The organism is Actinoplanes missouriensis 431, from assembly GCF_000284295.1.
In the GTDB taxonomy this organism is placed as follows: domain Bacteria; phylum Actinomycetota; class Actinomycetes; order Mycobacteriales; family Micromonosporaceae; genus Actinoplanes; species Actinoplanes missouriensis.
Window position 1 is genome coordinate 5,329,749 of sequence record NC_017093.1, and the last position, 228,828, is coordinate 5,558,576.

Sequence of the window (228,828 nt, forward strand, 5' to 3'; positions counted from 1 at the left end):
TCGGCCGGCCGCAGCACGAGCGGCTGGCCGGCACCCTGGCCACGGTGGTGTTCTGCATCCTGCACGGCGCCCGGATCATGCGGGTGCACGACGTGCGGGCGGCGGTCGACGCGGTGCGGATGACCGAGGCGATGCTGGGCTGGCGGGAACCGGCCTACCTGCGCCACAACATGGACTGAGGCCCACCCGCCCAGCGATCCGGCGTCACTGCTCGCCGGCGTGCGGCATGCTGGCCAGCAGATCCGTCATCCAGGGCTGCGGCGGGACGGCCTCCGGGCCGAGGACCCGCATCGCGCCGAGCACGGTGATCAGCATGCCCATCGCGAAGAAGTCACGCATCTCGTCGGGTGACGCGCCGGTCAGCTCACGCACCACCGTGTAGAGGTTGCCGTAGCAGGCCCGGACGGCGTCGCCGATCGCCGGCTCGGCCGCCGCGCCGTACCCGTGCAGGAGCACGACCAGCAGCTCCCGTTCGTCGAGCAGCTGCTTGTAGGCGTGACCCAGCCCGTGCAGCGTCGGATCCTCCTCGGCAGCCGCGCGCCACGTCGCCTCGATCCGGTCCCCGGCGTACCGCAGGGTGGCGAGGAAGAGCTCCTGCTTCGAGCCGAAGAGCCGGATCACGTACGGCTGGGACACGCCCGCGATGCGCGCCACCTGATCAGTCGTGGTGCCCGCGTAGCCGCCCTGCGCGAAGGCCTGCAGGGCCGCCGCGACGAGTTGGGCGTGACGGTCCTGAGCGGTGAGACGGGTCCGAGCCATGTTGACATGTTATCAGTCAATGCATACGGTCCTTAGTTATCAGTGAATAACAACAACAGGGGGACGTAGAAGTGACCACGCTCGCACCCGAACGGCCGGCCGGCCGCTCCCGGACCCGGCCGCTCGGCCTCGTGCTGGCCGCCGTCGGCATCCCGACGTTCATGGGCTCGCTCGACAACCTGGTCGTCAGCACCGCGCTCCCAGTCATCCGCACCGAACTCGGGGCGTCGATCACGGACCTGCAGTGGTTCGTCAACGCCTACACGCTGCCGTTCGCGGCGTTCCTGCTCACCGCGGCCGCGCTCGGCGACCGGCTCGGCCGCCGGCGGATGTTCCTGGCCGGCATCGCGCTCTTCACCCTCGCCTCGGCGGGCGCCGCCCTGGCCTCCGAGCCGTGGCAGCTCACCGCCGCGCGCGCCCTGCAGGGCATCGGCGGCGCGGCCGTCACACCGCTGTCACTGACGTTGCTCGCCCAGGCCGTACCCGATCATCGGCGGAACGCCGCGGTCGGCATCTGGGGTGGCATCACCGGCCTGGGCGTCGCGCTGGGACCCGTCATCGGCGGCGCGGTGGTCGACGGCCTGACCTGGAACTGGATCTTCTGGGTCAACGTCCCGATCGGCGTCGTGGCCCTCGTCCTCGCGGCCACGGTCCTCGACGAGTCGCGCGGTGGCGCCCGCCGGCTCGACCCGCTGGGGCTGGTGCTGTCCGCGAGCGGCATGCTGCTGCTGATCTGGGGCATCGTCGACGGCCCGGAACACGGATGGACCACCGGCCGGGTGCCACTCATGCTGGGTGCCGGCGTCGCGCTGATCGCCGGGTTCCTCTTCTGGCAGGCCCGCAACCGTACGCCGATGCTCCCGCTCTCCCTGTTCCGGTCCCGCGGCTTCAGCGTCGTCAACGTCGTCACCCTGACGTTCTCCGCCGGAGCGTTCGGGGCGGTCTTCCTGCTCGCCCAGTTCTTCCAGGTGGTGCAGGGGCTCAGCCCGCTCGAGTCCGGCCTGCGCACCCTGCCGTGGACCGCGGCGCCGATGGTGGTCGCACCGCTGGCCGGCATCTTCGGCGCCCGCCTCGGCCTGCGCAACCTGATCGTCGCCGGCCAGGTCTTCCTGGCCGCCGGCATCCTCTGGATCGGGCTCGCCACGACGACCGACGTCACGTACGGGCGACTGGTCGTGGCGTTCGCCCTGGCCGGCATCGGGATGGGCCTGACGTTCGCGCCGGTCAGCACGATGACCCTGGCCAGCGTCGGCGAGCAGCAGCGCGGCGCGGCGTCCGGCACGAACAACACGATCCGCGAGTTCGGCGTCGCCACCGGCGTGGCGGTGCTGTCGTCGATCTTCAGCACGTATGGCGGTTTCACCAGTCACCAGGACTTCGTCGACGGCGCGGTCCCGGCCGTCCTGACCGGCGCGGCCGTCATCGCGGTCGGCGCCGTGGCAGCGGCTTTCCTGCCGCGCCGTCTCTGAGGCGCGTCTCGTCACGCCTGTCCGGCCGACCGGCGACGCGCGAAACATCGATGAACGGAACGCACCCGGACTGTTGCACTTCCGCAACATGACTGCAACGATGACCTTCAATTCCGGGCCGTCGGGCCACCGCGAGAACCGGCCACGTCCTCACCGGTCGATCCCGTCTCGTGGTGCCTCCGTTCCCCAGCGGCCCCGGAATCAGGCCACCGGTCCACCGCCGGTGGTGCACGGAGCCGTGTGTGCCGGACCTCCGACCGGCACACACATCTCGCCCCGGCGGTCTGCCGCCGTCCGCACTGGCTGCCGGGGCTTCACCATCAACCGGGTCAACCCAGCTGACCGGTCACCTCAGTCAACCGGTCACCTCAGCGAACTGGTCACCTCAGCGAACTGGTCACCTCAGCCAACCGTTCACCTCAACGGTCAGCCAGGTTCCACTCCGCCGGCAGCGGGCTCTCGCACACCGCGCAGGTGAAGTCATTCTCCTTGACGACACTGAGGGAACCGCACTCCCCACATCGCCGGAACTCGAACGCGGCCGTGAACCCACCGGGATGCCGGACACCGAGCCGCTCGACCGCCGCCGCCACGACCGGCCAGCACGACGGCTCCGGGCAGTACCCGGTCGACTGGTTGCTGACCTCTTCGACCCGCCAGTCACCGTCCCCGCCGGGATCGTCGGCAGCGAACGTGATCTCTCCCGCGGCCAGCACCTCCCGCCCGGAAGCGCAGGCCACGTGTTCGGTGTGCCGCGGCGCGACCAGCAGCACGCCATCCGCGGCCACCACATAGGTGCACGGTTCAGCGGCGTTATCGGTGGCCCACTCCCGGAACTGCGCCGGTGACCGCAGAGCGCGTCCCGGCCCGGTGCCGGCAGCCGCCGCGATCGACGCGTCGCCGACATAGCGATATCCCATCCCGGGCCTCCGTCCCTCCACGCCCGCGGCACACCGGAACTGCCGCGGCACATCGGAACTGCCGCGGCACACCGGAACTGCCGCCTCGCAACGACGACGCCCCGACATGCGGCGCACGCCCGAAGCCGTGCGCCGCATGCTGACGAAGACCGAACGGTGGCAGCTCAGCCGATCTGCACCCACACGTCGTCGAGGGTCCCGTGGAACTGGTCGTTGTTCGGCCCCACGCCCTTGCCCCCGATCGTGAACGGGTGCTCGGACTCCACCGCCAGCTCGACCGGTACCGCCACGCTGGCCTCCAAGCGGTCGTCCACCAGGATCGCCAGCGTCGGGCCGGTGCGCCGGCACTCCAGGGAGTGCCAATCGCCGTCCGCCACCGAGGTACGGCTACGCGCCACGTACATCGTCGTGCCCACCTTGTCGCTGATCCCGCAGCTCGGCTTCCCGGACAGGCCGTCGACCTGCAGTTTGTACTGCCCTCCGCCGGTCGAGTAGCCCTTCTGCAGGATGTTCTCGCCGCTGCCGGTCTCGGCCGGGGAGAGCAGCACGCCGGCGCCGTACCGCAACGGCCGGGTGCCGGGATTCAGGTCGCCGGTGTCGCCGGACTGCAGGATGAGCCGCGGGCACGTGCTGCCGCCGCATGTGGCCGGGAAGGTCAGCGCCTGCCCGCTGCCGTGCGGCACCAGCTTCACCGCAGCGCCGTTGCGGAGGACGGCACGCAGCAGATTCCCGTGGCCCGACCCGTCGTCGAACGTCCCGTCCGCGATGGTGGTGTCGAAGTTGTACGACGCGACGTGTCCCGCCGGGACGGAAGCCGCCACCGACGAAGCGGACGACGAGGCCGGGGAGCCCGCCGCGGATGCGGATGCCGGCGAGGACGGCGCCGGCGTGGTCTCGACGAACGCCGACGGAGCGGTGCCGGCGAACTCGGCGTACCGCTTCCGGGTCGCCCCTCCGATCACCGTGAAGTCCCCGACCGCGCTGATCGCCCCGAGCGGCTCGCTCGCCACCAGCTGCCGCGTCCCGGCGACGCCGTTCGCCTGGGGCGACCATTCCAGCAGGTTGCCCTCCTGGTCGGCGGCGGCCAGTTTGCCCCGCACCACCGAACCGTCGGTGCAGATCCCCCTGGCCCCGTTGTTGGTCGTGGTGCAGGCCTTGTCGAAGTGCCCGCCGACGTAGACCACGTCGTTGAGCAGGGCGATCGCCTGCGCGTCGCCGTCGAACACCCGGGTCCAGCGGGTTTCCCCGGTCCGGGTGTACGAGACGGCCCGTCCCCCCTGCCCGCCGAGCGCCGCGAACACGCCGTCCGGATGCGCGGCCAGCGCGAACACCTGGGACACCGGCTTGGCCCGGAACGTCCGGTCGAGCACGCCGGTGACCGGGTCGACCGCGGTGAGCCGCAGCGTGGTGCTCACGTTGTTGGTCCGGTGGAAACGCCCGCCGATGTAGACCCGGTCGTCCGTGACGGCGAGCGCGTTGACCATGTCGTCGGTGGTCGGCGCCCACGGATCGACGGCCCCGGTGGCGAGGGTGAACGCGGCCAGGTTGCCGCGCGGCATGCCGTCGACCGCGGTGATCCGGCCGCCGACATAGAGTCGCCCGTTCCCCGCGGCCAGCGCGTTCGGCTGCCCCACGACGGTGTGCTGCAGCGGGGTCAGCGCGCCGGTGGTCGCTCCGATGCCCGCGACGGCGTCCCGCGACTCGCCGTTGACGGTGTCGAAGTCACCCGCGGCGTAGACGGTGTCCCCCTCGACGGCGAGGGCCCGCACGTTGGCGTCCGCGACGGGTTTCCAGTCGAGCAGGGCCCCGGTCCGGGCGTGGAACGCGGCGAGCCGGGTCCGCGGGATGCCCCGTCCGTTGACGATGGCGCTGGTGAAGTTGCCCCCGACGTAGACGGTGTCGCCCCGGTAGGCGACCGCGTAGACGGAGCCGTTGAAGGACGGTGTGGTCACCGGATCGGGAGAGACGATCTCGGCGAAGGCCGTGCCACCGGCGGCGACGAGGACCGTCGCCAGCCCCACCGTCAGCATCCGCCGAACCGGCACAGGCCACCGGCCCACCCCGACCCGCCGGACCTTGACCCCACCGAGCATGGCCCGCCCGACAACCGATTTACCTTTTTTCAGCTTATTGGCCACGTTGTTGGCTAACTTCCCACCCCGGCAAAGGTGGCGGACCTCCCGTCCGCCACGCGAGTGCCAACGTCTGACAGCGGCTATGCTCCGCCCGTACCCTCAATCGATGAAGGGGAATATCGTGCCGCATCGCCGCCGCACCGCCGCGCCCACCGCGTTGATCGCGGCCCTGGCCATCGGCGCCGCCGTGACCGCCTCCCTCAGCGGGTGCGACGTCGAGATTGCGCCCGAGGCGATCCCGGCGCCGTTCAGCGTGGCGCCGGCGCCGTCGGCCTCGATGGGGCAGCCGGCCTACGTCTGCACGGCCGTCTACCAGATCCTCACCGACGGCGCGGTGCGATTGGCCGGCAACGCACCCGGCGGCGAGCAGGGCTTGCGGGACACGTTCGCCGCGATGTCCGCCGAGCTGCGGACGGCCGGCGCGGCGAGCGCCGACGCGGCACAGCGCGAGCAGGTCGCCGCGATCGCCACCGCGCTGGAACAGGCGGCGAAGGCAGAGGATCCGCAGGCCTTCCTGGACGGCGAGTTCACGACGATCGGGCAGAAACTGGACGGTACCTGCCCGTAATCTTGACCCCATGATCAATAGGCCGGTTCGGATCGGGCTGCAGTTGCAGCCGCAGCACATGGATTACGCCACCATCCGCCGCACCGCGTCCCAGGCCGAGGAGCTGGGCGCCGACATATTGTTCAACTGGGACCACTTCTATCCGCTGAGCGGCGAACCGGACGGCCTGCACTTCGAGTGCTGGACCATGCTGGCGGCCTGGGCCGAGTCCACCAGCCGCGTCGAGATCGGCGCGCTGGTGTCCTGCAACAGCTACCGCAACCCCGAATTGCTCGCCGACATGGCCCGCACGGTCGACCACATCTCCGGCGGCCGCCTGATCCTCGGCATCGGCTCGGGCTGGTTCGAACGCGACTACACCGAGTACGGGTATGAGTTCGGCACCGCCGGCAGCCGCCTCGACGACCTCGCCGCCGCGCTCCCCCGCATCGAGTCCCGCTGGGACAAACTGAACCCGAAGCCGACCCGCGACATCCCCGTGCTGATCGGCGGCGGCGGCGAGAAGAAGACGCTGCGCCTGGTCGCCAAGCACGCCGACATCTGGCACAGCTTCTCCGACTCCGAGACCCTCGAACGCAAACTCGGCATCCTCGGACAGCACTGCGCCGACATCGGCCGCGACCCCTCCGAGATCGAGATCTCCGTGAAGGGCAAGACCACAGACCGCGACAAGATGTACGAACTCGGCGCCCGCCTCTTCACCATCGACACCGGAGGCCCCGACCCCGACCTCACCGAGCTGCGAGAGTTCATCGCCTGGCGCGACAAACTGAACGCATAGCGCCCAGCCCTCTGCCGAGCCGCTGGGAAGCGCTCGTTGTCGGCGGCATCGCCGCCGACAGCGCGACGAGCCGCCGCCCCCGATCGGGTGGCGGCTCGCGGTCATGGCACCTGAGAGACTCACTCGCTGGGTGGGGCGCCCGCGGACGGCCAGTGGCGCTCGAACGATCCGGTGGCGGTCGCCGCGCACGCCGGAACCGGGCTCGTCATCCGGCTACGACGGCGACGCCTGACCCTCCCCGTCCGAGATGGGTGGGAACCAGCTCAGTCCGCGGGATTGCCCAACCGGACCAGCGCCGCGCTCATGTCCGCCTGCGCCGCCAGGTTGAGCCGCACCAGCCATTCGGTACGAATCGAGCCGCTCAGCAGTTCGGCGACGGCGCTGTAGGACCGCCGGCCGGTCTCCACGGTGACCTGCGGATCAATGATCAGGTCCAGGTACCACAGGGGGTATCCCCGGCCGGGGCGCTCGCGGGCCGCGACGATCAGGCCGTTGCCGTCGGGATAGGAGACCACCGGCACCGATCGGGGCCGTCGTGAGCCGGCCGAACGGGTAGTGAGGATGACGAGATCGTCGGAGTCGAACGGACGCCCGACACGGCCCTTGTTGGCGCGGAACTCGTAGACGATCCAGGAGTTGAAGCCGTCGAAGAACTCGGGATCCACAGCAGGTCCTCGGTCGGCGGACTTCCATGCCAGCGACGTCCACCTGCCGTGTACACGCAATCCGCTGAAGTATTAGATCATGCGCCACAGGTCTCGGCAATCATGCGTCATCGATGTTCACCGGAGTAGGTGACGGCCGGCCCGGCGGGCGGCGGCGGGACCCGGTCGAACCAGTAGGAACGACGCTGGAACGGCGTCCCCGGCAGGTGGACGCGCGCCGGCCGGCTGTCGTCCGGCCACGCCGCCGCCCAGTCCGGCTCTCCCCCACGCAAGAACGCGGCCACCGAGCCCGCGGCAGGGCCGACCACCGAGCCCGCCGCTGAGCCCGCCGCGGGGCCGGCCTCGGACAAGGCGATCTCCGGGTCTGACTCGCCGCCGATGATGCGCCGCAGACCGGCGCGCAGCTCCCCGAGATCGCGCGCGAGAACCACCCGCCGCGACCGCTGAGCGCGCCGAGCGGTCTGCAGGGTGTGCGCCACGGACGCCACCGTCAGGCCGGGCTGGTGCTCGATCCCGGCGAGCAGCTGTGCCGCGAGCCGGGCCACGGCCGCGGGATCGGCTCCGGACAGCGGGACGACGAAAGGGCCGGCCTCGGACGACGGGACAGCGAAGGCGCCGGCGGCCGGCGGCAGCGGCGCCTCCCCCACGATGACGTGTGCCATGGCGCCGCCCAGGCCGAAAGAGTTGACCCCGGCCAGCCGGGGCCGGCTGCCGCGCCGCCACGGCTGGTGCCGCACGGCCACGCGTACCGGGCTGCCGCCGACCGGTAGGGCGGGGTCCGGAAGGGTGAGCCCGGCGATCGGCACGATCGTCTCCCGCTGCAGCATCAGGGCGGTCTTCACCAGTCCGACCAGTCCTGCCGCCGCTTCCAGGTGACCGATGTTGGCCTTCACCGAGCCGACCCAGAGTGCGCCGTCCGGCCCGGCGGGGGCGGTGACCGTGCCGGCCAGCGCGGCGATCTCCACCGCGTCACCGGCCGGCGTGCCGGAGCCGTGCGCCTCCAGATAGCCGAGGTCGTCGGCGCTCAGGCCGGCCCGGGTCGCGGTGTCGCGCATGAGAAGTTGCTGGCCGGCGACGTCGGTCCCGGTCAGCCCGCCGCCGCGGGCGTTGTGCGACACGCCTGCCGCGTGGATGACCGCGTGCACCGGGTCGCCGTCGGCCAGCGCTCGCGGCAGCGGTTTGAGCAGGACGCAGGCGCCGCCCTCGCCACGGACGTAGCCGTCGCGTCCGGCGCTGAACGGCACCGACCGCCCGGTCGCCGACAGGGCTCCGCCGCGGAACGCCACGCTGGCGTAGTAACCGTGGCTGATGATGCTCGGCGCGCCGACCAAAGCCATCGGGAACTCGCCGGCCCACAGTCCCTGCACGGCCAGCGCGAGTGCGGAGAGACTGGAGGAACACGCCGAGTCGATCACCATGCTGGGACCGGTCCAGCCGAATCCGTACGAGATCCGGTTGGCGGCGAACGCGGTCATGGTGCCGGGGAACGCCGCGCCGTCGTAATGACCGGTGGCGCTCATCCGTTCCCGGTAGTCGGACATGAAGGAGCCGATGAACGTGGCCACCGGCGCGCCGTCCAGGGCATCCGGGTCGATGCCGGCGTTCTCCACGGCGTGCCAGGCCAGTTCCAGCATCATCCGCTGCTGGGGATCCATCCAGGCGGCCATCCGCGGCGAGATCCGGAAGAACGGCGCGTCGAACTCGTCGATGCGCTCCAGCAGGGAGGCCTGCGGCGTGGCAGCCGGGTCCAGCCCGTGCCAGCGGCCGGCCGGCACGACGGTGAAGCGCTGATCGGCCTTGTCGATCATGTCCCAGTAATCGGTGAGGGTCTCGACGCCCGCCGCGCGGCAGGCCATGCCGATGACCGCGATGGGCGGCCGGTCGTCCATGTCATCTCTCCTGTTCGTCCAGGGCCGCGGCCAGCCGCTGGCCGTGCAGTGCCCGGATGCGCCGCCGGGCCTCCGGCCCGGTGATCGTCTCCTCGTGGTCCGCCGCCTCAGCGGCGGCGGCGGCCTCGGCCGCCCGGTGGCGTCCGCTCAACAACTTCTTGGTACGGGTGAGCACGTCCCGAGGGGCCTGAGCGATCCGCCCGGCGATCCGTACGGCATCGGCGAGGACCCGCTCATGACCGGTCACCACCACGCCCGCACCCCTCTCGGCGAGTTCCCGTCCCCGGTAGCTGCGGCCGGTCCACAGCATCTCGGCGCCGAGACTCGTACCGAAGGCGGCCGGCACCAGGTGAGTGGCGCCGAGCACCGGGGTGAAGCCGAACTGGTGGAAGTTGGCGGCGTAGCGGGACACGTCGCTGAGGACGGTGACGTCGCAGGTCAGCGCGAGCAGGAGCCCGCCGCCGAGGGCGTGGCCCTGCGCCGCCGCGACGACCGGGACCGGGCAGTCGGAGAAGAGTCGCAGCAACGCGCTCACCGCCTCGGTCCGCTGGGCGCGCGGGCCGAGCATCCGGTCCATCGCGGCGCCGGCGCAGAACACGTCGGGCAGGCCCGCGAGCACGACCGCCCGTACCGTGGTGTTCTCGGCGGCCGAGGCCAGGCCGGCGGCGATGCCGGCCTGCATCGGCGCGGTGATCCGGTTGCGGCCGGCCCGGTCGGCCATCGTGAGCACGAGGACCGCGCCGCGGCGTTCTGCCGTCACCGGATTCGGGGCCGTCACGGGATCAGCCCGTGACGCCGCAGGCCGGCCAGGCGCTGCCGGGTGGACGGATCGGCGAACCGGCGCGCCAGCACACCGGCGGCCGGTTCCCAGTTCCCGGCCGAGGCGTCCAGATGCCCGGTGTAGTAGCGCTTGAGCGCCCGGATCGCGGCGTGGTCGGCACGCCGCAACCCGGTCAGCACCCGGCGCAGCTCGCCGTCCGGATCAGTGGTGCAGTGGTCGGCGAGCCCGAGCCGGCCGGCTTCGGCGCCGTCGAACTCGCGCGCGGTCAGGGCCAGCGAGTACGCCCGGTGCGCGCCCATCCGGCGGGCCAGCACCGGCAGGATCACCGCGGGCACGAGTCCGAGCAGCACCTCGGTGAGCCGGAACCGGGCCCGCTCCCCGGCGATCACGTGATCGCAGGCCGCCGCGAGGCCGACACCGCCACCGGTGGCCGGTCCGTCCACCACCGCGACGGTCACCAGCGGTGACGTCGTCAGCCGGCGCAGCAGGGTCTCGATCGCCGCGATGCGGGGCCGCCAGTCCACGGTGTCCACGTCGAGCGCCATCCCGGGACAGAAGGTGCCGCCTGCCGCGCCGAGAACCAGCACACGTACGCCGGACGTGTTCTCGGCCCGGCCGACCTCGGTCAGCAGCGCGCCGAGCAGATCGTCGTCGAGCCGGCCGGCGGCGCCGGGCAGGGACAGCCGGACCACCCCCGGGGTTCGGTCGTCGGCGGTCAGACGCGGGGCGGTCACGTCCATTCGTACCGCCGGTGATGGTTCTCCACGCCGGTGAAGATCAGGCGGGAGCCGGGGAAATCGCCGAGCCGGGAGAGGTCGGTCTTGCGGTCGGCCACCGGCACGAGACACGCCCGGGCGGCCGGCAGCAGTTCCTCGTACTCGGCGAACGTCACGTCGCGGCGGGCCCGGATCGAGTCACCGATGCCCATCCCGGCGAGCGCCGCGGCGGCGCCGGCCGGCACCGTGCCGGCGAAGAACTCCGAGGCGCAGCCGGATCCGTAGGAGTAGAGGCCGATCCGGCGGCCCTCCGCTCCGGCCGCCGGCACATGGCTGATCAGGCTGGCCAGGGCGAGGTAGAGCGAGCCGGCGCACAGGTTGCCGACGGTCTGCGCGTACCTCAGCGACGGCAACACCCGGCGGCGGAAGTCGTCCTCGACCACGGCCGGGCGGCCGGTGCCCGCGTCCCGCATGAGCCGGCGGTGGGCGGCGCGGACCATGCCCGGGAACGGCGTATGCATGATCAGATAGTCGAAGTCGCCGCGGAAGTCGGTGCCGGGCACCTGGCGGGCGTAGTCCCGCAGGCTGCCGGAGAGGCATTCCAGGTAGGTCAGCAGCGACAGGTCGGGGTCGACGACGTCCAGGTCCGGCGCCGGGCGGGCGGTGTCCAGCGTCTCGAAGCCGTGCAGCCCGCTCGCCCCGCGCTCCAGGGTCAGGATCCGGGGCCGGTCGCTGAGCAGCATGGCCACCGCGCCGTTGCCCATGGTGGGCTCGGCGTACCCGGCGGCGGCGTCCATCGGGCTGATGTCCGTGCCGATGACCAGCGCCTTGGCGCCGGATCCGGGCCGCGCGGCCAGGTGGGCGGCCGCCAGCTGCAGCGCCGCGGTGAGCCCGTAACAGGCCTGCTTGACCTCCAGGATCCGGCAGCGCCGTGACAAGCCGAGGTACCGGTGCACGTAGCCGGCCAGGGACTTGCTCAGGTCCACGCCGGACTCGGTGGCCGTGATGACCAGTTCGATCCGCGCCACGTCGTCCGCGTCGAGCCGGCCCACGACCGGCCCGGCGGCGTGCACCGCGTTGGTGACCGGATCCTCCCAGGGCAGCAGGACCGACCGGGAGTCCATCAGCAGATTGGGGATGCGCGCCGGGTCCAGCCCGCGGCCGGAGAAGAGAGCGGTCAGCGGCAGCCGGGCGAGGCCGCAATAGGCGTTGAGAGCCTCGATACCGATCTCGGTCACTGGAGCTCCTCCTGGCTCAGATGGTCGATGAGCGCGCCGAGGTCCGGGATCGCGGCGAATCCGGACAGCGGGTCGGTGCGGCCCAGCCGATGGGTGAGCAGCGTGATGATCTCCACCCGCTCCACCGAGTCCGCGCCGAGATCACGCAGGCTGCGGTCCTCCCGGACGGCGCCGGCCGGCACGTCGGGCAGGATCTCGGTGATGGTCCGCACCACCACCTCGGCCACGCCGGCCCGGTTCATTCCGGCTCCCGCAGGTCGACGGCAGTGACGGCCAGCAACCGGCCGGTGCCCGCCTCGCGGATCGCGATGTCGGCGATCTCGTCGCCGGCCTCCTTCTCATGGCGCAGCAGGCGCACGGTGATCGTCAGCCGGGCGTCGGTGTCGGCGTTGCCGAAATAGGCGATCCGCTGGCCGAGCACCCGGCGGTGCAGGAACTGCCGATTGGTACGGCCGAGCGAACGCCACAACGCGGCCAGGGCGGTGTCCGCGATGGCGAAGTAGGCCGCGAAGTAGACCAGTCCGACACCGTTGAAGTCGCGTACCGGGTCCAGGTCGTACCCGAACTCGAAGGGCGGCGCGGCCGGCACGTAGCCCGGCACCGGATCCGGCACGAAGCCGCCCTGGTTGCGCGCCTGCCGGGCGGCCGCCCGCACCGGCCAGGAGGCGGGCGGCCGGGGCAGGTGCTGATGGGCGAACCCGACCGGCGACGACACCAGCAGGTTCTCGTTGCTGTCCGGGCGGTCCCGGGTGATCCAGCGGTTCAGGTTGAGCACGTACAGGCAGCCGGGGCGCGGATCCTCCAGGTACTCGCGGGCGGTGAGCGGGCCACCCGGGTCGGTGCCGGCGCGGGCCACCCGGTGCAGGGTCAGGACCGACTCGCTGCCCAGGTCGAAGCACTGTGAGGTCAGGTCGACCACATCACCGAAGGTGAGCCCGCGCGGGGTGATCGTCTCGTCCCCCCGCACCTCGTAGTGGTAGAAGGAGAGATAGGCCGGCGCGCCGCCGGGGGTCCGGGCGGAGTACACGTCGACGCCGCACAGCTCGCTGACCGCCGCCCACGTCCAGTCACCGAACTGGGCGTAGATCGCGGCGCTGCCACCGCACATGCTGGTGGTGATGCGCACCCGGCGCCGGACGTCGCGCCGGGCGCCCACCGGGACCGGCCGGTTCCCCATGCGGGTCATGAGGGTACGGCCCCGCGCTCGGCGACCCGGGCGCAGACGTACTCGGCGAGGTTCGCGAGGGTGCCCTGCCGGTACGCCTCCTCGACCAGCTCCGCCAGGCCATACCGGCTGTTGATCAGCGCGATGAGCTCGACGCCGAGCACCGAGTCGAGGCCCAGGTCGGCGAACCCGGCGTCGTCGGCGATATCGTCCGGCTCCAGGTACAGCACCTCGGCGAGGTGGGCGCGCAGTTCCTCGCGGACGGCCGCGGGATCGGGGGAAACGGTCATCGTGGTTGTCTCCATGCTCGAAGGTGTCCGCTCGAAGGTGTCCGCTCGAAGGTGTCCGCTCGAAGCGGTCCGGGATCGAAGTCGTTCAGCGTGCCGCCGCGCGCACCACCAGCGCGGAGTTGTAGCCGCCGATGCCGCGCGCCAGGATCACGGCGGTACGCACGGCGGCCGGCCGGGACACCGTGGCCAGGTCGATCCGGAAGTCGTCCGGCAGCCGGATGTCGCGCCCCGCTCCCGGCACGACGCCGTCCCGGATGGCGAGCAGCGCGCAGACGACGTCGAGCGGCCCGGCGCCGGCGTACAGCCGGCCCACCATGGTCTTCGGCGCCGCGACCGGCACGCCGTGGTCACCGAAAACGGCGGTGATCGCCGCCGCCTCCCGGCGGTCGAGTTCGGGTACGCCGCTCGCGTCGGCGAAGACCACGTCGACGCCGGTCGCGGGGACGCCGGCGCGTCGCAGCGCCAGCCGGATCGCCGTCTCCAGGGTCGCGGGCCGGCCGGAGGCGGCCGGTGGGTCGAAGGTGGAGGCGTGCCCGGCCAGTTCCCCGTACCTCAGCGCACCGCGCCCGCGGGCCGCCGCGTCGTCCTCCAGCACCAGGTACGCGCCGCCCTCGCCGGGCACGTAACCGCTGGCCGCGCAGTCGAAGGGCAGGTAGGCCCGCCGCGGGTCGGCGACCGTGCTGACCCGCCCGGACGCCAGGTGCGACACCCAGCCCCACGGGTCGTACGAGGACTCGACCCCGCCGGTGACCACCAGCGGCGTGCCGGCGGCCACCACCCGGGCGGCGTGCCCGATCGCGTCCAGCCCACCGGCCTGCTCGGCGACCAGCACGCTGCCCGGTCCACGCATGCCGTGGCGGATCGAGATCTGGCCGGTGTTGGCCGCGTTGAACCAGGCGAACGACTCGTACACGCTGACGTGGCCGGGCCCCTTGGTCCACAGTTTGCGGATCTCCCGGTGGGTGAACTCGAAGCCGCCGGTGGCGTTCGAGCTGATCACGCCCATCTCCAGGTCGCACAATTGGGAGGGGTCCACCCGGGCATCGGCGATCGCCTGATCGGCGGCGACGATCGCGAGGCGGGTCACCCGGTCGGTCTGCGGCAGCAGGCGGCCGGAGAGGTGGTCCTCCGCGCGGAAGTCCCGGATCTGCCCGGCGAGCCGGGACGGGTACCGGCCGGCGTCGAAGCGCTCCAGCTCGGTGATGCCGGAGCGGCCGGCCAGCGTCGCCGCCCAATACTCCTCGACCGTCAGGCCGGTCGGCGCGACCACGCCCAGGCCGGTGAAGACCGCGGTCATCGGCGCGCTCCCCGGGGGGCGCGCAGCACCATCGCGCTCTGGTAGCCGCCGAAACCGCTGCCGACGGTGAGCGCGGTGCCGACCGGCTGCTCGCGGGCGACGAGCGGCACGTAGTCCAGGTCGCACTCCGGGTCGCGGTGGTGCAGGTTCGCGGTCGGCGGCACCACCGCGTGCTCGATGGCGAGAGCACAGGCGGCGATCTCGATCGAGCCGATGGCGCCGAGCGAGTGGCCGATCATGGATTTGATCGATGACACCGGCACCCGGTACGCGTGGGCGCCGAGGGCCCGTTTGAACGCCGCGGTCTCGTGCCGGTCGTTCTGGATCGTGCCGGACCCGTGGGCGTTGACGTAGCCGACGGCGTCGGCCGGCAACCGGCTCTGACCCAGCGCCGCGGTGATCGCCTCGGCCATCTCCCGCCCGTCGGCCTGCAGGCCGGTCATGTGGTACGCGTTGCAGCGGGTGGCGTACCCGCCGATCTCGGCGTAGACGTGCGCGCCGCGCCGCCGGGCCCGCTCCGCGTCCTCCACCACCATGATTGCGGCCCCCTCGGCCAGCACGAATCCGTTGCGGGTGGCGTCGAACGGCCGCGCCGCGTGCGCCGGGTCGTCGTTGCGGGGCGTGGTGGCCTTGATCGCGTCGAAGCAGGCCGCCGCCAGCGGGGACACCGCAGCCTCGGAGGCTCCGGTGATCACCACGTCGGCCGCGCCCTCGGCGATCAGCTGGTGGGCGTGGCCGACCGAGTCGATGCCGGAGGTGCAGCCGGTGGAGAGCACGCCCACCGGCCCCTCGGCGCCGACCGCGAGGGCCACCTCGGTGCCCAGTGTGGTCGGGGTGAGGTGGTCGAACAGGTGCGGTCCCGCGTACCGGGCGTCCACCAGCCATTCCCGGCCGGAATCCGACAGCACCAGGTATTCCTGTTCGAGGCTGGTCGCGGCGCCTACCGCGGTGCCTACGCTGACCCCGATCCGGCCGGGGTCCACGCTGCTCAGGTCGAGTCCGCTGTCCTCGATCGCCTGGTGGGTGCAGGCGATCGCGAACTGCGAGACCCGGTCCATCCGGCGGATCTCGCGCGGGCTGAACCCCTGCGCGGCGGCGTCGAAGTCGACCTCACCGGCCACCTGCGACCGGAAGGCGGACGCGTCGAACGCGGTGATCCGGCGCGTGGCCGTCCGACCCGCGGTGATGAGATCCCAGAACTGCTTGGTGTCGCCACCGCCCGGCGCGACCACGCCGATCCCGGTGATCACCGATTGCCGGGTCACGGTCAGGCCGCCAGGTGAACGGTCTCGAGCATCATGCGCGGAGTCAGGATGGTGGCGACCTGCTCGTCCGGAATCTCGATGCCGAAGTCCTGCTTGATCCGCGCCGCGGTCTCGATCAGGGCCAGCGAGTCGTAGCCCAGGTCGGTGAACGGGGTGTCCAGGATGTCGCCGGACAGGTTCACGGACTCGTCCTCACCGGCGCACTCGGTCAGGATGCGGCGAAGGTCGTCGATGGTCATGGGAAACTCCTCGATGTCGTAACCGGTGGGGAAACTGTGGCGGCCCCGGCCGGGGTCGCGGTGGAGCGGCGGCGGAGAAGCGGTGGCTCCGGACGGCGCCGGTCCGCGGCGGGTTCACCAGCGCGGTGGATCGCCGATGTCCAGGACGGCTGCCGACCAGGTGAAGCCGCCGCCGACCCCCAGCATCAGGACGCGGTCGCCGGGCCGCAGCCGGCGCTGCTCGGCGAGCCACGCCAGGCCGGCGATCTGGTCGCCGGCGCCGAGGTGGCCCACTCCCCGGCTCCACTGCCAGGTGGTGCGGTCCGGATCGATGCCGAAGCGGCGGAAGTAGTTCATGTCGAGCCGGCGGCGGCCGAAGTGCGGCAGCAGCACCCAGTCGATGTCGCCGAGGGTGGCCTTCGCCTCCTCGAGCGCGCGGTCCACCGACTCCCGCTGCCGTTCGGCCATCCGTACCACGGCACGCTGACCCTCCTGGCTGCCCAGGTAGGCCCGGGTGGTGACGCCCACGTCGATCGGCCGGCGGGCGGCGAACGGCACGGCGCCGAACGGGTCGTCGCCCCGGTGCATCTCCTCCAGCTCCGGCTCGCCGACGGAGACCAGCGCGGTGAGGCGCGCGAATCCGGGTTCGCGGGTGACCACCGCGGCGGTGGCGCCGTCGGCCAGCACGGTGCCCGGGTCGGAGCGCCACCGGTCGATGCCCGGCAGGCAGAACCGGTCGGCCGTGGTGATCAGGACGGCGCCCCCGGCGGCCGGAGAAACAGTGTCCGGGTGGTCAGCGTCCGGGTGGTCAGCGTCCGGGTGGGCAGTGTCCGGGTGGTCAGCGTCCGGGGGAACAGCGGTCAGCGTGGCGGCGGCCAGTTGCAGGCAGGCCAGGCCGCCGTTGGAGGTCTGCCGGATCTCCAGCGCCGGGCAGCGGCTGCCGGGCGCCGCCCGGCGCTGCACGTACGAGGCGGGCGCCCACAGATCGTGGCCCTGGTGGTAGGAGGAGGCGTGCAGGATCGTCGTGAGGCCGCCGGGCGCGCGCCCGGCCCGGGCCAGCGCGGCGCGGGCGGCCGCCACCGCCATGTCCGGCGGCGACTGCTCGCCGACTGTCACACCGGTAACCTGGGCCCGCCGCACCGTGACGGCGTCGACCAGGCCCCGGCCGACCGCTTCGTCCGCCGGCATCACCGGCGGCAACCAGGTGGCGCAACTCTGCAGGTAGATCTCGTCCCAGCGCACCCTCTGTCCCCCTGTCATCCGCCCGTCCACCCTGGAGGGCCGGGCTGGAGAACCGGGCGGGCCGGGCTGGAGAACCGGGCGGGCCGGGCTGGAGAACCGGGCGGGCCGGGCTGGAGAACCGGGCGACCCCGGCGCCGGCACCCGGTTCCAGGCTCGCTCGACCCGCTGTCGAGCCGCTGGGCGGACCGTCGCACGCAGCCCGATCGGCGGGCGTGCGCGACGAGTGACGGAGGTCGGCGATGCCGGACGACAAGGTGGCCCTCGTAACCGGATCCTCTTCCGGCATCGGTGCCGGGATCGCCCGGCGCCTGGCCGGGGACGGCTGGCGGGTGGTGGTCAACTCGCGGGCGTCGTCCGCCGGGGCCGGTGCGGCGCTCGCCGCCGAACTGCCGGGCGCCGGCTATGTCCCAGCCGATGTGGCGGACGAGCAGGAGTCGGCCCGGCTGGTGGAGACCGTGCTCGAACGGTTCGGTCGGCTCGACGTGCTGGTCAACAACGCCGGCCGGACCGTACCGATCCCGCATCCCGACCTGACCGCCGCGACCCCCGCGATCTGGCGGGAGATCTTCGACCTCAACGTGATCGGCACCTGGCAGACCACCGTTGCGGCCATGCCGGCGTTGCGGAAGTCCGGTGCGGGCTGCGTCGTCAACATCTCGTCGATCGCCGGTAGCCGCCCGGCCGGAAGTTCCATCCCGTACGCCGTGAGCAAGGCCGCCGTCGAGCACATGACCCGGCTCCTCGCCCGGGTCGCGGGTCCCGAGGTCCGGGTCAACGCGGTCGCGCCCGGACTGGTCGAGACGCCCTGGGTGACCGGCAGCGACTTCTTCACCCCGATCGCCGAACAGGTCAGCGCGATCGCCCCGCTGCGCCGGGTCGGGCAGCCCGCCGACGTGGCGGACGCGGTCGCCGCGCTGATCGGCGCGTCCTACACGACCGGGCAGGTGCTGCTCGTCGACGGCGGCGTGCACCTCGCCTGACTGCTCGTCGACGGCGTGCACCTCGCCTGAGGTACCTGACCGGCCCGCCCGGGTCGCCGGAGAACCGCCCTGGTCCCCACCGCCTCGAAAGGATGTTCGTCATGCGCCTGGCCGCGAACCTCGTGTATCACAGTGCGGGCCCGCTGGCCCGCGAGGCCGAGAGCCTCGGCTACGACCTGGTGCTCGCACCGGAGGGTTACCGCAACGACGCGGCGACCGTGCTCGGCCTGGTGGCCGGGCAGACCACGCGGATCGGGCTGGCCTCCGGCGTGATGCAGATCCCGGCCCGCCCGCCCGGCGCCACCGCGCTCACCGCCGCCACTCTCGATGCCCTCAGCAACGGCCGGTTCCGGCTCGGCCTGGGCGTGTCCAACCCGCACGTCTCGGACGGCTGGTACGGCGTCCGGTTCGACAAGCCGTTGTCGCGCACCCGCGAGTACGTCGAGGTGGTGCGGGCCGCGCTGAGCGGCGGACCGGTGCGCTACCAGGGCGCTCACGTCTCCCTGCCGGCGTGGGGCAACGACGATGCGCCGCTGCAGTTGTTCACCGAGCGGCCCGGCGGCGACCTGCCGATCTACCTGGGCGCCGTCGGCCCCGGGAGCCTGCGGCTGGCCGGCGAGATCGCGGACGGCTGGGTGAGCGGGTTCACGACCGTCGAGGCGGTCGGTGACGCGCTGACCGAGATCCAGGCCGGCCGGGAACGCGCCGGCAAGCCGCTGGCCGGCTTCGAAGTGATCCCGTTCGTCGGTGTCGCGGTCGGCGAACCGGGCCAGGATCTCGCCGAGGTGGCCGACGAGTTGCGCGCCCACTACGCGTTCCTGCTCGGCATCGGCGCCGCCGAGGACAACTTCTACTGCCGGTTCGCCGCCCGGCTGGGATACGCGGAGCAGATCGCCACGTTCCGTGAGCGGCTGGCGGCCGGCGACCGCCGGGGCGCGGTGGCCGCCATTCCCACCGAGTTCATCGACCGGACCGCGCTACTCGGTCCGGTCGAGCGGGTCGCGGAGGGGATGACGGCGTTCGCCAAGGCGGGCGTGACGACGCTGAGCGTGCTGGTGTCGGCGAACGACACCTCGCTGGAGGGCCGGGTACGGGTCCTGCGGCACGCCGCGCGAGCCGCGGAGCTGGCCGGAATCTGAGCCGCGAGCGGCCGCACGGGATAATGGCCGTCCGTCCATCCCGGACGGACGGCCGTTTCCCGTAGTCGTCTGCACGCGTCACCGTCACGTCGTCATCATCACGTCGTCATTGGAGGATCATGAGTTCGGAGTACGAGGCACACAGCAGGCTGGCGGCGTTCGGCAATCAGCTGATCGAGGTGCACGTCTGGTTGCGCGAGTTCATGGAGGATCTGCGCGACGGTGTCGACGACTACTTCGACGGCCGCGGGCTGCCCCCGATCGACCTGCGGGCACACTGCCTGGCGTTCTGTTCCGCCCTGACCCGGCACCACACCGGCGAGGACCGTGTGGCGTTCCCGGCCATCGCGGAGGAGTTCCCCGAGCTGCGCAAGGTGCTGTCGGAGCTGCGGACCGACCACAACCAGATCGAGTGGATCCTGGGGAACCTGCGCAAGCTGCTCGGCAGCCTGCCGGAGAAACCGGACCCGGCGGCCGCGGCGCCGGTGCGCGCCGAGCTGGAGGCCCTGTCGGCCATCCTCCAGACCCACTTCATCTACGAGGAGAAGAAGCTCATCTCGGTGCTCAACGGGATGGACGTGCCCGAATGGCGGGCCGATCCGCCCGCCTTCCTGCGCCACGACGCCGAGTCCTGACACAACGACCGGGCCTGACACAACGACCGGGCCCGACACAACGACCGGGCCCGACGCTCACCCGTCCAGGTCGAGAGCCCGGCCGGCGTACGCCGCCGCGCTGGGCCCGAACTGCAGGACGACGTGCCCGGCGGCCGAGTGCACGTCGCGCCAGAGCCGTTGCAGCGGGTGGTCCGTGCTGTGCCCCGCGGTGCCGGACGCCCGGAACAACCGATCCACCGCGGTGACGAGCAGATCCGTGGCGAGGGCACAGTCGCGCTGGTTGCGGGTGGCCTCGGCCGGAGTGACCAGCGGGCCCCGGTCGGCCACCCCTGCGGCGCGTTCCAGCAGCAGCCGCGCGGCGTCGATCTCGCCCGAGCTGCGCGCCAGGACCTCCTCGTAGTAGCCGCGGCCGGGTCCCGGTCCGGGACGCTCCGCAGCCCGGATCCGCTCGGCCGCATGGCCGGACCAGTGCGCGAGGGCGCCCTCGGCGGCGCCGAGGATCGGCGCGCTGAAGGACAGCCCGCTCGTGGCCGTGAGCGGCACCCGGTGGCACGGTGATTCGAGTCCCGGTGCCTGGCCGCCGAAGAGGTCGGCGGCGTTGAACGTCAGCAGGCCGGGCACGTGCACGTCCTCGACCACCAGGGTGTTGCTGCCGCTCGCCCGCATGCCGACGTCCGACCAGGTGCGCTCGACCCGGTACCGGTCGCGGGGCACCGCGAACATCAGCGTGCACGGATCCTCCCCGTCGCCCTTGCCGGTGCCGAGCACCAGCGCCCAGTCGGAGAGGTCGACCGCGCTGACGTACGGCCAGGCACCCGACAACCGCCACCCGGAGCCGTCCCGCCGCGCCCGTCCCTTCGGCGACACCGCGCCGACCACGACCGTGTCCGGTCCGTCGCGCCAGATCTCCTTGCGTCCTTCGCCGGGCAGGTAGGCGGCCATCCGGGCCAGGTTGGCGACCACGGAGGCGCACCAGGCGGTGGCCGGGCAGGCGGCGCCGAGCACTGTCACCGCCTCGGTCAGCTCGGCGAACGTGCCGGCGGCGCCACCGAGACCGGCCGGGACGAAGTGCCGGGCGAAGCCGGCCGCCACGAGCGCCCGCATCACCGGTACGGCGAGGCGACGGTCCCGTTCTCCCTGATCGGCGTGGCCGGCGGCGAGGGCGGCGACATCCCGGGCGGCGCGGGCAAGGCCAGTGGCCGGTGCTGGCTGGATTGACAAGACGAACCTCCTCGATTCCTCACTGCCAATTCTCAGCTCCCCGGTACAGCCGGAATACATTGCCACTGGAGGATGGCTTGTTTACGCCTTCACGCATCGTGAAGTTCACATTGGTCACGATCAGAGCAGACACACAGTGCGATCTTGTGTAGACTCCGAGTCACCGCCAAATGGTGCTGCCTGATGTGAGCATCCGGCCGGCGGAACGGACGGAAATGCTGTCATCCAGCAGTTTTGTGACATTGATCGGGAGCACAAGTGGGAGACTGGGCGACATCGCAGACTCGGGTGAGCGACACACCGAGCGTCCGCACGGAGTCGCGTTCTCGCAGGTAGGAGCGGCTTAGCCACCCCAGCCACGGCCCACCGACCCTCATCGGGACTCGCCGCCGGCGCCGCATGGAACTGCGGCCCGACACTCGGCGGGCGCATTTTCGTACCCGAAAAACGGGGCTTCCGAATGGTAATGGAAGCGATTTCTTCTCGGGCCGACTCATCGCGAATATCTGAAGAACCGTCGACAATCACCTCAAGTAAGGGTTGAGCAGCCGCATGCGTTCCACGGATTCCAACACCCATGAAGAAATGACTAACATCGGCGTATTGGGCCCGTTGCGGGTCACCGTCGGAGGCACGTCCCTGGTGCCCACCGCGGGCAAGCCCCGGCAGTTGCTCGCGCTGCTGACCTTGCGCCACGGGCAGATTCTGCCCGTCTCGACACTGATGGAGGAGATCTGGGGAGACGCCATCCCGCGCAGCGGCCTCACCACGCTGCAGACGTACATCATGCAATTACGCCGGTTGATCGGGACGAGCCTGAATTCCTCCGGAACGACCGCCAAGGACGTCCTCGCCACCAGTTTCAACGGCTATCAGCTCAACCTGCGCGCCGGCACCTTCGACCTGCGCGAGTTCGAGCGGCTCGCCGCGGCCGGCGACCGCGAGCTGGAACGTGGCCGGGCCGCCGAGGCCTCGGGGCACCTGCGCGACGCGCTGGCCCTGTGGCGTGGCCCGGCGCTGATCGACGTGCCGGTCGGCCGGGTCCTCTCGCTGGAGATCATCGGCATGGACGAGGCCCGGATGCGCGTCGAGGAGCAGCGGATCGTCAGCGAGCTGGTGATGGGCCGGCACGCGCAGCTCATCCCGGACCTGCGGATGCTGGTGGCGCAGCACCCGATGAACGAGAACCTCAGCGCGCTGCTCATGATCGCCTTTCAGCGGATGGGCGCCGAGTGGCGAGCCCTCGAGGTGTTCCGCAACCTGCGTCAGGCACTGAGCTCCGAGCTCGGTGTCGAGCCGTCGCACCATCTCCAGAAGCTGCACCAGGCGCTGCTGACGCAGGCTCCCGAGCTGCCGGCGATCGCCGGCCTGCGCTTCACGCGCTCGCACCCGCCCCTGATCTGACCATCCCCCGATCTGACCATCCCTCGAGAGGCGCAGAGATGAACGGTACGGAGAGTTTGACCGAGGTGGGCGACGGAGTGCTCGCCTACGTCCAGCGCGACGGCGGCTGGTGCGTCAACAACGCCGGCGTGCTGGTCTCCGGCGGCTCGGTCGCCCTGATCGACACCGTGGCGACCGAGGCGCGGGCACGCCGGCTACGCGAACGCGTGCTGGCCGCCACCCACGCCACGCCGTTCGCCGTGATCAACACGCATTCGCACGGGGACCACACCTTCGGCAACTTCGTCTTCCCCGAGGCCACCATGTACGCCCATCACCAGACTCGGGCCGAGATGCGGGCGGCCGGCCTGCACCTCACCGAGCTGTGGCCGGACGTGGAGTGGGGTGACATCACTCTCGTGCCGCCCGCGGTGACGTACGCCGGAGGCCTCACCCTGCACGTCGGCGACCTGCGCGCCGAGCTGATCCACATGGGGGTCGCGCACTCCACGAACGACACCGTGGTGTGGCTGCCCGAGCAGCGGGTGCTCTTCACCGGCGACATCGTCATGGCCGGCGTCACCCCGTTCTGCCCGCTCGGCTCGGTGGCCGGCTCGATCGCCGCGATCCAGCGGCTGCGGGACCTGGCTCCGCTGACCGTGGTCGCTGGGCACGGGCTGGTCGGCGGGCCGGAGGTGCTCGACGGCACCGAGCGCTACCTGCGCTGGGTGCAGGACCTGGCCCGCGCCGGTTCGGCCGCCGGCAGCACGCCCGCCGCGGTGGCGCGCGACGCGGACCTGGGCGAGTTCGCGGAGCTGCGCGACCCCGAGCGGCTGGTGCCGAACCTGCACCGGGCGTTCGCCGAGGAGCGCGACGCCGCACACGGCGGGGCGCTGGACATGACTGCCGCGATGGCCGAGATGAGCGTCGTGTTCCGCGAGATGGTCGAGTACCGCGGCGGCCCGGTCGTCTGCCACGCCTGAGTCCTCTCCCCCTCTCCCCTCGTCACCGTGTCCACCCCGTCACCCACGACCACCAAGGAGATCCGATGCTCGGCGCCATCACCTTCACCGAACTGTATGCCGCGGTGTCGCAGTTCTACGGCCGCCAGGTCAAGCTGCTCGACACCGGACGATTCGAGGAGTACGCCGACACGTACACCGCGGACGGTGAGTTCCAGCACACGCCCGGCGTGCCCCCCGCCCGTACCCGTGCCGGGATCGTCGCCGAGCTGAAGCGGTTCAACTCCCGCTTCGACGGCGACCCGGTGCAGCGCAGGCACCTGTTCACCATGCTCGACGTCGAGGAGCTGCCGGACGGCACCGTCGCGGCGAACTACTACGCCCTGGTGCTGACCACCCGCCCCGGGGTCAAGGAGCCGGTGGTCGGCCCGCACTGCGTGGTGAACGACATCCTGGTGTGGCAGGACGGCCGGCTGTTCAACAGGTCCCGCCGGGTCGATCACGATCAGCTCTTCGGCGCGGCGGCGCCCGCCTGATCAGATTGCCCCCGGCCACGGTTCGCGGCTAAAGTGGCTTCGTGCCCCGTATGGGCCTACCCCGGAGGTAATGGCTTCGCCGTTGAGAGATCGGCACAGTTCCGTCTCTTACCCTCGCCCCAATGCTTGATCCTTTCACCGCTGCCCGGCGGTGCATTGTGGTGCGTCTCCGTCGAGGTGTGGTTCGACATACGGTTCAGTGCTGTCCTCCGCGGTGCGGTCGCTCCTCCGGTCCATGACCGGACGGAAAGGAACGCATGAGCGACACAGGTTGGGACTTCAACGCCTTCCAGCGACAGGTGATCGAGGAATTCCGCGCCAACGAGGGACGCGTGGGCGGTCCCTTCGAAGGTTCCACCCTCGCCCTGATCACCACCATCGGGGCCCGCAGCGGCAAGCGGCGCACCAGCCCGCTGGGTTACCTGACCATCGACGGGACGCCCGTGGTGGTGGCCTCTGCGATGGGCGCCGACAAGCACCCGGACTGGTACCACAACATTCGCCGCAACCCGGTGGTGACCGTCGAGGTCGGCACCGAGACCTACGAGGCGGTCGCCCAGGCGCCGGGCGGCGCGGAGCGTGACGCGCTCTTCGCCAAGGTGGTCGAGCAGGACCCGGGCTTCGGCGACTACCAGAAGAAGACCGAGCGCCGGATCCCGGTTGTCACGCTCACCCGGATCGACACCAGCCGGGCGGACTGGACCCGCGGTCTCGGTGACTTCCTGGTGGAGAGCCACGACTGGCTTCGGGACGAGCTCAACGGCCTGCGCCGGCAGGTCGACGAGCTGATCGCCGGCGGGGACGAGCCGTTGCAGGCCGGCCGGCCCGGGCTCGGCCACGAGATGCGCCGGCACTGCCTGGAGTTCTGCGCCGCGCTCAAGCAGCACCACACCGGGGAGGACCAGGGCGCGTTCCCGATGCTGGCGCAGCGCTTCCCCGGGCTCGCGCCGGTGCTCGAACGCCTCGGCGAGGAGCACGTGGTGGTCGCCCGGCTGCATGAGGAGCTGCGGGCCCTGGTCGACGCCTACGAGCCGGGCCGCACCGACCTCGCCAAGCTGCGCGCCGAGCTGGAGAGCCTGGCGACCCGGTTGGAGAGCCACTACCGGTACGAGGAGCAGACCGTGGTGAGCGCGCTCAACTCGGTGGGACCGGCGCCGGACATCGACTGAACCGGCACCTCCCCGCCCCGCAGGGCCGGTCCGGCACCCGGACCGGCCCTGTGCCGTCCCCGTCCCGCGCCGCCCCCGTCCTGTGCTGCCTCCGTCCCGCGCCGGATCCGTACCGCGCCGTACCGGCACCCTCCCGATGTTCCAGCGCCGCCCTAGCGGCCGTTCCTAGCGTTCGGGCACAAGTCTTCCGACAGAGCCTGGAGCATCCATGACCTCCGCTGCGCCTCCGGTACGTCAGCTGCCCTCGCTGACCGGGTACCGCTCTCTGCTGTTCGTCGCCGTCTTCCTCACCCACGCGCTCGGCGCCGGGATGTTCTTCGCGAACGAGGCGGTCAACTGGGCCGGCACGATCCTGCCGTACGGCACGGCCGCCCTCGCCACCTTCTTCGTCCTCAGCGGTTTCGTCCTGACCTGGGGTGAGCCGTGGCGGACCCCGGTGCGCCGGTTCTGGCGCCGCCGGGCCGTCAAGATCTGGCCCGGGCACATCGTGGCGTGGGCGTTCACTTTGTTCCTGCTCTTCGCCCTCGGGCCGACCACGATGCTCGGCTCCCTGGACGCCAACGGGCCGGGTCAGATCCTCGCCAACCTCTTCCTGGTGCAGGCCTGGATCCCGGAGGAGAGTTACCTGTTCAGCGTGTACGGCGTGAACTGGTCGGTCTCCAACGAGGTGCTCTTCTATCTGCTGCTGCCGCTGCTCATCAAGCCGATCCTGAAGATCCGGGACAACCGGCTGTGGTACTGGTTCGCAGCGGTCGTCGCCGCCATCGTCGCGGTCCCGGTCATCACCCACTTCTTCGTCGGCGGGGAGCCGTGGGGCGGCGGCGACATGTCGTTCGCCCAGGTCTACTACACCAACTTCTTCCCGCTGGCCCGGCTGCCCGAGTTCCTGCTCGGAGTCTTCCTGGCCCGGATCGTGCAGACCGGACGGTGGCCGTCGATCAACGGCTGGTGGTACGCCCTGCTCTCGCTGATCCTGTGTGCGCTGATGGTCGTCCTGCCCGGCACCTTCCGGATCAGCGGCCTGCTCACCATCGGCATCTGCTTCTTCGTCCCGGTGCTTGCCGCCCGTGACCTGTCCGGCCGGTCCAGCTGGATGAACAACAAGGTGATGGTCTTCTTCGGCAACACCTCGTACGCCGCCTACCTGGTGCACTTCCCGCTGCTCGGCCTGACCCGGTGGATGGTCGGCGAGAACAACACGTTCGGGTTCTTCACCGGCACGCTGATCGTGGTGGTGCTGTTCATCGTCACGCAGGCCGCCGGCGCCGCGCTCTTCCTCGGCGTGGAGCAGCCGCTGATGAGGCGCTTCGCCAACCCGCGCCGCTCCCGGCCGGGGACCGGAGCACGCGTACCGGGACCGCAGGCCGACCCGGACACCGAGCGGCCGTCCCCGGCCGGTCTCCAGGAGTCCCGATGAGCACGCCGGACGAGGTGCCGGCCTTCCCCTTCCCCGACGACGGACGGCTGGCGATCCCGGAGCAGTTCGCCGATCTTCGGGCCCGCTGCCCGGTGCAGCGCGTCGAGCTGCCGTTCGGCGGGCAGGGCTGGCTGGTGTCCCGGCACGCCGACGTCAAGGCGGTGCTCGGCGACCCGCGCTTCTCCCGGGCCGCGACCGTCGACGCCGACGTGCCGCGCACCACCCCGTGGCGCACTCAGGCCGGCAATCTGATGGCGATGGACCCGCCGGAGCACACCCGGACCCGCCGTCTCGTGGCGCCGGTGTTCTCCCGGCGTGGCGCGGAGCGGCTCCGGCCGCGTACCGAGGAGATCGTGGGCGAACTGATCGCCGGCCTGCGCCGCGCCGGCGGGCCGGTGGACTTCGTCGAGGCGTTCGCCATGCCGCTGCCGGTCACCGTGATCTGTGAGCTCCTCGGGGTGCCGGCGGACCGGTGGCACCTGTTCCGGGACTTCTCGGAGAAGGTGTTCGGCGACGCCAGCGGATCCGCGGAGGAGGCGGAACGGGCCGCCGCGGAGCTGGACACCTTCCTCGCCGGCCTGGTGGCGCAGCGGCGCGCCGAACCCCGCGACGACCTGCTGTCCGAGATGGTCGCGGCCCGGGACGCCGACGGCGCCCGGCTCTCCGAGGAGGAGCTGGTGACGCTCGGCGTGACGATCCTGGTCTCCGGGCACGAGACGACCGCCGCCGCGGTCGGCAACTACGTGTACACGTTGCTCACCCAGGGGCTGTGGCGCGATCTGGCGGCCCGGCCCGAGCAGCTGGACACCGCTCTTGAGGAACTGCTGCGGGCGGTGCCGATCGGCGGCGCGGAGACCATGCCGCGGATGGCGACCGAGGACGTGACGGTCGCCGGCACCGTGGTGCGCGAGGGCGAAGCGGTCTTCCCGGTGATGCTGTCGGCCAACTTCGACGAGTCGGTGTTCGCCGAGCCGGACAAGCTGGACCTGCACCGCTCGCCGAATCCGCACTTGGCGTTCGGCTTCGGCCCGCACGTCTGCCTCGGCGCCCAGCTGGCGCTGATGGAGCTGCGGGTGGCGCTGGGGCGGCTGCTCGCGGAGTTCCCCACGCTGCGGCTCGCCGTCGACGAGGCCGACGTGCCGTGGCGGACCGGCAGCATGGTCCGCGGGCCGCGGAGGCTGATGGTCACCTGGTGATCGCCCACGCGCTAAAGGGGTGCCGTGCCGGTCCGGCACGGCACCCCTTTCCGCCCGCGTACGGCCGGACGTGGTCAGCGGCCGTGCAGGATCCGCCGCAGCACCTCGGCGGGCGCCGGCTGCCCGGCGATCTCGGCTTGGACGGCCGACGCCGCGGAGCGGAACGCCTCGTCCCGCAGGATCTGCTCGGCCGTCGCCCGTACCGTGCCGGCGTCGGCGTCCGCCGGGGCCAGGGCCAGCCCCACCTTGCTCTCGGCCACCTTGCGGGCGCACAGCTCGTTGTCCGCGCCGCCCGGGACGACCAGTTGCGGAACACCGTGGTGCAGGGCGGTGGCCGTGGTGCCGGAGCCACCGTGGTGCACCACCAGCGCGCAGTCGCGCAGGATGCCGTTGAGCGGGACGAACCCGGCCGGCAGCACGTTGCCCGGCAGCCGGTGCGCCGACAGGTCGGACTCGTCGTCGGCGAGGATCACCTCGGCGTCCAGCCCGCCCAGCGCGTCCAGCAGCACGCCGAGGCCGCCACCGCCGGGCAGCAGCGGCGCGACGGTGCCGAGGGTGAGGCAGATCCGCGGCCGGCGCGGCGGCCGCATCGCCCACGGCGGCAGCACCCCTCCGCCGTTGTACGGCACGTAGCGCATCGGCAGCCACGGCACGCCGTCGCGCGCGTCGGGCTCCTCGCCGGTCAGGCCGCCGAAGCTCGGGGCACGCGGATCGATGCGCGCCACCACGTCCGGTCCCCGGTCGCCGAGCCCGAGCCGGGCGCGCAGGTCACGCACCACCGGCGCATGCTCGGAGACCACGCCCATCCGGGCGTTGTGCTCGCGGCCGTCGCGGAACTCGGGGTCGCGCATCGACCAGGACACCCGGTTGCCGACCTCGACGGCCGGCACGCCCAGTGCCGTGCTCGCCAGCTTGCCGGCCATGTGGTCCGAGCAGTAGATCACCAGGTCCGCGCGGAAGTCCCGGCCGGCCGCGATCGTGCCCTCGGTCATCGCCAGGGTGAACAGCTCGAACGGGCGCATCTCGCGGACCAGCTCCGGATAACCGCCCGGCAGGTCACCCTCGGCGCTGCCGGCGACCAGGTCCTCGCCGACGTCGCGGGACGGGAAGACGTCGGTGACCAGCAGGCCCGAGTCGGCCGCCACCCTCGTCATGTGCGCGGTCGTGGCAACCAGCACCTCGTGTCCGGCGGCGCGGGCCGCGTGCACGAGCGGCACCAGGGGCAGCATCAGGCCGTAGCCGGGCGCCGCCGGGAACAGGATTCGCATGATCGTTCCTTTCGGTCGGGAGCCGCGTCAGCGCACGCAGCGGTAGACGGCCTCGACGAGCCGGCGGTTGCGCGGATCCATGCTGCCCATCGCCTCCGACCCGGCGTTCGGTATGTAGGCGAAGGCCAGCTCGTGCTCCGGGTCGGCGAACGTGAACACGCCGTTGGCGCCGCTGAGCCCGAAGGCGCCGCTCAGCCCGGCGTCCACCGGGAACACCGGGCTGTCCGGGACCTGCACGCCCAGCCCCCAGGAGCACGGCGACATCATCACCTGGCACATGCCGCTCGAGCGGACCTTGCGCATTTCGTCGACGGTGGCGGCGCTGAGCAGCCGGAACCCGTCGACCTCGCCGATCAGCGAGGCGAAGTACCGGGCCAGCGACCGCGCGCTGGCGAGCCCGCCGTACGACGGGTCCTCGACGGTGGGGTCGGCCGGCTCCTGCGACATGCTCGCCAGGGTGGCCCGGTAGGTGAGGGTGCCCGGATCGCGCAGCTCCTCGATCTCCCCGGGGTCCTCGCCGCGCATCAGCTCCTCGGCCTTCGACTCGATCATGTGGGCCAGGTGCGCCGACGCCGGGTCGGTGAGTCCGATGTGGCAGTTCAGGTCGAGCGGCGCGGCGATCTCCCGGGCGAAGAACCGGCCCACGGTCAGCCCGGTACGGCGCCGGACCAGCTCGCTGATCAGGTGCCCGAAGGTGGTGGCGTGGTAGCCGAAATCGGTGTCCGGCTCCCACTCCGCCCGGGCGGTGACCAGCGCGTCGACGATCGGCGTGTGGGTGCGCAGGCCGTACGCGGTGATCGGGTCGTGGTCCAGGCAGACCACGCCGGAGCGGTGGCTGAGCACCATCCGCAGCGTGACGTTCTCCTTGCCGCGGGAGCCGAACTCCGGCCAGACCTCGGACATCGGCGTGTCCAGGCCGAGCAGGCCGCGCTCGACCAGCAGGAGCGCCGCGCCGGTCACCAGCGCCTTGGTGGGTGAGGCCAGCACGCCGAGGGTGTCCGGGCGCCACGGGTCGGTCCCGGCCTCGTCCGCCCAGCCGCCCCACAGGTCGACGACCGGCACGCCCCGGTGATAGACGCAGACCGCGGCGCCGTGTTCGGCACCGGCGGCGAAATTGCTCTCGAATGCGCGCGCCACCGGAGCGAAGGGAAATTCGACGGTACCGCCGTGCGGTATCGGATTCATCATGCCAACCTTTCCGCCCGGACGGGCGCACAGTTTCTCCATTGCCTCCCGAACATCGCCGCCCGCAGCCGGGTCGGACTGGAGAACCGGTCGCGGCGCGCTCGTGGACAGCCAGGAGCGGGGTGCAGCGCGCTTACCGGAAATGGATTCCTCTGGCACGATCGCCGGCATACGGCCACATCGCCGTCTCCCCATTCTTTTCCCCGCGAGGATGAATTCGTCAGGAAAGGCCGGCACATGGTTTTCTCCGATCTCGTGGAGTTCGGCGACTGGTTCGCCGAACGGCGCCGGGCGCAGAAATTCGACGTCACCCGGATCCCGCTCGACGATCTCGACGGCTGGCACGCCGATCCGGAGACCGGGGACCTCGGCCATCACACCGGGCGCTTCTTCACCGTGGAAGGGCTCGACGTCACCTCCTCCGGCCGGGAGGTGGACGCGTGGCAGCAGCCGATCATCAACCAGGCCGAGCAGGGTGTGCTGGGCATCCTGGTCCGCGAGTTCGACGGCGTACCGCACTGCCTGCTGCAGGCCAAGATGGAGCCGGGCAACGTCAACGGCCTGCAGTTGTCGCCGACCGTGCAGGCCACGCGGAGCAACTTCACCGGCGCGCACGGCGGCCGGCCGGTCGACTACCTGGAGCATTTCCTGGCGCCGCGCACCGGCCGGCTGATCTACGACGCGCTCCAGTCCGAGCAGGCGTCCTGGTTCCTGTCCAAACGCAACCGCAACATGATCGTGCAGGTCGGCGCCGAGCCGCCACTGCTGGACGACTTCTGCTGGCTGAGCTTCGACCAGATCAGCGCGCTGATGCGCGAGCCCAATCTGATCAACATGGACACCCGCAGCGTGCTGGCCGGCGCGGTGGGCCCCAGCCTGCGGGGTGCGGACCCGGACCCGGCGACGTTCCGTGGCGCCGTGGCTCGCTCCCAATCGGCGGAGACCGGCGCCCGGCACACCACCGAGGAGGTGCTGAGCTGGTTCACCGAGGCGAAGAACCGGTGCACCCTGCGCCGCCGCCGGATCCCGCTGTCCCAGGTGTCCGGGTGGTCACGCCGCGACGGCATCCTCACCCACGAGCACGGCCAGCACTTCGACGTGATCGGCGTCGCGGTGCAGGCGAGCAGCCGCGAGGTGACCAGCTGGCACCAGCCGATGTTCGAGCCGCGCAGCCGGGGCGTCATCGCGTTCCTCGTCCGCCGGATCGGCGGCCTGCTGCACGTGCTCGTGCAGGCCCGGGTGGAGACCGGCGCGCTGGACGGCGTGGAGATCGCCCCGACGGTGCAGTGTCAGCCCGACAGCTACCGGCTGATGCCCGGGCGGGCCCCGATGTTCCTGGACGCCGTGCTCGGCGCCCCACCCGAGCGGGTCCGCTTCGACGGGCTGCTGTCGGAGGAGGGCGGGCGGTTCCATCAGGCACAGAACCGGTACCTCGTGGTCGAGGCCGGCGACGACGTGCCGCTGGACCCGCCGCCCACCTTCGCCTGGATCACGCTGCGGCAGCTCACCGAGTTCGTCCGCTACGGCAACCTGCTCAACGTCGAGGCCAGGTGCCTTCTCACCATCTTCGGCTTCTACCAGGAGGACGCCCCGTGACCACCTACGTATGGAACTACCTCGCGGAGTACGAGTCGGAACGGGAGGACATCCTGGAGGCGGTCGACCAGGTCTTCCGCTCCGGGCGGCTGGTGCTCGGTGACAGCGTGCAGGGGTTCGAGCGCGAGTTCGCCGCCTATCTCGGCGCCGGGCACTGCGTGGGAGTGGACAACGGCACCAACGCGGTGAAGCTCGCCCTGGAAGCCGTCGGCGTCACCCGCGGCGACGAGGTCATCACCGTGTCCAACACCGCGGCCCCGACCGTCGTGGCCATCGACGAGATCGGCGCCGTCCCGGTCTTCGTCGACGTGCGCGCCGACGACTATCTCATGGACGTCGGTCAGGTCGAGGCCGCGATCACGCCGCGCACCCGGGCCATCGTGCCGGTGCATCTGTACGGGCAGTGCGTGGACATGGCGCCCCTGCTCCGCATCGCCGCGAAACACGACCTGCGGATCGTCGAGGACTGCGCGCAGGCACACGGGGCACGTGCCGGTGGGCGGACGGCCGGCACGTTCGGCGACGCCGCGGCGTTCTCCTTCTACCCCACCAAGGTGCTCGGTGCGTACGGCGACGGCGGCGCCGTGGTCACCGCGGACGCCGGTGTGGAGGCCGCGCTGCGGCGGCTGCGCTACTACGGCATGGAGAAGACCTACTACGTGGTGCGGACGCCCGGGCACAACAGCCGCCTCGACGAGGTGCAGGCCGAGATCCTGCGCCGCAAACTGACCCGGCTCGACGGTTACGTCAAGCAGCGCCGGGAGGTGGCCCGGCGGTACGCCGAGGGTCTGGCCGGCCTGTGCGGCGACGGCGGGCTGGAGCTTCCGGTCGTCGCCCCGGGCAACGAGCACGTCTACTACGTCTACGTCGTGCGTCACTCGCAGCGTGACCGGATCATCGAGGCCCTCGCCGAGCGGCACGACATCTCGCTCAACATCAGCTACCCGTGGCCGGTGCACACCATGAGCGGGTTCGCCCACCTGGGCGTGCCGCGCGGCGCGCTGCCGGTCACCGAGCGGCTCGCCGGGCAGATCTTCTCGCTGCCGATGTACCCGTCGCTGGAGCCCGCGCTGCAGGACCGGGTTATCGACGCCCTCCACGACGTGATCCGCACGCTGTGACAACCATCGGCGTACCCACCACCGCGACGAAGGGAGCCGCCATGCCGGCCACCACCGACCAGACCAGCACCGACACTCACACCGACACCGACACCGGGATCTACCAGCGCGCCGACGTCTACCACGACTTCTACCACGCCCGGGGCAAGGACTACCGCGCCGAGGCCGACGCGGTCCGCGCCCTGATCGCCGGCCACGCGCCGGGCGCCACCTCCCTGCTCGACGTGGCCTGCGGCACCGGCTCGCACCTGCGGGAGCTGGCGGCGTCCTTCGGCGAGGTCGTCGGCGTCGACCTGTCGGCCGAGATGCTGGCGGTCGCGGCGCGGCACGCGCCCGGCGTCGAGCTGCACCGCGGCGACATGCGCGACTTCCGGCTGGACCGCACGTTCGACGCGGTGATCTGCATGTTCAGCTCCATCGGGTACGTGTGCGGCCGCACCGAACTGGACCGAGCCGTCACGAACCTGGCCGCCCACGTGGCGCCGGACGGTGTGCTGATCATCGAGCCGTGGTGGTTCCCGGACACCTTCCGGGACGGCTGGGTCGGCGCGGACGTCGTCACCGCCGGCGAGCGCCGGATCTCCCGGGTCTCGCACACGGTGCGCCGGGGCGGCACCAGCCGGATGGACGTCCACTACGTCGTCGCCGCTTCCGGCGCCGGTATCGAGCACTTCACCGACACCCATGTGATGTCGCTCTTCGACCGGGCCGACTACGAACGGGCGTTCCACGCCGCCGGGTTCCGGGCCGACTACCTGCGGCCGGACGCCGCCGGACCGGGCCTGTTCGCCGGGGTCCGGCGATGAAGGCGCGCGAGCTCGCCGTCGCGGGCGCCTTCGCGTTCACGCCGGAGGTGTTCGCCGACGACCGCGGCACGTTCTGCTCGCCGCTGCAGGAGGACTCCGTGGCCGAGGTGCTGGGCCGCCCGCTCTTCGGAGTCCGGCAGTCCAGCGTCAGCCGGTCCCGTCGCGGTGTCGTACGCGGCGTGCACTTCACCGCCCTGCCGGTGTCGATGGCGAAGTACGTGTTCTGCACGCGCGGCATGGCCCTGGATTACGTCATCGACCTGCGGCGCGGCTCCCCGACGTTCGGCCGGACGGACGTCATCCCGCTGGACCCGGAGAACGGGACCGCCGTGTACCTGCCGTCCGGGGTGGGCCACCTGTTCGTGTCGCTGCGCGACGACACCACGATGACCTACCTGCTGTCGGCGGCGTACACCGCCGACAAGGAGCGGGCGGTGCACCCCCTCGACCCGGAGCTGGGCCTGGAGCTGCCGCCCGGCCTGGTCCCGGTGCTGTCGGAACGGGACCGGACCGCGCCGACGCTGGCGCAGGCTCGCGAGCGTGACCTGCTGCCGGCGTACCGGGACTGCCTGCTGGCGGACGCGGCGTGACCGCCGCCGACCGTCCGCTGATCGTGGTGCTGGGCGCGACCGGCTTCCTCGGCTCCGCGGTGACCGCCGCCCTGGCCCGGCAGCCCGTCCGGCTGCGGGTGGTGGCCCGCCGGCCGGTCGCCGTGCCGGCCGGCGGGTCCGCGATCGTCGAGACCCGGCGCGCGGACCTCCTCGCGCCGGGCGTCCTGGCCGGCGCGGTGGCCGGCGCGGACGTGGTGCTGCCCTTCGCGGCCCGGATCCGTGGCGCGTCGGGGTGGCGGATCACCGAGGACGACGAGCCCGCCCGGCGCACCAACGTGGATCTGATCGACGAGCTGGCCGGCGCGCTCGGCCCGGTCCGGGGCCGGCCGCCGGTCGTGGTGTTCCCGGGCAGCAACACGCAGGTCGGCAAGATCGGTGACCGCCCGCTCGACGGCACCGAGCCGGACCACCCGCAAGGCGTCTACGACCGGCAGAAGCACGCCGCCGAGCTGATCCTCAAGCAGGCCACCGCGGCCGGCCGGCTGCGGGCGGTCAGCGTGCGGCTGCCACCGGTGTTCGGGCCGGCCGCAGCGTCCACCGCCGACGACCGGGGGATCGTGAGCACGATGGCGCGGCGGGCGCTGGCCGGGGAGCCGCTGACCATGTGGCACGACGGCACCGTGCGGCGGGACCTGCTCTTCGTCGACGACGCCGTCCGGGCCTTCCGCGCCGCGATCGGCCACGCCGACGCGCTGGCCGGGCGGCACTATCTGATCGGCACCGGACAGGCCCGGCCGCTCGGCGAGGTGTTCCGGTCGATCGCCGCGTCCGTCGCCCGGCGCACCGGGCGGCCGCCGGTACCGGTGCGGTCGGTGCCACCGCCGGCGCATGCGGAGGAGTCGGACTTCCGCAGCGTCGACATCGATCCGGCCGCGTTCATGAAAGCCACCGGATGGCGGTGCACCGTTCCGATCGAGGACGCTCTCGACCGTACCGTCGAAGCCCTTGCCGGCCGAGACCGAGACCGAGACTGAGACAGAGGCCGAGACAGAGACCGAGACAGAGGCCGGGCGCCCACCCTGAACCGCTGGGTGGGCGCCCGGCCGGGCCGGACCGGCTCATCGCACCAGACGCTCCAGGACTCCGACCACCTCGGCCGCCGCCGGCTGCGCCGCCATCTCGGCCCGCACGTCCCGCGCCCGCCGCGTGTAGGAGTCCGCGCTCACCAGGTCCGCCACGGCCGCCGTGATCCGCCCGGCGCTCTGCTCCTCCCCCACCAGCACGACCGCCGAGCCGTGCCGCGCGATTCGCTCGCACGGCTCGACCATCTTCGGGATGTCCGGGAGCAGCAGTTGCGCGACGCCGGCCCGCAGCGCGTTCAGCGCGCTCTGCCCGCCGCCGTGGTGCACCAGCACCCGGCAGGTCGGCAGGATGACGTCCAGCGGCAGCCATCCGGCGTGCGCCGCCGGGACGCCCCCCTCGCGCAGGGCGGCGGCGACCGGCTCCGGCGCCGCCACGACGATCTCCACGTCCAGGCTGCCGACCATGGTGATCAGCTCGGTCAGGTGCGCGATCTCGTCCGCCCCCGTGACCCGGCTGCCCAGGGTGACGCACACCCGGCGCCGGGCGGCCCGGTACATCCACGGTTCGAGCGGACGCTGCAGGTTGACCGGGGTGAACCGCATGTTCTGCCGGGGGCCGGGCAGGCCGGGCGCCCGCAGAGCCGGCGGGCAGATGTCCACCCACAGGTCCGGGACGCTCAGCTCGGTGCGGCCCAGCGCGGCCAGCTCGGTGGCGAGCTCGGCGGCGGCGCCCCGGTCCATCTCGGGAGGCTCACCCAGATCCCAGGTGTGCCGCACGTACGGCACGCCCAGCTTGGCCGCGAGCAGCCCGGCCGCGTAGCAGAGCGAGCCGCCGACGACCAGGTCCGGACGCCAGGAGGCGGCGAGCTCCTCGAGCGCGGGCAGGCTCGCGGCGGCCAGCCGGCCGAATCCGTGGCCGTTGAACACCACCCGCTCGGCCGGGTCCGCCGGCAGCGTCAGCCGGCGCCCGGAACGGTCGATGAACATGAAGTCGAGCATGGCGCCGCCGGTGATCGCCACGGCCGGCAGGCCGACGCCGGTGACCATCGGCGTCATGTCTGCCGGCGCGGCCACCAGCACGTCGTGGCCGGCCAGCCGGGTGGCGGCGGCCAGCGGCGCCACGGCGAACACGGTCGCCGGGCTGCCGCCGGTCAGGAACAGAACCCTCATCCGGTCATCCGATCTCCTCGCGGGGACCGCCGGGCGGTCCGGCGGATCCGCCGAGCTTCGCCGCCCGGGCTGGAGTCCGGGCGGAACCGCCCCGGAGATGGCGTCCCATAGCGGCCTTCGAGTTGTCCTCCAGCCGACCGGCACACCCTGGGCAGCACCTTCCAGGAAGGATTGCGATGTCCCGTCGTGTCGTGCTGACCGGAATCGGGGTTCGCGCACCGGGCGGAGCCGGAACCGGAGAATTCTGGGACCTGCTGACCTCCGGCCGCAGCGCCACCCGCCGTATCAGCTTCTTCGACCCCGCGCCGTTCCGGTCCCAGATCGCCGGGGAGTGTGACTTCGACCCGGCGGCCGAGGGGCTCTCCGCCCGCGAGATCCGGCGGATGGACCGGGCGGCCCAGCTCGCCGTCGTCTGTGCCAGGTCCGCGGTCGCCGCCAGCGGTCTCGCCGTGGACCGGCTCGACCCGTACCGGATCGGGGTGGTTCTGGGCAGTGCGGTCGCCGCCGCCACCAGCCTCGACAACGAGTACGTGGTGATGTCGGACTCCGGCCGTGCCCGCGAGGTCGACCCCGATTATCTGTCCCCGCACATGTTCGACCACATGACGCCCGGGATCATGCCGGCCGAGGTGGCCTGGACGGTCGGCGCCGAGGGCCCGGTCACCATGATCTCCAACGGCTGCACCTCGGGGCTGGACGCGGTGGGACACGCCGCCCAGCTCATCCGCGAGGGCGCGGCCGACGTCATGGTCACCGGCGCCACCGACGCGCCGATCACGCCCATCGTGGTGGCCAGCTTCGACGCTATCCGGGCGACCACGCCCCGCAACGACGACCCGGAGCACGCCTCCCGTCCGTTCGACGCCACCCGCAACGGGTTCGTGCTGGCCGAGGGCTCGGCGATGTTCGTGCTGGAGGAGCGCGCGCACGCGCTGGCCCGCGGCGCCCACGTCTACGCCGAGCTGAGCGGGTACGCCACCCGGTCGAACGCGTACCACATGACCGGCCTCAAGCCCGACGGCCGGGAGATGGCGGCCGCGATCACCGCCGCCCTCGACGACGGCCGGCACGACCCCACCGACGTGCACTACGTCAACGCGCACGGCTCGGCCACCAAGCAGAACGACAGGCACGAGACCGCCGCCTTCAAACGCGCGCTGGGCGAGCACGCGTACCGGACGCCGGTCAGCTCGATCAAGTCGATGGTCGGGCACTCGCTCGGCGCGGTCGGCGCGATCGAACTGGCCGCCTGCGCCCTGGCGATCGAGCACCAGGTGGTGCCGCCCACCGCGAATCTGCACGAACGCGATCCGGAGTGCGACCTCGACTACGTGCCGCTCACCGCCCGTGAGCAACGGGTGGACACCGTGCTCAGCGTGGGCAGCGGGTTCGGCGGATTCCAGAGCGCGGTGGTGCTGACACGTACCGGAGGAGACCGATGACCGCGGTGGTGACCGGAATCGGGGTGGTGGCCCCCAACGGCCTCGGCGCCGGCGAGTTCTGGAAGGCGACTCTGGAGGGACGCAGCGGGATCGCGGAGCTGACCGGTTTCGACAGCACCCGGCTCCGCGCCCGCCTCGCCGGGCAGGTCCGTGACTTCGACCCGCGGCAGCACCTGCCGGCCCGGCTGCTGCCGCAGACCGACATCTCGACCCGGTACGCACTGGCCGCGGCCGGCTGGGCCCTGGCCGACGCCGCCCTGGATCCCGCCGAGCTGGTCGACTACGAGATGAGCGTGGTCACCGCCAACGCGCTCGGCGGATTCGGCTACACCCACGACGAGCTGCGGAACCTGTGGTCCAAGGGCCCCGGGTACGTCAGCGTCTACGAGTCCTTCGCCTGGTTCTACGCCGTGAACACCGGCCAGATCTCGATCCGCTACGGCATGCGCGGGCCGAGTTGCGCGCTGGTCGCCGAGCAGGCCGGCGGCCTGGACGCCGTCGGGCACGCCCGGCGCACCATCCGGTCCGGGTCGGCGATGGCGGTGGCGGGCGGGGTGGATTCGGCGCTCGACTCGTGGGGCTGGTCGTCGCACCTGTCCAGCGGTCGGGTCAGCGCCTCCGGCTACCGCCCGTTCCACACCGACGCTGACGGGCACGTGCCCGGCGAGGGCGGCGCCATCCTGATCATCGAGGACGCCGCGGCCTTCCAGCGCAGAGGCGGGGGCGCCGCGTACGGGATGATCGCCGGATACGCGTCCACGTTCGACCCGCCCCCCGGCGCCGGCCGTCCACCGGGCCTGCGCCGGGCCGCGGAGATGGCGCTCGCCGACGCCGGTGTCGCTCCCCGCGACGTCGACGTGGTCTTCGCCGACGCGGCCGGCGTGCCGGAACTGGACCGGCAGGAGGCGGCAGCGATCCGCGGCGTCTTCGGCGACCGCGGCGTGCCGGTGACCGCCCCCAAATCGCTGACCGGACGGCTGTTCTCCGGCGGTGGGCCGCTCGACGTGGCCGCCGCCCTGCTCAGCATCCGCGACGGTGTGGTGCCGGGCAGCCCGGACATCGCCGGCCTGGACCCGGCGCACGGCATCGACCTGGTCGGCGAGCCGCGGACCGGGCCGGTCTCCACGGCCCTGGTGCTGGCCCGCGGCCGGTGGGGCTTCAACGCGGCGGTCGTCATCCGTACGTACCGAGCATGAGCAGAGAGGACGGGCAGATGACCCAGCCCCGGACACCGCGGCACCACCGCGAGCACACCCTGATCTCGACCGCCTCCGCGGACGCGCTGTACTCGCTCGCCGCCGACGTGCGGCGCTGGCCGGCGGTCTTCGAACCCACCGTGTACGTACGGCTGCTGGAACACGGGCAGCTCGAACACGGTGAGCACACCGAGCGCTTCCAGATCTGGGCCACCGTCGGCGCCGGGGTACGCACCTGGCAGTCCCGCCGCGAACTGGATCCCCGGCGACGGCGGATCGGCTTCGCCCAGGAGCACACCACCGCGCCGTTCACCGCAATGCGCGGCGGCTGGGAGTTCCAGTCGCTGCCCACCGGCGGGACCCGGATCGTGCTGCGCCACGACTTCGCCCTCACCGACGACACGCCGGCCACGCTGGAGTGGGCGGACCGGGCGCTGGACACCAACAGCGAGAAGGAGCTGGCCGCGCTGGCCCGGATCGCCGAACTCGGGCACCCCGTCGACGAGCTGGTGTTCTCGTTCACCGACACGGTGGACACGGCCGCACCCGCGGCGGACGCGTACGACTTCGTCAACCGCAGCGACCTGTGGCCGCAACGGCTGCCGCACGTCGGCCGGGTGCTGCTGACCGAGGACGAGCCGGGCATCCAGGTGATGGAGATGGACACCGTGACCGCCGACGGCTCGGCGCACACCACCCGGTCGGTCCGGGTTTGCACGCCGGGCCGGCGCATCGTCTACAAGCAGTTGCTGCCACCGAAGATGCTGCTCGGGCACAGTGGCCGGTGGGAGTTCACCGAGCACGACGGCGGCACCCGGATCGCCGCGGAACACACCGTCGCGCTGAACCCGGCGGCGGTGCCCGAGCTCCTCGGCGCGGACGCCACGCTGGCCGACGCGCGGAACCACATCCGGGAGGCGCTGAGCCGCAACAGCCGCAGCACGCTCGCCCACGCCGCGGCGGCTCGGTGATCACCGAGCCGGCGTTCGCCGGGGTGCGGCGCGCGTTCGATGAGAACTTCGCCGCCGGCGACGAGGTGGGCGCCGCGGTCTGCGTCTACCACCGCGGCCGGCCGGTGGTGGACCTGTGGGACGGCCACGCCGACGCCGAGCGCACCGACCCGTGGCGGCCGGACACCCTCGCGGTGCTGGCCTCCCCGACCAAGGCGCTGGTCACCGGGGCGCTGCTGCACCTCGCCGAACGGGGTGTGGTGGACCTGGACGCCCCGATCGCCCGGTACTGGCCGGAGTTCGCGGCGCACGGCAAGGACCGCGTCACCGCACGGATGGTGCTCGCCCAGCGGTCCGGGGTGGTGTGCCTGGACCACGATCCGATCACTCCGGAGCACCTGCGCGCGCACACACCGATCGCCCGGGCGCTCGCCGCGGCCCGCCCGGAGTGGGAGCCGGACACCGCGTTCGCCTACCACGCCGCCACGTACGGCCATCTGGTCAGCGAGATTATCCGGCGGCGCACCGGCCGGACCGTCGGCGAGTACTTCGCCCGCGAGATAGCCGCGCCGCTCGGCCTGGACTGCCACATCGGCCTGCCCGACCCGGGTGCCGCGCATCTCGCCGCGATGCTCGAGTCCCGCGCCGAGCAGCTGATGGACGGCGCCGCGCCCGGCGACGAGAACCCGCTGCTGGTGGCGCTCGGCGACAAGTCGTCGCTGACCTACCGGGCGTCGGTGGGCACGATGGCGCTGCCGGACGCGTTGGACCCGTCCGTCGAGGACCCCTCGTACGGTGGCCTGGCGAGCGCGCAGTCCCTGGCCCGTTACTTCGCGTCGTTCCTCGGCCCGGTCGGCGGCTTCCGCCTGGTCGGGCCGGCCACGGTGGCGCGGATCCGCCGGGTCCACTCGCAGGGCACCTGCCTGATCACCCGGCTGCCGGCCGCCTGGGGTCTCGGCATGCAGGTGGCCGACAGCCCGGTCTTCCCGGCGGCGGCCGGCCTGGGCGGCGCGTTCGGGTTCGACGGCGCCAACGGCGTGTTCACCTTCGCCGACCCCGATCACGAGCTGGCGTTCGCGTACGTGCGCAACGCCGGGTCCGCGACCGTCGGCCGGATCAGCGACCGGGCCCGCCGCCTGGTCGAGGCCGTCTATGCCAGTGCCGGTGCCGACACCGGCGACCACGACAGAGAGGTACGACCGAGATGACCGGAGAGAACAAGGTCGCGCTGGTGACCGGTGCGACGAGCGGCATCGGCCTGGAGGTCACCCGGCATCTGGCCGGCGCCGGCTGGCAGGTCTACATCGGCGCCCGGCGCCCGGACGTGCTGGCCGAGACGGTGAAGAGCCTGACGGACGAGGGCCTCACCGTGGACGGCCAGACCTGTGACGTCACCTCTCCCGCCGACGTGCGCGCCCTGGTCCGGGCCGCGACCGCGCGTTTCGGCCCGCTCGCGGCGCTGGTGAACAACGCCGGCCGCTCCGGCGGCGGCGTCACCCGGGAGATCAGTGACGAGCTCTGGTACGACGTGATCAACACCAACCTGCACGGCGTGTTCCTGGTGACCCGGGAGGTGCTCAACCACGGCGGCATGCTGGACCGTGGCTGGGGCCGGATCGTCAACATCGCGTCCACCGGCGGCAAGCAAGGCGTGGTGCACGGCGCGCCGTACTCGGCCTCGAAGCACGGTGTGGTGGGGCTGACCAAGGCGCTCGGCCTGGAGCTGGCCAAGACCGGCGTGACAGTCAACGCGGTCTGCCCGGGCTTCGTGGAGACGCCGATGGCCGAGCGGGTCCGGGACGTCTACGCCGCGATGTGGGACGTCTCCACCGAGGAGGTGCGCACCCGGGTCAACGCGCGGGTGCCGCTCGGCCGTTACGTGCAGCCGTCCGAGGTGGCCGCCATGGTCGGCTATCTGGTGTCCCCGGCGGCCGACGCGGTGACCGCACAGGCCATGAACGTCTGCGGTGGTCTCGGCAACTACTGACCCGCGCCGCACGTACAAGCAGGTCCCGGCCGCCGGCCGGGACCTGCTTCGCTGTCCCCCGGGGGCATTCCGGGCAACCCGGTACACGAGAGAGGTGCCCGGTCTCGTGGACCGGGCACCTCTCTCGTTCGCTGCCGGGATCACCGGGCTCGAGAACTACTCTCGCTCAGGGCCCTACAAGCTCACTGGAGGGCCGGTCGACGACCCCGTCTCCGGCGATCCGCAGCGATTCCACCAGCCCGCGGTACAGCTCGTCGGAGCTCATCAGCTCGGCGTGTGTGCCCGCCGCCCGGACCCGCCCCTCGTCCATCACGACGATCCGGTCGGCGTCCAGGACGGTCGACAGCCGGTGCGCGATGGTCACCACCGCGCCGGTCTCGCCGCGGCGGCGTACCGTCTCCTGCACGGTGGCCTCCAGCAGGCCGTCCACCTGCGCGGTCGCCTCGTCCAGCAGCAGCACCTCGGGTTCGCGCAGGAGTGCCCGGGCCACCGCGAGGCGCTGCCGCTGCCCACCGGAGAGATCGGTCGGCCCCACCCGCGTGTCGACACCGTCGGGCAGGGCGGCCACCTTGGCGCTCAGCCGCACCGCGGCCAGCGCCGCGTGCAGCTCCTCATCGGTGGCTTCCGGATGGGTGAAGAGCAGGTTGTCGCGGATCGTGCCGGGCACCACCGGCGCCTCCTGTTCGACGTAGGCGAACCGGGACCGCACCTCCTCGTGCGTGTACGCCCGATACGGCCGGCCGTCCAGCAGCAACTCCCCCTCGGACGGCTCCAGGAAGCGCAGCAACAGGGAGAACAGCGTGGTCTTGCCGGCGCCCGACGGCCCGACCAGCGCGATGTGCCCGCGCCGGGGGATGTCCAGGTCGATGCCGGCGACGGCCGGCAGCGCGTCCGGGTCGTAGCCGGCGGTGATCCCGCGCAGCCGCAGCACCGGTCCGTCCGGCGGGCCGGGCGCCGGGTCCGCGGCGAGCAGCGGCGCCGCCGGCTCCACCTCGATCGCCTCGATCTCGCGGATCCGCCCGGCCGCGGCGATGCCGGCCTGCAACGCCGTGACGTTCTGGGTCAGCTCGGTGATCGGGCCGAGCAACTGGAACGCGTACAGCAGGAAGGCGATCAGGCCGGACACCTCCAGCAGGCCCAGTTGCGCGCGCCAGGCGCCGATGCCGAGCACCACGATCACCGAGAGCTGGATGCCGGTCCACGCGATCGTCCACACCGAGGCGGTGATGCGCGCCGCCCGCACACTGTGGGCCGCGGCGTCGCGCGCGTCAGCCGTGACGGACGCGCCGAGCCGGTCCTCCGCGCGGCTGGCCTTCACCGTGCGGATGGCCCGCAGCGCCGCTTCGAGAGAGCCACCGAGCTGCCCCACCGACTCCTGGGCGGACGCCTGCGCCTTCGCGATCGACGGCATCAGCGCGGCCATCACCGCGCCGACGACGAGAACCGCGCCGGCCGTGCAGGCGAGCAGCACGACGTCGAGCACACCCATCAGCAGGAGCGTCCCGGCGAGCGCGACGCCGCTGTTGATCAGCCCCACGATGCTGCCGGAGGCCTCGTGCAGCAGGCCGGTGTCCGAGGTTACGCGGGTGACCAGCTCACCGCTGGACCGGCGTTGCAGCTCCCCGACGCGGGCCCGGAGATAGCGACTGATCATGGAGGTCCGGGCGTCCAGCACGATGCGCTCGGCCAGGGTGCCGAGCAGCCGCCACTGCCACAGCGAGATCCCGGCGCCGAGGAAGACCAGCAGGATCAGGGCACTCAGCGGCTCGGACATCGGCTCGCGGTCCTCCAGGGTGTCGAGCACCCATTTGGTGACGAGCGGAGTGGCGAGGCCGGCCGCGTTGGCCAGCAGGCCGAGAACGAGACCGAGCACCATCGTACGGCGGTGCGGCGCCATGAAAGTCAGAAGCAGACGTAGCCGGGGCAGGGCAGGACCGGTTTCGGTGAAAGGCATTTTCCTACCGAATCCCGTGTCGGCGACGCAGTCAAACGCCCTCGATCGGCGCTCCAGCGTGGCCCGAGACGGCGGCCGCAGGCTGGGCCGGCGACCGCCGGACGGAGCCGGCGCGCGTTCCGCCGCCCACCACCGAGGATCGGGTCGACGCCATGCCCACCATGCTCGTGACCGGGGGCGCCGGCTTCATCGGCGCCAACTTCACCCACTACACCGTCCGCCACCATCCCCGCTGGCGCGTCGTCGTGCTCGACGCGCTGACGTACGCCGGTGACCGCGCCAGCCTCGGCCCGGTGGCCGGCGACATCACGTTCGTACGCGGTGACATCTGCGACGCGGATCTGGTCGACCGGCTGACCGCCGAGGCCGATGTGGTGGTCCACTTCGCCGCCGAGTCGCACGTCGACAACTCGCTGCACGATCCGGAGCCGTTCCTGCGGACCAACGTCGTGGGCACGTTCCGCCTGCTCGAAGCGGTCCGCCGGCACGGCACGCGGCTTCACCACGTCTCGACCGACGAGGTCTTCGGCGACCTGCCGCTGGACTCCGCGCAGCGGTTCACCGAGGCCACCGCGTACGACCCGTCCAGCCCGTACTCGGCGACCAAGGCGGCCTCGGACATGCTGGTGCGGGCCTGGGCGCGGTCGTACGGGATCAGGGCCACGCTGTCGAACTGCGCGAACAACTACGGGCCCTATCAACACGTGGAGAAGTTCATCCCGCGCCAGATCACCAACGTGCTGCGCGGCGAGCGCCCGCGGCTCTACGGCGCCGGCGTCAACGTCCGGGAGTGGACCCACGTGGACGACCACAACGCCGCGGTGCACCTGATCCTCGAGGCGGGGCGGATCGGCGAGACCTACCTCATCGGCTCCGGCGACGAGCGCAGCAACCGGGAGATCGTCGAGCTGATCCTGGACACGATGGGCCGGCCGGTGGACGCCTACGACCACGTCCCCGACCGGCCCGGACATGACCTGCGGTACGCCAACGACACCTCGAAGATCCGTACCGAGCTGGGCTGGCGGCCGGTCTACGACGACATCGCCGCCGGGCTGTCCGCGACGGCCGGCTGGTACCGCGCCAACGAATGGTGGTGGACAGCGCACAAGGAACGCGCCGAACGGCGTTATCAGGAGCTCGGCCGGTGACCGCCCGGCCGGCATCCGAACCTCTCCCCCGGGTCGAGAAGGAGTGTGCGGCATGAAGGGAATCGTCCTGGCCGGTGGCACCGGCAGCCGTCTGCATCCGGTCACCATCGGCATCTGCAAACAATTGGCGCCGGTCTACAACAAACCGATGATCTACTACCCGCTGTCGACGCTGATGCTGGCCGGGATCACCGACATCCTGATCATCTGCACGCCCGCCGACCGGCCCGCCTTCACCCGGCTGCTCGGCGACGGCAGCCGGCTGGGCCTGACGCTGACCTACGCCGAGCAGCCGCAGCCCAACGGGCTCGCCGAGGCGTTCCTGATCGGCGCGAGCCACATCGGCGACGACACGGTCGCGCTGGTCCTCGGCGACAACATCTTCCACGGGCACGGCTTCTCCGGGCTGCTGCAGAGCCTCGCCGCCGATGTGAAGGGCGCCGTGCTGTTCGGCTACGAGGTCGCCGACCCGCACCGGCACGGCATCGGCGAGACGGATGCCGGTGGCCGCCTGGTCTCCATCGAGGAGAAGCCGGAACATCCCCGCAGCAACCGGGCCATCACCGGGCTGTACTTCTACGACAACGACGTCGTGGAGATCGCCGGGCGAGTCACCCCGTCGGCGCGCGGCGAGCTGGAGATCACCGACGTGAGCCGGGCGTACATGGAACGCGGCCAGGCGCGGGTGGTCGATCTGGGCCGGGGCTTCGCCTGGCTGGACACCGGCACCCACGCGTCGCTGCTGGACGCCGGCCAGTACGTGCGGACCCTGGAGGAGCGGCAGGGCATCCAGATCGCCTGTCTCGAGGAGATCGCGATGCGGATGGGCCTGATCACCCCGGAGCAGTGCTACAGGCTCGGTGCGGGGGCCGGGCATTCGACGTACTCGCAGTACGTGATGGACACCGCCCGCGCCGCCATGGCCGGCCATCGGCCGGAGTGACAACACCGGCCCGACAACGACCGGCCCGACAACGACCGGCCTGACGTCGTGCACAGGACGGCCCGCGCGGATCGCTCCGCGCGGGCCGTCCGTCACGTCACCGGCCGGCGGCCAGCGGGGCGCGGCGCGCAGCCAGGTGCCGGCTCATCGACGCGACCTGGCCGACAAGCGCGGCCATCCGGGTACGGCACTGGCGTTCCGCGGCCGACGTCGCCGTGACACCGAACGCGCCGGACTCGGTGACGGTCACGCCCAGGGGTGTCGGCCAGGCGCGCAGCGCGTGGCTCACCGTGCGCAGCGTGGCCAGGGTGGACACCGCGCCCTGGACGCCGGCGCCGACCGCCACGCAGCCGACCGGGCGGCCGTCCAGGAACGGCAGCGGGCCGTCGAGGTCGTTGAGATAGTCGAGCGCGTTCTTCAGCAGGCCGGTCACCGTGCCGTGGTACGCCGGTGAGATCAGCACCAGGCCGTCGGCGGCCGCCATGGTGGCGAGGAAGCCGCGGACGCCGTCGTGCCCCGCGGACAGGCCGGGACGGTAGAAGGGGAACTCCAGCGCGGCCCCGGGCAGGACCACCGGCCGGACGCCCTCCTCGGCACACTGCCGCGCGCACCACTCCGCCACCCGGTCGGAGGTGGAGCCTGGCCGCAGGGAGCCGCTGACCATGACGACGAGGGGGGTGGTCATCGTTGCGGACACCTCCGGTGCGCGGGAACAGGGCGGACGCCACGGCAGCCGGTGGCGTCCGCCCGCGCCGTCAGCGCGCCGGCGCCCGTCCCGGCGGGCGTTCCGAGATGACGCTAGAGCCGCGCGGTGGACCGCCGGTCGAACCCGGCTCGCCCCGCGGCGCGGCCGGCTCCGGCAGCAGACCCTCGGAACGCAGCCACTTCGCGCAGGCGTCCGCCCACTCCGCGGTGTGCGGCACCCGGGTCTCCCCCTGCCCGTCGTACACGACCCCGTCGGCGAGGCCCAGGCCGTGCCCGCCGTGCGGATAGATGTGCAGCTCGACGGGGACACCCGCTTGCTGCAGCGCGGCGGCGTACGCCAGCGCGTTGGGAAAACCGGGCGGATCCTCGGCGGTCGCCCACAGGAAGGTGGGACCGACGTCGCCGTCGATGTGCCGGACGGGCGAGAACTCGTCGCGCCGGTCCATCCGCCCGTCCAGCAGGCCGGACACCGCTTCGTCGGGAAGCAGCCGCAGATCGGCCGGTGCGTAGGCGAGGATGGTGAAGTCCGGCCGGCGCCGGACCGCGCCGGGCTCGTCGGTGGAGAGCACCGCGCCGGCCGACAGCAGACCCGCCAGCAGGCCGCCGGCGCTGGATCCGATCACCCCGAGCCGGGTGGTGTCCACATCCAGCCCGTGCGGGCCGGATCGGATCCAGTCGAGGGCCTCCCGGCAGGCCAGCAGCGGCTCCGGCAGCGGATGGCCGGGCAGCAGCGGGTACCGGAAGACGAAGGCGTGGAGCCCGAGCCCGCTGAGCCAGCGCGCGTACCCGTCGCCCTCGTGAGCGGCGTGGAACCGGAACGCTCCGCCGGGCAGCACCAGCACGGCCGGGCGCGGTCCGCTGCCGCCGTCCGCGGCCGGATGAATGGTCATCACATCATGCATACGGCTCCCTACCCATAAATCGCCGGCGGCGTCCAGTCCTGGCCGAGCACCGGCCGCAGGGCGGTGACCACCGTCGCCAGCGGCGCCACCCGGCCCATCGGGCCCCCGAACAGGTCAAAGTGACAGTCGCTACTCTCCCTGCCGGTCAGACGACCAGGCTGAGCAGCATCACGCAGGCGAACCCGACCACCGAGATGATCGTCTCCATCACCGACCAGGTCTTGATGGTCTGTCCGACGGTCATCCCGAAGTACTCCTTGACCAGCCAGAACCCGGCGTCGTTGACGTGCGAGAAGAAGAGCGACCCGGACCCGATCGCCAGCGCCAGCAGCGCCACCGTCGGCGAGTCGAGCGTGGTGGCCAGCGGTGCCACGATGCCGGCCGCGGTGATCGTGGCGACGGTGGCCGAGCCGGTCGCGACCCGGATGCCGACCGCGACGAGCCAGCCGAGCAGCAGCGCGTTGATGTTCGCGTCCTGCGCGGCGTCGGCGATCACGTTGCCCACCCCGGCGTCCACCAGGACCTGCTTGAAGCCGCCGCCGGCCGCCACGATCAGCAGGATGCCGGCGATCGGGGGCAGCGCGCCACCGAGCACCGCCGAGGTCTCCTTGCGGTCGAAGCCGGCCCGGTACCCGAGCGCCCACATCGCCACGAACACGCCGGCGAGCAGCGCCACGACCGGCTCACCGATGATCTCGAAGGCGTTGCGCACGCTGTCGCCCTCGGGCAGGACGACCTCGGCGACGCCGCGCGCCAGCATCAGGACGACCGGCAGCAGCACGGTCAGCACGGCCGCCCAGAAGCCCGGGTTGCGACGCCCGCGCACCTGGTCGTCGACGAGCTCGCCGGGCTCGCTCGGGTTCGCCAGGTCGGAGCGGTCGACGAAGTCCTGGCCGCCGGCCGGACCCGAGCCGGGCCGGGCGGTGCCGGCGCCGCTCCGCTCGGTGGTGGCGCCGCCGCCGGCTGCGGCCGTCGCCAGCAGGGTCGGCTTCGCCAGCGGCACCCGCTTCGCGATGAAGTTGCCGAACACCGGTCCCGCGATGATCACTGTCGGGATCGCGCAGATCAGGCCGAACAGCAGCGTCATGCCCAGGTCCGCGTTGAGGCTGGAGATGGCGACCAGCGGGCCGGGGTGCGGCGGGACGAGACCGTGCAGCACGGACAGGCCGGCCAGCGCCGGGATGCCGAGGCGGAGCAGCCCGATGTCGGTCCGCTGAACCACCAGCAGCACGATTGGCACCAGCAGCACCACGCCGACCTCGAAGAACAGTGGCAACCCGATCAGCGCGGCGACACCGGCCATGGCCCACGGCAGCGCCGCGCCGGAGACCCCGTTGACGATCCGGTTGACGATGCCGTCGGCGCCACCGGACTCGGCGAGCAGCGCGCCGATCATCGAGCCGAGCGCGATCAGCACGCCCACGCTGCCGACCGTGTTCCCGAGGCCGGTGGTGAACGAGTCGATCGCCGCTCCCGGCGAGGCGCCCGCGACCAGGCCGAGCACTCCGGAACCGGTGATCAGGGCGAGGAACGGATGCCATTTCGCCCAGGCGATCAGCAGGACGACGGCGGCGATGCCGAGCACCGCCGCCAGGATGAGCTGGCCGGTACCGGCATCGGTGATGGCCTCGGCGGCAAGGGGCGTCATGCGCCCGCGTTACCCACCTGAAACACCGTTCAATCTTGGTACGGTCCCTACGTCGCCAGTCCGCGACGCCCGGAAAGGCACTGGCCCGCCGTGTCAGCCCAGTGGAAGCCCTTCCTGCAACAACACCAGCGCCTTCTCCAACCGGTGATAGTCCGCGGGCGTGACCCCGTCGGTCTTCTCCGCCCCCTCCGGCGGCAGCACCGCGACCATCGCCCCCACCGCCGCCCCCGCGATCACCCGGGCCGAGAAGTCGTCCGCCGGCAACCCGGCCCGCTCGGCGATCACCCCGGCCACCATGTCGATCGCGTCGGTCATCTGGTGCAGCATCCGCGCCCGCAGCTCGGGCACACCGAGCACGAGCCGCTGCCGGCGCCGCTCGAACTCCCAGGTCTCCGGGCTCATCCCGTCGAACACGCCACGGATCCCGCGCAGGATAGCCTCGACCGGCGGGACGGCGGCGGGCTGCGCGCGGATCGCGCCGAGCAGCACCGCGTCGACGTCGTCGACCAGAACGACATCTTCCTTGGACGGGAAGTAGCGGAAGAACGTGCTGGGCGAGACCTCGGCCGCGTCCGCGATCTGGTCCACGGTCGTCGCCGCGTATCCCTGCTCCTCGAACAACCGCATCGCGTGTTCGCGGATCGCGGCCCGGGTCTTCGCCTTCTTGCGTTCGCGCAATCCGGTGGGCGGGGCTGTCATGCCTCCGATTCTGCCAGCACCACGGGCGTGCTCCCGGTTCCGTGCGCCGGCATGACGATCAGCGCCAGCACCGCGCCCACCGCGGCCACGGCGCCCGCGACCAGCAGCGAGAGGTCCATGCCGGAGACGAACGCGGCGCGTACCGAGGCGAGCAGCGCCGGATCGCCGAGCTGCCCGGCGACCGCGACACCGGACGCGGCGCTGTCCCGGACGGCGTCCGCCGCCGGCTCCGGCAGTCCGGCCGTGCCGACCGCCTCGCGGTACCCGGAGTTGAGGATCATCCCGAGCACCGCCACCCCGATCGCGCTGCCGACCTGCCGCAGCGCCTGGATCAGGCCGTTCCCCACGCCGCTGCGTTCCGGGGTGAGCGCGCCGAGCGCGGCGTTCATCGACGACGGCATGGTGAACCCGAGCCCGATCCCGGTCAGCGTGATCCAGAAGGCCACATAGCCGTAGGAGGAGGCCGCCGAGGTGAGCGCTCCCGTGAACAGTCCCGCCGCCATCAGCGCCAGCCCGGCCGCGATGACCACGCGGGCGCCGAGCCGCCCGGCGAGCGTCCCGGCGATCCGGGCGCCGACGACGAGACCGCCGATCACCGGGAGCAGGCGCAGGCCGGTCCCGAACGCGTCCTGCCCTCCGACCGCCTGGTAAAGCTGCGGCAGCGCGAAGAGCAGCCCGAAGAAGGCGAATCCGGCGATCGTGGCGAAGAGCGTGCCACCGGTGAACGCCCGGTTGCGGAACAGCGCGAGATCGATGAGCGGCGTCGCGGCCCGCCGCTCCCAGAACGCGAGCAGGATCAAGGACAACACGCCGGAGGCGATGAGGACCCGGGTGCGTCCGTCACCCCAGCCACGTTCACCGGCTTCGATGATCCCGTACGTCACCGCGACCAGTCCCGCCACCACCAGCAGGATCCCGGCCGGGTCGGCGCCGCGTCCCCGGTCACCGTGCGACTCGGGCACCCAGGCGGCGACGGCGATCAGCCCGCCCACCACCAGCGGCAGGTTGATCAGGAAGACCGAGCCCCAGTGGAAATGGTCGAGCAGCCACCCGCCGAGCAGCGGTCCGAGCGGCACGCCGAGCGCGTTGGCGGTGACCCACACGGCGAGCGCCCTGGGCCGCTCCCGCTCGTCGAAGAGAACCGTCACGACGGCGCCCATCAACGCCATGATCACCGCGGAGGCGAGGCCGAGCACCGACCGGGCCGCGATCAGCTGGCCGGTCGTGGACGCGTACGCGCAGGCCGCCGACGCGAGCCCGAACAAGGCCAGCGCCCCGAGCAGGAACCGTTTACGGCCGAACCGGTCCCCGAGCATCCCGGCGGGCAGCAGCGCCGCGGCGAGAACCAGCAGGTAGGAGGTGGTGAACCACTGAAGGTCGCTGGTCGAGGCGCCGAGGTCCCCGGCGAGCGTCGGCAGGGCGACGCTGAGCACGGTGCCGTCGAGCCCGACGGCGAGGGTGCAGAGAGCGAGGGCGGCGAGCGCGTACCAGCGCGTCATGAGAGTAGTCATCTTTTGACAGTAACTCTCAAAAGAAAGGGGGTACCGTTTCCTGAGATGCCCCTCAGCCGACGGCGCGCCGCCCGCACGCCGTTGCGAGGGTGTGTCACGATCTCGCCTGGCGATTCCCGGGGAAAGCGGAGGGCACGATGAAGAAGGTCATCGGCTGGATCCTGCTGTTCCTGCTGATCTTCTGGATCGGCACGAACCCGAGCCCGGCCGCCGACGTGGCCCGCAGCATCGGCGACGGCATAGCCGAGATCTTCCGCAACATCGGCACGTTCTTCTCCGAGCTGGCGAACGGCTGACCAGCGCCCGCCCTCGAAGAAGATGCGGATCCTCTGTGTCGGGCTGACCACGGTCGACCTCGTGCAACGCGTCGCCCACCTCCCCGGCCCCGACGAGAAGGTCCAGTCCGAGTCGGTCGACGTCGCGGCCGGCGGGCCCGCAGCTAACGCCGCCGTCACCGCGGCCGTCCTCGGCGCCCCGCTCGGCATCGAGGTCACCCTGGTCAGCGCGGTGGGCGCGCACCCGCTGGGCGATCTGATCCGCACCGACCTCGCCGCACACGGGGTAACCCTGATCGACGCCGCACCCGAACGCACCGATCCGCCACCGGTCTCCGCGGTCACCGTCCTGTCCGGCACCGGCGAGCGCTCGATCGTGAGCCGCAACGCCGGCAACCGCACGACCCCGGTCCCGGCGGGCGGCCTGCCCGACGCGGACCTGACCCTGGTCGACGGTCACCATCCCGCCCTGGCCGTGGCCGCCGCCCGGTCCGCACGCCGCCTGCTGGTCGACGCCGGCAGCTGGCGCCCGGTCTTCGCCGACATCCTGCCGTACGCCGAGGTGGTGGCCTGCTCCGCCAGCTTCCGCCACCCCGCGGGCGCTGTCGACGCGCCGCACGTGATCGTCACGCACGGCCCGGCACCGGTCCAGTGGATCACCCGCGGGCAGAAGGCCCGCGACATCCCGGTTCCCCCGGTCCGCGCCGTCGACACCGCCGGAGCCGGCGACGCCTTCCACGGCGCGCTGGCGGTGAGCCTGGTCCGCGGCGAGCCCCTCCCCACCGCCATCCACGAGGCGATAAAAGTGGCCGGCGTACGCGTCGCGCACGCCGGCCCCAGGACCTGGCTCAACTACCTCTGAAAAGCCTTAGTGAGTGTTTGAGTGTGGTGTCGCACGGCGTGTCCCTGGGTGCGGCGAGAGTGGTCTGAAGCTGGCGTGGTGGAGCGTGAGCGTCGGTACCCGTCTGACCTGACTGACGAGCAGTGGGAGATCGTGGAGCCGATGCTCCCGTTGATCAAGTCGCCGGGCCGGATCCCGAAGCATCCGCGCAGGACGATCGTTGATGCGATCTTGTACGTGGTCCGCAGCGGTTGCTCGTGGCGGCAGCTACCGGTCGACTTCCCGCCTTGGCAGACCGTGTACTGGCAGTTCCAGCAGTGGGAGAAACGCCAGGTCACCGAGCGCATCCTGGAAGAGTTGCGGGAGCAGGTCCGCCTGGCCGAGGGCCGCGAAGCCGAGCCGTCGGCCGGTGTCATCGACTCGCAGTCGGTCAAGGCCGCCGACACCGTCGGCAGCGACAGCCGCGGCTACGACGCCGGGAAGAAGATCAACGGACGTAAGCGGTTCATCGTCACTGACACTCTTGGCCTGCTGGTCGTAGTCTGCGTGATGTCAGCGTCCTGGCAGGACCGCGACGGCGCGAAGACGACCTTGCTGTCGACGTACCTGACCACGTCGATCCGGCACGTGTTCGCCGATCAGGGCTTCGCCGGCCGGTTGGTCGACTGGGCTGCCGAAACGCTCAAGACCACCATCGAGATCGTCCGTAAGCCCGCCGACCAGCGTGGGTTCGTGGTCCATCCCCGGCGGTGGGTGGTCGAGCGCAGCCTCGCGTGGCTGACCGCGCACCGCCGGCTGGCCCGTGACTATGAACGCGACCCCGCGGTTTCTGAGGCATTGATCCGCTGGGCCGCGATCAACACCATGGTCCGCCGTCTCGACCGCGGCCGACCCGCCATCCGCCAGGGCCGCCGGACATTGAGCACGCCCGGATAACAGCACTCTCAAACACGCACTTAAACCGTCCGAGCCAGCCGGTCCGCCAGCAACTTCGCGAACCGGGCCGGATCCTCCAGATCGCCACCCTCGGCGAGCAGCGCCGTCCCGTACAGAAGCTCCGCGGTGTCCGGCAGGGTCGCGTCGTCGGCGCCCCGCTCGAACGCCGCCCGCAGCCCGGAGACCAGCGGGTGACCGGGGTTGAGCTCGAGGATCCGCTTGACCCGCGGCCCCTCCTGGCCCATCGCGCGATACATCTTCTCCAGCGCCGGCGTGATGTCGTCCGCGTCGCTGACCAGGCAGGCCGCCGAGGTGGTCAGCCGGTGCGACAGCCGGACCTCCTTCACCTGGTCGTCCAGCTTCTCCTTGAGGAAGGTGAGCAGCGGCGCGAAGTCGCCCTCCGCCGCCTCGTCCCCCTCCGAGGCGTCCTTCTTCAGGTCGACCGAGCCACGCGCGATCGACCGCAGCTTCCTGCCGTCGAATTCGGTCACCGCGTCGACCCAGATCTCGTCGACCGGGTCGGTGAGGACCAGCACCTCGTAGCCCTGCTCGCGGAAGGCCTCCATGTGCGGCGAGTTCTCCACCTGGGAGCGGCTCTCACCGGTCAGGAAGTAGATCTCCTCCTGACCCTCCTTCATCCGCTCGACGTACGCCGCGAGGGTGGTCGGCTCCTCGCCGTGGGTCGTGCCGAACGACGCGATCTCCAGGATCGGCTTGTGGTTGTCCGGCTCGCTGAGCAGGCCTTCCTTGATTGCCCGGCCGAATTCGCGCCAGAACGTCGCGTACTTCTCCGGGCTGCCGGTCATCATCTCCTTGATCGTGGAGAGGACCTTCTTGGTGAGCCGCCGCCGGATCATCTGGATGTGGCGGTCCTGCTGCAGGATCTCCCGGGAGATGTTCAGCGACAGGTCGGCCGCGTCCACGACACCCTTGACGAAGCGCAGGTAGTCGGGGATCAGCTCCTTGCTGTCGTCCATGATGAAGACGCGCTTGACGTAGAGCTGCAGGCCCCGGCGGGCATCCCGCTGGAAGAGGTCGAACGGCGCGCGGGCCGGGATGAAGAGCAGCGCCTCGTACTCGAAGGTGCCCTCCGCCTTCATGTTGATGATCTCGAGCGGATCGGTCCAGTCGTGGCTGATGTGCCGGTAGAACTGGTGGTACTCCTCGTCGGTGACCTCGCTGCGCGGCCGCGCCCACAGCGCCTTCATCGAGTTCAGCGTCTCGCCCTCTTCACCGGCGGCGGAGACGTACCGGATGGGGAAGGAGATGAAGTCGGAGTACTTCTTGACGATCTCCTTGATCTTCCACTCTTCGGCGTAGTCGTAGAGCGCGTCTTCCTCGTCCTTCGGGCGCAGGTGCAGCGTCACCGTGGTCCCGACCGGCGTGTCCGGCGCGTCGTCGATCGAGTAGGTGCCCTCGCCGGCCGACTCCCAGCGCGTGCCGTGACCGTCGGTCCCGGCCTTGCGGGTCACCAGCGTGACCTTGTCCGCCACCATGAAGGTCGAGTAGAACCCGACACCGAACTGACCGATCAGTTCCGGACTCTCCTTGGCCTCCTTGAGCTTGGTGAGCAGCTCGGCCGTGCCGGACTTCGCGATCGTGCCGATCAGCTCGACGACCTCTTCCCGGGTCATGCCGATGCCGTTGTCACGAACGGTCAGCGTCCGGGATTCAGGGTCCGCCTCGATCTCGATGTGCAGGTCGGAGGTGTCCGCTTCCAGGCCGTCCTGCAGCTTGGCGAGGCGCAGTTTGTCCAGCGCATCGGACGCATTGGAGATCAGCTCACGCAGGAAGATGTCCTTGTTCGAATAGATCGAGTGGACCATCAGCTGCAGCAGCTGGCGCGCCTCTGCTTGGAACTCCAACGTCTCCATCGTCACCCGTTTCCGTCATATCCGTGGGTACTCCAGCCCGATCGTATGACGTTCCGAAACCCCACACCCTTTCCGGTACGCCCGACCAGCCCCCAACCGCACGTTCACGCCCCCGAGAGTCCGCGCGATCTCGCTGCGCCGTCCCGGCCGCTGCGCGGCCGACGGCTACCGGTGCACCGTCAGAGTCAACAGCCGGGCCCCGCCGCGACACCGTTCTCGATGCTGTACGCCGAGATATCGCCCTTCACCCAGCCGGCCAGCTGCTCGGTCGACGTCGGCGCCACCCCGTTCACGCTCAGGTATCCCACGATCGCCGTGTCCACCGTCCGGCACGTGGCAGCCTCCGGAACCACCCGCACGTCGCTCTCCAGCTTCTCCGGGATGAACGCAGCGTAAGAAACACCGGCAATACTCACCGTGAGCGCCGCCGTCACCACCGTCTCCATCAAACGCATGACAGCAGCCTAGCGACCGTCACGGAAAGTATCCAACCAACCGATCGGGCGAGATCACGGACCCAGAGTGCAACGGAGAGTGACATCACGCCGAGGCGAATGAATCCACGTGAGCCTTTACCTGCCCCACCGGGGTTCGGTAGCTTGATTACTCGGAGCAACGGTCTAGTCACGCTGGAGGAACCCATGCGTCGTGCCGCTGTCGTTCTCGCCCTCGTCCTCGCCGGCCTCTGGATCGCCGCGCCCGCTAACGCGTTCGCGCACAACAGAGTGCAAAGCCCGGCCCTGCATGCCCTGCTGGACGGCCTGACCCTGCTGGTTGCCTCGGCGCCGGTGTGGACCGCCCTGCTCTGGAGCGGTGGCCGCCGCTGGCTGCTGGCCGCGCTCATCGCCGTCGTCCAGGTGCCCGTCGCGATCATCGGATTCGTGCCGATCGTCGACCCGTACCTGCACCTGACCCTGTTCGCCGTCGCCCTCGGCCTCACGGCCGTCAGCCTGCGGGTGGTCCGTAGCCAGGCACGGGCTACCGCCGTACCCGCACCCAGTCGCCGCTAGCCCCGGCGACCGGAACGGCCAGGCCGGCAACGGCCTGGCCGTCTCTGCTTCCCGATGAACGCCGCTCTCCCATGAGCTCTGCCCTGATCGAGCACGTCACGCGGACCCGCGATGTGATGTCCATTTAACGTGCCCGCAAGTGAGTCTCGACACAATGTTCTCGTGGTGACCGAGACGATGATGCCGGTCAACGGCATCCAGGTGTGTGTCGAGACGTTCGGCGAGCCGGCCGATCCCCCGCTGCTGCTCCTCTCCGGGGACGGCGGCTCGATGGACTGGTGGGACGACGAGTTCTGCCGGCGCCTGGCTGCCGGCGGCCGGCTGGTGGTGCGCTACGACCACCGGGACACCGGCCGTTCCACGTGCTTCCCCATCGGTTCCCCGGCCTACTCCGGGGAGGACCTGATGAACGACGCCCTGGGCGTGCTCGACGTCCTCGGCCTCCCCTCGGCCCACCTGGTCGGCTTCTCCCTGGGCGGCGGCATAGCTCAGCGCATAGCGGCCGACCATCCCGGCCGAGTCCTCTCTCTCACCCTGATCTCCACAAGCGCCCGCTCCGGCGACCCCGACCCCGCCCTCCCACCACCTCCGGCCCCGGTGTCCGTAGCGACCCGCCCTCTCCCGGAGATCGACTGGACCGACCGCAAGGCCGCCGTCGCCAGGCTGATCACCGAGATCCGCGACCGGGGCGGCCCGTTCACCGCGGCCGAGCCCCACCTGCGACGCCTGGCCGAGCGCATCTTCGACCGCAGCGCCGACCTGGCCGCGGGACGCCGCAACCACCGCCTGGCCGGCTACGGCCCACCCGTCCGCGACCGCCTCGGAACGATCGTCGCGCCCACCGTGATCCTCCACGGCACCCTCGACCAGCGCTTCCCCGCCGAGCACCCCCGGGAGCTGGCCGACGCGATCCCGAAGTCCCGCCTGGTCTGGCTGGAGGGCGTGGGTCACGAGCTCCCGCCCCGCGCCGTCTGGGACCGGGTCCTCGACGAGATCCTCCACAACGCCTGACCCGGAGTCCCGCCGCACCCCGCATGCGCCTTCCGTCGTAGGCCGAAAGTTCTACTTCGGAGCCGGCGGATACCACCCTGGTCCGATGCGCGGGACGGCCCTCGGGCGAGATGCTGACGGGCATCGCCGACCTGGCATCCCACGCTGGAGGGTAATAATGACCGCGGCTCCACTGGCCCACGCCGACACGCTTGTCCTGGACTACCTGGCCGCGCTCTGGGCGGCGAGCGACGACCTCTCCCCGGAGGCCCGCGACGAGCTGATGAGCACCGTCACCGGCTACATCGCCCTCCGCCGTGACCTCGCCGACGACCCGTCCCGGGTGATCAGCCGCCTGGGTCCTCCCGAGCAGCTGGCCGACGCCGTCCGCCGCGGCGGCATGGCGACCCACCTGCGCCTGCCCACTCCCGTCCCGGCCCCACCGGCGCCCGCTCCGGCCGGCGGCAGCGGCGCCGACCACACCGCGGTGGCCCTGCTGATAGCCGGCAGCTTCGTCCTGCCCGTCCTGGCCCCCGGCGCCGGCATGCTGATCGCCACCGGCTCCCCGAGCTGGACCCCGATGCAGAAAGCGGCAGCCTGGATCCTCACCACCGGCTCCGCCGCAGGCGCCCTGCTCACCGCCCTGGTCTTGGCCGGCGCCTCGAGCGGCCTGGCCCTCCTGATCCTCTACCTGGGCGCCTGCGCCGGCTCGGTGACAGCCGGCCTGGCCCTGCTGACCGGCCTGAAACGCCCCTGACCGCCCAAACCACCCGACCACGGGCTCCCGGGCAACGCGCTCCTAGAGCCGCAACCGCGCCACCACCGGGAGGTGATCACTGCCGGTCCGCGGCAACGTCCGAACATCGACCACCGCCATCCCGTCCGCCATCACGTGATCGATCCGCGCGACCGGCATGCGCACCGGCCAGCTGAACGCGAACCCGCCCCCCGCGGTGTGCACCCGCTCCAGGACCGGGTCGAGCACCCGATCGTCGACGGTGCTGTTCAGGTCACCGAGCAGCAGCACCCGATCGAGCGGCTCGGTGGCTACGGCCGCGGCCAGCTTGCGGGCGCTCTCGTCCCGGTTCGCCGAGTCGAACCCGCCCAGCCCGAGCCGCACCGACGACAGATGCGCCACGTAGACCGCGATGTCGCCGTGCGGCGTGTGCGCCACGGCCCGCAGCGCCCGGTTCCAGTCGGGGCCCTGGGTGCTCGGCCGGATGTCCAGCAGCCGCGCCTCGGTGAGCGGATGCCGCGACCAGAGCGCCACCGTCCCCTGCACGATGACGTGCGGATAGTCACGCCCGAACGCCGCCGTATAGGCGGGCAGCGCCTCCGGCGTCACCTCTTCGAGCCCGACGAAGTCCGGCCGCGGCTCCACCAGCGTGCGCGCGGTTCCGGCCGGGTCGGGATTCTCGTCGCTGACGTTGTGCTGCACCGCGACGAGCTGGTGGGTGCCGCCCGACGCCGGCAGCAACCGTTCCCCGAAGACGCCGAGCCAGACCATGAGCGGCAGGACGGCGATGATCACCGCGCGCAGCGACCGGAACCAGGCCCGCACGAGCAGGATCGGAATCGCCACCCCCAGCCACGGCAGGAACGTCTCGAGGAGGCTGGCGTTCGGCACTGCCCGATGGAACAGGAGCAGGGCCGCGACGATGATCGGCACCGGCACATGGTGCCAGCCGCGCGCACGGCCGCTCGCCGGGCTCGAAAAGGGGCAGGATGGGACCATGCGTCTGGTTTCCCTGCTGCCCTCCGCCACCGAGATCGTGTACGCCCTGGGTTTGGGCGACGACCTGGTCGGCGTGACGTTCGAGTGCGACGAGCCGCCGGCTGCCCGCTCCACGAAGACTGTCGTGGTCGGCGGCCGGGACACGCGGGCCATGACACCCGCGGAGATCGACGACTACGTCCGTACCCAGATGGCGGCCGGCGGCGACCTCTACACGCTGCACGCCGACGCGCTGGCGGGCCTGGCCCCCGACCTGATCCTCACGCAGGACCTGTGCCGGGTGTGCGCGCTGCCGTCCGGTCACGTCGACGACGCCCTCGCACACCTCGGCTGCCGGGCGGACGTGTTGTCGCTGGACCCGCACACCCTCCCCGAGGTGCTGGACACTTTCGAGGAGGTGGCGGGCGCGGTGGGCGTACCGGAAAGGGGTCGTGACCTGACCGCCCGGCTGAAGCAACGCCTGGACCGGGTGGCGGCGGCGGTCGAGGGCCGCCCGCGCCCGAGGGTGACGGTCGTCGAGTGGGTGGATCCGCCGTTCGGTGCGGGGCACTGGGTGCCGGACCTGGTCGTGGCGGCGGGCGGTGAGCCGGTGGCGGCCCGGCCGGGTCAGCGGTCGGTGCAGGTGTCGTGGGCCGAGCTGACCGCACCGGAGCCGGAGATCGTGCTGGTCACGCCGTGCGGGTACCACCTGGACGGCGCGGTCCGGCAGGCCGAGGCGGTGACGGCGCACTTCCCGGGCGCGCAGGTGTGGGCGATGGACGGCGACGGCCTGGTGGTCCGGCCGGGCCCGCGCCTGATCGACGGCGTCGAGGCGATGGCCGCCATCCTGCATCCCGGCGCCGTCCCGCCCGCCCCCACCGGCGCCGTGGCCCGAGTCGCCTGACCACAACCCCGAGCGCCTGCCTGACCCTGCCCTGTCACCGGCGCTCAGAGCGCCGCGTTACTGCGTCACCAGGGTCGCGGACCAGCGGCTGCGGGCGGTGTGCCGCACCCGGGACGCCTGGTGGAGCCAGATCACGTCCCGCCCGAACGACCACGCCAGCGACCCCAGCGCCATGATCAGAGCGGCGACCGCGAGCCAGCCCGGGAGCAGGCCGCTCACCACGACCGCCAGCATGACTCCCTGCTGCGCGGCGACGACCTTGCGGCCGAATCGGGGCGGTAGCGGCGCGGTCAGCCAGGGCAGCGCCCAGGACGCGGCCACGAACACGTACCGGAAAGCGCCGATGGCGATCGCCCACCAGCCGTACTCGAGGGCTGCTGACACGCTCAGCACCAGGATGAGGAACGCGTCGACCTCCATGTCGAACCGCGCGCCGAACGCCGTGCTGGTTCCGGTGCGGCGGGCCACCTGCCCGTCGACGCCGTCCATGGCGAGCGCGATCGCGGCGATCGTGACCAGGAGCGCGGCCGGCACGGTCACCCCGGACGCCGCCGAGGCGACAAGCGCGGTCACGCCGCCGGTGAGGATCGCGCGTCCGAAAGTGATCAGGTTGGCCCAGCCCAGGGACGGCAGAGCGGCGCGGTGCAGAAGTCCGCAGAGAACAGCTCCGAACACAACCCCCGCGACCCATCCCCAGCTGCTCAGGCCGGAGGTGACCGCGAGTCCGGTCAGCAGGAGCAGCTGGGCGGCGAACCCGGCCAGCGGAGCCCGGGACGGACTCGTCGTGGTCGTGGCGGTACTGATGGTCACCGTTCCTCCTGGACGTAGGGTTTAGCCGCTGTCCCCGATTGACACGCTCTCCGGGGATGTTCGGTTCACGTAAAGCCCGATCCGTTCTTCGAAGCCGCTCCAGGCGACATCCGACAGACCAGAACCTCTGGCGGAGCCGAGCGACCGAGGGAGCGGAACCACGGAGAGAGGACGCCCCCTTTGTCGACATCGGCCCGTGCCTTCTGGTTGGCTTGCCCGGGATCGGGCGAGATACGCACCGAGGAGGTGCCCGATCCCGGTCCGGGTGAGGTTCTCGTCCGGACTCTGCACTCGGGAGTGAGCCGCGGCACCGAGACGCTGGTCTTCCAGGGCCGGGTGCCGGAGAGCCAGTGGGCGACGATGCGAGCACCGTTCCAGGCCGGCGATTTCCCCGCCCCGGTGAAGTACGGCTACCTCAACGTCGGCGTGGTCGAGGCAGGCGTCCCCGGCCTCGTCGGCAAGACCGTCTTCTGCCTCTTCCCGCACCAGACCCGGTACGTGGTCCCCGCCGCGAACGTGACAGTGGTGCCGGACAGCGTGCCGCCGGACCGTGCCGTGCTCGCCGGCACGGTCGAGACCGCGGTGAACGCCGTCTGGGACGCCCGCCCGCAGCTCGGCGACCGGATCACCGTGGTCGGCGGCGGCATGGTGGGCCTGTCCGTGGCGGCGGTGCTGGCCGGTTTCCCCGCCACCGACGTCCAGCTGGTCGACACCGACGTCAGCCGGAACGACATCGCGCGATCCCTGAAGGCCGGCTTCGCCACCCCGGAGAACGCCGCCGAGGACCGTGACCTGGTGATCCACGCGAGCGCGACATCAGCCGGCTTGACGAGGTCCCTGGAACTGCTGCGTCCCGAAGGCACCGTGGTCGAACTCAGCTGGCACGGCGACCAGCCGGTGAGCGTGCCCCTCGGCGAGTTCTTCCACTCCCGCCGCCTGACGATCCGCAGCAGCCAGGTGGGCGCGATCCGCCCCGACCGCCATCGAACCTACGCCGACCGCCTCACGCTGGCTCTGTCCCTGCTGGAGGACCCCCGCTTCGCGGCGCTGATCACCGGACGGTCACCCTTCGACGACCTCCCCAAAACCCTCCCCCAACTGGCCGACGGCTCACTGCCCGCGCTCTGCCACGTGATCGACTACGCAACCACGAATTGATCTTTCTGGTACGGGTAACCGTAGTCCCGCAAACCAGCGACCCGAGGAGACGATCCCTTGTTCAGCGTCACCGTCCGCGACCACATCATGATCGCGCACAGCTTCTCCGGCGAGGTCTTCGGACCGGCCCAGCGCCTGCACGGAGCCACCTTCGTCGTGGACGCGACGTTCCGCCGCCCCGAGCTGGACGATGACAACATCGTCGTGGACATCGGGCGCGCCAGCGAGCAGCTGCACACCATCTGCTCCACGCTCAGCTACCGCAACCTCGACGACGACCCGGAGTTCTCCGGCGTCAACACCTCCACCGAGTTCCTGGCGAAAGTGATCGCCGACCGCCTCGCGGTCCGCATCCAGGCCGGCGAGCTGGGCCCCGGAGCAACCGGCCTGACCGGCCTCACGGTGACCTTGCACGAGTCGCACATCGCCTGGGCAAGCTACGAGCGCGACCTGTGATTCTGCACGCGGTGCTGCCGGGTGGCATCGACGACCCGGCAGCGCCGAGTGGCGGCAACCGATACGACCGCGAGGTCCTCAACCGCCTGGCAAAAGGCCCTTTCACGGTACGGGAGACAGCCGTCCCCGGAACCTGGCCCCGCCCCGAGCCCGCCGCCCGCCAGGCCGTCGCCGAGGCCCTGTCCACGGTCCCGGACGGCGAGACCGTTCTCCTGGACGGTCTCGTGGCCTGCGCGATCCCGGACGTCCTCGAGCCGCACGCGACCCGCCTGCGTCTGGCCATCCTGGTCCACCTCCCCCTCTCCGACGAAACCGGCCTCTCCACACCGGAAGCAGCCGAACTACAAGCCCTCGAGAAACGCTCCCTCCACCTGGCCGCGACGGTGATAGCCACCAGCACCGAAGCCGCCCGCCGCCTGGAGCAGATGCACGGCCTGTCCCCGAGGAACCGCACCGCACGAGCAGGCGTCCCCCAGCCGGCCACAAGCCACCCAGGCGCCGGCCAACCAAGCACCCGCCGACCGGGCACCGTCCCAACCGGCACCGCCCAGGCCAGCACCCCCCAAGCCAGCACTCCCCAGACCAGCACCACCCCAGCCAGCACCGCCCAGACCAGCAGTGGCCAGGCGATCGCCCGGCAGACGGGAGAGCCCGCCCCCGCGAACGAGTCGTTCGCCGTGCACGTGGCCCCGCCCGGCGTCGACCCCGCCCCGCTCACCGAGCCTTCCCCGTCGGGGGCCCGCCTGCTCACCGTGGCGTCGCTGACCCACCGCAAAGGCCAGGACGTCCTGATCGCGGCCCTGAAGCAGCTCCCCGACCTGGAGTGGACCTGCACCCTGGTCGGCACCGGCCCCGCCGTCCCGGAGCTCATCCCGAACGTCCACCTGGCCGGCCCTCTGACCGGAACGGCCCTCGACGCCGCCTACGCCGACGCGGACCTCTTCGTCCTCCCCTCCCGCGCCGAGACCTACGGCATGGTCGTCACCGAGGCACTCGCCCGCGGCCTTCCAGTGATCGCAACCGCCGTCGGCGGCGTCCCGGAAGCCCTAGGAACCGTCGCCCCCGCAGCTCTTACGCTCGGCACCCCAACGGACGCCGCCCACCACCACGGGCTCGACCATCTCCAAGCCGGCCCTCTCCATCCTGATCCCACCCAGCCCGATCGCTTCGAGCCCGACAACCTCCTGCCCGATCGCCACGAGCGTGACCACCTCCTGCTCGATCGCTTCGAACCCGACAGCCTCCTGCCCGGTCGTCTCGTGCCTCCGGACGACGCGGACGCCTTGTCCGCCGCCCTTCGCGAGTGGCTCACCGACCCCGCACTTAGAGCCCGCTGGCGCGCCACTGCCCTGACCCGCCGCGCTGACCTCACCGGGTGGGAGGACACCGCCGCACGCCTGACCCAAATCCTCCGCACCCACTGACAAACCACACCCACGGACAAGCCACACCCGCTGACACCCCGCGCGCCCGCTGACACCCAGCGCCGCTCGGATCGGCGGCCACACCACCACCCTGGCCGGCCACGCCACCGCCTCAGCCGGCCGACCAACGGCCGGTCGGCAGAATCGGCGCCGCCGCAGACCTGCCCTGACACGACGAACGCTATCCAGCACGGCCTAACACCGGCCTAACAAGAACTGACACGGCCCTGTTAGGCCGCCACGGGCAAACTGGCAAGCCTCGAACCGGCAACAACGGACGGAGAGACCCATGACCGGAGAGTTCAGCCCTGACTGGCTCGCCCTGCGCGAGCCCGCCGACGCTGATGCACGCGACGGACAGCTGCTGCAGGAGCTGCCGGCCGGCATACGCGTCGTTCGCGACCTGGGCTGCGGCACGGGCTCGATGGGCCGCTGGCTGGCGCCCCGTCTTCCGATGCCGCAGAAATGGATCATGACGGACCGCGACCCGGCGCTGCTGCAACTCGCCGCCGACGGGATGCCGCCGCAGGTCACGGTCAGCACCCACCTGCGTGACGTCACCGAGCTGACAGCTGCCGACCTGGACGGCGTCGACCTCGTCACCTGTTCCGCACTGCTCGACGTGCTCACCGAGGACGAGGTCGACGGCCTCGTGAAGACGTGCGCCGAGGCCCGGGTCAGCGCGCTGTTCACCCTCTCGGTGACCGGTGAGGTGCGGATCGTCCCCGAGGACCCGCTGGATGGTGAGGTGGAGGCTGCTTTCAACGCGCACCAGCGCCGCGAGGTCGGTGGCCGCCGGCTGCTCGGGCCGGGGGCGGCTGCGTTCGCGGCGGCCGCGTTCGAAAAGGCGGGTGCCCGGGTTGTGACCGGAGCGAGCCCGTGGCGGCTCGGCCCGGCTCGGCCCGCGCTGACCGCCGAGTGGCTGCGGGGCTGGACCGGTGCGGCTGCCGAGCAGCATCCCGACCTGCCGGTGGGCCCCTATCTGGATCGACGGCTGGCAGCAGTTCCGCACGTCTCCGTGGGGCATCAGGATGTTTTAGCGATCTTCATCTGAACCGGGGCGCAACGATCCGGCGTACTAGTCCTCGAGAGCGACGAGGGGACGAGGACGTGACGCGATCGATCTGGGCCTGGGCGCGCCTGCTGGGCGGCGCCGGCATTCTGGCTCTGGTGCTGTGGCGGCTGGGCACCGGCGCGTTCCTGGACGGGCTGCGAGTGCTCGACGCAGGTGCCCTCGCCGCAGCGCTCGTCATCGGCGCCGCGACGACGTTGGTCAGCGCGTGGCGCTGGTGCCTGGTTGCCCGGGGCCTCGGCCTGAAGCTCTCGCTGCGGGCCGCGACCGCCGACTATTACCAGGCGCTCTTTCTGAACGCGGCGCTGCCGGGCGGGGTGCTCGGCGACGTCGGGCGTGCGGTGCAGCACGGCCGTGAGGAGGGCGACGTGGGCCGCGGGGTTCGGGCGGTGGTGCTCGAGCGGACCGCCGGACAGCTGGTTCTGCTCGTCGTGGGCGGGATCGTGCTGGTGCTCGTGCCGTCGCCGGTCCTGTCCCTGCTGAAGGAGCACGCAGCCGGGGTTGCCGCGGTGAGCGTCACCGTGGTCCTGGCCGGCGGGTTCGCCCTGCTCGCGTTGCGGCGACTGCGGCGCGGCGCGTCTCGCACGGCCTCGGTGGCACGCACAGGGATCTCCGAGATCCGCGTCGGCCTCCTCTCGCGGCGCAACGGTCCCGGCGTGCTGATCGCGTCGGCCGCGGTGCTCGCCGGGCATCTCGCCACGTTCATGGTGGCGGCGCGGGCAGCCGGGAGCGCCGCCTCGCTGCTGCAGCTGGCACCGCTGCTGCTGCTGGCGCTGATCGCGATGGGCCTGCCGGTGAACGTGGGCGGCTGGGGTCCGCGCGAGGGCGTGATGGCGTGGGCGTTCGGCGCGGCGGGTCTGAGCGCGGCGCAGGGTCTGACGATCGCGGTCGCCTACGGCATCCTGGCCTTCGTGGCGGCAGCGCCGGGAGCAGCCATCGTCCTGCTCCGAGTGGTGGCCCGCCCCAGGGCACAACAGACGATCAAGACCTCTTCGGTACGGCTTGTGGCCCCGGTCTCGCCGGCGCCCGTCATGGCCGCACGCCCGGTCATCGTCCCGGCGCTGCTGCCCGTCGCCCAGCTGCCTGCGGCCCACTCGCTTGTGGCCCAGCTGCCCGCGGCCCACTCGCTCGGCGTCCAGCTGCCCGCGGCCCACTTGCCCGGCGTCCAGCTGCCCGGTGGTCAGCTGCCCGTTGGTCAGCTGCCCCTCACCGAGCTTCCGGTCACCCAGCTTCCGGTCCCTCAGCTTTCTGTCGGACAACATCAGACAGTCCAGCTCAGCAGCGCTCAACCCCAGGATGCCCGGCTCCCGGCCGATCAGCTTGCGGGGACGTTGCATCCGACTGCTCAGCATCCTGCGCCCCGGCGCACCGTTGTTCGGCAGCCGGCCTACTCCGGCGGTGTCGCCGCTTGATCCTGCCGTTAGGGCGCGTCACCCCACCCGCGAACGAGCGCCACGCGGACGAGCAGCGCGCGGAAAAGCACCGCACGCGAGAGCACCGCACGGACGGACAGCCCGCAGACGAACAGCCTGCGGACAAGCACCGCACGGACCGGCAGCCCACGGACGAGCGGCCCGCGCAGGGCTTGTCCGGGGCTCGTTCGCTATCGGGCGTGGAAGCGGTCCGAAAGCGCATACCTCAGCAGCACCACGTCACCGATCTGACGGACCTCGGCAAGTCCGGCGCGGTTGTCCGGCCCCCAGGGGAAGGCGCCGTCGTGCACGAAACGGGGTGCTTGGGAGTCCCCTACGAAGAACGGGGCGATGACCAGCTGCAGCTCGTCGGCGAGACCTGCCGTGAGGAACTGGGTGTGCATCCGGCCGCCGCCCTCGACCATCAGACGCCTGATGCCGCGCTCGCCGAGGTCGTCCACGATCCGGCGGACGTCGACCGGGTCACCGCCGTCCACAACGGCCGTCAGCCCACGACGAGGAAGCCCGCCGGCAGAGGGCCCACCGCCGGCAGAGGGCCTACCGCCGGCAGAGGGCCTACCGCCGGCAGGTCCGCCGCCGCCAGGCCCGCCGCTAGCAGACCCGCCGCCAGCAGGACCGCCGGCGGAGTGCTCATCGGGGACCTGAGCGGAACCCGGCCCGGCCGACTTCTCGAACAGCGCCCTGGCCTGGGCCAGCGCCGGCGTCGCGCAGTACACCAGCTTCCTCGCGTCCCCCGCCGTGAAGAACGATGCTTGTGGATCGAGGTGGCAGGTGCTGGTTACGGTGACCTTGACCGGGTTGGGATCCTCGCCGCGAGCGATCCTGGCGACCCGGCGTTCCGCCGAACGCACCAGCAGGCGCGGGTTGTCCTGGCGGATCGTCGAGGCGCCGACCAGGATCGCGTCGCAGCCGGCGCGGACCTCGTCGACCCGGTCGAAGTCCGCGTCGTTCGAGAGGAGCAGTCGTTTGTCGGAGGCGTCGTCCAGGTAGCCGTCGATCGACATGCCACAGCTCAGCAAGGTGTAAGGACGGTCAGCCACCTTCGTCACCCTAGGTCGACGATGTTCATCACGATTATCCGGGGCATGCCGCGGACGATCTTCGGGCAGATGGAGGGCCTGATCCAGGCACGGCGGCAAACAGCACGCGCGGGAATCAGGCACGGCGGAAACAGGCACGGCGGGAACCAACGAGGAGGACCGATGTTCGAAGCCCCGGCAGGTTGGGAGAAGGCGACCATCCGGCGGCAGGTCACCGTGCCGCTGCGATTCCCGGACGGGTACGCCACGAGCGCGCGGGTGATGACCTTCAACGGCCTGGTCGACGGCAAGGAGCACCTGGCACTCGGCCTCGGTGACTGGCAGCGGTCCCTGACCAAGGCGGCTGCCGGCGGGCGGGCTCCCCTGGTGCGGCCGCACAGCGAGTGCCTGACCGGCGATGTCTTCGGCAGCCAGCGCTGCGACTGCGGGCCGCAGCTGCGGGAGGCCGTCGAGCGGATCGCCGATCAGGGCGGGTTCCTGCTCTACCTGCGCCAGGAGGGCCGCGGCATCGGCCTCTACGCCAAATTGGACGCCTACGCGCTGCAGGACGACGGCCTCGACACGTACCAGGCGAATGTGGCTCTGGGCCGGGGCGAGGACGAGCGTGACTACACGGCCGCGGCGCAGATGCTCCTCGCCCTCGGTGTGGAACGGGTCCGGCTGCTCAGCAACAACCCGGACAAGGCCGCCCAGCTGGACGCGCTCGGCATCGACGTGACGCAGCGGATCCCGACCGGCGTGCACCTGTCCGCGGCCAACGTGCGCTACCTCAGCGTCAAGGCCTCCCACACGGCACACACGATCGACCTCCCGCTGGCGGAATAGCGCGAAATACGCGGAATAGCGCGAAATACAACGAGACAGACAGCGCGCGATACCACAGCGCGAGAGGGAACGAACCAGGCACAGTAGACCGTAATAGGCGGACCAGAAGCGGCGACCCTGGGCGGGTGACCTTCAGCGCCTTCTGGCGCTCGCTCCGTCACGATGGGAGGGTGACGGGCGTGAACCTTCCGGGAGCGGGCGAACTCGGCGCGATGCTCGGCGCTGTCGATCAGCTGCCCTTCATCGTCGTCGTCTGTGAGGGGCCGGACCTGCTCGTGGTCGCGTGCAACGCGGCGACCCGCGCGGTCCTGCCCGGCCGGGAGGTGATCGGCCGCCCGATCCGGGAGGTGATCAGCGATCTCTCGGGTCAGCAGTTCGTCGACGCGTACTACGAGGTGTATCGGACCGGCGAGCCGATCGCCGGACGGCAGTGGCGGGCGCACATCACGCAGCCGGACGGCTCGGTCCACGAGATGTTCGCGACCTTCACGATCGTGCCCTGGCGTGACGACGACGGCAGCTTGCGCGGGGTGATCGGGGCCGCGTTCGACGTCACCGAGCTGGCCCGCACCCGGCAGGCCGCGGAGGCCGAGGCGGACCGGTTGCGTCGTCGCTATGAGCAGAGCCGGGACGTGATCACGGCGTTGCAGCGGGAGTTGCTGCCGTCCGGCCTGCCGGTGCTTCCGGGGTTGCAGGTGGCGGCGAGTTATCTGCTCGCCGAGGCGGAGACCGGGGCGGGTGGTGACTGGTTCGACGCGGTGTCCCGGCCGGACGGCACGGTGGCCCTGGTGGTCGGTGACGTGGTGGGGCACGGCGTCACCGCGTCCGGCGTGATGGGGCAGCTCCGGGCCGTGCTCCAGGAGCGTCTCGACGCCGGCGCGAGCATCGCCGAGGCCCTGGCCGCCGCGGACCGTCTGGCCCGGCGGGTGCGCGCCGCCTACGCGTCCACGGTCTGTCTCGCCCTGCTCGATCCGCAGACCGGCGAGCTGTCCTACTGCACCGCCGGTCACCCCCCACCACTTCTCATCAAAGGTCAAAACCGTTCAGGACCACCCGTTCCGGGTACGGGACCGGCCCGCTACCTGCCCGCGACCGGTGGGACGCCGCTCGGCACCGGCGGCGCGTTCCCGACCCGGACCGCTCATCTCGACATCGGTGACCTGCTGCTTCTCTACAGCGACGGGATCGTGGAACGCCCCGGCGCGACGGACAACGCCGGCGATCTCGCGTCGGTCGCCTCGGACGCGGCGGCCGGGCGAGCCCTGCACGACCCGGCCGCGACCGCCGCCGAACGGGTCTGCACGCAGACCGTCGAGCTCCTGGTGCGGGCCGGCGGGCACTCCGACGACATCACCCTTCTCGCGGCGCAGCGCACTCCGCCCGTACCGGATCTGGTTGTCGATCTGCCGGCTGAGCCGGCGGCGTTACGCGGAGCGCGTGCCCGGATCGGGGGTTGGCTGGCCGCTCAGGGCGCCGCCGAGCATGACGTCTTCGTGCTGCAGCACGCGCTGGGCGAACTCGCCACCAATGCGATCGAGCACGCTTTCGGGGGCGCCTTCGGCAAGGACGTCATTCGGGTACGGGCGACGCTCACCCCCACCGGGCACGTGGAAGCGACCGTGACCGATCACGGGGGCTGGCGAATCCCGGAACGGCAACCGACCCGCGGCCGGGGTCTCGCGCTCACCGCGCAGCTGGTCGAGAGCCTGCGGGTGGAGCCCGGACCGGACGGGACGGTGGCGACCGTGCGGCATCCGCTGAGTCGCCCGGCCCGGCTGCTGACCGGTTTCGACGAGCCGCTCGTCGTGCCTGCGGACCTCGATGATCCGGCGATCACGGAGTTCACGATCACGGAGTTGCCCGGTGGGGACGAGGCCCGGGTGCGCCTGGACGGTCCCGTCGACGCCGCCTCCGCCGCGCTCGCCCGCCAGGAGCTGCTGCGCCGCAGCCGGGGCGGAACCGTCCCGATGACCGTGGACCTCTCCGGGGTGACGCACCTGGCCAGCGCCGGCGTGTCAGCCCTGCACATGGTCGCGGACAGCCACCGGGGCGAGGCGCCGCTCACGCTCGTCGCGCTGCCGGGCAGCCCCGCGCGGCAGGTCCTGGAGATGGTCGGCCTCTCCGGAGTCACCCCATAGTTATCCACAGGCGCTCGTTGCTGTCGGTCCCGCTCTCTACTATCGCTGGGTGACTTCGGCTCCCGCAGTGCCCGTTAACCCCGATCCCGCGGACAGCGCCACCGACGCCCTCAACCGGATCTTCGGCTACCCGTCGTTCCGCGGTGAGCAGGGCGACATCGTCGAGCATGTGATCGCCGGCGGTGACGCGCTGGTGCTGATGCCGACCGGTGGCGGCAAGTCGCTCTGCTACCAGATTCCGGCGCTGGTCCGGCCGGGCACCGGCGTGGTGATCTCGCCGCTGATCGCGCTCATGCAGGACCAGGTGAACGCGCTGCGCACGCTCGGGGTGCGGGCGAACTTCCTGAACTCCTCGCAGGACCTGGACGAGCGGCGGATCGTCGAGGCCGAGTTCGTCGCCGGCGAGCTCGACCTGCTCTACGTCGCACCCGAAGGATTGGGTACGGCCGGGGTGCAGCGCCTGCTCGACCGGGGCAAGATCTCGCTGTTCGCGATCGACGAGGCGCACTGTGTGGCGCAGTGGGGCCACGACTTCCGGCCCGACTACCTGAACCTGTCGATGCTGCACGAGCGCTGGCCGGACGTTCCCCGGATCGCGCTGACCGCCACCGCGACGCCCGCCACCCGTGACGAGATCGCGACCCGGCTGCGGCTCACCGAGGCGCGGCACTTCACCGCGAGCTTCGACCGGCCCAACATCCAATACCGGATCGTCCCCAAGAACTCGCCCAGCAAGCAGCTTCTCGACCTGTTGCGCACCGAGCACGCCGGGCACTCCGGCATCGTCTACTGCCTGTCGCGCGCCTCGGTGGAGAAGCACGCGGAGTTCCTCAGCCAGAACGGGATTCCGGCCCTGCCGTACCACGCCGGTCTGGACTCGCGGACCCGGTTCCAGAACCAGGCCCGGTTCCTCCGCGAGGACGGTCTCGTGATGGTCGCGACGATCGCGTTCGGGATGGGGATCGACAAGCCGGATGTACGGTTCGTCGCGCACCTGGACCTGCCGAAATCGGTGGAGGGGTACTACCAGGAGACCGGCCGCGCCGGACGTGACGGGCTGCCCTCGACGGCCTGGCTGGCGTACGGGCTGCAGGACGTGGTGCAGCAGCGCAAGCTGATCGACGGCTCGGACGGCGACGTGGCGTTCCGGCGCAACGCGAACCGTCACCTGGACGCGATGCTGGCGCTCTGCGAGAGCGTGACGTGCCGGCGGGGTCAGCTCCTCGAGTACTTCGGACAGACCGGCAACGCCGAGAAATGCGGCAACTGCGACACCTGCCTGACGCCGCCGGAGTCGTGGGACGGCACGGTGCCGGCGCAGAAACTGCTCTCCACCGTCTTCCGGCTGCAGAAGGAGCGCGGGCAGAAGTTCGGCGCCGGGCAGTCGATCGACATCCTGCTCGGCAAACGGACCGAGAAGGTCAGCCAGTTCCGCCACGACGAGCTGACCGTGTTCGGCATCGGCGCCGACCTGCGCGAGGCGGAGTGGCGTGGCGTGGTGCGGCAGCTGCTGGCCGGTGGTTTCCTCGCGGTCGAGGGTGAATACGGAACCCTGGCCCTGACCGAGCGCAGCGGCGAGGTGCTGCGCGGCGAGCGCAAGCTGATGATGCGCCGGGAGGTGGCGACCCGGCCGTCCCGATCCTCGTCCGGGTCATCGTCATCGTCGCGCCAGCCCGCCGCGGCGCCGGCGGACTTCCCCGAGTCGGCGGCCCCGCTGTTCGAGCGGCTGCGCGCGTGGCGCGGGTCGGTGGCGAAGGAGCAGGGCGTTCCCGCCTACGTGATCTTCCACGACGCGACGCTGCGGGCGATCGCGGCGCTGGCGCCGGCCAGCCTCGATCAGCTCGGCACGGTGACCGGTGTCGGCCAGAGCAAGCTGGCGAAGTTCGGCGAGCAGGTGCTGGAGGTCGTCGGTTCTGAACCCGCCGATGCGCAGGGGCACGATGAGTGATCCCCGGGGGCCGCAGCGGCGGCCCCCGGGAACCATTGCCCCGGAACCATCGCTCAGCTCTCGCGGATCGCCTCACCGGCGATCTCGATGCGCACCTTCTTGCCGACCAGGACGCCACCGCTCTCCAGCAGCACGTTCCAGACCAGGCCGTAGTCCTCGCGTTCGAACTCGGCCGTCGCGCTGAACCCGAAGATGTCCCGCCCGTACGGGTCCCGCCGTGCCCCGCCGAACTCCATGTGCAGGCTGATCGGCCGGGTCACGTCCTTGATCGTCAGAATGCCGCTCACCACGAACCGCCCGGACGCCCGGGTGGCCGCCGCCGGGAGGTCGGACGGGGCACCCCGCCGGGCGAGCGGGTTGTTGCGGAGCCGGGCCCACTGGAAGATCGGGTCGCTGTCCGCCTCCCACGTGATGCCGGTGCTACGGAACTCCAGCGTCTTGTAGCGCTCGACGTCGAGGAAGTCCGGGCTGGAGAGGTGCGTGTCCCGCTCCGGGTTGTGCGTGTTGATGCTGTCCGCCCGGATGGTCGCGCTGACCTGGGACTGGAGCGGGTCCTCGGCCACCAGGATCGAGGCGTTGCCCTGCGCGAACTCGCCGCGGATCGGGCTGACCATCATGTGCTGGGCGACGAACCCGATCCTCTTGTGGGCTTCATCCAGTGTGTACACACCCGGATCCGGAATCATCAGGCCGTTCCACTCCCGGATCGGCCGGTCGACGTTCACGTAGCCCCTCCCCCTCGGCACTTCGCGCCTGTTGACCCTGCACTCGTTCGGACATGCACTCGTTCGGACATGCACTCGTTCGGACCTGTGCTTGCTCGGACCTGTGCTTGCTCGGACCTGTGCTTGCTCGGACCTGTGCTTGCTCGGACCTGAACTTTGTTGACCGCGCACTTGTTGAATCGTGAATTAGTCGCGATTCTAGGCACCGCGGTGCTCGAACCGCGCCCCCGAGGATTACCTTTCGTGTCGGCCGCCACAGTCACCGGAGTGCCCAAGATCCGGGTTTTGGTCCGATTTGGTCACGTTACAGATCAGTGCTCAACAACGGCCTTGAGCTGCCCAAACGCTCGAAGGGTCGGTCATCTCAGATGAGCGGAGGACCGAATCCCCCTGCTTTTGTCGGAAGCTCGACACCGAGTCGGCAACCACTCTGCGTAGGCAAACGTGAGGATCGTCTCGTTCGACAACCAAACGACTCGCAATGACTTCACAGAATTGAATACGTTGCGAATTCGCGTGACTACACAACGATTCCTCGGCGTGCCGGAGGATCGTCCCCTGTGAACTTCCGCGGCCACCGGTGTCCCGCCGGGCCCGGCATGTGATCATTCTCCGATGGGAACCTGGGACTTCGGGCCGTTCGACAACGACAGCGCCGCCGACTGGTGCGGCGACCTGCAGGACACCGAGCCGTCCCGCCGCGTCGCGATGATCCGGGAGACCCTCAGCGAGGTGCTGCACGAGGGCGAGTACCTGGACAGCGACGAGGGCGCGGCAGCCGTCGCAGCCGCCGCGGTCATCGCCTCCCAGCTGCCCGGCGGTTCGCCGCTCACCTCCGCGTACGCCCCGGACTTCCTGACCGGGGGCGGCAGCCTGGAGATCCCCGCCGACCTGCCCGCCCTGGCGTTGCGCGCGCTGGACCGGGTGGCCGGCGACGACTCGGAGTGGCGCGACCTCTGGGAGGACAGCCTGCCGAAGGCGCTCACCGCCCTCCGCCCGGTCCGCGAGGTCCTGGAGGAAGCCGCGGCCTGAAACACGGTCGGCCAGATCAACCCGGGCCGCCCGGGCTGGGGAGGGCCGCCCCGGCAGGGCAGGGCCGCCCGCGCTGGGAGGGCCGCCCGGGCAGGGCACGGCCGCCCGGCCAAGGCAGGGCACCGCTTGGGGAGAGCAGGACCGCGCAGGGCCGGGCTCCCGGCGACTCGCGGCCTCCGGCTGAGGGCCGCGCCTACTCGGGCTGCGCCACATTCACCATCCAGGGCACGCCGAACCGGTCGACGAGCTGCCCGAACTCGTCGCCCCACATCTGTTTCTCCAGCGGCAGCGTCACCTCGCCGCCCTCGGCGAGCTCGGCCCACACCTCGCGCAATCCGTCGTCGCTGTGGCCGCTCAGGCTGACCGTCATGGTGTCGCCCGGGTTCCACCCCATGCCCGGCGGGGTGTCCGACGCCATCAGCGTGTAGCCCTGCGGCGTGTCCAGCCGGGCATGCATGAGTTTGTCCTGGAACGCGGGATCGGGCATGCCGAACTCACCGAACGTCGACATGGACAGCTCACCGCCGAAAACGCCGCGGTAGAACTCCATGGCCTCGCGGGCGTTGCCGTTGAACGAGATGTAGGGGTTCAGTCGAGAAGTCATGCCCGCACGCTAGACCGGCCCTCCGACACTTTCCGCGCGATCGACGCGCGTCCACCCGCTCGATACCGCGCGGCCCACCGTCACCATTTTGCGTGGCGCTCGAGTAAATACCGGCGGGATAAGACGATGGTCAATAGGAAAGCAGGCGGGTACGAGGCGCATCACCCCGTACCCGCCGCTATCGGATCAACGGTGATCCGAGCCCTCGGATTCGACAGCCGCCCGGCCCGCTTCGAGACGGGCGATCGGCACCCGGAACGGTGAGCACGACACGTAGTCCAGGCCCACCTCGTGGAAGAAGTGCACCGAGTCCGGGTCGCCGCCGTGCTCGCCGCAGACACCGAGCTTCAGACCGGGACGGGCGGCCCGGCCCTCCTCCGCGGCGATCCGCACGAGCCGGCCCACGCCGTCGGTGTCGATCGACTCGAACGGCGAGATGCCGAAGATGCCGAGTTCCAGGTACCGCCAGAAGAACGCGCCCTCGACGTCGTCCCGGGAGAAGCCCCAGCCCATCTGGGTCAGGTCGTTGGTGCCGAACGAGAAGAACTCGGCGGCCTCGGCGATCTGCCCGGCGGTCAGAGCGGCCCGCGGCACCTCGATCATCGTGCCGATGAGGATCTCGACGGCGGAGCCGCCCGGAGAAGCGGAGCTGCCTGCGGAGCCGGACGACCCGAGCACCTCCGCGATGATCTTCTCAGCCTCCGCCCGTACCGTCTCAAGCTCTTGAACCGCACCGACCAGAGGGACCATGATCTCCGGCCGCGGCTTGCCGCCCTCGGCGGCGAGCGCGGCGGCCGCCTCGGCGATCGCCCGCACCTGCATCGCGAAAAGACCGGGAATGACCAGGCCGAGCCGTACGCCACGAAGCCCGAGCATCGGGTTCTGCTCGTGCATCCGGCGCACCGCCGCGAGCATCTGCTCGTCGTGCTCGACCCGCTGGCCGTGCTCGTGCGCGACGGCGACCTTGACCGCCAGCTCCTCCAGCGACGGCAGGAACTCGTGCAGCGGCGGGTCGATCAGCCGGACCGTCACGGGCAGGCCGTTCATCTCCCGGAAGATGTCCAGGAAGTCCGCCCGCTGCAGCGGCAGCAGGGTCGCGAGGGCGTCGTCGCGCTCCGCCTCGGTACGCGCCAGGATGAGCCGTTCCACCAGCTCACGGCGGTCGCCGAGGAACATGTGCTCGGTGCGGCACAGCCCGATGCCCTGGGCGCCGAACCGCCGTGCCCGGGCCGCGTCGGCGCCGGTGTCCGCGTTCGTGCGGACGGTGAGGCGGCGCTTCTCGTCGGCGTGCGTGATGATCCGGTGCACGGCGTAGACCAGCGGATCGTTGGCCTGGGCCGGGTCGAGGTCCCCCTCGAAGTACTGCACGACCTCGCTCGGCCGGACCGGCACCTCACCGAGGTAGACCCGGCCGGTCGTGCCGTCGATCGAGACCACGTCACCCTCGTTGACGGTGTGCGAGCCCACCGTGAAGGAAGCCGGCCCGACCTCCATCTCGTCGGCGCCGCAGACGCACGTCTTGCCCATGCCGCGGGCCACGACGGCGGCGTGCGAGGTCTTGCCGCCGCGGCTGGTCAGGATGCCCTGCGCGGCGATCATGCCGGGCAGGTCGTCCGGGTTCGTCTCCCGCCGGACCAGGATCACCTGCTTGCCCTGGGCGGCCACCTCGACGGCCCGCTGCGCGGTGAACACCACCTCGCCGTAGGCGGCGCCCGGCGAGGCGCCCACGCCCCGGGTGATCGGGGACGGGTCGCCGGAGAGGTCGAACCGGGGGAACATCAGCTGCCCGAGCTGGGCGCCGCTGACCCGGATCAGCGCCTCGTCGAGGTCGATCACGCCCTCGTCGACGAGCTGGCTGGCGATGGTGAACGCGGCGGCCGCGGTGCGCTTGCCGACCCGGGTCTGCAGCATCCAGAGCTTGCCGCGCTCGATGGTGAACTCGATGTCGCAGAGGTCCCGGTAGTGCCCTTCCAGCGTCGCCATGATCTGCATCAGCTCGTCGTAGGACTTCTTGTCGAGCCGTTCCAGGTCCGCGAGGGACAGCGTGTTGCGGATGCCGGCGACCACGTCCTCGCCCTGCGCGTTGGACAGGTAGTCGCCGTAGACGCCCTGCTCACCGGTGGCCGGGTCGCGGGTGAACGCGACGCCGGTGCCGGAGTCCGATCCCAGGTTGCCGAAGACCATCGCGACCACGTTGACCGCGGTGCCCAGGTCGGCCGGGATGCGCTCCTGGCGGCGGTAGAGCACGGCACGGTCCGCGTTCCACGATCGGAAGACCGCCGCGATCGCCAGGTCGAGCTGCTCCCGCGGATCCTGCGGGAACTCGTGTCCGGTGTGTTTGACGAACACCTTCTTGTACGCGGTGACCAGCGCGCGCAGGTCGTCGGCGTCGAGCTGGACGTCGTCCTTGACGCCCTTCGCCACCTTCGCCTCGTGCAGCGCGTCCTCGAACTCGTGCCCCGGCACCTCGCAGACGGTCTTGCCGAACATCTGGATGAGCCGCCGGTACGAGTCCCACGCGAACCTGTCGTTGCCACCGGCCTGCCGGGACAGCCTGTCCACCGACGCGTCGTTGAGCCCGACGTTGAGGACGGTCTCCATCATCCCCGGCATCGAGAACTTGGCGCCTGAGCGGACCGAGACGAGCAGCGGGTCGTTCGCGTCGCCGAGACGCCGGCCCATGTCGCGTTCCAGGGTGGCGAGGTGCTCGTCGATCTCCGCGCCGAGCCCGTCCACCTGCGTGCCGTTCTTGAGGAATTCCTTGCAAGCCTCAGCGGTGATCGTGAATCCGGGTGGGACGGGCAGGCCGAGGTTCGTCATCTCCGCGAGATTGGCGCCCTTGCCACCGAGCAGATCTTTGAGGTCCTTGTTTCCCTCATGGAAGTCGTAGACGAACTTCATGCCGCACCCACCTCCGGTTAAGAATCCGCGGCCGACGATGGTTTCTGCCCCGGGATTCGTAAGGCTAAGCACGCCAGAAGCGAATAGTTAACACTCCGATGACTTTTTCACACCGTGACGGAGAAGCCTGATCGGATCACGCTCTCTCCGCGCAGTAATGCGCAGAGCCCGAGAAAGCGGGGCCCTCAGATGCTGAACAGACGGGTGGTCGCGGGCGACGGAAGAGGCAGCGGCCCGGGCGTGGACACCGGGATGGCACCGGGATGGCACGGAGAAGCCGGTCCAGCCTCCCGGCGAACGGGACTGCCCCCTCACGAACCGGGCACTCCGCGCCACACCCCGCCGGCCCTCTGCTGGACCCGTGACCCACCTCTGGCCACCATGAATCACCTCTGGCAACCATGAGCAGCGACAAGTGCCCAGGAGCAGCAGAACGCCGCCAGGAGCAGCAGGAACGCCGATGCGCATCCCCCGATGCCGGCTGACCACAAACTGAGGTTGATGAGCCAACCCGAAGCCTAGGGGAACGCTGAACAGCGCTCAACAAAGTTCACCAGGACGGTGGAGTCCGCATCGGACAGTCGGGTGAGGCCGGTGAGGAGGGCCGGAAAATAAGGGCGCCGCTGCGAATTCCACGGGGGAAGAACTCGCAACGGCGCATGGCGAACAATAGACCACTGAGGTCACGTTGTCCATCCCACAGGTCGGCTCGTTCTAGCCGGACCCGTCTTCTGGCCGGCCCGGCTTCTGGCCGACCCGTCTTCTAACTGGCCCGGCTTCTAGCCGACCCGCTGGACGACCGAGCCGACGAGCCGCTGCCAGTCCGCCTCGAAGTTCGGCGAGGCGCTCGCGCTGTCCAGGCGGTAGATCGCGTAGGTATCGACGATCACCACGTTCCGGCTGGTCAGCACGGCTACCGCGGTGTCAGCGGTGCCCGGATGGGCGGCCTCGTAGTTCTTGTGCCGGACGATCACGAAGCCGGTCCAGCCGCCCTCGTTAAGCTCGCGGACCTCGGCGGTCTCGGTGAAGGCCGGCTCGTTGCGGTCCGCGGTGACCGTGGCCGGCACCTCGGCCGACGGCGGGCACTGGCCGGCCACGGTGCGCAGCAGCGCCAGACCGGCCTGCGCGGACGCGGCGTCCGGGTAGACCAGGGCGGTCTGGTGCAGGGTCTGCGCGCCGGTCTGCCCCTCGTCGGCGAGCGACGACGAGACCAGCTCGGCGCCGGGCGGCACCTCGGGCGGCGTGCTCGTGGCCCCGCAGAAGCTGACGAGCGTCTGCGCGGGCGCCGCGCTCTCCTCGGGAGCGGCCCAGGTCGGCCCGATCTCGGAGGCCTGCAGGAAGGCGCCGCGCATCGTGGTCACGCTGACCAGGCCACCGTCGGGCCCGGGGTCCGGCTCGTCCGACGAGCTGCAGCCGGCGACGAGGCTGCTGCCGGCGAGGCTCAGCGCGCAGACAGCGGCGAACGAGACGGCCCTGCCGGCAGCGGAACGGGAGGCTCCGGCAGCCAAGCGAGGGGCTCGGGCAGCAACGCGAAGGGCTCCGGCAGCAAAGCGGGGGGCGAACATCGGGCCATCTTGACAGACCCGGCCGATCCTGGGAAAAGCTCGACAACGCGTGAACGATCCACCACAACCGGCTAGCCGTCCCACGGCTCGAACTCACCCGTCGCGCCCAGCGTGGATCACGGTTAGCGTGACGGATAGCGGTGTCACTGGCGACTCGCCGCCGAGGAGGCCCTCATGCGCATCGATGCCATCGCCGCTCGCCTGCGGGCGGAGATCGGCGCGGACCGGGTGCTCAGCGACCGGCAGCAGCTGCGGACCTACGAGTGCGACGGGCTCGCCCACTACAAGGTCATCCCCGCGCTCGTCGTCCTCGCCGGCTCCGAGGAGGACGTGGTGGCGACCGTGCGGGCCTGCGCCGAGGCACACGTCCCGTTCGTGGCGCGCGGTTCCGGGACGGGGCTCAGCGGCGGCGCGCTCCCCCATGCGGACGGCGTGCTGATCGTGACGTCGCAACTGCGGACGATCGTGGAGCTGCGGCCGGAGGACGAGCGCGCGGTGGTCCAGCCCGGCGTGATCAACCTGCAGGTGACGAAGGCTGCCACGCCGTTCGGCCACTACTACGCGCCGGACCCGTCCAGCCAGCAGATCTGCTCGATCGGCGGCAACGTGGCGGAGAACTCCGGCGGCGCCCACTGCCTGAAGTACGGCTTCACCACCAACCATGTGACGGGGCTGCGCGTGGTCGCCCCGGACGGTGACCTGGTCGAGCTGGGGGGCTTGGCCCCGGATACGCCCGGTTACGACCTGCTCGGCGCGTTCGTCGGATCGGAGGGCACGCTCGGGATCGCCACCGAGGTGACGGTGAAGCTGACCCGGTTGCCGGAGACCGTCCGTACCCTGCTGGCCGCCTTCGCCTCCACCGACCAGGCCGGCGCCGCCACCTCGGCGATCATCGCGGCCGGCGTGGTGCCGGCGGCGATCGAGATGATGGACGCGCTCTCCATCGAGGCCGCCGAGTCCGCGGTCCACTGCAACTATCCGGCCGGCGCCGGCGCGGTGCTGATCGTGGAGTTGGACGGTCCCTCAGCCGAGGTCGAGGCCCAGTTCACCGAGGTGACCGCGCTCTGTGAGCAGGCCGGCGCGTTCGAGATCCGGGTGGCCGCCGACGACGCCGAGCGGCAGCTGATCTGGCGGGGGCGCAAGTCGGCGTTCGCGGCGGTCGGACGGATCAGCCCGGACTACATCGTCCAGGACGGAGTGATCCCGCGGACCGCGCTGCCCGAGGTCCTCCGCCGGATCAACGAGGTGGCCGACGAGCACGGCGTGCGGGTCGCGAACGTGTTCCACGCCGGCGACGGCAACCTGCACCCGCTGGTGCTCTTCGACGACGGCGTGCCGGGCGAGGCGGAACGCGCCGAGACCGTCTCCGGCGCGATCATCGACCTCTGCATCGAGCACGGCGGCTCGATCACCGGTGAACACGGCGTCGGCGTCGACAAGGCCCGGTACATGCCCCGGATGTTCAGCGACACCGATCTGGAGACCATGCACCTGGTGCGCTGCGCGTTCGATCCGGAGAACCTGGCGAACCCCGGCAAGATCTTCCCCACCCCACGCCTCTGCGGCGAACGTCCCGGCCGTCACCGGGGCGCGCTCGATCACGAGGGCGCGGAGGTGTTCTGAGTGGCGGATCTCGAAGAGCTCTTCGCGGCGGGCGCCGTCGAGGCAGGCCCGGACGACGTGGTCGGCGGCGTGCCGGCCCGGCTGGTCGCGGCACCGGCCAGCACCGAGGAGGCGGCGGCGCTGATCGCCGCCTCCTCGGACCTGACCGTGGCGATCCGCGGCAGCGGCACGAAACTCGCCTGGGGTCCGCCGCCCCGCGCACTCGACCTGATCATCGACACCCGGCGGCTGACCGGTGTGGTCGAGCACGCGGCCGGCGATCTGATCACGGTGGTCCGGGCCGGCACGCCGATGGCGGACCTGCACGCCCTCCCCGGTCAGCAGCTGGCGCTCGACGCGATGCGGCCCTCGCCCGGCACTGCGGGCGGCGCTGCCAGCAGCGCTGCGGCCGGTCTTTCCGGCGGCTCTTCGGGTGGGGCTGAGGGCGGCACTGCGGGCGACACTGCGGGCGACACTGCGGGCGACACTGCGGGCGACACTGCGGGCGGCACTGCGGGCGGCACTGCGGGCGGGACCGTCGCGGCGAACGCCAGCGGGCCGCGCCGGCTGCGCTACGGGACGGCGCGGGACCTGCTGATCGGCATCACCGTGGTCCGGCCCGACGGCCGGATCACGCGGGCCGGCGGCAAGGTGGTGAAGAACGTCGCCGGCTACGACCTGGGCAAGCTTTACACCGGTTCCTTCGGAACCCTGGGGCTGATCACCGAGTGTGTGTTCCGGCTGCATCCGGCACCGGCGGCGATCGCTTTCGTACGGGCCGTCGCGCCTCCCGGCCACGCGGCGCGCATCCTGGCCGCCCAGGTGGCGCCGAGCGCTCTCGAGGTGCACGCCGCGCCGGGCGCCGACCCGGAGATCGCGGTGCTGATCGAGGGAACGGCCGCCGGGGTGCGCGACCGGGCCGCCGAGGTGGCCCGGATGCTCGGGGCGGGCACCAGCGCGGGAGCCCATGCCGGAACCACTGGCGAGGCCGGCGCGCGGCCGGGCTCGGGGAGCGTCGACATCGGGACCGATCCGCCGCCGTGGTGGGGCGCGATGCCGCCGGGTGACGTCCTGGTCAAGCTGACCGGCGTGCTGTCGCAGGTCCCGGCCCTGGTCGCGACGGCCGTCGGCGCCGGGGCGACGGTGACCGGCTCGGCCGGCGCCGGGGTGCTCTACGCGGCGTTCCCGGCGGACTGCCCCGAGCCGCACGGGCGGGTGGAGCTGATGCGGGCGGCCGCGATCCGGGCCGGCGGGCATGCCGTGGTGCTGACCGCGCCGGACGGCCTGCGGGACACCCTGGACATGTGGGGGCCGGTGCCGGGGCTCGCCCTGATGCGCCGGGTGAAGGCGCAGTTCGACCCGGACCACCGGTTCGCACCCGGCCGGTTCGTGGGCGGGATCTGAGTTTGTACGGGATCTGAGTTGGCTGGATCTGAATTGGCTGGGATCTGAGATGCTCGGGAGGTCTGCTCATGGCTGATGTGGACGCCACCCACGGGACGGGCAACCCTCCCCCGGACGTGCTGCGTGCCGTCGAGGAGGGCCGGGCATCCGGCGACGGCGGGCGCACCGCCTTCGACGCGGATCGCCCGCCCAGCGCCGACCTGGTGTCGGACTGTGTGCACTGCGGGTTCTGCCTGACCACCTGCCCGACCTACACGCTGTGGGGCGAGGAGATGGACTCGCCCCGCGGCCGGATCCACCTGATCGGCCAGGGACTTTCCGGTGAGCCGCTCAGCGACTCGATGGTCACCCACTTCGACAACTGCCTCGGCTGCATGGCGTGCGTGACCGCGTGCCCGTCGGGCGTGCAATACGACCGGCTCATCGAGGACACGCGTGCGCAGGTGGAGCGGCGGCACGACCGGACAGGGCGGGACCGGGCACTGCGAACGGCGATCTTCGCGCTCTTCCCCTATCCACGGCGGCTTCGGCTGCTGCGGGGACCGCTCCGTGCGTACCAGAAATCGGGTTTGCAGAAGCTGGTGGGCCGGACCGGCCTCCTGGACCGGCTGGCGCCCACGCTTGCGACCTTGGAAAGCCTGGCGCCGCGGCTGGTCTCGGTTCCGCGGCCTCCTGCCCGCGTGCAGGCACGCGGTCCGCGACGGGCCGTCGTGGGCATGCTGACCGGGTGCGTGCAGTCCGCGTTCTTCCCCGAGGTCAATTCAGCCACGGTACGGGTATTGGCCGCCGAAGGATGTAACGTGCTGATCCCTTCCGGACAGGGATGCTGTGGCGCCCTGAGCGTGCACAACGGCCGCCGTGCCGAGGCGCAGCGGTTCGCTCGGAAGCTGATCCGGCTCTTCGAGACGACCGGCATGGACTATTTCGTCGTGAACGCGGCGGGCTGCGGGTCGTCGCTGAAGGAGTACGGGGAGCTGCTCGCGGACGATCCGGCCTACGCATCGCGGGCCGCAGCGTTCGCCGCCAAGGTGCGTGATCTCGCGGAACTGCTGGTGGAGCTGGGTCCGGTGGCGAAGCGGCATCCGCTGCCGATCTCGGTGGCCTATCACGACGCCTGCCATCTCGGGCATGCCCAGGGGATCACCGCTCAGCCCCGCGCGCTGCTGGCCGGCATCCCGGAACTCACCGTGCGGCCGATCAGCGAACCGGAGATCTGCTGCGGGTCGGCCGGGGTGTGGAACGTGCTGAACCCGGTGCCGGCGGCCGAACTCGGTGATCGAAAAGCGTCAGCGGTGCTCGCCACAGGGGCGCAGCTGCTGGTCACCGCCAACCCGGGATGCCTGATGCAGGTGGCGGCGGCGATCCGGCGGCGGGGCGGGTCGATCGCGCTGGCGCACACCGCACAGGTGCTCGACGCGTCGATCCGCGGGCTGGGCGTTTCGGCGCTCCTCTGACCGTTCGCGCCGTGATGTTTCCCGTTGGTCATTGATGTGCGTTAATGGGAGCGCTCCCAGCGGATTGGAGATCCCCCATGCACCGACGACGACTGGCAGTCATCGCCAGCGCCTCCGTCCTCGCTCTCTCCGCATTTGCCGTCGCCGGCTCACTTCCCCCCGCCGCAGCCGGCTCGCTCCCCCTCGCCGCCGCCGGCTCACCTCCCCGCGCTGCCGGCTCCGCCGCCCTCGCTGCTGACTCACTTCCCCTCGCCGCCGGCTCCCCCGCCCTCGCTGCCGCCGACTCGCTCCCCCTCGCTGCCCGGGTGAACACCGCGGCGGGCTGTTCCGTCTCGTATGCCGTCTCCAGCCAGTGGCCGGGCGGTTTCGGGGCTGCCGTCACCGTCACGAACCTCGGCGATCCGATCACGTCCTGGGCGCTGACCTGGTCGTTCACCGCCGGGCAGACGATCAGCCAGCTCTGGAACGGGGACGTCACGCAGTCCGGGTCGGCGGTCACCGTGCGCAACGCCGGCTGGAACGGGAACGTGGCAAGCGGCGGGACCGCGTCGTTCGGCTTCAACGGATCGTGGACCGGGTCGAACCCGGTTCCCGCGTCGTTCAGCCTGAACGGCGTGGCCTGCACCGGCGGGGTCGTGCCGTCGGCGTCCCCGTCCGTTTCGACGCCCCCGTCCCCGTCGCCTTCCGTTTCAACCTCGCCGTCTCCCTCGGTTCCGGTGTCCCCGTCTCCCTCCGTTTCGGTGTCTCCGTCCCAGCCCTCCGGGGATGGGCCGACCAAGATCATGGCGCTCGGTGACTCGATCACGGGTTCGCCGGGGTGCTGGCGGGCGCTGCTCTGGCAGAAACTGCCGGCCGCCGAGGTCGACTTCGTCGGGACGCTGCCCGGACAGGGGTGCGGATTCGCCTACGACGGTGAGAACGAGGGGCACGGCGGTTACCTGGTCACCAACGTGGCCAACCAGAACCTGCTGCCCGGATGGCTCTCCGCCACCGACCCGGACGTCGTGATGATGCACTTCGGGACCAACGACGCGTGGAGCAACATCCCGGCGGCCACGATCCTGGCGGCCTACACGAAACTGGTCGGTCAGATGCGCGCCGCCAACCCCTACATGAAGATCCTGGTCGCGCAGATCATCCCGCTGAATCCGCCGACGTGCGCCGACTGCGGGCAGCGGGTGGTCACGCTGAACGCGGCGATCCCGGCGTGGGCGGCGTCGCTGAGCACGGCGGCGTCACCGATCACCGTGGTTGATCAGTGGACCGGGTTCGACACGGCCGTCGATACGTACGACGGAGTTCACCCGGACGACGACGGCAACGCCAAGATCGCTAATCGGTGGTATCCGGCGGTGGCCGCGGCGATCTCCTGACGAGTTTCGGGGGTTGGGGGTCGGGGACGAGCGTTCCCGACCCCTTCTCCGCCTGCCGACCGGCTCTATGTGACGCCCAGCCCTCCTTGACGCCCAGCCCTCCTTGACGCCCAGCCCTCCTTGACGCCCAGCCCTCCTTGACGCCCAGCTTTACTTGACGGCCATCTCGCCCAGCTCGGACCAGTCGGATTGGTCGATCATCTGGCTGATGATCTTGGGGGTGGCGACCAGGTACTGCGGAAGCTCCTGCTGAGCCTGCTTGAAGTGGGCGGAGTTCACATGGGCGGCGCCCGCCTCCCCGTCACGGAACCCTTCGACCAGGACGTACTCATGCGGGTTGTCCAGGCTGCGGGACCAGTCGTACCAGAGGCAGCCCGGTTCCGCGCGGGTCGCCTCGGTGAACGCGGCCGCCAGACGCGGCCAGTCCTCGGCGTGCTCCGGCTTGACCAGGAACTTCGCAGTAATGAAGATCATCATTGATCACCTTTCGTCCGTGATGCCCATCCTGGCCTACCCTGGCCCATCCTGCCCCGCCCCGAGCCCTGTATCGCGTCAGGAGAGCCCATCGGAGCCGCTTTCAGAGCGCGCCGCGGAGCACCCGACCCGGAAACGGTGATCTCCGAGAGGGTGTAGCTGTCCGAAACGGACGGCATAATCATCCGGTGGACAATTGGGAATACGCGCGGCTCGAGTACCGCGCGGCGGGCACGCTGGGATCCGACCGCTTCATGGACTGGACGGCGACGTTCCACCATCCCGGCGGGGTGCTGCGCTGGGGCACCGACGAGCGCTTCGACGACATCCGGCATCTCAATCGCGCGGGTGCGGCGGGGTGGCAGGCCTATGATCGCGCGGTCATCCACGTGATGGGCGAGCCGCACCGGCTGAGCAGCGTGACGTACTCGATGCGCCGCCCGATCCCGACCGCGCCGCCGGCCGTTCCCGGCGTGTCCTGACCCTCCCTTCCGCGCCACTGCTGCGCCCATCCTCTCCCCTTTGACCTAACAAGGGCGTGACAGTGGCTGTCACGGTGGTGTTAGGCGGGGTGGCATAGGGTTTCTTCGTGGCCAAGGAGACCGGGACCAAACTGATCGCCTCGAACAAGAAGGCGCGTCACGACTACGCGATCCTGAAGACGTACGAGGCGGGTCTCGTGCTGGCCGGGACCGAGGTGAAATCGCTGCGCCTGGGCCGCGTGTCACTCGTGGACACGTTCGCCCAGGAGCACAACGGCGAGATCATGCTCTACGGCCTGCACATCGCGGAGTATGGCTTCGGCAGCTGGACGAACCACGCTCCGCGCCGCACCCGCAAACTGCTGCTGCACAAAGACGAGATCATCAAGATCCTCAACAAGCTGAATGAGAGCTCCGGCCTCACCCTGGTGCCGCTCTCGCTCTACTTCAAGGACGGCTGGGCGAAAGTCGAGCTCGGCCTGGCGCAGGGTCTCAAGTCCTATGACAAGCGGCAGGTCATGGCGGAGCGAGACGCGAAGAAGGAGATCGCCAGGGAGATGGGGCGCCGATTGAAGGGCAGGTCACCGTCGGTGAGAGGAGGGCGTCGCTAGGTCTGAGCAGTAGCTAGGATCTACGAGTGAAAGATCCAGAAGCAGTTGAGTTCGGCCTGGACACGTTCGGCGATGTGACAGTCGGCGAGGACGGGACGGCACTTCCCTACGCGCAGGTCATCCGGAACGTCGTGGAGCAGGCGGTGCTGGCCGACCGGCTCGGTGTCGACGCTTTCGGCGTGGGTGAGCACCACCGTGACGACTACGCCATCTCCTCCCCCGAGATCGTGCTCGCGGCCATCGCCGCGAAGACCGAGCGGATCAAGCTGGGGACGGCGGTCACGGTTCTGAGTTCAGACGATCCGGTACGGGTGTACGAGCGCTTCGCCACCCTGGACGCGATCTCGGGCGGGCGGTCCGAGATCATTCTGGGCCGGGGTTCGTTCACCGAGTCGTTCCCGCTGTTCGGGTTCGACCTGGCGGACTACGACCGGTTGTTCTCGGAGAAGCTCGACCTGATGTCGCACCTGCTCACCGAGGGGCCGATCACCTGGTCCGGCTCGGTGCGGCCGCCGCTGGCCGACCAGCAGGTCTACCCGAAGACGGAGTCCGGCCGGATCCGGGCGTCGATCGGTGTGGGCGGCAGCCCGGAGTCGGTCGTGCGCACGGCTCAGTACGGTCTGCCGCTGGTGCTGGCGATCATCGGCGGGGAGCCGGCCCGATTCGCGCCGTACGTCGATCTCTACCACCGGGCGCTCAAGGAGCTGGAGCAGCCGGAGCAGCCGGTCGCGGTGCACTGCCCCGGGTTCGTGGCCGAGACCGACGACGAGGCCATCGATGTGCTCTGGCCGCACGCGCGGCGGATGCTGGACCGGCTCGGGCGGGAACGCGGATGGCCGCGCACCACCAAGGACCGCTTCGTGGCGGACGTGACCGAGGGCGCCTGGCACGTCGGTTCGCCGGAGACCGTGGCGCAGAAGATCGCGGCTACGGTGCGGGCGCTGGGGATTCAGCGGTTCGACCTGAAGTACTCGCACGGGACGCTGCCGCACGATCGGCTGATGACGTGCGTGGAGCTGTACGGGTCGCAGGTCATTCCGCGCGTCCGCGAGCTGCTGGCCGACTGATCCGGCCGACTGAGTCAGCGATTGAGCCAGCCGACTGATCCGGCTGACTGAGCCAGCTGACTGAGCCGGCGCCGGCGTGGGGCCTTCTGTGCCTGTTCGTGGCCTACAGTCGGCTCATGACTGAGCGTCTGGATTGGGCTGACCCAACGGTTCGGGAGTGGGACTGCACGGTTGTCTGGTCGGATCCCGCTGATCCGGAGGCGGGGATCGTTCTGGATCGGTCGGCGTTCTATCCAGGCGGCGGCGGGCAGCCACCGGACCATGGAGTGCTGCTCTGGGAGGGTGTTCAGACGCGGATCGTGGACACGCGGAAGGGCGGGGCCATTCCGGGTGGGGAGCTCTACCTGCTGCCGGCGCCGGGCGATCCGGTGCCGGCGGCCGGGACCACGGTGCGCGGGGCGCTGGACGACGCTCGGCGGAGCAGCCTCATGCGTACCCACTCCGGGTTGCACATTCTCTGCGGCATCGTGTTCCGGGACTTCGGGGCGCTCGTCACCGGCGGGAACATGCAGCCCGGCGAAGCGCGGATGGACTTCAACCTGCCGGAGCTGCCGTCCTCGGTGGGTGGCACCAGCTTCAAGCAGGCGCTCGAGGACGCCGTGAACGCGGAGATCACGGCGGATCGGAAGATCGTTGCGCGGGTGCTGCCTCGGGAGGAGGCCCTGGCGATTCCGACACTGGTGCGGACGCAGGACGCGCTGCCGCCGCTGGAGAACCCGGAGATCCGGGTCATCGACATCGTCGGGCTGGACGTGCAGGCGGACGGCGGCACGCATGTGGCGAGCACCGCGCAGGTGGGCCGCGTCGAGGTCGTGAAGGTGGAGAGCAAGGGGCGGCAGAACCGGCGCGTGCGTATCCGCGTCGTGGACTGAGCCGTGGACTGGGCCATGGACTGAGCCGTGGATTGGGCCATGGACTGGGCCGTGAACTGGGCGTGGAACGGACCGTGGACCAGAGAACGCGAAAGGCCGGCGGGATCACCCGCCGGCCTTTGCCGTAGCCGTTGCGTTACTTGATGCCGGCCCGGGTGCAGGCGGCCTTGTACTTCGCGGTGCAGAGGCTCTTCGCCGTGACGAAGCCGCTCTCGACGACGGCCTTGACGTTCTTCACAGTGATCGGCTCGGGGTCCAGCTTCACGAACGGGACGTAGGCGCCCGACTCCGGGTCCTTCAGCTTGTCGTCGACCGGCGGCTTGACGTTCTTGTACAGGTTGATCGCGAGCTTGGCGGCGGCGTCGGCCTCCAGCTTGATCTCCTTGTACACGGTCATGCACTGGTCGCCGGCGAGGATGTTCTGCAGGCCCTGAACGGTGGCGTCCTGGCCGGTGACCGGGACCTTGCCGTTCAGCTTCTTCTCGCGCAGCACCTCGATGGCCGCGTTGCCGAGGCCGTCGTTGGCGGCGAGCACGCCGCCGATCTTCGGGTACTGCTTGAGCATCTGGGAGAAGATCTCGCGGCCCTCGTCGTTGTCCCAGTCCGGCACGTACTGGTCCGGGCCCTTGGTGAACTCGGCGTCGTTGTAGTACTGGTCCAGGATCCGGTCGTAACCGTTCTTGAACAGGGTCGCGTTGTTGTCGGTCGGCGAACCGTTGAGCTCGGCGACGATCGGGTTGTCGACCTTCTTCTGCTTCAGGCAGCTGACCAGGGTCTGCGCCTGCAGCTCGCCGACCCGCTCGTTGTCGAAGCTGACGTAGTAGTCAGCGCCGCCGTTGAGGGTGAGCCGGTCGTAGTCGATGACGGGGACGCTGCGGGAGTGGGCGTCCTCGATCACGGCCTTGCCGCTCGCCGAGTCCAGGTTCGCGATGATCAGAACCTTGGCGCCCTCGTCCAGCATCTTGTCCGCGAGGCGCTTGAACTGCTCCTTGTCGCCCTCGGCGTTCTCGATCTGGTAGGGCACCTTGCCGGCCTCGAACGCGGCCTTCAGGTACTTCGGGTCGTCCTGACTCCAGCGCTGGGAGCTCTTGGTGTCCGGCAGAATCACGCCGATTCCCGCCTTGCCGGACGATTGGCCACCGTTGCTGGTGGTCGCCGAGCCACTGTCGCCGGAGTCACCGGGGTCGGTGCCGTCGTCACAGGCCGTGAGCGTGACTGTGGTCAACAGGCCTGCGGCAACCAGGGCGAGCAGAGACTTGCGCATGGCGATATATGTCCTCTCAGGGGGTCCCGAGCTGCGGTGGGGGCGCTGAACGGCCCGCCTAGTATCGGCCAGCGCGTCACGGGGGCAACATCGGGAGGGGGCCAGAGCAACAAGATTATTCATTTTCCACGGGTTACTGCCAAACAATCACTTTGTGTGACTGGCGGCTCATTCTCCGTACCCGTGGTTATGTGCTCTGGTCCCGTAGTTATGTGCTGGTCTTAGCCTTTTTCGGCTCCGGCGGTGAGTCCTTCGGTCAGGAGGCGTTCCGCCGCGAAGAAGATGATCACAATCGGCAGCGTCAGCACGACGGAACCCGCCATCAGGACCGTTTTGCTGACCTCGATGCCACCGGAGAGCTGCGCCAGGCCCAGCGACACCGTCCAGTCGGCGCGATCCTCCACCAGGAAGAGCAGCGCGAACAGGAATTCGTTCCAGGCAATCATGAAGACGTACAGCGCGTTCGCCATGACGGCCGGAGCTGCCAGCGGAAGGACTACCTTGCGCAGCGTCTGCAACCGGCTGTAGCCGTCGACGGCGGCCGCCTCCTCCAGGCTCTCCGGGATCGTGGAGAGGTAGTTGCGCAGCATGTAGATCGAGACGGGGACGGTCTGCGCGATGTACACCAGGATCAGTCCGCCCAGGGAACCGCGCAGGCCGAGCCGGGTGAAGAGCACGAAGAGCGGGATCGCCAGCAGGATCGACGGGAACAGGTAGACCGACAGGAACAGGAAATGCACCTGCCGGCGGCCGGTGAATCGCAGGCGGCTGACCGCGTACGCGCCGGGAATCGCCACCAGCAGCGTCAGAGCCGTCGCGGCCAGCGAGACCATCGCGGAGTTCGCGAGGAAACGCAGGAAGCCCTGGCCACCGTTGTCGACCGAGGTGAGCACCTCACGGTAGGTGCTGAGCGTCCACTCGGACGGGGCGATCCAGAGTTGGCCCGGGTCCTGGAGGAGCTGTTCGATCGGGCGTACCGACAGCAGCAGCATGTAGAGGAACGGGAAGAGGGTCGCGATCAGGAGGACGATGATCACGATCGGCCGGAGGACGGAGAGGACCCGCGCCTCAATGGTCGCTCTGTCTTTCAGGGGGGCTCTGTCTTTCAGGGGGGCTCTGTCTTTCAGGAGGGCTCTGTCTTTCAGGGAGGCTCTGTCTTTCAGGGAGGCTCTGTCTTTCATGGGACCTACTCCTCCCCCTCTACGCGAGGAGCCAGGAAACGCAGGTAGATCGCGAGCAGGACGATCAGACCGGTGGCCAGGACCAGCGCCTGCGCGGCCGCGGCCCCGACGTCGAAGCGCGCGGTGAGGAACTCGTAGACCCGGACGCTGACCACCTCGGTGCCGGCCCCGCCGCCGGTCAGCAGGTAGACGTCGTCGAACTTGTTGAACGTCATGATGAACCGCAGCACGCAGAGCAGCGCGATCACCGCGGAGAGCTGCGGCAGCAGGATGTGCCGGAAGATCTGAGTGGGCGCGGCGCCGTCGACCCGGGCCGCCTCCTCCAGGTCCTGCGGTACGGCCTGAAGGCGGGCCAGCAGGAAGAGGAACGCGAACGGGAAGTACCGCCACGACTCGAACGCGATCACCGTGAGCAGCGCGAGCGGGATCTCCAGGTGCCAGCTGAACAGGCCGAAGAAGCTCAGGTCGAAGGCGTACTCGCGCTGGCTCAGGAAGGCGATCGGCCGGTCCCAGCCGAGGAAGCGCGCACCCCAGTTGTTGGCGAGACCGAATTGCGGGCTGAGCAGGATCGTCCAGACGAAAGTCACGGACACCACCGGCGCCACGTACGGAAGAAGGACCGAAGCCCGGACCAGGGTCCGGCCGCGGAAGCGGCCCCGGAGAGCCAGCGCCGCGACCAGGCCGATAGCGATGGATCCGACGGTGGAGCCGACCGTGTACACCACGGTGGTCCAGAGCGACGACCAGAAGCCGGGCGAGGTGAGCACCAGCTCGATGTTCGACAGCGTGTACTCGCCGAAGACACCGGCGCGGCGCAGATTGATCAGCCGGATCCGCTGGAAGGCGAGCATGATCGTCCAGAGGATCGGCAGGACGACCACGACCAGGACCACGATCAAAGTCGGTGACAGGTACGCCAGGCCGGCTCTGCTTTCGCGCTGGCGCAGGGTCAGCGGCCGCTTACTCAAGGGACTTCTGGATCGTCTTGACGTCCTCGGCTGCGCGCTGGGCGGCCTCCTGCGCGTCGAGTTCGCCGGTGGTCAGGCTGTTGATCGCCTTGGGCACCGGGAGCTCGCCGAGACTCGCGCCGACCAGGGCGCCCTGGTTCTGCGGGAAGCCCCAGCGCTGGAACGTGTCCGGACTCTTCTGCAGGGCCGTCAGCACGTCCTCGGGGTAGAGCTCCGCGAGCGGCTTCTTGGTGTCCACCCCGGCCGGCAGGGTGTTCCAGGCAGTGGTGAATTTCGTGGCGTCGTCGGCCGTACCCTTGCGCACCGGGATTTTGCCTTCCGGGGCGATACCCAGCCAGTCCGTGTAGCCCTCGTTCATCATGTACGCCACGAACCGCTTCGCGTTGTCGGTGTTGGCGCCGTCCGCCGTGATCGTCCAGCTGGTGATCTCGCCGAACTGGGCGGGTTTGCCCTGCGGGCCGGCGACCGCGGTGACCACGCCGGTGTTCTTCGCCAGCCAGGCCGGGTCACCCTTGCACTCGGCGCAGGTCGGCAGGGCGTCGTTGCGCAACCCGGCCAGCTCGTCCAGCAGGAACGACGACCAGACGACCATGGACGCCTTGCCCGCGAAGTACGTGGCGCGGGTGGTGTCGACGTCCTGCGCGCCCGGCACCGACCAGTTCTTCACCAGGTCCGAGTAGAGCTGGAACGTCTCCACGCACTGCGGCGAGTCCAGCAGCACCGACTTCGCGTCGTCGACCATCTGGCAGTTGTTGCCGAGAGCCAGGTTCTCGAACGTCTGCTGGGTGAACGCGTCGTTCCCGACGGTGGCGAGCACGGCGCCGGCGACCTGCGGGGAGTTCAGCTTCTCGGCAGCGGCGCGGATCGCGGCGTAGGTGTCCGGCACGGCCAGACCCGCCTTCTGGAACAGGTCCTTGCGGTAGAAGAGCAGTTGCGCCCAGCCGTCCGACGGGACTGACCACTGGACGCCGTCCTGGCTGGTCAGCTGCAGCGCCGGGGCGGAGAACGTGCCGGTGCCGAGCTGGTCGACGACGGCCTTCGTGGCGTCCGTGTCGAGCAGCTGGTTGGAGGCCATCTGCGCCACGGCGGCCAGCGGGAGCGCGCCGACCACGTCGGGCAGCGTTCCCGCCGCGGCCGCTGAGGTGATCAGGCTGCTGAACTGGTTCTCGTCGGTCGCGACGATCTTCACCGGGATGCCGGTGGACTTGGTGAACTCGTCGGCGATCTTCTGGGTGGCCTGCACCCGGTCGGTGAGGTTCTCCAGGCTCCAGACCGTCAAGGTGCCGCCGCCGTCGTCACCTCCGTCGTCGCCGCAGCCGGAGAGGGCTGTGGTGGCGAGCAGCAGAAGGGCCGCTCCGGCTGTGCTCCAGCGGGACCTGCTCTTAGATCCGGCACGAGCTGACTTCGTCGTCATGATGTCCTCCCCGTTACGCATCGATGACGGAGAACCTGTCCTGACGGTAAGCCCGTGGCTGGAGTTCCGCGACCGGAGAGGTCATCAGAGAATCCGGCGGGACTTCCAGGAGGACTTCCGGGAGGACTTCCGGGAGGGCTTCCGGGAGGGCTTCCGGGAGGTGGAGAGTCATCACAATGGGGGCATGACGCTCAGGATCAGGGTCGCTACGCGGGAGGACCTGCCCGCTCTGCGGGACGTGATGGCACGGGCGATCGGGGAGCTGCAGCGCGGGTTTCTCGACGAGGCGCAGATCGCGGCCAGCCACGAGATCATGGGTCTCGACACGCAGCTTGTCGACGACGGGACGTATTTCCTGGTGGAGGTTGCCGGGGACAGATCCGGGACGGTCTGCGGGTGTGGTGGGTGGAGCCGGCGGGCGACGCTCTACGGCGGGGACCATACGCCGGGGCGGGACGCGGCGCTGCTGGATCCGCGGCGGGAGCCGGCGAAGGTCAGAGCCATGTACACCCACCCCGGGTACGCGCGACGCGGCATCGGCCGGATGATCCTCGCCGAGTGCGAGAGGGCGGCTGCCGCGGAGGGGTTCACCAGGCTGGAACTGATGGGGACGCTCTCCGGGCAGCCGCTCTACGCGGCGGCGGGTTTCGAAGTCATCGAGACACTCGAGGACGGCCGTGGGGGCGTACCCGTGCCGTTGGTTCGAATGGGTAAAACCCTCACCAACTGACAGCTCTTACCAACTGACGGCTCCTACCAACTGACGGCTCTTACCAACTGACAGCGATGTACTTGGACTCCAGGTACTCCAGCAGCCCCTCGTGACCGCCCTCCCGGCCGATGCCGCTTTGCTTCACGCCGCCGAACGGCGCGGCCGGGTCGCTCACCAAGCCCCGGTTGAGGCCCACCATGCCGGCCTCGATCGCCTCGCTCACCCGCAGGCCGCGGGCCAGGTCACCGGTGTAGACGTACGCCACCAGGCCGTACTCGGTGTCGTTGGCGAGCCGGACCGCCTCGTCCTCGCTGGTGAACGTCACGATCGGCGCGACCGGGCCGAAGATCTCCTCGCGGAGGATCGCCGAGTCGGGGGCGACACCGGTCAGCACGGTCGGCGGGTAGTAGAAGCCGGGACCCTCGGGACGGCTGCCACCGGTGACCGCCTCCGCGCCGGCGTCCAGGGCGGAACGGACCAGACCGTCCACCTTCGCCACCGTGTCCTCGTTGACCAGCGGGCCCACCTGCGTCTTCTCATCGGTGCCCGGGCCGACGACCAGCGCGGACATGCGCTGGGCGAGCCGGCGGGAGAACTCGTCGGCGATCGACGACTCGACGAAGAAGCGGTTCGCCGCGGTGCACGCCTCACCACCGTTGCGCATCTTCGCGATCATCGCGCCCTCGATCGCGGCGTCCAGGTCGGCGTCCGCGAAGACCAGGAACGGCGCGTTGCCGCCCAGCTCCATCGACGTGTTCACGACGTTCTCGGCGGCCTGCGCCAGCAGGATCCGGCCGACCTCGGTGGAGCCCGTGAACGACAGCTTGCGCACCCGTGAGTCGCGCAGCATCTGCGAGACCACCTTGCCGGAGCTGCGCGACGGCAGCACGTTGACCACGCCGTCCGGCACGCCCGCCTCGGCGAGGATCGCGGCCATGGCCAGGGCGGTCAGCGGGGTGTCGCTGGCCGGCTTGAGGATCATCGTGCAGCCGGCCGCCAGCGCGGGGCCGATCTTGCGGGTGGCCATGGCGGCCGGGAAGTTCCACGGCGTCACCAGCACGCACACCCCGACCGGCTGGCGCGTCACCAGGATCCGGTTGGCGCCGGACGGCGCGGTCGCCAGGGCGCCCTCGGCGCGGACCGCCTCCTCCGAGTACCACCGGAAGAACTCGGCCGCGTAGGTGACCTCGCCCTTCGCGTCCACGAGCGCCTTGCCGTTCTCCAGGCTGATCAGCTTCGCGAGCTCGTCCGCCCGCTCGGTCATGAGCGTGAACGCTTTGCGCAACACCTCCGCCCGTACCCTCGGGGGTGTCGCCGCCCAGGCCGGCCCCGCCGCAGCCGCCGCATCCACCGCGGCGATCGCGTCCGCCTCGCTGCCGTCCGCAACCGAGGCGATGGTGTCGCCGGTCGCCGGGTCGAGCACGTCGAAACGGCTCGACGAGGAGGCCGGCACCCACTTGCCGCCGATGAACAGTTCGGTTTCCACAACGGCTCCTTAACTCAATGCCATTACCTGTGCCGCAAGTGCCTGTGCCCCGCTGACTCGCCTAGCTTGCTCTCGATCGCTGCGGCTCGCCATGCTTCCCCTGCAACCCTGCTTCCTACAACCCTGCTTCCTACAACCCTGCTTAGCCGACAGCCCTGCTTAGCCGACAGCCCTGCTTAGCCGACAGCCCTGCTTCGCCCACAACCCTGCCTCCCCGCACACTTGGACCCATGCCGGCGGGGGTGTGGTGGAGAGACGGTGTCGTCTATCAGGTCTACCTGCGATCGTTCGCGGACGCCTCCGGGGACGGCGTCGGCGACCTCGCGGGCCTCACGGCCCGCCTCGGACACATCGCCGAGCTCGGCGCGGACGCCATCTGGCTCACCCCGTTCCAGACCTCACCCCAGAAAGATCATGGGTACGACGTCAGCGACTACACCGGGGTCGATCCGCTCTTCGGTGATCTCCCCGCGTTCGACACCATGCTCGGCCGCGCGCATGACCTGGGCCTGCGCGTGATCATCGACATCGTCCCGAATCACTGCTCGGCGGAACACCCGATCTTCCGGGCGGCGCTGACCGGCGACGAGTCGGCGCGGCAGCGGTTCCACTTCACCCGGACGCCGAACGACTGGCCCAGCGTGTTCGGCGGTCCCGCGTGGGAACCGGTCGGCGACGGGACGTGGTACCTCCACCTGTACGCGCCGGAGCAGCCGGACTGGAACTGGCGCGACCCGAGGACCGCGCCGTTCTTCGACGACGTGCTCCGGTTCTGGTTCGACCGGGGCGTCGACGGGCTGCGGGTGGACGTGGCCCACGGGCTGTTCAAGGCGCCCGGCCTGCCACCGCTCACGTCCGTGACACTCCCGCCGGGTGTCACGCCGACGCCGGGGAGGCTCCGGTCCAATCCGCTCGCCTGCGATCAGCCCGAGACCCCGCTGGTCTACCGGCGGTGGCGGGAGATCGCCGATTCGTACGATCCGCCGCGGGTGCTGATCGGCGAGGTCAACCTGGAACCCGAGCGGGCCGCGCGCTACACCGGACCGGAACGGCTGCACCAGGCGTTCGCGTTCGGGTTCGTGATCGCGCCCTGGGACGCGCACGCCTGGCGGGAGACCGGCGAGCAACTGCTCCGCCATCCGCCGGTCACCTGGGTCACCGAGAACCACGACGTGGTGCGGACCCCCACCCGGTACGGCAATCCGGCGCGCGCACGAGCCGCCCTGCTCACGATTCTGGAGCTGCCCGGCGCCGCGTACCTGTTCCAGGGTCAGGAGTACGGGCTGCCGGAGGTGACGGTGCCCGAGAAGGATCGGCAGGACCCGGCGTGGAAGCGGTCCGGCATGACCCGTGACGGATGCCGAGTGCCGCTGCCGTGGGCCGACGGCTTCTCGCCGCCCGGATCCGCGGCGCCGTGGCTGCCGGCGCCGGAGGGCTGGGAGCGATACCTGGAGTCGCCGTCGCTGGAGTTGTGCCGGGAGGCGATCGCGCTGCGGCGGCGGTTGCATGCGGAGGGGCTGCTCTCGGCCGACGATGCGGTGGAGTGGTCGGTGGACGGCGATGGGCGGTTGATCGCTGCTCGTGGGCTGGACTCTCATGGGCTGGACACTCATGGGCTGGACACTCATGGGCTGGACACTCCTGGGCTGGACACTCCTGGACTCCCCACTCATGTGACCCGCGCCAGTCTGGGCTTTGCGCTGGTGGTCGCCATGGGTGCCGGCCCGGTTGAGCTGCCGGACGGCGAGGTGCTGATCAGCAGCGATCCGCTCACGGGGGACGGTCGTCTGCCGGCTGACGCGGCGGCTTGGGTTCGTACCGGATCGGAATCTGTCGGCCACGGCAGCTGACGGGACGAACGGGCGAGGGCCGAGCTGCTACCGGCAGTAGTTTTTCAGCTGTCCGGCTCGGGTCAAGTGTCACGGTGTGCAGATGGCGGACCGTGGGCATGGAGGCGCGGGGTTTTGTCGTACGCATGTTCGAAGATTTGCGGGTGCGACAGGCAGTGGGGCAGTTGACGACGGCGGCGGGCGAATGCGCCCGGACGCCGATGTTCGGGCTGTCCGAGACGGAGCTCCTGATCTTCCTCGACGAGGTCTTCCGCGCTCAGCAGATGGTGCAGGCCGCCCTGCTGCACGCGGTGCGCGAGGTCGAGGGGCGAGGCATTCCGGCCGGTCAGCAGGCCGCCACGGCGAACATGTGGTTGCGGGAGCGACTGCGGATCTCGTCCTCGACCGCCGGCATGTGGCTGGCGCAGGCACGGATGCTCGACGCCCACCAGGACCTGGACGCCGCGGTGACCGCAGGCGCCGTCAACGCCGAGCAACTCGCCGTCATCACCACCGAGCTGGCTCAGCTGCCGAAGGATCTGGATGCGCCGACGCTGGCCCGGGCACGGACGGTTCTGCTCGACTGGGCACAACACCTCGACCCGCGGCAGCTGCGGATGGCGGCCCGCCGGATTCTCGAACACGTCTCTCCCGAAGTCGCCGAGGGCCGGGAGGAGGCAAGGCTCCGGCGGGCGGAACAGCAGGCTCGGGAGCAACGGTTCCTCACGATGACCTCGGACGGTGACGGGCGCGTGCGGGTGCGCGGGCTTCTCGACAGCGAGAGCGCCGCCGTGATCACCGCCGCGCTGGATCCGCTGTGCCGGCCCGCCGCCACCCGGACCGAACTGGCGGAGACAGGCGAGACCCGGACGCCCGGGCAGCGACGGGCGGACGCCCTGGTGGACGTGTGCCGCGTCGCGCTGAGCGGCGGCAGCCTGCCCGAGCAGAGCGGCGCCCGCCCACAGCTCGCGGTCACCGCCTCCTATGACGTGCTGCGCGGTGAGCTCGGCCCCGGCGTGCTCGAGGACGGCGAACCGGTGTCGGCCGAGACGGTTCGCCGGCTGGCCTGCGACTCCCGGATCCTGCCGCTGATCTTCGGAGGCGAGAGCCAGGTGCTGGACGCCGGGCGTACCCGCCGGCTGGTCAGCGGTGTGCAGCGGCGCGCGCTGATGGTGCGGGACCGAGGATGCACCTTCCCCGGTTGCGACAGGCCGGGGCGCTGGTGCGAAGCACACCACATGAACCCCTGGTCCGAGGGCGGCAACACCGATCTACGGGAGCTGGCGCTGCTCTGCGGGTTCCATCATCAGGTCATTCACGGTGAATCGGGCTGGCAGATCAGGCCGGGACCCGATGGCCGGCCGGAGTTCCTGCCGCCGCCGTCGTTGGATCCGCAGCGAGTGCCACGGCAGAACCAATATCACCGGCGGACGTGAGTTGCCGGTTGCCGGTTCATCAGGTTGCCGGTTCATCAGGTTCCCGCTGATCAGTTGCCCGCTGATCAGGTCACGGAGCTGCGCGGACTAGGCTTACCGGAGTGGCCAAGTACTTCGACGTGCACCCGGACAATCCGCAGCAGCGCAGCATCCATCAGATCGTCGATCTGCTCCGCCAGGACGGGTTGATCGCCTACCCGACCGACTCGTGCTTCGCGCTCGGCTGCCGGATGGGCAACAAGGACGGCCTGGACCGGATCCGCGCCATCCGGCACCTCGACGACCGCCATCACTTCACCCTGATGTGTCACGACTTCGCGCAGCTGGGCCAGTTCGTGCAGATCAACAACTCGCTGTTCCGGGCGGTGAAGGCGTCCACGCCGGGGCCGTACACGTTCATCCTGCCCGCCACCAAGGAGGTTCCGCGCCGGCTGTTGCACCCCAAGAAGAAGACCGTCGGGGTACGGATCACCAGTCACGTCACCGCCCAGGCCATCCTCGCCGAACTGGGTGAGCCTCTCGTCTCCAGCACTCTGCTGCTGCCCGGCGAGGCGGAGCCGATGATCCACGGCTGGGAGATCAAGGAAGCGCTCGATCACAGCGTCGATGCGGTCGTCGACTCCGGCGAATGCGGCACCGAGCCGACCACGGTGATCGACCTCTCCGACGGGGTTCCGGAGATCCTGCGGGTGGGGGCGGGCGACCCGTCGCTGTTCGAGTAGGGCCCCGTTCGCACCGGCCCACACCGCGCCGGCCCACACCGCACCGCATCACACCGCACCGCATCACATCGCATCGGATTACACCGACCGGCCGCGCCGCCTATGCGAACAGATTCAGCGGGACCGCCGCGGCCATCGCCGCCATGCCCTCGTCACTCGGATGCAGATGGTCACCGCTGTCGTAGGCGGCAAGCATCCGATCCGGCGCTGCCGGGTCGCGCACGGCCGCGTCGAAGTCGACGACCGCGTCGTACTCGCCCGACCTGCGGACCCACGCGTTGAACGCATCCCGCTTGGCGCGGGTCTCCGGGCTGTCGAGCCGGCCCCGGTACCCGCCGAACGGCAGCAACGTCCCGCCGATCATCTCCACGCCCGCGGCCCGGCCCCGTTTGATCAGCTCGCGGTGCCCGACGATCAGCTCGTCGATGGTGGGCGGCGTGACGAGGCCGAGGTCGTTCACGCCGAGCAGGACTATCGCGTGACTGACCGCGGGCTGAGCCAGGACGTCGCGTTCGAACCGGCGCAGCCCGGACTCTCCGGCCCAGGCTCTGGAACCGGCACGCCCGGTCCGTCCGATCGGGCCGCTGAGCAGGCGGTTCCTGCTGATGCCGGTGTTGAGCACACCACGGTCGATGTCACCGTCACGCAGCCGGGCGGCCAGGAGGTCGGGCCAGCGGTGGTTGGCGTTCTGCGCGGTTTTCGCACCTCTCGTGATCGAGTCGCCGAACGCGACGATCGAGGATGTGGAGCGGCGCGCGCGAACGCTGACGCCGGACAGGAACAGGTACGTGGGGATCGTCTCGATCGCCGGGCGGCCCCCGTCTCCCCCGCTGCTGATCCGGTCCGCTGCAGTGAGGTTGCCGGGTGCGACCATGTTCATCTGGTACGCCAGCGGGGTGACCGTGCCGACCTGGGTGCGATCCGGCAGGTACAGGCTGATCACCAGGTCGCCGCCGGGCGGGACGACGAGATCGGCGGAGTCGCTGATCAGCGTGCCGCCGGCCGGGATGACCGCGTCGGGGCGACCGGCGAAGGTGAGCGGCTGGCCGGTGCCGGGGACGAGGTCGGTGCTGGCGCCGGTGCCGGACCGTAGTCCGAGGCTCGCGGCGCCGATGCGTACCGGCTGGGCGCCGAACTCGTTGCTGAACCGGACCTGCGGCTGGTCGCCGCCGATACTGGCGTGAACGACCTGTCGTACCGTCTGGTCGGCGAGGGTCTGGACCTGTTCGGCGGGCTGGGCGGTGACCGGGGCGGCCCAGGTGCCGGCCCGGATCGGTTCCCGCACCGTGGGGTTGCGCTGTCCTGCCGTGCCTGGGGTAGCCGCGAGCACGGCCACGCCGGCGCCACCGAGCAGGAGTGCGCGGCGGGAGGTCGCCCGGGCCGTGTTGAGGAGAAAGTTTTTCCGCTTTATCCCGGTACGCTAAATAATCGACGTCGGCGGCGTCAAGCCGTCTTTCCCGAGAAAGCCACCCGGCGGTGCGAAAGCAATCACACCGCCGGGTGGCCGGGTCCTCATGCCCGCTGAGTCTCCAGGCAGGCAGGGTTGCTAGCAGGCAGGGTTGCTAGCAGGCAGGGTTGCTAGCAGGCAGGGTTGCTAGCCGGTCGTGCAGGTCAGATTCTGCACCTGCGCGGCGGCCGTCCCTGAGGCGAGGAACCCGAACGTGACATGTCCGCCAGCCGGGACCGCGGCGTTCCACGTCTCGTTCTTCACGGTCGCCAGCGACCCGCTCGACGTGGCACGCCCGCTCCACGCCTGTGCCAGCGTCTGGCTGCCCGGGAACGTCCACGAGACGGTCCAGCCGTTCACCGCGGTGTCCCCGGCGTGAACCATCACCTCACCCTGGAATCCGCCCGACCAGGCCGACACCACCGAGTACATCGCGGTGCAACCCCCGGTGGGGTTCGGCGAGTTCGAATTGCTGGGCGAGGGCGGGGTGCTGGGCGAGTTGCTGGGCGAGGGCGGGGTGCTGGGCGAGGGCGGGGTGCTGGGCGACGGCGGGGTGCTCGGGGACGGCGAGGCTGTTCCGCCGTTCCCGATGCCGGTCACCTCACCGTTGCCACCGTCGAAGACCACGTCCGAGCAGCCGTAGAACGTCTCCTGGCTGTCCGAGCGCGACCACACCGAGTAGATCAGGTGCCGGCCGGTTTTGCCCGCGGGCAGGTTGCCGTTCCAGTAGTAGTGGCCGTCGTCGGTGCCCGGCCCGCCGTTCGCGGGCGGGTTGGTGACCTGGTCGAACGGGGTCGGCTCCAGGTCGCTCCAGGCGAGCGGTTTGGTCGGGTCGTACCCGTCCTTGGTGATGTAGAGGTAGAAGGTTCCCGGGTGCTTGGCCCAGTTGTTGTACTTGAACTGGACGTTCGCTCCGGCGGTCAGGTGGGTCAGCGGCCAGTCGGTCCGGGCCAGGTTGAAACCGGTGAAGTTGTACGGACCGCCGGTTCCGCCACTGCACAGCTGGCCGTCCGGCAGGAACCCGCTGACCCGGCCGGCGCCGTCCGAGCGGAGCACGGCGAACCAGTTGTAGAGCGAGGTCACCCCGCTCTGCGCGACCGCGGCGGCGCAGGCGGCGTTCTTGGGTTCGATCGCGCCGGTCTGCGGGTTGCGGCCGTCCTGGTAGCAGAACCAGGTACGGCTGCCCGGGACCTGGATGGCGCCGTGCGCCTGGGCCGGGCCCTGAACCGCCAGAACCCCGGCCGCGGCGGCAACGATCACCACGGCGAGCAGTCTCAGCGACCGCATCCATCCCTGCCGCATCGACCCCTGCTTGGTCGACCCGTGCTGGATCGGCCCGTGCTGGATCGACCCGTGCTGGATCGACCCGTGCTTGATCGGCCCGCGCTGGATCGACCCGTGCTGGATCGGCCCCTGCTTGATCGGTGTTTGCGTCATCGATCAGCCCTCCGGGAACAGCCGGGCGTAGTCGGCGTAGCCGGTTGCCACGTCGACCTGGGCCCAGAATCGGTGGTAGTTGAAGGTCGGCGCGGGGCCGCCGTTCAGGTACGCCTGAACCTTCGGGAAGTCCGGGTCGCTGCGGTAGAACGAGCGAATGTCGAGGAACGAGACACCCGGCTTGATCACGTCACCGTTCGGCATCTCACCCGACCAGCCCGGCGGGATGTAGACGCCCTGGCCGGTGGAGGCGTTGTAGGTGTCGTCCATCCGGTTGTAGTCGGCGCGGGTCTCGGTCACCGAGACGCCCTTGTCGTCCTTGTACGCCCAGATCGCGTCGAGCAGCCCCTTGGCGGCCGTCTTCGCCTGCGTGTTGCCGGACTTCGCGGCGTAGTAGGTGAGCAGCTTCGCGAACGAGCCGGCCACACCGAGGTCCTGACCGTGCGCGGTGACCTCGACGTGCAGGTTGGTGTTCGCCTGCGGGCTCGACGCGTTCCAGGTGTTCGGCGCGCCGGTCCAGGCCATCTCGGACGGGATGCTGAAGCTGTCCGCCTCGATGGTGCTGTTCGCGAGCGCCCACGGCACCCACTTGTCGAGCACCGCCTTCGCCTTGGCGTTCCCGGTCACGTAGTAGAGCTCGGCGAGCCGCTCCAGGGACCAGGTCTGCATGCCGAACCAGCGGTTGGACGGCGGGTCGGCGTAGACCGGCGCTTCGACGTACGCGAGACCGTAGAAGGTCGGCGTGCCGGCCGGACGTGCCGAGTAGTTGCCGTTCCAGCTGTTCGTCGCGCCGCCGGCGATGGCGCCCTCGGCGGACTGCAGCCACTGGTAGAACTCGAGCTGGCGGTCGAGGCTGGCCTGCCAGTCCGCCTTCGCCGTCGGCGACTTCGGCGCGAACGCCCCGACGTTGGACAGGATGTAGGCCGCCATCGGGTTCTGGTACCCGAAGTGGCTGGTGCTGGAGCCGATCCGCCACGCCCAGCCGGCGTTCGTGTCGTACGCGCCGCCCCAGGCGTAGTACCAGGACATCAGGTTGTTCGAGCTGCTCTTGCCGGTGCCCGCGGTGCAGGACGTGGAGGCGCAGCCCGGGTTCTTGAAGTACTTGTCGTAGAACGAGTACCGCAGGTAGTCACCCATCTTGGCGGCCTTGGCCACGGCGTCCGAGATCTGCGACGCCTTGCCCTGCTGGGTGGCCCAGGTGTACGCCCAGTACGCCACCTGCACGGCGCGGGCGTCCGCGTCCGGCGCGTTGGTGTACTTCCACTGCTTGGCGTACGACGCGTCCTTGGTGAACAGGTCGAGGTAGCCGTTCGGGCCGCCGTGCGCGAACGTGTCGCAGGACGGCTGCGGCACCGTCTCGAACGTCGACTCCTGCGGTCCCCGCTGGAAGGTGTTGATGTAGACGACGCGGCTGGTGCCGTCGCCGCAGTGCCCGAAGCCGTACGTGTTGTCGACGTCGAGCAGCCAGTGCATGCCGTAGATGTCGTCGGTGCCGTACGCCGCCTTCAGCTCGGCTGCCAGGGGGTCCTGGCCGACGGAGACGCCGCTGTCGAGCTGGGACGGGTACTGCGACGGCAGCGGGTACTCGGCCGCGTACGTGGCCGGCTTCTGCGCGTTGTAGTTCGCGTTGGTCGGCTGGTCCGCGTGCGACGGGATGATGTACTTCTCCATCGTCGCCCAGGCGTTGTTGAACGGCGCCCAGTCGCCGCTGACCTGACCGTGCTCGGCCTCCAGCCACAGCCAGTAGCTGAACGCCTCACTGGTGGTCTCGTGGCCGTGGTCGGGCGCTTCGTTGATCAGCGTCTCGATCGAGTGGTACGGCACGCCCTCCGGGCTGAAGTACCCGTTGGCGGGGTTCTTCAGGTCGTTGTAGAGCTGCGTGAACCGGGCGTCGACGGAGCCCTCCTCGACGACCGTGACGCCGAGCTGCGCCGCGGTGTAGCCGCTGGACGTCGCCGCGATCGTGGCGGTGGACCCGGCTGTCGCCGACGTGGCGGCCGCGACCGTGACGGCCTGGCCGGTGTTCCAGTTCGACGGGGTGAACGTGAGCGTCGCCGGCGTCGCGGTAATGGCGGTGGTCCCGGCGCTGCGCGCGACCGCCACGCTGACGTTCGCCGTGGGCGCGGCGCTCAGCGCGAGCTTGAAGGAGCCGCTGCTCCCGGGCGAGATCGACAGGGAGGTGGCGTCGGCGACGATCGACGGGGTGGTCGCCGCGTCGACGAAGACCGGCACGTCGGCGGTGCTGCTCTTGACGCCCGCGCCGTCGAACGCGACGGCCTGCACGTGGTACGCCGCCGACTGCGCGGGGACACCGCTCCAGGTGTACGCGTACGGGGCGGTCGTGTCCGAACCCAGCAGCAGTCCGTCGTGGTAGAACTCGACCCGGCTGATGGTCTGCCCGCTCGCCGCGGTGGCGGTCGCCGCGATCGGGATCGACGCCGGGGCGGTGTACCTGGTGTTCGCGGCCGGGCCGGTGATCTGCACGGTCGGCACGTTCGCGGTCTGGTTGCAGGCGGTGCCGTTGAGGGTGAACGCGGTCGGCACCGGGTTCGCGGAGCCGGTGAACGTGCCGTTGAACCCGGAGCTGATCGTGGCGTTGGTGCCCAGGCTGCCGTTCCAGGACGCGTTGTTGACCGTCACGTGCTGGCCGCTCTGGCTGTAGACGCCGCTCCAGCCCTGCACCGCCTTCTGTCCCGCGTCGGGGAAGTCGAACTCCAGCTTCCAGCTGCTCAGCGGGTCGCCGGTGTTCTTGATCTGGATGTCGCCGGTGAAGCCGCCCGGCCATTGGCTCTGCACCTTGTAGACGACGGTGCAGCCGGCCGCGGCGTACGCCGGGGTGCCGGCCACCAGGGCCGCGCCGGCGCCGAGAACGGCGACGCCGGCGAGGGCCACTCTTCGCCTGAGATTCGAGCTGGTGCTTGGAGGCGTGATTCGGGCGCTTGGGGATCTAGACCTCACGGGGATCCTTTCTGCCCCGGGTACGGGGTGGCGTCCGGCGCGCAGGCCCGGACGTCACGGTGACCCGGGCTACGGGGTGGTGGAGCAGTTGATCGGGGATGGGACGGGGTTGGTGGTGCCGATGGTGCCGCCGGTGCCGGTGGTGCCGATGGTGCTGGTGGTGCCGGTGGTGCTGGTGGTGCCGGTGGTGCTGGTGGTGCCGGTGGTGCTGGTCGTGCTGGTCGTGCTGGTCGTGCCGCCGAGGAATCCGAACGTCGCGGAAGCCCCGGACGTGAGCGCGCCGTTGTAGCCGGCGCCGGGCGCAGCCACGAGCGCGAGGGCGGCGAGGGGCGCACCGCCGGGGGACCTTCGCATGCAACACCCTTCCATCGATGAGCATTCATGTGGGAGCGCTCCCAGCAGCGTGGAACCATGTCACCGTCGTGTCAAGAGCCGGAAACCTCGCGTTGACATGGCGCAAAATGGCGCGCCGGGTGCGACGGCGCGAGAAAGCCGCCGGCTCCCCGCCGGCGCATCGCCCGACCCCTCAGCCCCGCTACGGACAGCGACCGCACGCGACCATGCCGCCACCATGAGCCATTTACCAGCGACAACAGGCCCCGCCGCCGCGACAATGGCGCCCTCTTCTACGTCACCAACCGGTTCGCCGGTACGAGATCGGGGAATTCGACCTGTCCACCCGGGACGTTCAGCGGGATGAACGGCTCATCCATGGACAAATCACGGATCAACTGCCTGTGTATCATTCGGCGGAACACGCAGGGCGGCGCCAGCCAGGACGCCGGCCGGCCCGCCGGACGGAAATGAAAGGCACGCCACGAGGCCGACACGCCGCGTAACCGCGGACCGGCCAACCGGGCGAGCAAGACGGGCAACTAAGCAAGACGGGCAACTAGAACGGACGCCCCACACAGGTGGCCGAGACGGGCGCCCGGCGAGCCGGCGGAGAACCGCGGAGAAGGCGGCGGAGGAGATTGCATGAAGGTTTGCGTTGTCGGAACCGGCTATGTCGGCCTGACCACCGGTGTCAGTCTCGCGTTCCTGGGGCACGAGGTGACCTGTGTCGACCTCGACCAGGCGAAGGTCGACATGCTGGCCGCGGGCCGCTGTCCGATCTACGAGCCCGGCATGGAGGACCTGCTCGCCGAGGCCGCGCCGAACCTGACGTTCACCACCTCCTACGCTGACGCCGTCCCCGGCGCCGACGTGGTCTTCGTCGCCGTGCAGACGCCCTCGGCCGCCGACGGCAGCCCGGACCTGCGGTACCTGCGCAGCGCGGCGGAGAGCGTGGCGCAGGCCCTCGACCACGATTTCACCGTCGTGGTGAACAAGTCGACGGTCCCGATCGGCAGCGGCAACTGGGTCGACGCGATCCTGCGGGACTCGTTCCAGCAGCGGGAGAACGGGTCCGAGGGCACCGGCCGCAACGACACCGAGTTCGCGGTCGCCTCGAACCCGGAGTTCCTGCGTGAGGGCAACGCGATCGCCGACACCCTCTACCCCGACCGCATCGTGATCGGCTCGGACAACCCGCGCAGCCTCGAGGTGCTCAACCGCCTCTACCGCCCGATCATCAACCAGACGTTCACGCCGCCCACGTTCCTGCCGCGTCCCGAGGACGCCAACGCGGTCCCGCTGGTCTCCACCGACCTGGCCTCCGCGGAGCTGATCAAGTACGCGGCCAACGCGTTCCTGGCTCTCAAGATCAGCTACGCGAACGAGATCGGCCAGCTCGCCGCGAAGGTCGGTGCCGACATCACCGAGGTCGCCCGCGGCATGGGCCTGGACCAGCGGATCGGCTCGCGCTTCCTGCAGCCCGGCGTCGGCTGGGGCGGCTCCTGCTTCGGCAAGGACACCAAGGCCCTGATCGCGACCGCCGCCGAGTACAACCTCGAGATGCCGATCGTGAAGGCGGCGCGCGACGTCAACCAGCGGCAGCGCGCCATCGCGGTGGAGCGCCTGCAGGACGAGCTGCGCATCCTCAAGGGCCGCAAGATCGGCCTGCTGGGCCTGGCGTTCAAGCCGAACACCGACGACCTGCGGGACGCGCCGGCGCTGGACATCGCGAACTCGCTGATCGCCCGGGGTGCCCGGGTGAAGCTGCACGACCCGGTGGCGACCGAGCGGTTCCGCATCGAGCAGCCGGAGCTGGCGCCCTACCTGAGCCAGACCATCGACGAGGTGTTCGCCGACTGCGACGCGGTCGTGCTGGTCACCGAGTGGGGCCAGTACCTCGAACTGGACTGGTCGAAGTTCATCGGGTTGATGCGCACGCCGATCATCCTGGACGGCCGCCACGTGCTCGACGCGGAACGGATGCGGCGCATCGGGTACAAGTACATCGCGGTAGCAGGCTGAGCCAGCGAGCCGAGCCAGCGAGCCGAGCCAGCGAGCCGAGCCAGCGAGCCGAGCCGTCGAGCTGAGCCAGCGGGCGAGCTCCCGGCAGCATCACACAATCCGCCCGCAAGCCGGCACGGAATCACCGGCAAGCCGGTGCAAATCCGCCCACGCACCCCGAACCGCCGCAGCGGCCCATAGCCACTGCGGCGGTTCCCTTTTGCGGCTACAGCACGTTCCCCCGAAGTCCAGCATGCGGGGGAAAAATCTGGATAAAGGCGTATCAAAGAACCACGGTCCGATAGGCTCTTTCGCCAATCTCCTTAACCGGTTAAGGTGCCAGGGCGTCGCAGCGATATCGTTACCGACTCGATCACGACGAAATCATTGCGCAACTTGCTGGTTACCTCTTGACTGTTGGTCAAGAAGCGCTTCGGACGGCGGTGTCGTCACCAGGATCAGGGTGGTCGACGCCGGAGGCGCTCTATATGACATAGGGAGCGGTATGTTCGGTCAACGTGGGAGTTCGCGATCCCGGGTCGCGCTCGCCGGTGCCCTCAGCGTCGGCCTGGCTTTCAGCCTGGCTGCCTGCGGCGACAGCGACGATTCCGAGAGCGGTACCACCGACAGTTCGGCAGCAGCGATCGACTGCTCGCCTTACACCAAGTTCGGCGACATCAAGGGCAAGCAGGTCACGATCTACACCGGCATCGTGACCCCGGAGGACACCCCGCACAAGGAGTCCTACAAGCCCTTCGAGCAGTGCACCGGCGCCACCATCAAGTATGAGGGCGACAAGGCGTTCGAGACCCAGGTCCTGGTTCGCGCCAAGGCCGGCAACCCGCCGGACCTCGCGTTCGTGCCGCAGCCGGGTCTGCTCCAGCAGCTCGTCGCGACCGGCAAGGCGGTCGAGGCTCCGGCCGAGACGTCCGCCAACGTCGACAAGTGGTTCGGCGAGGACTGGAAGGCGTACGGCACGGTCGACGGCAAGTTCTACGCCGCGCCGCTGGGCGCCAACGTGAAGTCGCTCGTGTGGTACTCGCCGCAGGAGTTCAAGGACAAGGGCTACACCGTCCCCACCACGCTGGCGGAGCTGCAGACCCTGACCGACAAGATCGTCACGGACGGCGGCAAGCCGTGGTGTGCCGGCATCAGCTCCGGTGAGGCCACCGGCTGGCCGGTCACCGACTGGGTCGAGGACTTCGTGCTCCGCACCGCGGGCCCCGAGGCCTACGACCAGTGGGTCAAGCACGAGATCCCCTTCAACGACCCGAAGATCGCCACGGCGTTCGACGCGGTCGGCAACTACCTGAAGAACGACAAGTACGTCAACGGCGGTCTCGGCGACGTCAAGAGCATCGCCAGCACCACCTTCCAGGACGCGGGTCTCCCGATCCTGGACGGCCAGTGCTCGCTGCACCGCCAGGCCAGCTTCTACGCCGCCAACTTCCCGGCGGACACGAAGATCGCTGAGGACGGCGACATCTACGCGTTCTACCTCCCGGGCCAGGACGCCACCGCCAAGCCGGTTCTCGGCGGCGGCGAGTTCGTCCTGGCGTTCGCGGACCGTCCGGAGGTCAAGGCCTTCCAGACGTACCTGTCGAGCGACGTGTGGGCGAACACCAAGGCGAAGGTCTCCTCCGGCTGGGTCAGCGCCAACAAGGGCCTGAAGGTGGAGAACCTGAAGAACCCGATCGACCAGCTGTCGGCGACCATTCTGCTCGACCCGAACGCGACCTTCCGCTTCGACGGCTCGGACATGATGCCCGCCGCGGTCGGCTCGAACGCGTTCTGGAAGCAGGCGACCAACTGGATCACCGGCCAGGACACCAAGACGACGGTGGACAACATCGAGAAGGCTTGGCCGCAGTAATGAGCTGAGGCGACACCGGGGCCGGTCGGGCAAACGCCCGACCGGCCCTACCAGTCTCCAACCCGGTCTCAGTCTCCACCCGGGCTCATTAGCGGGCAGCACAGGCACCACTTTCCTTTAGAGTCTTGGTAAATCCGCCCAAGGAGGAACGGGCAGCGTGTTCAACACCGCCTCCACCACCGCCGACAAGCTGATTCAGATGTTCGCGGCGATCCTTTTGTTCGCCGCCGTCGTCGGGGTGATCCTGTTCATCGCCGGTCGTTTCACCGGCAAACGCGACCGCGTCGTCGCGTACCTGTACCTGGCCCCCGTCGTGCTGATGCTCAGCGTGGGTCTCCTCTACCCCGGTCTTCGCACCATCTACGAGTCGTTCTTCAACGCCGCAGGTGATGCGTTCATCGGGATCGACAACTACAAGACCATCTTCACCGACTCGGAGCAGCTCGTCGTGCTCCGGAACACGGCGTTCTGGGTGCTCCTGACGCCGTTCGTCGCGACCGGCGTGGGCCTGCTCTACGCCATCCTGGTCGACAAGGCACGGATCGAGTCGTTCGCCAAGGCGCTGATCTTCCTGCCCATGTCGATCTCGTTCGTCGCGGCCTCGGTGATCTGGAAGTTCATGTACGAGTACCGCCCCGACCAGGGCAACGTGAAGCAGATCGGCCTGATCAACCAGGTCATCGTCTGGCTCGGCGGCAAGCCGGTTCAGCTGCTGATCGACTCGCCGCTGAACACCTTCCTGCTGATCATCGTGATGATCTGGGTCCAGGCCGGCTTCGCGATGACCGTCCTCTCGGCGGCCATCAAGGCGATCCCGGACGACATCGTGGAGGCGGCCCGCCTCGACGGCGTCACCCCGTGGGGCATGTTCCGTTTCGTGACGCTGCCCGCGATCCGCCCGGCGGTGGTCGTCGTGCTGACCACCATCGCGATCGCCACGCTGAAGGTCTTCGACATCGTGCAGACGATGACCGGTGGCCGCTTCGACACGAGCGTGATCGCCAACGAGTTCTACAGCCAGAGCTTCCGCAGCGCCAACCAGGGTCTCGGCGCCGCGCTCGCGGTCGTGCTGTTCGTCCTCGTGATCCCGATCGTCGTCTACAACATCCGCCAGCTTCGCCGTTCGGAGGCGTGATGAGCACCGCGACACCTGTTACCACCACGCCACCGATCACCCCGGAGAAGGTCTCCGCGTCGGAGAAGGCGAAGAAGAAGCTCACCTCGCCGTGGGCCTCGCTCGTCGCCCTCGTCATCGCGGTGCTCTGGACGCTGCCGACGTTCGGCCTGCTGGTCTCCTCGTTCCGCCCGGAGCGGGCGATCAAGACGTCCGGCTGGTGGACGTTCTTCTCCGACCCCAAGGTCACGTTCGAGAACTACCAGGCCGTCTTCGACCCGGACGGCATCAACCTGGCCGACTTCTTCCTGAACACGATCGTCATCACGCTGCCCTCGGTGATCATCCCGCTCTGCCTGGCGTCGCTCGCGGCGTACGCGTTCGCGTGGATGAAGTTCCCCGGCAAGAACGTCCTGTTCATCGCGATCTTCGCCCTGCAGATCGTGCCGCTGCAGGTCACCCTGATCCCGCTGCTGACGCTCTACGTCGACCTGGGTATCGCGAACACCTTCTGGACGCTCTGGCTGTCCCACTCGGCGTTCGCGCTGCCGCTGGCGATCTACATCCTGCACAACTTCATCAAGGAGGTGCCGTCCAGCCTGATCGAGGCGGCGCGGATGGACGGCGCAGGCCACGTGGCGATCTTCTTCCGGGTGCTGCTGCCGCTGCTCACCCCGGCCCTCGCCGCGTTCGGCATCTTCCAGTTCCTCTGGGTCTGGAACGACCTGCTGATCTCACTCACGTTCGCCGGCGCGCCGGAGATCTCCCCGATCACCGTCCAGCTGTCGAACCTGAGCGGCACCCGAGGCACGGCCTGGCACCTGCTCTCCGCCGGCGCCTTCGTCTCGATCATCGTCCCGGTGACGGTGTTCCTGCTGCTCCAGCGCTACTTCGTGCGAGGCCTCCTCGCCGGCAGCGTCAAGGGCTAGCCTCAAGCTCACGCCCCCGCACCAGACCCGTGAGGGCCGCGCCAGCATCAAGGGCGCGGCCTTCACCCTTTTCCGGTACGGCCCGAAACTCCCCACAAGCACCAGCCCGTCCCCGGACTGCCCCGCGACCCGGGCCTGACGTCCCGGCCGTTGCGCGTCTTTCGCTATCGGTGCGCCGTCACCCCGGAGAGGCCCCGAACCGGCTCACGCGAGACGACCGTCCCGCAGCGTGATCACCCGGTCGGCGCGGTCGATCAGGGCCGGATCGTGCGTAGCGACCAGGGCGGTCATGCCACGGGCGTCGACCACGGCGCGCAACAGGTCCATGATCGAGCGCCCGGTGTCCGAGTCGAGCTGCCCGGTCGGCTCGTCGGCGATCAGCAGGTCCGGGTCGTTCGCGAGGGCCCGCGCCACGGCGACCCGCTGCTGCTGACCGCCGGAGAGCTCGCCGGGCCGCTGCGCCGCCTGCCCGCCGAGCCCGACGAGCTCCAGCAGCACGGCGACCCGTTCGTCGCGTTCGGCGGGTTTGCGGCGGGACAGGCGCATCGGGATGCTGACGTTCTCGGCGGCGGTCAGGATCGGGATCAGCCCGAACGACTGGAAGACGAACCCGATCACGTCGCGGCGCAGCTCCAGCAGTTCCGGTTCGCCGGCCCCGGTCACGGCACGGTCGGCCACCGTGATCGTCCCCCGGTCCGGCCGGTCCAGCCCGCCGATCAGGTTGAGCAGGGTCGTCTTGCCGGCCCCGGACCGCCCGCGAACCGCGACCAGCTCCCCCTTGGCGACCGAGAACGAGACGTCGGTGAGCGCGTGCACGACCCGATCACCCGAGCCGTAGTCCCGCCCCAGCCCGGAAACCTCGACAACCGAGCCACCGGCGTCACCAACAACCGCGGTCACCGCGCACTCCCCCCACCACCGGCCGGACGAGCATCACTGCCCGGACGAGCATCACTGCCCGGACGGACCTCCACGTGGTCCTGCTCCAGGTTCAGGCGCACCCGATCCCGCAGACTGAGCGCCTCCACGAACGCCGCCGGCAGCTGCAGACGCCCCGCCCGGTCGAGGACCGCGTATTCCTCACTGACGTGCTCCTCGGTCCCGTCCGAGGCGATACGGGCCGATCTCCGTACCTCGGAAGCGGTTTTTCCGTCGCGAATAGCGACGGCTCGCCGCACCTGGCCGGCCACCGTCATGTCGTGCGTCACCACGACGACGGTGACGCCCAGCTCGGCGTTGACGGTGCGCAGCGCCCCGAACACCTCGTCGGCGGTGGCCTCGTCGAGTTCGCCGGTGGGTTCGTCGGCGAAGAGCACTTCCGGATCGTTGGCAAGCGCCACCGCCACCGCGCACCGCTGCTGCTCGCCACCGCTCATCTCCCCGGGCCGGCGACCCGCCTTGTCGGCGAGCCCCACCATGTCGAGCAGCTCCATGGTCCGCTCACCAGCCTTGTTCTTTGCGCGCAGGCGGCGGCCGCTCGCCAGCCGGGCCGGCAGCTCCACGTTCTCCCGGGCGCTCAGATAGGGCAGCAGGTTCCGCGCCGTCTGCTGCCAGACGAACCCGACGATCGTGCGGCGGTATTCGAGGCGCTTGCGGGCGGACATGCCGAGCAGGTCGTAGCCGGCCACCTTCGCCACGCCGGCGGTCGGCTCGTCCAGGCCGGAGAGGATGTTCAGCATCGTGGACTTGCCGGAACCGGAGGCCCCCACGACGGCGAGCAGCTCACCCCGGTCGACGACCAGGTCCAGCCCCTGCAGGGCCACCACCTCGACCCCTTCGGTACGGAAGATCCGGACCAGGCCGTCACAGACGATGTGCCCGCTGAGCCGGTCCTCACCACCGGCCCGGGCGGCGGCCTTCGCGGCGGCCCGCAGTTCCAGCTCCGCGAGGTCGCTCTGAGCACTGCCGCGCCCACCAAGCTCTACGGCTCCATCACTGACAGCTGGGTCACTCACGGCTGGTCCTCTCCGAGCCGCAGCACCGTGCCGAGGCGCAGGCGGCGGTTGGCGGCGTCCTCGACCACCAGCGCGGCGGTCACGGCGAGAACCGTGACCGCCAGCACCCCGGCGACGAGGAACGGGTCGGTGCTGATCTCCGCGGGCACCCCGGCGGTGAAGTCGTCGAGGCCGAGGGCGGGCGCGATCAGCGCGGGAAGCGCGGCGCCGATGGCGGCGCCGGCCAGGATGGCGACACCCAGCAGGGGTACGAGTTCGAACACGAGCAGCCCGCGCCCCTGCCCGGTGGACAGTCCCAGGGTCCGCAGACGTGACAGGGTCTGCCCGCGGGCCGGCGCCCCGGCCAGCACGATCAGCGCCACCGCGAGCAGCGCGAGGGCGGCCGCGGCCACCACCCCGGCGGTGAACGTGAAGCTCAGCACCCCGTCGACGCCCTGCTCGTCGAGGCTCGCCCGATACCCGGCGTGGGTGGTGACGGTCGCCGGATAGGCCAGCCCGGTGCCCCCGACAGCGCTGGGGTCGACGTCGGCGCCGGTGGCCTTCCGGGTCTGTGCCCGCTGGCCCTCGTCGGCGACGGTACGGACGGCGTCCGGGTCCCAGCCGCTCCCGTCGATCAGGATGCGGTTCGGGACGAGCGGCTGGAAGTCCGGGATCGGCATGGCCTGGCTGGGCAGGACCAGGAACTCCCGCACGCTGGTGCCGAGCCCGGGCGCGGTGTCACGGACGGCGGCGACCCGGAACGCGTACCGGCGCCCCTGGATGTCGACCTGCCCGGACGACCCGATGCGCTGCGCGAGCCGCGGCGAGGCGAGGGCGGGGACCACGTCCGTCTTGCTTGCTTCCGTCTTGCTCGATTCCGTCTTGCTCGCTTCCGTCTTGCTCGCTTCCGTCTTGCTCGCTTCGGTCAGGGCTGCGGGGAGCTCACGACCCGGAACACGGAACTGGGGCACCGACGCGTCCACGACCATCGCCTGCACCTGGCTGATCAGCGGGCTGGCGTCGCTGCGCACCTCGGCCGCCGAGGCCAGCAGCATCGGGACGGCGGCCGTGACCCCGTCGAGGGCGGCGATCCGCTCCGGCGTCTCCACCGCGAACGAGAAACCGGTCACCATCGCGTCCGCCGGGACGGCGACGTCGGTGGCCCGGTCCCGGCCGTTCCCGACCGTGGAGGCCACCGTCCCGGTGAAGATCCCGGTGGCGATCGCGACCACGAGGACGCTGAGCGGCCAGGAGCGCAGTGCGGTACTCCCACCGCCGGACCGTCCCGCCCCGGCCAACCCGAGGAAGGCCAGGGCGCCACGCCCGCGGGCGGCGATCCGGCTCGCCACGCGCAGCGGGAACGGCACGAGGCGCAGCGCGATCAGGGATGCGGCGACGGCGAGAAGAACGGGGACCGCGATCAGGTACGGGTCGACGCCCACTCCCCCACCGGCCCCTGACGTGCCACTGCGGGAGGACGCGCCCGAACCGATCCCCCGGCTCCGCAGCAGGTACGCCCCGCCGGCCGCGAGCCCGATCACGAACAGTTCCGCGGTGATCCGGCGGGGCGAGGTGGTCCCGGCGACCAGGTCACCCCGGTGGCCGGTGAAGTCGGGGCGGCGGGCGGCGGCGGCCGCGATGACGGCCGGGGCCAGCAAGCCGAACAGGGCGAACCCGGCGACAAGCGCCGGCTCCTCGACGGCGGGCCGCCCGGGCACGAGCAGCCCGGCCAGCCAGCCGAGGAGCGCCGCGGGCAGCACCACCACCGCGGTCTCGGCGATCACTCGGCCGGCGATTCTGCGGACCGCGCCGCCACGGGCGCGGATCAGGGCGTACTCGGCGCGGCGGCGGTCGGCGGCCAGCCGGGCGGCGAGCAGGATCAGCCCGGCCACGGTGGCGAGGATGCCGGTCCGCACCACGGCCAGCACCGCCTGCACGGCCCGCAACCGTTTCTCGAACTCGGCGAGCGTAGTGTCCACCGCGCTGCGCACCGCGGTCTGCTCCGGCGGATGGCGGCGGATCTCACCGATCGCGAGGGTCATCGCGGGCACCTGGTCGGCGGTGAGTTTCGCGGCGTCCAGCCGGTACCGCCAGCGTTCCTCGTACTCGCCGGTCAGCGCGCCGGCCAGGTCGACGCCGACCATGTCGGTCAGCAGGGTGGCCCGGTAGCGGGTGTCCTCGTCGGCCCGGTCGCAGGCCTCCCGGGCCAGCCGCATGTCGTCCCAGAACGGCGCGGCGGCGTCCACCGGCTCGTACCGGCCGACGACGCGTACCGTGGCCTTCCCGGACCGGCCGATGAGGGTGACCGTGTCGCCGACCCGCAGGCCGAGCGCCTTCGCCTCGACGGTGCCGACGATCGCCTCGATGATCATTTTGCTGGAGCTGGAGACGTTCTCGGACTTCGGGCGGCGGCCCTCCACCATCCGGGTGGCCTGATCCGAACCGGTCTGACGGCGGACGCCGACCCGGGTCGGGCAGCTCTTCAGGAACACCCCGGCGACGGCCGCGTCGACCGGGCCGGCCTCGGCCACGAACCAGCTGTCCTCGATCAGGCCGGGCAGCGGTCCGGGCAGGCCGTCGCGGATCTGGTCCAGGCGCACCGAGCGATCGTCACGCAGCAGATCGACACCGGGCAGCCGGTTGCCGTCCAGGCTGAACGTCAGGTCCCGTGAGCTGGACAGCAGCGCGCCGATATCGGAGCGCAGGCCCTCGTCCGTGGTGCCGTTGGCCAGGCGGCCCGGACCGGTGGAGAGGAACGCGGCGAGCGCGACGAGTGCCGCCAGGAGACCCAGTTGAGCGGCGTAGGCCCGTACCCTCGTCATGATCATCGATCTGCTCCCAAGCGCAATCGCGCCGCAGGCAGCCTGCGCGTCGCCGAGGCCGCGGTGCCGGCGCTGAGGCCCATCGCGATGGCGACCAGCAGGATCACGCTGCCGGCGGCGGGCAGCCAGCCGACCTCGAGGACCGGTTCCGGCACCGGGCGGACCGCGGCCGGGGTGAGCACCAGCAGTGGCGCCATCGCGCCGGCGACAAGCAGGCCCACCAGCAGTCCGGTGATCGCGCCGACGCCGGCCAGGAACGCCTGCTCGATCACGAGGGACCGGGCCAGCAGCCGCGTACCGGCGCCGAGCGTGTGCAGCACGGCGAGCTCACCGGACCGGCGCCGCGCGGTGGCCCGTGCGTCCACGGCGACACCGGCGGCGGCGAGCAGGACCGCACCGAACGCGGCGAGGAAGAGCGCCACCCGCGATCCGGCGCCGAAGGGGTCACGGGCGGCGGCCGCCGCGAGCTCGCCGCGGTCCAGGATCCGCAGTCCGGAAAGCTGATCGATTCCGGACTGTCCGGTCCAGTTGCTTACTCCTTTGCTAACCCACCACTCCGAGGTTCGCGGGGCGATGCCGTAGTTCGTGAAGAGCGCGGCGTCGAGCGCGGGGCGGTCGGCGAGGATGGCCGGTCCCCCGCCGGTGCCCGGCACCCGGTCGATGACCGCGACGATCTTCACCGGTACGCCGGCGCCGCTGACCGTGAGGAAAGTGTTGTCGCCGGCCTTGGCGTTGAGCTGGGACAGGGCGCTCGCGGTCAAAGCCACCGGGACCGGCTGGCGGACGAGTTGCGGGGTGATCGCGGCGCGGCCGGTGAAGCTCACGGAGCCGTCGGGGCCGGCGTCCTCGCCGGTGCCGGAGCGGTCGGTGACCCGCCAGCCGTCACGGGCCGTGCCCGTCTCGCCCGGCTGGCCCGTCTCGCCCGGCTGGCCCGTCTCGCCCGGCTGGCCCGTCTCGCCCGGCTGGCCCGTCTCGCCCGGCTGGCCCGTCTGGCCCGTCTCGCCCGGCTGGCCCGGCTGGCCCGTTATCCGCCAGTTTCGGAGGCGGCCTTCGGGTTTGGGGTCGGTGGGTGAGGATTCGGTGAGTTCACCCACGGGGGCCACCAGGAAACCGGCCAGGCCGTCGCCGGTGGCGGTGACGGTCACGGGTTCGCCGTCGGTGCTGACGCCGAGGTCGATGCGGTGGCCGTCCTTGAACACGGCGACGGTGCGGAGCGGGCCGCCTCTCGTGATGATCTGGCCGGGGGCGAGGGATCTCTCCGGAATTTCAGATCGCCGTTCGGCGGAGAGTTTCGCCAGCAGCTCGCTGGGGTCGCCGCCGGTGGCGTCATCGCGGGCGAGCACCACGCCGGCAGCCTTCGCCGTGTCGAGGGCGATCAGCTCACCCGGTTCCCGGCCCGCGGTGAGCGCCACGGACTCCCGCCAGGCCGGAATGATCCGCGGCGACTCCGGTTGCGCGTGGGGCTGCGCTCCGAGCAACGCCGTCAGTTGCTCGAGACGATCGTCCGGGGCGCCGCCGGCCTCCTCCACCAGCCGCAGGTCGGCGCCCACCTGCTGCTCCGCCTGATCGTTCAGGGAGCCGTCGGCGGTGCCGGCCAGCGCCCACGACACCGTCGCGGCGGCGACCGCGAGCGCGAGCATGACCATCGGGCCGGCGTGTGCCCGGCGGCCGGCCTGCCACGTGCCGAGCAGCGGGGACCGGCTCACGCCACGGTTCAGCCGGGAGGCCGCGAACCGTGCGATCGGGGGCAGAAGGCGTACCGCGAGAACCGCTCCGGTCAACACACCGAGCGTGGGCGCCGCCGCGAGAAGCGGGTCGATGCCGGCGATCCCCGAGCCACCCAAACCCGAGCCACCCAGACCCGAGCCACCCAGACCCGAGCCACCCAGACCCGAGCCGCCGGCACCCGCGCTCCCGGCTCCAGCGCTGCCGGGTCCAGCGCTGCCCGCGGCCGTCGGCGACGCGTATTGACGCAGCTGCACCCAGCCGAGCACCGCCAGGGCGACCACGACCAGGTCCAGCCCGGCCCGGCGGAACATCGGCAACCGCGACCGACCGGCCGTCTCCGCCACATAGGTTCCGGCACGCCGCAACGCCGGCACGGTCACCGCCACGACGCCGCCGACCGCTCCGAGCACCGCGATCAGCCAGACCGAGCCGGTCAGCGCCGGTTCGAGCGGAAGACCACCGGGCAGCGGAATCCGGCCGACCAGCAGAACGGCGAGCGGCGGGGCCAGCAGCGCGGCCGGAAGCACGAGCACGATCGCCTCGACCGCCGCGTACCGGGCCAGCTGTCGCCGCGAAGCACCACGTGCCCGCAGCAGCGCGGTCTCGCCCTTGCGGGACTCGCCGAGCAGCAGCGCGACAAGGGTGAGCGCGTACCCGCCCAGCACCGCGAGCAGCAGCACCGGGGTGACGAGCGCGGACCGGCGTACCAGATCGGCTCGTTCCAGGCGCTCGGAGAGCGTCCCCAGACCGGTGCTGATGGTGGCGGACGAGCCCAGGCCGGACACTTCCGGCAGCCGCGCGCCCACGGCGGCGGCATCATCAGCGGTACGCGCGACGTGCTCCAAGCTCGCCCCGGACGTCCCGTCTCCGTCTCCGTCTCTGTCCCCGGCCCCGCCCCCGTCCGCCTCCCCGGCCCCGTCCGCCTCCCCGGCCCCGTCCGCGTCCCCGGCCCTGTCCTCGTCCCCGGCCCTGTCCTCGTCCCCGGCCCTGTCCTCGTCCCCGGCCCTGTCCTCGTCCCCGGCCCTGTCCTCGTCCCCGGCCCTGTCCTCGTCCTCGTCCCTGTCCTCGGGGAGGGCCTCACCGGCGGGGAGGGGCGCGCCGGCGACGAGGCGGCCACCGGTCAGATCGGGCTGGACCACCCATCCGGCCGAGGCGCCCTCGGCGAACACGTCCGCGAACACCGCCCCGCTGACCACGATCGGGCCGTGGGTGGCGGTTTGCGGCAGCCGGCCGGAGTTCACGTCGGGCAGCAGCAGCCAATACGGATCGGCGCTGTCCCGGGGCCGCCACAGGCCGGAGATCGTCACCGGCACGACGCGGTCGCTCCGCCGATCCAGGAGCCGGAGCGTGTCACCGGCCTTGAGCCCGAGCAGCTGCGCGGCCGGCTCGGCGAGCGCCGCCGCGCGCTGGGGCGTGCCGCCGGAGCCCGCGGGCTCGGAGCCGGGATCCGTGGGTTTCTCGCCGGAGTCCGTGTGTCCCCCGCCGGAGTCCGCGGGCTCGCCGCCGGAGGCGGATCCGACGGGGAATCCCGGCGGCCAGGTGCCGGACGTCAGGGTGGCGTGCTCCGGCAGGTCGCCGAGCGTGACCACGCTCGCGTAGACCACACCGTTCGCATCCGGCGTAGCGCTGTTCGCCGGATCGTCGACGGCCCAGCCGGAACCGTAAAGCGCGCCGCTGACAACGGATCCGGGAAGCCCGTCCGCGTACGCGGCTCGCACCGCCGCGTCGCGCCCCTCGGCGGCAGCGCCCCGGATCAGCACGGATCGCTCCGCCGGGGCGGCGGACTCGACCGCTGCTCGCACGCCGGTTTCGGCGGCCGCGCCGACATAGGCAGTCAAACCGGCGAGCAGCAACACGGCGATGAACATGACCGCCGCGCCGGCCGCGAGAAGCCCTTTGGCCGCAGCGGCACGCCGGACGATCAGGGCCATGGGCTGCCCGTCAGCAGGAAACGACCCGCGGAGGGCCCAGGGTGACCGGGGAGGAGCATGGGCACGGATCTTGCCATATGGGAAGCGGGCCGGTGTGCCCCAACCGGCCCGCTGTCTGACTTTTGTGTGCCTCCTAGCTCGATTCAGCCGGCTACAGGGCGACCGGCTTGACCTGTGGGGCTGACCTGTTTGAAGTGGCTGGCTTACTTAGAGCTGGCTTCACTTAAGGCTGGCTTACTTAAGGCTGGCTGCGCGGACTGTCCGGTGCCAGCGTGTCGATGAACTCGTGCGGCTCGTGCAGCTCGGTGGTGCGCCGCGCCTCATCCGCCTCAGCCTTCAGCGTGCTCGCGACCGACGCCCGGTCGGCGCCCGGAATCGAGGCCACGGTGCCGTAGGCCTTCTCCGCGAGAGCGTAGGCCGCCCGGTACTCGTGGACCGCGAACGCCTTCTTCGCCAGGCCCAGCAGCCCGTCGGCCGCGCGCAGCGCGGTGGTGCCCTTGCCCGCCGGAACCGTGGCAGCCAGCCGGTTGGCGGCCTCCCAGTAGGCGGCGGTCAGGAACCGGTCGCTGTTGTCCCGATCGAACTGGCTGAAGTCCCAGTTCACGTCGATGTAGCTCATCATCGAGTTGTTCTCGTCGCCGGCGTTGACGAAGAAGAACTCACCGCTGGGACCGTAGTCGACGCCCGTCGCGCTGTCGTAGCCGTCATGCGGGTGACTCATGCCCAGGTGGTGACCGACCTCGTGGATCTGCGTGGTGGTCAGTCCGTAGCCGCTCTCCACCACCTCCGGCGAGATGAACGAGAAGACGTAACTCTGGTCGCCGGTCACATAGTCGTCGTCGGCGAACCCGAGCGCCGGCACGCCGACACCCTCACCGACGGCGTAGTTGAACATCGGGATCTCGTAGTCGACCTTGCCCTCGTCGTCGAGCGCCCGGTCCAGGTTCTCCCGGTTGTAGAGGTAGAGGTTCGCGAACGCCGGATATCCGCTGCCCGGATAGCAGGTCTCGTCGGTGAGCAGGCCCAGGTAGCACTGTTCGGCCCGCGCGTCGTAGGGCAGATCCTGCGAGTCGTAGCTCAACCGGTTTCGCCAGCGCAGCTCGGACAGCTCGGCTTTCAGCAGGCTCGGCGTCACGTACTGCTCGGAGGCGTCGACGCCCGGCCAGCCCTCGTACGTGTTGCTGTCCAGGTTCAGCGACTTCGGCGGCTCGGGCGTGGGCAGTTCCACCGGGTAGAGCGGTGAGGACGTGAACAGCAGGTTCAGCGCCACGTAGCGGGTGATCTTGCCGAGGTCGCCGGCGAGCGCGGCCGGGGAACGGAAGCCGTTCGCCGCATACTCCCAGGTCGGCGGCATCCGGTAGTCGACGACGCCGTCGCCGTCGAGGTCCGGGTTGTCGACGTCGTAGTTGCTGGTCCACGACTCGGGGCCGGCCGACAGGTCTTGGAACCAGACCCGCCGGGTCGCGCCGAGACCGGTCTCCTCGTCGTCGGCGGTCGTGCCACCCCACGCGATCATCTTGCGGGAGTCACGGTTCGCGCCGAAGTCGTAGCCGGTGTCCGGGTCCGGCTCGCCGGTCTTCGTGTAGACGTGGTGCTGGAAGTCGGAGCGCCCGTACCAGTTGACGAAGAAGACCGTGTTACGCCTGGTGTCGACGCCCCGCGGCGGGTTGAAGGCGAGCCACTTCTCCACGCTCGGCGCATCGATCGCGGTGTTGTCCGGGATGTCCAGGACGTTGTTGGCCTGCTCGTTGTAGGCCTCCTGGAAGTCGGTGAGCGGCGCGGGTTTGGCGAGCTGCTTCAGCTTTCCGAAGAACCGATTCTCGTACGAGGAATCTGCATAGCTGACCTTGTAGTCGTACTTGTAGGTGATGCCCAGCTTTTCGGTCACCCCGTAGGAAAGCCGCGAGCGCACCACCGGCTCGTAGGACGGCGCCAGCTCGCCCAGGAAGGCGCTCTTGGCGACCTGTGCCGGCTCGTAGCCGACGAAGACGACGTTGACCGGCACCTTCTCGACGAGACGGGGCTGACCGCCGGGGTCCAGGTAGGACAGGTTCGGCTGCTTCCCATGAGCGCCGGCGGGTCCCGCCGATGCCGCTACGAGAGCCGCGACGAGAGCTATCACGAACGGGCTTCTCCTTCTCATGTGGACACGCTGCCATCAACCACCACCGATGTGAAGGGGGTCGGCGGAGTCCGGGCATCACCGCCCGGGATTCGATCATGGTCAATTTGTTGCGGCAACGTGCCGAGCGGACCGGGGCGTACCCGCGGCCGCTCGGCAGCGCCGCCCGCGCCGGAAACCGGCGTCCTCGTGGGGTCAAGGGTCACGGATGGCGATGGTCGCCACCACGTCCGGCTGCCGGTCGCGGGGTCTCACACATCCGCTGTGCGTTTCGGAGCGCGGTGGAATTGAGGTTTACCGGCGCCCACCGGCCGGCGTGCCGGGCGCCGGCGGAGCATCAAGGCCAGGACAGCCGGGTACGCCGCGAGGACCAGCAGCCCGGCCCACCAGGACAGTGGGAAGTAGCCGGTGGAAGGTGCATAGTGCGCGACCACCTGCGGGTACTCCACGGCCGTCTGACGTGCTGCGAACCCGGCAGCGGGAGTGACGCGCAACAGCCACTGCGCGACCGGGTCCGGCAACAGCGGCACCGACGTCACGACGTAGGGCAGCACGATCAGCAGCGACGAGGCCAGAACCGCCGCCCACCGCCGCCGCAGCAGCTGGCGCAGCTGAGCGGTCATGACCGCGCACAGTGCCAGAGCCGCCCCCACCCCCAGCGCCACCCGCGGCACCGGAACGACGACACCCACGGCGATCAGCCCGGTCACCCAGCTCGCTGCGCCGATCGTCAGCAGGGTCCGCACCCCCGAAGCGAGCATCTCCACGGCAGCTACGACCAGCACGATGATCAGCGCGATGGGCAGCCCGACCAGCACCGCGCCGGATGTGGCGGGGCTGCCTTCCTCACTGAGCGGACCGATGTCACCGGTGCCGCTGACCGTGATGACGCCGTCTTTCTCGACCGCGCCGGAGGCCTGATGCCGTTTCTCCCAGTCGGTTCTGTTCATCTCGCCGATCGGCTCACTCCGCCACGGGCCGCCAGCGCTGACGTTGTCGAAGACGCCGACCGCCTGGGTGAATCGCACCTCCTCCACAGCGCCGCCCAGGGCGACCTCGCGAAGGGTGAGATCGCCGGGCGATGTGGCGAACAGCCCGATCTGAACGGTCTCCGGCAGCCCGTCGAGCCGTGCCACCCCCACCGTCTGCCAATGGGTGCCGTCGGCCGACTCGAACCCCGTCACCGTGTCGCCCGAGCGGGTCAGACGCAGCCAGCGAGGGGTCTGCTCGGAGACGCCGCCGGGATTGCCGGCGACGTCGTGTCGGTAGTGGTGTTGGAACCGGACGCCGTGATCACCGGTCATCATCACGGCCGCATACGGCGACCCGCGCTGCAGGCCGTCCTTCACGATGATCCCGGCCTTGGCCCAGGGCACCAGCCCGGACACGATCTCGTCGTGGTCCGGAGGTGGATAAGTGATCGTCCCGGTCATCGCGGTCAGCCGCACCGTGAGGCTTCCCTCCGGGCCGAGATCACGATGCAGGAACCAGAACCGGTCAGCGACCTCGATGCCGGAATCGCCCCGGCCCGCGGGGCCCTGACTGCCCGCGAGCAGCAGGCCCGGCACGACGACGGCGAGGACCGCGACGGCTAGCGCGACGATGCTCCTCTTTCTCATGCCGTCGGTTCTACGCACCCCGGCATGACACCAGCCGAAGCGTTCCTGTCATGCCGTTGTTAAGTCCCGCCGGGCATGCTGTTGCCATGTTCGGGCTTCGCCGCGGGACCGTGAGCGCACGGTTCACCATCCTTTACGCCAGTGTCTTCCTGGGCTCCGGCGCCACGCTGCTGGCGCTGGCCTTCCTGCTCTCCGGCAGTCAGGTCACCAGCGTCGCCCCCGTCGGCGCCGGCCCGGCAGTCACCGTCCAGCAGGACCGGCAGCTGATGACCAGCTCGGCGACCGCGCTGTTCATGATGGCGCTGGTCTCGCTGGTGATGGGCCGGGTCCTGGCCGGGCGCGTGTTGCGGCCGCTGCGGTCGATCACCTCCGCCACACGGCGCATCACGGCGGAGAGCCTCGACCGCCGGCTGGCCGTGGCCGGGCCCGCCGACGAGGTCAAAGCACTCGCCGACACCATCGACGACCTGCTGGAGCGGCTCGAGGCGTCGTTCGGGGCGCAGCGCCGGTTCGTCGCCAACGCCTCGCACGAGTTGCGTACTCCGCTGGCGACGATGCGCGCCGCGCTCGACGTCGCGGTGGCCAAGCCGGATCCCGCGCCGTCGACCGTGGCGCTCGCCGACCGGCTACGCGCCCAGCTGGACCGGGTCGACCACCTGCTCGACGGGTTCCTCGTGCTCGCCAGGGCGCAACACGGCATCCTGGCGGACGCCGACACCGTGGACCTGGGTGCCCTGATCGCCACGGCCGTGCGGCAGCGGGCTCACGAGATCGACGCCAAGCAGCTGACGGTCACCACCGGCGTGCCCCCGCAGGAGGCCGTCACCACACGCGGCAGTCCCGCTCTGCTCGCCCGCCTCGTGGAGAACGTGGTGGACAACGCGGTGCGGCACAACCACGACGAGGGCTGGATGAGCATCACCGCGGTGCCGGGCCCGGAGGAGATCGTGCTGACCGTCGAGACCGGTGGCCCGCTGCTCGATCAGCGCGACGTCGACCGGCTGGCGCAGCCGTTCGAGCGGCTGAGACCCGGCGCACCGGGGACGTCTGACGGACCCGCCGAACGGATCGGCGGCTCCTCCGGGCTGGGACTGTCCATTGTCGCTGCCGTGGCCACGGCGCATGGTGGCAGACTGCGGCTGGCCGCCCGTTCCGGCGGTGGGCTGCGGGTCACGGTCACCCTGGCGGCGATCTCATGAGGGTGCTCGTCGTCGAGGACGATCACGCGCTCGCCGAGGTCGTCACGGAGGGGCTCACCGACAGCGGGATGGCTGTCGACGTCGCTCATGACGGGCTGGTGGCGGCGGCGAAACTGGACCTCGCGCCCTACGACGTCGTCGTGCTCGATCGTGACCTGCCCGGACTGTCCGGTGACACGCTCTGTCTGCAGATCACCGAGCGCACGGACCGGCCGATGGTGCTGATGCTGACGGCAGCGAGCGCACCCGGCGACCGGGTCAGCGGGCTCACGGTGGGCGCTGACGACTACCTGTCCAAGCCGTTCCACTTTCCCGAGCTCATCCTGCGGATCCGGGCTCTCGCCCGCCGCCGGCCCGACGTACGCCCGCGGGTTTTGCGAGTGGCCGGCATCGAGCTGGATCCGGTGCGCCGCACGGCGGTCCGGGACGGGCGGAACCTCGGTCTCTCGGTCAAGGAGTTCGCGGTGCTGGAGGAGCTGCTGCGGGCCAGCCCGGGGTTCATCAGCGCGGAGGTGCTGCTGGAGAAGGTCTGGGACGAGAACGCCGATCAGTTCACCAACACCGTCGCGGTCACGATCGGCCGGGTGCGCCGAAAACTCGGCGATCCGCCGCTGTTGTCGACGCTCCCGGGCGTCGGCTATCGGGTCGCCTGACCTCACCGCCGCTGTCGTCCGGCAGGGCGTCCGCGACCGCGTCGCCTGACACGGCGACCCCGGCGGACGACCGCACGGAGGCACACCGCTCGCCCGTGGCGGCGCAGGCACGCCGGCTTCCTCGCGCCGCGCGGGCGCGGGACTTTCACGCGCGGCACGGACGCGCGGACTTCACGCGGCACGGACGCGCGGACTTCACGCGCGGCACGGACGCGCGGACTTCACGCGCGGCGCGAGCGCGCGGACTTCACGCGCGGTGCGAGCGCGCGGGCTTCCCCGCGCTGCGCCCGCGCGGACTTCGCGCGCGGCACGGACGCGCGGCGCGGACACGCGGACTTTCACGTTTTATTAACGGCCGCGCGCGAGCATCCGCCGCCTCGCGCGGGCAATGATCTTGGGGAGGCGGGGGAAGGACAGGCATGACCACGGTACGGGGATGGATGCTCGAAGGGCTGGAAGAGCGCTCCGAGGAGCAACACTCCGACAAGCCGCACAGCTGGTGGAAAGTCATGTGCCTCACCGGCGTCGACTACTTCTCCACGCTGGGGTACCAGCCCGGCATCGCGGCCCTGGCCGCCGGCGTGCTGTCGCCGCTGGCCACGCTCGTGCTCGTGCTCGTGACGCTGCTCGGCGCGCTGCCGGTCTACCGGCGCGTGGCGGCGGACAGCCCGCACGGCGAGGGCTCGATCGCCATGCTGGTGCGGCTGCTGTCGTTCTGGAAGGGCAAGCTCTTCGTCCTGGTGCTGCTCGGGTTCGCGGCGACCGACTTCATCATCACCATCACGCTGTCGGCCGCCGACGCCACCGCGCACATCGACGAGAACCCGTTCTGGCCCGAGTCGCTGCGGGACCAGCACGTGATCGTGACGCTGCTGCTGATCGCGCTGCTCGGGGCCGTGTTCCTGAAGGGGTTCACCGAGGCCATCGGCATCGCGGTCGCGCTGGTCGGTGTCTACCTCGCACTGAACGTGGTGGTGATCGGTGACGCGCTGTGGGAGGTGGTGACGCACCCGCACGCCGTCACCGACTGGACGCACGCGATGACCACGTCGCACGGCAGCCCGCTCGCCATGGTCGGCATCGCGCTGCTGGTCTTCCCGAAACTCGCGCTCGGGCTCTCCGGCTTCGAGACAGGTGTCGCGGTGATGCCGCACATCAAGGGTGACCTGCGGGAACGTGTCCGGGGCGGCAAGCGGCTGCTGACCACGGCCGCGGTCATCATGAGCGTGTTCCTGCTGACCAGCAGTGTCGCCACGACGGTGCTGATCCCGGCTGCGGAGTTCCAGCCGGGTGGTGAGGCGAACGGGCGGGCCCTGGCGTATCTCGCGCACGAGAACCTGGGCACCGTGTTCGGCAGCGTCTACGACATCTCCACGATCGCGATCCTCTGGTTCGCCGGGGCGTCGGCGATGGCGGGGCTGCTCAACCTGGTCCCGCGTTACCTGCCGAGATTCGGCATGGCGCCGTCGTGGGCGCGGGCGGTGCGGCCGCTGGTGCTGGTCTTCACCGGCGCGGCGTTCCTGATCACGTGGATCTTCGACGCGGACGTGGACGCGCAGGGCGGCGCGTACGCGACGGGTGTGCTCGTGCTGATCACCTCGGCCGCGACGGCCGTGACCCTGTCCGCCCATCACCGGGGGCAGCGCAAGCGGACCTGGGCCTTCGGCATGATCACCGTGATCTTCACCTACACCACGGTGACGAACGTGATCGAGCGGCCGGACGGCGTGAAGATCGCAGCCTGCTTCATCGCGGCGATTCTCGTGGTGTCGCTGCTGTCCCGGGTGTTCCGGGCGTTCGAGCTGCGGGTCACGTCGATCGACGCCGACCCGGTGGCGGAGGGGTTCCTGACCGAGGCGGGCAACCGGCAGATCCGGCTGATCGCGAACGAGCCGGAGGAGCGGGACGCCCGGGAGTACTCCGCGAAGCTGACCCAGATCATCGCCGACAACGACATGACGGATCAGCGGGACGTGCTTTTCGTCGAGGTCACCGTGCGGGACGCGTCAGACTTCGAAACCGCCCTGCATGTACGCGGTGAGCTGCGACACGGGCGCTACCGGGTGCTGACCTTGGAGAGTTCGTCGGTGCCGAGCGCTCTGGCGGCGCTCCTGCTCTGGGTGCGCGACACCACGCACCGGCGGCCACACATCTACTTCGAGTGGACCGAGGGCAATCCGGTGGCGAACTTCGCCCGCTACCTGATCTTCGGCCAGGGCGAGGTGGCACCGGTGACGCGCGAGATCATCCGGCAGGCCGAGCCGGACCGCAAACGCCGTCCCCACATCCACGTGGGCTGACGAGATCAGGCACGTGGCCTGACGGGATCAGGCACGTGAGCTGACTAGATCAGGCACGTGAGCTGACGAGATCAGGCACGCGGGCTGACGAGATCAGGCACGCGGGCTGACGAGATCAGGCACGCGGGCTGACGAGATCAGGCACGCGGGCTGACGAGATCAGGCACGCGGGCTGACGAGATCAGGAGGGAACCGGACCACGATCAACGAAACTGAATGTCGACAGTGGATAGGCGTCGCCCACCTCTTCCACGAAGAGGGCCTCGGTGTCCGGGTTCCATTGCACGTACCCATAAGAGTCGTTGTAGATCCAGTAGGTGGGCCGCCCCTGGTCGTCGGTCTCCTTCGTCTTGATCAGCGAGAACACCGTGGCCTTGGTGGCGTTGCACTCGGCGGGGACCAGCTGGGAGTCCTTGTCCGGGATGATCTTCACGCCGATGCAGCGGTCGTCGGCGGGGTCCCCCATCGACCGGATCATGTAGTCGACGCCGAGTGACTCGAGCGCGAACAGGGACTTCGCGCCCGTACCGTCGCCGGCCAGCACCTCGTAGTCGTTCTTCTCCAGAGCGAGATCGCGATTGATCTCCGCCACGTGGATCAGGGTTTGCCGGTTACCGCGCAGGATCGCTGCCAGTTTCTCCGCGGCGGTGGCCGGTTCCGGCTCGGCCGGCGCCGAATCGCCGGGAGAGGCTGCGCCGGGGTTTGCCGCGCCGGACGACGTGATCTCGCCGGGCTGGGGCGAAGCGGCGTCCGAGGCGACGTCCGCGACCGGGCCATCGGCCAGATAGCGCACGCCGGCACCGACCCCACCGGCCAGCACGACGGCGACAACACCCAGCCCGACGGCAACACGCCGCCGCGACCGGCGCGGCGCCACGGCCTGGTGCGCCGTGTCCGCCTGGCGCGGTGCGACCAATCGGTCATCACCGGGCGCAGTCGCAAGCCCACCAGAGAACGAGGAGGCCGCGGCATCCTGCCCCGCACCGAAAGCCCCCGCACCGGCAGCGGCCGCCCCGCCAGAGAACGGGGACCCGCCGGACGAGGACCGGGAAGCAGACGACGAAGACGCCGCGGACAGGGGCACGGACGAGAAGGCGGACGGGGACGACACCGCGGACGAGGGCACGGACGGGGGCGCGGAGGGGGCGCCCGCGGACGACGACGCCAGCAGGAGGTCCAGCAGCTCCCGTGCGCTGGGTCGCTCGACCGGGTCCTTGGCGAGTGCCCGCTCCACCACCGGCACCAGGGCCTCCGGCACGCCGGTGAGATCCGGCTGCTGGGTGAGGATCCGCATCGCGGTGGCGGCGGCCGACTCGGCCGCGAACGGGGTGCGGCCGGTGGCCGTGTACACGACCACGGCGCCCCACGCGAAGATGTCCGCCGCGGCGGTGACCGGGCGGCCACCGGCCGGGTCGAAGCGTTCCGGCGCCATGTAGGCGACGGTGCCGACCATCTGGTCGGTGCGGGTGTGCTGGCTGGTCGCCTCGAAGGCGCGGGCGATGCCGAAGTCGATCACCTTGATGCCGCCGCGGGCGAAGAGGACGTTGCCCGGTTTCAGGTCGCGGTGGATCACGCCGGCGCCGTGGATGGCGGTGAGCGCGGTGGCCACGCCGACGGCGACGCTCTGCAGCGCCGCCCCGGTGAGCGGTCCCCGGTCGCGGATCTCGGCGGCCAGGCTGGGCCCGTCGACGTACTCGACGACGAGGTACGGCGGCTCGTGATCGGGGTCGGCGTCCAGCACTTCGGCGGTGGAGAACGGCGGCACCTGCTGGGCCCGGTTCACCTCGCTGCGGAAACGTCCCCGGAACTCCGCCTCGGCCGCGTACTCCGGGCGCACCGTCTTGATCGCCACCGGACGCCCGTCCGGGTCCCGGCCGAGGAAGACGGTTCCCATGCCGCCTTCGCCGAGCCGGCCGACGAGCTCGTACCGCCCGAGCCGGGTCGCATCCTGAGGCCGTAGCGGCATGCTCATGTGACGTTCTCCCCCTCTGCCGCCGCGCGGGCGCCGCAGCCGGGGATTCTACTCAGACGGATCTTCGAGGAGGTTTCCGGAACGGCCGCTGGAAACAACCGGAAACAAAGGGGTACGGGGATCAGTAGACGAACCGGGACACCGCCGCCTGGAGCTCGCTCGACATCCGGGACAGTTCCGCCGCCGACCGCTGCGCGTCCCCCACCGATTCCGAGGTGGTTCGGGCGTTGTCCGCGACGCTGGTGATGCCGGTGTTGATCTGCTCGGTGGCGCTGGCCGCCTCGGTCACGTTCCGGTTCATCTCGGCGGTGGTCGCGCTCTGTTCCTCGACCGCCGACGCGATCGTGGTCGTGTAGTCGCTGATGTGGCCGATGATCTCGCTGATCTCGCCGATCGCCGCGACCGCGTCGTTGCTGTCGTTCTGGATCGCCTCGACCCGCCGGGCGATGTCCTCGGTGGCCCGCGCGGTCTCCTGGGCCAGGTCCTTCACCTCGCCGGCGACGACGGCGAAGCCCTTGCCGGTCTCGCCGGCACGTGCCGCCTCGATGGTGGCGTTCAGGGCGAGCAGGTTGGTCTGCTCGGCGATCGCCGTGATCACCCGGATGACGTCGCCGATCTCGCGGCTGGACTCGCCGAGGGTGGCGATGGTCTGGTTCGCGGTGGCCGCCACGTTAACGGCCTTGCTGACGACTTCGGCGGCGGCGTTGGCGCTCTGCGCGATCTCGGCGATGGCCGCGCCCATCTCGTCGGAGCCGGCGGCGACAGTGGTCACGCTCAGCGACACGTCGGCGGAGGCCGCGGATACCCGGCGGGCCTGCTCGGAGGCGGTCGCGGCGCCCTCGCTGATCTGGTTCGCGATGGTCGAGGTCTCCTCGGCGGCGGCCGCGAGGCTGTGCGCGGCGGCGCCGACGGACGCGACCACGTCACGGGTCTGCGTCTGCGCGCGCGACAGCATCTGCGCCATCTGCCCGACCTCGTCGCGGCCGGCCACGTCGACGGTGTCGGTGAGGTCACCGTCGGCCATCGAGGTGAGCGACCGCTTTACCCGGTCGAGGCGTTTGACGATGTACCCGGCGACGAAGAAGCCGAGGATGATCGCGGCGAGCACACCGGCGACCAGCACGCCGATCTGCAGGCGTTTGGCGGTGGCGGCGGAGTCGGCGCTGGCCGCGGCGCTGGCCGCGGCCTGCTCCATCTGCGCGTTGTTCTCCTCCTCGATCGCATCCGAGGCGTTGTTCATCGTGGGGAGGATCGTCTCCCGGTACTGCGTGGCGAACCCGGCGGTGTCGCCCTTCTCGGCGAGCGGCACGAGGATCTGCTCGCTGTCGGTGACGAGCTTCTGGTACGCCTCGGCGAACGTGTCGACGGTGGCGGCGTTCACCGCGCCCTTCCGGTACTCCGCGAGCGCCGTGTCGACCTTGCCCTTCCGCTCGTCGATCTCGTCGGCGAGCGTCTCCCGGGTGGCCGCCGAGGCGACGCCGTACTCCAGGTATCGCGCCCGGATGCCCTGCAGGTTGCGCTGCACCACGGAGAGCGAGGTGAGCGGGGCGACGTTGTCGGCGTAGAGCGACTCGTTCCGCTCACCGAGATCGGAGATGGCGAGGAGGCCGGTGATACCGACCGCGATGGCCGCGATCGCGGCCACGCCGATCCCCGCCTGGATCTTCGTGTTGACCCGGATGTCGGCCAGCCAGCCGCTCTTGCCCGCTCCACCCTGAGCGTCGCTCATCCCGAGCTCCTTGACGCAGAAAAGTTGTCCTACCCACATTCGGCCGGATGCCGGCGCCGCTGAGGGCGAACCGGCCCCTGCGGGACATGAGATTCAGCGGCTTTCCGGGAAAGTTCGGGGCTGCTGCCGGACATGTGCGGAGGTGGACTTCATGAACGCGGACGCGCGACGGGCGCGGTTCGAGGCGGTGGCGCCCGCGGTGATCGACGCGGTGCGCCGGTATCTCGCCCGGCGCACCGATCCGGCGACCGCCGACGACGTGCTCTCCGAGACCCTGCTGACGTGCTGGCGGCGCCTCGAGGACATGCCCGAGGAGCACGTGCTCTGGGCGTACGGGATCGCGCGTCTGACCCTGGCCAACGCGGAGCGTGGGCGGCGCCGCCGAGAGCGACTCACCGCGAAGATCGCCCGGTTGGATCCCCCGCCCGTTGTGACCGAGATCGACCAGCCCGGCGATCTCGAGATCTTCGCGGGTCTGCGGGCCGAGGACGCCGAGTTGCTGCGCCTGTGGGCGTGGGAGGACCTCTCCCCCGCGCAGATCGCGGTGGTTCTCGGGATCTCGGTGAACGCCGCGAACATCCGCCTGCACCGGGCGAAGGGCAGGCTGCGCGACCAACTCGGGGACCAACCGGGAAAGCCTGCGGGCCCGGCCGGACATGAAGGTTCGACGGAAGGGAGACGGCGATGACCGACGACGACCTGCGAGCCCGGATCCGCCGGGCCGACCCGGCGGCGGCCTGGGAACCGGCGTCTCCCGACGAGGTGGCGCGGCTCCTGGAGAAGACGATGATCGATAGCACTACGCCGGTGGTTCCGAAGATGCGCCACTACGCCCTGGCCGCGGCGGCGCTGGTCCTGGTCGCGGCGGCGGGTGCCGGCTGGCTCATCACGCAGCGGGGCCCGGACCCGGTCACCGTGCGGCTGAACGCTCCGGGTGGTTTCGCGGCCAAGTGCCTGGAGCCCTCGGTGGAGCGTCTTGCGGCCTCCGCCGATTTCGCCATGGAGGGTACGGTCGAAGCCGTCTCCGACTCCACGGTGACCATCGATGTGACACGTGTCTTCCACGGCGCCGACGCGGATCGGGTCGAGGTCGACCAGGCCGGAGAGATCTCGGAGCAGTTGATGGGCACCGGGAAGTTCGAGACCGGAAAGGATTACCTCGTGGCCTCCTATGACGGCACCGTGATGACCTGTGGCTACAGCGGCGAGGCGACCGCTCCCGGCCTGCGCGACCTCTACGAACGGGCCTTCCCCCGGTAACCGGACACGGGCAACCGGACACAGGCAAACTGGACACTGGTAACCGGACGGGCCGGCTTGACCTCAACCTCACTTGAGGTTTTAGCGTTTGCCCGTGATCCACACCGAGATCGATCTGGGCGACCAGTTCACAGCGGCGTTCCGCCGGTACCCCACGGGCGTCGCCGTGATCACCGCGACCGGGCCGGACGGGCCGGTGGGCCTGACCGCGTCCAGCGTGGCGTCGGTCTCCGTGACACCGCCCGCCCTGTCCTTCTCGGTGATGGGCACGAGGTCGGCCCGCGCGATCGTCGAGGCGCCCAGCTTCGTCGTGAACCTGCTCGGGCCGCACCATGCCGTGCTGGCGCACGACTTCGCGCGCCCGGGCCGGCCCCGGTTCACGCCCGAGCAGGGCTGGGACGTCCTGCCCACCGGTGAGCCGGTGCTGGCCGGCGCCCTGGCCTCGCTGCGCGGCACCCCGCTGCATCTGGTCGGCGTCGGCGACGCGACGGTCGTGGTCGCCGCGGTGCACGAGGTGATCCTCGGCGCGGGGAGCGGCCGGCTGGTCTATCACGACCGCGAGTTCATAGCCCATGCCGACGAAACCCCATGAAACCGAAACCCCTGACAACGAATCCCATGACACCGAAGGACCCCACTGATGCGTCTGCCCCGCTTCCTCACCCCGTCCGTCACGGTGAGCGCCGACTGCGACCTGCCCTGTGGCGTCTACGACCCGGCCCAGGCCCGGATCGAGGCCGAGTCGGTCAAGGCGATTGCGGAGAAGTACCAGGCCAGCACGGACCCGGAGTTCCGCACCCGCGCGCTGATCATCAAGGAGCAGCGGTCCGAGCTGGTCAAGCACCACCTCTGGGTGCTCTGGACCGACTACTTCAAGGCGCCGCACTTCGAGAAGTACCCGCAGCTGCACGCGCTCTTCAACGAGGCCACCAAGCTGGCCGGCGCGAGCGGCGCGAAGGGCTCGGCCGACCCGGAGGTGGCCGGTCGGCTGCTGGAGAAGATCGAGGAGATCTCCACCATCTTCTGGGAGACCAAGCAGGCTTGATCCTCAGGTTTGCGCCGTTCCGGACGATGCAGCGGTAAAGAGTCGTTCGCGAAGGGGCGCAGACCGTGCGGCGGTCCATCGACCAGGGCGGTTTCACGCTCGTCGAGGTGGTCATCGCCATCGCTCTGGTGAGTTCCGTGCTCACCGCGACGACCGTGTTCTTCGTCCGCAGCCTCGCGCTCGGCCATCACTACGCCGGCCGGGAGGACGCGGTCCGGGTCGCCACCTCCGCGTTGGAGGTGGCGACCGGTCTCGGCGGCGAGGCGGTGCTGACCCGCCGGGACCGCGTCTCCGTCGCCGGGCAGGCGCGGGTCCCCGGCGTCGAGCAGTACCTGGCCGACGCGGTCGCGGTCTGGGACCCCGGCGCGGCGACCGGCGACGGCGCCACCGCGTCGCTGCCCACCGCACCGGTCGGCGTCCCGCTCAACGGCATCACCTACCGGCAGAACTGGTACGTGGTGAAGTGCTGGCGATCGGCGGACACGAGCGCCTGCGCGGGCGGTGGTTCGGGGGTCGCGTTTCTCCGGGTGGTGGTGGCCGTCGAATGGCCGGACCGGGAGTGCCCGAGCGGCGCGTGCGCGTACTTCCTGGCCACGCTGCTGAACGCCGGCGAGGACCCGGTCTTCCCCACCGCGCCAACCTATTCACCATCGCCGAGCCCGTCGCCGTCACCGAGCCCGTCACCAAGCCCGTCGCCATCGCCGAGCCCGTCACCGAGTCCGTCGCCCAGCCCGTCCGCGACCGGCGGGGGCACCGCCATCTGGGCGAACCGCAGCAGCGGTTACACCAACCCGGCCGCCCTCTGGATCGCCTCGTCGACGCTGACCGTCACCGGCCTGGTGCACACCAATGCCGACCTGCGCATCGAGGGCTCCGGCGTCACGGTCTCACCCCGGATCGAGTACGTCACCAGCCAGTCGGTGATCGGCGCCGCCCCCGTACCGGTGCGGGTGTCGCCGTCCGCGCCGACCGGCGTCCGGGTGGTCGCCGACTACGCGCCGGGCGGCGCCGGGGCGATCGCGGCCGGCGCCGGTTACTCCGCGGTGCCCGCCTCGGCCTGCGCCTCCGGCACCTGGACGTACGCGGCCGGCTCGGTCCCGCCGGCCGCCACCGTCGTCTACGTCCCGTGCTCGGTGAACGTCACCACCGACGTGGCCCCGCTGCTGGTCGCCACCGGCACGATCACCGTCGCCACCGCGAAGGTGACCATCGGCAGCGCGAGCCGACCGGCCACCACCGGCCTGCTGAGCGGCTCGGCGGCCACCCCGGCGATCTCCATCTCCGGCTCGTACGCGACGGTCCACGGCGCGGTCCAGGCGCTCGCCGGTGGCGTCTGGCTGCTCGGGTCGTACAGCGTCTTCGCGTGCGGGATCATCGGCGACACCGTGCAGGTGCGCGGCGCGGACCTCACCATCACCGGGACCTGCTCATGATGAGGGGGCCGGGCGTGAGAAGCCGGGACGACGCGGGGTTCACCCTGATCGAGCTGGCCGTGGCCATGTCGGTGATGGGCTTCTTCACCGCGATCGTCGCCACCGCGATCGCGCAGATGTACCACACCGCGAACCAGGCCGAGGCCGTCCAGTCGTTGCAGAGCAGGCTCAACGTGGTCTTCGAGCGCCTGGACACCGAGATCCGGTACGCGGCGGCGATCAGCCGGCCGGGCCCCGGCGGCGACGGGCGGGACGCCTACGTCGAGTATCTGAACGTCAACGGCGGCGCTCAGCTCTGCACCGAGCTCCGGCTCCGCGGCGGCGTTCTCCAGCGCCGCGCCTGGACCAGCGGCGAGACACCGTCCGGCGGCTGGAGCACCCTGGCCGGGGAGATCACCAGCAGCACGCCGTTCACCGTGTCCAGCAACGGCAACGTGCGCCAGCAGCTGCGCCTGACCTTGACCGCGACGTTCGCCGCGGCGGGGCCGGCGGCCGGCAGCCACACCACCGAGTTCCTCTTCACGGCGCTCAACTCGGACGCCTCGGCGACCACCTCGAACGCCACGGTGTGCACGGAGGGACGAACGAGCCCATGAGAGACCGGCCCTGGAGAGTCCGGCCCAGGAGAGACGATCGGGGATCCCTTCCGGTCGCCGTGCTGATCACGGTGCTGGCGCTGTCGATCAGCGGGCTGCTCAGCTCCGCCCTGCTCAGCCAGGTCAGGGACGTCCGCCGGGTCGCCGATCGCGGGTTGTCGCTCGGCGCCGCGGAGGCCGGGCTGCAGGTGGCGCTCGGCTACATCCGCGCCGCGGTGGACGCCGACGGCAAGGGCAAGCCGTCCGCCCTGCCCTGCGGGACGCTGCAGGGCACGGTGTCGCCGTCGGCCGGTAACGCGTACCGGGTGGAAGTGGTTTATCTGAACGCGGCCGGCAGCCGGCTCAGCTGTCCGCCGGCCTACGCGCCGGCCGCCGCGAAGCTGCGGTCCTGGGAGGTGACCGACGGCACCGCGGGCGGGACCGCGCGGACCTCCACCGTGACGCCGCGGGTGCTGGAGGCCACCTATCCGTTCCGGGTGCCGACCGCGCAGGTGCCGATGGGACTGATCCACAACTACCCGAGCGGCGCGCTCTGCATGGACGCCCGCACGGACCAGCCGGCGGCCGGCGACGAGGTGTGGATGATGCCGTGCGACCCGCAGCGGCCGCACCGGCAGATGTTCGCGTACGTGAAGAGCATGGCCCTCGCGCACCCGAGACCCGCCCCGTCGCCGGGCGGCGACATGTGCCTGGACGCGACCCGTCCGGCGTCCGGCAAGCCGGTCGTGGTGACGTTCCAGCCGTGTGTGGTGCCGCTGGACGACACCACCACCCAGTCCCCGCCGCGTCAGCTGTGGACGCTGCACGCCGGGCACGCCAGTTTCGCCGGCACCGACGACGCGCAGTCGCTGAACGGCTGGTGCGTCAACCTGGAGAACCCGGCCGCCAAGCAGAGCCGGCTGGTCTACGGGCCGTGCACGAGCGGTCAGTACAACGCGACGTCGACGATGCAGCCGGAGCCGAGCGTCGGGGCCGGCGCCGCCGGGGAGAGCACCCAGCAACTGGTCAACTACCAGCAGTTCGGCCGATGCCTGGACGTCACCGAGGGAAACGTCGACTACGGGTACCTGATCGCCTGGCCGTGCACCGCCAATCCGGTGGCCGCGAACGTCTCCTGGAATCAGCGCTTCTCCCTGCCCGCGGTCGGCGACAAGACCATCGGCGGTACGGGGCGGATCACCACCACGTCGACGAAGGACACGCTCACCTACTGCCTGCGCAGCCCCCGCTCGGCGGCGACCGGCCGATACGTGACGGTGGTCGGCTGCTCGACCTCGATCGCGGCCGAGGTCACCTGGACCCGGTACGTGGCGCACACCGACGCCACGAAGGCGTACACGATCGTCGACACGGCCGGGCTCTGCCTGCAGCCGAGCGAGACCGAGCTCTACACCCGGCTCGGCGACCGGATCGGCCGGATCACGGTGGCCCCGTGCGACGGCAGCCTGCTGCAGAAGTGGAACGCGATAGTCGCGCCGTCCACCGGCCTCACCAAGATCCAGGAGAGATAGCATTTCCTTTATAACCCATAGGATTTGACGAAAATGGTTATCGGGAAATGTCCGGGGAATGAACGGAATTCTTCCCCGCTCCGGCACAGCTCATTTTCCGCACTCGTATGTCACCCTGTCTGGCAGCAGAGCGTGAAAGGCACGGGAGGCATCATGGCGCGACGCGTGTTCCTGCACGTCGGCGCACCCAAGACGGGCAGCACCTACGTACAGAATGTGCTCTGGAACAACGCGGACGCGCTGAAAAGAGCCGGCATTCTGCTGCCCGGCGCCTCCTGGGCGCAGGACCAGGCGATGACCGATCTCCGCGAGGTGGAATGGCGCGATCCCCGGGCGTCCTGGACGTGGGAGAGGCTCGCCAAGGAGACCCGGAAATGGCACGGCGACGCGATCGTCAGCAATGAGGCACTCGGCGGCGCCACCCCGGCACAGGCCGCCCGTGGCGTCGCGGCGTTCGCCCCCGCCGAGGTGCACGTCATCGTCACCGGCCGGGACCTGTGGCGCACGTTCCCGTCGATGTGGCAGCAGAGCGTCCGGGCCCGCAACAAGTGGAGCTTCACCGAGTTCCTGACCGCCGTCGAGCAGGGCCGGTTCGAGACGTTCTGGGAGATGCACACCCCCAACCGGATGCTGAAGAGGTGGGGCGACCTGGTCCCCGCCGAGCAGCGCCACCTGATCACCATCCCCACGCCGGGCGCGCCGCGCGACACGCTCTGGCACCGGTTCGCCGGCATCACCGGCATCCCGGACGGCGTCTGCGACCTGCGGGACCCCACCGCGAACCCGTCGCTCGGCGCCGCCGAGATCGAGGTGCTGCGCCGGGTCAACGCGGCTCTCGGCGACCGTTTCCCGCACCGGACGCCGTACCAGCGGGTGGTGCAGAGGCACCTGGTCAACGCGGTGCTCAAGAACGGGCGCAACGACGTGCGGTTCGGCGTCGGGCTGGACCGCGCCGGCTGGGTCGCGGAGATGGCCGAGCAGCAGATCAAGGAGCTCCGCGACTACCCGTGCCAGATCGCCGGCGACCTCGACGAGCTGCGCCCGTCGAACATGACGGCGACCTCCAGCCCGGACGACCTGGACGACTCCCGGATCCTGGAGACCGCGATCGAGACCATCGTGGGGATGCTGGAGCACGCCGACGCGCTGACCCGGCAGCCGGACGCGGACGGGATCCGCGCCCTGTCGCTGCTCCGGGACCAGGCGACCCGGCGGCTGCGTCGCACCCTCAAGCGGGTGTCCTCGACACGACGGTGACACGACGGTGACAGGGCGCCGGCGGCTTCCCGCGGCCCCGCGCACAGGGAAACGGCCCGGCCTCGCCGAGGCCGGGCCGTTCTCGTCGATCGGTCAGACGAGGCCGTTCTCGCTCAGGAACGCCTTCGCGACGGTGGCCGTGTCCTGCTTGTCCACCTGCACCTTGGCCAGGTACTGGGTGAGGTTCTCGGTGGTCAGCTTCGCCGACACCGCGTTCAGCGCGCCCGCCACCGTGTCGTTCTTCGCCTCGGTGCGGATCAGCGGGAGGATGTTCTCCGCGAGGTAGAGGCTCTTCGGGTCGTCGAGCACCACGAACTTGTTCTGCACGATCGACGAGTCGGTGGAGAAGATGTTCGCCACGTCGATCTGGCCGCCCTTGAGCGCGTTCACGGTCAGCGGGCCACCGGCGTCCAGCGGCTTGAACTCCTTGAACTCGAGCCCGTAGACCTCCTTGAGGCCCTTGAGACCCTGGTACCGCTCGCCCCACTCCGGCCCGGCGCCGATGGTGAGCTGGCCGGCCACCGGCTTGAGGTCCTCGATGGTCTTGAGGTTGTGCTTCGCGGCGGTCTCCGCGGTGACCGTCAGGGTGTCCTTGTCCTCGGCGCTGGACTGCTCGAGGACCTCGGTGCCGGCCGGCAGCACCTTCTTCAGCGCGCCGAGCACGTCCTCGGGCTTGCTGACGCCCTCCGGCGCGCCACCGGAGGAGAGCGCGGCGAGCAGCGCGCCGTTGTACTCCGGCAGCAGGTCGATCGAGCCGTCCTGCAGCGCCTTCAGGTAGAGCTCACGGGCGCCGATGTTGAACGACCGCTTGACCTCGACGCCCTTGGACTCCAGGGCCTGCGAGTAGATCTCGGCGAGCAGCTCGGACTCGGCGAAGTTCGCCGAGCCGACGGTGACCGCGCCGCCGGAGGAGGCGCCGCCGGTCTCCTGGGCCAGCGGGTCCTCGTCGGCGCCACAGGCCGCGAGGGAGAGAGCGAGGGCGAGGCCGGTGACCGCGGCGCCGACCATTCTTATGCGAGACATGAGGGACCTTCCAGTGGGAGGAGATTCACACGGTGGTTCGGACGACCCGGCCGGACAGGCCGGGTGAGACGACCCAGCGCTGCACGAGCGCCAGGAGGAGGTCGAGGACGACGGCGAGCACGGCGACGACGACGGCGCCGGCCAGCACACGGGAGTAGTCGTTGACGGCGAGCCCGTCGATCAGCAGGCGGCCGAGACCGCCGAGCCCGACCGAGGCCGCCACGGTGGCGGTCGCGATGACCTGGAGGGCCGCGCTGCGGAACCCGCCCATGATCACCGGGAGCGCCATCGGGAACTCGACCCGGGTGAGCACCTGCCAGGGGCGCATGCCCATGCCGCGCGCGGCGTCCACCACCGCGTGGTCGACGTTGCGCATCCCGGCGTAGGTCGAGGTGAGGATCGGCGGGATGACCAGCACGGTCAGCGCGATCAGCACCGGCAGCAGGCCGAGCCCGAGCAGCGTGACCATGAGCATCAGCAGGCCCAGCGTGGGCAGCGAGCGGCCCGCGTTGCCGGCGTTGATGGCCAGGAACGAGCCGCGGCCGGTGTGCCCGATGTAGAGGCCGACCGGCAGCGCGATGAGCACGCCGAGCAGCAGGGCCAGCGCGGAGTACCCCAGGTGGGAGAGGATCAGCTGCGGGAAGCTCCCCGGCTCGCCGAACTGCCAGTTCTCCGGGTCGGTCAGGTAGGAGAAGTTCATGCCGCGCCGCCTCGCTGGAACCGGGCCCACGGGGTGACCGCGCGCTGGATGAGCACGATGATCAGGTCGCACAGGCCGGCGAGCAGCACCGACAGGATGATGCCGACCAGGATCGGCTCCAGGTAGAACAGCTGGAACCCCCGGGTGAAGAGCTGACCGAGACCGCCGACGCCGATCAGGGCGCCGACGCTGACCAGGCTGATGTTGGCGACGGTGGCGACCCGCAGGCCGGCCAGGATGACCGGGAGCGCGACCGGCAGCTCGACGTCGGCCAGCCGGCGCAGCGGGCGGTACCCCATCGCGGTCGCGGCCTGCACGATCGTCGGGTCGACCGCGCGCAGGCCGTCGGCGACGGTCCGCGCCAGCAGCGCCACGGTGTAGATGGTGAGCGCCACCACGATGTTGATCGGGGAGAGCACCTTCGTGCCGAGCAGCACCGGCAGGAACACGAACAGCGCCAGCGACGGGATCGAGTAGAGCACGCCGCACACGTTGACCAGCGGGTGGTAGAGCCAGGTGAACCGCACCGCGAGGTAACCCAGCGGCAGCGCGATCACGAACCCGAGCACCACCGGGACCAGCGCGAGCCACACGTGCTGGCGCAGCGCGGTCAGCACGACCTCGTGGTTGTTCTGCAGGTACTGGATCAACGCCGGCGCTCCAGCAGGTGATCGACCAGGTCGTGGTGCCGCACCACGCCGTCGGCCCGGCCGGACTCGTCGACCCGGACCGCGATGCCGACCGGCGAGGTGATCGCCAGGTCGGTGACGACCCGCAGCGAGTCGGTGACCCGGAAGACGCCGCCGAGGTCGCCCGCGTCCTTCCAGCCGACCGGGCGGCCCGCGTCGTCCAGGAGCAGCGACGGCTCCTCGGCGACCGGGCGGACCGGCAGCGCGGCCGCCGAGTCGAACGACAGGCTGCGCAGACCGCGGTCGCGGCCCACGAACTCGGCCACGAAGTCGTCGGCCGGCTTCTCCAGCAGTTCCTGCGGCGTGCCGAACTGGGCCAGGACCCCGCCCTGCCGGAAGACCGCGACCCGGTCACCCAGCTTGATCGCCTCGTCGATGTCGTGCGTGACGAGCGCGATCGTCTTGCCGAGGTCCTGCTGCAGGCGGAGGAACTCGGCGTGCAGCTGACCGCGGACCACCGGGTCGACGGCGCTGAACGGCTCGTCCATCAGCATGATCGGCGGGTCGGCGGCGAGCGCCCGGGCCACGCCGACACGCTGCTGCTGGCCGCCGGAGAGCTGCGCCGGGTACCGCTTCGCGAACTCGGGCGCGAGGCCGACCCGCTCCAGCAGCCCGAGCGCCGCGGTGCGCGCCTCCTTGCGGCTCTTGCCCAGCAGCACCGGCACGGTGGCGACGTTGTCCAGCACGGTCCGGTGCGGGAAGAGCCCGGCGCTCTGGATCACGTAGCCGATGCCGCGCCGCAGCGTGGCCTCGTCCTGCGTCGCGATGTCCTGCCCGTCGACGAGCACCCGGCCGGAGGTCGGGCTGACCATCCGGTTGATCATGCGAAGCGACGTGGTCTTCCCGCAGCCGGACGGTCCGACCAGGGCGGTCAGTTTCCCGGTGGGCAGCTCGACAGAGAGGTGGTCGACTGCCGTACTGCCACCGGGATAGACCTTCACGACGTCGTCGAATGTGATCATGGCGCTCCTGGCGGTAGCTCGTGAATACTGCTATTCATACTTGCGTTGTAGTGAATTGGATGTCAACGGCAGAGGTCACGCCTTTACCGTCCATCAACAGGTGCGTGAGGGCCGCTATGCAGGCACAAGACGGTGTTCCGCCGATCCCGCTGGATGGACGGACGCTGGCCATCGAGAGTCTTGTGGCGATCGCCACCGGCATGGCGAACATCACCGTGGACCCCGCGGCCCTGGCCCGCGTCGGCGCGCGGCACGCCGTGCTGCGGGCCGCCCGGGAGCACGGCGCGGTGTACGGCGCGAACACCGGTGTCGGCGCCAACCGTCACGAGAGCACCGGCGACTCCGTGGATCACGGCTTGCGACTGCTGCGCAGCCACTGCGCCGGCGTCGGCCCGGTGGAGGACGACGTCACGGCGCGAGCAGCCATGATCGTACGCCTGAATCAGATCCTGGCCGGAGGGTCGGGTGTCTCCCGGCACATCGCCGAGGCCCTCGCCGCCGCCGTGCACGACGGCGCCGTGCCCACGCTGCACCCGTGGGGAGCGATCGGCACCGCCGACCTCTCCGCGCTCGCCGAGCTCGGGCTCACCCTCGCCGGCGAACGCCCCTGGCGGCACGGCGCCGGCCCGACCACCACGATCGACGCCACCGACGCGCTGCCGATGATCAGCTCCAGCGCGCTGACCGTGGCCACCGCCGCGCTCGCCCTGACCAGCGTCCAGGCTCAGCTGCGCGCCTCGATCGTGGTCGCCGCCCTGTCGTTCCTCGCGCTGCGCGGCAACCCCGAGGCTTACGACCCGGCGGTGCACCGGGCTCGGGCGCACCCCCAGCAGGCGAAGGTCGCGGCGAGCCTGCAGGCGCTCGTCGCGGGGTGCGGCCCGGCCGTCCGGATCCAGGACCCGTTCGGCCTGCGGGTCGTGCCACAGGTCACCGCCCCGGCGGTCCACGCCGCCCGGGAGTTGCAGGGAGTGCTCACCGCGGAACTCAACGCAGCCGTCGAAAACCCGCTGGTGACCGACGACGGCGTCCTCCATCACGGGCAGTTCCACACCGCCACCCTAGCCACCGCACTCGACGCGATGCGGTCCGCTTTCCTACCAGTTCTATCTCTTTCCTCGGCGCGGCTCGGCCTGCTGATGCGCCCCGACCTGACCGGTCTGCGGGCCTTCCTCGCCTCCGGCCCACCCGGCAGCTCGGGCATGATGATCAGCGAATACGTGGTCCAGGACGTGCTCACCCAGATCCGTGTCGGCATGCAGCCGACCGCGGCCGGCACGCTGTCGATCTCGCTCGGGCTGGAGGAACATGCGAGTTTCGCCACTCAGGGCGCCCGGGCGCTGCGGACGATGACCGCGCTCGCCCCGATGATGCTGGCGGCCGAGCTGGTGGCCGCGGTCCGGGCGCTGCGGATGGCGCCGGGGCGGTTGACGGAGGGGCTGGCGCTGCGGGCGTTCGCGATGGCGGACAAGGCCCTCGAAGCCGACGAGGACGACATCCCGCTGGGCGCGAGCCTGGAGCAGGCGGCGGCGCTGCTGCCCCAGCTGGCCGACCTCTGACCCCGGGCGGCCCCGGAGACGCGGCGGCCCTACGGAACCGGGGCGTCCAGCGGCCGCAACTCGTCGGCGTACGAAACGGCATGCCGGCGCAGCACCCCCGCCGGGCTGATCGAATACTGCCCCATCCGCCACAGCGGCGGCGAATACGCATGAATCGACACCGACCCGTCGACAGCGCCCGCCATCCGGTGGATGTGGTCCGGCCCGAACGCGAACGCCCGCCCCGCCGGCACCACCCGCGTGACCGGTTCCCCGCCCATCCGTGGGTTGGCCTCGCTGACCGCGCCCCGCGTCACCGCCACCGCGCCCGAGGAGGTGTCGTGATCGTGCCAGCCGGTGTCGTCGGCCACGTTCCAGCAGAGCACCCAGACGTCGATGTCGCCGTCCCGGTACAGCGACGCGTAGTGCCGTTTCCCGGTGTCGTGCCGGACGAGTGGCTCCCACAGCGCCGTCCGGGCGGCCAGCTCGGTCACCCAGAGCCGCAGCTCCTGGGGGGTGAGGACGCGGCCGGGCAGGTCGGGCAGGTCGGCCGGGTCGGTGACCGCGACGGTGTCGATCGTCATCGTGGTTCTCCGGTGAGCAGGTGGCGGGGATTGGTGCGGAACATGGCGTGCCGGAACGCGTCGCCGAGACCTGGGTCGCCGGACCGCGCGTAGGGCCGGTCGGACCCGTTCACGATCCCGTCGACGCCGACCACCCGGACCATCGCGTCGATCGCGCGGATGCCGTAGGAGGAGGTCTCGTAGTAGACGTACGGATCGACGGCCCCGAGCGCTCCACCGCGGGCGGCGAGGCGTTCGTGGTGCAGCGGCGCCAGCCCGGCGAGGGCGACGAAGGCGATCCGCAGCGCCGGATGCTGCTCCCGGCCGCAGACGTGCCAGGCCAGCCAGGCCTGGTGCAGCTGGGCGACGTAGGGCACCAGCGCCGGCCACCACGACGGCAGGTCCGGCGGGCAGGCGGGTGCCGGGCCGGGGTGCACGAGCAGCGGTTTTCCGGTGGCCTCGAGCTCGGCGAGCAGCGGCCGCAGCCGGGCGATCGCGGCCGGGTCGGTGAACGCGGTCGCGGGCAGCTGCAGGCCCACCACCCGCTGCTCGGCAAGGATCTTCGCGAGCGGGCCGGGCCGGATGTCGGTGACCGAGGCGGCGGCCCACACCCGGAACGGGTCGGGCAGCTCGAGGGCGCTCTCGTGCCAGACGTCGATCAGCTCGGCGCCCTCACCGGCCGGCAGATGCTCGATGCCGAGCGGGCTCGACAGCGACACCAGCGCGAGTTCCCTGCCCTCCGCGAGCTCGATCGCGCGCCGCGCGCTCACGTCGTGGTCGTCCGGATCGATGGGGTACGGGTCCTCGCCCGCCAGGTGCAGCGTCCACTCCCGTAGATAGGGGTAGGTGTCGCGGCGCCGGAGCGCGTCGAGGAAGCGGGACGGCCACAGGTGCTGATGGCAGTCGATCCCACCGTGTGGGGGAAGCGCTTCACTCATGGAAGAAGTGAAGCGCTTCCGCCCCGGTAAAGCAACGTGATCTCGGACAACGAGCGGTGTTACTCTCTGTCGATGTCACGGCGACGTACCCTGCAGGACCTGGCGGACGCCGCCGGTCTCTCGCTCGCCGCCACGTCGTACGCGCTGCGCGGTGTCCGCGGCTCCCCCGCCACCATCCTGCGGGTCCGGCAGCTCGCCGACGAGCTCGGATACACCGTGGACCCGATCGCCCGCGCCCTGGCCAGCGGCCGCACCGGTTCGGTCGGCGTCAGCGGCTCGCTGCGCGACCTGTGGCAGCAGGACCTGTCGGTGATGCTGACGCAGGCGCTGCGCCGGCACGGCCGGTACGCGATGATCGCCGACGCCGACGCCGACCCGTCGCAGGAACGCACGATCGTCGAGCAGTTCGTCGCGCAGCGCGTCGACGGCGCCGTGGTCTCACCCGTCGACCCGTCCGCGGCGTACTGGCGGCTGCTCGACCCGGCGGTGGCGGTCGTCGCGATCGGTGACGCGCTGACCAGCCGTCCCGGCACCGGCAGCGTGCTGTTCGACAACCGGTACGGGGTGCACACCGCCCTCGCCCATCTCGCCTCGTTCGGCCATCGCCGCGTCGGCCTGCTCGCTCCCGCGCTGACGTCCACTCCGGGCCGCCCGGCCGAGGTCCTGGCCGTCGAGGTGGCGGGCCGGCTCGGACTGGACCTGGTCGCCGTCGCCGCGCCTGCCGCGACCGCCGAGGCGGTGGCCGTCGCCGCCGCGCTGCTGTCCGATCCGGCCCGCCCGACAGCGGTGTTCTGCCTGAGCGACTCGCTGGCGTTCGCGGCGTACCGGGCGGCCCGCGACGTCGGCGTCCGGATCCCGGACGAGCTGTCGGTGATCGGCTACGACGACCACCAGCTGGCCGGTCTGGTCGATCCCGGGTTGACCACGATGGCCTGGGACGAGGACGCGATCGTGGACGCGGCGGTGGGCCAGCTGGTCGGCCTGCTGCGGGACGAGGCACCGGGCGCGCCGACGTTCCGCCCGGTCCTGGTGGTCCGCGGCTCCACGGCGAGCCCTCGCTGACCGGCAGCTGCGCCGCTCTCTAGCCGGTTTCCAAGATCTGGATGATCACGTCGAGGTCGCGGCCGAACGGCCGATCCCGCGTGCTTGCCGGCAGCCTGCCGGCAAGCCCGGCCAGCCCCGCGACCCCGGCGAACTCAGCCAGTCCGGCGTCCCCGGTCAGTCCGGTGATCCCGGCCGCCGGCGCCGCGGCGGACGCGCCGAGCAGCGACGCCTGGTGCAACGCCAGGATCTCGCAGGCCAGCACGTCGCGCAGACCGCTGATCACCTCGTCCAGGCACTCCGCCGCCTCGAAGCCGAAGCTCTGCACATCCTCCTGACCCGCCGACGTCTCCACCGGCCCGATCAGCGCGGCGCCCGCGAACCGCCGCAGCCGATGCGCCACCCCCGCCGCCCGTTTGTGCACCGCGACCATCCCGGCGTGCACGCCGGGCGTGTCCGAAAGCTGCCGCGTCAGCCCGGTGACGTCGGCGTCCAGCAGGCGGTGCAGGCGGGCCACCCCCAGCTCGGCGAGGTGAACCAAAGCGGCCGTGAGCGTTCCCGCCGCGGCCACGAGATCCGTCCCGGCGAAACCGGCGCTCCCGACGAATCGCCCCTCCAGGAACGCCGGCGAGTCGGTGACCCCATCGAGCGCCCGGCCGATCGCCGCCTCCAGTTCCCCGGCCGCGCGCAGGGCGACGGCCAGGGCGGGCGCGCTCACCCGGAACGACACCGGCGCCTGCAACGCGCCGGGCACCGCCGGCCCGCCCGGTCCGCGCAGGGTGTCGAGGACGGACCTCAGCTCCGGGTCGGCCGCCGCGAACGCCGGGTGCCACGGGTCGCGGCTCGCGCGCGCCACCACGTGCTCGGCCGCCACCACCGCGGTGACCTGGTCGATCAGCGTGCGCGCCGCCCGCGCCGACAGCACCGCCAGCCCGGTCAGGCCGGGAACGCCCTCGAGGAACGCGACGCCCTCCTTGGCGCCGAACGAATACGGTCGCAGCCCGGCGGTCTCCAGCGCCGGCCCGGCGTCGGCGGCCCGCCCCGCCTCGTCCAGCACTTGTCCGATGCCGATCAGGGCGGCGCCGGCGTGGGCGAGGGGGATGATCTCGCCGGCGGCGCCGGAGCCGCGCGCCGGGATCGCCGGGATCACGTCGGCGTCGAGCAGCGCGGCCACGTTCGAGCACAGCTCCGGTGAGGCGCCGGCGGCCGGATGCAGGAGATCCCGCAGGCGTACGGCGAGAAGCGCGCGCGCCCGCGCCCGGCTCAGCCACGGCGCCGAGCCGACCGAGCGTCCCGCCATCAGGGTGTTCTGATGGCGGGTCTGGGCGCCGGCGTCGAGCCGCACACCGGCGAGCGCGCCCATCCCGGTGTTGACCCCGTAGACGGGCTGATCCCCGTCGAGGGCGGCGAGCACCGCCGCACGGTTCTCCGCGAGGGCGGCGAGAAGCCCGGGGGCGAGGCCGGCACGGACCGTCCCGCCCGCGACCGCGGCGATCAGGTCCGGGCCGAGGTCCGCCGGGGAGCTGATCATCACCCGCTCGGCAGCGGAGGCGGTCATCGGTACTTCAGCATCGTGCCGGCGCCGGTGGCGAGGTGCTTCGCGCCGACGGCGGTCATCGCTGCGGTGCGGACCTCGGTCACGGGGAGACGTCCTCTCGACATGCTGAATCAACACATACACCCTATAGGATTTGTGTTTTAGGATATTCGGTCATGGCGCCTGAGGACTGGCTGGTCGATCGCGCGCGGCAGCACCGCCTCTCCCCTGCCCAGCGGCAGATCGTGCAGCGGATGCTCCGGATGTTCCCCGAGGTGGCGTTCCTGTCGACGATCGAGATCGCCGAACTGACCGGCGTCAGCCAGCCGACCGTGACCCGGCTCGCCACGGCGCTGGGCTTCGCCGGGTTCGGCGAGTTCCGGGCCGCGCTGCGCGAGGCGGTGATCTCCGGGGTGCCGTCACAGCGGGCGCCGGAGCGCCTGGACGCCGGCGCCGCGACGATCGAGCGGGAACGGGAGAACCTGGCGGGCCTGCGCCGGGTGGTCACCGGGGACGCCATGACCGACGCGGTACGCCTTCTCGCCGGGTCCACGCCGCTCGGGGTGATCGGACTGCGCGCGTCGGCCGCCCTGGCCGACTATTTCGGCTACTTCGCGCGGCGGATCCTGCCGTCCGTGGAGGTGTGCACCAACGGGGCCACGGTGTCCGACACCGTCGTGCAGCTGAGCCGGCGGGACGCGACCGCGATGCTCGCCTTCGCGATGCCCCGGTACCCGGCCGCCACGGTCGCCGCGCTCCGGCTGTCCCGCCGCCTCGGCATGTCCACGGTCGTGGTCGCCGACACCGCGCTGGTCCCGTTCGCCGCCGAGGCCGACGTGCTGCTGGCCGCCCCGGTCGCCACCGGGCTGGTCGCCGACTCGCACGCCGCCGCGGTGGTGCTGTCGGTCAGCCTCCTGGACGCGATCGCGGCCACTGATCCGCAGCGGACCCGGGAGCGCCTGGAGGCGCACGAATCGCTGGCCGACGATGGGATCCACCCCGCCTGACACCGGATTCTCCGGGCGCGCGCTCTCCCCCCGTACCCGAACGACCTGGTTAATTGGTGTTGTCAACACCGCTGACAACTGCGATGCTTGGGGCGCGGCCGCGAGTGGCGCGGCCGGAGAACGGGGTGTCTCATGCCTTCCGGCGTCGTGGTCGGTGAGTGCGAGCCGGCCGGCTCGACCGCTGTCCACGCCCTGCGTGACGCGGGCGGCGGAACGGTGCGTGCCGGCAGCGCGGGGTTACTCGGCGGCGGCGAGCTTCTCGACGCGATCGAGGAGGGCGCCCACCAGCTCCTGGAGGACCGTTTCGTCCTCGATGCCGGAGAAGTGCTGCGCCACCGCGGCGATGTTGGGGTAACGGCGGACCGGCAGCGCGCGGTACTCGCGGGACCACGCCGACTCGTCGCCCTCCCGGCTCGACTCGTCCATCGCGGTGTAGGCGCTGATCATCGCGGCGTAGGACATCACGGTGTCGTCGAAGACGCGGTGCTGCACGGCCGCGCGCTCGTCGGAGAGTCCCGCGTCGCGGAGCGCTCCGAGGATCGCCTCGGCCAGGCGGAACTCGCCCTGGCGGCGGGTCGTCCGCAGCGCCAGGATCGGGGCGATCGCCGGGTGCGCCACGAACGACCGGACCACCTCCTGGGCCAGCCACTCGAGCCGGGCGCGCCACGCCAGGTCCGCCGGGAGACCGTCGACGATGCCGCTGAGCAGGCGGTCCGCGACCTCCAGCACGATCTGATCCCGGTCCCGGAAATGCCGGTAGACCGCGGTCGGATCAACCCCCAGTTCCTTACCGAGGGCCCGGATGCTGAGCGCGTCGGCGCCGGCGTTCTCCGCCAGCCGGCTCGCCGCGTCAACGATCAGCTCCGGGGTCAGCGCGACTCGGGCTCGCAATTTCTCTCCAGTCTTCGGCTCGGGCAACCGACCAATGTTAGTGCTCCCCCCAACTTGCGCACCGAGGTGCAACCCATGAACCGACAGTCATTGAGCGACGTGAGTTACTCCACCTATTGGCTGGCGGACCCCGGACGGCCCGCCGTGCGCGGACCGCTCACCGGTGAGCTCTCCACGGACCTCGTCGTCGTCGGTGGCGGCTACACCGGGTTGTGGACCGCGATCATCGCGAAGGAGCGGAACCCGGAGCGTGACGTCGTCCTGATCGAGGGCGGCCGGATCGGGCACGCGGCGTCCGGGCGCAACGGCGGATTCGTGGCGGCGAGCCTCACCCACGGCTTCGCGAACGGCTACAGCCGCTGGCCGGAGGAGATCGCCGAGCTGGAACGGCTCGGCCTGGAGAACCTCCAGGGCATCGAGGACACCATCAACCGGTACGGCATCGACTGCGAATGGGAACGGACCGGCGCCCTGGACGTGGCGACCGCGCCGCACGAGGTCGAGGCGCTGCGCCAGGGCGTCGAGCTGGCGCGGGGTCACGGCGTCGGCGTCGAGTTCCTGGACCACGAGGCGGTGCAGGCCGAGGTGGCGTCGCCGCGGTTCCTGGCCGGGGCGTACGACAGGCGCGGCACCGCGATGGTCAACCCGGCGAAGCTCGCCTGGGGCCTCGCCGAGGTGGCCGAGCGGCTCGGCGTGCGCATCTTCGAGGGCACGTTCGCGACCGAGATGGCTCGCGACGGCGCCGGCATGGCGGTCCGCACGCCGCTCGGCCGGGTCCGCGCCCGGCACGTCGCGCTCGGCACCAACGTCTTCCCGTCGCTGGTGAGGCGCACCCGGCTCTACACCATCCCGGTGTACGACTACGCGCTGATGACCGAGCCGCTCACCGCCGCGCAGATGGCGTCGGTCGGCTGGCGCAGCCGGCAGGGGCTGTCCGACTCCGGCAACCAGTTCCACTACTTCCGGCAGACCGCCGACAACCGCATCCTCTGGGGCGGCTACGACGCGATCTACCACTTCGGCGGCAAGCTGGACCCGTCGCACGAGCACCGGCAGGAGACGTACCACCGGCTGTCGGACCACTTCTTCGACACGTTCCCGCAGCTCGAGGGGCTGCGGTTCAGCCACGCGTGGGGCGGGGCGATCGACACCTGCACGCGGTTCTCGGCGTTCTTCGGAGCGGCGTACGGCGGCCGGGTCGCCTACGCGGCCGGGTACACGGGTCTGGGCGTCGCGGCCACCCGGTTCGGCGCGGACGTGATGCTGGACCTGCTGTCCGGCGCCCGGACGGCCCGCACCCGGACCCGGATGGTCCGCTCGAAGCCGCTGCCGTTCCCGCCGGAGCCGGTGCGCTGGGCCGGGGTGGAACTGACCCGGCGGTCGCTCGCCCACGCGGACGCGAACGGCGGCCGCCGCAACCTGTGGCTGAAGGCGATGGACGCGGTCGGTTTCGGCTTCGACAGCTGACCGCCGCCACCCGTACGGGGGAGGCCGATCGTCGCGTTCCCACACGTAGATCGGCGTCCCCCGGCCCTGATCATCCCGCCGGTTCCCGGCCGTCCGGCGCGTACCGATCGATAGTGATCATCAGTAGCCTGTGGGTCTCGTCACGAAGGGCGGGCCCATATGACTCCGCAAGAGGCGCGCCGGCGCGCGGAACAGGTTCTCCAGCAGCAGACCTCCGGTGCTCAGGTCATCGAGCTCAACAGCGACGGCTCGCTGAAGATGAGCAAGGCGCATTCGCCGCTGGCGCAGAAGAGCACCGTCCTGCACGACCCGTACGGCGAATACGCATGACCGCGCCCTGGGAGCAGTGGCTGCAGATCAGCAACTCGCCGGAGTTCACGATGACCGAGCGGACCCTCTCCGTCTGGCATCGCCACCAGATCGAGCTGACCAAGCTGAACACCGCCTGGTCCACGGTGGCCGTCCGGCAGTACAACGGCATCATCTCCGGGATCGGCGGATCGGTGCGGACCGCCTCCGGGTACATCCGGGACTTCCGGATCGACGTGCCCGGGACGTACCCGTACGACGGCCCGCGAGCGTACGCGGTCGGCTGGAATCCGGGCAGCATGCACACGTACGAGGGCAGCGAGCTCTGCCTGTGGCGGCCCGGGCAGTGGAGTCCGCGCCACACCCTGGCGTACGCCGTCGGCAAGGCGTTCACCTGGATACACAAGCACGACGTGTACATCTTCACGAACCTCTGGCCCGGTAAGGGGCAGGCACATTGAGCCAGGTCGACACTTCGCGGATCGATTACCTGCTGGCGAACCGGAACGCGGCGGATCACATCGTCGTGGTCGGCGTCGGCTCCGGCGGCTTCCCGGTGCTCCAGCACCTCGCGATGTCCGGCTGGGCGAACTTCACGCTCGTCGACCCGGACACGCTCGACGAGCCCAACCTCGTCAAACACCCCGCGCTCCGGGCCGAGCTCGGCCGGCCGAAGACCGCGATCGCCCGCCGCTGGCTGCTCGACCGCAATCCCGGGGTGCGCTGCGCGACGGTCGAGGCGGACGTGCTCCGGCTGCCGGAGCCGGAGCTGGCCGAGCTGATCGGCGGGGCCGCCATGGTGGTCTCGGCGACCGACTCCAACCCGGTCCGGCACTTCCTCAACGACCAGTGCGTGCGGCACGCGACCCCGATGACGGTCGGGCTGGTGCACCGGGGCGGCATCGGCGGGACGGTCCTCGCGTACCGGCCCGGGGTCACCGGCTGCTACGCCTGCATGGAGACGGTCGCGGAGGGTCTCGGGCATCTGCCGGACGACGACGAGCTGCCGATCACCGAGGAGGAGGCCGAGACGCATTACGGGCACAACCTGCGCGACGTCGCGGCCGCCGGTCTGTCGAGCGACATCGCCATGATCGCCGCTCTGCACGCCCGGCTGACCATCAGCGAGCTGCTGAGCCGGGATCAGCGCGCCGAGAGCCCGAACTGGATCTCGATGCGGATCCGCGACGACGCGGGCCTCGCGCCCGAGGCGCATCGCCTGACGCTTCCCGCCATCGACAAGTGCCCGTCCTGCGGGCCGATCACCGAAGCCGCCACGGAAACGGTCACGGACAGGGCCACAGACAAGGTCACGGACAAGGCCACGGAGGGCTGAGACATGCTGGGCCGCCGGAAGAACACCGGGCGCGACATCCCGGCCCGGGTCTACATTCATCGCGACGTGCTGGTCGAGTCCGCGCGCCTGGTGCGGGAGAACCCGTCGGTCGAGGTCGGCGGCAAACTCGTCGGCTACCGCATCCGCCGCGGGTCCGCCGCGCCGGCCACCCCGTACGGCGAGGTGATCGCCGGGTTCTGGCGCAGGGCGGCCGCGGACGAGGTGATCCTGGTGGCCGGCAGCATCGGCTCCGGGCCGCGCGCCGAGGCGAGCGCCACCTCCCTGCATCCCGACGGCAGATTCCAGGAGAGCGTGTACCGCAAGCTCGAGGCCGTCGAACCGGATCTGGAGCACATCGGCACCTGGCACAGCCACCACCCGAACCGGCTGCGCGAGTTCAGCGACGGCGACGTGCGGGGGTACGCCGCCACGATCGCCGACCGGCGCTACAACGAGGACGTCTTCATCGCCGGGCTCTGCTTCGAGGAGCGCGGGCTGGCCGCCGGGCTGTTCGACATGTACACCCGGGCCGACCCGGGCTCACCGCGACGGCTGCGCAGCGGCGCCGAACTGCAGGCCGTGGAGTCGATCCCGTCGCTGCAACGCATCATCGCCGCGGCGGAGGCCGGCCTCCGCGGCGGGGAGCCAGCGGCCGATCCGCTGGCGGAGGCCATCGACAAGGCGCTCCGGGACACCTCCGGCACCGAGCTCGTCCGCAACGCCGACAAGGCCGGCAGCAGCTGGACGGTCTCCTGGCCCCGGCATCCGGAACGCCGGGCGGTCGTCATGCACACCCCGGGTGACCCGACCTCGCCCGCTGTCTCGATCACCCTGCGCACCGGATCGGCCGAGCTGACGCTGGACGCGGTCCCGCTGTCCCGGACCGCCGTCGACCTGAGCCGGGACCTGGCCGAGACCGTACAGTCCCTGGCGAAGGCCTTGGACCAGGCCGCCCGGCGAGCGCGCTGAGCCGCGATGGAACCCATCCTGATCGCCCTCACCTGGATGCTGGGGCAGACCCAGATCCTCAGCCACATCACCAAGCGGCTGCTCGACCGCTACTCCCCGCCCCGCGCCGGCCGGTTCCCGCAGGTGGAGGAGCCGCTGCCGGCACGCCGTTCGCCGCCGGCCGCGGCGGGCGCCGCGCGAATCATGGACCAGCTGATCGTTCCGCCGCCGGGTCGCCTTCTCTTCGTACGCGAGAGACCCGGCCCGTCCCGCCCGTTGCTCGCGATCGTCCTCGCCGACCGTGCCGGTGGCGGCCGGGTCCGCTGGATCCTGGTCCAGTTCGACGTCCCGATCGACATCAGCCTGCCGGAGAACGCGATCGCCCTGCTGCCGCTGCTGATGCGGATCGACGGCAGCGGGCAGGCGCGGATCGAGCCGCACGGCTACGCGTACACCGGCACCGTCGACGGGTACCAGGTCTACGCGGCGGCGTAGACCCGGCGCCCGTCGCCGGTCAGGCCAGGCCGTCGCGTTCGGCGGCGATCGTGGTGTCGGCGCCGTGGCCGGTGTGCACGACCGTCTCCTCGGGCAGGGCGAGCAACTTCGCCTTGATCGATTCGACGATCAAACCCGCGTCCGAGTACGACCGGCCGGTCGCCCCCGGACCCCCCTGGAACAGGGTGTCACCGGTGAAGACGCAGCCCAGCGCCGGCGCGTACAGGCAGACCGCACCCGGCGCGTGACCGGGCGTGTGCAGCACGGTCAGCGTCGTCCCGCCGACCGCGATCTCCGCGCCGTCGGTCAGGTCCGCGTCCCACACCTCGTCCGTGCCGTGGGTGAGTTCCCACAGCGGCCGGTCCGCCGGGTGCAGGAAGATCGGCGCGCCGGTGCGCTCGCGCAGGGCGGGCGCGACCCGGACGTGGTCGTCGTGCGCGTGCGTGCAGACGATCGCCACGATCTTCCGGCCGCCGACCACCCGCAGGATCGCGTCGACGTCGTGCGGGGCGTCGATCACCACGCAGTCGTTGTCGTCACCGACCACCCAGATGTTGTTGTCGACGTCGTAGGTCTGCCCGTCCAGGCTGAACGTGCCGGCGACGACGGCGTGATCCACCCGGGTGCTCACAGGACGACCACCGAACGCAGCACCGGCGCCTCGCCCGCAGCAGCCGGACCGTGCATCTTCGCGAACGCGGCCTCCACGTCCTCGATGCCGACCTCCTCGGTGACGAACGCGTCCAGGTCGAGACGGCCCTGCCGGTACAGGTCGACGAGCATCGGGAAGTCCCGGGACGGCAGGCAGTCGCCGTACCAGGAGGATTTGAGCGCGCCGCCGCGGCCGAACACGTCGATCAGCGGCAGGTCCGGCGTCTTCATGTCCGGCGTCGGCACCCCGACCAGCACCAGAACACCGGCGAGGTCACGGGCGTAGAACGCCTGCTTCCACGTCTCCGGCCGGCCGACCGCCTCGATCACCACGTCGGCGCCCTCGGCGCCCGGGTAGGTCTCGGCGCAGATCCGTTTGATCTCGGCGACCGGATCCGTCTTCGACGAGTCCACCAGGTGCGTGGCGCCCAGCTTGCGGGCCGCCTCCAGCTTCGCCGGGTCGATGTCCACCGCGATGATCGGCGAGGCGCCCGCGAGGGCCGCGCCCGCGACCGCCGCGACACCCACGCCACCGCAGCCGATCACCGCGACCGACTTGCCGCGGGTCACCCCGCCGGTGTTGATCGCCGCGCCGATGCCGGCCATCACGCCGCAGCCCAGCAGGCCGACGGCGGCGGGCCGCGCGGAAGGGTCGACCTTCGTGCACTGGCCGGCCGCGACCAGGGTCTTCTCGGCGAACGCGCCGATACCCAGCGCCGGCGACAGCTCGGTGCCGTCCTCGAGGGTCATCTTCTGCTTCGCGTTGTGCGTGTTGAAGCAGTAGTGCAGGTCACCGCGCTTGCAGGCCCGGCACTCACCGCAGACGGCACGCCAGTTCAGCACCACGAAGTCGCCCGGCGCGACACCGGTGACACCGTCACCGACCGCCTCCACGATCCCGGCCGCCTCGTGACCGAGCAGGAACGGGAACTCGTCGTTGATGCCGCCCTCGCGGTAGTGCAGGTCGGTGTGACACACCCCGCACGACTGGATCTTCACCACGGCCTCACCGGGCCCGGGGTCGGGAACGTTGATCGTCACGAGCTCGACCGGAGCGCCCTTGGCCCGTGCGATGACCGCTTTCACCTGCTGCATGGGTGCGAGGTTCCCTTCTTCCATCGGTGCGTCACAGCCTGCCACACTGTGGACCATCAATCCCCTGAAGAGGTGAGATGCACCGCTGGGCGACGGTTCCGATGGTCAGCGCTGCACTCGCCTTGATCATCAATTTGGCTACGAGCACAGTTCGAGTGCCGCAGCCAGGCATCGCGTGGGCGGCTTTCACTATCCTGCTGGCCGCCACGATTTGGCTGGAGTACCGGAGCCGTCCGGCGCCACCCGCTGGCTCCCTGACGGAAGTAGCCGCCGACCTCGCCGCGCGGGTGAGCCGGGACTGGTCGGCTGAGGCGGTACGCCGTGAGATCACCCGCCCTGATCCGCTGTTGGTTTCCTGGTCGTCCACCGGTCGTCCGGCCGCGAGCCGAAACGCGGTGCTCGGCGCCACCACCGGCGGTGACTGGCAGCAATTCCCGCTGCGCGGATCGACGGATAGTCTCAACGAAGAGATTCTTGCTGCTTTCCGAGGTCTTCGGCACCGTCAGCTCATCGTTCTGGGAGCGCCCGGCGCGGGGAAGTCCGGCTTCGCGGTGCTGCTCACGCTTGCCCTATCGGGTACGCGTGAAACCAGTGAGCCGGTGCCTGTACTGCTCGCCATCAGCGAATGGGATCCAACCGAACCGGTCGATGCGTTCATCTCCCGCCGGGTGTCCGAGGACTACGCCGCCGTGTTGGCACACCACGGTGAACCCCGCGTCCTCGCCGCACGCCTTCTCGAGCACGGATTGATCTTTCCGGTGCTCGACGGGTTGGACGAGTTGGCAGCCGGCGCGTCCGGGACAGCGCTCGAGGCGCTCGATGTCTACGCAGCCGGGCGACGGCCGCTGGTGGTGACGTGTCGGGCTCACGAGTACGAGCAGGCAGTGATTCGCAGCGAAACCGTACTCATCACGGCAGCAGTCGTCGAACTCGACCCTGTGACCATGGACGCGGCGGTGCGCTTCCTGTCGTACCCCGAAATGGCGCGCACACGCTGGGAGCCGGTGTTCACACACCTACGCGACCAGCCGGACGGTCCGCTCGCGGCGACACTGTCGACGCCTCTGATGGTTGCGCTGGCCCGCACCGCCTACCGGGAGGCCGGCACGGACCCTGCCGAACTACTCGAACTACCTGACCGAGAGGCGGTCAGCGGACGGCTGATGGACGCCTATGTGACGTCGCTATATCCAGGACGCGGGCGGCGCTGGCTCGGCACCCTCGCCTATCACCTCTACTTGCGGGGAACGCGAGATCTGCACTGGTGGCAGATTCCGGCCGGCATCCTGGCGGCACGGCAGCGCCTGACACAACTCGGCACCGTCGCAGCCGGCGCACTCCTCGTCGGATCGTGCACGGCTGTGGCCGGCGGGGGCGGACCCGGCTTCGTCACCGGGATCGTCGCCGTGCTGCTGGCAGCCCGGGGGTGGTTACGTCCGCTCTGGCCGCACGACGGCCGGCCCTATCTGCCGGCACGCTTCCTGACGACACAGCAGCGGGCTCTGCGCACTGCCGGACTCGGGCTGGGTTATACCTTCGGGTGTGCCACGGCGGTCGCGGCGATGACGGGGTACTGGACAGCGTCGCTGCTCGGCGGCCTAGTAAGCATGCCGGCCACGGCAGGGTTCTGGATGCGAGCCCCCGTGGAATCGTCGTCCCGGCATGGCTGGCGCGCCGTTGCCGGCGTGGCGGCGCCGATCGCGCTGCTCAGTGGCGTTTCGTACGCCACGGTTGCCGTGTTGACAGATGCCGCGGCACTCTCCCTCGGTGTGAGAGCGGCGCTCGTCCACGGTGGCACAGTGGTGCTCGTATCCAGCGGGTGGGTATGGCTACGATTCCGGCTTACTCACCTGCGACTCGCCGTGATCGGCCGCCTCCCCTGGAGGCTGAATGCCTTCCTGAATGAGGCCTACCGGCATGGTGTGCTGCGAAAGGCCGGGCCGGCCTATCAGTTCCGACATGCGCTTCTTCAGGATCACCTGGCGCAGGCCACACGCGTCGAGCACCTGGCAACCCGCACTGGCACTGGAGACCGGGCGGTCGTCGGCCATGTGCCCAGTCCGCCGAAAGAGCGCACGATGCCGGATCACGAAGGAGGCGACTACACACCGGATTCGGCGTTCGCCACAAGACCGCCGCTTGGCCCTGAGGTACCGCCGGAAATCCGGCTCCGGATGGACGAACGCGACCGTCTCAGCGCGCTCATCGATTCGGGCCGGCTAAGCGAGGCGTTCGAGTCACTGCCCCCTGACTTCTCCTCTCCTGATCACTCCTTGATCGGCCACTTGATCGAACGGCTCATCGCGAGCGGCATGACCCATCGGGCGAACCGAATCCTGGAGATCTGGGCGGCGAATGGCGACAAAGACGCCCAGCAGCGGCTGGCGGAGAATCTGTACGACCAGGGGCGCATCGACGAACTGCGCCGTAGAGCCTTCCTCGGCGAACGAGCAGCTGCCCTTCGTGTCATCTCTCGAATCCTCGCGGAGGATTCCACCGAGGTGGCGATGCGTTTCGCGCGGCAGCTGACGGCCATTCCCGATCTCTATCCCGTCCTCGCCGCCGAATTCGGTGATCTGGAACCGCTGAAAGCCTGGTTCCGCGCCGGAAGTAACGAAGCCACCGAGGCACTGGCCTTCTGGCTGGAGATCCAGGGCGACATCGACGACGCGGTTGATCTGCTGCGCACGCGGACCTCTGGCGGGGATCGCTGGGCTGCCGATATCCTCGCCGATCTGCTCGCTCGCCACGATCGCACTGCCGAGGCGATCCAGGTATTGCGGCCGTGGGTCGACGCTGGACATCGGAACGAGGCACGTCACACCGCAGATCTGCTCGCGGGTCAGGGCGACTACGACGAAGCGGTCCGGCTTCTCCGGGCGCGCGCCGACGCGGGCAGCGAGTTCGCCAAGGTCGACGTAATGGCCTACCGGAGCAAAGTACATCCGGACGAACACCAGATCGACCGGCTCCGGGAGGCGGTCAGCCTCGGACTCCGGCTGAAGCCATTCGAGGCACGCCGGCTGGCCCGGCTGCTGGTGCGCCGGGGACGGATCCGTGAGGCCGTCTCGTACCTACGAGCGAACACCGACAACCACGAACGCTGGGTGGTTCACCTGCTGGCCTGGCTGACCGACCAAGTCAACAAGCGCTTACCCCATGACGGGTGATCGTTAGGATGAGCGCATGACGACACCCGTGCGCCGCCGGGACGCGGCCGCCACCCGGAAGGCGTTGCTCGACGCCGCGCGCCGGCGGTTCGCGGCGGACGGCTACGCCTCCACCTCGGTGCGCGACATCGCGTCCGACGCGGGGGTGAACGTGGCGCTGATCAGCCGGTACTTCGAGTCCAAGGAAGGACTGTTCCGGGCCTGCCTGCGCGGCACCGTCGACGAGATCAAGCAGAGTGTCCTGGAGAACCTGCCGCTGACCGACCCGCCCCGGCAGATCGCCGAGAAACTGGCCGGGCCGCAGACCAAGGAGCCCCACCGGCTGCAGCTCCTGCTCCGCACGTCCGGTGACGAGACCGCCGAGCGGATCCGCCGGGAGACCCTGGAATCGATATCGCGGCGCGTGGCCACGGCGGCCGGCGCCGACCCGGACGACCCGGGCGTCCTGCTCAACGCCCAGGTCGTGCTCTCCGCCGCGCTCGGCGTGCTGATCCTGCGCTCGGCGGCCCTGCAGCCGCTCGCCGCCGCCGACCAGGACCAGCTGACCGAGCCGCTGCGGGTGATGATCGCCGCCCTGCTGCCGGGCTGAGCGACGACGGCGGCGGCGACACCCGCCGGGAAAGCCGCTAGGGGAAGACGATCGTGTGGTTGCCGTGCCGGATCACCCGGTCCTCGGCGTGCCAGTGAACCGCCCGCGACAGCACGGCCCGCTCCACGTCCGCGCCGTGCCGCTGCAGCTCCGCGACGGTGTGCCCGTGGTTCACCCGGACCACGTCCTGCTCGATGATCGGGCCCTCGTCCAGGTCCTCGGTCACGTAGTGGGCGGTCGCGCCGACCAGCTTCACGCCGCGCTGCTTCGCCTTCGCGTACGGCCCGGCCCCGATGAACGCCGGCAGGAAGCTGTGATGGATGTTGATGATCGGCACACCGGCCCGCTCGATGAAGTCCCCGGAGAGGATCTGCATGTAGCGGGCCAGGATGATGAAGTCCACGTTCCCGGCGAGCAGCCGCAGGTGCTGCGCCTCGGCGGCCGACTTGTCCGGCCCCTGCGACGGCACGTGAAAGAACGGGATGCCGAACGAGCGCACCTCCTCGGCCATGTCCGGGTGGTTCGAGATCACCATCGACACGTTGATCGGCAGGTCGCCCCGGCGGTGCCGCCACAGCAGGTCGAGCAGGCAGTGGCCGTCCTTGGAGGCGAAGATCGCCACCCGCTTGGGTACCGACAGATCCCGCAGCGTGTACTCCAGCTCGAACCCGTCGGCGAGCCGTTCCCGCAGGTCACGCTCGATCGCCGGGAGGGCCGCCTTCAGGCCGGGCCGGCTGAAGACGGTCCGCTGGAAGAAGGCGCCCCCGTGCGGGTTGTCCGAGTGCTGGTCGAGCTGCACGATGTTCGCCTCGTGCTTGCCGAGCACCGCGCTGATCGCCGCGACGATCCCGGTCCGGTCCCGGCCGTGCACGATCAGGACGGCCTGGTCGGCGACGGCGGGCACGGGCGTGGGCAGCGCGGGAGCGTGCTGGGTCAGAGACACGATCGTCAGGTCCTTCCGGTGTTTCCTGGGTCGGACAAGATCGTGCCCGGTGGCCGCGGGCGGGCGACGGCGGGGTGCCCGCGTCTCAGAACGACGGCAGCCGCACGGTGAACGTGGTGCCCAGTCCCGGGGTGCTCTCCACCGAGAGCGTGCCGCCCTGGTCGGCGACGATGCGGTGGGCGATCGTCAGGCCGAGCCCGGAGCCGCCGGTCGCGCGCTGCCGGGCCGGGTCGGCCCGCCAGAAACGGTCGAAGACGCGGGCGACCTCCGCCGGACTCATGCCGACGCCGGTGTCGCGTACCGTCAGCAGCGCGCCCTGCGCGTCGCGCCGCACCCGCATCTCCACCCGGCCGCCGGCGTCGGTGTAGCGGATCGCGTTGCTCAGCAGGTTGCCGATCACCTGACGGGTGCGATCCGGGTCGGCGTGCACCACGACCGGCTCCGGGGCGTCCACGACGAGCTCGACGCCGGCGTTCGCGGCCACCGCCCGGTGCGCGGTCGCCGCCGCCTCGGTCAGCTCGGCGAGGTCGGCCGGCGCGGGAGCGTAATCCAGGTCGCCGGCCTCGGCGAGGGCGAGCACCTGCAGGTCGTCGAGGATGCGCCGCTGCAGCAGGGTCTCCTCGTGCAGCGAGGCGAACAGCTCGGGGCTCGGCTCGATCACCCCGTCGGCCAGGCCTTCCAGGTAGCCGCGCAGGTTGGACAGCGGGGTGCGCAGCTCGTGGGCGACGTCGGCGATCAGCCGGCGCTGGCGTTCCTCGCTGCGCTGCAACGCCTCGGCCATTGAGTTGAACGACGCGGAGAGCGCGGCCAGCTCGTCGGCGACGTTGCCGTGCGGCACCCGCACGTCCAGCCGGCCCGCGGCCAGCTGCAGCGACGCGCCGGTCAGCAGGCGCACCGGGCGGCTCACCCGGCGGGCGATCCAGGCCGTCCCGAGGGCGGCCACCACGATCACGCCGGCCACCGCGTAACCGGCCGGCCGGCTCAGCTCGCCGATCCCCGGGCTCTCCGGGGCGCCGAAGTAGACCTCCACGGGCACCGCCGAGACCTCCAGCGCCGCCTGCGCGAACTCGTTCGCCAGGCACTCGTCGAACGCGGCCGCCGCCAGCCGGCAGCGGGACAGGTCCCGCCAGCGCTGGGCCAGCCATGCCCGGTCGCCGAGGACCTCGCCGGTCGCGGACGTGGCGCACGACGGCTCGGCGGCGAGCTGCCCGGCGTCGAGGTAGGGCGGGGTGGTCAGGGCCAGCGCCGGCGACACTGCTCCCCGATCGGCCATGCATCGCGTCGTGGTCAGGGCGGCCCGGTACTGGGCGAGCTGGTAGAGCGCCTGCGCGTCGGGCTCGCCGCGCGGGATCGGCCCGAACAGGTCGTCCGGGAGGCCGGGCATGGCCGGGGTCGCGACCGGGGCCCGCGCCCCCCTGATCTTCCGCAGGAGCGGGTCCTGCGGACCGGCGGCGAGGGCCGCGGCCATCGACACCTGGTCGGCGGCCGCGGTGATCAGCCGGTCCAGGTCCGGCGCCGGCTCGACCTGGCGGGAGAGCAGCTGCACCGGCCCGACCTTGCGCTTGTCCAGGACGTCCGAGTCGGCGACCACCACGAGCCGGTCCGGGGTCTCCACCCGGATGTGCAGGCCGGTCGAGGCGGAGAGCTCGCTCACCACGCCGTCGATGCCGATCCACTGGCCGTTGCGGATGCCGAACGCGCGGATCGTGTCGACGATCGCCGCCTCGTGCCGGTCGCGGGCGGCGTCGACCCGGGCCGCCTCCCGGTAGGTCAGGCTGATCGTCAGGTAGGCGGTGGCGCCGATCGCGGTGACCGCCACGACGAGGACCAGCAGGAAGATCCGGAGCCGGAAGCTCACTGCTCGGCCAGCCGGTAGCCACGGCCGTAGACGGTCTGCACGTACCGGGGCTCGGCCGGGTCTTTCTCGATCTTGCGACGCAGGTTGACCACGTGGGCGTCGACGGTCCGGTCCGACACGTCGTTCTCGAAGCCGAACGTCTTGTCCAGGATCTGCGCGCGGGTGAAGACCCGGCCGGGCTCGCGGGCGAGCAGCTCCAGGATGCCGAACTCCTTGGCGGTCAGCCGGACCCCGGCGCCGTCGACGCGGACCTCGAAGCGCGGCCCGTCCACCTCCAGACCGCCGACCCGCAGCACCTCGGCGTCGCCGCCGCCGCGGGTGCGGCGCAGCAGCGCCCGGATCCGCGCGGTCAGCTCCCGCGGGCTGACCGGCTTGCTCAGGTAGTCGTCGGCGCCGATGTCGAGCCCGAGCAGCATGTCGTTCTCCGCCGACCGGGCGGTCACCATCACGATCGCCACGTCCGACAGCGCCGCGTCCGGGTTCGCGCGCAGGATCCGGCAGACGTCCAGGCCGTCCACGAGCGGCATCATCACGTCCAGGACGATCAGGTCGGGCCGGCGCGCCCGGGCCTGCTCCAGCGCCGCCCGACCGTCACCGACCGTGAGCACCTGGTGCCCCTCCCGCTCCAGGTAGAGACGGATCAGCTGGGCATGCTTCGGGTCGTCGTCGGCAACGAGAATGCGGGCTGTCACGGCTCGCATTGTGGCGCAGCGCTGCGCCGAAGCCCAAGAAATGTCAGGTTCCGGTGAAGAACCGCCCGAGTTCCGGTGCGGTCGCGGATCCGCGCCGGAACCGCACAGGTTCTTCATCACCGCCGCCCTACGGTCGCCTCCGGAATTCATGAAGGAGGCATCCATGTGTGGTCTGAGCGCTTTCGTCAGCAGCCGGCCCGATGCGGGTCCGCCGGACGCGGACACCGCTGCCGCCTTCGGCGCCGCGCTGGCGACCATGCGGCACCGCGGGCCGGACGACACCCGGATCGAGTACGGCGACGGGTACGCGTTCGGCTTCAACCGGCTCGCCATCATCGACCGGGAGCTGTCCGCCCAGCCGCTGCGCTACGCCGGCCGGTGGACCGTGGTCTTCAACGGGGAGATCTACAACTACCGGGAGCTGCGCGCCGACCTGATCCGCTCGCACGGCGCCACCTTCGAGACCGAGGGCGACGCCGAGGTGCTCGCCGCGGCCTTCCACCACTGGGGTGAGGCCGCGCTCCCCCGGCTGCGGGGCATGTTCGCGTTCGTCGCCTACGACCACCGGACCGGCACCCTGCACGCGGCCCGGGACGCCTTCGGGATCAAGCCGCTCTACCTGCTGGAGACGGCCGACGGGCTGCACCTGGCCAGCGAGCGCAAGGCTCTCGACCCCTTCGCCGCGCCGGCCGGGGGCGCGATCGACACCGACGCGCTCGCGCACTACCTCACCTTCCAGTTCGTGCCCGACCCGCTCACCCTGCACCGGCACATCCGCCGCCTCCCGCCGGGCCACCGGATCGTCTGGACGCCGGGCGGCGGCGTGCGCCAGCACCGCTGGTTCAAGCCGTCGCTGCGCCCGCTGCACCTGCAGCCGGAGGCGGCGTACCAGGCGATCCAGGACGCGCTGACCGCCAGCGTGCGCCGCCACCTGCACGCCGACGTCGGCGTCGGCACGTTCCTCTCCAGCGGCGTCGACTCCTCGGCGATCGTGGCCCTCGCCGCGCGCGAGAAGCCCGACATCCACGCGTTCACCGCCGGCTTCGCGGCCGGTGGGTACAGCGAGATCGAGGTGGCCGCGGACACGGCACACCAATTGGGGGTACGCCTGACGCCCACCGTGGTGTCCGACGAGGACGTGCTCGCCGCCCTGCCGCGGATCGTCCAGCTCCTCGACGACCCGGTCGCCGACCCGTCGCTGATCCCGCTCTACTTCCTGGCCGGGACCGCCGCCCGGCACGTCACCGTGGTCCTCTCCGGCGAGGGCTCGGACGAGCTGTTCGGCGGCTACCGGATCTACCGGGAGCCGCTGTCGCTGGCCGGTGTCGACAAGCTGCCGCCCGGCATGAAGCGCGGCCTGCGGCACCTCGCCGACGTGCTCCCCGAGGGCGTCCGCGGGCGCTCGTTCATCGAGCGCGGGACGACCCCGATCGAGCAGCGCTACTACGGCAACGCCCGGATCTTCACGCCCGAGGAGAAGGCCCGGATCCTGCGGTACACCGCCCAGCCCCACACCGACATCACCGCCCATCTGTACGCCGAGACCGCCGACGTGGACGACGTGGCCTCCATGCAGTACGTGGACCTGCACACCTGGCTGCCCGGCGACATCCTGGTGAAGGCCGACCGGATGTCGATGGCGCACAGCCTGGAGCTGCGGGTGCCGTTCCTGGACCAGCAGGTCTATGCGGCCGCCGCCGGCCTGCCCACCGAGCTGAAGCTGCCGGCCGGCTCGAAGTCGACCAAGCACGCGTTCCGGGAGGCGATGAAGGGGATCGTCCCGGAGTCGGTCCGGGACCGGGCCAAGCTGGGCTTCCCCACCCCGACCCGGCTCTGGCTGAAAGGCCCGATCGGCGACTGGGCCGACTGGCTGATGTCGTCCTCGCAGGCCGGTCACCTGATCGACCTGAACTACGCGCGCGGGCTGCTGGCCGAGCACCGGCGCGGCGAGGCGGACCGCTCCCGCAAGGTCTGGACGGTGACGATGTTCTGCCTCTGGCACGCCATCGCCGTGGAGCGGTCGATCACGGTCGAGCCGTCCCGGCCGGATATCGCGGGCGTATCGAAATCCGGATACGCCGCCGCAACAGCCGCCCTGATCCCCTAGGAGGCATGCACAGGTTCCTGGTTGCCGGGCTGGCGCTGCCCGTGGTGGCGGCCGTCCTCTACGTTGTGCGGCGGCCGCTGCTGATGGCGGCGCCGCGCTGCCTGGCCGGGCACTGGCACGGCTGCTACGACACCGAGAACGGCGTGCTGCTGATGATGCTGGCCGGGCTGCCACTGGCCGCGCTGGCGGCGTGGGCCCTGGCCCGCCTGCGCGGCGACGGCCGGCTGTCGCTGGCCGGGGTCGGCATGGTCTACGGCACCGTGCCGCTGGTGTGGCTGACCCTGATGCCGGGGCCGGCCGCCGGGCTGGTCGACGGCCGGGTCAGCCTGGTGCCGCTGCGCGACCTGGCCACGATGGGCCCGATCGGGATCGGCGGCAACCTGCTGATCTTCGCGGCGCTGGGGTTCTTCGCCCCGATCCGGTTCGCGGCGCTGGCGTCGGCGCCGCGGATCCTCGCGCTCGGCGCGGGCTGCTCGCTGCTGGTCGAGACCGCCCAGTACGCGCTGCGCCTGGACCGGGTCTCCTCGGTCGACGACGTGCTGGTCAACGCGGCCGGCGCGATGCTCGCCGGGCTGGCGTCACGGCGCTGGTGGCGTGGCAGCGCGCGGGTACCGTCGTACTGATGCGGGTGCTGATCGTGGAGGACGAGCCCCACCTGGCCGAGGCGGTGCGCGACGGCCTGCGGCTGGAGGCGATCGCCGCGGACATCGCCGGCGACGGCGGCACCGCGCTGGAGCTGCTCGCCGTCAACTCCTACGACCTCGCGGTGCTGGACCGCGACATCCCCGGCCCGTCCGGCGACGAGGTGGCCCGGCACATCGTGGCCGCGGGCCTCGGCATCCCGATCCTGATGCTCACCGCGGCCGGCCGGATCGACGACAAGGCCTCCGGGTTCTCCCTCGGCGCCGACGACTACCTGACCAAGCCGTTCGACATGCGCGAGCTGGTCCTGCGGCTGCGCGCGCTGGACCGCCGGCGCGGGCACGCCCGCCCGCCGGTCCGCGAGATCGCCGGCCTGCGGGTCGACCCGTTCCGCCGGGAGGTCTTCCGCGACGGCCGTTACGTCGCGCTGACCCGCAAGCAGTTCGCGGTGCTGGAGGTGCTGGTCGCCGCCGAGGGTGGCGTCGTCAGCGCCGAGGAGCTGCTGGAGCGCTCCTGGGACGAGAACGCGAACCCGCTCACCAACGCCGTGCGGATCACCGTCTCCGCGCTGCGCAAACGCCTCGGCGAGCCGTGGCTGATCGCCACCGTGCCGGGCGTCGGCTACCGGATCGACACGCATGACTAGACGCCCCGGCCTCAGCGTCCGCCTGCGGCTCACCCTCAGCTACGCCGCGGTCATCCTGGTCACCGGCGCCCTGCTGCTCGCCGCCGTGTGGCTGTTCCTGCTGCGCTACGTCCCGGACCAGGCGCTGATCGTGCGCGCCGACACCCCGCTGCACGGCGTCTTCCCGGTCCGCTCCACCCTGCTGCGCGTGTTCGCGCCCAGGGCCGCCGCGCTGCTCGGGTTCCTGCTGGTCCTCGGCCTGCTGGCCGGCTGGTTCCTGGCCGGCCGGATGCTCGCCCCGCTGACCCGGATCGCGGACGCGGCGCGGGCCGCCGGGCAGGGCTCGCTGTCCCACCGGATCCGGATGACCGGCCGTCAGGACGAGTTCCGGGAGCTGTCCGACACCGTCGACACGATGCTCGGGCGGCTCGAGTCGCACGTCGCCGAGCAGCAGCGGTTCGCCGCGAACGCCTCGCACGAGCTGCGCACGCCGCTGGCCATCTCGCGCGCGCTGCTCGACGTGGCCCGCCGGGACCCCCGGCACGACCACGCCGAGCTCCTGGACCGCCTGCACGCCGCCAACACCCGGGCGATCGACCTCACCGAGGCGCTGCTGCTGCTCAGCCGCGGCACGGTCAGCCGGGAGCCGGTCGACCTCTCGCTGATCGCCGAGGAGGCCGCCGAGACGCTGCTCCCCCTCGCCGAGCAGCGCGGGATCACCCTGGAGGTCACCGGCGGGGTGGCTCCGGCCAGCGGCTCGGCCGAGCTGCTGCTGCGGATGGTGACGAACCTCGTCCAGAACGCGATAGTCCACAACCTCCCCGCCGGTGGCGCGGTGACCGTCCACACCGGCGACGACGCCGGCACGAGCGTGCTGCGGGTGGAGAACACCGGCAGCACGCTCGCGCCCGACCTCGTGCCGACCCTCACCGAGCCGTTCCACCGCGGGACCGACCGGGTCCGCGGCGACGAGCACCCCGGTGTCGGCCTGGGCCTCGCCATCGTGCACAGCGTCGTCCGCGCCCACGGCGGGACCCTCGGGCTGTGCCCGCGCGCCGGCGGCGGCCTGCTGGTCACGGTCCGCCTCCCGGGTACGCCCTAGGAACGCCCACCCGGCTCGGAGTACCCGACCATGTCCGTCGCGGCGGCCACCGCGCGCAGGTGGTCGCGGTGCTTCTCGATGATCGGGACGGCGTCCTCGGCCAGGTCCCTGACGATCGGGGCGTCGCTCTCCGCGGCCGCCTTCTTGACCATCGCGAGGGACGCCCGGTGCGCGACGAGCTGGGTGGAGACGAAGTACTCGTCGAAGGTGTCGGCGCCGGCCGCCTCGTACCGCGCGGCCAGGGCCTGTTGCTCGGCGGTGGGCTTGCCGGGCAGGAAGACCCGCAGTTTACGGGCCACCCCGTAGAGCGCGGCGTCGAGCCGGATGTGGTCGCCCATGAGAACGCCGGCCAGCCCCTTCACCGCCTTGTCGGTGGTCTTGAGCCAGGCCAGGCGGCCCGCCGCGATCTCGGCGAGGTGGGCCTGGTGGGCCGCCATGAGGAACGCGGCGTCGCGCTCGGTGACGGCGGGAGCGGTGGTCGGGGCGGAGGCGGCCGGAGCGGGTGCGGCCGCGGCGAGCAGGGCCCCAGCCAGTCCGAGGCTGGTGGCGATGCGCCGAAAGAGCATGCTGTTCTCCTTACGTGAGAATTGCAGCGTATCGGCGGTAAATGAGGCAATTTACCAGTTTCGGCGGCTTGGCCTCTGCGGGCCGCCGGGCCGCCGGGCCGCCGCGCCGCCGGGCCGCCGCGCCGCCACGCCGCCGGGCCGCCACGCCGCCGGGCCGCCGCGCCGCCGCGCCGCCGGGCCGAAGACCACCGGGCCGATGACTTTCCGGCGCGGCTCGGGTCGTACCGGCATGGCGACGATTTTCCCCGTCGGCACCGGGGTGGGCCGCGCCGAGATCCCGGCGCTCTGCGCCGCGCTCGCCGCGCTGCTGCACGGCCGGGAGCCGGGCGTGGTGCTCTGCGAGATGGCCGGGCCGGGACGGCCCGGCATCGCGACGGTCGAGGCCCTCGCCCGGCTGCGGCTCACCGCCCAGCGGTACGGGTGGCAGCTGCGCGTCCGTGGCATGACCACCGAGCTGCACCGGCTGATCGGCCTGCTCGGGCTGACCGCCGTCCTGCCCGCCGACGGCGACATCCACCCCTGACACGACCGGCACCACAGCGGCATCCGCGGCAAGGACCTCGACGAGGAGGCCCTCGTCACTCAGCCCAGCCGGGGCGGCAGGTCGAAGAGCGGGAACAGGCGGCCGGTGTCGAGGAAGTTGGTGACCGAGGCGATCCGGCCGCCGGAGATCTCCAGGACGATCAGCGACCACGGCTCGTGCCCGTCGCCGGACGCCGCCGGCCGGTACTGCCCGAACGCGGGCAGCCCGTTCGCCACCGTCGGCACCAGCCGGGAGCCCCGGCATCCGCTGCCGGTGCCGGACATCCACGCGGTGATGTCGTCGTGGCCGCGCAGCCAGAGCGGCAGCGGCGGCATCGACAGCGTGGCGTCCTCGTGCAGCAGGGTGGTCAGCGCGGCCAGGTCGTACTCCTCGAACGCCTTCACGTACCGCGCGAGCAGGGCCCGCTGGCCGGTGTCGAGCGGCTGGTAGACGTCGGCGGACAGGTCGGCGGCGGCGATCGTGGCGCGGGCCCGCTGCAGCGCGCTGTTCACCCCGGCGACCGAGGTGCCGAGCAGATCGGCCACCTCCTGCGCGGACCAGGCCAGCACCTCGCGCAGCAGCAGGACCGCCCGCTGCTTGGCCGGCAGGTGCTGGAGCGCGGCCACGAACGCGAGCCGCACGGATTCCCGCTCGGCGATCAGGTGCGCGGGGTCCGTACCCTCGAAAAGCCTGCCGTCCGGAACCGGCCCCACCCAGATCTCCTCCGGCCGGGGCTCGCCGGGGTTCGTCGCGTGACCGGAACCGGCCGGGCCGAGATCCATCGGCCGCACCCGGCGCTGCGCCGAGCCGAGCATGGTGAGACAGACGTTCGTGGCGATCCGGTAGAGCCAGGAGCGCAGCGCGGAGCGTCCCTCGAACCTGTCGAAGCCCTTCCAGGCGCGGATCATCGTGTCCTGCACGGCGTCCTCGGCCTCGAACATCGATCCGAGCATCCGATAGCAGTACCCGGTGAGCTCCGGGCGGAACGGCTCGAGCTGCGTCGCGATGTCGGTCACAGGGGCGAACCTAGCCGAATCGAAAATCCTTTGGCCACCCGCGATGAGTTCGCGCCACCCGCCCGGTCTACCCGACATGGCTTACGCAGACGTGAACGGCATCAACCTCTACTACGAGATCCACGGCGCCGGACGACCGCTGGTGCTGCTGCACGGCGGCCTCGGCTCGGGCGAGATGTTCGGCGACAACCTGGACCGCCTCGCCGCGGACCACCAGGTCATCCTCCCCGACCTGCAGGGACACGGGCGCACCGCGGACGTGGACCGGCCGATCGACTACGTGACGATGGGCGACGACATCGCCGCGCTGATCGGGCACCTGGGCCTGGAGAAGCCGGACCTGGTGGGGTACTCGCTCGGCGGCGGGGTGGCCCTGCAGGTCGCGATCCGGCACCCCGAGCGGGTCGGCCGGGCCGTGGTGGTGTCGGCCGGGATCCGGCGCGACGCCACGTACCCGGAGATCCTGGAGCAGCAGGGCCAGGTCTCCGGCGCGGCCGCCGAGTTCATGAGGGACACCCCGATGTACGAGCTGTACCAGCGGGTCGCGCCGCACCCGGAGCACTTCCCCCGGCTGCTCGACAAGATCGGCGAGTTGATGGCGAAGGACTACGACCACACCGAGGAGGTCCGGGGCCTGCAGGTGCCCACGCTGATCATGGCGGCCGACGCGGACATGTGCCCGCCCAGCCACTTCGTCGAGGTCTTCGCCCTGCTCGACGGCGGCCGGCGGGACGGCGGCTGGATGGGTGAGGGCCGGCCGAAGGGCGGCCACGCCCTCGCCATCCTGCCCGGCCTCACCCACTACAACGTGGTCGACTCCCCCCTCTTCGCGACGACGGCGCTGGCCTTCCTGGATCAGCCCGGGCCTGATCAGACCGCGCAGTAGTCGCGCAGGTGCCGGGCCGTCAGGGTGTCCGCGGCGACCAGGTCGGCGGGGGTGCCGGTGAAGACCACCCGTCCCCCGTCGTGCCCGGCGCCCGGCCCCAGGTCGACGATCCAGTCCGCGCGGGCCATCACCGCGAGATGATGCTCGATCACCACCACCGTGTTCCCGGCGTCGACCAGCCGGTCCAGCAGGGCCAGCAGCTGGTCGACGTCGGCCAGGTGCAGCCCGCTGGTCGGCTCGTCCAGCAGGTACGTCGCGGTGCCGCCGCCCATGTGCACGGCCAGTTTGAGGCGCTGCCGCTCGCCGCCGGACAGGGTGTTCAGCGGCTGCCCGAGGGTGAGATAGCCGAGGCCGACCGCGGCCAGCCGGTCCAGGATCACCCGCGCGGGCCGCTCGGTGAAGAAGTCGAGGGCGTCGATGACCGGCATGGCCAGGACCTCGCTGATGTCGCGGCCGCGCAGCTTGTAGCCGAGCACCTCGGCGGTGAACCGCTTGCCCTCGCACTCCTCGCAGACGGTCGCGACGCCGGCCATCATCGCCAGGTCCATGTAGACCAGGCCGATGCCCTTGCAGTTCGGGCAGGCGCCCGCGGAGTTCGCGCTGAACAGCGCCGGTTTCACCCCGTTGGCCTTGGCGAACGCGGTACGGACCGGGTCGAGCAGGCCGGTGTACGTCCCCGGGTTGCTGCGCCGGGAGCCGCGGATCGCCGACTGGTCGACCACGATGACGCCCTCGCGCTGCGGCAGCGACCCGTAGATCAGTGAGCTCTTGCCCGAGCCGGCCACGCCGGTGACCACGGTCAGCACGCCGGTGGGGATGTCCACCGACACGTCGCGCAGGTTGTGCCGGGTGGCGTTGCGGATCGGGATCTCGCCGGTGTGCGGGCGGAACGTGTCCTTGAGCCCGACCCGGTGACCGAGGTGGCGCCCGGTGACGGTGTCCGAGGCCCGCAGCCCCGCCACGGTGCCCTCGTACTGGATCCGGCCGCCGGCCGGGCCCGCCCCGGGTCCGAGATCGATCACATGATCGGCGATCGCGATGGTCTCCGGCTTGTGCTCCACCACGAGGACCGTGTTGCCCTTGTCGCGCAGCCGCAGCAGCAGCCCGTTCATCCGCTCGATGTCGTGCGGGTGCAGGCCGACCGTGGGCTCGTCGAAGACGTACGTGATGTCGGTGAGCGGCGAGCCGAGGTGGCGCACCATCTTGACCCGCTGCGCCTCCCCGCCGGAGAGGGTGCCCGACTCGCGGTCCAGCGACAGGTACCCGAGTCCGATCTCGACGAGCGAGTCCAGGGTCTGCCGCAGGCTCGCCACGACCGGCGCGACGGACGGCGCGGTGATCCCGCCGATGAACTCGGCGAGGTCACTGACCTGCATCGCCGAGCACTCGGCGATGTTGCGCCCGTCGATCCGGGACGCGAGGACCTCCCGGCGCAGGCGGGCGCCGCCGCACTCCGGGCACGCGGCGAACGTGACGGCCCGGTCGATGAACGCCCGGACGTGCGGCTGCTGCGCCTCCCGGTCCTTGCTCAGGAAGGACCGCTGCACCTTCACGACCAGGCCCTCGTAGTTCGTGTTGATCCCGGCGATCTTCACCTTGGTGGCCTCGCGGTACAGGAAGTCCTGCAGCTCCTGCTCGGTGAAGTCGCGCACCGGCTTGTCCGGGTCCAGGAACCCGGACTCGGCGAAGTTCTTCACGTACCAGCCGCCGACGGTGTAGCCGGGCACCGTTATCGCACCCTCGTTGACCGACTTGGATCGGTCCACGAGCTGATCCACGTCGATCGTGGACACCTTGCCGATGCCCTCGCAGCCCGGGCACATGCCCTCGGCGTTGAACGAGTAGGCCAGGGCGCTGCCCGCGCCCGGCTCGCCGAGCCGGGAGAAGACGATCCGGAGCATCGTGTACGCGTCGGTCGCGGTCCCCAGAGTGGAGCGGGCGTTCGCCCCCATCCGCTCCTGGTCCACCACGATCGCGGCGCTCAGGTGGTGCAGCGCGTCGACGTCCGGCCGCGCCGGGCTGCCCATGAAGGACTGCAGGAACGCCGAATAGGTCTCGTTGATCAACCGCTGGGACTCGGCCGCGATCGTGCCGAACACCAGCGACGACTTGCCGGATCCGGAGACTCCGGTGAAGACGGTCAGCAACCGTTTGGGAATGTCGACGGAGACGTTGAGGAGGTTGTTCTCCCGGGCACCGCGAACCTGAATGGCGTCAGTCACCCGGCGACGCTATCGCCCGTTGCGGTCAGATGCTGTCCGTTATCCCGCCCGGCGCCGCGCCCGGCGGGCCGCCAGCTCGTCGCCCTCGGCCGGCTCCTCGGGCAGGCCCACCGGCGCCGGGGTGGCCGGCTCGGCCGGCAGGTGCGACAGCGAGCCCTGGATCTCCTTGAACGCGCCGCCGATCGCGATGCCGAACACGCCCTGGCCGCCCTGCAGCAGATCGACGACCTCCTCCGGCGACCGGCACTCGTAGACGGTCGTCCCGTCCGAGATCAGGGTGATCTCGGCCAGGTCGTCCACCCCGCGTGACCGCAGCGTCTCGATCGCCCGGCGGATGTTCTGCAGGGAGACACCGGCGTCCAGCAACCGCTTGACGACCTTGAGGACCACCAGGTCGCGGAAGGAGTAGAGCCGCTGGGTCCCGGAGCCGGACGCGTCGCGCACGCTCGGCACGACGAGTGTGGTCCGTGCCCAGTAGTCGAGCTGCCGGTAACTGATGCCCACGGCCTGACAGGCCGTCACCCCGCGGTAGCCGACCGAGCCGTCCTCGCCGACGAGTGGGCCTTCAAGAGGCTGCTCGTGCACGCGAATACCTCCCCCTGCCCATGAACGAATCTAGGCGGTGTGCCGGTTCACCTGGACTTCACGAGCGTATATCTCAGGCCCGGCGGAAACATGGAGGTAACCGCACGACACGCCGCGTCCGGGCGAGGGATTCCTTCGGCGAGCGTCGATAAGTCGGACGCTTCAGCCCGCGAAGTCCTCCGGCCGGACCTGGTCGAGGAACTCGCGGAATTTCTCCACCTCGTCCTCCTGCTCGTCCGGGATCACGATGCCGGCCTCGGTGAGCACCTGGTCGGCGCAGCGGATCGGCGCGCCGACCCGCAGCGCCAGCGCGATCGAGTCGCTCGGCCGCGCGGAGACCCGCAGCTCGTCGCCGATCAGCAGGTCGGCGTAGAAGACGTTGTCCTTCAGCTCGGTGATCTCGACGGCCTTCAGCGGCGCGTCGAGCGCGGTGAGGATGTCACGCAGCAGATCGTGCGTCAGCGGGCGAGCCGGTTTGACGCCCTGCTGCTCGTACGCGATCGCGGTCGCCTCCACCGCACCGATCCAGATCGGGAGGTACCGATCGCCGTCGACCTCCCGCAGCAGGACGATCGGCTGGTTGCTCGGCAGCTCCACCCGGACCCCGACCACGCTCAGCTCGCGCACCGCATGCCTCCGTGTCGTTGTTTTGTCGCCGCTGTCGGTCCAGCCGCCCCTAACCTGCACGGTACACGCACGCGACGCCGTTCCTCCCGGTGCGGGATACCCCTGTCCAGGGTAGGCCGAACGCGGTCAGCGGCCGAGTTCGCCGCGCAGGCCGGAGCGAACCAGAGCCGCGTGCAGCCGCTGCGAGAGCGCCTGCAGCTCACGGGCGGTCTCCGCGGCCCGGGCCCGGGCCGCGGGATCCTGCTGGCGGGCCAGCGGGGCCAGCAGTTGTGTGAACAGGCCCACTTCGCGGTCCGCGGAGTTGCGGAACGCACGCAGGTGACGGGCCTCCAGCCCGTACCGGCCGAGCCCGACCACGGCCTCCACGATGATCACCGCGTCGGCGTCGTACCACCCCGGCGGCCGGGCGATGACCAGGCCGATCTGCTCCAGCTCGGCCAGCACCGCCTCGTCCACGCCGGTGCGCTCGATCAGGTCGGCCTTGGGGATCCGGGTGTCCGCCGGATCCGCCTGCCGCTGGTTGCCCACGGCCACCAGGGTGGGCCGCTGCGGCACCGCCGGCTCCTGTTCGAGGCGGTCCAGCTGCTCGCGGATGACCCGCAGCGGGAGGTATTGATCCCGCTGCGCGGTCAGCACGAAACGCAGCCGGGCCACGTCGTTCCAGGAGTACTTGCGGTACCCGGAGGCGGTGCGTTGCGGGTCGACCAGACCCTCCGCCTCCAGGAACCGCAACTTCGAGATCGTGGTGTCGGGGAACTCGGTGCGCAAATGGGCCAGCACCTCCCCGATGCTCATCAGCGCACTCTCACGCCCGCCCGCGGAGCCGGAAGCTCCCGGGTCACGCGCGGCCGCCCCCGACGCGTTCACGCCCGGCCGCCCTCGCCCTCCGGTCGCGGGCCGGCGATGAACACCAGACGGAACTTGCCGATCTGGACCTCGTCGCCGTTGCTCAGCGTCGCGGCCTCGACGCGCTCACGGTTCACGTAGGTGCCGTTGAGCGAGCCGACGTCGCGGACGGTGAACGTGCCGCCGTCACGGTGGAACTCGGCGTGGCGGCGCGAAACCGTCACGTCGTCGAGGAAAATGTCACTGTCCGGGTGCCGTCCACTGGTCGTCACGTCGTGGTCGAGCAGGAACCGGGCACCCGCGTTCGGGCCACGGCGGACCACCAGCAGCGCCATACCGGGCGGCAGCGAACCGGACATCCGGCTCGGCACCACGTCGGTCTCGGGTCCCTCGAGCACCTCGTCAAGGGCGCCAAGGTTCAGCGTGGACGTGACGTCGAGTGGGGGGAACTCGTCGTCTGGGCGCGTCATCGGACCACCTCACGGATCAGTTGGTCGTCGCCTCCCGGCGAGGCTCGCAGCACTGCGGTCCCCGCCGAGGCCAATTGCTGGCCCGACGCACGACTATCGGTTTCAAAGGAATAACAGTTCTTCGTGTGCTTGGCGAGCCTAGTCAGCCTCAATATCGCTGAGCAACAAGACTCGCGGAGGCCGATATGCGCTTTATCAGCTCTCGGTCAGAGCGCGATACGCCGCGGCGTCGAGCAGAGAATCGAGCGCGTCCGGATCGTCCGGCGCGATCTCCACCAGCCAGCCCGCCGCGTACGGCTCGCCGTTGATGATTTCCGGCTCGTCGGCGAGGGTGGCGTTCCTGGCAACCACCGTGCCGGCTATCGGCGCGTAGATCTCCGAGACGCTCTTCGTCGACTCGATCTCACCGAGCGAGTCACCCGCCTGCACCACGGTGCCCTCGTCGGGCAGCTGCACGAAGACGATGTCACCCAGCGCGTCCTGCGCGAAATGGGTGATGCCCACCCGCACAGGGCCGCTGCCGTCACCGGCGACCCACTCGTGCTCCGCGGTGTACCGCAGATCCTCAGGAATCAACGCTTCCTCCGTTTATCACGAAACCGGACGCGCGTACTGCAAGGCTGTCGCCTTGCGTACCTCGGTCACCTCGACCATGGGACGCGAGTCCATGGTCACGCTACCGCCGTCGTTCTTCACCGACGCGACCACCCCGCCCGGGATTTGCAGCGCGGTGCTCATCGTTCCCGCCGGACCGATCACCAGAAGCCGGAACTTACCGGTCAGATGCACGCCATCAGCGAGAATTCCGCCACCTTGGGCGTCGACGAAATAGGTCGACGCCACAATGCGCACGGCCGCGCCGTTCTCCCCGTTCAGCTGCATGACCTCGCCACCCGAGCCGCGCAGCTCCTGAACGGCGTTGAGGATCCCGGACGCCTTCACCTTCTCCAGCGTGATCTCCAGACCGGGACCGCGGCCGGGCAGGGTGCCGGCCAGCAGGCCCAGCTCCACGCTGCGCTTGCTCGCCTCGGCGAGCGCCGCCTCCCGCCCCTCGACACCCGAGGAGAGCTGCTGACGGGTCGTCTCGAGGGCCTGGATCTCGGAGAGCAGGCGGCTGTCCTGCGCCTCCAGATCGCTCAGGATCCGGACCAGGTCCTCCTGCCGCGCGGTCGCCAGCCCGTCGTCCGCGTCGTTGCTGCGCAGCTGCACCACCAGCGTGAACCCGAGCAGCGCGAGGAGCACCCAGATCAGGGTTCCGGCGGGGGCCGGGCGGCGCAGGCGCCGCGGCGAAGCGTTAACAAGATCACTTTCCGGGGGTACGGGTTCGGCATCGTCCCGCTTTTCACCCGATGGAGGAATCTCGCCCGCCGGCGGAACAGCCTCCGGAAGATCCCTCTCGGGAAGATCAGGCCCCGGAAGATCAGGCCGCGGAAGATCAGGCCCCGGTGCGGCCACCGTCGCCGGCCGCTCGTCGCCGGTCTCGTCTCGGTCGGTCATCGCAGTCCCATCCCGTCCAGTCCCCATCCCGTCCTACGCCCGGAACAGGTGCCGGCGGATCGCCGCGACATTACCGAAGATGCGCACACCGAGCACGACCACGACACCCGTGGAGAGCTGACCGCCCACGCCGAGCTGGTCGCCGACATAGACGATCAGCGCCGACACCAGCACGTTCGATATGAACGACACGACGAACTGCTTGTCGTCGAATATGCCGTCCAGTTTGGCCCGCACCCCGCCGAACACCGCGTCCAGCGCCGCCACCACCGCGATCGGTAGATAGGGCACCAGCTCCGGCGGCACGGCCGGGTGGAACACGATGCCCAGCAGGACACCGGCGAGCAGAGCGAGTACGGCGATCATCGGCCGCCTTCCGACGCAGAGCCGGACGGCGCGGGGGATCCGGAGCCGTCCGGCGACGAAGAGGAGGAGCCCGACGGCGCGGGCGGTGGGGTGCTCGGGGTGGCGACCCGCAGCTTCAGCTCGGTCGCCGCCTCGAGCGTCACGTCTTTCACCTCGGTCGCCTCGAACGACATGCCGTACCGCCCGACGAGGGTCTCGAAGAAATGCCCGGCGTAACCCTTGCGGAAGTCGCCGGCCAGGTCACCGGGACCGATCGCCACCACCTCGTACGGCGAGGCGACCGGTTGCACGTTGACCAGGATCGCCTCGCCCGCCTGCCGGATCGTCGACGTGGCGGTGAGGCGCTGCCCGTTGATGGAGATCGCCTCGGCGCCCGCGCTCCACAGCGCGTTCGTGGCGAGTTGCAGGTCGGTGTCCTTCACCCGGCTCTCGGTGCGCCGTTCCCCGGTCACCGGGTCCACCGTCGTCGGGCCGTCCGCCAGGGTCACCTTCGCCCCGGAGCCGTGCACGGTCTCGAACCCGGTGGCCGCCTCCAGGTCGCGCAGGCGCGCCAGTGCGGCGCCGCTGAGTTCCCGCTCGCGCAGCGCGGCGACCTCCTCGGCCAGCGCGTCCGCCCGGCTCTGCAGCTCGGCGGTCTCGCCGCGCCGGTTCTCCACCTGGTCGACCAGCTCGTCACGGGCCTGGGTGCGGGCCGGCTCCTCGGCGACCGTCTGCTGGTAGGCGACCACCAGCAGGAAACCGATCACCAGCAGGACGACGGCTGTCGAGGCGGCCGCCGTCCGCCGGGCGGCGCCGGTGCGGCCCCGGCCCTCGGCCTTACGGGCGGCGGCGTCGGCGTAACCGGGGTCGAGCGGGTTCTGGAAGAGGGCGGTCAGGAAGTCCGGGCCGTACGTCCGCTTGCCCGAGCCGCCGTCCGGATCCGGAACCGTCACGGCTCGACCGTCCGCGGCGGCGCGGTCCGCGGCTCTGCCCGGTCGGCCCGCAGCAGCTGCGTCACCTGGATCAGGTAGAGCACCGCGGCCGCCCAGTACAGCGCCAGCGCCCACCAGGCCAGCCCCCAGCCGGTCGGGTACGCCCACGACTCCCACGCCGGAACGGCTTTCGCCAGCAGGATGATCGGGAACGCGGCGAGCAGCAGGAACGTGCCGGTCTTGCCGACGTAGTGGACGGGGAGCGGACCGTACCCATGCCGGCGCAGCACCATCAGCGCCACGCCCATCACCGCTTCGCGGAGCAGCAGCGCGCCGGTGAACCACCACGGGACCACGTCCCGCACGGTGAAGCCGATCAGCGTGGCCAGGATGTAGAGCCGGTCCGCGAACGGGTCGAGCAGCTCACCGAGGCGGCTCACCGAGTTCATCCGGCGGGCCAGGTAACCGTCGACCCAGTCGGTCGAGCCGCCGATCGCCAGCACGATCACCGCGGCGACGTCGTGCTTCGCGACGAGCAGCAGGTAGAGGAAGAGCGGGACGCCGGCGAGCCGGAGAAAGCTGATCACGTTGGGAAGGGTGAAGATGCGGTTGGAGGTCTCGATGGACGGCGCAGGTCGCTGCGACATCACGACTTCCTCTCCCCCTCGGCCCGGGCCCCCGCTCGGCGCCTGACTCGTGGCCGGGCCTCACGGCTCCGCCCACTCGCCGAGCAACTATAACCAGCCGCGTTCCCGTGCCCGACGCGCAGTCACAGGTGCCACACCCTCTAATGCATCCTAGGAGGCTAGACCAATGGCCGAGCCTGGGCGTCACCCGAGTGGTATACCAGTGTCTGCTTTCACATCCTCGCCCGGCGATCTCCGTTCGCCCAGGTCACGCCGGACAGCCACGCGAACACACCCGGTGATCGGCGGTTGGCAATCCGTCACCGCAGGTTCAAGCTGAAGGCGTGTTGTCGGTGAAACATGAGATCCACAGCGTGGATCAGGCGCAGCAGGTGCTCAACGAGTCGTTCTACGCGATGGACGTCGAGGTGCTCGCCCCCCGGCCGGACTGGACCGCCTCGTTCGCCGTCGGCGGCGACGACACGGTCATGATCGGCGACCTGCACCTCGGCGTGGACGTGCGGGTCGACGCCGGCGAGCTCGGGGCGTACCACGTGAACCTGCCGCTCTCCGGCCAGATGGTCTTCCGGCAGGGCCGCTCCGGCCCGTGGCTCGCCTCCACCACGCGCGCCGGGGTCTACCTGCCGACCGGGCACACCGTCGTGGACCGCTGGTCCGGCGACTGCCGGATCATCGCCGTGAAGATCAGCCGCGCCGAGCTGGAGAACCACCTGTCGCTGATCCTGGACGCGCCGGTCCGCGGCCCGATCGACCTGACACCCCAGCTCGACGTCAGCCGCGGCGCCGGCGCCGCCTGGGCCCGGCTGGCCCGGATGATCGCCGCCGACACCGCCGACGCCGGGCTCACCGGTCATCCGGTGATCGGCGCCCGGCTGCGCGAGACACTGGTCAGCGGCCTGCTGACGGCGAGCGGCCATCGGTACCGGGACGCCATGGAGCGCCACCGGCCGGCCCTGGCGGCGCCCGGGGCGATCCGGCGGGTGGCCGAGGCGATGCGCGCGCAGCCGGGCCGTCCGTTCACCGTGGCCGATCTCGCCGCCATCGCCGGCGTGGGCGTACGGTCACTGCAGCTGGGCTTCCAGAGGTACGCGGGGATGCCGCCGATGACGTATCTCCGGCAACTGCGGCTGGGCCTGGTCCACGAGGAGCTCCGCCGGGCCGCGCCCGGGACGACGGTGGCCCAGGTCGCCTACCGCTACGGCTTCACCCATCACAGCCGCTTCGCCGCCGCCTACCGCCGGCGCTACGGCGTCACCCCCTCGCACACCCTTCACTGTTGATCCGGTGGCCGTCAGCGGCGGCCGCGGCGGGCCCGGACGTAGTCGTCGATGACGTAACGGCCCAGCTCCTCGGCGTCCGGGCTGAAGACCCGGCCGCCGTTGCGCTCGGCCACCTTGCCGATGAAGCGCTGCAACCCCGGATCGTCACCCAGCATGAAGACGTTGAGCGTGGCGCCGTACCGGGTGAGCTGGTCCACCTCGCGCACCGTCGCCCGCACGGTCTCCGGCGTCGGCGGCCACCAGAAGACCGCCTCGCCGTCCTCCTCCAGGTGCGCGGTCGGCTCGCCGTCGGTCACCACCAGCACGACCGGCTCGGCGCCCGGATGCCGGCGCAGGTGCCGGCCGGCCAGCATCAGCGCGTGCTGCAGGTTGGTGCCTTTCTCGATGGTCGGCTCGATCGCCGCGAGCTCGCCCTGGCCGAGGGTCTGCGCGTGCAGGCCGAAGCCGATGATCTGCAGCGAGTCCTGCGGGTACTTCGTGGCGACCAGGTGGGACAGCGCCAGGGCGGTCTGTTTCATCGGGCCCCAGCGGCCGTCCGCGTACATCGAGTACGACAGGTCGACGCAGAGAGCCACCGCCGCGGACGCGCGCCGCTCGGTCTCGGCCACCTCGAAGTCATCCGGCTCCAGGCGTACCGGAAGGGTCTGAAGGTCTCGGGAAGCGGCCCGGCGGCGGACCGCGTTGCCGATCGTGCGCACCACGTCGAGCGGCTGGTCGTCGCCGAACTCCCAGCGTCGCGACGAGCCGATCAGATCACCGGCCGCGCCCGCGTCGCGCATGTCGTGCTCGCCCCGCTTGCCCCCGGCGATGTCCTGGAAGATCCGTGCCAGGGCGGTGTGGCCGAGCCGGCGCAGCGCTTTCGGCGAGAGGGTGAGGCCCTCGGTGTCGCGCTGCACCCAGCCCTGGCGGCGCAGTTCCCGTTCCAGCTCGCGCAGCCGGCGCACGTCGTCGGCGGCGCCCCGGCCGAGCTGGCGCTCCACGGCCTCGACGTCCACGTCGTCCAGGGTGGCGCCCGGATGCTCCTGGCCGAGCTGGTCGATCAGCTCGTCCAGGTCGGCGATCTCACCGAGCGCGGACGCGGCGTCGCCGTACCCCAGGTCGTTCGGACCGCGCATCCGCTCGCCGCGACCCCAGTTCATGCCGGGGCGCAGCGCCTTCAGGTTGTCGGTGAGCTCGGCCAGCTGCTCCGCGAGGGGGCCGTCGCCGAGCGCCTGGGCCATCAGGTTCTGCAGCTCCTCGCGCTGCTGCGGGCTGAGTGAGCGCATCAGCCGCTCGGCGGCGGCCGCCTGGCGGGCCAGCGAGTCGATCAGCTCGTCGACGGTGCGCGGGTTGTCCGGGAAGAACTGCCCGTGCTTGTCCATGAACTCGCGGAAGGCGTCGTCGGTGTCCTCCCCGCGAGCGTGCTTGCCGAGCAGGTCGTTGAGGTCCGACACCATCGCCGAGACGTCGGTCAGGTCGCCCTGCCGCAGCGCCTGCTTCATGCCGGCGAAGCGCTGCTCGACAACCTCCTGGCGCAAACCGTCCAGGATCTGCTGGTAGATCTGCCGGGCGTCCTCGGACGCCCAGCGGTATTCGGACAGCTCCCCGACGGCCTGCGAGACCGACCGGGGCAGGCTGTCGAGCTGCGCCTCGGCGAACCGCGCGTCATCGTCCTCGCGGGCTGCCAGCGCGTCCCGCTCGGCGGCCAGGGCCTGGTCCAGCATCTGCCGGGCCCTAGTGACCGCGCCGTCCAGGTTGCCCCGGCGCAGCGCGTCGCGCCGCAGCCGCTGCGCCCGGGCCCGCAGCTCGTCGAGCCCGCGGCCGTCCCGCGGGCCGCGCCGGATCAGGTCACGCAGCGCGTCGCGCAGGCTGTCGCCCTGCATGACCCGGTCGCCCATCTCGTCGACGGCGGCCCGCACGTCGTAGGGGGGTGCGAGCGGATCAGGACCGTTCTGCCACTCCCCATAGCGGAAGACCGGCATGATCAGCTCCCGTACAGGGTGCGGCCGTCGTCGGTCAGCTCCTTGGCCAGCCGCCGGGTCAGGTGCAGCCCCTCCAGCACGAACTCCACACCGGACGCCGCCTGGCCGGAGCTCGGCGCGTCACCGAACCCGAGCCGGTCGAGCACCTTGGACAGGCCCGGCACGGTGCCGATCTGCCCGAGCAGCTCCTCGGCGCTGACCAGGTCGCCGGTCTGCACGATCGCGCCGTCGGCGACCAGGTCGGTGAAGCCGGAGAGGTCCAGGCCGGCGAGCCGGGCCCGGAACGTCTCGGCCGTCGCAACCCGCAGCAGGTGCCCGAGGATCTCGGTCTCCCGGCCCTCCTCGCCGCTCTCGAACTCGACCTTGCCGCGCAGCGTGGACGTGACCGAGACCGCGTCGCAGATCCGGGCCACCGCCTCCCGCTCGCCGCGCAGGCCGGCCCGGCGCAGCGCGGACGCGGCGACGGTCTCGGCGGCGGCGATCGCGAACCGGGCGGAGACGCCGGACCGGGCGTCCACCGACGGCGACTCGCGGACGCCGCGCGTGTACCGCGCCAGGACGTCCACCAGGTGCTCGGGGACGGCCGCGACCAGGGCGGCCTCCTGACGGATCAGGGCGGTCTCCAGCTCCAGGTCGACCGGGTAGTGGGTGCGGATCTCGGCGCCGAAGCGGTCCTTCAGCGGGGTGATGATCCGGCCCCGGTTGGTGTAGTCCTCCGGGTTCGCGGAGGCGACCAGCAGCAGGTCGAGCGGCAGGCGCAGCTGGTAGCCGCGGACCTGGATGTCCCGCTCCTCCAGCACGTTGAGCAGCGACACCTGGATCCGCTCGGCCAGGTCGGGCAGCTCGTTCACCGCGAAGATGCCCCGGTTGGTCCGGGGCACCAGGCCGAAGTGGATGGTCTCCGGGTCACCGAGGGCGCGGCCCTCGGCCACCTTGATCGGGTCGACGTCGCCGACCAGGTCGCCGACGCTGGTGTCCGGGGTGGCGAGCTTCTCGCCGTACCGCTCGGAGCGGTGCAGCCAGGAGACCGGCAGGAGGTCGCCGGCCTCGGCGGCCAGCCGCCGGCTCCCCGGCGTCAGCGGATGGTACGGGTGCTCGTGCAGCTCCGAGCCGGTGATGAACGGCGTCCACTCGTCGAGCAGGCCGGTCAGCGACCGGATCAGACGGGTCTTGCCCTGGCCGCGCTCGCCGAGCAGCACCATGTCGTGGCCGGCGAGCAGGGCCCGCTCGACCTCGGGGAGCACCGTGTCGTCGTACCCCACGATGCCGGGGAAACGCGGCTGCCCGGTGCGCATGCGGTCCAGGAGATTGTCGCGCAACTCCTGTTTGACGGTGCGGAACTCGTGCCCGCTCGCACGCAGCTCGCCCAGAGTGCGCGGCAGGTCGGCGGGGGGAATGGGTGTGATCGCGGAAGGAGCCTCTGTCACCGCAAGAACGCTACTCCTGTCGCTGCGACAATCCACGAATGTGATGGGCGACGCATCCAGACCCGCGAGATTGGCTCTGGCTCACCCCGGTCGGCGCGGCGCAGGCTCAGCGGCATGACAGACATCGCACGGTACGTGGCGTTCAGCTCGGATCCGGCGGGAGGCAACCCGGCCGGCGTGGTCCTGGACGCCTCCGGGCTCGACGACCAGCAGATGCAGAAGATCGCGGCCGAGGTGGGGTACTCGGAGACCGCGTTCGTGACCGGCCCCGACGGCGACGGGATCCGGGTGCGCTACTTCAGCCCGCTCGCCGAGGTCCCGTTCTGCGGGCACGCGACGGTCGCCACGGCGGTCGCGCTCGGCGACGGCGACCACCTGTTCGTCACCAACGCGGGGCCGGTCCCGGTCACGGTCGCGGCCGGGGTGGCGACACTGACCAGCGTGGACCCGCGCGTGACGGACCTCCCCGCGGACCAGCTGGCGGAGCTGCTCGCGGCGCTGCGCTGGGACACCGGCGACCTCGACGAGCAGCTGCCGCCCCGGGTGGCGTACGCCGGGGCGTACCACCCGATCCTGGCCGTGACCAGCCGCCGGCGCCTCGCCGAGCTGGACTACGACGTGCCGGCGCTGAAAGCGCTGATGGAGGCGCACGGCTGGACCACCGTGCAGCTGGTGTCCCGCGCCTCGGCGGACACCTTCGACGTGCGCAACCCGTTCCCGATCGGCGGCGTCTACGAGGACCCGGCGACCGGCGCGGCGGCCGCGGCGCTCGGCGGGTACCTGCGTGAGCTGGGGATCGTGCCGCAGGAGGCGACCGTCGCCCTGCGCCAGGGCGACGACATGGGCCGGCCCAGCCGGATCACGGTCCGGCTCGTCGCCGGCTCCCCCGGCGTGCGGGTCAGCGGGAACGCCGCCCCGATCACGGAATAAGTTCCGCGGGCGGGAGGCTGCCCCTGTCATGACGGCAACCCTGTTCGACCCGCGCACGCTGCTCGCGGAGAGCCGGCTCGGTGTCCTCGCCACGATCAAGGCGGACGGCCGGCCGCAGCTCTCCCCGGTCACGCCCTACTACGACGCCGAGGCCGACGTCATCCTGGTCTCGATGACCGAGGGGCGGGCCAAGACCATCAACCTGCGCCGCGACCCGCGGGCCACCCTCGAGGTGACGAGCGCGGACGGCTGGTCGTGGGCGACCGCCGAGGGCGTCGCCACCCTCACCGGCCCGGGTGACGACCCGGCCGGGCCGGAGGTGGAGGCGCTCGTCGACTACTACCGGCGGGCCGCCGGCGAGCATCCGGACTGGGACGAGTACCGGTCGGTGATGGTGGCCGACCGGCGGGTGCTCATGACGATGACCGTGGACCACGTCTACGGAGCCAGCCTGCGGTAAGGGCCTGCGGTAAATCTAGGATGGCGCTTGATGAGCGCCACGATGATTGCCCGGGATCTCGCCGCGGGGCACGGCGACCGCACCCTCTTCGCCGGACTCGACCTCGTCGTCGCGCCGGGCGACGTGATCGGTCTGGTCGGCGTGAACGGGGCGGGCAAGACGACTCTCCTGCGTACCCTCGCCGGTCTGATCCCCACCGAGGGCGGAAGCGTCGCGCTCAGCCCGCCCACCGCCAACGTCGGATATCTGCCGCAGGAACGGGAGCGGCGAACCGGCGAGACCGTCCGTGACTTCCTGGCGCGCCGCACCGGGGTGGCCGCCGCGCAGGAGGCCATGGACGCCGCCGCGCAGGCGCTCGCGGACGGGGCGCCGGACGCCGACGACAGGTACGCGGCCGCCCTGGAACGCTGGCTCGACCTGGGCGGCGCCGACCTGGAGGAACGGGCCGAGGCGCTGACCATGGACCTCGACGCGCTGATGACCTCGCTCTCCGGCGGGCAGGCGGCCCGCGCCGGGCTGGCGTCGCTGCTGCTCAGCCGCTACGACATCTACCTGCTCGACGAGCCGACGAACGACCTGGACCTGGACGGGCTGGAGCGGATCGAGGCGTTCGTCTCGGGTCTGCGGGCCGGCGCCGTCGTGGTCAGCCACGACCGTGAGTTCCTGACCCGGACCGTCACCAAGGTCCTCGAACTGGACCTCGCCCAGCAACAGGTGCACCTGTACGGCGGTGGCTACGCCTCCTACCTCGCCGAACGGGAACTGGCCCGGGCCCACGCGCGCGCCGCCTTCGAGTCGTACGCCGACAAGAAGGACGACCTGCTCGAACGGGCCCGGATGCAGCGCGCCTGGATGGACAAGGGCGTCCGCAACGCCCGCCGCAAGGCGCCCGACAACGACAAGATCGCGAAGAGCCAGCGCGGGGAGACCAGCGAGAAGCAGGCCGCCAAGGCCCGGCAGACCGAGAAGATGATCGAGCGGCTGGAGGTCGTCGAGGAGCCCCGCAAGGAGTGGGAGCTGCGCATGGAGATCGCCGCGGCGCCCCGGTCCGGCGCGGTGGTGGCGACCCTGCGCGATGCGGTGGTCACGCGCGGCTCGTTCACGCTCGGCCCGGTGACCCTGCAGATCGACTGGGCCGACCGGGTGGCGATCACCGGCGGCAACGGCGCGGGCAAGTCGACGCTGCTCGACGCGCTGCTCGGCCGGATCCCGCTCGGCTCCGGGACGCAGCACCTCGGCCCCGGTGTGGTGGTCGGCGAGGTCGACCAGGCGCGCGGGCTGTTCCTCGGCGAGGAGCCGCTGATGCGGGCGTTCGGCGCGGCCGTCCCGGCCTGGGCGGACGCCGACGTGCGCACGCTGCTCGCCAAGTTCGGTCTGCGGTCCGACCAAGTGATGCGGCCGGCGGGGACGCTGTCGCCGGGCGAGCGGACCCGGGCGGCGCTGGCGCTGTTGCAGGCGCGCGGGGTGAATCTGCTGGTCCTGGATGAGCCGACGAACCATCTGGACCTGCCGGCCATCGAGCAGCTGGAGGCGGCGCTGGGCGGGTACACGGGGACGCTGCTGCTGGTGACACACGACCGCCGGATGCTGGAGGCGGTGGCGACGAACCGTCACCTGGAGGTGGCGGACGGCAAGGTGACCGCCTGAAGAGCACGGCTCGGAGCGCCGGCCGGTCCGGCCGGCGCTCCGAGCCGCTCACCACCGGGAGATCAGCAGTTGAACTTGAAGCGCTCGTCCGGGCCGATCTTCGTGGCGGTGGAGCGGACCACGTCGGCACGGCGGCCGCCGCCACCCACAGCGGTCAGGTAGTTGCCGCTCGGGGTGCGGATCGCGGCCCAGCCGTCGGCGATCGGCACGACCGTGAGCTTCTCGTTGGCGCCGACGGTGGTGGCGTTCGAGCGGATCACGTCGGCGGTGCGGCCACCGCCGCCGACGACGCTGATGTAGTTCTTCTTCGGGGTGCGGACCGCGAACGTGGTGGTGGTCAGCGCGATGAGCTGGAACCGTTCGGTGGGGCCGACCGTGGTGGCGTCGGTGCGCACCACGTCGGCCGCCCGGCCGCCGCCGTCAACCGCCGTCACGTAGTGGCCGCTGCGGGTCTGGATGCTGCAGTCCATCGTGGTCGGCGGCGCGGCCGCGGCGGGCGTGGCGAGGCAGGCCACCGAGACGGCGGCGACAGCGCCGGCGCACAGAAGACGAGACATGGGTGATCCCCCAAGTGCGTAGTTGCCTGATTTACCCCCACAGAATAGGACATTTGGGACGAAAACTACGCAGCGGCGTGGCGCGGCGGTCACCGCCCACGCCGCTCGGGCCGGGTGAGCCGGTCCCGGCTCAGCGCAGACCGGCGGCCATCGCGAAGAGGTGACCGAGCACGGCGTCCCCCGAGGTACGCAGGCCGTCGTGCTCGTGCTCACTGGTCAGCCAGGTCCGCACGTTCCCCACCTCGGCCGCCGTCCGCATCGACAGGCCGGCGTCGACGTACATGTCGTCGGCGTAGACGGCGGCCAGGACCGGGACCTCGTTGGCGGCGAGACGGGCGGTGTCGTACAGAATCGGCCAGTCCTCGCCGGCGGCGAGCAGGTCGGCGGCGCCGGCGAACGGGCGGAGCGCGGCGATCTCCCGGAACATCCAGGGGTACATCATCTCGCCGGTGAACAGCAGCGGGTCGGCGTCCTCCGCGAAATCGGGATATCTCTGGATCGCCCGTGACGCGGCCCACCCGGTCGCCACCGCCCCCTGCCCGTAGGTGAACTCCTGCAGAGCGAAGATCGGCGCGTCGACGAACCCGGTCAGTCTCATCACGTCATGGAGGAACGCATCCGAAAGCTCGGACCCGCCGGGCAGCCACGCCTGCTCCAGCAACCAGTGCACCTGCGCGTACCCGTAACTCATCCCGAACACGCTGCCCAGAACCCGCAGCCGCCGGGGCGTCAGCCGATCGGAGTCCGGCAGCAGCACCACGTTCTCCGCCAGGTGATCGGCAAGCCCGCGCACCAGCCCCGCATCCTCCGGGAACGCCCGGTAGAACTCCGCGTTCTTGGCGGCGACCCGCGGATAGGTACGCGCGTACACCTCGTCAGCGGTCACCGACAGCCCCGGCAACCCACCCGTCACGAAGCAGGTCCGCAACCCCTGCGGCGCCGCCGACAGATAGGCCATCGTGATGAACCCGCCGTAGCTCTGCCCGAGCGTGTCCCACTTCGACCCACCGGCCACCCGCTCCCGCAGGATCTCCGCGTCGGCCACGATGCTGTCCGCCCGGAACAGTGTGACGAACGCCGCGAGCCGGTCGGCCGGCATGTCCCGCACGGTCCGCGCGGTGATCGGCGTGCTGCGCCCGGTCCCCCGCTGGTCCATCAGCAGCACCCGGTGCGTCCGCACCGCCCGGGCCAGCCAGGAGTCGGCCCGCAGCGGCCGGGGCGCCCGGCCGCCGGGGCCACCCTCCAGGTAGAGCAGCCAGGGCAGGTCGTCACCGGCCCGGTCGGCGGCGACGACCTCCCGCGCGAAGACCTCGATCCCGGCGGCACCGGGCCGTCGGTGGTCGAGCGGCACGGTGACGGTGTGGTCGGTGAAGCGGAGTCCCGGGTGCGCGATCATCCGGCGGCCACCGTGAGCGGAGCGCTGAGCGGGCTCTCGTTCCCGGATCGGTCCAGGGCCGACAGGCAGTACGCCGCGGCGCCCGACGGTGGCGACGGGTCGGCCACCGGCGTGCCGGCCCGCCCGGTGGCGACGAGGTCCCCGCCGCGGTAGAGCGCCCAGCTCACCCCGCCGGCCGCCGCCTCGAACCGAAGCTTCCCGTTACCGTCGCGTTCCGCCGCGACCAGCCGCGGCGCGGCGGGTGGCGCGGACGGCAGCCGGTCCATCCGGGGTTGCAGCGCCGGCGTCGCGTAGTGCGCGTTGCGGTACCGGGTGACCGAGCCGAGCTTGTTCTCCCGGATCATCTTGGCGCTGTAGTGGACCTGCCCCTGCACGCCGTACTTGTCGTTGAGCCGCATCTGCCGGTCGAGCTCGGCCGGGTCGCTCCAATCGCCGTCCTCACCGACCCGGTAGTCGGCCATCCCGATGTAGAGCTGCACGCCGGTGCCCTTGACCGTTTTCGCCCACCAGGGCAGCACCTTCGCGTAGTCCGCCTTGCCGAAGCCGATCGTCCAGTAGAGCTGCGGGACGATGTAGTCGAGCCAGCCCTCGCGCACCCACTTGCGGGTGTCGGCGTAGATGGCGCTGTAGCTCTCCAGGCCGTTGGTGTCGGAGCCCTCGCCGCCGTTGCGCCAGATGCCGAACGGGCTGATCCCGAACTTGACCCACGGTTTCACCGCGGCGATGCGCTCGTGCATCTCCCGGACCAGGGTGTCGACGTTCTGCCGGCGCCAGCTCGCCCGCGACGCGCCGCCACCGTGCTTCGCGTAGGACGCGTCGTCGGGGAAATCCTCACCCTTTTCCGGGTACGGGTAGAAGAAGTCATCGAAGTGCACGCCGTCGATGTCGTACTTCGTGACCGCCTCCAGCATCGCGTCCTCGACGAACCGCCGCGCCTCCGGGTTGCCCGGATCGAAGTAGAGCCGTCCGGTCTTCCCCGTGGGGTAGGCGATCCGCCAGTCCGGATGCGCGCGCAGCGGATGGTTCGCCGCCAGTTTCGCCAGATCGGTGCCGGCCCCGCTGGGCGCCGGCTGGGTGCCCCGGTACGGGTTGAACCAGGCGTGGAACTCCAGGTTGCGCGCGTGCGCCTGCTCGACCATGAACGCCATCGGGTCCCAGCCGGGGTCGGTGCCGTCCAGCTTGCCGGTCAGCCAGTTCGACCAGGGCGCGTACGCGGACTTCCAGAACGCGTCGCCGCTGGGCCGGACGTGCACGAAGATCGCGTTGTGGTTCTGCGCGACGGCGAGGTCGAGCCACCTCAGGTACTCCGCCTTCACCTGCGCCTCGGACAGGCCCGGCTTCGACGGGAAGTCGATGTTGTAGACCGTGGTGAGCCACATCCCGCGCAGCTCGCGGGGAGCTTTCACGGGCGTCGTGCCGCAGCGCCCGGCCGACGTCGGCGCCGGCGCGGCCACCACCGGCACCGGATCGCCCTCGGCCGGATCACCCCCGGCCGGATCGGTGGCGAGCGGCGAGTGGAAGGCGGCCCGGACCAGTCCGACGCCGAGGACGCCGACGGTGAACAGCACGACGGCGAGCAGCAGGGCCAGGCGCAGCGGGGGGCGGCGGAGGACGGATCGGCTGAGCTGGGAGTGGCGAGCCATCAGAGCACCGAACGATAGACCTCGAGGGTGTCCTCGGCGATCCGCGCCCAGCTGAAGTGGTCCACCGCACGGCGGCGACCGGCCCTGCCCATCGTCTCGGCGAGCTGCGGGTCGCGCAGCACCCGGGTCAGCGCCGCGGACAGGTCGGCCACGAACTTCTCCGGGTGCACCGGCGTGCCCGTACCGTCCTGGACCTGCTCGATCGGCACCAGCAGGCCGGTCTCGCCGTCCGCGACCACCTCGGGGATGCCGCCGGTCGCGGTGGCGACCACGGCTGTCTCGCAGGCCATCGCCTCCAGGTTCACGATGCCCATCGGCTCGTAGATCGACGGGCAGACGAAGACCGTCGCGTGGGTGAGCACCTGGATGACCTCCTGCTTGGGCAGCATCTCCTGCACCCAGATCACGCCCTGCGGGTCGCGGGCCTCGCGCAGCTCCCGGGCGAGCCCGGCGACCTCGGCCGCGATCTCCGGGGTGTCGGGCGCGCCGGCGAGCAGGATGATCTGCGCCTCGGCGGGCAGGTCGTGACAGGCCCGCATCAGGTACGGCAGGCCTTTCTGCCGCGTGATCCGGCCGACGAAGACGACGCTGGGCCGGTTGCGGTCGATGCCGAGCCGGTCCACCACGTCCGTCCCGTGGTCCGGCGAGTACAGCTCGGTGTCGATGCCGTTGTAGACCACCCGGATCCGGTCCGGATCCACCGACGGGTACGCCCGGAGCACGTCCCGCCGCATCCCGCCGGAGACCGCGATGATCGCGTCGGCGTTCTCCGCGGCGGTCCGCTCGCAGAACGAGGAGAGCGCGTACCCCCCGCCGAGCTGCTCGGCCTTCCACGGGCGCAGCGGCTCCAGGCTGTGCGTGGTCATCACGTGCGGGATGCCGTGCAGCATCTTCGCGGTGTGCCCGGCGAAGTTCGCGTACCAGGTGTGGCTGTGCACCACGTCGGCGCCGGCCGCGCCGTTCGCCATCGCGAGGTTCACACCCATCGTGCGCAGGGCCGCGTTCGCCCCGGCCAGCTCGGCGATCTCCGGGTACGCCGTGACGCCCGGCTCGTCGCGCGGCGCGCCGAAGCAGTGCACCCGCACGTCGGCGAGTCGCCGCAGGTCACGGCTCAGGTACTCGAGATGCACCCCGGCGCCGCCGTAGACCTCCGGCGGGTACTCACGGGTGATCAGGTCGGCTCGCAGTCGTCGGGTTCCCGAATCGGTCACGAGTCGCAGGATAGCTGGCCGCCGCGATCACCGGCCGGGCCGACCGCTAGGATGATCATGCCGGATCCGCAAGAGGACGACAGCCCAAGCAAGATATTTCGAACCACCCCTTCGGGTGGCGGACGGGCAGCCGGAACACTAGCGTCCTTCCCATGGCTGTCAAGGTGCTTGCGATCGTTCTGGCTGGTGGGGAAGGCAAGCGCCTGATGCCCTTGACGGCGGACCGGGCCAAACCCGGCGTGCCGTTCGGCGGCATCTACCGCATGATCGATTTCGTGTTGTCCAACCTCGCGAACGCGGGGTATCTCAAGATCGTTGTTCTGACGCAGTACAAGTCGCACTCGCTGGACCGGCACATCTCCAAGACCTGGCGGATGTCCACGCTCCTCGGCAACTACGTGACACCGGTCCCGGCACAGCAGCGGCTCGGCCCGCGCTGGTTCGCCGGCTCGGCCGACGCGATCTACCAGAGCCTCAACCTGATCAACGACGAGGCTCCGGACTACGTGATCGTCTTCGGCGCCGACCACATCTACCGGATGGACCCGAAGCAGATGGTCAACGACCACATCGCCTCGGGCGCCGCGGTGACGGTGGCCGGCATCCGGCAGCCACTCTCGATGGCCGACCAGTTCGGCGTGATCGACGTGGCCGAGGACGGCAAGAAGATCAAGGCGTTCCGGGAGAAGCCGAAGGACGCGACGGGCCTGCCCGACTCGCCCGAGGAGGTCTACGCCTCGATGGGCAACTACGTCTTCACCACCCGCGCGCTCTGCGAGGCGGTCTCCGCCGACGCGCAGAACCCGGACAGCAAGCACGACATGGGCGGCAACATCATCCCGATGCTGGTGGAGCGCGGCGAGGCGAACGTCTACGACTTCCGCGACAACGACGTGCCCGGCAGCACCGACCGCGACCGCGGTTACTGGCGTGACGTGGGGACGCTGGACTCGTTCTACGAGGCCCACATGGACCTGATCGCCACCCTGCCGATCTTCAATCTCTACAACCACGAGTGGCCGATCTTCACGAACTACGGTTCCTGGCCGCCGGCCAAATTCGTGCATGGGTACGACGACCGCCAGGGCCGCGCCATCGATTCGATGATCTCCCCCGGCGTGGTCGTCTCCGGCGCGCTCGTGGAACGCTCGGTGATCTCGCCAAATGTGCGGGTGAACTCGTGGGCCCATGTGGACGGCGCGGTGATCATGGAGGGCGTGTCGGTGGGCCGCCGCGCGGTGATCCGCAACGCCATCATCGACAAGAACGTGGTGATCCCCGAGGGCGCCCAGATCGGCGTCGACCTCGACCGGGACCGCAAGCTCTACACGGTCAGCGACAACGGCGTGGTCGTCATCGGCAAGGGCCAGCGGGTCGAGCTCTGATATCACCCCATAGGCACATTTACGCCTGCCATTAGGTCTTCGTAATCTGAGGTCGTGCCGTACCCGGAGGACTTCACCGCCACCACCCGGCACCTCTGCGCGGCGGCGTACCTCGACGAGGACTTCCGGGACACCGCGATCCGCGAGGTCTACCGGCAGCCGCACCGGGCCGTCGCCCCGTCCTACGGGTTCACACTCGGCCCGGTGCTCGGGCACTGCGTCCGGTCCGGCTCCGGCGAGCAGCTCACGCCGGGCTTCGACCACGGCGCCCGATTGGGGGTACGGGAACTCACCTCCCCGCCCGGATCCGGCGACCTCGGCAGCCACCCGGACGTCCGCAAGCACCAGCGGTTGATAGAGCACCGGGTGCTGGCCGCGATCCGCGACTTCCTCGCCGCCCGAGGCGTGGAGCCGTCGAGCGAGCTGACCGGCGGGCGTCTATCCCCGGTGCCGCAGCGTGTGTGACGGGGAGACGCCGAACCGCTCCCGGTAGGCCCCGGCGAACCGGCCGAGATGGGTGAACCCCCACCGGTACGCGACCTCGCTGACGCTGGCCCGCCCCGGATCGGCGCGGGACAACTCGGCGTGCACCCCGTCCAGGCGCAGCCGCCGCAGATAGGTCAGCGGCGGCATCCCGACATGCTGCCGGAACGACTCCTGGAGCACCCGCACCCCGACGCCGGCCACGGTCGCCAGATCTGTGATCGTGTACGGCCGCCACGGCTCGGCGTGCATCACGTCGAGCGCCCGCTTCACGGTCCGCGGCCGGTACGGGCCCTGCAGCCCGGCCGGCTCCTGCCCGTACGGATGCTCGACGCTCAGCGCCAGCCCGCTGACCACCATGTCCCGCCAGCGGGCCGCCATCCGGGGCCGGCTGGCCAGGGCGTCCGGTCCGCGCAGCTCGCTGAGCAGCAGCCGGACCAGCGCCGCCCAGGTCCGCCCGGGACCGTCGACCAGGTCGAAACTGGCCCCGAGCGGCATCGGCGAGATGACCCGCTGGTCCAGGCCGGCGTCCAGCTCCCGTTCCAGCGCCCCCCGCTCCACCTTGACGCTGATCAGCCGGCAGGTGCCCGGCCAGTCCAGCTCGATGTCGCCGCTCGGGCGGTAGACGGCGGCGCGGGTCGGGTCGGCGTAGACCACCGCTCCCCGGTGCCGGGACCGCAGCATCCCGGTGAGCGGCAGCAACACGTGGTACGAGGTCTCCAGCTCGCCGATCGTCAGCCGGATGTCCGTCCCGTACCCCACCTCGCCGATGGTGATCGGGCCGAGCAGCACCACGTCCGCGCTGAACTCCAGGCGGGCCGGGTCGCCGACCGGCTCGATCCGCATCGGGCCGTAGTAGAGCCGGCGGCAGAACGCCCGCGCCTCGTCCACGTCGGTGGTGCGCAGGGCGACGTGGACCGGGGTGTCCGCCCCCGGGGTGACGGGGCCGCTCGCCATGTCGTCAGGGTAGATGGCGTCCAGACTAGACGGAAAGCAGTGTCCTGCTGGGGACAGCAGTGGCGGGCCAGGTGAACTCGGCGACCGCGCCACCGCGTACCTCGATCTCGGCGAGCGGGTCGTCGCCCTCCTGCCAGATCAGGTACCGGCCCCGCGGCAGCGCGTCGAGGACCACGCAGAACGTGACGCCGCCCCGGACGTACCGGGCCCGGACCGCCGCATGGGTCCGCTCGCCCGGCGTGCCCACCGGGCTGACCTCGATCTCGTGACCGTGCAGGTGGCCGGGAGTATCGATGATCAGCGCGCCGATGTCACCGCCGATGTTCAGCATCACCGTGCCCTGCCCGGAGGGCGCGAGCGTGTGGTGATGGTGGTGGCCGTGTCCGTGGCTGTGGGTCACGAGGGGTTTCCGAATCCGTCGAAGGGGGTGCCCAGGAAGGGGAACTTCTTCAGCAGCCCGGCGCTGGCGTCCTTGATGCTCAGGCCCTGCTCGACCAGGGCAGCCGCGGCGTCCGGCTCGAAGTCGGCGTTCACCAGCGGCACGGTGGCGCCGGCGATGGCCCGCAGCGAGATCGAGACCACGTCGTCGGCGATGCGCCGCCCGTTCGGGAAACCGGCCAGGTCGCCGCCGACCACGCCGAACTTGTTCTCCTTCTCGGCCGGCGGGATCGCCGTGTTCAGCCGCAGCATGTCCGCCTGCAGCGTGCCGGTGTTGTTCTGGAAGCCGTCGATCAGGCCGTCCGGGATGCCGGTGAGCAGGATCGCGAGCAGGTCGGCGCGCGGCTCCTTGGTCTTGTTCAGCGCGGCCAGGTTGTCGAAGAGACCCGGGTAGAGCACGGGCAGCAGCGCACCGAGCTCCGGGGTGGCGACGAACTCGGCGAACCGCTTGTCCTCACTCGGCGGCAGGCTGTTCCACTTGTCCTTCTCCGCCATCGGGACGATGACCTCGTTGAACAGCGGATTGCCGAGCCGGGACACCTGCACCTGCGGCCCGACGACCACGTCGTTGCCGGCGGAGTTGTTCCGGACCTCGACCTGCCGGCGGCTCGCCGACGTCCACACCCCGATGACCGCTCCGGCGTCGCGGCCGCGTACCCGCTTCTTGCCGTCCCGGCGGACCATGTGCAGCGGGATCTGGATCGCGATGCTGTGCACGTTCGTCTTGTCGGTGGCGTTGACCGCCTTGCCGGCGTAGTTGAACAGGTTCTGCCCGACCAGGTGCTTGTCCTGGAACGGCCGCAGGGCGCCCAGGTCGAAGATCGCGCCGAGGTCGACGAAGAACGCGTCGGCGCGCTGGCCGGCGAAGACCTTCTCGCCGCTCTTCAGCTTGTGCACCGCGTCCTCGGCGAGCTTCTCGTAATCGGGGATCGAGAGCGGGCCGACGTTGCAGGGCGGGCAGGGCAGGCTCTTCGCGAGAACCGTGCTCTTGCCGTGCGCGTCGACCTTGGTGACCGAGTAGAACTGCCGCCGGTTCCAGTTCTCACTGTCCAGCGACTCGATCGGGCCGGTGTTGTAGAGGAACGTCCGGTCGTTGCGCAGCTCGGTGCGGAACCGGAACTGGTACGTGACGTCGGGGCGGGCGTCGCCGTTCGCGTCGATGTGGATCTCGTAGAGCACGTCGTCGCCGAACTCGAAGAAGTTCGGGCCGCTCGCCGGGAGCTGCAGCGGGACGTAGTTGGCGATCAGCGTGACCGTGTCCGGGTCGTCGGGACTGACGAACGCGTACAGGTCGGAGCTGTCGGCCACCGGGTCTTTGCTGATCTCCGGTGCTTCGCGGTGGGAAGACATTCGGTGTTCTCCTTGAGTCCGTTAGCGGCCGGTGGCCTTGAGCAGCCGGGCGGCGAGCTTCTTGTCGGTGATGGTGACCTTCTGGTCACCGGAGAACACGTCGAACGTTCCCTTGGCCGCGTCCCGCAGGGAGAGCACCAGTGGCTGGCCGTCGTTCTTCGCGTCGCCGTTCTCGCCGGCCAGGCTCAGGCCGGTGATGGAGACGGCCGAGACGCCGACGCCTGTCGCGGCGAGGGCGAGAACCCGGCGGCGGGACAGCCATCCGCGGCTCTGTGCGCGGTAACGAACACGACTCATGCTGGGCCTTTCGTCGTCACTTGGGGGGCCGGACGGGCGGTGCATTGTCGACGCCCGTCAGTACGAGATCCACACAGCCGCGGTTCAACCTTTTTTAAGCCGGCGCATCCGGGTGACGCCCGCACCGGCCGTGACCAGGGCCGCTGTTGTGAGCGCTCCCACAATCAGCCAGTGTCCGAGAGTGATCGTTCCGTCGTCGCTCGCCCCGATCGCGGCGAGAGTGGGGGTGCCGGACGACTCCGGCGCCGCGGTGGTCTCCTGGGGCTCCTCCGGTTCCTCGGTGACCGGCTCCTTCACGTCCTCGGTCTTCGAGGGTGACGGCGACGGCTTCTTGGTGGCGGCCGCCTTCTTCACCGCCGGCACCGGGAACGTCAGATCCGAGCAGGAGTAGTACGTGTCAGGTGTGCTCGACGTCTCCCACACCACGTAGAGCAGGTGCCTCCCGGTCCGCTGGGGCAGCGTCACCCGCATCCGGTACGCGCCGCCGGTCAGCGGCGGGTCGGTGATCTCGGCGAGCGGCTCGGCGCCGAGATCGTCCCAGGTCAGCTTCTCGCCCGGGTCGTAACCCTTCTTCGTCAGGTAGATCCGGAAGCTGCCCCGGTGCGGGATCGTCCCGCGATAGGAGACCGCGAGCCGCTGCCCGGATCTCACCCCGGTCGCCGGGAAGTCGTCGCGGGGCAGGTCCAGCCCTTCGTACAGGGCGATCCCGGCGCTGCACAGCTGCCCGTCGGGCACCCGCTCCCGGTCCGCGCCGTTCACGCCGGCGAGCCGCACGTTGTCGTACGCCCCCAATCGTCCCCCGGTGGCCTTGCGCGCGGCGACGCAGGCCGCCGCACCGGTCCTGCTGCCGTTACCGCCGCAGGCGGCGCTCCGGCTGATCGGCGTGACCGGCGCGCCATGCGCGAGCGCGGCAGTGGGAACGGCGGGCACCGCGGCGGCGGCGACGAGACCGGCGACGGCGAGACGGCGGAGGAACACGGGACACTCCAGGACACGGCGGGGCCGGGCGGTTCCCGGCCACCCGGAGGTACGTACTTCGGGCACCGCTCGTTCAGCGGGCGAGAAGCTGTGATTGCATGGCCGATGTCCGGTAAGAAATTCTGGAGGATTCATGAACAAGCCTGACGTCGGCCCCATCCCCGACTCCCCCGCCAGCGAGCTGCTGATCGAGGACATCGTCGAGGGTGACGGCCAGGAGGCGAAGCCCGGCGAGTACGTCAGCGTCCACTACGTCGGTGTCGCCCAGTCCACGGGCAAGGAGTTCGACGCCTCCTACAACCGCGGCGAGCCGTTCGGCTTCCGGGTCGGCGGCCAGCAGGTCATCGCCGGCTGGGACCAGGGCGTGGCCGGCATGAAGGTCGGTGGCCGCCGCCGTCTCGTCATCCCGCCGCACATGGGCTACGGAGCCCGGGGCGCGGCCGGCGCCATCAAGCCGAACGAGACCCTGATCTTCGTGGTGGACCTGCTCGAGGTTCACTGACAGCTCGTTCGCCCGTGGGGCCCGGCCGGTTCGACCGACCGGGCCTCGACGCTGTCAAACGAACGTCTTACGCTGGGTACGTGGGGTACGAGTGGCTGACAGCGGCACTGGCTGCCCTGCGCAACGTCGAGACGTGGGAAGTGACCCAGGTGCTCTCCGCCAAGCAGCGGCTCCCGCTCGCCGCGGAGAGCGCCGGGGTCCACTTCCTGACGATCAGCGGGCGGACCGAGTCCGGCCGGCCCCTGGTGGTCGCGGTCCGTCTTCTCGGCGGGCACCAGCAGCAGATCATCGGCGCCCGGGAGATGACACCGGACGAACTCGCGCGGTTCGAGGCTTGGGAGGCGTCATGAGCAGGCAGCAGCAGTACTCCGACGATCAGCTCGGTGCGGCGGCGGCCGCCTTCGCCGCCGGCACTGTCACCTACGACGAGACCGCGCGGGTCAGTCTGCCGCCGATCCCGGAGACCGAGCCGATGGTGCCGCTCGGCGTCCGGGTCCCGCCGGCGCTCGCCCAGCGCGTCCGGGCCGCCGCCGACCAGGCCGGGGTGCCCTACTCCCAGCTGGTCCGCGAGTGGATCGAGCTGGGCCTGACCGACATGGCCGGGGACCTCACGGTGTCGGTCGCGGTGCTGCGCCGGGCGATCGCCCACGCGGCCCAGAGCGGCCACGCGGCTTGACCCGGCACGTGGCCTGACCCGGCACGTGGCCTGACCCGGCACGCGGCCCGACCCGGCACGCGGCGGCCGGGCTGCGGTGTGGCGGGGCTTGCGGCAAATCGGCCCCGATGCAACCGGATGGGTCGATCATGAGCCCATGGCAGAAGAACATCACACCGAGGAACCTCTGAAGGTCCACGGCGACAAGCTGGCCGAGGCGTTCATCCAGGCGCACCTGGTCGACGCGCCGGTGCTCCCCGAGCACCCGCGCGACCGGCTGCCGTCCCGCCACCCGGCGGCGCCGCAGGCCGCGCCGACCTCCTCCGGCGTGCGCGCTGGCGTCATCAACCACGTCGGGTGACACGCCGGATCCCGCACGACTGACCGGCGTGCCCGTCAGTGGAAGGACCGGCGCGATGATCAGCGGCGAGGGCGGCGGCGGCCGCGGGGGATGACCGTCCGGGCCCGGCAGCAACGCGGCCGGGCCGGCATCGGCTCCGATTCCCCGGCGGGAGCGGGGAACTCCTCGGAGAAGTCGCCGAACGGGCTCACTCGGCGCTCCGCAGCGACCCGCACCCGGACTCGTCCGGCAGCAGCGGGCGGAACAGCACCGACCACTGCTTGTCCCCGGACGTCCACGCCGTCCGCTGGTTCGCCGTGCTCGCGGCGGCCCAGACGGCGTCCTTCTGTGCGCCGGAGACGGCCACGCAGTGGATCCCTGCTGCCTTGTTCAGCGCCTCGCCCGGCAGTTGCGGGCCGGGCCACGCGACCGGCTCGCCGCCGAGGCCGTCACCGGGGTCGGTCCACGGCTGGGCGATCGCGGCGAGCTCCCGCGGCCGGTACGGCTCGGCGCCGGTCCCGCCCAGACCGGTCAGCTTGTCGACGAACGCCTTCAGCTTCTTGCGGTCCGCCCGGTTCGCGGCGGTCAGCGCGCTGTCGTCCGGCTGCGCCTCGTTGAGGGCGACCACGTCGACGGTCTGCGTGCCGTACCCGGTGACGACCGTGACCACGGTGCTCGGGATGTCGGCGACGCCGGGCGTGCCGAAGTCGGCGCCGGTCTTCACGCCGGCCTTCTCCGCCTCGGCGGCCAGTTGCTTGACCTGCTGCGGGGAGATCCGGGCGACCTGGAGGTTGGGCAGCGCCGGGCCGGGATAGATGAGCGTGGTCGGCCCCTCGGTGATCACCCGGCCGTCGGCGTAGACGCTGACCAGCGGCAGCCGGCCGACCAGGAACTGCGGGGGAACGAAACCGCCCCGGTGATGCACACGCAGCACCACGGCGTCGTCGGCGGGCACGGCCGCGCTCTCGGTGACCGGGCTCCCGGTCACCGGGCCTGGCGCGCCGGCCTCACCGGCGGCGCCGGGCCGGGCGCAGGCGCCCAGCAGGAGCATGGGGATGGCGGCGGCGGTCAGGAGGCCGCGGGTTCGGGTCATGACCGGTACGACGACCCCGCCGTCACGCCGGTTCCGTCCGCATTCAGGTTTTCCCCTGATCGGGGGTTCCGCCGCTAAACGGCCACCCGCGCGCTGCGGCCCTGAACCTCGACGACGTCGCCCGGGTGCAGCTGGCGGCCCCGGCGGGTGTCGACCTCGCCGTTCACGGCCACGTCGCCGGAGGCGATCAGGATCTTGCCCTCGCCGCCGGTGTCGATGAGGTCCGCCAGTTTGAGGAACTGGCCCAGCCGGATCATGTCGCCGCCGATGGAAACGTCTCGCATCCGCTCATCATCCGGCATGAGAAAGGATCTCGAAAACTTCCGGGCCGTCGTTGAACCATCCGGGCCGGTGATCCGAACTACATGTCGTGAGGCATCTGGGGATGGCCCGCCGTGCGGGCGTGCTGACCGCGGTTTCCGCTGCCGCCGTGTTCGTCGCGGCCGGCCCGGCCGCGGCTGATGTGACGGTGAGCCCGGCGAGCGCGCCGCAGGGCAGTGGAGCCAATCTGACGTTCCACGTCACCAACGACGGCAAGGCGCCGATCACCGAGGTGACGCTGCGGATCCCGGCGGACACGCCGATCGCCGAGGTCTATCCGCTGTCGGTGGACGACTGGGCGCCGAGGATCAGCTGGCAGAAGCTGAGCCGGCCGATCGAGCAGATCCACGGCGCGACGCCCGTCGACCAGGTGCCGAGCGCGGTCACCTGGATCGCGGTGAACGGCACCACGATCGCGCCCGGCAGATCCGCGGATCTGACCGTCGCGGTGGGCCCGCTGCCGACCCTGAGCTCGATGGGCTTCACGGTCGACGCCCGGTACGCCGACGGCTCGGCGGCGCCGGCCATGCCGCCCGCCGCGCTGACGCTCACCCCGTCCGACGGCACGGCTGCGGCCGGTCACCACGGTGGCAGCACGGGCGGTGGCGCGACCGGGACGGATCAGACGGCCGGGCTGTCGCCCGCGGAACAGGCCGCGTTCGACGAGATCCTCGACGAGAACAACGGCCCGTCGGTGATGTCGATCGCCGGCTGGGTGGTCGCGGCGCTGGCGCTGGCCGGCGCGGGCGGGGCCCTCCTGCGCAACCGGCGGCGTCCCGGCGAGCCGGAGGACCGGCACCGCGCCGAGGAGGAGCCGGGCGGTGAGGAGCCCGGCGAGAACGAGACGGACCCGGCCGAGACCGGCCGGGAGCCGGTCACGGCGGGCACGAGCAAGTGGGCCTTCAAGGGCTGAGACTCCGACGCAGGCCCGGCCTGCGAGCGGGAAACCTCACGCGGGTGGGCGTGAGGACGTCGTGGCGAGCGCGTGGGGCGTGAGCCACGACCGGCGGGTGGGGCCCCGGGCAAGGCCCGTGATCCGCGCGCAGGGCGGGCGGGGAAACCCGCCCGCCCTATTCACGTCCGCACGAAGGGTTCTAGACCGCCGCGACCCGTTCGGTGCGCAGCGCGTCGATGATCTCGCGCTCCACCCGGTCCGCCTCGTCGTGCGGGACCTGGCAGGTGCCGGCCGCGATGTGTCCGCCGCCGCCGTAGCGCAGCATCACCTCGCCGATGTCGACCGGGGATCCCCGGTCGAGGATCGACTTGCCGCAGGCGAAGACGGTGTTGAGTTTCTGCCGGCCCCAGATGATGTGCACCGAGACGCGGGCCTCCGGGAAGAGCGCGTACACCATGAAGCGGTTCCCGGCCTCGATCAGCTCCTCGTTGCGCAGGTCGACGACGACCACGTCGCCGTCGAGCCGGCAGACCCGGTGCAGCTGCTCGACGAACCGGGCCGAGCAGTCGTGGAAGAGCTGGGCGCGCTCCGCGACGTCCGGCAGGGCCAGGATCTCGTGCACGTCCTGGTGCTCGATGCAGGCGTCGATGAGCTTCATCATCAGCTGGTAGTTGGAGATCCGGAAATTGCGGAACCGGCCCAGCCCGGTGCGGCTGTCCATCAGGAAGTTCAGCAGCGTCCAGCCGGTCGGGCTGAGGATGTCGGTGAGCGTGTAGTTCGCCGAGTCGGCCTGGTCGACGGCCCGCATCAGGTCGTCGGAGACGCCCGGGAAACGCTCCCTGCCACCGTAGTGGTCGTAGATCACCCGGGCGGCCGAGGGCGCGTCCGGGTCGATGATGTGGTTCGGCAGGTCGCCGGAGTTGCGCAGCGTCTCGGAGTGGTGATGGTCGAAGACCATGTGCGCGCCCGGCGCGTACGGCAGGTTGGTCAGGATGTCCCGGTCGGTGATCTCCTCGACGCCGTCCTGCACATCTTTGGGGTGCACGAACTTGATGTCGTCGATGAGGTCGAGCAGCCGCAGTAGGACGGCGCAGACCAGGCCGTCGAAGTCGCTGCGGGTCACGAGCCGGTACTTCACGGGTCCCCCTCGGATGCCAGACCTTTGAGCCCAGTTTGCCACTTTTTTCGGTATGGCCCTGGTCGCATCGCGGTATGGATGTGAACCACCGGACCCTGCCGCGCCGTAAGGTCGAACGGACGGTAACGACCCGGTCGGAGGACACGCAGACCATGGACCACGCACCTCAGCTCATCCAGGAGCGCAGCGCCCCGCCAGCCACGCTGGTGATCTTCGGCGCTTCGGGTGACCTGACCCGCCGTAAGCTGCTCCCGGCCGTCGAGAGCCTGGCCCGGCACAACCGCCTTCCCGACCAGTTCGCGCTGGTCGGCGTCGCCCGGACGCCGATGAGCGACGAGCAGTTCGCGGAGAGCGCGCTGGGCGGCCGCAGCCTGGCCGAGAAGCGCCAGCTCAACGGTGGCATCCGCTACGTCGCGGGTGGCTACGACGACCCGGAGACCTTCAAGCGCCTCGCCGAGGTGCTCGACGAACTGGACGCGCAGCGTGGCACGTCCGGGAACCGTTTGTTCTACCTCTCCACCCCGGCCGGCGCGTTCGAGCCGGTGATCTGCGGCCTGGCCGGCGCCGGTCTCAACCAGGAGTCCGAGAACACCTTCTCGCGGCTGGTCATCGAGAAGCCGTACGGGCGGGACCTGGCCACGGCCCGCGAGCTCGACGGCGTCGTGCACCAGGCGTTCGAGGAGTCGCAGGTCTTCCGCATCGACCACTACCTGGGCAAGGACACCGTCCAGAACGTGCTCGCGCTGCGGTTCGCCAACTCGATCTTCCAGCCCATCTGGGACCGGTCCTGGGTCGACCACGTGCAGATCACGGTGGCCGAGACGCTCGGCGTCGGCACCCGCGGCGGCTTCTACGAGCACGCCGGCGCGATGCGCGACATCGTGCAGAACCACGTGCTCCAGGTCCTCGCGCTCGCGCTGATGGAGCCGCCCGTCTCGTTCGAGGGCGAGAACCTGCGCAACGAGAAGGTGAAGCTGCTCCAGGCGATCCGGCTGCCCACCGACCGGGACATCGCCGACGCGGCGGTGCGCGGCCAGTACACCCGCGGCGGCACCCGTGAGGAGCTGATGGCCGGCTACCGCGAGGAGGTCGGCGTCGACCCGCTGTCACGCACCGAGACGTACGCGGCGATGCGGCTCAACGTGGACAACTGGCGCTGGGCCGGCGTCCCGTTCTACGTGCGCACCGGCAAGCGCCTGCCGGCCCGCGTCACCGAGGTGGCCCTGCAGTTCCAGCGGCCGCCGCACCTGCCGATCCCGACCAGCCAGCTCACCGAGCTGGACGCGGACGCGCTGGTCCTGCGCATCCAGCCGAACGAGGGCATCTCGCTGCGGTTCGGCGCCAAGGTGCCGGGCCACTCGTTCCGGGTGCGGACCGCGTCGATGGACTTCTCCTACGAGAACACGTTCGTCGAGGAGTCCCCGGAGGCGTACGAGCGGCTGCTCCTGGACGCCCTGATCGGCGACGCGTCGCTCTTCATCCGCAGCGACGAGGTGCAGCAGTCCTGGCGGGTCGTCGACCCGATCATCGAGCACTGGGCGAACGACCGGTCGCCGATCCCGACGTACGAAGCGGCCTCGTGGGGTCCGACCGACGCCGACCGCCTGATCGGCCGTAACGGCCGCAAGTGGCGAAACGCCGCCTGACCTTCACGCGTCAAACGAGCAACCGGAGGTGGGCTCGCATAGGGTGGTCATCAGTCTCGATCCCCGCGAGCCCACCCCGGCCCCGTTCACGAAAGTCACACATATGCAGGTCTCGGTCGCCCATCATCCACCGAACACGGCCGTTCTCGTCCTGCGCGGATCCCTCGACATCGACACCGCGCCCGCTCTCAAGGCCAACCTCGGCCGCCTCGTCGAACGCCCGGCACCGCGCGTCGTCGTCGACGTGTCAGGCCTGGACTTCTGTGACTCGATGGGTGTCGGCGTGCTGGTCACCGCGCACGGCCGGGCCACCGAGCGGGGCGGCTGGGTCCGTCTCGCCGCCCCGTCCGGCTTCCTGCGGCGCCTCTTCGACACGCTCGGCCTCACCGAGTACCTCCCGATGTTCCCGGACCTGGCGACCGCGATGAAGGACGAGCCTCCGACCGGCTAGCTAGCTAGCGGGTGCCGGCGGCCACCGCGTCGAGGGCCGCCACCGCCGCGCCCCGGGCGCCGGCCATGTCCAGGTCGGGGACCAGGGCGAAGGTCGCCGCCCGGGCCTGCTCGTCGCGCAGCTGGGTGCTCTCCCGGACCGTGTTGAGGAACCACTGGCGGAAGTGCGGCGCGGCCTCGACCACGCCGCCGCCCAGGAAGTACGCGTCCGGGTCGGTGAAGTTGGCGGCGATGGTGAACAGCTTGCCGATCGCCCGGGCCTGCTGGCTGAAGACCGCGATCGCGAGCGGATCGTCCTTCTCCCCGTAGCCACGGAGCAGTTTCGCGGCCCGTTCGATCGGCTCGCCGGCCAGCGGGTGGTCCGGGAACCGGGTCAGCCAGTACGGCAGAAGGTTTTTCTTGATGCCGGTCAGCGACGCGATGCTCTCCACGTCACCCTCGAAGCCGCAGTTGCACACCGGCACCGGCTGGCCGTCGTCGAGGACGCCGTGCAGCGGGATCTGGACGTGGCCGAGCTCGCCCGCCATCCCGGCGGCGCCACGGATCACCTTGCCGTTCTCGACCACCCCGCCGCCGAGGCCGGTGCCGACGATCGCGGAGACCGAGCCCTTCTCCAGCGCCTCGGCGCCGAAGTGCCGGTGATGCGCGTAGAGAGCCGCCGCGTTGGCGTCGTTGTGGTAGACGACGGAGAGGCCGAGCCGTTTCTCCAGGGCGCCGCGGATGTCGAAGCCGTGCCAGGCCGCCATGTTGAAGTTGGTGGCGCCCTTCGACGAGATGACGCCGTTGGCGCTGGCCGGGCCCGGGGTGTCCAGACCGACCGCGCGGACCAGCGAGAGCGGGGTGCTGGTCAGTTCCAGGATGCCGGTGAACGCCTCGGCGAGGGCTTCGACGGCGGACTCCGGCCCGTCCAGCACCCGGCTCGGGTTCTCCACGAGGTTGCTGACGAGGAACTGCCCGGTCGCGTCGAGAACCGTGGCGTTGTTGCAGGTGCCGCCGTTGTCCAGGCCGACGACGACCCAGGAGGACGGGGTCCGTACCGTTTCAGCTCGATCCACGGGCTTGAGCCTACGACGTGGGGCCCGCCGGGGACACGGGTGCAGACGGATTGCGGAACCGTTAGTCCTCGGTGCGGCCGCGCGGAATCCTCAAGTGCGGGCCGAACCGTCTGGCATGACCAGCCGCCGTACCCTTCTCGCCGCTGCCGCCGCCGCGCCCGCCGCGCTCCTCGTCGAGGCGCCGGCCCACGCCGCGCCCGCGGCGGCCACGACGACGCTGCTGGCCACCGACCCGATCGCCCACCTGCTGCGCCGCGCCACCTTCGGCGCGACCCCGGCCGACCTGGCGCTGGCCCGCGAGCTCGGCGTCAGCGGCTGGCTGGACCGGCAGCTCGACCCGGCCTCGATCGCCGACCCGGTCTGCGACAAGCTGCTGCGCCGCCTGCCGCTCGCCGGCGCCACCCCGGCGGCCGTCCGGGCCGCCGTGAAGACCCACTCCTACGAGGCGTTCGGCCAGCTGAGCCGGGCCGCGATCGCCCGGGCCGCATGGAGCAACCGGCAGCTGTTCGAGTCGGTCGTGATGTTCTGGGCGAACCACCTGCACATCGCGGCGCCGTCCAGCGGCGTCTGGGACACCCGTGCCGACTACGACGTCCAGGTGATCCGCAAGCACGCGCTCGGCAGGTTCGCGGACATGCTCAAGGCCAGCGCCCGGCACCCGGCCATGCTGACTTACCTGGACCAGCGGTCGTCGACGAAGGCGCACCCGAACGAGAACTACGCCCGTGAGCTGATGGAGCTGCACACGGTTGGCCTGGAGTACTCCGAGGCCGACGTGAAGGCGGCGTCCCGGCTGCTTACCGGCATGACCGTGGGCGCCTCCGGCGGCTACGCCTACGACGCCTCGAAGCACGCCACCGGCGCCGTCGGCATCCTCGGTTTCCGGCACGCCAACGCCAAGGCCGACGGCGAGTCCGCCGCCCTCGCCTTCATCGACCACCTGGCCCGGCACCGCGCCACCGCGACCCGGATCGCCGAGAAGCTCTGCGTGCGGTTCGTCGCCGACGAGGCGCCCGCGTCGCTGGTCACCCGGCTGGCCGACGTCTACCTGAAGAACGACACCGCGATCGTGCCGGTGCTGCGCGCGCTCTTCACCTCCGCCGAGTTCGCCGCCGCCACCGGGCAGAAGACCCGCACGCCGTTCGAGGACATGATCGCCACGATCCGCGTGCTCGGCCTGCAGCCGGAGAGCAGCGGCACCGCGGCGCTGGACGCGCTGCACAACGCGATGGTCGACGCCGGCAACGCGCCGTTCCGCTGGAGCGCGCCGAACGGCTTTCCGGACGTCGCGGCGGCCTGGGCGTCGCCGTCCGGTTTTGTTCAGCGGTGCAACCTGCACCTGAACCTGGCGACCGGCTGGTACCCGAAGCAGCTGGCCCGGCCGGCCGACCTGCTGAAGTCGCTGGTCCCGGCGCTGCCGGCCACGTACGGCGGGCTGGTCGACGCGCTGGCCACCCGCCTGATCGGGACCAGGCTCCCGGCCGCGCACACCGCCGCCGTGCTCAGTGTCGCGTCGAAACTGCCGAACACTCCGCTGAACAGTCGGGACAAGTCGCTGGCCGGCGCCGCGCCGTACCTGATCGCGCTCGTCCTCGACGCGCCGTCGTTCCAGCTGAGGTGATCATGAACTCCTGCGCCGAGCACTCGAATCTGATCAACCGCCGGACGATCCTGGGCGGGATGGCCGCCGGCGTCGCCGCCGCTTCCACTGTTTCCGTGGATTTCGCATTCGCGGACGGAAAATACTCCGGCGACACGCTCGTCGTGATCTCGATGCACGGCGGATTCGACGGGCTCTCCACGATCATCCCGATCGGCGACCCGGACTATTACCGGGCCCGTCCCGGCATCGCCGTGCCGAAGAGCCGGGTCATCGCCGGGGACGGCACGTTCGGCCTGCACCCCGCCCTCGCCCCGCTGCTCCCGCAGTGGAAGGCCGGTTCCCTCGCCGCCGTGCACGCCGTCGGCCAGCCCAACCCGACGCGCTCGCACTTCGCCGCGATGGAGGCGATGGAGAACGCCGCGCCCGGCACCTCGGTCCGCAGCGGCTGGCTGGACCGGATGCTCGGCGGCACCGGGGCCACCGCTCCCCTGGCCGGCGTCGCGATGGGCAGCTCCCGCCCGTCGCGCCTGCTCGCGGGTCCCACCAGCGACATCGCGATGCTCTCCGTCGACGACCTCACGCTGGCCGGTGACGGCAAACGCCCGATCGCCGCCGCGCTGCGGGCGATGTACGCCGACGCCCCGGCCCATCTCGCCGCCCCGGCGAAGGCCGCCGACCGGGCGCTGGCGGCGATGGACAAGCCGCGATCGGCCAAGGGCGGCTCCGGCTACCCGGACACCGACCTGGGCGGCGCCCTGCGCGACGTGGCCCGGCTGATCACATCGAACGCCGGACTGGTCACGGCGACCGTCGACTGCGGCGACTGGGACATGCACGAGGCGCTCGGCCCGGCCGTCAAGGGCGAGCGGATGTTCGACAACCTGACCGATTTCGCCAAGGCGCTCGCCGCGTTCACCGCCGACCTCGGCCCGCAGGCGATGAAACGGGTCACGGTGCTGACGATCAGCGAGTTCGGGCGGCGGGTGGCCGAGAACGGCTCGCACGGCGCGGACCACGGCCACGGCAACGCGATGCTCCTGCTCGGCGGCGGCATCCGCGGCGGCAGGGTCTACACCCACTGGCCCACGCTCGCCGCGTCCGCCCTGGTCGACGGCGATCTGGCCGCCACCACCGACTACCGCTCGGTGATCGGCGAGATCCTCCAGAAACGCTGCGGCCTGGGCGATCTCTCCACGATCTTCCCCGGCGTCAAACCGTCCCGCTTCGGCCTGGCCGCCGCCCGCTGACAACCTTCCTCCACGGGTACGCGGATCGCCGTCCCCGCCGCACCGCGACCGTCCCGCAGCAGCCGCCACCTGACGGCCCCTTCCGCCGGCGCCCGCCGCCGCCGGCCCCGGCGCGTCCCCTCCCGCCGCCGGCCCCGGCGCGTCCCCTCCCGCCGCCGGCCCCGGCGCGTCCCCTCCGGCCGGCGGTCCCGCGACCGCGTGCCGATCTCGGCCGAGCTCCACACACTCCCGTGAGCCCGCCGCCGCGTGTGACGTAGCGGCACGCTCCACCCGAAACCCACACGCGAGTCTGAGGGTGACCATGCAGCGGTAGCGAAAGACGCCGGACGGCCTGGAGCGGGCACACGGCCGCGCGGCTTCTCGGGGACCGGTCGGTGCTTGTGGGGACCTGTCGGGCGTACCCGGAAAAAGAGAAAGGGCCGGCGCTTCTGGAGAAGCGCCGGCCCTCACGCGCCGTCCCGCCAAGGCCCGGTCAGGACGGCATGCCGGTCAGCGGGCGGTCGAGGTCCGCCGCTTGGACCAGACGTCGAAGGCGACCGCGGCGAGGAGCACCGCGCCCTTGACGAGCATGACTTCCTCGCTGGTGCGGCCGAGGAGGCTCATGCCGTTGTTGATGACACCCATGATCAGACCGCCGGTGATGGCGCCGACGACCTTGCCGACGCCGCCCTGGACGGCGGCGCCACCGATGAAGGCGGCCGCGATGGCGTCCAGCTCGAAGCTGTTACCGGCGGTCGGGTTCGCCTGGTTGAGGCGGCCGGCGAAGATGATGCCGGCGAGCGCGGAGAGCACGCCCATGTTGACGAAAAGCCAGAAGACGACCGACTTGACCTTGACGCCGGAGAGCGTGGCGGCCTGCAGGTTGCCACCGACCGCGTAGATCTGGCGGCCGAAGACGGCCCGGTTGGTGACCACGGTGTAGCCGACCACCAGGACCGCGAGCAGCACGAGCACCCACGGCAGGTTGCGGAAGCGGGCCAGCTGGATGATCACGAACATGATCAGGACGGCCGGGACCGCGACCTTCGTGATGAACAGCCACAGCGGGTCGACGACCTGGTTGTACTTGATCCGGGCAGCCCGGGCGCGGTACTGCACGAACGCCATCGCGGCGACGACGGCGAGGCCGACCAGGACGCTGAACAGGTCGGCGCCACCCAGCGGGCCGAGCGCGATGTTGCCGAGGAAGCCGTCGGTGAAGCCGTTCGCGAGGGTGCGGACCTCCTCCGGGAACGGGCCGATGCCCTTGTTGCCCAGGATCATCAGCGTGATCGCGCGGAACAGCAGCATGCCGGCCAGGGTCACGATGAACGCGGGGATGCCGAAGTAGGCGACCCAGTACCCCTGCCAGGCACCGATGATGGCGCCGAAGGCGAGCGTGCCGATGACCGCGATCGGCCAGGGCAGATCCCAGTTGACCATCATGACCGCGGAGAACGCGCCACACGCGGCCACCACCGAGCCGACCGAGAGGTCGATGTGCCCGGCGATGATGATCAGGATCATGCCGATCGCCAGAACAAGGATGTACGAGTTCTGAACGATGATGTTGCTGATGTTCTGCGGCGCCAGCAGGTCACCGCCGGTGAGCACCGTGAACAGCAAGATGATCAGCGCGAACGCGATGTAGATGCCGCTCTGCTTCAGGTCGAAGTTGAGCTTGAAGGGCGCCTTGCCACCAGCGGCACCGGCCGGCCCCTTACCGACGGTCAGGTCGGCGTTGGTAGGTGCGACCGTCACGGCGCTACCTCCTGTTCTTCCTTCGTCATGAGGGTCATCAGACCCTCCTGCGTTGCCTCGGCCCGGGCCACCTCGCCGGTGATCCGGCCGGCCGAGAGTGTGTAGATGCGGTCACAGATGCCGAGCAGCTCGGGCAGCTCGGACGAGATGACCAGGACGGCTTTGCCCTCGTCGGCAAGCCGGTTGATGATCGTGTAGATCTCGTACTTCGCGCCGACGTCGATACCGCGGGTCGGCTCGTCGAGGATCAGCACGTCCGGGTCAGTGAAGATCCACTTCGAGAGCACGACCTTCTGCTGGTTGCCGCCGGACAGCTTGCCCACGATCGACTCGACGGTCGGCGCCTTGATGTTCATGCTGGCGCGGAACTCGTCGGCGACCTTGTGCTCCTCGTTGCCGTCCACCCAGCCGCCCTTGGCGAGCTTGGTGAGGCCGGCGGCCGAGATGTTGCGCTTGATGTCCTCGATCAGGTTGAGGCCGTAGCGCTTGCGGTCCTCGGTGGCGTACGCCAGACCGTTCTCGATCGCCTCACGGACGTTCCGCGCCTTGATCTCCTTGCCGTCCTTGATCAGCTTGCCGCTGATGTTGACGCCGTAGGAGCGGCCGAACACGCTCATCGCCAGCTCGGTGCGGCCGGCGCCCATCAGCCCGGCCAGGCCGACGATCTCGCCCCGGCGCAGGCTCAGGTTGACGTCGCGGACCAGCGCGCGGTCGGGCTGGGTCGGGCTGTAGACCGTCCAGTCCTCGATCCGCAGAGCCTCCTCGCCGATGTTCGGCGTGTGCTCCGGGTAGCGGTGCTCGAGGTCGCGGCCCACCATGCCCGAAATGATCTTGTCTTCGGTGAGGTCGGCGGTCTCCTCGGTCCAGATGGTCTTGCCGTCCCGCAGGATGGTGACCCGGTCCGAGATGCTCATGACCTCGTTCAGCTTGTGCGAGATGATCACGCAGGTGATGCCCTCGTCACGCAGGCCGCGCAGCAGACCGAGCAGGTGCTCGGAGTCCTCGTCGTTGAGCGCCGCGGTCGGCTCGTCGAGGATCAGCAGCTTCACCTTCTTGGAGAGCGCCTTGGCGATCTCCACCAGCTGCTGCTTGCCGACACCCAGGTCGATGACCGGTGTCACCGCGCTCTCCGCCAGGCCGACCCGCCGCAGCAGCTCGTCGGCCGCGTGGTTGGTCCGGTTCCAGTCGATCCAGCCGCGCTTGCTCTGCTCGTTGCCGAGGAAGATGTTCTCGGCGATCGACAGGTTGGACGCGAGCGCCAGCTCCTGATGGATGATGACGATGCCGCGGTGCTCACTGTCCCGGATGCCGGAGAATTCGCAGGTCTCGCCGTCGAACTCGATGTCACCCTCATAGGTCCCGTGCGGGTAGACACCCGACAGCACCTTCATCAGGGTCGACTTTCCGGCCCCGTTCTCGCCGCAGATGGAGTGGATCTCTCCTCGGCGGACTTCCAGGTTGACGTCCTGCAGCGCCTTGACGCCCGGGAACGTCTTGGTGATGCCGCTCATCCGCAGGATGGTGTCGGTCATGGACCCTCCTCTGGGCCTTTGTTGCTGTCCAGCCGTGGAGGCCGCGCCCCGCCCGCTGGGGTCGGGCGGGGCGCGGAGCCCGATTACTTCAGGTCAGCCTCGGTGTAGTAACCCGAGTCGACGAGCTGGGCCTTGTAGTTGGCCTTGTCGACGATGACCGACTCGAGCAGCTGGGCCGGGACGACCTTGTTGCCGTTGTCGTAGTCCTTGTTGTTGTTGGTGGCCGGGGTCTGGCCCTTGAGCACCGCGTCGGCCATCTCGCCGGTCACCTTCGCCAGCTGGCGGGTGTCCTTGTAGATGGTGGAGTACTGCTCACCCGCGATGATCGACTTGACCGACGCGACCTCGGCGTCCTGGCCGGTGACGATCGGGTACGCCTGGGCGCCGGTGCCGTAGCCGTTCGACTTCAGCGCGGAGAGGATACCGATCGAGATGCCGTCGTAGGGGGACAGCACGCCATCGACCTTGACGCCACCCTTGTAGGTGGAGGTGAGGACGTTCTCCATGCGCTTCTGCGCGGTGGCCGGGTCCCAGCGCAGCGTCGCGACGGTCTCGAACTTGGTCTGGCCGCTCTTGACGACGATGGTGCCGTCCTTGATGAACGGGTCCAGGATGCTCATCGCGCCGTTGAAGAAGAAGGTCGCGTTGTTGTCGTCCGGCGAGCCGGCGAACAGCTCGACGTTGAACGGGCCCTTCGCGCTGCCCTTGCTGCCGTCGGCGTTGAGGACCTTGAGGCCGGTCAGCAGCGAGGTGGCCTGCTGGACGCCGACCTTGAAGTTGTCGAAGGTGGCGTAGTAGTCCACGTTCGGGCTGTTGCGGATCAGCCGGTCGTACGCGATGACCGGGATGTTGTTGGCCTTCGCGTTCTCCAGCTGGGTGGTGATCGCGGTGCCGTCGATCGACGCGACGATCAGCAGCTTGGCGCCCTTGGTGATCTGGTTGTCCAGCTGCTGGGTCTGCGTGGGGATGCTGTCCTCGGCGTACTGCAGGTCGACCTTGTAGCCGAGGCCTTCCAGCTGCTTCTTCAGGTTGTCGCCGTCGGCGATCCACCGCTCCGAGGAACGGGTCGGCATGGTGATGCCGATCAGAGCGCCCGCGGTGTCGCCACCGGAGGCCTCCTTGTCGACGGTCTTCTCAGCCGAGCCGCAGGCAGCCATCGTGGCGACCAGGGAGGCAGCGGTCAGCACCGCCGCGAGCCGGGGGTATTTCACTGTGGATCTCCTCTTTGAGAAACGGTGTTACAGAGGCCGGTTGAGGCGGTAGTACGCCTGGTTCCAGCGGACCCGGTCGGCGAAGTCGGCCGGGGTGGTGCGGTCATCGATCAGAAGTAGCTCGGTCTGCGCCATCTCGGCGAAGTCGCGCAGGGTCTCCGCGCCGACCGCCTGGGTCAGAACCGTGTGGTGCGGGCCGCCCGCCGTGATCCAGCACTCGGCCGAGGTGGAGAGCGACGGCGCCGGCTTCCAGACCGCCCGGGCCACGGGCAGGTTCGGCAGCGGCTCGTCCGGCTGAATCACCTCGATCTCGTTGGCGACCAGGCGGAACCGGTCGCCCATGTCGGCCATGCCCATGACCACGGCGGGTCCGGACGCGGCGTCGAAGACCAGCCGGACCGGGTCCTCACGGCCGCCGATGCCGAGCGGGTGGATCTCGGCGCGGGGCTTGGCGGACGCGATGGACGGGCAGACCTCGAGCATGTGCGCGCCGAGGATCTTAGGCTCGCCCGGCCCGAAGTGGTAGGTGTAGTCCTCCATGAACGAGGTGCCACGCCCGGTTCCGGAACCCATCGCCTTCACGGTGGCGACGAGCACCGAGGTCTTCCAGTCGCCCTCGCCGCCGAACCCGTAGCCGTCGGCCATCAGCCGCTGCACGGCCAGGCCGGGCAGCTGGCGCAGGCCGCCGAGGTCCTCGAAGTTGGTGGTGAAGGCGCCGAAGCCGCCCTCGGTGAGGAAGCGGCGGAGCCCGGCTTCGATCTTGGCGGCGTAGCGCAGGGAGTCGTTGCGCTCGCGCAGCTCGCTCGAGATCTCGTAGATGTCGGAGATCTCGGAGACGAGCTTGTCGATCTCGGCCTCGTCGGTCGCGTCGACATAGGCCACGAGGTCGTTCACACCGTACGTGTTGACCGAGACGCCGAACTTCAGCTCGGCCTCGACCTTGTCGCCCTCGGTGACCGCGACGTCGCGCATGTTGTCGCCGAAGCGCGCCACCCGCAGCGTGCGCAGGTGCTGCCAGCCCATGGCGGCGCGGGTCCACGACTCGACCCGGGCCACGATCGCCGGGTCGGAGGCGTGACCGGCGACCACCTTGCGCGGCACGCCGAGGCGGGCCTGGATGAAGCCGAACTCCCGGTCGCCGTGGGCGGCCTGGTTCAGGTTCATGAAGTCCATGTCGATGGACGACCAGGGCAGCGACACGTTGTGCTGGGTGTGCAGGTGCAGCAGCGGCTTGCGCAGCGCGTCCAGGCCGCCGATCCACATCTTGGCCGGCGAGAACGTGTGCATCCAGGCGATGATGCCGATGCAGTTCGGGTCGGCGTTCGCCTCCAGCATCAGGCGCTTGATCGCGGCCGAGTCGGTCAGGACCGGCTTGCCGACGATCTCGGCGGGCAGGCCGCCGGCGGCCAGGGTCCGCTGGATCTCAGCGGACTGGTCGGCCACCTGCTGGAGGGTCTCCGGGCCATAGAGGTGCTGGCTGCCGGTGAGAAACCAGATCTGCGGTTTCGACATTGGGGGTGTACCTCCGAAGGGGGGCCGGAGGGTGGCGACGGCCACACCCCGGCGGAGCAGGCCCTAGTGTTATCGCTAACAAAACCTGTGTCAACGCCCCTTGGCAACAACGAGGTAACGGCCGTTTAACCCGCCGACGATAAAGGCCTTCCGACGCTCTCCCGGACCACCAGTTGCGGCGGCACCACGATGTGATCGGCTGTGCCCGGCTCGTCACGCATCTGACCCAGCAGCAGGCTCAGCGCCGCCCGCGCCACGTCGCCGAAGGCCTGGCGGACCGTGGTCAGCGGCGGGATGAAGAACGCCGCCTCGGGCACGTCGTCGAAACCCACGAGGCTCACGTCGTGCGGCACCCGCCGGCCCCGCTCCCAGAGCGCCCGCAGGATGCCCAGCGCCAGGTGGTCGTTGGCGGTGAAGATGGCCGTCACCTCGGGCATCCGGGCCAGCATCTGACCGGCGCGGTACCCCTCGGCGGCCGACCAGTCCGCGGAGAGCAGCGGCGGGACCTCGGCGCCCGCCTCCTCCAGGGTCTGCCGCCAACCCTGGATGCGGCCCGCCGAGTCGAACCAGTCGGTCGGCCCGGAGACGTGCCAGACCGTCTCGTGCCCGGCGTCCAGCAGGTGCCGGGTCGCCGCCCGGGCGCCGGCCACCTGGTCCACCGTGACCACCGGCCGGCCGCCGGCCGGGTCGCCGTCGATGAAGACCACCGGCACGTCGGACGGGATCTCGGCGAGCGCCTCGGCCGCCGACGCCACGTTCGCGATCACGACCAGGCCGGCCACCCGCTGGTCGAGGTGCCGGTCCACCACCGCGGAGATGGTGGACCGGTCCAGCTCCCGGACGCTGCCGACGCTCACCGCGAAGCCGGCGTCCGCGGCCGCCTGCTCGAACTCGGTGAGCATCGAGGCCGGGCCGTAGAGCGTGCTGTTGCGGGCGACCACGCCGATCAGCTGGGACCGGCCGGTGACCAGCGCGCGGGCCGCCCGGTTCGGCCGGTAGTTGAGCTCGGCGATCGCGGCGCGCACCCGGTTGCGGGTCTGCTCCTTGACGTTCGGATGGTCGTTGAGGACGCGAGATACGGTTTGGTGGGAGACGCCGGCCAGCCGGGCCACGTCGGTCATCGCCGGGCTACGGGATATTCTGTCCACTTGCGCACCTCGTCGGTCCGGTTGGAGGCTGGTGGGTAGCCGCCACGTAACGGGAATGTTATCGATAACACCCGGTCTTAACGAGCCCTCGTTGACGAGGACGTACCCTCAAGCGCGATGGACGCGTCACCAACACTCAGCGGCCCCGTCGTGCTCGGCAGCGTAAACGACGAAGGCTTCACCTCGCTGCGCCGCGCCGCAGCTCCTCGCGCGCAACGTTACGAGGCGGGCCGCGCGCTGCGCGACCGCTCCCCCCGTTCGGAGATGGCGCACTGGCGCCCGCCCGCCGACCGGCCCGATCCGGTCACGACGGTGACCGAGTCCCACGCCGGCCGGGTGCCGCGCCTCATCCCGGTCCGGATCGGCCGGATGATCGCCTCGCCGTACGCGTTCCTGCGCGGCACCGCCGGCCTGATGGCGGACGACTTCGCGGGCCTGCCGCACACCGGCATCACCCCGGTGATCTGCGGCGACGCACACCTCGGCAACTTCGGCTTCTACGCCTCCCCGGAGCGCGAGCTGGTCTTCGACCTCAACGACTTCGACGAGGCGCACACCGGGCCGTGGGAGTGGGACCTGCGCCGGCTGGTGGTCAGCGTCTACGTCGCCGGCCGGGTCAACGGGTTCCGGGAGAGCGCCTGCGGCGACGCGGTGCGACACTGCGCCGAGGAGTACCGGGAACAGCTCTCCTTCCTGGCCGACCAGCCGCTGCTGGCCCGCTCCTTCGACCAGCTCAACGTCGAGGCGATGCGCTCCGCGGCCAGCCGGGCCAGCTTCCGCGACGAGATCGAGCGGGCCGCCCGCCGGGCCCGCCGCCGCACCAGCGACCGGGCGCTCCCCCGCTTCACCGAGCGCCGCGACGGCACCGCCCGCCTGGTCGAGGAGCCGCCGCTGATCACCCGGATCGACGACCAGGAGCGCGAGCAGCTCGCCGAAGCCCTGGACGGGTACCTGAACACCCTCAAGCCGCACTGGGCCCGGATCCTCGGCGGCTACCGGATCGTCGACATCGCCCACAAGGTGGTCGGCGTCGGGTCGGTGGGCCTGCGGGCCTACGTCGCGCTCTGCGAGGGCAGCAGCCCCGACGACGTGGTGTTCCTGCAGCTCAAGCAGGCCCGCCGCTCGGTCGTCGCGAAACACCAGCACGGCGCGCTGGCCTGGCACCGGCACCAGGGTCAGCGGGTCGTCGAGTACCAGCAGGCGCTGCAGACCGTGAGCGATCCGCTGCTCGGCTGGACCACGGTCGGCGACCAGCAGTTCTACGTGCGCCAGTTCCGCGACATGAAGGGCGCGATCCTGGTCGACGACCTCAACGCGGGCGCGCTCGCCGACTACGCCGGGATCTGCGGTTACCTGCTGGCCAAGTCGCACGCGCGGACCAGCGGGGCGTCCATCATCGCGGGTTACGTCGGCGGCAGCGACAAGCTGGACGACTCGCTCTGCCGGTTCGCCCGGGCCTACGCCGACCAGGTGGAACGCGACCATGCCGCGCTGGTCGCGGCGGTGCGGCGCGGCGACCTTCCGGCAGATCAATAGGGTACGGGGTCATGAGCGGCAGAATTCCCATCGACTCCCCGGCCCTGGCCGGATTCTGGACCGAGCGCCACCTGTGCACCCTGACCACCCTGCGGGCCGACGGATCACCGCACGTGGTCGCGGTCGGCGCCACCCTCGACCCGGAGGCCGGGCTGGCCCGGGTGATCTCGTCCAGCACCTCGGCGCACGTCCGGCACATCCGCCACCAGCAGCGGGTCGCGATCTGCCAGGTCGACGGGCCGCGGTGGAGCACCGTGGAAGGGCTCGCGGTGATCCGGTCGTCGCCCGAGGAGGTCACCGAGGCGGAGCAGCGTTACGCGAAGCGGTACCGCACGCCCCGCCCCAACCCGGCCCGCGTGGTGATCGAGGTGTCGATCACCCGGATCCTCGGCTCGGCGTCGCTCACCAGTACATGACGGCCGTGGTGCCGTTCTGCCAGGCGTGGTACATCCGGGCCCGGACCACGTACCGGCACCCGGCCCGCAGCTCGGCCTCGATCACGGCGTTGCGGTCCTCGCCGCTGTCGTCATCCGCGCCGATCCGGCGCAACTCGCCGTCGACGTCCTCGAAGAGCACCAGCACCACGTCGGCGGCGCCGAACATGCCGATCCGGTAGGTCCGGCTCTGCTCGGGCAGCAGCTCGGCGTCGTACTGCTCGCCGGGGGCGAGGGACAGCGGGCGGGACTCGAACTCCTCCAGCCGGGGCAGCCACTCCTGGAGACAGGGCGGGTACCAGAACAGGATCCGCTCGGCGTCCACCTTGGAGATCGTGCCGGGCGGCTCGATGCCCGCCCGGTACTCCTCCGGGGCGATCACCAGGCCGGGCGGGAACTCGAACCCCATGATCGAGTCCGGGTCCCAGCGGCCGCCCTCGGCCTCGGCCGGCTCCAGCGGGCTCAGCACGTTGCGGCGCACGTCGGCCGGCTCCCAGAAGTTCGGCGGGCCGGCCAGGAAACGGTGCACGGCGGGCTCGTCCCAGATCAGGCCGGCGTCCGGGTTCTGGTGCTCGTGCGGCAGGCCGAGGGTGTGGCCGATCTCGTGCAGGGCGGTGGTCCGGCCGTACTCGGTCCGCAGATCCCACCCGAAGTTCATGGTCGGCCGGTCCGCCGGCACGGCGAGAAGCTCGCGCCCGACGCACGACCACGACCGGCCCGGGCGGAACCCGATCCGCACCTGCGCCTCGCCCGGATCCTGCACCTCCCAGAAGTCCAGGCCGATGCCGAGGTCCTTCCATTCGTCGAAGGCCTCCCGGACCACCTCCTCCTGCGCGTGGTCGCGAGTGTCCGCCAGGAAGGCGTAGCGCAGCGGCGTGCCGTTCACCCACTTGGCGCGCCCCACCACGATCGCGTGCTGCCGGGCCATCGGCATGTCGGGCGGCAGAACGGGCAGGCGCCGCGGCGGCTGCGAGCAGTACGGCCGCCGCCGGATCACATCCGGCATGTCGTCCTCCTTCGTCAGTGATCGTTTCCGCCACGGTCGCAAGGCGTCTCCGGTCCCGGCCGGAAATCCCCGCCGGATCACCCCTGCGCGCCGGGCGCGCTCTCCGGCGAGGCAGCCGGGGCCGGGTCGCGGCAATAGGGTGAAGGCATGAGCACCGAGATCGTGCCGAGCAACGTGCTGCTGCCCGGCCATGACGTGCCGCTCGGGCGGTACACGACCGTGCGCCGCCTGTTGCCGCACCGGGAGCGGCGGATGGTCGGCGCCTGGTGCTTCGTCGACCACTTCGGGCCGGACGACGTGCGCGGGCGGCCCGGCATGCAGGTGCCGCCGCACCCGCACACCGGGCTGCAGACCGTGACGTGGCTGGTGGACGGAATCATCGAACACCGGGACAGCCTCGGCAGCCACCAGCTGATCGCGCCGGGGCAGCTCAACCTGATGACCTCCGGGCACGGGATCGCGCACTCGGAGTACACGCCGCCGGACCACCCCGACGGCATGCACGGGCTCCAGCTCTGGCTGGCGCTGCCGGACGCGGCGCGCGGCGGGCCGCCCGGGTTCGAGCATCACGCGGACCTGCCGTCGTACCGGGCGGGCGACGCCGGCGTGACAGTCGTGATCGGACGTCTCGGGGAGCTGTCGTCGCCGGCGACCGCGCACTCCCCGCTGGTCGGCGCGGAGATCCTCTTCGCCGGCGCCGGCCGGGCCACGCTGCCGCTGGAGCCGGGGTTCGAGCACGGGATCCTGGTGATGTCCGGGGACGCTGCCGTGGAGGGCACCCCGCTGACCCCCGGGTCGCTGCTCTACCTCGGTGACGGGCGGGACAGCGTCACCGTCGACGGCGGCGGGGCGGCCCGGGTGTTCCTGCTCGGCGGCGAGCCGTTCGAGGAGCCGCTGGTCATGTGGTGGAACTTCGTGGGCCGCTCGCACGAGGACATCGTCCGGGCGCGCGAGCAGTGGATGGCCGGGGAGCGGTTCGGCACGGTGGGCGGCTGCGAGGCGGCGCCGCTGCCGGCGCCGGAACTGCCGACGGTACGGCTCAAGGCCCGCGATCGGCACGGCCGGACCCGCTGACGCCGCTTGACGCCTCGCGCGGCGCGGCGGATCGTCGGGGTAGACCTGGTCGTGAGGTGTGCCATGATCCGCTGGTGGCGCCGGAGGCCCACGCCGCAACCCGCCGGGCTTCCGATCGAGAGACTCGCCGCTGACCTGCGCCGGCTGCTCCGCCTGCACGGAGAGCTCGCCGCGTCGGCGCACGCCGCCCTGTGCGCGCACCGGCTGTGGGCGGTCGAGGCCGCGATCGGAACCCGCGCGATCGAGGCGGCCATCGCCCTCGGCGTGCGCCACCCGCCGCCGTCCCGGGCCGCGGCGCTGACCCCGGCCGAACTGTCCGTGCTGCTCGCCGAAGTGGCCGCGGCGGGGCTCGCGCTGCCCGGCCGGTTCGGGCAGTTCACCCCGGACGGCCGGCTCTGAGACACGGTTAATGTTTCGCGCACAGGGAAACGGCGGCGGGACCGGTGTCCCGCCGCCGTCTCTCGTCCCGGCATAGCGCCTTTGCCGCACACCCATGAGGAAACATCGGGGGGCGTCGTTCCCCACGGGTTGTCTCGGGCGCGTGACGGCCGCTGAACTGGGGGGGCGGCGGCCGCCGGCCGGGGAGTCCTGCTCACTCGCGGCGCCCGTCATCAGGCGCCTCACCAACCGTGCCAGGCGGACCCCCCTTGATCCGCGAATAACGTGAGTGTCCTTCACCACCCTCGCCTGTCACCTGTTCAGGGTCGCCCGCAAGTCCTTAGCTGTCCTGAAGGGAACCTTAAAAAGCTTTTAAGCCGTAACCGCCCCCGTCACCGCTAACCAATGATCATCGTTGATGCTGTGTAGCGCCGCCGCCCACCGTCCCGGTCCGGCGGATCCCCGGCGTTATCACTGCTGAGCATGTTGAACCGGGAGGGCCTCCCGGACGTATACCCCGATGATCGACGACTCTCGGCGGGCTGCGGCGCCGGGACGATCGGTCCCCGCGGGCCCCCCGTGGGTCCCCTGGCCGAGGTCCGCAGCGCGGTAGCGCACTACGCAAATCCGTGATTAACCTTCCACATCCACCACGTGGCAGGCATCAATCCGGGGCGCGAGGGGCGGGCACCGGAGCCCGGAGGTGGAACAGCGTGAGGACGGTGGCGCGGATGCGGCATTGGGGCAGCGGGACAACCCCGAGCCGGATCGGGGCCTCCTCATGAGCTTCGAAGACGACGAATACTGGGCGGACGAGTACGACGAGTACTCCTTCATGCCGCAGTCCGCGGTGGTCCAGGAGAAGCACTACGCCCGGCGTACCGCGCCGGACCCGGTCATCCCGACCCGGCGCACCCGCGGTGACGGCGAGGCGCCGTCGGCTCGCCGCGCCGCCTTCGACGAGCAGCGCCCCAGCTGGCTGGACGATCCCGACTTCGAGCCGATCGACACCTCCAAGCCGAACCTGGCCGGCAACGACTTCGACGACGTGGACTTCAACCGTCCCGAACTCGGCGTCGACTTCGACAAACCCGACTTCCCGATCCAGGACCCGGACGCCCGGCCCGACCTGCGGCGCGGCACGCCCGGCGGCCGCGAGCGCCGGCCCGGTCCGGCGGCCCGGCCCGACGGATCCTGGGACAGCTGGGAGGACCCGGACCGGCGCGTGCCCCCGAACGGCCGCACCATCGAGCTGCGCTCCGACGAATACTGGGAGGACGAGCGCCGCCGCGACGCCGGACGCGACATCGTCGACTTCGACGCCGCGCGACGCCGGGTCCGCGACGGAGACCACCGCGGGGCGCGTCGCGCTCCCGGGTCCTACGACGACATCGACGGGTACGGGCGCCGGGCCGGCCGCTACGAGCAGGACGACCGCCGCGGCCGGAGCGGACCGGACGCCGACGGTCGCCGCCGGGTCGCCGCCCATGACGAGCGCTTCGACGGTCCTGTTCGCGGTTCCGAGGGGCCGGGCCGCGGTCCGGTTCGGGGGTCGGACGGTCCGGTTCGGGGGTCGGACGGTCCGGTTCGTGGCTCGGAGCGGGACTTCGAGTGGCAGGGCGGTGAGCGGGGCGACGGGCGTGGCCGTGGTTCCGCGTGGGAGGACGGCGAGCGGCTCGACGGGCGTGGCCGTGCCTGGGACGACGCGGACTTCGGGCCGATCCGGCCGGCCGGTGGACGCCGGCCCCGCCGGGACGAGCCGGTGGAGAGCCGCGGGTCCGGGCCGATCCGCCGGGACGACGCCGGGGAGAGCCGGGGCGCTGCGCCGGGCCGGCGGGACGAGGCTGCGGTGGCCGGGCGGGCGCAGGTGCCGGACCATGAGCTGTACCGGTCGGAGCCTGCCCCCTATGAGTCGCGGGAGCCGGCTGACGGGCGGATCCCGGCGCCTGCCGAGGGACGTGCCGCGGTTCCGGCCGAGGGGCGGGCGCAGGTGCCGGCGACGGACGGGGGCGAGCTCTTCGAAGGGCCGACCATCGGGGTCCGGCGGCCGGACGGTGTGCGCGGAGACGGTCACGAGGCGGAGGTTCCCCGGCCGGAGCGGGACGGCGTGGGGACTTCGGGTTCGCCGCGTGAGGAGTCGCGGGCCGGGCACGCACGTGAGGAGTCGCGGGCCGGCGAGGACGGCCGGGCCGGGGCGGGTCGTGAGGATGTCCGGGCTGAGGAGGTTCGCGAGGAGTCGTGGGCCGGGCCGGTTCGGGCGGAGCGCGGGCCGGAGGGTAACGGCGAGGCTGATTCCCGCGGGCCTGGATCGGCTGGGACCGGCTCCGGTGCAACCGGCTCCGGTGCGACCGGCTCCGGTGCGACCGGCTCCGGTGAGGCCACGGGGGCTTCCGGCAGTGGCCGGGAGGACGACGACGGTACTGGGCCGCGGGTTCTGCGGCGGGCGGCGATGCCCGTACCCCCGAAGGTTCTGAGCCGGGCCACTCCCCCGCCGGCGCCTCGCGTGATCAAGGCGGACCCGCCGGTCACGCCGCGGGTCGTGGCCGCGCCCGAGCCGGTGCCCGCCGCCCATGGGCGCCCCACCGTTCCCGCACAGCCCGGGCCGGCACAGCCCGGACCGACGCAGTCGGGCTCGGCACAACCCGGACCGACGCAGTCGGGCTCGGCACAACCCGGACCGGCACAGCCGACATCGTCACCGCACCAGCCATGGCCGCAGCCGCGGCCTGACGCGTCGGCCGGGACGTCTTATTCATCGGATTTGTCCGGGTGGGAGCGGCCGGTATCGCCGGCCGGGCCGGATGCTCAAGCGGTTCCCTCCTCGCCGGCTGGGCCGTCGTTTCCGCAGGCAGCGGCTTTCCAGGGTGGGCCGGCTGTGCCGGCTCACCCGGCCGGTCCGGCCGTCCCGGCGGCACCGTCCGCTGCCGGGCGGCCGACCGTCCCGGCGCCCTTCGGGGGCGGGGAGATGGATGTGCCGCAGCAGCGTTCGCGGAAGTCGCCGCGGACCGCGCATGTGGTCCTCTCCGCAGGGGACGGTCCGTGGTCGATCGTTCCGGATGAGGCGCACCAGCCGCCTGCCGGGTCGCGGCCGGTGTCGCCTGCGGGCTGGGACCGTCCGCAGGACGCAACCGTGCCGGCGGCGGCGACCGCGTGGCCGCCGCCGGTCCGCCAGCCCGCCGAGCCGAGTCCGGCCGTGCCGGGTCACGCCGCGCCCAATCCGGCCGCGCCGGGTCAGGCCGTGCCGGGTCACGCTGCACCGGGTCAGGCCGTGCCGGGTCACGCTGCGCCGGGTCACGCTGCGCCGGGTCATAGTGTGCCTGGGCACGGCGCGCCAGCGCAGGCTGCGGGCCAGCCGGGATCCGGGGCTCCTGCGGGTGGGGCCCGGCAGCCCGCTGCGGCCACGGCATGGCCGCCCGCTGCACGGCCGGCACCCTCGCAGGTGCCGGTGGCGCCGCAGGTGCCGGTGGTGCCGCAGGTGCCGACGCAGGCGGTACCCAAGCAACCGGAGGTCGTGCGGCAGGAGCCTGCGCAGACGGCTCGTTCGCAGCCGGTGGTGCAGCCCCCGCCTCCCGGGTGGCAGCCGCCCGCCGATCCGGCTGCGGCCGGTGGGGAGGCTCGGGCTGCGGAAGGGCCCACGGTTCCGCTCGGGGATCGGCGGATCGCGGTTCCGGTGCAGCCCGGGCCGCGTGACCACGGGCGGAACGGGACCGGGCACGGTGACGGCCAGGACGGCGGCACCGGAGATGGGCGCACCGGACTGGGCGATGCCGCGCGCGGCGACGCCGGGCACGGCGGCACGGGACCGGGCGACGCCAGGCACGGCGGCACGGGACTGGGCGACGCCGGGCACGGTGGGAGTGGGCGCGGCGAGGCTCGACCTGGTGGGACGGGCGAACAGGCTCGGGCGGCTGCGGACTCCGGGGCGACGGGGGCGGCTCCGGCCGATGCGGGCGGGACGGCGGGGAGGGCCGGCGGCGACGGGAGTGGGGCTCCGGCCGTACCGGGCAAGGGGGAAGGACCGGGCAATGCCTGGACCTCGCCGCCCGGCTCGACCACGACGGAGGCCGAGGGGGCGGACGCGCCCTACATGGACGCGGACGGGACCTGGCACAACCTCAAGCCGATCGCGAAGCTGGAGCTGAGCGGGCCGGACACCGAGCCCCGGCGCTATGCGGACACCGCGTTCGGAGGTGGGTGGTTCGCGAGCAGGACGGGTGCCGCCCCGGAAGCGGACAAGAAACCGCAAGCGGACAAGAAGCCAGAAACGAACAAGAAGCCGGAAACGGATAAGAAGCCGGAAACGGATAAGAAGCCGGAAACGGACGACAAGCCGGAAGCGGACAGGGAAGACGACAAGGTCGAAGGGGCTCGGCATCTGCCGCTCACCGCCGCTGACCTGTCAGCGATCCGGTGGCGGCTGGACGGGGCGACGCTGCGGGAGGTCGTCGACAACCGGGACGCGCTGCGGGAGCTCGGGGAACGGCTCGACGGGCCGCTCGCCGACGAGGCCGACAACATCGTCAAGGCGGGGCTGCTCAGTGTGCGGGCCGAGGTGTACCGGCTCCTCGGCGAGCTGGGGATGGCCGCGGCGGCGAGCCGGCTGGCGCTGGCGCACGCGGAGTCGGCGCAGGACCTGCAGTCGATCGTGATCGCGCAGGCGGAGCTGGCGCACGTGCTGCGGCTGCGCGGGGACTTCATCGAGGCGGACCGGCTCTTCCAGCGGGCCCTCGAGGCCGACGTGCCGGCCGCGGTGCGCAGCGTGGTGCACGAGAACGCCGGGCGGTGCTGCTTCGACCAGGGGCGGCAGATGGAGGCGCTCGACCACTTCGCCCGGGCGGTACGGCTCGGCGCGCCGGAGGACACCGATCTGGTGGAGCGGATCGGGGTGTGCCTCGAGTCGGTCTACATCCACGTGCTGCGGGACGGGTGGGGCCCGTACCCGCGGGGTGGCGGTGAGATCCAGGGTGTGGTCCGCAAGCCGGGGGCACTCGACGAGACGACCGCCGAGCAGGAGGTCGTCACGCCGCGGTGACGGCCAGGGCGCTCTGCCCTCGCCCGCGCTGCTTCGCCTGGTAGAGGGCGGCGTCGGCGACCCGTTGCAGGTCCTCGGCGGACTGCGCGTGGTCGGGCAGGACGGCGACGCCGATGCTGAGCTGCGGCGGGCCGGAGGCGAGGCCGTCGAGCGCGGCTATCTCGGAGCGGGCGTGTTCGGCGTACCGGAGGGCCTCGGCCGGACCGGCCCGCAACAGCACCGCGAACTCGTCGCCGCCGAGCCGGGCGACGAACCGGTCGCCGTCACCGGTGTCGCGCAGCGCGCCGGCGACGGCCTGCAGGGCGCGGTCGCCGGCGGCGTGGCCCCAGGTGTCGTTGATGTTCTTGAAGTGGTCGACGTCGACCATCACGAGGGCGACCGGCGCCGGGCCGCTCACCGCGCGGGCCAGCTCCCGATCGAAGGCGCGCCGGTTCGCCACCTCGGTCAGCGAGTCCGAGGCGGCCTGCGCCTCGAGGACCTCGCGGAGCCGGTCGTTGCGTTCGCGCAGGCCGGTCACCACGATCGCGGTCATCGCCATGGCGACGGTGATCGCGATCGAGTCGTTGAGGGCGTGCCGGGTCTCCGGGGCGAAGGTGAACGCCACCAGGGCGTGGCCCGCGGAGATCGCGGCGACGGTGGCGCCGACCAGCCGGCGGCTCTGGAACGACGCGGAGAAGAGCAGCGGCCAGAGGTAGAACAGCTGCGGGCCCATCGTGGTGTCGTGGGTGGCGTAGTTCAGCCCGGTGATGACGACGGCCGAGAGCAGCGGCACCACCGGCCAGAACGCCCGGGGCAGCGACTGCGGGCGGCGCAGGCAGAGCACGCCGACGATCAGGAAGGCGGCCGAGGCGACGCCGACCGCGATCAGCTGGGAGACCGGGTCGCCGAGCTTCATCAGGACGCCGGTGATCAGGTTGTAGGCGCCGGCGGCCAGCATCAGATAGGCGACGGCACGGGCAGCCGCGTACGTGTCGCGGATCTGGAACGGCACGTCATCTCCTCGCAGGCCGGCGTTCCCTCTTTCGGCGCGGGCGGGCCGGATCTGAGCCGTCACTCGGTCCGCAGCGCCACCACCGGGTCGAGGCGGCCGGCCCGCTGCGCCGGCACCACCCCGAAAACGATGCCTACCACGGCGGACACCCCGAACGCGAGGGCCATCGACCACCAGGTCAGCGCGGCCGGAACCGGGGAGAGCCGGTCGACCAGGAGCGCGGCCGAACCGCCCAGCAGCATCCCGAGCACGCCGCCGGTCGTGGTCAGCAGGACCGCCTCCAGCAGGAACTGCACGCCGATGTCGCGGGGACGCGCGCCGACCGCCTTGCGCAGGCCGATCTCCCGGGTCCGCTCGCGCACCGACACCAGCATGATGTTGGAGACGCCGACGCCGCCGACGAGCAGGCTGATCCCGGCGATCGCGGCGAGCACCCCGGTCAGCACCCCGAGGATGTCGCCGAGCACGCCGAGGATCTGCTCCTGGGTGACCGCGGAGAAGTCGGTGTCCGGGTGGCGTTCGGCGAGTGTCCGGGTGACCGCCGCGCTGAGCTCGTCGATCCGGTCCCGGTCCGGGGCGCGGATCGCGAGGCCGTCGATGCGTTCGGTGCCGAGGAGCCGCTGCGCGGCGGTGACCGGTACGTGCACCTCACCGTCCCGGTCCACGCCGAGGCTCTGCCCGAGCGGCTCGAACGTGCCGATCACCCGGAACCGCACGCCGCCGATGGTGATCTGCCGGCCGATCGGGTCACGCTCGCCGAACAGGTTCCGGGCCAGCCCGGCGCCGAGGACCGCGACCCGGCGGCCGGTGCTCACGTCGGTCCTGGTCAGGTAGGCGCCCCGGTCGAGGCGGCGGACGAAGACACCGGGGGTGGTCTCGAGGACGCCCTGCATGCTGGCGAACCCGGAATTCTTCCCGGCCCGGACGGTCTCGCCGGAGCTGATCGTCACGGCGACCCGGGACCTGTCGCCGACCACCCGGGTCACCGCGTCCACGTCGTCCAGGGTGAGCGGCGAGGAGGTGGGCGCGGCGCCGGCTTCGAGCCGTCCGGGGACGACGATCAGCAGGTTGGAGCCGAGTCCTTCGACCTGCCGTTCGATCTGCTCCTTCGTGCCGGTGCCGATGCCGACCAGCGCCACCACGGCGGCCACCCCGATGATCACGCCGAGCATGGTGAGCAGGCTGCGCAGCCGGTTCGCCCGCAGCGCGTCGAGGGCCACCCGCCACGCCTCCGCGAGTCTCATGCGATCAGGCCGTCCCGCATGACGATCTGCCGCTGCGCCCGAGCCGCCACCGACTGGTCGTGGGTGACCAGGACCAGCGCCACCCCGTCGGCGTTGAGCGACTCCAGCAGCGCCAGCACCGACTGCCCGGTCGCCGAGTCCAGGTTGCCGGTGGGCTCGTCGGCGAGCAGCACCGACGGCCCGGTGACCAGGGCCCGGGCGATCGCCACCCGCTGCTGCTCCCCGCCGGACATCTGGTTGGGCCGGTGGGTCATCCGGTGCGCCAGCCCGACCCGTTCCAGCATCGCGGCGGCCCGTGCCCGCCGCTCCCGCCGCCCGACGCCCCGGTAGACCAGCGGCAGGCCGACGTTGTCCTGCGCGGTCGTCCGGGAGAGCAGGTGGAAGGACTGGAAGACGAATCCGATCGTGGTGTTGCGCAGCTCCGCCATCTCGTTCGGGCTGAGCGTCGACACGTCCCGCCCGCCGATCAGCAGGGTGCCGCCGGTCGGCCGGTCCAGCCCGCCGAGCAGGTGCATCAGGGTGGACTTGCCGCTGCCCGAGGTGCCGACGATCGCCAGGTAGTCGCCGGCCCCGACGGTCAGCGAGACGCCGCGCAGGGCCGGTACCTCGAGGCCGTCCAGCTGGTAGGTGCGGGTCACGTCCTCGGCCACGATCGCGGCGGTGGTGGCGGTCACGGCACCTCGTCGCCGGCGGTCACCTGGTCGGCGCCGGCGACCACGATCCGCTCCCCCGCGCCGACGCCGCGGACCACCTGGACGGTCTCGTCGCCCTGCACGCCCAGGGTCACCGGGACGGACTCGTAGCGGTCGCGGCGGACCGCCCAGACGGTGTCCCGGCCGTCCACGCTGATCACCGCGGAGGCGGGGACGGTGACCGCGTCGCCGGCCTCGCGGACCTTCAGGCGGATCACCGCGCTCATCCCGGGCAGCGGTCGTGGCGCGTCGTCGCCGGCGGCGCCGACGGAGAGGCGCACCGTGTACGACACCCCGCCGCGCGCCGAGGTGGTCGGCAGCAGGTCGGCGGAGCGGACGGTCGCCGGGTAGACCACGCCGGGCGCCGCGTCGAGTTCGGCCTCCGCCCGCACGCCCGGCTCGACGAGCAGCACGTCGGTCTCGTCCACGTCGGCGGAGAGTCCCAGTTCGCTGGTGTCGACGACGGTGAGGATGGGGGTGCCGGCGGTGACGTAGGCGCCCTCCGGGACGGCGCTGTCCACACCGGCCGGCTGTGTGACCCCGCCGCCTCCGCCTTCCAAGATCGTCGAGAGATCCGGGGTGGACGGCTGCGAGACGCCGCCGAACTGGACCGTCCCGCCGATCGGGGCGCGCAGCGACAGGGCCTGGACGGCCGCGTCCGCCAGGGCGTACGCCTGCTCGGCCTGCAGTCGTTGCGCCGCGCTCAGCGCGCCCACCGCCCGGCTCAGCGAGGCGACGCCGCGCTGCACCGACCGGACC

General features: G+C 71.1%; 207 protein-coding genes and 1 pseudogene (2 of these 208 running past the window's edge). 105 read left to right on the forward strand and 103 right to left on the reverse strand.

Going from position 1 to position 228,828, the window contains the following annotated elements:
- A protein-coding gene (gene folP / locus AMIS_RS24710) for a dihydropteroate synthase (protein WP_014445136.1) crosses the window boundary here: on the forward strand, window positions 1–179 show its final stretch. The gene continues 691 nt to the left of window position 1, outside the view; only the last 179 of its 870 coding nucleotides appear in the window; its start codon lies off the left edge, out of view; its stop codon occupies window positions 177–179.
- Between the two features lie 25 nt (window positions 180–204).
- Here the strand turns inward: folP and AMIS_RS24715 are convergent, their stop codons facing one another.
- Window positions 205–759 (reverse strand): TetR/AcrR family transcriptional regulator, encoded by a 555-nt coding sequence (locus AMIS_RS24715; RefSeq protein ID WP_014445137.1) that lies wholly within the window; start codon window positions 757–759, stop codon window positions 205–207.
- A gap of 71 nt (window positions 760–830) precedes the next feature.
- On the opposite strand from AMIS_RS24715, the gene AMIS_RS24720 reads away from it, so the two are divergent.
- Window positions 831–2,228, forward strand: a complete 1,398-nt coding sequence (locus tag AMIS_RS24720; RefSeq protein ID WP_014445138.1) for a DHA2 family efflux MFS transporter permease subunit — start codon at window positions 831–833, stop codon at window positions 2,226–2,228.
- A 419-nt stretch (window positions 2,229–2,647) separates the two neighbouring features.
- Here the strand turns inward: AMIS_RS24720 and AMIS_RS24725 are convergent, their stop codons facing one another.
- Window positions 2,648–3,148: a hypothetical protein gene (locus AMIS_RS24725; RefSeq protein ID WP_014445139.1), complete on the reverse strand. Its 501-nt coding sequence runs from the start codon at window positions 3,146–3,148 to the stop codon at window positions 2,648–2,650.
- Between the two features lie 164 nt (window positions 3,149–3,312).
- Window positions 3,313–5,178 carry a LamG domain-containing protein gene (locus AMIS_RS24730; protein ID WP_041831249.1) on the reverse strand — a complete coding sequence of 622 codons (1,866 nt, stop codon included), beginning with the start codon at window positions 5,176–5,178 and terminating at the stop codon, window positions 3,313–3,315.
- A gap of 211 nt (window positions 5,179–5,389) precedes the next feature.
- Here AMIS_RS24730 and AMIS_RS24735 point away from each other — a divergent pair, with 211 nt between their 5' ends.
- A complete protein-coding gene (locus AMIS_RS24735; RefSeq protein ID WP_041830038.1) occupies window positions 5,390–5,851 on the forward strand; it encodes a hypothetical protein in 462 nt (153 codons plus the stop codon).
- 10 nt (window positions 5,852–5,861) lie between these two features.
- Complete coding sequence (locus tag AMIS_RS24740; RefSeq protein WP_014445142.1) at window positions 5,862–6,632, forward strand: LLM class F420-dependent oxidoreductase; 771 nt, start codon at window positions 5,862–5,864, stop codon at window positions 6,630–6,632.
- Window positions 6,633–6,895: 263 nt separating this feature from the next.
- Here AMIS_RS24740 and AMIS_RS24745 read toward each other — a convergent pair whose 3' ends face one another.
- From AMIS_RS24745 to AMIS_RS24800, 12 genes are all read right to left on the reverse strand, one after another.
- Entirely contained in the window at window positions 6,896–7,297 is a 402-nt protein-coding gene (locus tag AMIS_RS24745) for a nitroreductase/quinone reductase family protein (protein WP_014445143.1), read from the reverse strand.
- Between the two features lie 107 nt (window positions 7,298–7,404).
- Window positions 7,405–9,186, reverse strand: a complete 1,782-nt coding sequence (locus AMIS_RS24750; protein ID WP_014445144.1) for a polyketide synthase — start codon at window positions 9,184–9,186, stop codon at window positions 7,405–7,407.
- A gap of 1 nt (window position 9,187) precedes the next feature.
- Window positions 9,188–9,964, reverse strand: coding sequence for a polyketide synthase (locus AMIS_RS24755; protein WP_014445145.1), 777 nt, complete (start codon window positions 9,962–9,964; stop codon window positions 9,188–9,190).
- Entirely contained in the window at window positions 9,961–10,701 is a 741-nt protein-coding gene (locus AMIS_RS24760) for an enoyl-CoA hydratase-related protein (RefSeq protein ID WP_014445146.1), read from the reverse strand. The genes AMIS_RS24755 and AMIS_RS24760 overlap by 4 nt, the downstream gene beginning before the upstream one ends.
- Window positions 10,698–11,921 carry a hydroxymethylglutaryl-CoA synthase family protein gene (locus AMIS_RS24765; protein WP_014445147.1) on the reverse strand — a complete coding sequence of 408 codons (1,224 nt, stop codon included), beginning with the start codon at window positions 11,919–11,921 and terminating at the stop codon, window positions 10,698–10,700. Before AMIS_RS24765 ends, AMIS_RS24760 begins: the two co-directional genes overlap by 4 nt.
- Window positions 11,918–12,163 carry a phosphopantetheine-binding protein gene (locus AMIS_RS24770; protein ID WP_014445148.1) on the reverse strand — a complete coding sequence of 82 codons (246 nt, stop codon included), beginning with the start codon at window positions 12,161–12,163 and terminating at the stop codon, window positions 11,918–11,920. Before AMIS_RS24770 ends, AMIS_RS24765 begins: the two co-directional genes overlap by 4 nt.
- A complete protein-coding gene (locus AMIS_RS24775) occupies window positions 12,160–13,098 on the reverse strand; it encodes an LnmK family bifunctional acyltransferase/decarboxylase (RefSeq protein WP_063711179.1) in 939 nt (312 codons plus the stop codon). The genes AMIS_RS24770 and AMIS_RS24775 overlap by 4 nt, the downstream gene beginning before the upstream one ends.
- Before the next feature lie 5 nt (window positions 13,099–13,103).
- Window positions 13,104–13,376 carry an acyl carrier protein gene (locus AMIS_RS24780; protein ID WP_157435040.1) on the reverse strand — a complete coding sequence of 91 codons (273 nt, stop codon included), beginning with the start codon at window positions 13,374–13,376 and terminating at the stop codon, window positions 13,104–13,106.
- An 85-nt stretch (window positions 13,377–13,461) separates the two neighbouring features.
- Window positions 13,462–14,673 (reverse strand): ketosynthase chain-length factor, encoded by a 1,212-nt coding sequence (locus AMIS_RS24785; protein WP_014445151.1) that lies wholly within the window; start codon window positions 14,671–14,673, stop codon window positions 13,462–13,464.
- Complete coding sequence (locus AMIS_RS24790) at window positions 14,670–15,938, reverse strand: beta-ketoacyl-[acyl-carrier-protein] synthase family protein (RefSeq protein WP_014445152.1); 1,269 nt, start codon at window positions 15,936–15,938, stop codon at window positions 14,670–14,672. Before AMIS_RS24790 ends, AMIS_RS24785 begins: the two co-directional genes overlap by 4 nt.
- Before the next feature lie 2 nt (window positions 15,939–15,940).
- Window positions 15,941–16,177, reverse strand: coding sequence for an acyl carrier protein (locus AMIS_RS24795; RefSeq protein WP_014445153.1), 237 nt, complete (start codon window positions 16,175–16,177; stop codon window positions 15,941–15,943).
- A gap of 114 nt (window positions 16,178–16,291) precedes the next feature.
- Window positions 16,292–17,416, reverse strand: a complete 1,125-nt coding sequence (locus AMIS_RS24800; protein ID WP_014445154.1) for a ketoacyl-ACP synthase III family protein — start codon at window positions 17,414–17,416, stop codon at window positions 16,292–16,294.
- Window positions 17,417–17,637: 221 nt separating this feature from the next.
- On the opposite strand from AMIS_RS24800, the gene AMIS_RS24805 reads away from it, so the two are divergent.
- From AMIS_RS24805 to AMIS_RS24815, 3 genes are all read left to right on the forward strand, one after another.
- Window positions 17,638–18,378: an SDR family NAD(P)-dependent oxidoreductase gene (locus AMIS_RS24805; RefSeq protein ID WP_014445155.1), complete on the forward strand. Its 741-nt coding sequence runs from the start codon at window positions 17,638–17,640 to the stop codon at window positions 18,376–18,378.
- 101 nt (window positions 18,379–18,479) lie between these two features.
- Entirely contained in the window at window positions 18,480–19,517 is a 1,038-nt protein-coding gene (locus tag AMIS_RS24810; protein WP_041831255.1) for an LLM class flavin-dependent oxidoreductase, read from the forward strand.
- Between the two features lie 119 nt (window positions 19,518–19,636).
- On the forward strand, window positions 19,637–20,152 hold the full coding sequence (locus AMIS_RS24815; RefSeq protein ID WP_014445157.1) for a hemerythrin domain-containing protein: 516 nt from the start codon (window positions 19,637–19,639) through the stop codon (window positions 20,150–20,152).
- Window positions 20,153–20,209: 57 nt separating this feature from the next.
- Here the strand turns inward: AMIS_RS24815 and AMIS_RS24820 are convergent, their stop codons facing one another.
- Entirely contained in the window at window positions 20,210–21,355 is a 1,146-nt protein-coding gene (locus tag AMIS_RS24820; RefSeq protein WP_014445158.1) for an acyl-CoA dehydrogenase family protein, read from the reverse strand.
- Window positions 21,356–21,940: 585 nt separating this feature from the next.
- Between AMIS_RS24820 and AMIS_RS24825 the strand changes: the two genes are divergently transcribed.
- The 6 genes from AMIS_RS24825 (at window position 21,941) to AMIS_RS24850 (ending at window position 28,018) form a co-directional block, all read left to right on the forward strand.
- Window positions 21,941–22,759 carry an AfsR/SARP family transcriptional regulator gene (locus tag AMIS_RS24825; RefSeq protein ID WP_041830040.1) on the forward strand — a complete coding sequence of 273 codons (819 nt, stop codon included), beginning with the start codon at window positions 21,941–21,943 and terminating at the stop codon, window positions 22,757–22,759.
- 38 nt (window positions 22,760–22,797) lie between these two features.
- Entirely contained in the window at window positions 22,798–23,721 is a 924-nt protein-coding gene (locus tag AMIS_RS24830) for an MBL fold metallo-hydrolase (protein WP_014445160.1), read from the forward strand.
- A gap of 65 nt (window positions 23,722–23,786) precedes the next feature.
- Complete coding sequence (locus AMIS_RS24835; RefSeq protein ID WP_014445161.1) at window positions 23,787–24,236, forward strand: nuclear transport factor 2 family protein; 450 nt, start codon at window positions 23,787–23,789, stop codon at window positions 24,234–24,236.
- 257 nt (window positions 24,237–24,493) lie between these two features.
- On the forward strand, window positions 24,494–25,405 hold the full coding sequence (locus AMIS_RS24840) for a nitroreductase/quinone reductase family protein (RefSeq protein ID WP_014445162.1): 912 nt from the start codon (window positions 24,494–24,496) through the stop codon (window positions 25,403–25,405).
- Window positions 25,406–25,613: 208 nt separating this feature from the next.
- Window positions 25,614–26,822, forward strand: a complete 1,209-nt coding sequence (locus tag AMIS_RS24845) for an acyltransferase family protein (protein ID WP_014445163.1) — start codon at window positions 25,614–25,616, stop codon at window positions 26,820–26,822.
- Window positions 26,819–28,018 carry a cytochrome P450 gene (locus AMIS_RS24850; protein ID WP_014445164.1) on the forward strand — a complete coding sequence of 400 codons (1,200 nt, stop codon included), beginning with the start codon at window positions 26,819–26,821 and terminating at the stop codon, window positions 28,016–28,018. The genes AMIS_RS24845 and AMIS_RS24850 overlap by 4 nt, the downstream gene beginning before the upstream one ends.
- A gap of 74 nt (window positions 28,019–28,092) precedes the next feature.
- On the opposite strand, the gene AMIS_RS24855 is transcribed toward AMIS_RS24850, so the two are convergent.
- Together AMIS_RS24855 and AMIS_RS24860 are read right to left on the reverse strand one after the other, a co-directional pair.
- A complete protein-coding gene (locus tag AMIS_RS24855) occupies window positions 28,093–29,286 on the reverse strand; it encodes a nucleotide disphospho-sugar-binding domain-containing protein (protein WP_014445165.1) in 1,194 nt (397 codons plus the stop codon).
- Between the two features lie 27 nt (window positions 29,287–29,313).
- Window positions 29,314–30,423, reverse strand: coding sequence for a serine hydrolase domain-containing protein (locus tag AMIS_RS24860; RefSeq protein WP_231859075.1), 1,110 nt, complete (start codon window positions 30,421–30,423; stop codon window positions 29,314–29,316).
- A 285-nt stretch (window positions 30,424–30,708) separates the two neighbouring features.
- On the opposite strand from AMIS_RS24860, the gene AMIS_RS24865 reads away from it, so the two are divergent.
- Genes AMIS_RS24865 through AMIS_RS24885 form a run of 5 tightly spaced genes read left to right on the forward strand, consistent with a single transcriptional unit; the run spans window position 30,709 to window position 35,579 of the window.
- On the forward strand, window positions 30,709–32,067 hold the full coding sequence (locus tag AMIS_RS24865) for an NDP-hexose 2,3-dehydratase family protein (protein ID WP_014445167.1): 1,359 nt from the start codon (window positions 30,709–30,711) through the stop codon (window positions 32,065–32,067).
- Entirely contained in the window at window positions 32,064–33,188 is a 1,125-nt protein-coding gene (locus tag AMIS_RS24870; protein ID WP_014445168.1) for a DegT/DnrJ/EryC1/StrS family aminotransferase, read from the forward strand. The genes AMIS_RS24865 and AMIS_RS24870 overlap by 4 nt, the downstream gene beginning before the upstream one ends.
- A 41-nt stretch (window positions 33,189–33,229) precedes the next feature.
- Entirely contained in the window at window positions 33,230–33,994 is a 765-nt protein-coding gene (locus AMIS_RS24875) for a class I SAM-dependent DNA methyltransferase (protein WP_083888692.1), read from the forward strand.
- Window positions 33,991–34,584 carry a dTDP-4-dehydrorhamnose 3,5-epimerase family protein gene (locus AMIS_RS24880; protein ID WP_014445170.1) on the forward strand — a complete coding sequence of 198 codons (594 nt, stop codon included), beginning with the start codon at window positions 33,991–33,993 and terminating at the stop codon, window positions 34,582–34,584. Before AMIS_RS24875 ends, AMIS_RS24880 begins: the two co-directional genes overlap by 4 nt.
- The gene (locus tag AMIS_RS24885; protein ID WP_014445171.1) at window positions 34,581–35,579 is read left to right on the forward strand and encodes an NAD-dependent epimerase/dehydratase family protein; all 999 of its coding nucleotides are present in this window, start codon (window positions 34,581–34,583) and stop codon (window positions 35,577–35,579) included. The genes AMIS_RS24880 and AMIS_RS24885 overlap by 4 nt, the downstream gene beginning before the upstream one ends.
- Window positions 35,580–35,663: 84 nt before the next feature.
- Here AMIS_RS24885 and AMIS_RS24890 read toward each other — a convergent pair whose 3' ends face one another.
- Window positions 35,664–36,797, reverse strand: coding sequence for a nucleotide disphospho-sugar-binding domain-containing protein (locus AMIS_RS24890; protein ID WP_014445172.1), 1,134 nt, complete (start codon window positions 36,795–36,797; stop codon window positions 35,664–35,666).
- A 176-nt stretch (window positions 36,798–36,973) separates the two neighbouring features.
- Between AMIS_RS24890 and AMIS_RS24895 the strand changes: the two genes are divergently transcribed.
- Genes AMIS_RS24895 through AMIS_RS24915 form a run of 5 tightly spaced genes read left to right on the forward strand, consistent with a single transcriptional unit; the run spans window position 36,974 to window position 42,372 of the window.
- Window positions 36,974–38,239 carry a beta-ketoacyl-[acyl-carrier-protein] synthase family protein gene (locus tag AMIS_RS24895; RefSeq protein ID WP_014445173.1) on the forward strand — a complete coding sequence of 422 codons (1,266 nt, stop codon included), beginning with the start codon at window positions 36,974–36,976 and terminating at the stop codon, window positions 38,237–38,239.
- Window positions 38,236–39,435 carry a ketosynthase chain-length factor gene (locus tag AMIS_RS24900; RefSeq protein WP_014445174.1) on the forward strand — a complete coding sequence of 400 codons (1,200 nt, stop codon included), beginning with the start codon at window positions 38,236–38,238 and terminating at the stop codon, window positions 39,433–39,435. The genes AMIS_RS24895 and AMIS_RS24900 overlap by 4 nt, the downstream gene beginning before the upstream one ends.
- A complete protein-coding gene (locus AMIS_RS24905) occupies window positions 39,432–40,406 on the forward strand; it encodes an aromatase/cyclase (protein ID WP_014445175.1) in 975 nt (324 codons plus the stop codon). Before AMIS_RS24900 ends, AMIS_RS24905 begins: the two co-directional genes overlap by 4 nt.
- A complete protein-coding gene (locus AMIS_RS24910; RefSeq protein WP_014445176.1) occupies window positions 40,403–41,593 on the forward strand; it encodes a serine hydrolase domain-containing protein in 1,191 nt (396 codons plus the stop codon). The genes AMIS_RS24905 and AMIS_RS24910 overlap by 4 nt, the downstream gene beginning before the upstream one ends.
- On the forward strand, window positions 41,590–42,372 hold the full coding sequence (locus tag AMIS_RS24915) for an SDR family NAD(P)-dependent oxidoreductase (RefSeq protein ID WP_014445177.1): 783 nt from the start codon (window positions 41,590–41,592) through the stop codon (window positions 42,370–42,372). The genes AMIS_RS24910 and AMIS_RS24915 overlap by 4 nt, the downstream gene beginning before the upstream one ends.
- A gap of 166 nt (window positions 42,373–42,538) precedes the next feature.
- Here the strand turns inward: AMIS_RS24915 and AMIS_RS24920 are convergent, their stop codons facing one another.
- Window positions 42,539–44,326, reverse strand: a complete 1,788-nt coding sequence (locus AMIS_RS24920) for an ABC transporter ATP-binding protein (RefSeq protein ID WP_231859076.1) — start codon at window positions 44,324–44,326, stop codon at window positions 42,539–42,541.
- Between the two features lie 161 nt (window positions 44,327–44,487).
- Between AMIS_RS24920 and rfbB the strand changes: the two genes are divergently transcribed.
- A complete protein-coding gene (gene rfbB, locus AMIS_RS24925) occupies window positions 44,488–45,477 on the forward strand; it encodes a dTDP-glucose 4,6-dehydratase (protein ID WP_041831260.1) in 990 nt (329 codons plus the stop codon).
- Between the two features lie 52 nt (window positions 45,478–45,529).
- On the forward strand, window positions 45,530–46,420 hold the full coding sequence (rfbA, locus tag AMIS_RS24930) for a glucose-1-phosphate thymidylyltransferase RfbA (protein WP_014445180.1): 891 nt from the start codon (window positions 45,530–45,532) through the stop codon (window positions 46,418–46,420).
- A gap of 97 nt (window positions 46,421–46,517) precedes the next feature.
- On the opposite strand, the gene AMIS_RS24935 is transcribed toward rfbA, so the two are convergent.
- From AMIS_RS24935 to AMIS_RS24955, 5 genes are all read right to left on the reverse strand, one after another.
- On the reverse strand, window positions 46,518–47,105 hold the full coding sequence (locus tag AMIS_RS24935) for an NADPH-dependent FMN reductase (protein WP_014445181.1): 588 nt from the start codon (window positions 47,103–47,105) through the stop codon (window positions 46,518–46,520).
- Window positions 47,106–47,175: 70 nt separating this feature from the next.
- Entirely contained in the window at window positions 47,176–48,015 is an 840-nt protein-coding gene (locus AMIS_RS24940) for an alpha/beta hydrolase (RefSeq protein WP_231859077.1), read from the reverse strand.
- 157 nt (window positions 48,016–48,172) lie between these two features.
- A complete protein-coding gene (locus tag AMIS_RS24945) occupies window positions 48,173–49,675 on the reverse strand; it encodes a GntT/GntP/DsdX family permease (protein ID WP_014445183.1) in 1,503 nt (500 codons plus the stop codon).
- Window positions 49,676–49,768: 93 nt separating this feature from the next.
- Entirely contained in the window at window positions 49,769–50,374 is a 606-nt protein-coding gene (locus tag AMIS_RS24950; protein WP_014445184.1) for an acyl-CoA-like ligand-binding transcription factor, read from the reverse strand.
- Window positions 50,371–51,885 carry a DHA2 family efflux MFS transporter permease subunit gene (locus AMIS_RS24955; RefSeq protein WP_014445185.1) on the reverse strand — a complete coding sequence of 505 codons (1,515 nt, stop codon included), beginning with the start codon at window positions 51,883–51,885 and terminating at the stop codon, window positions 50,371–50,373. The genes AMIS_RS24950 and AMIS_RS24955 overlap by 4 nt, the downstream gene beginning before the upstream one ends.
- 137 nt (window positions 51,886–52,022) lie before the next feature.
- On the opposite strand from AMIS_RS24955, the gene AMIS_RS43440 reads away from it, so the two are divergent.
- The 3 genes from AMIS_RS43440 (at window position 52,023) to AMIS_RS24965 (ending at window position 53,937) form a co-directional block, all read left to right on the forward strand.
- Window positions 52,023–52,181 (forward strand): hypothetical protein, encoded by a 159-nt coding sequence (locus tag AMIS_RS43440; protein WP_172666623.1) that lies wholly within the window; start codon window positions 52,023–52,025, stop codon window positions 52,179–52,181.
- Window positions 52,182–52,203: 22 nt separating this feature from the next.
- Complete coding sequence (locus tag AMIS_RS24960; protein WP_014445187.1) at window positions 52,204–53,022, forward strand: PfkB family carbohydrate kinase; 819 nt, start codon at window positions 52,204–52,206, stop codon at window positions 53,020–53,022.
- A 78-nt stretch (window positions 53,023–53,100) separates the two neighbouring features.
- Window positions 53,101–53,937: an IS5 family transposase gene (locus AMIS_RS24965; RefSeq protein ID WP_041830879.1), complete on the forward strand. Its 837-nt coding sequence runs from the start codon at window positions 53,101–53,103 to the stop codon at window positions 53,935–53,937.
- Window positions 53,938–53,957: 20 nt separating this feature from the next.
- Here AMIS_RS24965 and htpG read toward each other — a convergent pair whose 3' ends face one another.
- On the reverse strand, window positions 53,958–55,817 hold the full coding sequence (gene htpG / locus AMIS_RS24970; protein ID WP_014445188.1) for a molecular chaperone HtpG: 1,860 nt from the start codon (window positions 55,815–55,817) through the stop codon (window positions 53,958–53,960).
- 179 nt (window positions 55,818–55,996) lie between these two features.
- Complete coding sequence (locus AMIS_RS24975; protein WP_014445189.1) at window positions 55,997–56,266, reverse strand: hypothetical protein; 270 nt, start codon at window positions 56,264–56,266, stop codon at window positions 55,997–55,999.
- Window positions 56,267–56,452: 186 nt separating this feature from the next.
- Between AMIS_RS24975 and AMIS_RS24980 the strand changes: the two genes are divergently transcribed.
- The 3 genes from AMIS_RS24980 to AMIS_RS44685 all read left to right on the forward strand — a co-directional run bounded on the left by AMIS_RS24980 (window position 56,453) and on the right by AMIS_RS44685 (window position 58,568).
- A complete protein-coding gene (locus AMIS_RS24980; RefSeq protein ID WP_014445190.1) occupies window positions 56,453–56,821 on the forward strand; it encodes a hypothetical protein in 369 nt (122 codons plus the stop codon).
- A 162-nt stretch (window positions 56,822–56,983) separates the two neighbouring features.
- Complete coding sequence (locus AMIS_RS24985; RefSeq protein ID WP_014445191.1) at window positions 56,984–57,832, forward strand: alpha/beta fold hydrolase; 849 nt, start codon at window positions 56,984–56,986, stop codon at window positions 57,830–57,832.
- A gap of 157 nt (window positions 57,833–57,989) precedes the next feature.
- Entirely contained in the window at window positions 57,990–58,568 is a 579-nt protein-coding gene (locus tag AMIS_RS44685; protein ID WP_014445192.1) for an HAAS signaling domain-containing protein, read from the forward strand.
- 42 nt (window positions 58,569–58,610) lie between these two features.
- Here the strand turns inward: AMIS_RS44685 and AMIS_RS24995 are convergent, their stop codons facing one another.
- Window positions 58,611–59,480: an endonuclease/exonuclease/phosphatase family protein gene (locus AMIS_RS24995; protein WP_231859078.1), complete on the reverse strand. Its 870-nt coding sequence runs from the start codon at window positions 59,478–59,480 to the stop codon at window positions 58,611–58,613.
- 64 nt (window positions 59,481–59,544) lie between these two features.
- Between AMIS_RS24995 and AMIS_RS25000 the strand changes: the two genes are divergently transcribed.
- Window positions 59,545–60,429: an ABC transporter substrate-binding protein gene (locus AMIS_RS25000; RefSeq protein WP_014445194.1), complete on the forward strand. Its 885-nt coding sequence runs from the start codon at window positions 59,545–59,547 to the stop codon at window positions 60,427–60,429.
- 57 nt (window positions 60,430–60,486) lie between these two features.
- Here the strand turns inward: AMIS_RS25000 and AMIS_RS25005 are convergent, their stop codons facing one another.
- Complete coding sequence (locus tag AMIS_RS25005) at window positions 60,487–61,239, reverse strand: CDP-alcohol phosphatidyltransferase family protein (RefSeq protein ID WP_014445195.1); 753 nt, start codon at window positions 61,237–61,239, stop codon at window positions 60,487–60,489.
- A 180-nt stretch (window positions 61,240–61,419) separates the two neighbouring features.
- On the opposite strand from AMIS_RS25005, the gene AMIS_RS25010 reads away from it, so the two are divergent.
- From AMIS_RS25010 to AMIS_RS44255, 5 genes and pseudogenes are all read left to right on the forward strand, one after another.
- Entirely contained in the window at window positions 61,420–62,397 is a 978-nt protein-coding gene (locus tag AMIS_RS25010) for a zinc-dependent alcohol dehydrogenase (protein WP_041830043.1), read from the forward strand.
- A gap of 57 nt (window positions 62,398–62,454) precedes the next feature.
- On the forward strand, window positions 62,455–62,853 hold the full coding sequence (locus AMIS_RS25015; protein ID WP_014445197.1) for a 6-pyruvoyl trahydropterin synthase family protein: 399 nt from the start codon (window positions 62,455–62,457) through the stop codon (window positions 62,851–62,853).
- The gene (locus AMIS_RS44250; RefSeq protein ID WP_014445198.1) at window positions 62,850–64,277 is read left to right on the forward strand and encodes a glycosyltransferase family 4 protein; all 1,428 of its coding nucleotides are present in this window, start codon (window positions 62,850–62,852) and stop codon (window positions 64,275–64,277) included. Before AMIS_RS25015 ends, AMIS_RS44250 begins: the two co-directional genes overlap by 4 nt.
- Window positions 64,278–64,566: 289 nt before the next feature.
- Window positions 64,567–65,331, forward strand: a complete 765-nt coding sequence (locus tag AMIS_RS25025; protein WP_014445199.1) for a class I SAM-dependent methyltransferase — start codon at window positions 64,567–64,569, stop codon at window positions 65,329–65,331.
- Between the two features lie 56 nt (window positions 65,332–65,387).
- Window positions 65,388–66,314 (forward strand): annotated as a pseudogene (locus AMIS_RS44255) (lysylphosphatidylglycerol synthase transmembrane domain-containing protein); the annotation flags it as partial.
- 638 nt (window positions 66,315–66,952) lie between these two features.
- On the opposite strand, the gene AMIS_RS44260 reads toward AMIS_RS44255, so the two are convergent.
- On the reverse strand, window positions 66,953–67,822 hold the full coding sequence (locus tag AMIS_RS44260) for a RibD family protein (protein WP_041831262.1): 870 nt from the start codon (window positions 67,820–67,822) through the stop codon (window positions 66,953–66,955).
- 162 nt (window positions 67,823–67,984) lie between these two features.
- Between AMIS_RS44260 and AMIS_RS25040 the strand changes: the two genes are divergently transcribed.
- The 3 genes from AMIS_RS25040 to recQ all read left to right on the forward strand — a co-directional run bounded on the left by AMIS_RS25040 (window position 67,985) and on the right by recQ (window position 72,733).
- On the forward strand, window positions 67,985–68,647 hold the full coding sequence (locus tag AMIS_RS25040) for a GTP cyclohydrolase II (RefSeq protein ID WP_014445202.1): 663 nt from the start codon (window positions 67,985–67,987) through the stop codon (window positions 68,645–68,647).
- 179 nt (window positions 68,648–68,826) lie between these two features.
- The gene (locus AMIS_RS25045; RefSeq protein WP_231859079.1) at window positions 68,827–70,785 is read left to right on the forward strand and encodes a SpoIIE family protein phosphatase; all 1,959 of its coding nucleotides are present in this window, start codon (window positions 68,827–68,829) and stop codon (window positions 70,783–70,785) included.
- A gap of 49 nt (window positions 70,786–70,834) precedes the next feature.
- Window positions 70,835–72,733 (forward strand): DNA helicase RecQ, encoded by a 1,899-nt coding sequence (gene recQ / locus AMIS_RS25050; RefSeq protein WP_014445204.1) that lies wholly within the window; start codon window positions 70,835–70,837, stop codon window positions 72,731–72,733.
- A 53-nt stretch (window positions 72,734–72,786) separates the two neighbouring features.
- Here the strand turns inward: recQ and AMIS_RS25055 are convergent, their stop codons facing one another.
- Complete coding sequence (locus AMIS_RS25055) at window positions 72,787–73,419, reverse strand: YceI family protein (protein WP_051042559.1); 633 nt, start codon at window positions 73,417–73,419, stop codon at window positions 72,787–72,789.
- 654 nt (window positions 73,420–74,073) lie between these two features.
- On the opposite strand from AMIS_RS25055, the gene AMIS_RS25060 reads away from it, so the two are divergent.
- On the forward strand, window positions 74,074–74,490 hold the full coding sequence (locus tag AMIS_RS25060; protein WP_014445206.1) for a DUF4259 domain-containing protein: 417 nt from the start codon (window positions 74,074–74,076) through the stop codon (window positions 74,488–74,490).
- A gap of 193 nt (window positions 74,491–74,683) precedes the next feature.
- On the opposite strand, the gene AMIS_RS25065 is transcribed toward AMIS_RS25060, so the two are convergent.
- The 3 genes from AMIS_RS25065 to AMIS_RS25075 form a co-directional block, all read right to left on the reverse strand.
- Window positions 74,684–75,094, reverse strand: a complete 411-nt coding sequence (locus tag AMIS_RS25065) for a VOC family protein (RefSeq protein WP_014445207.1) — start codon at window positions 75,092–75,094, stop codon at window positions 74,684–74,686.
- A 186-nt stretch (window positions 75,095–75,280) separates the two neighbouring features.
- The gene (gene ppdK, locus AMIS_RS25070; RefSeq protein WP_014445208.1) at window positions 75,281–77,995 is read right to left on the reverse strand and encodes a pyruvate, phosphate dikinase; all 2,715 of its coding nucleotides are present in this window, start codon (window positions 77,993–77,995) and stop codon (window positions 75,281–75,283) included.
- A 779-nt stretch (window positions 77,996–78,774) separates the two neighbouring features.
- Window positions 78,775–79,503 carry a hypothetical protein gene (locus AMIS_RS25075; protein ID WP_014445209.1) on the reverse strand — a complete coding sequence of 243 codons (729 nt, stop codon included), beginning with the start codon at window positions 79,501–79,503 and terminating at the stop codon, window positions 78,775–78,777.
- 231 nt (window positions 79,504–79,734) lie between these two features.
- Here AMIS_RS25075 and AMIS_RS25080 point away from each other — a divergent pair, with 231 nt between their 5' ends.
- The 4 genes from AMIS_RS25080 to AMIS_RS25095 all read left to right on the forward strand — a co-directional run bounded on the left by AMIS_RS25080 (window position 79,735) and on the right by AMIS_RS25095 (window position 85,393).
- Window positions 79,735–81,183 (forward strand): FAD-linked oxidase C-terminal domain-containing protein, encoded by a 1,449-nt coding sequence (locus AMIS_RS25080; protein WP_014445210.1) that lies wholly within the window; start codon window positions 79,735–79,737, stop codon window positions 81,181–81,183.
- The gene (locus tag AMIS_RS25085) at window positions 81,184–82,566 is read left to right on the forward strand and encodes an FAD-binding oxidoreductase (protein ID WP_014445211.1); all 1,383 of its coding nucleotides are present in this window, start codon (window positions 81,184–81,186) and stop codon (window positions 82,564–82,566) included.
- A gap of 68 nt (window positions 82,567–82,634) precedes the next feature.
- On the forward strand, window positions 82,635–84,020 hold the full coding sequence (locus AMIS_RS25090; protein ID WP_014445212.1) for a (Fe-S)-binding protein: 1,386 nt from the start codon (window positions 82,635–82,637) through the stop codon (window positions 84,018–84,020).
- A gap of 77 nt (window positions 84,021–84,097) precedes the next feature.
- Window positions 84,098–85,393 (forward strand): cellulose binding domain-containing protein, encoded by a 1,296-nt coding sequence (locus tag AMIS_RS25095; RefSeq protein ID WP_083888694.1) that lies wholly within the window; start codon window positions 84,098–84,100, stop codon window positions 85,391–85,393.
- 150 nt (window positions 85,394–85,543) lie between these two features.
- On the opposite strand, the gene AMIS_RS25100 is transcribed toward AMIS_RS25095, so the two are convergent.
- A complete protein-coding gene (locus AMIS_RS25100) occupies window positions 85,544–85,867 on the reverse strand; it encodes a putative quinol monooxygenase (RefSeq protein ID WP_041831263.1) in 324 nt (107 codons plus the stop codon).
- Between the two features lie 188 nt (window positions 85,868–86,055).
- Here AMIS_RS25100 and AMIS_RS25105 point away from each other — a divergent pair, with 188 nt between their 5' ends.
- The 4 genes from AMIS_RS25105 to AMIS_RS25120 all read left to right on the forward strand — a co-directional run bounded on the left by AMIS_RS25105 (window position 86,056) and on the right by AMIS_RS25120 (window position 88,899).
- The gene (locus AMIS_RS25105; protein WP_014445215.1) at window positions 86,056–86,349 is read left to right on the forward strand and encodes a hypothetical protein; all 294 of its coding nucleotides are present in this window, start codon (window positions 86,056–86,058) and stop codon (window positions 86,347–86,349) included.
- Window positions 86,350–86,456: 107 nt separating this feature from the next.
- Window positions 86,457–86,960: an SsrA-binding protein SmpB gene (smpB, locus tag AMIS_RS25110; RefSeq protein ID WP_014445216.1), complete on the forward strand. Its 504-nt coding sequence runs from the start codon at window positions 86,457–86,459 to the stop codon at window positions 86,958–86,960.
- Between the two features lie 26 nt (window positions 86,961–86,986).
- The gene (locus AMIS_RS25115) at window positions 86,987–88,027 is read left to right on the forward strand and encodes an LLM class flavin-dependent oxidoreductase (RefSeq protein ID WP_014445217.1); all 1,041 of its coding nucleotides are present in this window, start codon (window positions 86,987–86,989) and stop codon (window positions 88,025–88,027) included.
- 116 nt (window positions 88,028–88,143) lie between these two features.
- Window positions 88,144–88,899, forward strand: coding sequence for an alanyl-tRNA editing protein (locus AMIS_RS25120; protein WP_014445218.1), 756 nt, complete (start codon window positions 88,144–88,146; stop codon window positions 88,897–88,899).
- 136 nt (window positions 88,900–89,035) lie between these two features.
- Here the strand turns inward: AMIS_RS25120 and AMIS_RS25125 are convergent, their stop codons facing one another.
- From AMIS_RS25125 to AMIS_RS25140, 4 genes are all read right to left on the reverse strand, one after another.
- Window positions 89,036–90,163, reverse strand: a complete 1,128-nt coding sequence (locus AMIS_RS25125; protein WP_014445219.1) for a sugar ABC transporter substrate-binding protein — start codon at window positions 90,161–90,163, stop codon at window positions 89,036–89,038.
- A 221-nt stretch (window positions 90,164–90,384) separates the two neighbouring features.
- Window positions 90,385–91,200, reverse strand: coding sequence for a carbohydrate ABC transporter permease (locus tag AMIS_RS25130; RefSeq protein ID WP_231859080.1), 816 nt, complete (start codon window positions 91,198–91,200; stop codon window positions 90,385–90,387).
- Window positions 91,201–91,349: 149 nt separating this feature from the next.
- Window positions 91,350–92,312 (reverse strand): carbohydrate ABC transporter permease, encoded by a 963-nt coding sequence (locus tag AMIS_RS25135; protein ID WP_014445221.1) that lies wholly within the window; start codon window positions 92,310–92,312, stop codon window positions 91,350–91,352.
- Window positions 92,305–93,726: an extracellular solute-binding protein gene (locus AMIS_RS25140; protein WP_051042128.1), complete on the reverse strand. Its 1,422-nt coding sequence runs from the start codon at window positions 93,724–93,726 to the stop codon at window positions 92,305–92,307. Before AMIS_RS25140 ends, AMIS_RS25135 begins: the two co-directional genes overlap by 8 nt.
- Between AMIS_RS25140 and AMIS_RS25145 the strand changes: the two genes are divergently transcribed.
- Window positions 93,725–94,456 (forward strand): GNAT family N-acetyltransferase, encoded by a 732-nt coding sequence (locus tag AMIS_RS25145; protein ID WP_014445223.1) that lies wholly within the window; start codon window positions 93,725–93,727, stop codon window positions 94,454–94,456. The two genes, AMIS_RS25140 and AMIS_RS25145, sit on opposite strands and share 2 nt — an antisense overlap.
- Window positions 94,457–94,496: 40 nt before the next feature.
- Here the strand turns inward: AMIS_RS25145 and AMIS_RS25150 are convergent, their stop codons facing one another.
- A complete protein-coding gene (locus AMIS_RS25150) occupies window positions 94,497–95,924 on the reverse strand; it encodes an NAD-dependent succinate-semialdehyde dehydrogenase (RefSeq protein WP_014445224.1) in 1,428 nt (475 codons plus the stop codon).
- Between the two features lie 230 nt (window positions 95,925–96,154).
- Here AMIS_RS25150 and AMIS_RS25155 point away from each other — a divergent pair, with 230 nt between their 5' ends.
- From AMIS_RS25155 to AMIS_RS25165, 3 genes are all read left to right on the forward strand, one after another.
- Window positions 96,155–97,774, forward strand: a complete 1,620-nt coding sequence (locus tag AMIS_RS25155) for an alpha-amylase family glycosyl hydrolase (RefSeq protein WP_014445225.1) — start codon at window positions 96,155–96,157, stop codon at window positions 97,772–97,774.
- A gap of 143 nt (window positions 97,775–97,917) precedes the next feature.
- Complete coding sequence (locus tag AMIS_RS40810) at window positions 97,918–99,189, forward strand: HNH endonuclease signature motif containing protein (protein ID WP_172666624.1); 1,272 nt, start codon at window positions 97,918–97,920, stop codon at window positions 99,187–99,189.
- 101 nt (window positions 99,190–99,290) lie between these two features.
- Window positions 99,291–99,911 (forward strand): L-threonylcarbamoyladenylate synthase, encoded by a 621-nt coding sequence (locus AMIS_RS25165; protein ID WP_014445227.1) that lies wholly within the window; start codon window positions 99,291–99,293, stop codon window positions 99,909–99,911.
- A gap of 100 nt (window positions 99,912–100,011) precedes the next feature.
- Here AMIS_RS25165 and AMIS_RS25170 read toward each other — a convergent pair whose 3' ends face one another.
- The 4 genes from AMIS_RS25170 to AMIS_RS41880 form a co-directional block, all read right to left on the reverse strand.
- A complete protein-coding gene (locus AMIS_RS25170) occupies window positions 100,012–101,196 on the reverse strand; it encodes an SGNH/GDSL hydrolase family protein (RefSeq protein ID WP_231859081.1) in 1,185 nt (394 codons plus the stop codon).
- A 309-nt stretch (window positions 101,197–101,505) separates the two neighbouring features.
- Window positions 101,506–102,645, reverse strand: coding sequence for a lytic polysaccharide monooxygenase auxiliary activity family 9 protein (locus AMIS_RS25175; RefSeq protein WP_041831267.1), 1,140 nt, complete (start codon window positions 102,643–102,645; stop codon window positions 101,506–101,508).
- A 153-nt stretch (window positions 102,646–102,798) separates the two neighbouring features.
- The gene (locus AMIS_RS25180) at window positions 102,799–105,687 is read right to left on the reverse strand and encodes a glycoside hydrolase family 48 protein (protein WP_014445230.1); all 2,889 of its coding nucleotides are present in this window, start codon (window positions 105,685–105,687) and stop codon (window positions 102,799–102,801) included.
- Window positions 105,688–105,822: 135 nt separating this feature from the next.
- Complete coding sequence (locus AMIS_RS41880) at window positions 105,823–106,107, reverse strand: hypothetical protein (RefSeq protein ID WP_157435049.1); 285 nt, start codon at window positions 106,105–106,107, stop codon at window positions 105,823–105,825.
- Between the two features lie 624 nt (window positions 106,108–106,731).
- Here AMIS_RS41880 and AMIS_RS25190 point away from each other — a divergent pair.
- The 4 genes from AMIS_RS25190 to AMIS_RS25205 all read left to right on the forward strand — a co-directional run bounded on the left by AMIS_RS25190 (window position 106,732) and on the right by AMIS_RS25205 (window position 112,006).
- Window positions 106,732–108,111 carry a UDP-glucose dehydrogenase family protein gene (locus AMIS_RS25190; protein WP_014445233.1) on the forward strand — a complete coding sequence of 460 codons (1,380 nt, stop codon included), beginning with the start codon at window positions 106,732–106,734 and terminating at the stop codon, window positions 108,109–108,111.
- A 484-nt stretch (window positions 108,112–108,595) separates the two neighbouring features.
- Window positions 108,596–109,963, forward strand: coding sequence for an ABC transporter substrate-binding protein (locus AMIS_RS25195; protein WP_014445234.1), 1,368 nt, complete (start codon window positions 108,596–108,598; stop codon window positions 109,961–109,963).
- 199 nt (window positions 109,964–110,162) lie between these two features.
- Entirely contained in the window at window positions 110,163–111,098 is a 936-nt protein-coding gene (locus AMIS_RS25200; protein WP_051042563.1) for a carbohydrate ABC transporter permease, read from the forward strand.
- Window positions 111,098–112,006: a carbohydrate ABC transporter permease gene (locus AMIS_RS25205; protein WP_041830048.1), complete on the forward strand. Its 909-nt coding sequence runs from the start codon at window positions 111,098–111,100 to the stop codon at window positions 112,004–112,006. Before AMIS_RS25200 ends, AMIS_RS25205 begins: the two co-directional genes overlap by 1 nt.
- Window positions 112,007–112,210: 204 nt before the next feature.
- Here the strand turns inward: AMIS_RS25205 and AMIS_RS25210 are convergent, their stop codons facing one another.
- The 6 genes from AMIS_RS25210 to AMIS_RS25235 all read right to left on the reverse strand — a co-directional run bounded on the left by AMIS_RS25210 (window position 112,211) and on the right by AMIS_RS25235 (window position 124,162).
- The gene (locus AMIS_RS25210) at window positions 112,211–112,906 is read right to left on the reverse strand and encodes an ABC transporter ATP-binding protein (RefSeq protein ID WP_014445237.1); all 696 of its coding nucleotides are present in this window, start codon (window positions 112,904–112,906) and stop codon (window positions 112,211–112,213) included.
- A complete protein-coding gene (locus AMIS_RS25215) occupies window positions 112,903–113,961 on the reverse strand; it encodes an ABC transporter ATP-binding protein (protein ID WP_014445238.1) in 1,059 nt (352 codons plus the stop codon). The genes AMIS_RS25210 and AMIS_RS25215 overlap by 4 nt, the downstream gene beginning before the upstream one ends.
- Window positions 113,958–116,768 (reverse strand): FtsX-like permease family protein, encoded by a 2,811-nt coding sequence (locus AMIS_RS25220; protein ID WP_014445239.1) that lies wholly within the window; start codon window positions 116,766–116,768, stop codon window positions 113,958–113,960. The genes AMIS_RS25215 and AMIS_RS25220 overlap by 4 nt, the downstream gene beginning before the upstream one ends.
- The gene (locus AMIS_RS44265) at window positions 116,765–120,421 is read right to left on the reverse strand and encodes a collagen-like triple helix repeat-containing protein (protein ID WP_014445240.1); all 3,657 of its coding nucleotides are present in this window, start codon (window positions 120,419–120,421) and stop codon (window positions 116,765–116,767) included. Before AMIS_RS44265 ends, AMIS_RS25220 begins: the two co-directional genes overlap by 4 nt.
- Before the next feature lie 238 nt (window positions 120,422–120,659).
- Window positions 120,660–122,564 carry a zinc metalloprotease gene (locus AMIS_RS25230; RefSeq protein ID WP_014445241.1) on the reverse strand — a complete coding sequence of 635 codons (1,905 nt, stop codon included), beginning with the start codon at window positions 122,562–122,564 and terminating at the stop codon, window positions 120,660–120,662.
- Window positions 122,565–122,794: 230 nt separating this feature from the next.
- Window positions 122,795–124,162, reverse strand: coding sequence for a DUF1349 domain-containing protein (locus AMIS_RS25235; RefSeq protein ID WP_014445242.1), 1,368 nt, complete (start codon window positions 124,160–124,162; stop codon window positions 122,795–122,797).
- Between the two features lie 86 nt (window positions 124,163–124,248).
- Between AMIS_RS25235 and AMIS_RS25240 the strand changes: the two genes are divergently transcribed.
- The 3 genes from AMIS_RS25240 (at window position 124,249) to AMIS_RS25250 (ending at window position 128,314) form a co-directional block, all read left to right on the forward strand.
- Window positions 124,249–125,361, forward strand: a complete 1,113-nt coding sequence (locus tag AMIS_RS25240) for a sensor histidine kinase (protein WP_014445243.1) — start codon at window positions 124,249–124,251, stop codon at window positions 125,359–125,361.
- Window positions 125,358–126,014, forward strand: a complete 657-nt coding sequence (locus AMIS_RS25245; protein WP_041830050.1) for a response regulator transcription factor — start codon at window positions 125,358–125,360, stop codon at window positions 126,012–126,014. Before AMIS_RS25240 ends, AMIS_RS25245 begins: the two co-directional genes overlap by 4 nt.
- A 419-nt stretch (window positions 126,015–126,433) precedes the next feature.
- The gene (locus tag AMIS_RS25250; RefSeq protein ID WP_014445245.1) at window positions 126,434–128,314 is read left to right on the forward strand and encodes an APC family permease; all 1,881 of its coding nucleotides are present in this window, start codon (window positions 126,434–126,436) and stop codon (window positions 128,312–128,314) included.
- Between the two features lie 181 nt (window positions 128,315–128,495).
- Here the strand turns inward: AMIS_RS25250 and AMIS_RS25255 are convergent, their stop codons facing one another.
- Window positions 128,496–130,286, reverse strand: coding sequence for a serine/threonine protein kinase (locus AMIS_RS25255; RefSeq protein WP_014445246.1), 1,791 nt, complete (start codon window positions 130,284–130,286; stop codon window positions 128,496–128,498).
- A gap of 121 nt (window positions 130,287–130,407) precedes the next feature.
- The gene (locus AMIS_RS25260) at window positions 130,408–132,015 is read right to left on the reverse strand and encodes a methyl-accepting chemotaxis protein (RefSeq protein ID WP_041830051.1); all 1,608 of its coding nucleotides are present in this window, start codon (window positions 132,013–132,015) and stop codon (window positions 130,408–130,410) included.
- A gap of 151 nt (window positions 132,016–132,166) precedes the next feature.
- Here AMIS_RS25260 and AMIS_RS25265 point away from each other — a divergent pair, with 151 nt between their 5' ends.
- The 8 genes from AMIS_RS25265 to AMIS_RS25300 all read left to right on the forward strand — a co-directional run bounded on the left by AMIS_RS25265 (window position 132,167) and on the right by AMIS_RS25300 (window position 139,117).
- Window positions 132,167–132,703: an RNA polymerase sigma factor gene (locus AMIS_RS25265; RefSeq protein WP_014445248.1), complete on the forward strand. Its 537-nt coding sequence runs from the start codon at window positions 132,167–132,169 to the stop codon at window positions 132,701–132,703.
- Complete coding sequence (locus AMIS_RS25270) at window positions 132,700–133,275, forward strand: hypothetical protein (RefSeq protein ID WP_014445249.1); 576 nt, start codon at window positions 132,700–132,702, stop codon at window positions 133,273–133,275. The genes AMIS_RS25265 and AMIS_RS25270 overlap by 4 nt, the downstream gene beginning before the upstream one ends.
- A 94-nt stretch (window positions 133,276–133,369) precedes the next feature.
- Window positions 133,370–133,867 carry a flavin reductase family protein gene (locus AMIS_RS25275; protein WP_014445250.1) on the forward strand — a complete coding sequence of 166 codons (498 nt, stop codon included), beginning with the start codon at window positions 133,370–133,372 and terminating at the stop codon, window positions 133,865–133,867.
- A gap of 48 nt (window positions 133,868–133,915) precedes the next feature.
- Window positions 133,916–134,320 (forward strand): superoxide dismutase, Ni, encoded by a 405-nt coding sequence (gene sodN / locus AMIS_RS25280; RefSeq protein WP_014445251.1) that lies wholly within the window; start codon window positions 133,916–133,918, stop codon window positions 134,318–134,320.
- Window positions 134,321–134,385: 65 nt separating this feature from the next.
- Window positions 134,386–135,753, forward strand: coding sequence for a type IV pilus modification PilV family protein (locus AMIS_RS25285; protein ID WP_014445252.1), 1,368 nt, complete (start codon window positions 134,386–134,388; stop codon window positions 135,751–135,753).
- Between the two features lie 14 nt (window positions 135,754–135,767).
- Window positions 135,768–136,349: a PulJ/GspJ family protein gene (locus AMIS_RS25290; RefSeq protein WP_041830052.1), complete on the forward strand. Its 582-nt coding sequence runs from the start codon at window positions 135,768–135,770 to the stop codon at window positions 136,347–136,349.
- A gap of 59 nt (window positions 136,350–136,408) precedes the next feature.
- Entirely contained in the window at window positions 136,409–137,860 is a 1,452-nt protein-coding gene (locus AMIS_RS25295) for an RICIN domain-containing protein (RefSeq protein ID WP_041830053.1), read from the forward strand.
- Window positions 137,861–138,013: 153 nt separating this feature from the next.
- A complete protein-coding gene (locus AMIS_RS25300) occupies window positions 138,014–139,117 on the forward strand; it encodes a hypothetical protein (RefSeq protein ID WP_014445255.1) in 1,104 nt (367 codons plus the stop codon).
- A 93-nt stretch (window positions 139,118–139,210) separates the two neighbouring features.
- Here the strand turns inward: AMIS_RS25300 and AMIS_RS25305 are convergent, their stop codons facing one another.
- Genes AMIS_RS25305 through AMIS_RS25320 form a run of 4 tightly spaced genes read right to left on the reverse strand, consistent with a single transcriptional unit; the run spans window position 139,211 to window position 142,491 of the window.
- Window positions 139,211–140,140, reverse strand: coding sequence for an ABC transporter substrate-binding protein (locus tag AMIS_RS25305; RefSeq protein ID WP_014445256.1), 930 nt, complete (start codon window positions 140,138–140,140; stop codon window positions 139,211–139,213).
- 25 nt (window positions 140,141–140,165) lie between these two features.
- Window positions 140,166–140,840 carry an ABC transporter permease gene (locus AMIS_RS25310; RefSeq protein WP_014445257.1) on the reverse strand — a complete coding sequence of 225 codons (675 nt, stop codon included), beginning with the start codon at window positions 140,838–140,840 and terminating at the stop codon, window positions 140,166–140,168.
- Entirely contained in the window at window positions 140,837–141,490 is a 654-nt protein-coding gene (locus AMIS_RS25315; RefSeq protein WP_014445258.1) for an ABC transporter permease, read from the reverse strand. Before AMIS_RS25315 ends, AMIS_RS25310 begins: the two co-directional genes overlap by 4 nt.
- Complete coding sequence (locus tag AMIS_RS25320) at window positions 141,487–142,491, reverse strand: ABC transporter ATP-binding protein (protein WP_014445259.1); 1,005 nt, start codon at window positions 142,489–142,491, stop codon at window positions 141,487–141,489. Before AMIS_RS25320 ends, AMIS_RS25315 begins: the two co-directional genes overlap by 4 nt.
- A 116-nt stretch (window positions 142,492–142,607) precedes the next feature.
- Here AMIS_RS25320 and AMIS_RS25325 point away from each other — a divergent pair, with 116 nt between their 5' ends.
- A complete protein-coding gene (locus tag AMIS_RS25325; protein ID WP_014445260.1) occupies window positions 142,608–144,047 on the forward strand; it encodes an aromatic amino acid lyase in 1,440 nt (479 codons plus the stop codon).
- A gap of 29 nt (window positions 144,048–144,076) precedes the next feature.
- Here the strand turns inward: AMIS_RS25325 and AMIS_RS25330 are convergent, their stop codons facing one another.
- Both AMIS_RS25330 and AMIS_RS25335 read right to left on the reverse strand, forming a co-directional pair.
- Complete coding sequence (locus AMIS_RS25330) at window positions 144,077–144,610, reverse strand: cysteine dioxygenase (RefSeq protein WP_014445261.1); 534 nt, start codon at window positions 144,608–144,610, stop codon at window positions 144,077–144,079.
- Entirely contained in the window at window positions 144,607–145,527 is a 921-nt protein-coding gene (locus AMIS_RS25335) for an amidohydrolase family protein (protein ID WP_014445262.1), read from the reverse strand. Before AMIS_RS25335 ends, AMIS_RS25330 begins: the two co-directional genes overlap by 4 nt.
- 72 nt (window positions 145,528–145,599) lie before the next feature.
- Here AMIS_RS25335 and AMIS_RS25340 point away from each other — a divergent pair, with 72 nt between their 5' ends.
- Window positions 145,600–146,589, forward strand: coding sequence for a LacI family DNA-binding transcriptional regulator (locus AMIS_RS25340; protein WP_014445263.1), 990 nt, complete (start codon window positions 145,600–145,602; stop codon window positions 146,587–146,589).
- 19 nt (window positions 146,590–146,608) lie between these two features.
- Here the strand turns inward: AMIS_RS25340 and AMIS_RS25345 are convergent, their stop codons facing one another.
- A complete protein-coding gene (locus tag AMIS_RS25345; protein WP_014445264.1) occupies window positions 146,609–148,126 on the reverse strand; it encodes an aromatic amino acid lyase in 1,518 nt (505 codons plus the stop codon).
- Window positions 148,127–148,281: 155 nt separating this feature from the next.
- On the opposite strand from AMIS_RS25345, the gene AMIS_RS25350 reads away from it, so the two are divergent.
- Window positions 148,282–149,112 carry a MurR/RpiR family transcriptional regulator gene (locus AMIS_RS25350; protein ID WP_014445265.1) on the forward strand — a complete coding sequence of 277 codons (831 nt, stop codon included), beginning with the start codon at window positions 148,282–148,284 and terminating at the stop codon, window positions 149,110–149,112.
- A gap of 237 nt (window positions 149,113–149,349) precedes the next feature.
- On the opposite strand, the gene AMIS_RS25355 is transcribed toward AMIS_RS25350, so the two are convergent.
- Window positions 149,350–150,003, reverse strand: a complete 654-nt coding sequence (locus AMIS_RS25355; protein WP_014445266.1) for a TetR/AcrR family transcriptional regulator — start codon at window positions 150,001–150,003, stop codon at window positions 149,350–149,352.
- Window positions 150,004–150,078: 75 nt separating this feature from the next.
- Between AMIS_RS25355 and AMIS_RS25360 the strand changes: the two genes are divergently transcribed.
- From AMIS_RS25360 to AMIS_RS25380, 6 genes are all read left to right on the forward strand, one after another.
- On the forward strand, window positions 150,079–151,470 hold the full coding sequence (locus tag AMIS_RS25360; protein WP_014445267.1) for an NAD(P)/FAD-dependent oxidoreductase: 1,392 nt from the start codon (window positions 150,079–150,081) through the stop codon (window positions 151,468–151,470).
- A gap of 159 nt (window positions 151,471–151,629) precedes the next feature.
- Window positions 151,630–151,800 carry a hypothetical protein gene (locus tag AMIS_RS42950; RefSeq protein WP_014445268.1) on the forward strand — a complete coding sequence of 57 codons (171 nt, stop codon included), beginning with the start codon at window positions 151,630–151,632 and terminating at the stop codon, window positions 151,798–151,800.
- On the forward strand, window positions 151,797–152,240 hold the full coding sequence (locus AMIS_RS25365) for a hypothetical protein (protein WP_014445269.1): 444 nt from the start codon (window positions 151,797–151,799) through the stop codon (window positions 152,238–152,240). The genes AMIS_RS42950 and AMIS_RS25365 overlap by 4 nt, the downstream gene beginning before the upstream one ends.
- On the forward strand, window positions 152,237–153,115 hold the full coding sequence (locus AMIS_RS25370; protein ID WP_014445270.1) for a HesA/MoeB/ThiF family protein: 879 nt from the start codon (window positions 152,237–152,239) through the stop codon (window positions 153,113–153,115). The genes AMIS_RS25365 and AMIS_RS25370 overlap by 4 nt, the downstream gene beginning before the upstream one ends.
- Before the next feature lie 3 nt (window positions 153,116–153,118).
- Entirely contained in the window at window positions 153,119–154,084 is a 966-nt protein-coding gene (locus AMIS_RS25375; RefSeq protein WP_014445271.1) for a hypothetical protein, read from the forward strand.
- A gap of 6 nt (window positions 154,085–154,090) precedes the next feature.
- Window positions 154,091–154,558, forward strand: a complete 468-nt coding sequence (locus AMIS_RS25380; RefSeq protein WP_014445272.1) for a hypothetical protein — start codon at window positions 154,091–154,093, stop codon at window positions 154,556–154,558.
- Window positions 154,559–154,577: 19 nt separating this feature from the next.
- Here the strand turns inward: AMIS_RS25380 and AMIS_RS25385 are convergent, their stop codons facing one another.
- The gene (locus tag AMIS_RS25385; RefSeq protein WP_014445273.1) at window positions 154,578–155,189 is read right to left on the reverse strand and encodes an MBL fold metallo-hydrolase; all 612 of its coding nucleotides are present in this window, start codon (window positions 155,187–155,189) and stop codon (window positions 154,578–154,580) included.
- The gene (locus AMIS_RS25390; protein WP_014445274.1) at window positions 155,186–156,304 is read right to left on the reverse strand and encodes an S-(hydroxymethyl)mycothiol dehydrogenase; all 1,119 of its coding nucleotides are present in this window, start codon (window positions 156,302–156,304) and stop codon (window positions 155,186–155,188) included. Before AMIS_RS25390 ends, AMIS_RS25385 begins: the two co-directional genes overlap by 4 nt.
- A 77-nt stretch (window positions 156,305–156,381) precedes the next feature.
- On the opposite strand from AMIS_RS25390, the gene AMIS_RS25395 reads away from it, so the two are divergent.
- Both AMIS_RS25395 and AMIS_RS25400 read left to right on the forward strand, forming a co-directional pair.
- Window positions 156,382–159,474, forward strand: a complete 3,093-nt coding sequence (locus tag AMIS_RS25395; RefSeq protein WP_157435052.1) for an NACHT domain-containing protein — start codon at window positions 156,382–156,384, stop codon at window positions 159,472–159,474.
- 16 nt (window positions 159,475–159,490) lie between these two features.
- Window positions 159,491–160,063 carry a TetR/AcrR family transcriptional regulator gene (locus AMIS_RS25400; RefSeq protein WP_014445276.1) on the forward strand — a complete coding sequence of 191 codons (573 nt, stop codon included), beginning with the start codon at window positions 159,491–159,493 and terminating at the stop codon, window positions 160,061–160,063.
- Between the two features lie 37 nt (window positions 160,064–160,100).
- On the opposite strand, the gene purU is transcribed toward AMIS_RS25400, so the two are convergent.
- The 3 genes from purU to AMIS_RS25415 form a co-directional block, all read right to left on the reverse strand.
- Window positions 160,101–161,006, reverse strand: coding sequence for a formyltetrahydrofolate deformylase (gene purU / locus AMIS_RS25405; protein ID WP_014445277.1), 906 nt, complete (start codon window positions 161,004–161,006; stop codon window positions 160,101–160,103).
- An 85-nt stretch (window positions 161,007–161,091) separates the two neighbouring features.
- A complete protein-coding gene (locus tag AMIS_RS25410; protein WP_014445278.1) occupies window positions 161,092–162,864 on the reverse strand; it encodes a sensor histidine kinase in 1,773 nt (590 codons plus the stop codon).
- A complete protein-coding gene (locus tag AMIS_RS25415) occupies window positions 162,861–163,565 on the reverse strand; it encodes a response regulator transcription factor (protein ID WP_014445279.1) in 705 nt (234 codons plus the stop codon). Before AMIS_RS25415 ends, AMIS_RS25410 begins: the two co-directional genes overlap by 4 nt.
- A 154-nt stretch (window positions 163,566–163,719) precedes the next feature.
- On the opposite strand from AMIS_RS25415, the gene asnB reads away from it, so the two are divergent.
- Genes asnB through AMIS_RS25435 form a run of 4 tightly spaced genes read left to right on the forward strand, consistent with a single transcriptional unit; the run spans window position 163,720 to window position 168,032 of the window.
- A complete protein-coding gene (gene asnB, locus AMIS_RS25420; RefSeq protein ID WP_051042134.1) occupies window positions 163,720–165,663 on the forward strand; it encodes an asparagine synthase (glutamine-hydrolyzing) in 1,944 nt (647 codons plus the stop codon).
- 5 nt (window positions 165,664–165,668) lie between these two features.
- On the forward strand, window positions 165,669–166,286 hold the full coding sequence (locus AMIS_RS25425) for a VanZ family protein (RefSeq protein WP_014445281.1): 618 nt from the start codon (window positions 165,669–165,671) through the stop codon (window positions 166,284–166,286).
- Window positions 166,286–166,951: a response regulator transcription factor gene (locus tag AMIS_RS25430; protein ID WP_014445282.1), complete on the forward strand. Its 666-nt coding sequence runs from the start codon at window positions 166,286–166,288 to the stop codon at window positions 166,949–166,951. The genes AMIS_RS25425 and AMIS_RS25430 overlap by 1 nt, the downstream gene beginning before the upstream one ends.
- Window positions 166,944–168,032, forward strand: coding sequence for a sensor histidine kinase (locus AMIS_RS25435; protein WP_014445283.1), 1,089 nt, complete (start codon window positions 166,944–166,946; stop codon window positions 168,030–168,032). Before AMIS_RS25430 ends, AMIS_RS25435 begins: the two co-directional genes overlap by 8 nt.
- On the opposite strand, the gene AMIS_RS25440 is transcribed toward AMIS_RS25435, so the two are convergent.
- Together AMIS_RS25440 and AMIS_RS42955 are read right to left on the reverse strand one after the other, a co-directional pair.
- Window positions 168,029–168,598, reverse strand: coding sequence for a DUF4142 domain-containing protein (locus AMIS_RS25440; protein ID WP_014445284.1), 570 nt, complete (start codon window positions 168,596–168,598; stop codon window positions 168,029–168,031). The genes AMIS_RS25435 and AMIS_RS25440 overlap by 4 nt on opposite strands.
- 51 nt (window positions 168,599–168,649) lie before the next feature.
- The gene (locus tag AMIS_RS42955) at window positions 168,650–168,829 is read right to left on the reverse strand and encodes a hypothetical protein (protein ID WP_157435054.1); all 180 of its coding nucleotides are present in this window, start codon (window positions 168,827–168,829) and stop codon (window positions 168,650–168,652) included.
- Between AMIS_RS42955 and AMIS_RS25445 the strand changes: the two genes are divergently transcribed.
- Entirely contained in the window at window positions 168,828–169,121 is a 294-nt protein-coding gene (locus tag AMIS_RS25445) for an STAS domain-containing protein (RefSeq protein WP_014445285.1), read from the forward strand. The two genes, AMIS_RS42955 and AMIS_RS25445, sit on opposite strands and share 2 nt — an antisense overlap.
- 59 nt (window positions 169,122–169,180) lie before the next feature.
- Here AMIS_RS25445 and AMIS_RS25450 read toward each other — a convergent pair whose 3' ends face one another.
- Window positions 169,181–170,137 (reverse strand): sigma-70 family RNA polymerase sigma factor, encoded by a 957-nt coding sequence (locus AMIS_RS25450; RefSeq protein ID WP_014445286.1) that lies wholly within the window; start codon window positions 170,135–170,137, stop codon window positions 169,181–169,183.
- A gap of 76 nt (window positions 170,138–170,213) precedes the next feature.
- On the opposite strand from AMIS_RS25450, the gene AMIS_RS25455 reads away from it, so the two are divergent.
- Window positions 170,214–171,023, forward strand: a complete 810-nt coding sequence (locus AMIS_RS25455) for an alpha/beta fold hydrolase (protein WP_014445287.1) — start codon at window positions 170,214–170,216, stop codon at window positions 171,021–171,023.
- Here AMIS_RS25455 and AMIS_RS25460 read toward each other — a convergent pair.
- The 10 genes from AMIS_RS25460 to AMIS_RS25505 form a co-directional block, all read right to left on the reverse strand.
- Complete coding sequence (locus AMIS_RS25460; protein WP_014445288.1) at window positions 171,008–173,245, reverse strand: ATP-binding cassette domain-containing protein; 2,238 nt, start codon at window positions 173,243–173,245, stop codon at window positions 171,008–171,010. The two genes, AMIS_RS25455 and AMIS_RS25460, sit on opposite strands and share 16 nt — an antisense overlap.
- A 39-nt stretch (window positions 173,246–173,284) precedes the next feature.
- On the reverse strand, window positions 173,285–173,830 hold the full coding sequence (locus AMIS_RS25465) for a MerR family transcriptional regulator (protein ID WP_014445289.1): 546 nt from the start codon (window positions 173,828–173,830) through the stop codon (window positions 173,285–173,287).
- 162 nt (window positions 173,831–173,992) lie between these two features.
- Window positions 173,993–174,457, reverse strand: coding sequence for a bifunctional nuclease family protein (locus tag AMIS_RS25470; RefSeq protein ID WP_014445290.1), 465 nt, complete (start codon window positions 174,455–174,457; stop codon window positions 173,993–173,995).
- Window positions 174,458–174,583: 126 nt separating this feature from the next.
- Window positions 174,584–175,252, reverse strand: a complete 669-nt coding sequence (gene ftsR / locus AMIS_RS25475) for a transcriptional regulator FtsR (RefSeq protein ID WP_014445291.1) — start codon at window positions 175,250–175,252, stop codon at window positions 174,584–174,586.
- Between the two features lie 68 nt (window positions 175,253–175,320).
- A complete protein-coding gene (gene odhI / locus AMIS_RS25480; protein ID WP_014445292.1) occupies window positions 175,321–175,773 on the reverse strand; it encodes an oxoglutarate dehydrogenase inhibitor Odhl in 453 nt (150 codons plus the stop codon).
- A 195-nt stretch (window positions 175,774–175,968) separates the two neighbouring features.
- Window positions 175,969–176,349, reverse strand: a complete 381-nt coding sequence (gene gcvH, locus AMIS_RS25485; protein ID WP_014445293.1) for a glycine cleavage system protein GcvH — start codon at window positions 176,347–176,349, stop codon at window positions 175,969–175,971.
- A 15-nt stretch (window positions 176,350–176,364) separates the two neighbouring features.
- Window positions 176,365–177,015, reverse strand: a complete 651-nt coding sequence (locus AMIS_RS25490) for a DUF881 domain-containing protein (RefSeq protein WP_014445294.1) — start codon at window positions 177,013–177,015, stop codon at window positions 176,365–176,367.
- Between the two features lie 288 nt (window positions 177,016–177,303).
- Window positions 177,304–177,636 carry a small basic family protein gene (locus AMIS_RS25495; RefSeq protein ID WP_014445295.1) on the reverse strand — a complete coding sequence of 111 codons (333 nt, stop codon included), beginning with the start codon at window positions 177,634–177,636 and terminating at the stop codon, window positions 177,304–177,306.
- Window positions 177,633–178,568 (reverse strand): DUF881 domain-containing protein, encoded by a 936-nt coding sequence (locus AMIS_RS25500; RefSeq protein WP_014445296.1) that lies wholly within the window; start codon window positions 178,566–178,568, stop codon window positions 177,633–177,635. The genes AMIS_RS25495 and AMIS_RS25500 overlap by 4 nt, the downstream gene beginning before the upstream one ends.
- Window positions 178,565–179,194, reverse strand: coding sequence for a CDP-alcohol phosphatidyltransferase family protein (locus AMIS_RS25505; RefSeq protein WP_041830057.1), 630 nt, complete (start codon window positions 179,192–179,194; stop codon window positions 178,565–178,567). The genes AMIS_RS25500 and AMIS_RS25505 overlap by 4 nt, the downstream gene beginning before the upstream one ends.
- 332 nt (window positions 179,195–179,526) lie before the next feature.
- Here AMIS_RS25505 and AMIS_RS25510 point away from each other — a divergent pair, with 332 nt between their 5' ends.
- Complete coding sequence (locus tag AMIS_RS25510; RefSeq protein WP_231859082.1) at window positions 179,527–180,474, forward strand: AraC family transcriptional regulator; 948 nt, start codon at window positions 179,527–179,529, stop codon at window positions 180,472–180,474.
- A gap of 11 nt (window positions 180,475–180,485) precedes the next feature.
- On the opposite strand, the gene AMIS_RS25515 is transcribed toward AMIS_RS25510, so the two are convergent.
- Entirely contained in the window at window positions 180,486–182,435 is a 1,950-nt protein-coding gene (locus tag AMIS_RS25515) for a vWA domain-containing protein (protein WP_014445299.1), read from the reverse strand.
- 2 nt (window positions 182,436–182,437) lie between these two features.
- Window positions 182,438–183,862: a sigma 54-interacting transcriptional regulator gene (locus AMIS_RS25520; RefSeq protein WP_014445300.1), complete on the reverse strand. Its 1,425-nt coding sequence runs from the start codon at window positions 183,860–183,862 to the stop codon at window positions 182,438–182,440.
- A gap of 114 nt (window positions 183,863–183,976) precedes the next feature.
- Between AMIS_RS25520 and AMIS_RS25525 the strand changes: the two genes are divergently transcribed.
- The 3 genes from AMIS_RS25525 to AMIS_RS25535 are packed head-to-tail and all read left to right on the forward strand — an operon-like array spanning window position 183,977 to window position 186,899.
- Window positions 183,977–184,792, forward strand: a complete 816-nt coding sequence (locus tag AMIS_RS25525) for a PhzF family phenazine biosynthesis protein (protein ID WP_014445301.1) — start codon at window positions 183,977–183,979, stop codon at window positions 184,790–184,792.
- A 28-nt stretch (window positions 184,793–184,820) separates the two neighbouring features.
- Entirely contained in the window at window positions 184,821–185,252 is a 432-nt protein-coding gene (locus AMIS_RS25530; RefSeq protein ID WP_014445302.1) for a PPOX class F420-dependent oxidoreductase, read from the forward strand.
- 30 nt (window positions 185,253–185,282) lie between these two features.
- Window positions 185,283–186,899: an ABC-F family ATP-binding cassette domain-containing protein gene (locus tag AMIS_RS25535; RefSeq protein WP_014445303.1), complete on the forward strand. Its 1,617-nt coding sequence runs from the start codon at window positions 185,283–185,285 to the stop codon at window positions 186,897–186,899.
- Window positions 186,900–186,961: 62 nt separating this feature from the next.
- On the opposite strand, the gene AMIS_RS25540 is transcribed toward AMIS_RS25535, so the two are convergent.
- The 4 genes from AMIS_RS25540 to glgA all read right to left on the reverse strand — a co-directional run bounded on the left by AMIS_RS25540 (window position 186,962) and on the right by glgA (window position 191,706).
- The gene (locus AMIS_RS25540; RefSeq protein ID WP_014445304.1) at window positions 186,962–187,456 is read right to left on the reverse strand and encodes a fascin domain-containing protein; all 495 of its coding nucleotides are present in this window, start codon (window positions 187,454–187,456) and stop codon (window positions 186,962–186,964) included.
- 130 nt (window positions 187,457–187,586) lie between these two features.
- A complete protein-coding gene (locus AMIS_RS25545) occupies window positions 187,587–188,852 on the reverse strand; it encodes an alpha/beta fold hydrolase (RefSeq protein ID WP_014445305.1) in 1,266 nt (421 codons plus the stop codon).
- Window positions 188,849–190,495: a glycoside hydrolase family 10 protein gene (locus AMIS_RS25550; RefSeq protein WP_014445306.1), complete on the reverse strand. Its 1,647-nt coding sequence runs from the start codon at window positions 190,493–190,495 to the stop codon at window positions 188,849–188,851. Before AMIS_RS25550 ends, AMIS_RS25545 begins: the two co-directional genes overlap by 4 nt.
- Complete coding sequence (gene glgA, locus AMIS_RS25555) at window positions 190,495–191,706, reverse strand: glycogen synthase (RefSeq protein ID WP_014445307.1); 1,212 nt, start codon at window positions 191,704–191,706, stop codon at window positions 190,495–190,497. Before glgA ends, AMIS_RS25550 begins: the two co-directional genes overlap by 1 nt.
- A gap of 152 nt (window positions 191,707–191,858) precedes the next feature.
- Between glgA and glgC the strand changes: the two genes are divergently transcribed.
- Together glgC and AMIS_RS42960 are read left to right on the forward strand one after the other, a co-directional pair.
- Window positions 191,859–193,091, forward strand: a complete 1,233-nt coding sequence (glgC, locus tag AMIS_RS25560) for a glucose-1-phosphate adenylyltransferase (protein ID WP_014445308.1) — start codon at window positions 191,859–191,861, stop codon at window positions 193,089–193,091.
- Between the two features lie 54 nt (window positions 193,092–193,145).
- A complete protein-coding gene (locus tag AMIS_RS42960; protein WP_014445309.1) occupies window positions 193,146–193,556 on the forward strand; it encodes a hypothetical protein in 411 nt (136 codons plus the stop codon).
- Here AMIS_RS42960 and AMIS_RS25570 read toward each other — a convergent pair.
- The 5 genes from AMIS_RS25570 to AMIS_RS25590 form a co-directional block, all read right to left on the reverse strand.
- Window positions 193,530–194,531 (reverse strand): AraC family transcriptional regulator, encoded by a 1,002-nt coding sequence (locus AMIS_RS25570; RefSeq protein ID WP_014445310.1) that lies wholly within the window; start codon window positions 194,529–194,531, stop codon window positions 193,530–193,532. The two genes, AMIS_RS42960 and AMIS_RS25570, sit on opposite strands and share 27 nt — an antisense overlap.
- Before the next feature lie 25 nt (window positions 194,532–194,556).
- The gene (locus AMIS_RS25575; RefSeq protein WP_014445311.1) at window positions 194,557–194,931 is read right to left on the reverse strand and encodes a hypothetical protein; all 375 of its coding nucleotides are present in this window, start codon (window positions 194,929–194,931) and stop codon (window positions 194,557–194,559) included.
- Entirely contained in the window at window positions 194,928–196,319 is a 1,392-nt protein-coding gene (locus AMIS_RS25580) for a DUF4331 domain-containing protein (protein ID WP_014445312.1), read from the reverse strand. The genes AMIS_RS25575 and AMIS_RS25580 overlap by 4 nt, the downstream gene beginning before the upstream one ends.
- Before the next feature lie 21 nt (window positions 196,320–196,340).
- A complete protein-coding gene (locus AMIS_RS25585) occupies window positions 196,341–196,616 on the reverse strand; it encodes a hypothetical protein (protein WP_014445313.1) in 276 nt (91 codons plus the stop codon).
- Between the two features lie 84 nt (window positions 196,617–196,700).
- Window positions 196,701–197,594: a lytic polysaccharide monooxygenase gene (locus AMIS_RS25590; protein WP_014445314.1), complete on the reverse strand. Its 894-nt coding sequence runs from the start codon at window positions 197,592–197,594 to the stop codon at window positions 196,701–196,703.
- A gap of 133 nt (window positions 197,595–197,727) precedes the next feature.
- Here AMIS_RS25590 and AMIS_RS25595 point away from each other — a divergent pair, with 133 nt between their 5' ends.
- The 4 genes from AMIS_RS25595 (at window position 197,728) to AMIS_RS25610 (ending at window position 199,112) form a co-directional block, all read left to right on the forward strand.
- Window positions 197,728–198,096, forward strand: a complete 369-nt coding sequence (locus tag AMIS_RS25595) for an FKBP-type peptidyl-prolyl cis-trans isomerase (protein WP_014445315.1) — start codon at window positions 197,728–197,730, stop codon at window positions 198,094–198,096.
- Between the two features lie 80 nt (window positions 198,097–198,176).
- Window positions 198,177–198,446, forward strand: a complete 270-nt coding sequence (locus AMIS_RS25600; protein WP_014445316.1) for a hypothetical protein — start codon at window positions 198,177–198,179, stop codon at window positions 198,444–198,446.
- Window positions 198,443–198,772, forward strand: a complete 330-nt coding sequence (locus tag AMIS_RS25605) for a hypothetical protein (RefSeq protein ID WP_014445317.1) — start codon at window positions 198,443–198,445, stop codon at window positions 198,770–198,772. The genes AMIS_RS25600 and AMIS_RS25605 overlap by 4 nt, the downstream gene beginning before the upstream one ends.
- A gap of 136 nt (window positions 198,773–198,908) precedes the next feature.
- Window positions 198,909–199,112: a hypothetical protein gene (locus AMIS_RS25610; protein WP_014445318.1), complete on the forward strand. Its 204-nt coding sequence runs from the start codon at window positions 198,909–198,911 to the stop codon at window positions 199,110–199,112.
- A gap of 187 nt (window positions 199,113–199,299) precedes the next feature.
- Here the strand turns inward: AMIS_RS25610 and AMIS_RS25615 are convergent, their stop codons facing one another.
- Window positions 199,300–200,184 carry a hypothetical protein gene (locus AMIS_RS25615; protein WP_014445319.1) on the reverse strand — a complete coding sequence of 295 codons (885 nt, stop codon included), beginning with the start codon at window positions 200,182–200,184 and terminating at the stop codon, window positions 199,300–199,302.
- Between the two features lie 74 nt (window positions 200,185–200,258).
- Complete coding sequence (locus tag AMIS_RS25620) at window positions 200,259–200,468, reverse strand: RNA-binding S4 domain-containing protein (protein WP_041830058.1); 210 nt, start codon at window positions 200,466–200,468, stop codon at window positions 200,259–200,261.
- A gap of 101 nt (window positions 200,469–200,569) precedes the next feature.
- Here AMIS_RS25620 and AMIS_RS25625 point away from each other — a divergent pair, with 101 nt between their 5' ends.
- On the forward strand, window positions 200,570–201,418 hold the full coding sequence (locus tag AMIS_RS25625; protein WP_014445321.1) for a DUF1775 domain-containing protein: 849 nt from the start codon (window positions 200,570–200,572) through the stop codon (window positions 201,416–201,418).
- Window positions 201,419–201,599: 181 nt separating this feature from the next.
- Here the strand turns inward: AMIS_RS25625 and AMIS_RS25630 are convergent, their stop codons facing one another.
- A complete protein-coding gene (locus AMIS_RS25630) occupies window positions 201,600–202,538 on the reverse strand; it encodes a DHH family phosphoesterase (RefSeq protein ID WP_014445322.1) in 939 nt (312 codons plus the stop codon).
- A 152-nt stretch (window positions 202,539–202,690) separates the two neighbouring features.
- Between AMIS_RS25630 and zwf the strand changes: the two genes are divergently transcribed.
- Window positions 202,691–204,184 carry a glucose-6-phosphate dehydrogenase gene (gene zwf / locus AMIS_RS25635; RefSeq protein WP_041831277.1) on the forward strand — a complete coding sequence of 498 codons (1,494 nt, stop codon included), beginning with the start codon at window positions 202,691–202,693 and terminating at the stop codon, window positions 204,182–204,184.
- Window positions 204,185–204,287: 103 nt separating this feature from the next.
- The gene (locus AMIS_RS25640; protein ID WP_041830059.1) at window positions 204,288–204,635 is read left to right on the forward strand and encodes an STAS domain-containing protein; all 348 of its coding nucleotides are present in this window, start codon (window positions 204,288–204,290) and stop codon (window positions 204,633–204,635) included.
- Between the two features lie 4 nt (window positions 204,636–204,639).
- Here AMIS_RS25640 and AMIS_RS25645 read toward each other — a convergent pair whose 3' ends face one another.
- Window positions 204,640–205,689, reverse strand: a complete 1,050-nt coding sequence (locus tag AMIS_RS25645) for an ROK family protein (protein WP_014445325.1) — start codon at window positions 205,687–205,689, stop codon at window positions 204,640–204,642.
- A gap of 115 nt (window positions 205,690–205,804) precedes the next feature.
- On the opposite strand from AMIS_RS25645, the gene AMIS_RS25650 reads away from it, so the two are divergent.
- Window positions 205,805–207,310, forward strand: a complete 1,506-nt coding sequence (locus tag AMIS_RS25650; RefSeq protein ID WP_014445326.1) for a DUF1800 domain-containing protein — start codon at window positions 205,805–205,807, stop codon at window positions 207,308–207,310.
- 2 nt (window positions 207,311–207,312) lie between these two features.
- Window positions 207,313–208,539, forward strand: coding sequence for a DUF1501 domain-containing protein (locus tag AMIS_RS25655; protein ID WP_041830060.1), 1,227 nt, complete (start codon window positions 207,313–207,315; stop codon window positions 208,537–208,539).
- Between the two features lie 489 nt (window positions 208,540–209,028).
- Here the strand turns inward: AMIS_RS25655 and mmsB are convergent, their stop codons facing one another.
- From mmsB to AMIS_RS25680, 5 genes are all read right to left on the reverse strand, one after another.
- Window positions 209,029–210,279: a multiple monosaccharide ABC transporter permease gene (mmsB, locus tag AMIS_RS25660; protein ID WP_014445328.1), complete on the reverse strand. Its 1,251-nt coding sequence runs from the start codon at window positions 210,277–210,279 to the stop codon at window positions 209,029–209,031.
- Window positions 210,276–211,811: a multiple monosaccharide ABC transporter ATP-binding protein gene (gene mmsA, locus AMIS_RS25665; protein WP_014445329.1), complete on the reverse strand. Its 1,536-nt coding sequence runs from the start codon at window positions 211,809–211,811 to the stop codon at window positions 210,276–210,278. Before mmsA ends, mmsB begins: the two co-directional genes overlap by 4 nt.
- Before the next feature lie 83 nt (window positions 211,812–211,894).
- The gene (chvE, locus tag AMIS_RS25670; RefSeq protein WP_041830061.1) at window positions 211,895–213,022 is read right to left on the reverse strand and encodes a multiple monosaccharide ABC transporter substrate-binding protein; all 1,128 of its coding nucleotides are present in this window, start codon (window positions 213,020–213,022) and stop codon (window positions 211,895–211,897) included.
- A gap of 27 nt (window positions 213,023–213,049) precedes the next feature.
- Window positions 213,050–214,534, reverse strand: a complete 1,485-nt coding sequence (gene araA, locus AMIS_RS25675) for an L-arabinose isomerase (protein ID WP_014445331.1) — start codon at window positions 214,532–214,534, stop codon at window positions 213,050–213,052.
- Window positions 214,535–214,659: 125 nt separating this feature from the next.
- Window positions 214,660–215,655, reverse strand: coding sequence for a LacI family DNA-binding transcriptional regulator (locus AMIS_RS25680; protein WP_014445332.1), 996 nt, complete (start codon window positions 215,653–215,655; stop codon window positions 214,660–214,662).
- Window positions 215,656–215,799: 144 nt separating this feature from the next.
- On the opposite strand from AMIS_RS25680, the gene AMIS_RS25685 reads away from it, so the two are divergent.
- The gene (locus AMIS_RS25685; RefSeq protein ID WP_014445333.1) at window positions 215,800–217,218 is read left to right on the forward strand and encodes a DUF2252 domain-containing protein; all 1,419 of its coding nucleotides are present in this window, start codon (window positions 215,800–215,802) and stop codon (window positions 217,216–217,218) included.
- Between the two features lie 11 nt (window positions 217,219–217,229).
- Window positions 217,230–217,634 carry a pyridoxamine 5'-phosphate oxidase family protein gene (locus AMIS_RS25690; RefSeq protein ID WP_014445334.1) on the forward strand — a complete coding sequence of 135 codons (405 nt, stop codon included), beginning with the start codon at window positions 217,230–217,232 and terminating at the stop codon, window positions 217,632–217,634.
- Here AMIS_RS25690 and AMIS_RS25695 read toward each other — a convergent pair.
- Entirely contained in the window at window positions 217,621–218,658 is a 1,038-nt protein-coding gene (locus AMIS_RS25695) for a M12 family metallopeptidase (RefSeq protein ID WP_014445335.1), read from the reverse strand. The two genes, AMIS_RS25690 and AMIS_RS25695, sit on opposite strands and share 14 nt — an antisense overlap.
- A gap of 147 nt (window positions 218,659–218,805) precedes the next feature.
- Between AMIS_RS25695 and AMIS_RS25700 the strand changes: the two genes are divergently transcribed.
- The 3 genes from AMIS_RS25700 to AMIS_RS42965 all read left to right on the forward strand — a co-directional run bounded on the left by AMIS_RS25700 (window position 218,806) and on the right by AMIS_RS42965 (window position 225,142).
- Complete coding sequence (locus AMIS_RS25700) at window positions 218,806–219,732, forward strand: pirin family protein (protein WP_014445336.1); 927 nt, start codon at window positions 218,806–218,808, stop codon at window positions 219,730–219,732.
- 63 nt (window positions 219,733–219,795) lie between these two features.
- The gene (locus AMIS_RS25705) at window positions 219,796–220,131 is read left to right on the forward strand and encodes a hypothetical protein (protein ID WP_014445337.1); all 336 of its coding nucleotides are present in this window, start codon (window positions 219,796–219,798) and stop codon (window positions 220,129–220,131) included.
- A gap of 682 nt (window positions 220,132–220,813) precedes the next feature.
- Window positions 220,814–225,142: a tetratricopeptide repeat protein gene (locus AMIS_RS42965; RefSeq protein WP_157435060.1), complete on the forward strand. Its 4,329-nt coding sequence runs from the start codon at window positions 220,814–220,816 to the stop codon at window positions 225,140–225,142.
- Here AMIS_RS42965 and AMIS_RS25715 read toward each other — a convergent pair.
- The 4 genes in view from AMIS_RS25715 to AMIS_RS25730 are tightly spaced (at most 59 nt apart) and all read right to left on the reverse strand, a layout consistent with a single transcriptional unit that may run on beyond the window.
- A complete protein-coding gene (locus AMIS_RS25715) occupies window positions 225,129–226,133 on the reverse strand; it encodes a GGDEF domain-containing protein (RefSeq protein ID WP_014445341.1) in 1,005 nt (334 codons plus the stop codon). The genes AMIS_RS42965 and AMIS_RS25715 overlap by 14 nt on opposite strands.
- A 59-nt stretch (window positions 226,134–226,192) precedes the next feature.
- Window positions 226,193–227,377 (reverse strand): ABC transporter permease, encoded by a 1,185-nt coding sequence (locus AMIS_RS25720; protein ID WP_014445342.1) that lies wholly within the window; start codon window positions 227,375–227,377, stop codon window positions 226,193–226,195.
- Window positions 227,374–228,051: an ABC transporter ATP-binding protein gene (locus AMIS_RS25725; RefSeq protein ID WP_014445343.1), complete on the reverse strand. Its 678-nt coding sequence runs from the start codon at window positions 228,049–228,051 to the stop codon at window positions 227,374–227,376. Before AMIS_RS25725 ends, AMIS_RS25720 begins: the two co-directional genes overlap by 4 nt.
- Window positions 228,048–228,828: the 3' portion of an efflux RND transporter periplasmic adaptor subunit gene (locus tag AMIS_RS25730; RefSeq protein ID WP_014445344.1), read on the reverse strand. It continues 521 nt past the right edge of the window; only the last 781 of its 1,302 coding nucleotides appear in the window; its start codon lies beyond the right edge, outside the window; the stop codon is at window positions 228,048–228,050. Before AMIS_RS25730 ends, AMIS_RS25725 begins: the two co-directional genes overlap by 4 nt.

Bases quoted from the DNA above. Each gene is read 5' to 3' on its own strand.
- sodN (WP_014445251.1), top strand. From the start codon at position 133,916: ATGCGTCTGCCCCGCTTCCTCACCCCGTCCGTCACGGTGAGCGCCGAC.
- AMIS_RS42955 (WP_157435054.1), bottom strand. From the start codon at position 168,829: ATGCCGGTACGACCCGAGCCGCGCCGGAAAGTCATCGGCCCGGTGGTC.
- AMIS_RS25690 (WP_014445334.1), top strand. From the start codon at position 217,230: ATGAGCGGCAGAATTCCCATCGACTCCCCGGCCCTGGCCGGATTCTGG.
- AMIS_RS25440 (WP_014445284.1), bottom strand. From the start codon at position 168,598: ATGCTCTTTCGGCGCATCGCCACCAGCCTCGGACTGGCTGGGGCCCTG.
- AMIS_RS25700 (WP_014445336.1), top strand. From the start codon at position 218,806: ATGAGCACCGAGATCGTGCCGAGCAACGTGCTGCTGCCCGGCCATGAC.
- AMIS_RS24805 (WP_014445155.1), top strand. From the start codon at position 17,638: ATGCCGGACGACAAGGTGGCCCTCGTAACCGGATCCTCTTCCGGCATC.
- AMIS_RS25375 (WP_014445271.1), top strand. From the start codon at position 153,119: ATGCTGGGCCGCCGGAAGAACACCGGGCGCGACATCCCGGCCCGGGTC.
- AMIS_RS41880 (WP_157435049.1), bottom strand. From the start codon at position 106,107: ATGCGAAGGTCCCCCGGCGGTGCGCCCCTCGCCGCCCTCGCGCTCGTG.
- AMIS_RS24845 (WP_014445163.1), top strand. From the start codon at position 25,614: ATGACCTCCGCTGCGCCTCCGGTACGTCAGCTGCCCTCGCTGACCGGG.
- AMIS_RS25540 (WP_014445304.1), bottom strand. From the start codon at position 187,456: ATGTCTCGTCTTCTGTGCGCCGGCGCTGTCGCCGCCGTCTCGGTGGCC.
- AMIS_RS25205 (WP_041830048.1), top strand. From the start codon at position 111,098: ATGAGCACCGCGACACCTGTTACCACCACGCCACCGATCACCCCGGAG.
- AMIS_RS24940 (WP_231859077.1), bottom strand. From the start codon at position 48,015: ATGACCATTCATCCGGCCGCGGACGGCGGCAGCGGACCGCGCCCGGCC.
- AMIS_RS24740 (WP_014445142.1), top strand. From the start codon at position 5,862: ATGATCAATAGGCCGGTTCGGATCGGGCTGCAGTTGCAGCCGCAGCAC.
- AMIS_RS24750 (WP_014445144.1), bottom strand. From the start codon at position 9,186: ATGGACGACCGGCCGCCCATCGCGGTCATCGGCATGGCCTGCCGCGCG.
- AMIS_RS25705 (WP_014445337.1), top strand. From the start codon at position 219,796: ATGATCCGCTGGTGGCGCCGGAGGCCCACGCCGCAACCCGCCGGGCTT.
- AMIS_RS24865 (WP_014445167.1), top strand. From the start codon at position 30,709: ATGGTTTTCTCCGATCTCGTGGAGTTCGGCGACTGGTTCGCCGAACGG.
- AMIS_RS25195 (WP_014445234.1), top strand. From the start codon at position 108,596: ATGTTCGGTCAACGTGGGAGTTCGCGATCCCGGGTCGCGCTCGCCGGT.
- AMIS_RS25080 (WP_014445210.1), top strand. From the start codon at position 79,735: ATGCGCATCGATGCCATCGCCGCTCGCCTGCGGGCGGAGATCGGCGCG.
- AMIS_RS25120 (WP_014445218.1), top strand. From the start codon at position 88,144: ATGACTGAGCGTCTGGATTGGGCTGACCCAACGGTTCGGGAGTGGGAC.
- AMIS_RS24800 (WP_014445154.1), bottom strand. From the start codon at position 17,416: ATGACAGGGGGACAGAGGGTGCGCTGGGACGAGATCTACCTGCAGAGT.
- AMIS_RS24895 (WP_014445173.1), top strand. From the start codon at position 36,974: ATGTCCCGTCGTGTCGTGCTGACCGGAATCGGGGTTCGCGCACCGGGC.
- AMIS_RS24830 (WP_014445160.1), top strand. From the start codon at position 22,798: ATGAACGGTACGGAGAGTTTGACCGAGGTGGGCGACGGAGTGCTCGCC.
- AMIS_RS25580 (WP_014445312.1), bottom strand. From the start codon at position 196,319: ATGTCTTCCCACCGCGAAGCACCGGAGATCAGCAAAGACCCGGTGGCC.
- AMIS_RS25545 (WP_014445305.1), bottom strand. From the start codon at position 188,852: ATGATCGCGCACCCGGGACTCCGCTTCACCGACCACACCGTCACCGTG.
- AMIS_RS25695 (WP_014445335.1), bottom strand. From the start codon at position 218,658: ATGCCGGATGTGATCCGGCGGCGGCCGTACTGCTCGCAGCCGCCGCGG.
- AMIS_RS25380 (WP_014445272.1), top strand. From the start codon at position 154,091: ATGGAACCCATCCTGATCGCCCTCACCTGGATGCTGGGGCAGACCCAG.
- AMIS_RS25240 (WP_014445243.1), top strand. From the start codon at position 124,249: ATGTTCGGGCTTCGCCGCGGGACCGTGAGCGCACGGTTCACCATCCTT.
- AMIS_RS25570 (WP_014445310.1), bottom strand. From the start codon at position 194,531: ATGGCGAGCGGCCCCGTCACCCCGGGGGCGGACACCCCGGTCCACGTC.
- AMIS_RS25335 (WP_014445262.1), bottom strand. From the start codon at position 145,527: ATGAGTGAAGCGCTTCCCCCACACGGTGGGATCGACTGCCATCAGCAC.
- AMIS_RS24810 (WP_041831255.1), top strand. From the start codon at position 18,480: ATGCGCCTGGCCGCGAACCTCGTGTATCACAGTGCGGGCCCGCTGGCC.
- AMIS_RS24825 (WP_041830040.1), top strand. From the start codon at position 21,941: ATGACTAACATCGGCGTATTGGGCCCGTTGCGGGTCACCGTCGGAGGC.
- AMIS_RS24950 (WP_014445184.1), bottom strand. From the start codon at position 50,374: ATGACAGCCCCGCCCACCGGATTGCGCGAACGCAAGAAGGCGAAGACC.
- AMIS_RS25610 (WP_014445318.1), top strand. From the start codon at position 198,909: ATGGCAGAAGAACATCACACCGAGGAACCTCTGAAGGTCCACGGCGAC.
- AMIS_RS25065 (WP_014445207.1), bottom strand. From the start codon at position 75,094: ATGACTTCTCGACTGAACCCCTACATCTCGTTCAACGGCAACGCCCGC.
- AMIS_RS25525 (WP_014445301.1), top strand. From the start codon at position 183,977: ATGACAGACATCGCACGGTACGTGGCGTTCAGCTCGGATCCGGCGGGA.
- AMIS_RS25175 (WP_041831267.1), bottom strand. From the start codon at position 102,645: ATGCGGTCGCTGAGACTGCTCGCCGTGGTGATCGTTGCCGCCGCGGCC.
- AMIS_RS25095 (WP_083888694.1), top strand. From the start codon at position 84,098: ATGCACCGACGACGACTGGCAGTCATCGCCAGCGCCTCCGTCCTCGCT.
- AMIS_RS25605 (WP_014445317.1), top strand. From the start codon at position 198,443: ATGAGCAGGCAGCAGCAGTACTCCGACGATCAGCTCGGTGCGGCGGCG.
- AMIS_RS25350 (WP_014445265.1), top strand. From the start codon at position 148,282: ATGGCGCCTGAGGACTGGCTGGTCGATCGCGCGCGGCAGCACCGCCTC.
- AMIS_RS25655 (WP_041830060.1), top strand. From the start codon at position 207,313: ATGAACTCCTGCGCCGAGCACTCGAATCTGATCAACCGCCGGACGATC.
- AMIS_RS25425 (WP_014445281.1), top strand. From the start codon at position 165,669: ATGCACAGGTTCCTGGTTGCCGGGCTGGCGCTGCCCGTGGTGGCGGCC.
- AMIS_RS44685 (WP_014445192.1), top strand. From the start codon at position 57,990: ATGACCGCGGCTCCACTGGCCCACGCCGACACGCTTGTCCTGGACTAC.
- AMIS_RS24920 (WP_231859076.1), bottom strand. From the start codon at position 44,326: ATGCCTTTCACCGAAACCGGTCCTGCCCTGCCCCGGCTACGTCTGCTT.
- AMIS_RS24780 (WP_157435040.1), bottom strand. From the start codon at position 13,376: ATGACCGTTTCCCCCGATCCCGCGGCCGTCCGCGAGGAACTGCGCGCC.
- AMIS_RS24915 (WP_014445177.1), top strand. From the start codon at position 41,590: ATGACCGGAGAGAACAAGGTCGCGCTGGTGACCGGTGCGACGAGCGGC.
- AMIS_RS25305 (WP_014445256.1), bottom strand. From the start codon at position 140,140: ATGTCTCGCATAAGAATGGTCGGCGCCGCGGTCACCGGCCTCGCCCTC.
- AMIS_RS24735 (WP_041830038.1), top strand. From the start codon at position 5,390: ATGAAGGGGAATATCGTGCCGCATCGCCGCCGCACCGCCGCGCCCACC.
- AMIS_RS25270 (WP_014445249.1), top strand. From the start codon at position 132,700: ATGACCGACGACGACCTGCGAGCCCGGATCCGCCGGGCCGACCCGGCG.
- AMIS_RS25530 (WP_014445302.1), top strand. From the start codon at position 184,821: ATGACGGCAACCCTGTTCGACCCGCGCACGCTGCTCGCGGAGAGCCGG.
- ppdK (WP_014445208.1), bottom strand. From the start codon at position 77,995: ATGAAGTTCGTCTACGACTTCCATGAGGGAAACAAGGACCTCAAAGAT.
- AMIS_RS25320 (WP_014445259.1), bottom strand. From the start codon at position 142,491: ATGATCACATTCGACGACGTCGTGAAGGTCTATCCCGGTGGCAGTACG.
- AMIS_RS24935 (WP_014445181.1), bottom strand. From the start codon at position 47,105: ATGACCACCCCCCTCGTCGTCATGGTCAGCGGCTCCCTGCGGCCAGGC.
- AMIS_RS25625 (WP_014445321.1), top strand. From the start codon at position 200,570: ATGGCCCGCCGTGCGGGCGTGCTGACCGCGGTTTCCGCTGCCGCCGTG.
- AMIS_RS25325 (WP_014445260.1), top strand. From the start codon at position 142,608: ATGCAGGCACAAGACGGTGTTCCGCCGATCCCGCTGGATGGACGGACG.
- AMIS_RS24715 (WP_014445137.1), bottom strand. From the start codon at position 759: ATGGCTCGGACCCGTCTCACCGCTCAGGACCGTCACGCCCAACTCGTC.
- AMIS_RS24890 (WP_014445172.1), bottom strand. From the start codon at position 36,797: ATGAGGGTTCTGTTCCTGACCGGCGGCAGCCCGGCGACCGTGTTCGCC.
- AMIS_RS25140 (WP_051042128.1), bottom strand. From the start codon at position 93,726: ATGACGACGAAGTCAGCTCGTGCCGGATCTAAGAGCAGGTCCCGCTGG.
- AMIS_RS25300 (WP_014445255.1), top strand. From the start codon at position 138,014: ATGGCGCGACGCGTGTTCCTGCACGTCGGCGCACCCAAGACGGGCAGC.
- AMIS_RS24980 (WP_014445190.1), top strand. From the start codon at position 56,453: ATGCGTCGTGCCGCTGTCGTTCTCGCCCTCGTCCTCGCCGGCCTCTGG.
- AMIS_RS24975 (WP_014445189.1), bottom strand. From the start codon at position 56,266: ATGCGTTTGATGGAGACGGTGGTGACGGCGGCGCTCACGGTGAGTATT.
- AMIS_RS25445 (WP_014445285.1), top strand. From the start codon at position 168,828: ATGGCGACGATTTTCCCCGTCGGCACCGGGGTGGGCCGCGCCGAGATC.
- AMIS_RS24775 (WP_063711179.1), bottom strand. From the start codon at position 13,098: ATGGGGAACCGGCCGGTCCCGGTGGGCGCCCGGCGCGACGTCCGGCGC.
- araA (WP_014445331.1), bottom strand. From the start codon at position 214,534: ATGTCGAAACCGCAGATCTGGTTTCTCACCGGCAGCCAGCACCTCTAT.
- AMIS_RS25230 (WP_014445241.1), bottom strand. From the start codon at position 122,564: ATGAGAAGGAGAAGCCCGTTCGTGATAGCTCTCGTCGCGGCTCTCGTA.
- AMIS_RS25190 (WP_014445233.1), top strand. From the start codon at position 106,732: ATGAAGGTTTGCGTTGTCGGAACCGGCTATGTCGGCCTGACCACCGGT.
- AMIS_RS24815 (WP_014445157.1), top strand. From the start codon at position 19,637: ATGAGTTCGGAGTACGAGGCACACAGCAGGCTGGCGGCGTTCGGCAAT.
- AMIS_RS25455 (WP_014445287.1), top strand. From the start codon at position 170,214: ATGGCTTACGCAGACGTGAACGGCATCAACCTCTACTACGAGATCCAC.
- AMIS_RS25330 (WP_014445261.1), bottom strand. From the start codon at position 144,610: ATGACGATCGACACCGTCGCGGTCACCGACCCGGCCGACCTGCCCGAC.
- AMIS_RS25125 (WP_014445219.1), bottom strand. From the start codon at position 90,163: ATGCGCAAGTCTCTGCTCGCCCTGGTTGCCGCAGGCCTGTTGACCACA.
- AMIS_RS25100 (WP_041831263.1), bottom strand. From the start codon at position 85,867: ATGATCTTCATTACTGCGAAGTTCCTGGTCAAGCCGGAGCACGCCGAG.
- AMIS_RS25250 (WP_014445245.1), top strand. From the start codon at position 126,434: ATGACCACGGTACGGGGATGGATGCTCGAAGGGCTGGAAGAGCGCTCC.
- AMIS_RS25090 (WP_014445212.1), top strand. From the start codon at position 82,635: ATGGCTGATGTGGACGCCACCCACGGGACGGGCAACCCTCCCCCGGAC.
- AMIS_RS25040 (WP_014445202.1), top strand. From the start codon at position 67,985: ATGTTCGAAGCCCCGGCAGGTTGGGAGAAGGCGACCATCCGGCGGCAG.
- AMIS_RS25550 (WP_014445306.1), bottom strand. From the start codon at position 190,495: ATGGCTCGCCACTCCCAGCTCAGCCGATCCGTCCTCCGCCGCCCCCCG.
- AMIS_RS24730 (WP_041831249.1), bottom strand. From the start codon at position 5,178: ATGCTGACGGTGGGGCTGGCGACGGTCCTCGTCGCCGCCGGTGGCACG.
- AMIS_RS25615 (WP_014445319.1), bottom strand. From the start codon at position 200,184: ATGACCCGAACCCGCGGCCTCCTGACCGCCGCCGCCATCCCCATGCTC.
- AMIS_RS25360 (WP_014445267.1), top strand. From the start codon at position 150,079: ATGAACCGACAGTCATTGAGCGACGTGAGTTACTCCACCTATTGGCTG.
- AMIS_RS43440 (WP_172666623.1), top strand. From the start codon at position 52,023: ATGAAGAAGGTCATCGGCTGGATCCTGCTGTTCCTGCTGATCTTCTGG.
- AMIS_RS25435 (WP_014445283.1), top strand. From the start codon at position 166,944: ATGACTAGACGCCCCGGCCTCAGCGTCCGCCTGCGGCTCACCCTCAGC.
- AMIS_RS24960 (WP_014445187.1), top strand. From the start codon at position 52,204: ATGCGGATCCTCTGTGTCGGGCTGACCACGGTCGACCTCGTGCAACGC.
- AMIS_RS25255 (WP_014445246.1), bottom strand. From the start codon at position 130,286: ATGAGCATGCCGCTACGGCCTCAGGATGCGACCCGGCTCGGGCGGTAC.
- AMIS_RS25685 (WP_014445333.1), top strand. From the start codon at position 215,800: ATGGACGCGTCACCAACACTCAGCGGCCCCGTCGTGCTCGGCAGCGTA.
- AMIS_RS25430 (WP_014445282.1), top strand. From the start codon at position 166,286: ATGCGGGTGCTGATCGTGGAGGACGAGCCCCACCTGGCCGAGGCGGTG.
- AMIS_RS24850 (WP_014445164.1), top strand. From the start codon at position 26,819: ATGAGCACGCCGGACGAGGTGCCGGCCTTCCCCTTCCCCGACGACGGA.
- odhI (WP_014445292.1), bottom strand. From the start codon at position 175,773: ATGACGCGCCCAGACGACGAGTTCCCCCCACTCGACGTCACGTCCACG.
- asnB (WP_051042134.1), top strand. From the start codon at position 163,720: ATGTGTGGTCTGAGCGCTTTCGTCAGCAGCCGGCCCGATGCGGGTCCG.
- AMIS_RS25535 (WP_014445303.1), top strand. From the start codon at position 185,283: ATGAGCGCCACGATGATTGCCCGGGATCTCGCCGCGGGGCACGGCGAC.
- AMIS_RS25060 (WP_014445206.1), top strand. From the start codon at position 74,074: ATGGGAACCTGGGACTTCGGGCCGTTCGACAACGACAGCGCCGCCGAC.
- AMIS_RS25345 (WP_014445264.1), bottom strand. From the start codon at position 148,126: ATGACCGCCTCCGCTGCCGAGCGGGTGATGATCAGCTCCCCGGCGGAC.
- AMIS_RS24900 (WP_014445174.1), top strand. From the start codon at position 38,236: ATGACCGCGGTGGTGACCGGAATCGGGGTGGTGGCCCCCAACGGCCTC.
- AMIS_RS25495 (WP_014445295.1), bottom strand. From the start codon at position 177,636: ATGATCGCCGTACTCGCTCTGCTCGCCGGTGTCCTGCTGGGCATCGTG.
- AMIS_RS24770 (WP_014445148.1), bottom strand. From the start codon at position 12,163: ATGAACCGGGCCGGCGTGGCCGAGGTGGTGGTGCGGACCATCACCGAG.
- AMIS_RS25415 (WP_014445279.1), bottom strand. From the start codon at position 163,565: ATGCGAGCCGTGACAGCCCGCATTCTCGTTGCCGACGACGACCCGAAG.
- AMIS_RS25395 (WP_157435052.1), top strand. From the start codon at position 156,382: ATGCACCGCTGGGCGACGGTTCCGATGGTCAGCGCTGCACTCGCCTTG.
- AMIS_RS24785 (WP_014445151.1), bottom strand. From the start codon at position 14,673: ATGACCGCGGTCTTCACCGGCCTGGGCGTGGTCGCGCCGACCGGCCTG.
- AMIS_RS25025 (WP_014445199.1), top strand. From the start codon at position 64,567: ATGACCGGAGAGTTCAGCCCTGACTGGCTCGCCCTGCGCGAGCCCGCC.
- AMIS_RS25365 (WP_014445269.1), top strand. From the start codon at position 151,797: ATGACCGCGCCCTGGGAGCAGTGGCTGCAGATCAGCAACTCGCCGGAG.
- AMIS_RS24875 (WP_083888692.1), top strand. From the start codon at position 33,230: ATGCCGGCCACCACCGACCAGACCAGCACCGACACTCACACCGACACC.
- mmsA (WP_014445329.1), bottom strand. From the start codon at position 211,811: ATGACCGACACCATCCTGCGGATGAGCGGCATCACCAAGACGTTCCCG.
- AMIS_RS44265 (WP_014445240.1), bottom strand. From the start codon at position 120,421: ATGGCCCTGATCGTCCGGCGTGCCGCTGCGGCCAAAGGGCTTCTCGCG.
- AMIS_RS25265 (WP_014445248.1), top strand. From the start codon at position 132,167: ATGAACGCGGACGCGCGACGGGCGCGGTTCGAGGCGGTGGCGCCCGCG.
- AMIS_RS25155 (WP_014445225.1), top strand. From the start codon at position 96,155: ATGCCGGCGGGGGTGTGGTGGAGAGACGGTGTCGTCTATCAGGTCTAC.
- AMIS_RS25680 (WP_014445332.1), bottom strand. From the start codon at position 215,655: ATGACCGACGTGGCCCGGCTGGCCGGCGTCTCCCACCAAACCGTATCT.
- AMIS_RS25000 (WP_014445194.1), top strand. From the start codon at position 59,545: ATGCGTCTGGTTTCCCTGCTGCCCTCCGCCACCGAGATCGTGTACGCC.
- AMIS_RS24840 (WP_014445162.1), top strand. From the start codon at position 24,494: ATGAGCGACACAGGTTGGGACTTCAACGCCTTCCAGCGACAGGTGATC.
- glgC (WP_014445308.1), top strand. From the start codon at position 191,859: ATGGCTGTCAAGGTGCTTGCGATCGTTCTGGCTGGTGGGGAAGGCAAG.
- zwf (WP_041831277.1), top strand. From the start codon at position 202,691: ATGGACCACGCACCTCAGCTCATCCAGGAGCGCAGCGCCCCGCCAGCC.
- AMIS_RS25595 (WP_014445315.1), top strand. From the start codon at position 197,728: ATGAACAAGCCTGACGTCGGCCCCATCCCCGACTCCCCCGCCAGCGAG.
- AMIS_RS25340 (WP_014445263.1), top strand. From the start codon at position 145,600: ATGTCACGGCGACGTACCCTGCAGGACCTGGCGGACGCCGCCGGTCTC.
- AMIS_RS42950 (WP_014445268.1), top strand. From the start codon at position 151,630: ATGACTCCGCAAGAGGCGCGCCGGCGCGCGGAACAGGTTCTCCAGCAG.
- AMIS_RS24835 (WP_014445161.1), top strand. From the start codon at position 23,787: ATGCTCGGCGCCATCACCTTCACCGAACTGTATGCCGCGGTGTCGCAG.
- AMIS_RS25620 (WP_041830058.1), bottom strand. From the start codon at position 200,468: ATGCGAGACGTTTCCATCGGCGGCGACATGATCCGGCTGGGCCAGTTC.
- AMIS_RS24880 (WP_014445170.1), top strand. From the start codon at position 33,991: ATGAAGGCGCGCGAGCTCGCCGTCGCGGGCGCCTTCGCGTTCACGCCG.
- AMIS_RS25245 (WP_041830050.1), top strand. From the start codon at position 125,358: ATGAGGGTGCTCGTCGTCGAGGACGATCACGCGCTCGCCGAGGTCGTC.
- AMIS_RS24955 (WP_014445185.1), bottom strand. From the start codon at position 51,885: ATGACTACTCTCATGACGCGCTGGTACGCGCTCGCCGCCCTCGCTCTC.
- AMIS_RS25720 (WP_014445342.1), bottom strand. From the start codon at position 227,377: ATGAGACTCGCGGAGGCGTGGCGGGTGGCCCTCGACGCGCTGCGGGCG.
- AMIS_RS24945 (WP_014445183.1), bottom strand. From the start codon at position 49,675: ATGACGCCCCTTGCCGCCGAGGCCATCACCGATGCCGGTACCGGCCAG.
- AMIS_RS25515 (WP_014445299.1), bottom strand. From the start codon at position 182,435: ATGCCGGTCTTCCGCTATGGGGAGTGGCAGAACGGTCCTGATCCGCTC.
- AMIS_RS25220 (WP_014445239.1), bottom strand. From the start codon at position 116,768: ATGATCATGACGAGGGTACGGGCCTACGCCGCTCAACTGGGTCTCCTG.
- AMIS_RS25260 (WP_041830051.1), bottom strand. From the start codon at position 132,015: ATGAGCGACGCTCAGGGTGGAGCGGGCAAGAGCGGCTGGCTGGCCGAC.
- AMIS_RS24725 (WP_014445139.1), bottom strand. From the start codon at position 3,148: ATGGGATATCGCTATGTCGGCGACGCGTCGATCGCGGCGGCTGCCGGC.
- AMIS_RS24905 (WP_014445175.1), top strand. From the start codon at position 39,432: ATGAGCAGAGAGGACGGGCAGATGACCCAGCCCCGGACACCGCGGCAC.
- AMIS_RS25200 (WP_051042563.1), top strand. From the start codon at position 110,163: ATGTTCGCGGCGATCCTTTTGTTCGCCGCCGTCGTCGGGGTGATCCTG.
- AMIS_RS24855 (WP_014445165.1), bottom strand. From the start codon at position 29,286: ATGCGAATCCTGTTCCCGGCGGCGCCCGGCTACGGCCTGATGCTGCCC.
- AMIS_RS25055 (WP_051042559.1), bottom strand. From the start codon at position 73,419: ATGATTCCGGATCCGGGTGTGTACACACTGGATGAAGCCCACAAGAGG.
- AMIS_RS25390 (WP_014445274.1), bottom strand. From the start codon at position 156,304: ATGCAGCAGGTGAAAGCGGTCATCGCACGGGCCAAGGGCGCTCCGGTC.
- rfbB (WP_041831260.1), top strand. From the start codon at position 44,488: ATGCTCGTGACCGGGGGCGCCGGCTTCATCGGCGCCAACTTCACCCAC.
- AMIS_RS25505 (WP_041830057.1), bottom strand. From the start codon at position 179,194: ATGTCGCAGCGACCTGCGCCGTCCATCGAGACCTCCAACCGCATCTTC.
- AMIS_RS25640 (WP_041830059.1), top strand. From the start codon at position 204,288: ATGCAGGTCTCGGTCGCCCATCATCCACCGAACACGGCCGTTCTCGTC.
- AMIS_RS25145 (WP_014445223.1), top strand. From the start codon at position 93,725: ATGATGTCCTCCCCGTTACGCATCGATGACGGAGAACCTGTCCTGACG.
- AMIS_RS25650 (WP_014445326.1), top strand. From the start codon at position 205,805: ATGACCAGCCGCCGTACCCTTCTCGCCGCTGCCGCCGCCGCGCCCGCC.
- AMIS_RS25585 (WP_014445313.1), bottom strand. From the start codon at position 196,616: ATGAGTCGTGTTCGTTACCGCGCACAGAGCCGCGGATGGCTGTCCCGC.
- rfbA (WP_014445180.1), top strand. From the start codon at position 45,530: ATGAAGGGAATCGTCCTGGCCGGTGGCACCGGCAGCCGTCTGCATCCG.
- ftsR (WP_014445291.1), bottom strand. From the start codon at position 175,252: ATGAGCATCGGGGAGGTGCTGGCCCATTTGCGCACCGAGTTCCCCGAC.
- AMIS_RS24795 (WP_014445153.1), bottom strand. From the start codon at position 16,177: ATGACCATCGACGACCTTCGCCGCATCCTGACCGAGTGCGCCGGTGAG.
- AMIS_RS25235 (WP_014445242.1), bottom strand. From the start codon at position 124,162: ATGAGAAAGAGGAGCATCGTCGCGCTAGCCGTCGCGGTCCTCGCCGTC.
- AMIS_RS25400 (WP_014445276.1), top strand. From the start codon at position 159,491: ATGACGACACCCGTGCGCCGCCGGGACGCGGCCGCCACCCGGAAGGCG.
- AMIS_RS25310 (WP_014445257.1), bottom strand. From the start codon at position 140,840: ATGAACTTCTCCTACCTGACCGACCCGGAGAACTGGCAGTTCGGCGAG.